Origin of the sequence: Deinococcus sp. QL22 (genome assembly GCF_023370075.1) — a bacterium.
Taxonomy (GTDB): Bacteria; Deinococcota; Deinococci; order Deinococcales; family Deinococcaceae; genus Deinococcus.
The window spans coordinates 342,389-567,349 of sequence record NZ_CP097149.1 but is presented as its reverse complement, the minus strand read 5'-3'; the positions used below and the strand labels follow the sequence as shown (position 1 = coordinate 567,349).

Below are 224,961 nucleotides of genomic sequence, written 5' to 3'. Positions count from 1 at the left end.
CGAAGAAGGGGCGGAAGAAGCGGTCAAGCGCCGCCTCTGAAAAGCCCTGCCGCCGCAGATAATCCTGCGTAGATTCGTCGGGGCCGTTGAGCAGCGCGTGAACAGGGGGTGTGCGGAGTTGCGCGGCCAGTTTTGCCACCCGCAGTTTGTCGGGGAGTGGCAACACGCGCGTGATCACACTGGACAGCAGGCTGCCGGGGTCGCGGATCGGGTCGCCCAGCACGTCGGCCCGCGCCCCACGCCGTACCACCGCCGCCGGAGGAATCGGCATCAGGTCAAGCGCGTCCAGGTTCAGGTGTCGCCGCACCGCCGGATAAGACGTGAACAACACCTGAAATCCGGCGTCCAGCGTAAAGCCCTCCAGTTGGCGCGAACGCACCCGCCCGCCCACTTCTGCCCCCGCTTCCAGCACCCGCACGCGCCGCCCCGCCCGCGTCAGTACCCGCGCCGCCGTGAGGCCCGCCAAGCCCGCCCCAATCACCAAAACATCTTGCATAGGGGCAGACTAATGCAGAAGCTAGGGGGAACAGGCAATTCAGCGCGGCTGCACACCTTCAAGGCTGTCGAGTTGCTCGCTCAGCACACAGCCATTCAGCAAATGCGCGGCCAGCACGCCCGCCAGCCAGGGCAAACTGTCGGCGGGGAGATGGGCCGGATCGAACCAACCCACTTCCGAGGTCTGCTCCAGTGGCAGGGCTTCTCCGCTCCATTCCCGTGCCACAAACAAGAAATCGCTGCCCTGTGTGCCGCCCACGTCGTAGCGACTGACTCCGGTAAAGGCCAGAGTGCCTGCGCTCACTTGCAACCCCATTTCCTCCCAGACCTCGCGGGTGGCAGCGTCGGCCAGGGCTTCCCCACGTTCCACACGTCCGCCCGGTAATCCCCACAACCCCGCGCCGTAGCCAGTGCCGTCGCGCCGTCCCAGCAGCACGCGCCCCTGAGTGTCCTGCACCATCAGCCAAACCACGAGGTTGAAGGGGGGAGGATGAGTCATGGGAGCATGATGGGGGATGGAGGGCACTGGAGCGTCTAAGGCGAGACGAACAACTTGGATTTGATCGTGTGTGGGCTGGGCTAATGGTCTAGGATCGAAGGGTCTAAGGAAAGGCGGAGGCGTCTTTGCCTGGGCCTTCTTCCTTTGGGTTGTAAAGAAGCCACCCAGCCACGTATCCGCCACAACACCTTAGACCCTCGACCTTTAGGCCCTTAGACGAAAGCCCCCTTCAGACGTTCACGCTCCGTCCAGCCCCCGCCCCGGTATACTCGCCGTCATGCGTTCTTCTGCCGCCCGCCTGCTGATTGCTGCCGCCCTGCCATTGGCGCTGGGCAGCGTTTTGAGCAGTTGCGCCCGCACGGTGGATACCTTCAAGCCCCGCATCGTCATCAGCAGTCCGGACGGCGGCGGAGTCAGTCGCCAGCGCAATTTTACGGTGCAGGGCTACGCGCTCGACGATATAGGGGTGACGCGCCTGAGCGTGGACGGCAAGGCCATTCCCATCCCTGCCAACAGCCGTAAAATCGCCAATTTTCAGTTTAAGACGGTGGTGCAGGGCAGCAAAGGTCAGTTCACGATCAAGGCCACCGACGCGGCGGGCAACGAAAGTACGCTGGTACTGCCGATCAGCGTGGACGCGGTGAATCCGGCTATCAAGGTGGCGCAGTTCGAGCGATCTGGCAACCAGATTCGCGTGTCGGGTGTGGCCACCGACAATACCCGTGTGGTTCAGATTATCGTAGACGGCAACCGCCTGAACATCACGCCCGGCCCCAGAGTCCAGTTTTACGCCGAAACAAGCGGCGTTTACGCCGACGTGCAGGCCATAGATGCGGCGGGCAACAGCACCATCTTCCGCGCCCGTTAGAGCTTTTTTCATCTACATTGGCCCGCTCAATCCGGCCAACAGCACACTTTTGGGGCGGGTCGCCTCTTACCTTAGGCTGTGCCGCCCGCCGCCCGTTTGCCCAAATCCACACTGCCCAAATCCATACTGCCCAAACTTACCCTTGCCGAGCAGCAGCCCCCGCCCGCCGATTTAGGGGAAGTGGCGCGGCGTTTGCGGGAACGCTATTTGCCCACGCTGCCCGCGCCGCGCCGCAGCCCTGAGCCTGTGGATGCCTTGATCGGCACCATCTTGTCGCAGCAGAATACGAGCATTATTGCGCGGCGGCAATTTGCAGCCCTGAAAGCCAGCTATCCGCAGTGGGAAGCGGCATTGGCCGATGGCCCAGACGGGATAGAGGGGGTGTTACGGAGCGCGGGCGGCGGGTTGGCGCGGGTCAAGGCCGATTACATTTATAATGTGCTGTACAGACTGGAAGAAACGCGGGGCACCCTGAGCCTGCAAGACACGCACGACCTGAACGACGCCGAAGCCCGCGCCCTGCTGGAATCGTTGCCGGGGGTGGGCATGAAAACGGCTTCGCTCGTGCTGCTGTTCGATCTGGCGCGGCCTGCCATGCCCGTAGACACCCACATTGGCCGGGTCGCGGCGCGGCTGGAGTGGGTTCCCGCCCGCTGGAACGCCGTCAAAGTGGAGCGCTGGTTCGATGAAGTGCTGCCCCGCGACTGGGCTTCCCGCTACGGCTTTCATGTGTCGTCCATCCGTCATGGGCGCGAAACCTGCCGGGCGCAGCGGCCACTGTGCGGCGAGTGCGTGCTGCAAGACCTCTGCCCATCGGCGGGGGTGTTTTTGGCGGGGAGTCCAAATCCAGATCAAGCGATCCCGAACAGAGCAAAAACGCCTGCTGAATAAAAACAGGCATTGTCCGAATTGATTTTTAGTGCGGTGCAGCTCCGTCCAGATACACCCCCAGCAGCGCCCGCGCCGTGCCCTGTGGATCGGCAGGTGGCGCACCCGTGACCAGCGGATAGGTCAGCGCTAACAGCGCCCGCGTCAGCACCGCTGGGGGCAAGTCGGCTCGGAGTTCGCCGCGTGCCGCAGCCGTTTCTATCAGCGCGGTCAGGCCGCCCATCCACACCCGGCGGTATTCGCCCTCAAATGCGGCACGGCGTTCGGGTGACACATGCCGGAGTTCTCCCGCCAGTTGCAGACCTACGCGCTGGGCTGGGGCACTGGCGACCAGATCACTCACCAAAACTTCCAGTTGTGCCCGAATGCCTTGCTGCTGGCCCGCGTGCGCCACCAGCCGCCCCAACCCTGCCAATGTGCCGTCCAGCATCGCTAAAAACAGAGCTTCCTTGTCGGCGTAGTGGTGGTACAGCGCGGGCTTGGTCACGCCCACCGCCTCGGCCACCTCGCGCATGCTGACGCCGTGATAGCCGCTGGCCACAAACAGCCGCGCCGCCTCGGTCTGAATTCGGGTGCGGGTGGTGTCGGGCAGGGGCGGCGTCGGCGGGTGCGGGGCGGTCACGGCTGCATCATACCGGGGCGGGGCCAAACAGGGCACAGACGCAGGCGGCTGACGCTCTGGCCTGACGCAGCGTTGTGTGGGTTATTTTGTTTGGCTTGTCCCACGTTGGATTCCCCCACCCCCAGCCCCCGCCCCAAAGGGGTCAGGGGAGTGGTCGCTCCGCTGAGGAGGATTCATCTTGTCGCGTTTTGAGTCGGCTCGATCGCTCATCTGAAGCGGAATCGCCAGCCGTCTTTGAACTGGAATTGGCCCACCCGCTGCGCGGATGACGGCCTCACACGGAGTTGAGCGGGAACGTGGTGAGGTGGCGGTGTCGGGGTTTTAGCTCCCTCACCCTTGAGGGGGGAGGGCTGGGGACTCGTAGAGCTGCGAAGCAGAGGGGGTGAGTGAGCGAAGCGATTGCCCTTCCTTAAACCCTCGACCCTGAGACCAAGCCCCCTTAGACGCCTTTCCCACGCACAGAATCAACTACTCCACTTCCGCTGCCCACACGTCTTCCGGCGTTTCGCGCCGACGCATCAGCTTTAGCTCGCCGCCTTCCCACAGCACTTCTGCGGGGCGGGAACGGGTCAGGTAATTGCTGCTCATGCCTGCGCCATACGCTCCGGCCTCACGAATGGCCAGCAGGTCGCCGCGTTTGGGGGAGGGCATGGTTACGTCCCGCGCCAGCAGGTCGCCACTTTCGCAGGCTGGCCCAGCAATGTCCCAAGTGCCACTGTCTTCTCCTTCCCACAGCGCCGACACCGGATGCACCGCGCCGTACAGCATGGGCCGCAGCAGTTCAGTCATGCCCGCGTCTACCAGCACGAAGTTTCGCCCGGTTTGCTTGGTTCCCACCACCCGCGTCAGCAACGTTCCGGCCTGGGCCACCAGGTAACGGCCCGGTTCCACCCACAGTTGTGCTCCAAACACGTCGGCCACCGCCTGCGCTTCCCGCGCAATGCCGGGCAGGTCGGCGTTCAGGCCCCAGCCACCGCCTGCATCCAGCACGGTCAGTGGGCCAGTTTCGGATCTCAGGTCGGCCAGCCGCGCAAAGGCTGCCGTGAAGTCCTGCGCATTGCGAATGGCGCTGCCGATGTGAACATGCAGCCCCAACGCCGTGTGGTCCGCGTTCCGCAAGGCTTGCAGCACTACCGGAGCTTGCGCCAGCGTCACGCCGAATTTGCTCCCCGCCGCACCTGTCGCGAGGTGATCGTGCGTGCTGATTTCCAGCGCGGGATTCACCCGTACCAGTGCCCGCGAGTGGGGTGGCAGCAAATCCACTTCTTCGGCCCGGTCGACAATGAACGTGGCTCCCAGCCTTGCGCCCGCCGCATATTCAGCGTCACTTTTGGCGGGGCCGTTGACCAGCAGGCTCTCGCCGCTCGCCCCCACCCGTTCGGCCCGCGCAATCTCGCCCGCGCTGACGCACTCAAAGCCCACGCCCGCGGCATGCAAGCGCCGCAGGAGGGTCAGGTTGGGGTTGGCTTTCATGGCGTAATACACCCGTGCCGCGCCAAACGCCGAACGCACCCGCAGGAGGGCGGCGTCCAGTTCGGCGGCGGCGTACAGGTATAGCGGCGTACCGTACTGGTCGGCGGCGCGGTGCAGATGATCGGATGGGATGGGCAGGGCAGTAGGGGAGAGGCTCACAGTTCTTTCAGTGTAAACAGGCCAACGACCGTGCATGTGTGGATCGCTGCTGTGCACTGCCACTTGCTCATGAGGATTCCCATGAAAGCGGTGAGGTTAGACTGTTCATCTGAATCAGAGACGTGGAACAGAGTCCGTATGCCCTATGGTCGCCCCTGTGGGGGGCAGGTGGGAACTCGGGGCCACTGTGGCATAGTGGAAATAAGAAAACGATTGCCTACTTAACTGGTTAGGAAACAGACATGCCTAGAGATGTGCTGCCGCAGGAACCCGCTTTGGCCCACGCCACTCACCTGATTGATTTGGCCGGAGAGTTGAGCGAGCGCCATCCTGAGTCCTCATTTCAGTTGGCGCAGTTGGCGTATGTAGAGGCGCGGCGCACGTCTGACGAGGCGGCGCAGTGGGCGGCCCTGGCCCAGCAAATTCCGTTGGCGGTGCTGCTGAGCAAGAACAGGTGGCTGGCCGAGCAGGCCGCAGAAATCGTGCGCTTGGGCCAGGTGTTTGCGCCTCTGCAGGCCTTGCGCCGGATTCACGGCATTCTGGGCATTGCCTTCCTGCGCCTGGGGCTGCTGACGCAATCTGCCGAGCAACACCGTCAGGCGTGTGTGCTGGCCCAACAACTCGGGGCCGCTGAACTGGCCTACGCGCTGTACAATTCCAGCATAAGGTTCAACGAGTTTCACCGTCCAAAACGAGGTTTAGAGTTAGGGCAGGAGATTCTGGCGCTCGACCTGTCGGGCCTACCGCTGGACGTGCAGCAAAAAGTCCGGGCTTACGGCCACCTGAGTTGCGCGGCCAGCTCGGCGCACCTGGCCGAGTACGCCCTGCTGCGGGGGCAAGCGGCAGAGGTTCGCCAGTTTGCCCAGCAGGGGCTGGAGGCGTTGACCCGACTGCTGGATTTGCCCAATATCACCGACAATAAAGCCTTTCAGCAGCGCAGTTTTCATGTGCATCTGCGACTGCTGGAATTGGCCGAGCCAGTGCTGGAGGCCGATCAACTGGAGTCTGCTCAAGTAGAACAAGGTCGGAAAGAACGTGACCCCAGCCGGGAGTCGTTGCTCAGTCGGGCGCGGGCAGACTGGCGGGCATGGACGGAAGCGCAGCAACTGAACTCCAATCCCAGTACCGAGCAGCGTTGGCTGTGTGCTTTGGGGCGCGGGGCAGGCCTACGGGGCGAAAGCACAGGCGTTCATCAGTATTTTGGTCAGGCCCTAATGCTGGCCGAAACCATCCCCTTCGACGATACGCTCTGGATGCGCCTGCACAGCCAATATAGCCGAGCCGCGCAGCAGGTCGGAGACGTGCAGACCGCGCTGATTCAGTTGGAGCTTTTTACTCGGCTGCTGTGTGCCCGCTTGCAACACGGGGCGGGCAAGGCGCTGGAAGAAATGACGGCCCGGTTTCAGGTGGCGCAGGCCCAGCAGACCAGCAAAAGCGCTCGCCTGGAGGCCGAAACCCTGACCCGATTGGTGCAGCAGCGTGAAGAAGCGTTGCAGGGCGAGCAGCTACACACGCTGGAGCGGCTGGCGACGGTGGCCGAATACCGCGATCAGGATTCGCGGGCGCACATCCAGTGGGTCGGCGACGCGGCGGCCTGCGTGGCACAGGAATTGGGAGAGCCGCCAGGCTTCGTGCAGGCGTTGCAAGTCGCCGCCCGTCTGCACGACATCGGCAAAATCGCTTTGCCAGACGCCCTATTGCTCAAACCCGGACGCCTGACACCCGCCGAATTCAAACTGGTTCAGACCCATACTTTTATCGGTGCGGAAATTTTGGAAGGCCCACAGCATCCGTTTCTGCCGTTGGCCGCGGCGGCCGCCCGCACTCACCACGAGCGTTGGGACGGCGGTGGATACCCTGCGGGTCAGCGTGCCGAAGCGATCCCGCTGGCGGGCCGAATCGTAAGCGTGGTGGACGTGTACGACGCATTGCGGGCGGTGCGGCCCTACAAACAGGCCTGGACAGAGGACGCGGCCCTGAAGTACCTGAAAGACGGCTCCGGCACCCAGTTTGATCCCCAGATCGTTGACGCTTTTTTGGCTGCTCACGCCGCTGGACGTTTGCCTCCAAGACAAAGTGCAGGTAGCCCTGTTCAACCCAGTATTTCTGTTCAGCACAGCGCTTAGTACCGAACACTGGGGCAGTCCCAGAACGTGACTGGAGAGGCGTGGCAAGCTTTCCCGGTGCGCTCACGGTTCTCTGCGCCGCACCCTGTTAATCTGCGGGGCGGTATGACGGCAGCGGCAAATTCCACCCCCACCACCCCTTTGACAGACGCTTCTGTGGTGACAGATGCTCCGGTCGTTCAGAATTATCTGGGCCAACACTACCTGGGCGACACGGCGGGCGTTGCTCCGGCGGGCGAGCGTGTGCTGTGCGCCATGTCGGGCGGCGTGGACAGCAGCGTCACGGCGGCCCTGCTCAAAGACGCCGGATATTCGGTGGTGGGCGCGATGATGCGCTTCTGGCCCGACGACAAGCGCGTAGACACTTTCGATACCTGTTGCTCGCCCGACGCGGCCTACGAGGCGCGGCGGGTGGCTGAGCAGGTGGGCGTGCCTTTTTATCTGCTGGACTACCGCGAACAGTTTCAGCGGCACATCGTCGGCCCCTTTTTGGAAGAGTACGCCAAGGGCCGCACGCCCAATCCCTGCGTGAACTGCAACACCAAAGTCAAATTTGACGAACTGGTGAAAAAGGCCAAGATGCTGGGCTGCCGTTACGTGGCGACGGGGCATTACGTGAAACGCGTGGAGCTTGAAGGCGGCGAGGTGCAGTTTCACCGGGGCGACGATCCCCGCAAAGACCAGACCTATTTCCTGTGGGGAACGCCCCGCGACGCCTTGCCGTACATTTTGTTTCCGGTAGGTGAACTGGAAAAACCCCGTGTGCGCGAGATTGCCGAAGAACGCGGCCTGCTGACCGCCCGCAAGCCCGAAAGCCAGAACATCTGCTTTGTACCGGGCAAAGTGCAGGACTTTGTGGCCGAACATTTGCCGCAGGCCAGCGGATTTATCCGCGAAATCAGCAGCGGTGAAGTGGTGGGCGACCACATGGGCACGCAGTTTTACACCCTGGGTCAGAAGAAGGGCATGGGCCTATACCAGTCTCACCGGGTACGCCACATCGTTCACCTTGACCCGGCCACCAATACCGTCTGGGTGGGCGATTACGAGGATTGCCTGTGGACTGACCTGAAGGCCGAAACGCCCAATTACCTGCTGGACTTGGCCGACCTGCCCACCGAACTGGATGTACAGGTACGCTACCGCACCAAGCCAGTGCGGGCCACCGTCATCCGGGCCGATGAAACGGGCTTCGAGTTGCGCTTTGCCGAACCGCAATTTGCGGTCGCGCCCGGCCAAAGCGCCGTGCTGTACGACGGTTCTCGTCTGCTGGGTGGCGGTCTGATTGCCGATCATACGCGGGCGTTGCCTAGTTTGCCTGCTTAAATTGGGTTTTAGGGTTGGGTTCGCAGAGAGAGGCGGTAGTCTTCAACACTGCGCCCATCACATCCGTTTGGATGAACGTAGACCAGTCTGCGCCAGTCGGCCACCGGTTGATCGTCCAGCATGACTTGTGGCTTGGGCAAAAACGCCCGAAAGCAGTCTTGAAGCCCGACCTCTGCAGCACTCCGGCGGGCATACTCAGCGCCGCCCGAACTCCAGCAGTACAGTTCCGCCCCTCCTCAAAGAGTGCCCGTACATGCCGGATAACTGCAGGCATAGGAATCCGAGTCGTGCCGTAATTTCTGACCAATGTCTCATCTACATCGACATAAATAACGATGGCCTGGGCGGCCACCCTAATACCGCCGTCCCGCCGTGACCTTGCCTTCCGGCTCGCGCCCGTTCAGCATGTCCAGCACAAAATCGCGGGTGAGGCGAGCGCCGCGCGGCACGAGGTCTTCGGTGGTACTGGCAATGTGCGGCGTCAGAATCAGGTTGGGCTGCCCCCACAGCGGGTGGTCTTTGGGCAGCGGTTCGGGGTCGGTCACGTCCAGCACCGCGCCGCCCAACTGCCCGGACTGTAGGGCCGCCAGCAGATCACCCGAAACGATCAGGTTGCCGCGTCCCAGATTGTTGATCCATGCCCCCGGTTTCAGGCGGGCCAGTAAGTCGGCGTTCACAATGCCGCGCGTGTCAGGCGTGCTGGGCAGCAGGAGGACTACCCAGTCGGCCCCGGCTAAAGTTGCGTCCCTTTCTTCGGGCGGCGTGCTGCTGCGAATTCCCGTGACCTGTGCGCCAAACGGTTCCAGCATCCCCTCCAAAATTCGCCCGATGTGGCCGTGACCCCAGATGGCCACCTTCAGGCCGTCCAACGTGGTCAGGCCAGAATCGTCGGGCAAGGCGGGCGAGGCCCAGTCGCGGCGGGCCTGAGCGTCTCGGAATCGGTGGAAACCGCGTGCGGCACCCAGCATTCCAGCCACCGCATGCACCGCCACAGCCCGGTCATGCAGGCGGTTGGCGTTGTACAGCTGCACGCCTTCCGGCAAGTGCGACTGCACATGCTCTATGCCCGCCGTGAGGGTCAGCGCCCATGCCAGCCCCGGCGTCGCCAGCAAGCGGGCGCGGGTGTGCGGGCCAGTCATCCACAGCACCACGCCGTCAGCGGGGCCGTCCGGCACGTGTGCGGTGGAATAAAAGTCGAGGTCTACGCCCGGTAAGCCGTGTTCATCGGGCAGGGTGAGGGTACGGAAAGCGGGCAGATCGGGCAAGAGAACGCGCATGGGGCAACCTCGGATGGGAGTGGAGAAGGGAGAGGGTCATTCGGGCAGTGGCAGATTGTCGGGCAAATTCAACCACTCTGGGCGGGTAATTTCCATATGAACGTCGGTGCGCTCTGGGCGTTCGCTGCGCCCTATTTCGCGGAAACCGCACGCCAAAAAAGCACGCTGGGCGCGGCGATTGTGCCCGAAAGTGGTCAGGCGCACCCGCGAAAGCGGAATGCTGCGTTCCTCGAAAGCCCAGCGCAGGAGGGCCGCCACCGCCTCACGCCCGTACCCTTGCCCCCAAAGTGCTTGCACGCCGATCATGACGCCCAACGTGGCGACGGTGGGAATGCTGGGCGGGTGCGGACGCAGGTCGTACAGTTCCGCGCTGCCGATCAGGGTGCCATGTTCATCCAGCACGCCGAAGCCTGCGCGTTCCCCAGTTTTTTCTTCGTCCTGCATCACGCGACGGAACAGCCATTCGGGCATTTTGATGGGTTTGGCATCGTTCCAGTCGGCCAACTCCCGGTCACGAAAAAAGCTGTGCAGGGTGCGCCACTCGCCCGCGCCAAAGTCCAGCAGGGGCCGCAGCGTCACGCGCCTACTGGCGTGCTGCGGCCCTTGCTCTGGTCGGTCTTGCTCTGGCATGATCGGTAGTCTAGCCCCCGTGTGGCCCCTGCAGTTGCTCATTTAGCGGCCCCGGCACCAATGGCCCCAGCGCCCGCACCACGTCACGCGTCAGGCGTGACAGGTGAAAGGCGTCGCCCTCGGCCCGTTCTACCGTGCGCGTGGCCGGATTGACTACCAACAGGGCCAGCGTTTGCCCGCCCGCATGTCGCACATTCACGCCCCCATGTCCCGCCAACGCCGCCTGATCCGCACGGGGCAGCGAGGCCCACGCCAGCGCCGATTCTTCCAGCCCCAGATGCGCGGTGGGCAGGGCGCGGGCGGCCAGTTCTGCCGTCAGCCACACAAGCGCGTCAGGCTGTCCACCGACTATGCCCTGCTCTATGTGCGGGCTGGGTTGGTTGTAGCGAATCGGGAGGCCGTCGCGCCGCAGGAGTTCCCCGCCCGATGCCCGCAAGAGCGCGTGGCCCGCCGCGATGTCCCACTCACTGCGCGGCGACATGGTGAAGGTGGCGTCTGCCTCGCCCGCCGCGATCCGGGCCAGCTTCAGCGCGATGCTGCCGCTGGGTTTCATGCCGGGAAGATTGTGCAGATGCAGTTCGCGCTTGTATTCCGTGCCCGAAATCGCCACGACGAATGGGTCATTTGTGCCGCCGCTGCGGGTGCCGACGCCCATGCGCTCGCCGTTTTTGGTCACGCCCGTGCCTGTTCCTCCCGTGCCTGCCACACCCGCAAACAGTTCACCGCTTGCAGGCGCGAACACCACGCCCAGCATAGGCTCGCCGCCCACCGCGAGGCCGATGCTGACGCTGAAGTCGCTGCTGCCCCTGATGAAATCGTTGGTGCCGTCTATCGGATCAACGATCCACACCCGCTCTCGCCCCAGTCGCTCCCTTTGGTTTTCTGGAGTGTCGGTTTCTTCTTCGCTCAGCAGGCCGTCACCCGGAAAAGCTGCTTTCAGGCCCGCCACGATCAGGGCCGAGGCCTCGCGGTCTGCCGCCGTTACCGTGTCTTCTGCCGAGGTTTTGTGTTCTACGGTAATGCCGCGTGCCAGATGCGAGAGCAGCAGCGCCCCGGCCTCCCGCGCCAGCTTGACGGCGGTGTCTAATTCTTGTTGGAGTTCAGTGGGTGGGGTGGGGAGCATGCGGGCAGGATAGCGGGGGGCGGGTGAGTTGATGCCGCGTGTAAACTCCCAGTCTGCTTCGTAGCCAGTCCCCCTTAAAGGGGAGCGCAAAAGATGTTCTGTCCTCCCCTTGAGGGGGAGCGTTGCGTCAGCAACGGGGAGTTCACCTACAACATCAGACAACAATCTTCAGTCGTCCCCGCTCACCATATCCCCAGTCCCCGCCCCCTTTCCCCCGTCCAGCGGCGTACTTTCCAGCCGCATCAGTGCGGGCGAGAGGAATCCGGCGAGGCTGGCGAGTGTGGCCAACACGCCCGCCACCACGAAGACCCAGCGCACGCCGATGGCCGATCCCAGCGGCCCCACCAGCGCGAGGCCCACGGGCGCGGCGAGGCCCATGACCGTAGACAGCAGCGAGAGGGCGCGGCCCTGCAATTGGTTGGGAATAATGGTTTGCAGGGCGGCGGTCATGGGGGCGTTGCCGTACACGAAGGTCGCGCCGCTGATGACCCACCACACGATCGCCAGCCAAAAGGCGTCGGCGGGGGCGAGGGCCGTAAACGCCACCGTAAGGCACGACAGCGCAAACGCGATCAGCACGGTGGCAATCCGGCGCTTGGGATTCAGGGCCGCCACCAAGAGTCCACCCACGATCATACCGATGCCCGACAGCCCCTCCATCAGGGCCACCTGACCTGCGCCGCCGCCAAAATATTCCTTGACCAACAGGGGCGTGAGGGTAAATGTGGGCATAATCGCGAGTACTACCACTGCCAGCAGCGCGTACAGGCGACGCAAGCCCGGATGATTCCACACGAGCGACACGCCCTCGCGGAATTCCTTCCAGACGCCCAACCGCTGATCTTTGGGGGTGCGAATCTGCGGAATCTTGTAGATCAGCAGGGGCACGATCCCTAGAAGGGCGGTAAATACATCGATGAGCAGTGCGCCCTGAAGCGGCATGACACTGATGGCGAGTGCGCCCAGCGGCGCGGCGGCCACCGTCATGATGCCCATCAGCGACTGGTTGAGGCCCGCTGCACGCGGCAAAAAGTCGCCTGGTACCAGCATAGAACTGCTGGCCGCAGACGCTGGCCCCTGAAACGCCTGCATACTGCTGCGAACAAACATCATGGTGTAGACGTGCCATAGCTCTATGCGCCCGGTGGCAAACAGAAAAATTAGCACCAGCATGCACAGGGCGCTGACGGTATCGGCCACGATCATGATCAGGCGGCGGCTGTAGCGGTCTGCAAAGGTGCCGCCGAGTGGCCCCAGCAGGGCTTGCGGCAGCAGCGCGGCCATGCCTGCCGTCGCTAGGGCCGAGGTGCTGCCGGTGGTATCGGTGATCCACCACAGCAGCACGAATTGGGTCAGGGCCGAGCCGATCATGGAAAGGGCCTGACCGCCAAAAATGGCCCAGAATCGCCGCTGCCAGCCGGGGCCGGGGTCTGGGTGCTGTGCGGCAGGATTCAGCGTGTCCACCGAATCAACTCCTCTTGCACAGCGGTGAGGTAAGCGGCGGGCGCGTGGCTCAGGCACAGGCCGTCGCAGGCCAACCGGATGGCGTGGGCGCGACCCAGTGGCAGGCCATCGGCTTCGGCGGCGGCCATCAGCTCGGCTTCGGTGGCCTTCCACGCGGCCAATACATCCGGTTGCACGGCCAGCGTCTGCATCACCGCGTAAATGGCTTCTTCCTCGGCGCTGGGGTCAAAGCTGACGGCGATGTAGGCCCGTGCCCACGCTCCCGGCTGTTGCCCGTGCGCCGTGATTTCTGCCTCCAGCGCCGCTGCCACCCGCCCCCGAAACTTCTCTAAGAGCCTCAGTGCCAGCGCATTCAGCAATGCCTCACGCGATGGAAAATGATGCAGCAGCCCGCCTTTGCTGACGCCTGCTTCCTTTGCCACGGCGTCCAGCGAAAGGCCTGCCCCAACTTCTTGAAGGACGGTGGCGGCGGCGTCGAGCAGGGTGATGCGGGTTAGTTCGGGGTTGCGTGTCCGGGTCATCTGGAATACCTCTAACCTAAATTAGCATACCGTCTAGACGGTTGGTAAGGAGGGCTTCCGCTCTCGCCTGCCTAGCCTCCGCATTGACCCCCGGCCCCCGCGCCCGCTATGCTCGCAGGCATGATCCGTGCCCGCTTTGTTCGCCAGAACAACGTGAATGACAATCCCCAGTAGGGGACGCCTCGCCGCACGCCGCGCCCCCGTACTCCCCAGCCGGAGTCGGGGGTTTCTTTTAGGGACACAGAGTTTTAGCCCATGCACCCCATTAAGGAGCCGCACCCATGACCACCGAACCCGCCCAATCCACTGCCGCCCCCGCCCGTCTGCCCCGCACCCTCACCCGCAACCTGTCTCAATTTGACGGTCAGACTGTGCGCCTGCAAGGGTTTGTGCATGCCCGCCGCGACCTCGGCGGCGTGCAATTCGTGGTGCTGCGCGACGTGTCGGGCATTACGCAGTGCGTGGGCAGCGGCCTGAGCCTGCCTCTGCCCGAAAGTTCGGTGGAGGTGGTGGGCAAGGTGAAGGCGCACCCTAAAGCCCCTGGCGGGTTCGAGGTGCAGGTGGAAACGTTTACGGTGATCACGGCTGCCGTAGAGGCCTCGCCGCTGGAAATTCCCAAGATGGAATGGAACGTGAACCCCGAAACGATGCTGGATTACCGCTACGTCTCGGTGCGTGGGCTGCGCGAGCGGGCCGCGCTGAAGGTGCAGGCGGAATTGGTCTTTGCCTTCCACAGCCACCTGCGCGAACAGGGCTTTACTGAGATCAGCACGCCCAAAATCGTGTCGGCGGGAGCAGAAGGCGGCGCGAACCTGTTTAAGCTGGACTACTTTGGCGAGCAGGCATATCTGGCCCAGAGCCCGCAGCTTTACAAGCAGATCATGGTGGGCGTCTTCGAACGCGTGTATGAGGTGGCCCCCGTGTACCGCGCCGAAGAACATGCCACCAGTCGCCATCTCAACGAGTACCTCAGTCTCGACGTCGAAATGGGATTCATCGACTCTGAAGAAGACGTAATGAACCTGGAAAACGGCGTACTGGCCGCCATGATGGAGCGCCTGAAGGTCACCTGTGCCGCCGAATTCGCGCTGCTGGGAGCCACCATTCCCGAAGTACCCGTCCACATTCCGCGCATTCCCCTGATGGAAGCCCGCGCCCTCGTCACCGAAAAGTACGGCCATGCTGTCGGCGGCAAAGACCTCGACCCCGAAGCCGAGCGCCTGCTGTGCCAGCATTACGCCGAAACGGAAGGCAGCGATTTTGTGTTCGTGACCAAGTATCCCCGCGCCGCCCGGCCCTTTTACGCGCACGCCGAGATCAACGCCGATGGCAGCCTCAGCCCTGACATCACACGCGGTTTCGACTTGCTGTTCCGGGGAATAGAAATCACGTCGGGCGGGCAGCGTATTCACGATCACGCCATGCTGATGGACTCTATTCGCGCCTACAAAATGAACCCCGATGCCATGACCGGCTACTCGGAAGTGTTCAAGTTCGGCATGCCCCCACACGGCGGCTTTGCCATCGGAGCCGAGCGCCTGACCGCCAAACTGCTGGGCATCAGTAACGTGCGCTATGCCCGCGCCTTCCCCCGCGACCGCAACCGCCTGACGCCCTAAGCGCAGACCACCAAAAATTGCCGGGCCATCTGCTTGCAAGTTTAAATTAAATGAGCCTAAAAGTATTCAAACGATTCTAGGCCAGTGGATTTTTAAGTATCATCTCTTCTAATAGGTTGCACTTACCATTCTGCGTTTCCGCGACACCATCGGGAATAGAGCGTTTCCGGTGCAACCTGCTTTCTTCGGCATTGCTTTCGCTCGGTCAATCTATAGATTAACTTCGGCCTACTTAAATCATCGTGAAGGAACCGATCAAGTCAAGGTTGAGAAGGTCAGACAATCTGTGTGTTCAGAAGGACAGAGGTGAAGAAAAGGTCTGTCCTTCTGTGCGTTCACGCCTGAGGTAACTGTGGAGCTTTGAACATGCAATTCTAGCTGCGAGAATTGCATACTAAACAGGTGCGTTTCTATACAGTCAATGGCGTTGTATGAGTGTAATCTGAATTCTGGATGACCAATCGCCGTGAGCGTCGTCAGCAACTGCGCCTGACTGCCTTGCCGGAGCAGGTGGCAGAAAACGGCACGTCTTGGTCACAACAGCTGAGGCGGCGGGTGTATTTGGCGGCCCTGGCCTTCGGTATTCCTGTGCTGCTCATGGTGTGGGTCTTACAACTCGGCCACCCCAGTCCAGATCAGTACATCCTGTATGCCCATCCCCCGCTGCTGATCATGTGCATTTGGGCGGCTGGCTGGGTACTACGCGGAAGGCCGCTGCGGGTGGCCGAACAGGTTGTATTCACCTTCAATGTCGTAGCAGTGCTGGCGCAGTCGCTGATGACGGTGCTGACCCCCGGCGCGTCGGTTCTGGATCTGTCCAGCAGTACATATTGGATGTTGGTGGCCCTCTCCATTCTGGCCTTTTTGATTTTTGATACACGCCGCGGCGCACTGTTGACTGCCGTGAGCTATCTGCTGTGCGTGGCGTTTCCCTGGGCCGCTTTGGTGTCCCGTGGAGAAGGCAGCCTGAGTGCCAACACCAGTCTGCTGCGCGTTCAACTCACCTGCGGCGCAATTCTGATGCTCTTGAGCGGGTTGGCATGGTATCGGGCACAGTTTTTGCAGGAACGCAGCGAGCGCCTGACTCTGTACCATCTGGCCCATACCGACCCCCTGACCGGGCTGCCCAACCGCCGCGCCCTCTATCCTGCCGTAGAAACCTTGCTGGTGGCTACCTCACAGGGCATGGCAGGCAGCGTGATTTTGCTGGATCTCGATCACTTCAAGAGGATTAACGACACTTACGGCCACAACGTCGGAGACGACGTGCTGATGTACACCGCCGCCCTGCTGCGTTCGGCTCTGCGCGACTCCGACACCGTGGGCCGCTGGGGGGGCGAAGAGTTTCTGGTCACCCTGCCCGATACTGACAGGGTAGGAGCCACCCGAGTGGCCGAACGGGTGCGCTGCCTGATGCAGAACACGCTCCAGCCGCCCGCCGGACAGGTGACCGCCAGCCTGGGCGTGGCAACTTGCGAACCCGGCGACGATCTGCGGGTGCTGACGGCGCGGGCCGACGCCGCCATGTACGAGGCCAAGCAGAAGGGCCGCAACCGCGTCGTGGTGGCGCAGCGCTCTGCTCTTGCCGAACCCGGAACGCTCTCGCCGCCCACACTGACCTTGTGGGGCGAAGAAGTCGGCTGAATGTTGTGGATGCCTGAATGCTGTGAATACCTGAGTGGTGCGGATGAATAGCGACTGGGCCGCCCTTCTAGATCTGCTCCTGATGCCACTTTCTGCCGATGAAGGCTGGGCAGTGCGCCGGGCCTTTGTGCACGCGCTCGAAACCCTGCTGGATGACATTGGCTCTGCGCCCTTTTCCCCCGAACAACTGCGCTGGGCGCGGGCCGACGCGCTGATGGAGGCTCTGACTGCCCCTGCCGAAACTGATGGTATTCCGGCGTGGTGGCTGGTCATGCAGGTGGACTGGAAGGCGGCGAATGAGGTGCAGTGGCAGGCCCAGTTGATGTGCAAAATACACGGCCTCCCTGATATTTTTGTCTGGAACCCCAGCCCCGGCGACGGCGTACCGGAAGCGTTGGCCGCCTGGCTGGAGCCGCAGGGCTTTCGCTACTGCCCCTGGCTGCGTGACGAGGACGCTTACGCTGGATTTGTCGTGCCGCATGCGCTGGCAGAGGCTTTTGAGTTGGCGGCTCAGCGGGCCCGGCTGGATGGGTGAAGGGGAGGCTTAGGCCTCTGGGCTGGAGAACGGAAAAATCGAGTTTTCTCGTCTTCCCCCAAGTTTCGCCCCAGCCACCAGCCCCCTCTGCTCCGCAGCTTTGCAAGTCCCCCACCGGGTAAGGGGAGCAGCGCTGCGCTAGGCAGGATTGCTCTTGTCGCATCCAGACCTGGCCGAATTGTTCATTTCAAGCGGAAGTGCCAGTCGTCTTGAACATGGAATTGGCCCGCGCGTTGCACGCACCTTGGGGCCTCACACGGACAGGGGCCGGAGCGATATGGGGTGGCGGTGAGTGAGGGCCAGCGATTGCCCTTCGCCCTTCCTTAGACTCTCAGACCCTAGACCCTTAGCCTTCCCGCACTCCAGCCGCCCCAGCCCGCGCCAAATGCTCTAGCATCTGCGCCATGCTTCCCGCCCAAGAGCAGTTTGCACAGTTTTCGGTTGACGGCCAGCGCCTCTACGGACTGCTTCATATCCCTAATGAACACAGTCCCAGTGAATCCAGTGGCGATAGGCCCGCGCAGGGGTGGCCTTCGGTGGTACTGGTTCACGGCTTCACGGGCAATCAGGGCGGCGATCACCGCTTGCTGCCTGTGCTGGCGCGGCATCTGGCGGCGCGGGGTGTGGCCTGCCTGCATTTCGATTGCCGGGGCAGCGGCATTTCTCAGGGCGACTTTTCCGAAATGACCGTGACCCGCGAGGTACAGGACACGGAGGCGGCTTTCGATTACATGCGTCACCAGCCCGGCCTCGACCCCGAACGCGTGATGTTGCTGGGCTTCAGCATGGGCGGCATCGTGGTGTCTTTGGCTGCGTCACAAGTAAAACCGCACCGTTTGGCGCTGTGGGCACCCGCCCTGCCGGAACTCTGGTTGCCCATGCTGCGCGGCGGATTCGTGCCGCCTGTGGTCAGCGATCATGGGGGCTGGCCCGTCAGCCGGGAATTTTTGCTGGAAGTCACGCGCCTGAAGCCGTTGGAGGCAGCCAATGCGTGGGCCACCAACAGGGGCGGCGGCGTGGCCCGCGTCTTTCACGGCGACGCCGACCAGACCTGCCCGCCCGAATTTGGCGTGCGCTATGCCCAGGCTCTCGGCTGCGACGCGGTGGCGATTCCCGGCGGCACACATACCTTCGAGAGCTTCAGCAGCACGGAAATGCTATACACGGAAACAGTGCGGTTTTTGACGGGTGGGTAAGAGAGAAGTCTAAGGGCCTAGTGTCAAAGGATCTAAGAAAAAGGGCACTGCCCCCTATGGACGCACGGCCAGCCAAATCGTGTGTTTCGCGCCTTTGCCGGGGCGTTCGCGGGCTATTCGGGTTTCCACGCTGTAGCCCGCTTTGATCAGGCGGGCGGTGAATTTGGGGTCTGGGTCTACCGACCAGATCGCCAGCACGCCGCCGGGGGTCAGGGCCGCCGCGATTGCTTTTAGTCCCTTGTGGCTGTACAACCAGTCGTTTTCCTTGTGGGTCATTCCGTCCGGGCCGTTATCTACGTCCAGAAGCACGGCGTCCCACACGGCACGGCTGCCCCGGAGCAGTTCGGCCACATCGCCCACATGCACGCGGGTTCGGGGATTGTCCAGCGGGTGGCCCGCGCACTCGCCCAGCGGCCCCCGGTTCCAGTCCACCACCTGCGGCACCAGTTCAGCCACCGTGACCTCTGCATCTGGCCCGGTAGACCGCAGGGCCGCCGCCAGTGTAAAGCCCATGCCGAGGCCGCCCACCAGCACGCGCACGCCCGCCCGCCCCGCCACGATTGGGCAAGCATATTCGGCCAGCGCGTCTTCGGAACCGTGCATGCGGCTGTTCATCAGTTCGCTGACATAGCCGCTGATCCGGATCGTAAATTCGTCGTCCCGCTGATACAGGATCAGGTCTTCGGGACTGCCCGGAATCGGGGCGCGGCTGAGGACGGTGTAACCACTCACGCGGCCAAGTGTAGCCGGGGAAGGTCTCAGGGTAGAAGGGTCAAGGGTCTAAGGGGCTGGGGCAGTGAGGGCTTGGGTGGGCAGAGCAGTAGAAAGTAGGCGTCTGGCACAGTCCTTGACCTTCTTAGACCAAGCCCCAGAAACCGTCCCCTAAAGCCCGATCAGCGCTCCCAGCACCGCCGCACCGACCACTACCAACGCCGAATTCAGTCGGGTGCGGCGTAAAATGACAAAGGCCAAAGCCGCCAACCCCGCCGCCGCCCACGAATGAATGCTGGTCTGGCCCAGCACCAGCACGCCCGCCAGCATCACGCCGCCGCCAAAGGGCAGCAGGGCGTCCCGGAAGGTCAGGCTCCAGGGGTGGGCGCTGTGCCGTTTCCAGAGGAGGGCCGCCGCCGCGCTGAGTACCGCTGTGGGGCCATAAAAACCCACCGTCGCCGCCGCCGCGCCCCAGCCCCCGGCGATCACCAGGCCATAATGCGTGACCGCCAGGAGGTTCGGCCCCGGCATCAGCTGACCCAGTGCAAAGCCGTTGGCAAAGGTGCGGGCGTCTATCCAGCCCCGCTGTCCCACCAGCAGACGCTCCATTTCGGCCAAGTTGGTGCCGCCAAATCCAGTCAGGCCCAGGCGCACGAAGGTCAGAAAAAGATCGAGCAGCAGATCAGCAGTAGGCATCAGCTGCTCTGTGCCCGCCGGGGACGGTGCGCCACCAGGCCCGCGCCGACCAGCACCACCAGTACAGGTAGCAGATCCAGCCGCAGCACGCCCAGCGCCACAAACGTCAGCACCGTGACCGCCGCGCCGATGGGAAGCCGCCCCGCTTTCAGGTTCCAGCCCACGCGCACGATGGGGCCGACCATGGCCAGCATGACGGCCAAAGCGGCACAGGCTGCGCCGCGCAGGGCACTTTGCAGCGCGGGCGGCAGGCCACCGGGCAGCCCCAGCAGCAGCACGGTCACGGCAGTCATGGCGATCAGCCCCGGCGTCAACACCCCCAAGGTACTGGCGAGTGCGCCCCGTTTGCCGCCCAGACGTGCCCCCACCATCGCCGCCAGATTCACACCGTTCGGCCCCGGCGTCAGTTGCGCCAGCGTAAAGGCTTCGGCAAATTCGGCGTCGTTCAGCCAGCCCCGGTTCAGTACGGCGCGGCGCGTGTGGCCTGGAATTCCGCCCCCGATGCCTGCCAGCGCCACGCCCACAAAAGCGCGGGTCAGATTCAGCGGCGTGGCTGGTAGGGGTGGGGTCAGCCGGGGCTGGGGTGGGTCATCCTCCAGTTGTGGGGGTGTGGGCAGCGTGACAGGCATGCCCGCAGCCTACCCCTGTGGGGCCTGCCAACAGGCCAAAAACAGCGTGACCGTGCGGGGAACACGGGCGTACACAATGCACAAAATTCATCTGGGTGCCGTCTTTAAAGTCGGCCCCGCCATTTCGCCTATTTGTAAGTCTCGGCGCAGGTTTATGCTGGGAAGCAACATGAACAGAACTTGCGATAGGTTGCAGACGTATTCGGCCCGGTTCCGGGTGATCGGGAATCAGAGCAGGCCCGGATGACCTCCCCGCCGCCCAGCGTGGCCGTGCAGGTACGCGACCTGCGCAAGAGTTACACCGTCCACGAAAAAGACCCCGGTCTGATGGGCAGCGTCCGGTCATTCTTCAACCGCAAATCGCATGAGGTAGAGGCGGTGAAGGGCGTGTCCTTCGACCTTGCGCCGGGTGAGGTGGTGGGATTTTTGGGGCCGAACGGGGCGGGGAAGACCACCACACTGAAGATGCTGTCGGGCCTGCTGCACCCCACGGGCGGCACGGCGCGGGTGGCAGGCTACGAGCCACGCAAGCGCGAGAACCCGTTCCTGAAGCAAATTACGCTGGTCATGGGCCAGAAACAACAATTGATCTGGGACTTGCCTGCCCTCGATTCCTTCCTCGTGAATCAGGCGATCTACGAAATTCCCGACGCGCAGTACCACGCCACCATGCGCGAATTTACCGAGGTGCTGGGGCTGGAAGGCATCCTGAAAAAGCAGGTGCGCAAGCTGAGTTTGGGCGAGCGGATGAAGTGTGAACTGGCCGCCGCACTGCTGCACCGCCCCAAGGTGTTGTTTCTGGATGAACCCACCATTGGGCTGGACGTGAATATGCAGGAAAGTGTGCGGGCCTTTGTGCGCGATTACAACCAAAGGTTCGAGGCCACCGTGATCCTGACCAGTCATTACATGGCCGACGTGACCGCGCTGGCCCGCCGAATCCTGGTGATAGACGCGGGCCAGTTGATCTTTGACGGCGACCTCGCAAGTCTGGCCGAGCAGAGCAGCGGCGGCAAAACGGTGCGCCTGCAACTGCGTCAGCCGATTTCGCTGGCCGAATTGTCGCGCTACGGCTTTGACGCCAAAGTAGACGGCCTCAGCGCCGAACTGAGCGTGCCCCGCTCGGAAGTCAGCGCCCGCGCCGCCCGCCTGCTGGCCGACCTGGACGTGGCGGATTTGACGGTAGAAGACCAGCCGATTGAAGCGGTAATGGCGGAGTTATTTGGGGCTGGGAAGGAAAAGGCGGTGGCCGAGAGTGCGGGTTAGAGCGAGTGTAGAAGGTAGATCGTGGATCGTGGGTTGGCGCTGTTGTTTTTCCCACGATCCACGATCCACAATCCATAGCCCGTGCCGGGAGCGCTCATGACCCCCTTCCTCCGCAAGTTCCGCATTCTCTTTTCCACCCAGTTTGCCCTGATGACCGAATATCGGGCCGAAATCGTGATCTGGATGCTGTCGGGCACGCTCTCCCTGATCATGATGCTGGTCTGGATGGGGCAGGCTGCCGCCGCGCCGGGAGGCCAGATTCGGGGCTTTTCGGCGTCCGATTTCGCGTCGTACTTTTTGGCCACCTGGTTTGTCGGGCAACTGTTGGTGGTCTGGGTGGCCTGGGAACTGGATTTCGAGGTCAGGCAGGGTACGCTGTCGCCCAAGCTGCTGCGCCCGATGGATCCGATGTGGGGCCACTACAGCGGGCACGTGGCCGAAAAAATCGTGCGCTTTCCGATCATGCTGGTGCTGGTAGGCCTGTTCGCGTGGCTGGCCGGGGCGCGATTCAGCACCGATTGGCGCGTGTACGCCGCCGTCCTGGGTCTGGTCATTCTGGGATTTACGGTGCGTTTCTTGTGGGAATACTCGTTGGGCCTACTGGCCTTCTGGACAGAATCGAGCACCAGTTTTCAGGAAGTGGTGTGGCTGGTGTACGCCGCGCTGGGTGGCCTGTTTGCGCCGCTGGCCTTCTATCCGCAGTGGGTGCAGGACATTGCCGTCTGGACACCGTTTCCCTACATGCTGGGCCTGCCCGCCAGCCTGATCGCCGGAAAAGCCACGCTGGAACAGGCCGGACAGGGCGCGTTGGTGCTGCTGGGCTGGCTGGCCGTGTTCGTGCTGGTCAGGGTGTGGGTGTGGCGTCTGGGCCTGAAGAAATACGGGGCGGTAGGGGCGTGAAAGGACTGTGGTTGGATCGTGGGTTTAGGCCGTTGGTGTCGCGTTGTTCCCACTTCCTACTGACCACCCACCACTCACGGCGCAAAGGGTGCAGATGACCCGTTACCTCCGCCTCATCCGTATTTTTACTGGGGCCACCATTTCAGCTCAGTTGGAGTACCGGGCCAACTTTTTAGGGGCGGTTCTGGCCAGCCTCGGAGAAGTGGGCGTGGCCCTGCTGGGGATCGCCGTGCTGTTTGGGCAGCCCGGAACCGTCAGCGTGGGCGGGTACTCGTTTCATCAGGCCTTGTTGGTGGTTGGTTTTTTTATGCTCACCGAAGGCTTTATCAGCGTATTCGTGCAGCCCAACATGAGCAAAATTGCCGAGGCCGTTCGCACCGGCAGCATGGATTTCACGTTGCTCAAGCCCATTGACGCGCAGTTCAACGTGTCCACGCGCAACCTGAACGTGCTACGCGTCACCGACATCCTGATCGGCCTGGGCCTGATCTTCTATGCCGCCTCGTTTCTCACGGTCACGCTGGGGGGCGTGCTGGCCGCCGGCGTCCTGTACCTGTCAGCGCTGGTGATCGTGTACTGCATCTGGCTGGCGCTCAGCACCACCGCTTTCTGGTTCGTCAAAACCCAGAACATGTCCGAATTGTTCAACGGCGTGTTCGGCGCGGGCCGTTTTCCGGTCACGGCGTTCCCTGTTCCCGTGCGGGCTTTCCTGACTTTTGTCGTGCCTATCGCCTTTATTACCACTGTGCCTGCCCAGGCTCTTACGGGCGGATTGTCGCCTCTGCTGGCGCTGGCCTCGCCTCTGGTGGCCGCCGTGCTGTTTGTCGGCAGCCGCCTGTTTTGGAAGAAGGCGGTGGGCAGTTACACGAGCGCGAGTAGCTGAGGGGTGATGCGGAAAGCAATTGCCCTGACCTTCCTCAGACCCTGGACTCTTAGACTCAGCCCCTTCCTGCCCCCTGCACCCGCTCCCACACCTCTTCCAACGTCCCCGCATCCCCAGCCCAATACAACTCGGTCACATGCGCCGTGTCTCCGTCAAAGCGCACGCCAGCCTTCTCCTGAAACTCGGCCCATGTCCAGCCCCACGCGCCGTGCAGGTCTATCAGCCCGCGCAATTCTTCGGCGTGGGCAATGGCGCGGCTGCCTGTCACCACGCGGTGTTGGGCAAACGACATGAAGGTTTCATAGCCCTGGTCATAGTCGGTTCTGGAATCGCTCACACTGCGACGGCTCCTACTCGCACGCCACACCATCCCCGTCGCCGTCCATCGCGGCGCGGTAGCCGGGTTGCCCACGCCGAATCGGGGCGACTCCGGCAGCGCGGGCGGCGGCGCAACTGGCAAAAAACACGCTGTTGGCGGCGGCTTCGGCCTCTGCTGCTTCCTCTTCTTCATCGCTGTCTGGGCAGCCCTTCAGCGGCAGGGTGTAGCGGTTGGCGGCGGCCCGGTTCACGCGGTAGCCCAGATCCTCCAGCGCCCCCAGCGTCAGCGGGCTGACCGGATTCACGCGGCCCGTGTAGTCTCCGGCGTCGCCCGACAGGATTTCGGAGCAGACCGCCCTGCCCGCCCAGTGGCCCCCGTCGGCGTCCAGCGGAATGCCAGTGCCCGCGCCGACCTTGCCGCCCAAATTCTGGTACGCAGCCAAAGCTTTGGCCCCCGTGTAGTAATACTTCCCGCTCACTTTTTTGATCAGATTTTTATCGTCCGAATCGCCGCTGATAGACACCCGGTAATCGGCTTCCCAGAGCGTTCCTACGCCGAGCGCGTGCAGCATTTCGTGAATCATGGTGTCCAGCAAATCCACTCTCGGCAGGTCGCCCAGCACATTGGCATTCAGGTCGATGACGCCGTAGATCGGCAGATAGGAGTCGTCTTGCAGCTCGCAGGGCGCGGCCTCGGCGTATTTGTCCTCGCCCAGATCGGTCACGCGCACGAACACGAAAAACCGCTGCACTTTTTCACGAATCCGGGGCAGGTTGGAATCGCAAGAATTGGCGGGCAAATCCAGCGTTACTGATACGAATGGAGAGGCGATCAGGGCCGATACCCGCGCCGCCGCCTCGCGCACGGTGGCCTGCTGCGAGGCGTTCAGCGCCTTGCCCAGATAGCGCACGTCTACGGTAAAGGGGGCGGTCTGTGCGCTGGTTGCTGGCGCACACAGGAGGGTTGCTCCGAGGCACAGCAAGCGGAACCAAGAGGGTCGTTTCACGTTGACTTGAGATTAAAACATTTACCTATTCAAAGTTCTGTCAGAGCCATTTCTTTACGTGGCTGTGTGGAGGTCGCGCCACTTTGCCGCGCATAGTCTCGGCGCACCATCGCCGTGCCCCGCTGCATGCCCAAGCGCTCGTAAAAGGGAATCAGGTTGTCGTCGCAGCACAGGTCTACGGCGTACAGGTGGGCCAGTTGACCGAATAGGGTGTCCATCAGGCGCGACGCTGGGCCTTGCCGGCGCCCCATTCCGGTACGAGCCAGAGAGCATCCGGTACAGCATTTCGGGCGAGTGAGGCTGGTGCCAGCCCTCAAAAAGGCCGCCCAATTGTGCGGGTGTCAGGCCTTCTGGCGAGGTAACGATCTGGGGCGACATGGCCTTTATTCTGGCTTGCCCCCCAAGCTTAAGCATCTGCCTGCTGGCCTAAGCCGCGCCAGCGCCCTAGATTTGGCGCATGACTGCCGCCGCGCCCCTGCTGTTTCAACCCTTCAAACTGGCTGGCCTCACGCTGCCCAACCGCGCCGTCGTGTCTCCGATGTGCATGTATTCCTCGCAAAATGGCCTGGCCAACGAGTTTCATCTGGTGCATCTGGGCCAGTTCGCGCTGGCCGGCGCGGGCCTGATTTTTACCGAAGCTGCCGCCGTATCACCCGAAGGCCGCATCAGTCCCGAAGATCTGGGCTTGTGGGCCGATAACCAGATCGTGCCGCTGGGCCGCGTGACCGATTTTGTGCACGCGCAGGGCGGGCGAATTGGCATTCAGTTGGCGCACGCGGGGCGCAAAGCCAGCACCTACGCGCCCTGGCGCGGGCGCGGGGCCGTGCTGCCGGAACAGGGCGGCTGGACAGTGGTCGGGCCGGACGATCAGCCGTTCAGCGACACGTTTCCTGTGCCCAGTGCCATGACCGAGGCCGATATTCACCGCGTGACTGCCGATTTTGTGGCAGCCACCCAGCGGGCCGTGATGGCCGGATTCGATGCCGTAGAGGTTCACGCCGCGCACGGCTACCTGCTGCATCAATTCCTGTCGCCACTGGCAAACTCGCGCACCGACAGTTACGGCGGCAGCTTCGAAAACCGCACCCGGTTCCTCCTCGAAGTGGTGCGTGGTGTGCGGGCGGTGTGGCCCATGCATCTGCCCCTGTTCGTGCGAATCAGCGCCACCGATTGGGCAGAAGGCGGCTGGGACACGGCCCAGAGCGCCGCATTGGCAAGTTTGCTGGACAAAGAGGGCGTGGACGCGATGGACATCAGCAGCGGCGGCCTGACCACCGCGCAGCAGATCCCCGTCGGCCCCGCCTTCCAAACACCGATGGCCGCGCAGATCAAGCAGGCCGTGCCCGATTTGGCCGTGATGACGGTGGGCCTGATCGATACGCCCGAACTGGCCGAACGGATTTTGCAAGCTGGAGAGGCCGACCTGATCGCGCTGGCCCGCCCATTCCTGCGCGATCCACATTGGGTACAAACGGCGGCGACGGCACTGGGCACGGTGCCTCAACAGGCGAATCAGTATGCGCGGAGTGGGCGCTGATGGCGCTGCGTCTAAGGGTCTAGGGTTTAAGGTGCTGGGGCGGTGGGGTTTGGAACAGGGCAGGGCGTCAGAGAAAACACGCCCAGCACACCATTTGCCGTTCTAAGACTTTTAAACGCCGTTCGCCCCCCGAACCCTAACTCCCCTCCACCATCCGCCCATCCAGCAGATGCAGCGTGCGGTCAGCGCGGGCCGCGAGGCGTTCGTCGTGCGTGACCAGCAGCACTCCCGCCTGATTTTCCCGCGCCAGATCGATCAGCAGGGCGGCTACCATGTCGGCGTTGACGCGGTCAAGGCTGCCTGTGGGTTCGTCGGCCAGTACCACCGCAGGGCGTGAAGCCAGAGCGCGGGCTACCGCTACACGTTGCCGTTCGCCGCCGCTGAGTACGCCGGGCAGGGCTTTTTCGCGTCCGGCCAGTCCGACCCTGGCCAGCAGTTCGCGGGCGCGTTCGGTGCCGTCTTGGCCCGACAGCAACGCCGGAACGCGCACGTTGTCCAGCACGTTCAGGTCTTCCAGCAAATAATGGTGCTGAAACACCAGTCCGACCCGTCCTGCACGGCGTGTGGCGCGGGCCTGCGTGTCCAGCGTGTCGGCGCGTTCGCCTGCCCACCACACTTCGCCCTCTTGCGGCACATCCAGCCCGCCCAGCAGATGCAGCAATGTGCTTTTGCCGCTGCCGCTCGGCCCGGTCACGGCCACCACTTCGCCCGCCGCCACACTCAAAGAGACGCCGTGCAGCACAGTCAGTTCTCCGAAGCTGTGCCGCACATTCACGGCAGCGAGGGCAGCGGCCTGACGGGTGGGGACGGAAGCGGCGGGCTCGGGCAAGGTCACGCGGCGCATGGTAGCTCATGGGGGAGCCGCCGAACACAGTTACTTTCTACTGAAACAGGCCAAAGTTTGTTGATCATTGTGAAGTATTCAACTCAAATCAGCCGCTTTCCTTAGGCTGACACTTGTCACGCTAGACTGCCCCCGATGTCTCGTTTGGAAGTTTTGCAGCGTTCGCCCCTGTTTCAGAATGTGCCCGAAGAAGCTATGCGGGACGCCCTCAAAATTTTGACCCCACGCGCCTACCGAACCGGCGAAGTGGTGCTGTCACAAGACGTATCCGGCGACGCGCTGCACCTGATTACGGGCGGCGCGGTGCGGGTCAGCCGGGTCAGCCTCGGCCACCGCGAGCGCGTCATGGGCGACATCTACGCCCCCGGTCTGGTGGGCGAAACCTCGGTGTTGTCGCATCAGCAGCGCAGCGCCACCGTCACGGCCCTTACCGATGTCACCACGTTGATGCTGTACCGCGAGCATTTCGAGGTATTGCTGAACCGCCATCCCACAGTGTTGTGGAATCTGGCGGCCATGCTGGTGCAGCGCGTGACCAACCTCAACGATGAACTGATCGCCTTTGGCCTGAACACCGAAGCGGCGCTGGCCCACGTGTTTACCACGCAGTATCAGCAGCGCCTCGCGGCGGGGGTGCCTGAACCGGCAACGTTGCCGCTGGGCACGCAGGACATCATGCAGCGCATCAGTGCCAGCCGCGAAACGGTAGCCCGCGTCATGAAAAAACTGGAAGCGCAGGGCCTGCTGGCAATCACGCCCCGCACGGTACGTCTGCTGGATGTGGAAGGGCTGGGAGCCGTGCCGCTCGATGATGGAGACGGGGAGTAGGGGAGAAGACTCAATCGGAGCGGAGCGAGTAAGAACAAATACGGGCGACGCGATATGGAGCCGCAAGCGGTGCTGCCAAGGTTGTGGCGGAATGGAGCGGAGTCCGTATCACCCTTCCTTGCGCAGCAAAATACTCTTCAGATACAGGCTCTCCGGCACGCTCAGCAGGTGGGGATGGTCGGCGGGCTGGTAGGTGATGGCGGTCACTTCGGCGTCGCAGCCTGCCTCGCCGCTGGCCACCCGCGCCGCGTCCAGCAGGTCGTCTACCCGGATGTAGTGGGCACACGTGCTGATCAGCAGATGCCCGCCAGGGGTCAGCATTCGCAGGGCGCGGGCGGCTCCATCAGTAAAAATCCGCTTGGCACGGGGTACGTCGTCCTTGCGCTTGGCGAGGGTGGGCGGGTCGAGCACGGCGGCGCTGAAGGTACGTTTTTCCTTCTCCAGCCCAGTCAATTGCTCTATCGCGTCGCCCCAACGCACGCCCACGCGCACTTCGTTCAGGCCAGCTTCTCGCTCCAGTACGGCCAACGCCACATTGTCCTTGTCGATTGCTACGGTTTTGGCTCCGGCCCGCGCCGCGTGCAGAGAGAAGCCGCCCGTGTAGCTGTACACGTCCAAAAAGTGTTCGCCGGGCTTCACGAGGCCGCGCATCATGCGGCGGTTGTCGCGCTGATCCAGAAAAAACCCGGTCTTCTGGGCGTCCATCGGCGCAAAGTGCAGGTTCAGATCGTCCTCGAAAAAGGTCACGCGCTCCGGCACATCGCCCCATAGGATGCTGGTTTGCAGCCCCAGCCCTTCGCGGCGGCGCTCGCCCGTGTCACTGCGCTCAAAAGCACTGGCCGCGCCCGTTTCTTCGCGCAGGGCACGCAGGATCAGGTCGCGGTGACGCTCCACGCCCGCGTTCCGCAGTTGCACACTCAGCACGCTGCCAAACTGGTCGGCAATAATGCCCGGCATACCGTCGGCCTCGGCGTGCAGCACACGCATGGCGTCGGTGTTCAGGATTCTTCCGGCCCGCCGTGCCAGCGCCGCACGGATTCGGGCGCGGTAAAACTTCAGGTCAATCTCTTCTTTTTGCCACGTCAGCATTCGCAGCGGCGTCGCGCCGTCGGGGTTAAAGTAGCCGCGCCCCAAGAACGGCCCACCGGGGTCGCGCACATCCACCACTTCACCGGGAGCAATGCCCGCGTCGGCGGCGGCAATATCGCCGGAATGCCCAAACGGATAGCGCCCCGCGATGCGCCGAACCGCGCCGGGGCTGAGGGTCACAGACAGACTCTTCTTCATAGGGGCAGGCTAGCAGGCAAGAGCGGGTAGAGTTGACCGCATGACCTCAAGCGCAACGAGCCTGACTGGAACCTCATTTGACCTCTCAGGCCGCGTGGTGGCCGTTACAGGCGCAAGCAAAGGCATCGGCTGGGCACTGGTGCAGGCGTTGGCGGCGGCGGGCGCAACCGTGATCGGCGGGGCGCGGGATGTGACGGGCCTGGAACTGCCGGGCGCAATCTTCTTGCCGCTGGACGTGACCGACGAAACCAGCGTGAGCGCTTTTGCCGAAGCTGCTACACAAGCGGGCGTGGATTCGTTGGTCAACAATGCGGGCGTCGGCTCATTTTTGCCCGTACAGGACATCACTCCTGCCGAATACCACCGCGTAATGGACACCAACGTTCTGGGCACGCTCCTGGTCACACGGGCGCTGATCGGTCAGTTTCAGGCCCGGCACGCGGGGGGCTGACGTCCAGCCTCGTGAACATCACCAGCGACGTGTCGGGCCGCACCTTTGCCAATGGGGCGCTATATACGGCCAGCAAATATGCCCAGCGGGCCATCACGCAGGCGTTGGCGCACGAGGGCCACGGCTACGGCCTGCGCGTCACCGAGATTCGCCCCGGCAGGGTAGACACCTATTTCGGTGGCAGCGTGCAGGGCGAGGCCCACAAAGCCGCCTGGCTGCGCCCCGCAGATGTCGCGCAGGCCACGCTATACGCCCTGAGCGCCCCCGCTCACGCCCGCATAGACGAAATCTTGCTGCATCCCACCGTGCAGGATGTGGCGTTCTAGAGTTTCCTGATTCAAAAAGAGTTGTCCGGCATAAAAAATTCGCTGTCGCACGGGCAGAGCAGGGGCGCAGAATACAGCTCTTATGAAGACAGTCACCATGAAACAGACCTTGCTTGCTGCCGCTGCCTTAGCTTCGCTGGCGTTCACGTCCTGCGGCGTCATTCCCACGCCCGCCGTGCCCATTCCAGACGCCGAAGTTAGCCTGCCGCCCAGCAGCGCGGTAGCAGGCCGGGTCATCTACATGAAAACCGATGTGTTAGGCGGCGTGAGTCTGCCCGGTGTGCTGCAACAGGTCAGTATCACGGGCATGGCGACCTATACCAGCGGCGGCGGCAACCTCAGCGGCGCAAACGTCTTTATTCGCAGCACCGTCGACCCTCTGCCCGCCGGGTGCGCCACCACCAACCTCGCCCCGGTCATCCTGTGCGACCCGGCCGGAGAAGTGGCCCGCCAGATCGGAACCGTGAACCTGACCTCCGGCACGGCCATGGCCTTCACCCTGCGTGGCCCAGAGCTGGACGCGGCGGCCAAAGCAGGTCACGGCTACATCGGTGTATTGATCACGGGCGGCAGCACCGTCCTGACCGACAAGCTCAAGCTGACAGGGATGGAAGCGCGGGCCAAGTTTTAAGAGAGGAAGCGGAGATCAGCGGGGCGACGAGGCACAGTTTCAGGACTCGCCGCCCCTGTTTTGATCCTTCTACGCTTTAGGCCAGTTGCAACTGCGCGTTTCCAGTTCCTTCAGCACGTCTGCCGCGTGGTTGGCCGGGTTCACGGTGCGCCAGTGGCGGGCCAGAGTGCCGTCTGGGGCAATCAGAAACGTTTCGCGGGCGGCCATGCCCAGCAACCCGCCAAGGCCGCCAATCACGCCGTATGCCTTAGACAGCGTGCGTTCACCGTCTGGAATCAGCGGATACGACAGGCCGCAGGAGTCGCGGAACTTGGCCTGCCGCGCTTCGGTATCCAGACTTACGCCGATCAGTTGGGCGTTCAGGGCATTGAAGTCGTCCACTTTGGCCTCGAACCGCCGCGCCTCGATGCTGCATCCGGGCGACCCGGCACGCGGATAGAAGAAGAGAATCACCCACTTGCCGCGCATCTCTGACAGGCGCAGGGTGCGTCCATCGTCGCTGCGGGCCGAAAATTCGGGGGCCATCTTGGCCGGTGGAGTCATGGAGGGCGAGATGGTGGTCATGCGCCGATTGTACGGGGCCGACTAGAATCGAACGGTGTTGCCGCTGACCTCTGTGCTCTTTCCCTATGCCGCCCAGACCGTTGTCGTGGGCGTGTCGGGCGGCGCAGACAGTGTGGCGCTGCTGCTGGCGCTGCGGTTGGCGGGGGCGCGGGTGGTGGCGGCCCACCTTGACCATGCCCTGCGTTCCGATTCTGCCGACGATGCCCGCTGGGTACAGGAGTTATGCGCCGGGCTGGGTGTGCCCTGCGAAGTGGCGCGGGTGGATGTGGGCGCAGTGGCCGCCCGCCGGGGCTGGAATGGGGAAGATGCGGCCCGGCGCGTGCGCTACGATTTCCTGTCCAGAGCTGCTAAGAAAGTTGGAGCCTCGGCCATTCTGACGGCCCACACCCGGCGCGATCAGGCCGAAACGGTGCTCATGGCCCTGCTGCGCGGAGAGGCCGTGCTACACGGCATTCCCGCTGTGCGGGGGCGGGTGCATCGACCCTGGCTGGGGGTGTCGCGGGCCGACATAGAGGCTTTTTTGGTGGCCCACAATCAGGGCTGGCGAGAAGACCCCAGCAACGCCGACCCGTCTTTTACGCGGGCGTGGCTGCGGCTGGAGGTGATGCCCGTGCTGGCGGCCCGCTTTCCGGGCATAGAAATGGCGCTGGCCCGCATTGCCCGCCTGAGTGCCGAAGACGACGCAGCCCTGTCCGAGTTGGCCGCCCGCATCACGGCTCACGCGCCGCTGGCTGCCCAACTGCCCGCCGTGCTGCGCCGCTGGGTGCGGCAGGAATTGGTGGGCGCGGGCCACAGCTTTCACGCCGATCAGATTGGGGCATTGACGGCGGCCCTGCGCCAGTCGGCCACCTTGCACCTGACGTTGCCGGGAGCGCGGCAGGTCACGGCCACCGGAGGCAAGCTGTACACCGCGCCGCAAAAATGGCCCCCGCCCGATTTCCCCCTTCCAGACGGCTGGATTCTGCGTACCCGGAAGCCCGCTGACCGAATCCGCCTGCCTGCCGGAACCCGCAAGCTCAGCGACGTATTCACCGATGCCAAGGTGCCGCGTGAAAGCCGGGACACCGTGCCTGTGCTGGTTTCTGCCGCTGGCGTGCAGTGGGCAGGAGTGCGCCCGCCCGTGTGGGCCGAGGGTGCCCGCGCTCAGGCTGGCGTGCCGGAAGACGTGCATCACCGAGCTATGGGCGAGGCTTTGGCACTGGCCCACGCCGCCGCCGAGGCCGGAGAGGTTCCGGTGGGCGCGGTGGTGCTACACGGCGGCGCGGTGGTGGGCCGGGGCCGCAACACTTCCCGGCAGGAGGGCGATATGACCCGGCACGCGGAATTGGCTGCTCTCAGGGAAGCCGCCGCCACGCTGGGCACGCCGTACCTCACCGAATGCACGTTGGTGGTCACGCTGGAACCCTGCCCGATGTGTCTGGGCGCGGCGCTGGAAGCGCGAATTGGCGGCATCGTGTACGGCGCGGCCAACCCTAAAGCGGGGGCGCTGGGCGGCGTGCTGGACGTTTTGGCGGCTCACTGGGGCCATACGCCCACCGTACTGGGCGGCGTGCGGGCGACAGAGGCGACGCGGCTGCTGAAAGAGGCGTTCCGGCAGGTTCGGCAAGCCAAAACCGCGTTCCAAACAACTGGCCCCCAAACACCCGAACGCGACCCCGCCTGAAGGGTCGCTGCTTGGCCTGCGTTGGGTTGGGTTGATTTCCCCGAACCTACACCGGGTTGGACTCTGCCTCCTCTAGCTCCCGCATCCGCCGCCGCAGCCACCCCCGCCGCCGTCGCCCCCACCAGAATCGCAACTGTCGCCGCCCGTGTCCGAACTGGTGCTGCCGCCAGAGCCGCCATCACTGTTGCGGTCCTTGCGCGGCGTCGGAGCGCTGTTCCCGGCCAGCGCTATTCCAACCATCACCAGCACGGCTAGGGCGATCAGCACGGCAAAACTGCTCCAGGCAAAGGTGGCCCAGGCGATCAGGGAGGCGGCCAGCGGAATCAGCCAGCGGGTTGGAAACTCGCGTTTGGGGGCGCTCTTGCAGTTCGGATCGGGCCACAGGTCGGCGGGCGGCTGACTTCCGAAGGTTTCGGCGTACAGATTCAGCGTGGACAGGTACTGGTTGGCGTAATGCGCGGCGTCGCCGGGTTGCCCGCTGGCTGGTTCGTGGTGCAGGGGCGCGGGCAGCAGCGGGGTGAGGCGTTCCCAGTAGTCCCGGGTAAAGGTCAGGTGCAGGTGCCAGACCTCGTCTATTAGCTTGGACGGCGTGACTGGAACCCCGCCCGTAGCGGCCAGCACCAGAAAGCGGCGGTATTCCTCCAGCGCCCGCAGCGTCAGCGCAGGCGTCCAGCGGTGTTCGACTTGTAGGCGGTCTATCAGCGCGGTAGGAAAGGTGTAGTTCAGGAGTGCAGAGGTGAGCGGGCTGGAATGGGTGTCTGAAGTTGTGCTTGGGCTGACCGTTCCGTGACGACCAAGGGTAGGCAAAGTGTGCATCCGCTGTCTCCTTATGAACGCTCTGAGAGGTGTGGGGGACGGTGTTTCTTCCTGCTTTGAGCCTGCGCCTGTGCCGTCAGCCATCTGTCACGCAACAGTCAAGGCAGGCCAGAGCCTCGGCTTCACTGCACCCGTTCCGGGTTTGCTACACTTCATAGGTTGCGAGGCGAACTGGGAATGAATCCAGTGCGCCTCGCTGTGTGTTGGTGAGTAATGATTGTGTGGAATGGAATCTGAGACGGGGGCAAGGGCTTTGGCTTCAGTTGGAAGTACTTCTTAAGCCCTCAGACCCTATACCCTTAGACGCCCTTGCCACGTCCCACTTCTTATACCCTCAGTTCTGTGCGTCCGGGTCAGGCATACTCGCCGTCACCGCTGCGTCTACGCCGTCCTCGAAGCGCTTGAAGTTCTCGCGGAACATGCGGGCCAGTTTGCGGGCCACCACGTCGTAAGCGGCTGCATCGGCCCAGGCGTGGCGGGGGTTCAGCACGCCGTCCGGTACGCCGGGAACCTGTGCGGGAATCTCCAGGCCAAAGTGGGGTTCGCGCTCAAAGGTCACGCCGTCCAGCCCGCCCGATAGCGCCGCGTTCAGCATGGCCCGCGTGTGGCGGATGCTCATGCGTTTGCCTTGGCCGTACATGCCGCCTGTCCAGCCCGTGTTCACCAGCCACACCCGCGCACCGCTGATCTGCACTTTTTGCGCGAGCAGGCGGGCATATTCGCCGGGATGCCGGGGCATAAAGGGCGCGCCAAAGCAGGTGCTGAAGGTGGGCTGCGGCTCGGTGATTCCGTCTTCGGTGCCGGGAATCTTGGCCGTGAAGCCGCTCAGGAAGAAGTACATGGTCTGTTCGGGCGTCAGGCGGCTGATGGGGGGCAGCACGCCGTAAGCGTCGGCGGTCAGGAACACGATATTGCGCGGATGCCCAGCGCGGCCCGCCTCCACGATGTTGCCGATCTGATGAATCGGGTAGGCGCTGCGGGTGTTCTCGGTCAGCGATCCGTCGTTCAGGTCGGGCGTGCCGTCACTGCCCAGCACCACGTTTTCCAGCACCGTGCCAAAAGTGTGTGTAGTGCGGTAAATGTCTGGCTCGGCTTCGGCGTTCAGGCCGATGACTTTGGCGTAGCATCCGCCCTCGAAGTTGAATACGCCGTCGTCTGTCCAGCCGTGTTCGTCGTCACCGATCAGGGCGCGGGCGGGGTCGGCGCTGAGGGTGGTCTTGCCCGTGCCGCTCAGCCCGAAAAACAGGGCTACATCGCCTTCCGGCCCCACGTTGGCCGAGCAGTGCATGGGCATCACGCCACGCTCTGGCAACAGGAAATTCAGCACGCCGAAAATGGCTTTCTTGTTCTCGCCCGCGTATTCGGTGCCGCCGATCAGTACCATCTTGCGGCTAAAGTTGACCAGAATGAACGTGTCGCTGCGAACGCCGTCCTGTACGGGATCGGCACGGAATCCGGGCAGATTCAGCACTGTCCAGTCGGGCGTAAAGTCGGCCAATTCCTCTAAACTGGGCCGCACGAACATATTGCGTACAAACAGCGAGTGGTACGCCATTTCCTGCACAAAGCGCACGCCGAGGCGGTGGGCCGGGTCGGTGCCTGCAAACAGGTGTTGCACGAAAAGTTCTTTGGTCTTGGATTCTTTGCCGCCCGCGTTGGCGTAGGCCGTCATCTTGTCCAGCAAGCGGTCAAACACCACCGGGCTGATCGGCGTGTTGAATCCGCCCCACCACACGGCGTCCCGCGTCAGGTCGTCTTCCACAATAAAGCGGTCTTTGGGGCTGCGGCCCGTTTTATTGGTACGCACCGCCAAAGGGCCGCCCGCCGCGATTCGGCCTTCGCCGCGCCGCAGGGCTGCCTCGTACAGTTCGGTGACGCCGGATTGAAGGTGAAGCGTAGCGGTATGGATGCCCAAATCGTTTAGGACGGTGCTTGGTGCGTCTGGCAACCCCGTCGCCTCTTGGCGTGCGCTAGTCAGGCTCATAAGTCCTCCCTTTAGGATCAATAAGTGTGAACGGTTATCCCCCGATTGTGGCCTGTGAAGCGGTTCCAGACCAACATTAGTGTAGTCACCGCAGCAGGGACAACAACTTTGATGTGTACGCAAATGCATGATGCATAACGCTGCAAACGAGGGCTGGAGCTTCGGCTTGAATAGAGAAAGGGCCACCCAGCTTTCGCGTGAATGGCCCTTCACCGTCCTGGGTTTCTATCTGCTAAAAATTACTGGCCCAGTTGTAGCGGTGTACCGTTGGTGTCCAGCACGCGCACCTGGCTGTAGCTTCCGCTGAGGCGCACCAACGTCCACGGGCTGGTGATGGCCTGCGTGGTAATCGAGCCTGCGCCGGGGGCATTGACCGCCACCGTCAGGGTCAGCACGCCGTTCTGGGCGCTGGCATTGGTCACGCGCACGCTGTACCCGCCTGTGTTGCGCTGGCCGAGAAAAATGCCCACAGCAGTCTCGCCTGCATTGAGGCGCGGCGCAGCGGGAATCCCGGTCTGGCGACCATAGGCGGTGGCATAGATGGTGCCGAGGGCAGTTTGGGAGGTAGCAATCCGTACGGCTCCGGTAGTGATGCTGGCGTTGGTGCCGCTGGCAACTTCCACGAAGCCGACGCGCCCGGCAGAGGTGCCCGACCCACTTCCCGGTGTGGTGGTGACCGTTCCCGTCGTTCCTGCGGCGAGGCTGCTGACTGTTCGCACGCCCGGCAGCACATACAGCGCGGTTCTCAGGTTTTCTTGGGGGGCGGGTTCGACGGTCAGGGCAGCGTCGGGCACGCTCTGTTCATTCAGAACAGCAACGGCCAGTGGCCCCTGCCCCAGTAGCGCCTGCCCCAGCGCCGCGCCTTCTTCATTGGTCAGTACGCCCGCACCCGCCAGCCCGTTCACGCTGACTCCGGTGGCGACGCCGTTGGTGGTGCTCAGCTTTTGCCAGCGCGTGCCATCGGTAAAGTAGACGGCACTCAGGGCCGCGCCGCCTTCGGGCCGCACACTGTACAGGCCTGCCGTGTCGCGGGTCACGTTCAGTTTTACGGAGCCGGACGTGCTGGGCAGGCGGTAGGTGGCCTTGCCGTTCACACTCAGGGTTCCGGCCAATGCCAGAGGGTCTTGACCGACCTGGGGCTGCAACGTCACCGCCGTGCCGCCCAGTTTTAGATTGCTCTGGGTGCTGCTGCCCAGCGTGCCGTACACCCACACGATGCGCTCCTGTGTGCCGCCGTACAGCGTGGCCTCGTGAACCCGCACATTGCCTGCACCCGTCATGCTGCACCCCGCGAGTAGACCTGCACTGAGCGCTAACAGACTACCCAGAACGAATTTAGAAGACTTCATGTGGGCAGCTTAGGCGGGCTGTCTGATGACCGACTGAACTGGCCTTGAGCAAATGCACACGCAGGGCGGGCGGGGGCGGTGTGGTTGGGGGCTGCATTGGGGGCTGAGTTTGCTGGGGCTTGATCTAAGGGTCTAAAGAAGGGCAATCGCTTTGCTCACTCCCCTCTGCTCCGCAGCTCTGCACGTCCCACAGGGGGCGAGGTCTAAAACCAAGAGCAGGAAGCTTGGGCCTTTCGCTCCCTCACCCTTGGCTTGCACAGCTCCGCAGCAGAGGGGGTGAATGAGCGTCAGCGATTGCCCTTGACCTGCCCTTAGACCCTCAGACCCTAGATCCTTAGACCCCGCCCCAGTCAAACTCAGCTCCCTGCTCCCTCAGCGGCTCAGCAACTCCCGCGCATGCGTCAGCGCCGCGTCCGACGTGTTGCCGCTCATCATGCGGGCAATTTCTTCCAGCCGTTCCTGGGGGTTCAGCAGGCGCACCCGGCTCACCGTCCGGCCTCCCTCCACATGTTTTTCCACCTTGTAATGCTGATCGGCGCGGGCGGCAATCTGCGCGAGGTGAGTGACCACCAACACCTGCCGCGAGGCGGCCAGCCCCGACAGTTGCGCCGCCACTGCCAACGCCGCCGAACCGCCGATGCCAGCGTCTACCTCGTCAAAAATCACGGTGGGTGTATCGGCTCCCAAGACCGTACTGATCGCCAGCATCACCCGCGACAACTCGCCGCCCGACGCGACATCGGCCAGGGGCGCGAGGTCTTCGCCGGGGTTGGCCGTGAAGTACAGCAGCACGTCGCTGATGCCGCTCAGCGCGGGCGTAGGCAGCGGCGACAGCCGGAATTCGAGGCGGGCGTGCGGCATTCCCAGTTCCCGAATAACCGCCAGCAGCGAGGCCGATAAGGGGCCAGCGGTGCGGGTGCGGGCGGCGTCCAGCGCCTTGCCTGCAGCCAAAGCTGCGGTTTTCAGGGCGTTCACATCGGCTTCCAGCGTTCCGGCGTCGTGTTCGTCGCGTTCCAGCGCGGCCAGTTCTGCATTCACCGATTCCTGAAACGCCAGCACGTCTTCCAGCGTCGGCCCGTATTTGGCCCGCAGTTTGCCTAGTGCCGACAGCCTCGCCTCTACGCGGGCCAGTTCCTCGGGGTCGGGGGCGCTGTCTTCGGCGGTGCCGCGCAGCTCGCCCACGATGGCCTGCACCGCGTCCAAGGCTTCACGCAGGTCACGCTGCAACCCGGCACTGGTTTCATCGTATTTGGCTCCGGCATTCAGCGCCCGCACGGCTTCGGCCATCAGCCCGGTCACGCTGATTTCTCCATCCGACAGCAGTTCCAGCGCCCCCGCCGCCCCCTGCGCGATGGTGTCCAGGTTTGCCAGCCGGGTCAGGTCGGTACTCAGCGGCTCTTCCTCGCCGGGTTGAGGAGCTATTTCGGCAATCTCGCGGGCCTGAAAGGTCAGCAAGTCCAGTTGCCGCGCCCGCTCACGCTCTCCGGTTCGCAGGGCCTCCAGCCGCGCCGCCGCTTCCTGCCACGCCCGGTAAGCCGCCCGGTACGCGCCCGATTCCGCCGCCACCTGCCGGTCTAGCAGGTCGCGCTGGTTGGCAGGGGTGAGCAGACTGACCGCGCTGTGCTGCCAGTGAATTGTGAGGTGGGTAGTCGCCCATTCCTGCAATTCGCGCACGCTGACCACCTCACCGTCCAACCGCGCCGTGCCGCGTCCCTGTGTGGTCACGCGGCGGCTGGCGCTGAATTCATCCGACGCCCCTTCCCAGAAGCCCGTGACCAGCAGCGCGTCTTCTCCGGTGCGAATCAGATCGGTGTTGGCCCGCGCTCCCAGCAGCAGCCCCAGCGCGTCCACGATGATGCTTTTGCCCGCGCCCGTTTCGCCCGTAAACGCCGAGAATCCGCCGCGAAGTTCCAGCGTCAGGGCCGGAATAGTCGCCAGATTCCGCACTTCCAGCCGCGCCAGCCTGCCAGTTGAAGGGGAGCTGCCCAGAGAAGAACTGGGCTGGGGCGCTGTTTGGGACACGGCGGGGGGGTGGGGGGTGCGGGCCTTGCGGGTCACGCCCCGGAGTTTAGAGCTTTCGCGGGTGGGGGCATGGAGAGCGGGGCTGCGTTTGAGGTTGGGCCAGGGCACAGGTCAAGGAAGCTCAGTCCTCAGCGCCCGCCCGACACGTCCAGGATGGCCCCGGTGGTATACGACGCTTCATCTGACAGCAGCCAGAGAATGGCCCGCGCCACTTCCTCCGGTTCCCCGCCCCTGCCCAGCGGCACGCCCGCAGACAGCCGCGCCACACGACCCGCCTCGCCTCCGCTGGCGTGCATTTCGGTGGTGATCAGGCCAGGGCGCACGCCGTTCACGCGGATGCCCTCGCCCGCGACCTCGTGCGCCAGCCCAACGGTCAGGGTGTCTATGGCCCCTTTGGACGCCGCGTAGTCCACGTATTCGCCCGCCGAACCCAGTACCGCCGCCCGCGACGACACATTCACAATGGCTCCCCCCTGCCCGCCGCGCCGTGTGGACATGCAGCGCACGGCTTCGCGGGCGCACAGGAAACTGCCGATCACGTTGGTTTCAAAAATACGTCTCAGGCGGGCGGCGTCCAGATGTTCCACGCGGGTCTGCTGCTCCAGAATGCCCGCGTTGTTCACCAAGGCGGTCAGCGGGCCCAACTGCTGCGCCACTTCCCGGAACATCCGTTCCACATCGCTTTCGCTACTCACATCGGCCTGAATCGCTACGGCTTGGCCCCCACTCCTTTCTACGGCCAACACGGTTTGTTGGGCAGCGGCGGCGTCTTGCCTGTAGTTCACGGCCACCGCGTGGCCCCTTTGGGCAGCCAGCAGCGCCGTTGCCGCGCCGATGCCCCGACTTCCCCCGGTAATCAGCAGGACTGGATTCATGAGGCCAATCTAGGCGAATGGCTCCCGTTTGGGCACTGCCTCTGCATCCAGTCTGCCCCAGCTTTTCCAACCCCATCCTGCCGAACATGAACCTTGCGTTACATTCCCCCCATCCTGAACAGAGGGAATCAGGCCAGAATGACCGCATTGTTTGCTCTGCATTACGACTTTGGCGGAGCAGGCGTGATAAGGAGAACCATGAACAACGACATGAACGGCGGCGTGAGTAAGCGCAGCCTGCTGCTGCTGGGCGGCCTCGCGGCCCTGAGCCTGAACCCCGACCTTCGCCGCAAGTTGGTTCTGGGTACCCGTGACGCGCTGGGCACGGCGCAGGGTACGTTGGACGGCACCATCAAACCCGCACTCGCTGGCGCGGCGGTACAGGCTGGGCACGCGGGGCACGTGGCCCAAGTTGCGGCGCAATCTGCCGTACACACCGCCATGAACACTGCCACCCATACCCTGGAAGCCCTGCGCGAAGAAGTACCGCCCCGCGCTCAGGCCCTGCTGGGCAGCGCACAGGAGGCGGCGGGCGTGTTGGCTGCCGGAGCCGCCGCCAAAGCTGTACAGTTGCGCCACGATGCAGGCGAGGCTGCACAGGTGGCCCGTGAGGAAGCAGGCAAGCGCCTGACCACGCTTTCGGGTGAAGTGTTGGAGGCAACTGCTGACCGCCGCGAAGCCGCGTCCAAAGCGTTGACTGCCGCCCAGGCCACAGGCAAAACTGTGGGCAGCGCCCTGATTGCCGATGTGAGCCACCGCGTTTATGGTCTGCTGGGCGACGCGCAAGACACCGTAGAAGGCCGCCGTCACGCCGCCGAAAAAGCCTTGGCCCGCGCCCGCAAAGACGCCGAGAAAGAACTGCGTGCCGCCCGCAGCGAGTGGAAGCCTGCCAAGCTGGAAAAAGCCGTCGCCAAGCGGGTTGCGCCCCTACACAAGCAGGCCGAGCGCGAGTTGGCCCAGTTTGAGAAGGAACTGCACAAGAAGACCAAACAGGCGGCGCGTGGTGGCCGTCAGATCGAGGGCAAGATGAAGAAGGAAGTAGCTGTGAAAATGGTGAAAATGAAGGCAGCCAAAGCTAAAGCAGAGACAGAAACCGAGCGCAGCAGTAGCAGCGGCGTCATCGGCCTCGTGTTGTTGGCGACTGGCGCAATCGTGCTGGCCCGGATTCCGGTGGCGCGTCAGGGCATCCTGAACGCTGTGGAGTCCATCAATCCCGGCGCAGCCCAGAGCCTCAAGAATGCAGGCCGCAGCGCCCGCAACCTGATCGGCACGATGTGGCTGGAGCGCATGGAAGAAGAACCCAAGCCCGCCACGCCGCCCGCCGCCACTGCGCCTGCACCGACCACAGTTGCTGCCAATGTCGCGCCAGCAGCCGGAGCCGCCCCCAATACGCAGGCGGCCACCACCGGAGCCACCTGGGGCGGAGCCATTGCCCCCGATTCTCCCGCCGCAGGCAACGCAAGCAATACCACTAAGCCCAGCGGCACGGACGCCAGCAAGACCAACTAAAGGGCATGGGCTTTGGGCGCAAGCTCTGAGTCATAAAAAAGTAGGGGAGAGGCCGCCGCGTGCGTGCCTTTCCCCTTTTATTTAAGTTTTGTAGAGGAGGTAAGGCCTGTCCGACCACCGCCTACTGCCCCGGCAATCCGTCCAAGAATCCCTGAATCTCCGCCACAATCTGCGCTTCAGCCTCAGCGCGGGTCACGGTGGGAAGGCCGTCGCCCTTTTGGGGGCCGTAGCGTCCGAAAAAGGCGTGATTGGCCCCCTCAATCACGGTCAGGCGGGCAGAGGTTGGTAGGCGCTTCAGGCCGTCCCGAACATCGGCTTCAGCGGCCACCTCGTCATGCTCGGCCAGCAGGGACAGCACGGGCAAGGGTGTTCCAGCCAAGTCGCGCAGGCTCACATTTCCCGCCGGATACGCGCCCATCAGGATCAGCCCCGCCAGTTGCGCCCGGTGGTCACGGGCATATTGGGCCGCCATCGCGCCGCCCAGCGAATGCCCCGCCAGAATCACGCGCTTGCCTGCGCCGAACTGTTTGATCAGAGTGGCGGCGCGGCCGATTCCAGTCACGGCCAAATCGAGCGGGAAGGCGGGAATCACGGTTCGCACGCCCTGCCCCGCCAACGCTGTGCCCAACCATTCGTAGGCTTGCGGGCGTACCAATCCGCCGGAATAGAACACGAGCAGCGTGTCGTATTGCCCGTTCACCGGCTGAATATCTATAAACGTGCTGGGGCTGCTTTGCAATGTGGCGCGGGCCTGTGCGCCCTGTACGGCGGCGTCCTGGCCTATCACCAACGGCGGGCGATTTACCACCCCAATGCCGACAGCCAGCAAATAGCCCAAAAATCCGGCCAAGAAAAGAGCGAGCCACACCCGCGCACGCGGCGAAAGTTGGGGACGCTGAGAGCGGAGACGGGTCATGGCCCCAGCCTAAGCGCGTTGCCAGAATTCCTGCTGCCATTTACCCCACCTTCATCTTCCCCTCGCGCCTGATCCAAACAGCTCTGCCGTGCATATAGCTGTTCAGAACAAGAGGCCGCGCCCCATAGCCCACAAGGAGAACCACCATGACGAACTTCAAAATTGGACTGACCGCCCTCGCCGCCCTTTCTCTCGCCTCCGCCGCTAGCGCCCAGATGGGTCAGGCCTACGTGCGTGTCGTTCACGCCGTCAGCGACGCCCCCAATGTCGATGTGTACGTGGACGGCGTTCGCACCGTTGCCAACGCGCCCTTCAAGGCCGTCACCAGCTTCGGTGAAGTGCCTGCTGGCGCACACAAAGTTATGGTCACCGCCGCCGGAATGATGGATACCGTGGTCTTCGAGGCCGACGTGAACCTGACTGCCGGAACGTACTACACCGTCGCCGCTGTCGGCTACCTGAAGAACGTTAAGCCCAAGATCTTCACGGCCACCAGCATGAACATGAACAAGGCCAAGGCCGCCGTCAACGTCTACCACCTCTCGCCCGACGGCCCCCGCGTGCAGGCTTTGGCCGTAGACATGAGCAACGCCAAGCTGCTGCCTATGGGCCTGAGCTACGGCAACAAGGCCAGCCTGCTCGTGAACCCGATGGGCGTCAATCTGAACGTCGTACCCTTCGGCAAGATGGCACCTGTCGTCAAGAACATCAGCGGCATCAGCGTGGCGGGCGGCAAGAGCTACAGCCTGTTTGCGGTGGGCACACTGGGCGGCAAGACCTTTGACGTCGTCGTGGCCGAAGACAAACTGGTCATGGGGAGCATGAACGAAAAGTAAGTCTGATTCTGATTTCAGGCGTCGTTCCTGAAATCCGAGCAGAGCGAGTAGGAAAGAGTAGGACTGTCGGGAGATGGATGAGTAGGCGGCGTTCTTCCGCCTGATCAGGAATCGGACGACAGTCCTACAGGAAGACGAAGCGGGCTGGGGGGCGCAGAAATTGGCCGCCCAGCCCGCTTTTTTGGCTCTGCGCTCTGAGCCATGAACGCCAACGCATTCGGAGCAATTTGTTTCAGGGCTCAGAGTTCTAGGCCCATAGCTCAAGGCCAAACGCTTTACAAGGAGGAATTACCATGAAATATCTGCGGGCGTTCATCGCCGTTGCCCTGCTGAGCGTGCTGGGCTTTATCGGATTAGAAGTGCTGGGCTGGGTCAATCCGGTGGTGGCCCTGTTTGGCCGGATCACGCAGGCGTTGGGCGTTCCGGCAGTATTTCAGTTCTTGCACCAGATTTTCGGTTTGGGCAGCACAGGCAAAAGCGTCGCCTTCGCGGGCGTGCTGGTGGGCTGGCTGGGCGGCCTGACGTTGCTGGGCGGGTTGCTGCGGCCCTGGCAAGCGGGCGCAGTTGTGGCGTTGGCACTCCTGGCCTTCACTCCGCTAGAAGTGGCGCTGGGCAACGGAGCCGTGTTCGGGCTGCTGTTGTGGGCACTTGAAAAACTGCTTTCTCTCCGCGCCGCCCCCGCGAGTGTGCCGCCTACAACCGCTGATCTGGTGCCGCCCCCCTATTTGCCCAACCTGCGTCTGAACCAAGCCGATGCCACGCGCCGCACAGTGACGCTGGCCCTAGCGGGCACAGGCGCGGCGGTTCTGGCTGCCGGAGCAGGCCGCCTGATCTCCATGAGTGGCGGGGGCGCGTCGGCCTCGGCTGCGGCGACTCCGGTCATGCCGGGCAGTCTGCCCGCTGGCGTAACGCCCGTCTCCAACTGGTATTACGTGAGCAAGAATCTGGAAGCCCTCGATCCGCGCATCAAGGCCGAAAAGTGGCGCTTGACGGTGGATGGACTGGTCGGCACGCCCAAAACCCTGACGCTGGAAGACCTTGGCCGTTTTCCCGCCGTGACCAGTGAGCGCACGCTGGCCTGTATCAGCAATCCGGTGGGCGGCCCCCTCATTTCCAACGGCATCTGGGAAGGCTTCCGCCTCAGTGACCTGCTGCGCGAGGTAGGCATAGGCAAAGGGGCCCGTCATGTGCTGTGGGAAGCAGAAGACGGCTACACCGAAAGCCTGCCGCTGGGCGACGCGCTCGACCCCGAAGTGCTGCTGGTGACCCGCCTCAACGGTGCGGCCCTCACCCCCAAACACGGCTTTCCCCTACGCGTGCTGATTCCTGACCGCTACGGCATGAAGCAACCGCGCTGGCTGACCAAAATCACCCTGAGTGCCACCGATAAACCCGGTTACTGGGTGCAGCGAGACTGGAGCCGTACCGCCCGCCTGGAACTGCAAAGCCGCATCGATTTTCCCGAAGAAATCAACCCGCAAGTCAAGGCGGGCCAACCCATCACGGTGCGCGGCATGGCGTTTTTTGGCAGCAAACCCATTACCCGCGTCGAGGTCAGCACCGACGGCGGCCAAACGTGGGGACAGGCCAAACTGACGCCGCCGCGCAACACGTCGGTATGGACGTTGTGGGCCTACGACTGGACGCCTATTGCCGGAGCCGCCATGCTGATGGCCCGCGCTTACAGCGGCTCTGTCGTACAAAAAACCGCCGAACGCGACGCTCTGCCGGAAGGGGCGACGGGGTATCACCGCTTTATCGTGAATGCTGGCTGAGGGCATAGTCTTGGGCTGTTAGCCCCCTCACCCTTGAGGGGGGACTCGCAGAGCTGCGAAGCAGAGGGTTGGGGAGGGGGTAAGTGAGCGGAGCGATTGCTTTCCCCCCATCCTTTGGAATGAGTCTCTCTTTCCCGCCAGGTGTTAGGCTCACCCGGATATGGATTGGTTCTACGCACTCATTTACGGCATCGTCGAAGGCATCACCGAATTCCTTCCCATCAGTTCCACCGGCCACCTGATTTTGGCCGGAAATCTGATGGGCGTGCCGTGGACAGAAGAGGTCAAGGCCGCCTTCGAGGTGGTCATTCAGGGCGGCGCGATTTTGGCGGTGGTGGCCTACTATTGGCGCGATTTCGTGCAGCAGGGGCGCGATATTGGGCGCGATCAGCCCACGCAAAGGCTGTGGCTGGGTGTGCTGGTAGCCTGTATTCCCGCCGTCGTGCTGGGCCTCGCCTTCGGAGACTTCATCAAGGCCAACCTGTTCCGCCCCAGCGTGGTGGCATGGGCATTAATCGTGGGCGGCGTCATCATGTGGCTCATAGAAAGCCGCAAGGTACAGCCCGCTGTTCACGACATCAAAAATATCGGTGTGGGCAAGGCGTTCATGATCGGGGCGCTGCAATGCCTCGCGCTGCTGTGGCCCGGATTTTCGCGCAGTGCCAGTTCTATTCTGGGCGGTATGGTGCTGGGCCTAGACCGCCAGACCGCCACCAAATTCAGCTTTTATCTGGGTGTGCCCACGCTGGGCGGCGCGGCCCTGCTCAATTTCATTCAGGAACGCGAATTGATTCTGGGCGAAATTGGCCTGCTGAACGTGGTGATCGGCGCAGCGACCAGCTTCGGCGTGGCCTACCTCGCCATCGGCTGGCTGCTCAAATTCGTGTCCACCAACAACTTCAAGGGCTTCGCCGTCTACCGCGTCATCGTGGGCATCATCATCCTGATTCTGATCGCTACTAAGGTCATGAGCAACGGTTCGCTGGCATAAGCAGTCATCAACAATTCCCCCTAGAGCCTGCACTTTCCTCCCCTCATATAAGGAGGCAGGGCGGAGCGATAGGGGGGTGCCTTTGCCCTAAACTGCCCCCGTGACCTCCCGTTCACCCACCCTCTACCGCCCTTTCCTCAGCGGTAAATACACTGTGTCGGCGGGCCTGTACCGCCTTGGCGTGCAGCCTGTGCCGTTTGTGGGTCTGGACGCGGCAGAGGTTGTGGAGGCCCATACCTTTGCGCTGGACGACACCTACCCGGCGTTCGTGGCGAGCAAGACGGCGGCCCATGCGCGGGCCTTGCACGAGTACGCGGGAGAAGCGGGCCTGACGCCTGCGCTGCGGGGGGCGGCGTTGGCATTTGTGGCCCGTACACTGGCTGCCGAGAGTAAGGGCTGCATGATTTGGGATGGACGGCACTTCAGCAATGGCGCGTTGGGCTGGAGGGCGGCGCTGGATCTGGAACGCGGAACGGTGGAGAGTCTGACCAAAGCTTCCGGCCCGCTCTCGCATCTCGTCGCCCATATTCAGCCCATTTCAGCCCTAGATTTCTTGGCCCTCAATGCCCCCGAAGACCTCGCCCTCCTGGCGCGGCAGCCGGCCACAGGGGCGGATTTCCTGGCTGCCGTGCATGTGATGTCGCCGCAACACTGGCATCCGCTGGACAAGCTGGGGCGAGATTTCACCTTCGTACACGCCCCGGTGGCGGGCAGCGACCCCCTGAACGCCACCGCGCTGCGCCTCGTGGACGCCGTGATTTCGCGGGGGCCGTTCGTGCGCTTTGCGTGGGGCGTGGCGATGAGTGACCGCCTTGATCATCATCCCGCCGCCCCGCCCGACGCAGACCGCGCCCACGCCACCGCCTTCGACCCAGGCCGGGCGTTCTTGCGTGTAGAACGGCAAACGCTGACCGGATTTCCTACCGCACATGGAGCGCTGTTTACCATTCGGCCCCTCATCTACCCGCTGCGGCAGGCAGTGGCCGACCCCGCCCATGCCCGTGCGCTGGCTGCCGCGCACCGCTCCATGACGCCGGAACAGGTGGAGTACAAGGGCTTGACGGCGCTCCTGCCAGAATTGCTCGGTTGGTTGGATGAGCAGGCTCAGGTCAATGGGAGCTAGACTGCCGGGCGTGAATGTTCGCCGGTGGTGGATTGGTTTGGGGTTGTCGCTCACAGCGGGTTTGTCGGCCTGTTCGCCGCAGGACGGCGCAGCGCAGACTCAACAAACGCAGAGCCAATCAACACCATCCAGATCAACGCAGCCACGCACCGACCCAGAGAGTGGCCTGCCCTTCATCGCGGTGGCTGCCTTGCCCCGCGAGGGCCAGCAAACCCTGCGCCTGATTGACCAAAACGGCCCTTTTCCGTACTCCAAGGACGGCGCGAGCTTTGGCAACCGCGAGGGAATTTTGCCCCGGCAAACGCGCAATTATTACCGGGAATACACCGTCAAAACGCCGGGAGAAAGTGACCGGGGGGCGCGGCGAATCGTGTGTGGGGGCGTCCGGACCTTGACCGAGTGCTACTACACCGCCGACCACTACGCTTTTTTTCAGAGGATTCGGCCATGATCAATGTGTTCAATGCCCCACCTGAAGGCATCCAAACCGCTCCACACGACATGCGAATTATCGCCGCCGGGTATCAGGTGTCGGTGCGCGAGGTCGACCTGACCCGTGTGCGCGACAAAGACAGCCTGATGTTGGCCTTTTTGCGCGGGCTGGGGCTGACCCAGACGTTTGGGCACAACTGGGACGCCCTGTTTGATGTGCTGACCGACCCCGAAGCCCGCCCCGCCCGCTTTGCGCTGGTGCTGTGTGACTACGACCATTTTCGCAAGCGGCACGCCAAGCTGAATGCCGAGTTGGAAGCCGTGCTGCTGGACGCTCAACGCAGCGCCGCCGAGGTGGGCCGCCAGTTCTGGGTGCTGGCCGAAGAACCCGAACACCAGTTGCGCCGCTGGTAGCTGTTTGGTGAGGGCAGGCCAGTTCTCCGGCCCCTCGTCCACTACACTTGGCCCCGATGAACGCCGTGCCGCCCTCCGCCAACCCTGCCACCAATCTTGCCGCCGCTCCCCGCTACATTTTGGGTATAGACACCTCCTGCGACGATACGGGCGTGGGTGTGGTGGAATTGCTGAACGGGGGCGGCGTGCGGGTGCGGGCCAACCGGATTTGGTCGCAGCAAGTTCATGCCCAGTACGGCGGCGTGATGCCCGAACTCGCCAGCCGCGAACACGTGGAGCGCATAGACGAAATCATGGGCGCGGCGTTAGCAGAAGCGGGTCTGAGCGTGGGTGACATCGGCGCGGTGGCAGCCACGTCCGGGCCGGGCTTGGTGGGCGCGTTACTGGTCGGTCTGATGTACGGCAAAGGCGTGGCGCAGGCACTTGGCGTGCCGTTTTTTGCCGCCCACCATCTGGAGGGCCATATTTTCGCGGCGGCCTCAGAAGAAGCGTTGCAGGCTCCGTACCTGGCGTTGGTGGTCAGTGGGGGCCACACCCATCTGTTCGATGTGCCCGAAGAGGGAAAGTACGTTCTGGTGGGGGCGACCCGTGACGACGCGGCAGGCGAGGCCTTCGACAAGATTGCGCGGCTGGCTGGCCTCGGCTACCCCGGCGGCCCGGCCATCAGCGAGGCGGCCACGCGGGGCAACCCTGACGCCGTGCCCTTTAAGGAACCGTTGCAAGGCCAAAAAGGATTTGAGTTCAGCTTCAGTGGCCTGAAAACTGCCGCGTTGCTGGCTCACAAAGCCGGGGCCAAGCCCGAAGATCTGGCCGCCAGTTTTGAGCGGGCTGCCGTGCGCTTTTTGGTAAAAACCACCGTGCGGGCCGCCAACGCTCATGGGCGTGGCACAGTGGTCGTATCGGGCGGAGTGGCGGCCAACCGTGCCCTACGCGCCGCATTTGCTGCCACTGACCTCCACGCCGTGTTCCCTGGTGCAGGCCTGAATACCGACAACGGCGCAATGATTGCGCTGGCCGGGGCCGCCGCCCTCCACGCGGGCCGCCCCCCAAGTGCGCTGGATGCTGGAGCAGAAGCCTACGCACCGCTGGCAAAGCTGCTTGCACAAGCATGAACGCCTTAGGTGTTTTGCGCTAACAAGATGATTTACCTAGCATATCGCCAGCTCCACCGCAGCTTGATTTTCATTTGTTAACTCTATATCTCATTCACTTTGCGATAGTTAATATGACTTGTTATCAGCTTTACGCTTGAGCCGTAGGCGATGCGGTGGCCTTGGTGAGTAAAGGCTCAAGTCGAGATAAAGCCGGTGAACTTTGCATCGCTGTGGTTGTTTGCCTGAAAAGCGGTTCTCCTGATCGCTCGCTTTCCTCAGGTCAGGCCGCTATTTCTAGCTGGATGCATCCTTTGGCGGGAGCCAGTGAAGTTATGATCTTCACTTGAGTAGAGAGAAATTCTCACCTTAGCTGGCAGGGTTGTCATGACATAGAGGCCACGCACATTGACCATTGGCAGATGTACGCCTAATATGCCTTTCACGAGTCATTCAAGATTCGGCAGTTGTCCCTGTTGGCCCCCTACGGCATCAGATCATCCGCTGACCCTTTCCGCACCTGCGGAACTTGGGCCGTTCTTACCGTTCCCCGCCGCTCTCATAAAGGAGTCACTTTACCTCATGGCCCTGAAACCGATCTCTATTGGCTCAGCACTCCTGCTCGGTACTCTTCTCATCGGGTGTAGCCCCACCGACCCTGTACCGACTGGCGATACCACACCGCCCACCGTGAGCCTAAGCGCTGCACTTGCAGCAGTGGCCCAAGGCGCAAGTACCACCCTGACCGCCACCGCCACCGACAACGTGGCCGTGACCAAGGTGGAGTTCTACAACGGCACCACCAAGATTTCGGAAGATGACACCGCGCCCTATACGGCTGTGGTGACTGTGGCGGGCACCACGACCTACAACGCCGTTGCCTACGACGCAGCGGGCAATAAAGGTGCGGCCACCACCAGCGTGAATGTGGCTGCTGGAACGGGTTTGGTGCAGGGCACAGTGGTCGACCAGAACATCGGCGCGCCCGTGGCAGGCAGCACCATTACGGTCATGCAGGGCAGCACCAATCTGGGCACCTTTACCAGCGGTGCAGACGGCTCCTTTACGCTGGCCGGGTTGCCCGCAGGCAGCTACGACCTGAAGGCCCGCAAAGCCGGACACGCAGGCAGCGACCTGTACGGCGTCGTGGTCAGCGATGGTGCGGCGACTTCCGTGTCGCTCGTGCAGCGCCCCGCCTTCGATACCAGCGCTACCACCAACCCCGCTACGCTGATCCTGACCCGCGGCGACGGCAGCACACCGCTGGCCGGAGCTACGTTTGATGCCAGTACGGGCATAGATTTCAAGGTCGTGTCGGCCCCCGATTCCGACCATGTGGGGCCAGTGCGCCGCGTGTTCGTGCAGCTTGGACGCACTCCCGGTACTCCCGGCGTGACTTCCTCCACGACAGCCGCTGCCTACACCTTCGATCCTCAGCAGAACATGCCCAAAGTCGTGGATTCCGGCCCAGTCACGGTGGGCACCGCCACCAGCGTTCCTAACTTTACGGCGGGCTTCGGCAGCGCGGCGGGCGAAACCGTGTACCTCACGGTCATGTCGGTGGACTACAACTACAACTACTCGCGCTACGTGGTGCCGATCAAGCTGATCAATACCTCGGCTACGGCGGCCAATACGGTAGAGGCTCCCACGCGGGCCGCCGCCACCGCCTACACCCTCAAGCAAGAAGGCTCCTGGACGACGCCCTTCAGCACGCCCACACCCGACGCGGCTCCCAGCGGCTCCGGCGTGTTCGTGGAAGTGCGCTGGTGCTACACCAACGTGACCGCAACGGCCAAGCCCTTTGCCTTCGAGATCGAGCGTTCCAGCGACGGCACCACCTTTACCAAAATTGGCACCGTGGGCGGCAACAGCAGCGCCACTTGCTCGGCCACCAACCAGCAGACCCGGCCCTTCAACTTCCGCGATACCAGCGCCGACCTGACGGTGGGCAAGACCTTTACCTACCGCGTGCTGGCGCGTGGAGCCAACAGCGTCGCCAGCAACACCACCCAGACCACGCCGCTGGCCCAGTTCACGCCGACCTTTATCGGGCCTGCTGACGAGTCTACCGGAGTGTCCATTACCCCCACCTTCGTGATGGGCCAGAACCAGACGGCCATCGGGGCCGACGGCGCGGGTTACAACCTGCGTCTGCGCGACCTGATGACCCTCAGCGGCTACAACCTGCCCGGAGCGTCTGCGTCTGCCCTGATCCGGGTAGAGGAAGGCACGGGCGCCACCGGGAACGGCATTCCCGCCGGAGATTCGTTGGTGTTCCTGAGCAGTGGTTCTCTGCTCGGCAAGCCCGCCGCCGGATCAGTGCTGACCGATACTTCAGGCACCTACGACGCCACCAAGCCCAACCTGTTCCCGGTGAATACGGCGGCCCACACGGTCAGCATTCCGCTGGTAGAACTCACGGGCGCGCCCCTGCAAACGCTGCGGCCCTACAAGTGGGAAATGTACTCCGGCTTTGCCTACAAGTACGCGCCCGCCGAAGGCAACCGGATCTCGGCCTACTCGGTGTACACCTGGGCCGACGGCACGGTGGCTCCGATCAACCAGACCCGCCCCGTCAACCTCAACTGGGACTTTATTACGGGCGAGAAGTAAGGCGGTCGGAGGCGGCGCTCAGCCCATCCGCCGCCGCTTCCGGCCTCCCTGCCCGCCTGATTTACAATCCCTGACCCCGACTTCCTGACAGAGAGGCAAAACGATGCGTAAGAACACTCCGCACAACCTGCGACGGAACCTTCCCAAATCACTCGGCGTGCTGGCCCTGACGGGACTCCTGGCCGCCTGCTCGCAAACCAATCTGGAGGCCAGTGTCCCGGCTCCGGTGGCGTCTGCCCCGGCTGTCATTGGTGAACTGGCCCAGAACGGCCCTCTGAAGTACATCAAAAACGAACTGGTGGTCGGGTACGCCGACGCCGCCAGCCTTCAGGCCGCTGCAACCGCGCTGAAAGGCCAGGTCGTGGCCACCATTCCCGAAATTAAAGTGGCCCTGATCCGCGTGCAGGGCGACGCGCTGAAACAGACCAAGGCCGCCATGCGCCTGAGCGGTGTGCGCTACGCCGCCGTGAACGACGTGGCGACCCCACCCGAACTCATTTCTGGCGTGCAGCCTGCCAGCCTGACCCCACTTGCGGCCAGTGCCGATCAGATTTTTGACGAACTGCCCCAGTACGCCCTCGATCCCCGGCACCTGAACGCCAAAGTCGCGTGGGATGCGGGCCTGACCGGGAAAGGCGTGAAAGTCGCGGTTATCGACGATCCCGGCGATGTGTCTCACCCCGACCTGAACCCCAACTGGGAGGGCAAGGCCTTCGATCCGCTGCAGAACAAGACCTACACCAACGCCACCGATTGGGTCAACTACTTTAAGAAGCCTGAAAACTCGCACGGCACCTTCGTGGCGTCGAGCATCGTGGCTGTCAAAGACGGCAAAGGCATCGTGGGCCTGGCTCACGAAGCCAAGTGGATGCCCGTCGTGATGTTCAACCCCGGCGGCTACAGCAGCTTTAACATCGCGCTGGGCGCAATCTGGGCCACCAACAACGGCGCGCGCGTCATCAACAACTCCTGGGGCGGCGGCGTGTCCTTCGGGCCAGTCAAGGACGCCTTCGACTACGCCATGAGCAACGGCACCACCATCGTGGCCTCCATGGGCAACTCTTACCACGACGAATTCCAGTACCCCGCCGCCCTCCCCGGTGTGATGGCCTCGGGCGCACTCGACGGCAGCAACCGCAAAGTGACTTTCTCGACCAGTGGACGGCATATTTCGAGCAGTGCCCCCGGTCAGGACACCATTTTGGCCAACCCGACCTGGCTGTGGGGCAGCAACCCCGCCAAACCCCAGACCCACCAACTGATCTCCGGCACGTCGTTTTCTGCGCCCTATACGGCAGCCGTGGCCGCTCTTGCGCTGCAAAAGTGCCCCGCCGCCACGCCCTACCAGGTGCGCCGAATCTTGGAAACCACCGCCAACGGCGCGATTGGTTCCAACCCCACCGGCTTTGACCGCGATACGGGCTGGGGCGCACTGAACGCTGGCAAACTGGCCCAGACCCTGACCGACTGCGCCGCGCTGCCCGCCAAGGGCGCAAACGTGTACATCAACGTGAAGTACGCCAATGGCAGCGGCACCCAGCCCGGCGAACTCGTCGACGTGATCTTGCGCGGTCAGGGCATGCGGGCCGGGGCCACCGACGACCCCACGCCGCTGTACCTCACGCCCACCGACGCCGCTGGCGACGCCCGCTTCTCGGAAATTGCGCCTGGAACCTACGACCTGTACGTGGCCGGAGCCGATCTGAGCATCACGGGCGGCAAGACTGAAGACCGGGGAACCTTTGTGGGCACCCTGACCGCCACCAGCGGCAGCACCTACTTCACCCCTGACCGCAAAAACATCATCCTGACGGCCAATGGGCCCGACTTCAATCCCGTAGACCCCTACGAGCCGAACGATACGCCTGCCACAGCCAAGACCATCGCCTATGGTCAGACCACCGATACGGCCTACATCTTCGGCAAGCCCAAGGACTTGGACTACTTCAAGTTCACGGGCGCTGCGGGCGACCAGATCAAGGCAGAGATGCTGGCCGCAGGACAGTTGGGCGGCTCGCTGGATTCCTACCTGTACCTCGTCGGCCCCGACGGTGTAACGGTGCTGGCTGAAAACGATGACCGCGGTACGCCCCGGATCGACTCGGACTCCGAAGTGAACTTCACGTTGACGGCTGCGGGAACGTACTACCTCATCGCCACCAGCTTCACCATCACCGAAGGTCAGAACGACGATAGCCCCTTCAACAAGTACAAGTTGAAGCTGACCAAGACCAACTGAGCCCTGCCTCTCTTCCCCGGCCCCTGCCTTTGTGCGGGGGCTTTTTGCTGACATATAGAAGTAGTTCTTAAACCCTCAAGTTCCAGACCCTTAGACGCCCTCCTTTCTGTCCCGCAATTTTCTGTCCACGCTCCACCCATCCCACGCCCATTTCTGAGCCTGCCTGACTCATACCAAGTTGCGATGATTCGCTAGAATTTTCCGAGTGGAGTGAGTGGCAAAAATTACGGCCTGGCGGCGATGGACGACCCTATCGGTGCCTTTACGGATGTTCGGGAATCAGAGCAAGTCAGTATCAAGTTGCTTACGCGCACCTCACTGAAATCAGGCGCTCCGGTCAGGTAGCAGGGGCGTATACTGGGAGGCGTCATGTTCCGTGTCCTCAACAAAGTATTCGATAACAACCAGCGCGACGTTTCGCGCATCATCAAAACGGTGGTGCAGCCGGTGAACGCGCTGGAAGAAGAAACGATGAAAGTCGAGAATCTCGCCGAGGCCTTTATGGCTCTTCGGAAACGCGTACAGGAGGGCGGGGAGTCCCTAGACGACGTACTGATTCCGGCCTTTGCCCTGATCCGCGAAGCAGGCCGCCGCTCTATCGGCAAGCGCCATTACGACGTGCAGCTCATCGGCGGCGCGGCGCTGCACCAGGGTCGTATTGGCGAAATGCGTACCGGAGAAGGCAAAACGCTGGTGGCTACACTGGCGCTCGCGCTCAACGCCCTGGAAGGTAAAGGCTGCCATCTCGTCACTGTCAACGACTATCTGGCGCGGGTGGGCATGGAAGAAATGGGCCTGCTGTACCGCACGCTGGGCCTGACCGTGGGCCTCGCCAACCGCGAGTTGCAGCCCGCGCAAAAGCAGGCCGCCTATGCCTGCGACATCACCTACGTCACCAACTCCGAGTTGGGCTTCGACTATCTGCGCGACAACATGGCCCAGAGCCGCGAGGCGTTGGCCCTGCGTGCCGATTCACCGCTGAATTTTGCCATCGTGGACGAAGTGGACAGCATTCTGATCGACGAGGCCCGCACGCCGCTGATCATTTCGGGAGCCGCCGAAAAAGCCACCGACCTGTACTACGTGTACGCCAAGCTGATTCGGCGCCTGCAAAAGGGCGAACCCGCCGAACCCGGCAAACGCGCCGAGGCCACGGGCGACTACACCATCGACGAGAAGGGCAAGCAGGTGCATATCACCGAGGGCGGCATCGGCAAAATCGAGAGATTGCTGAGTATTCCTGACCTGTACAGCCCCGAAAACATGGACAAGGCCCACATGATCACGCAGGCGATCCGGGCCAAAGAGCTGTACCACCGCGAAAAAGACTACATGGTCAACGCGGAAGGCGAAGTGCTGATCGTGGACGAATTCACGGGCCGCTCGATGCCCGGACGCCGCTACGGCGAGGGTCTGCATCAGGCCATTGAAGCCAAGGAAAACGTCAAGATCGAGAACGAGAACCAGACGCTGGCGACCATTACGTACCAGAACTTTTTCCGCCTGTACAACAAGTTCTCAGGCATGACGGGTACGGCCAAAACCGAGGAAAAAGAATTCCTCGACATCTACGGCAGCGACGTGCTCGTTATTCCCACCAACAAATCAATCCTCCGTAAAGACGCCGAAGATCTGGTGTATCGCTCGCGCATCGGCAAATACAACGCGGTGGTGCAGGAAGTCGTGGAGATGCACGCCACGGGCCGCCCGGTTCTGATCGGCACGGCCAGCATCGTGACCAGCGAGCAACTCAGCGATCTGCTGAAGGCCGCGCAAATTCCGCACACCGTTCTGAACGCCAAATTTGAGGCGCAGGAAGCCAGCATCGTGGCGCAGGCCGGACGCAGCGGCACGGTCACGATTGCCACCAACATGGCCGGACGCGGCACCGACATCAAGCTGGGCGGCGACAGCGAATTCCTGCTGGGCGAGGCCATAGAACAGAACTTTGGCATCAGCCGGTTCGCGCCCGAAGCCGAGAATTTCATCAAGGCGATCAGCCGCCAAGATCCTGCCGCCACCGAACTTGGCCTCCTCATTCCCGGCGTCACGCCCGAATTTATCGCGCAGGCGCAGCAACTCGAACTCGCCACCATTGCCGACCATGCCCGCGTGCAGGAAATCGGCGGGTTACACATCATCGGCACCGAGCGCCACGAATCTCGCCGAATAGACAACCAGTTGCGCGGACGGGCCGGGCGGCAGGGCGACCCCGGCAGCAGCCGCTTCTATGTCAGCTTTGAGGACGACCTGATGCGCCTGTTTGCCAATGACCGCGTGGTGTCCATGATGGATCGGCTCGGCATGGACGACAGCCAGCCTATTGAGGCCAAGATGGTCACGGGGGCCATCGAGAAGGCGCAGGCCCGCGTGGAAGACCGCAACTTCAGCACGCGCAAGCAACTGCTGGAATTCGACAACGTGATGAGCGTGCAGCGCGACACCATCTACGGTCAGCGCCGTGAAGTGCTGCTGGGGCCAGACGAGGCCGTCGAGGAAAGTACCGAAGGCATGATCGCGGATTTCGTGGATTTGCAACTTGCGACCCACGCGCCCGTGGATGAAAACCCCGACACGTGGGATATCGAAGGCCTGCAAACCGCTGTTGTGGACGCCGTGCCACAACTGGAAGGCTTCGACTTCGCGGCCCTCAGAGGCGTGTCGCCTGCCGAAGCTCAGGAGCGCCTGCTGACCGCTGTGGCCGACGCCTTCGATGCCCGCAAGGAAGAACTCGGCCCCACCATGCTGAACAGCCTGAGCCGCTACGTGCTGCTGCAAGTTGTGGATCAGCACTGGAAAGAGCATCTGCACGGCATGGACGTGCTGCGGCAGGGCATCGGCCTGCGCGGGTACGGCCAGCGTGATCCCTTCACCGAATACAAGTTTGAAGCCACCAATATGTTCAACGAGATGATCGACAACTTGAAGAACGACGTGACCAAATTCGTGTTCAGAATGCAGTTTTCCAACGCAATGTAAATCCTCACCGTCCTAGACGGAGGATTTAACCAATTGCGGTACGTTCAGGGCGCACACTTCCACGTGTGTGCCCTTCACTTTGAACTGCACCCCAAGATCGCTCAACAGCTGTTGATACTCCTCCGCGTCCAGCCGAGGCACCCCTTCCGCCAGCCTCGACAGGTCTGGCGGAAGTGCCGTGACGATGTTCGGCCTCAGATCCTCCAACTGGCGCTGCATCTCCTCACGCCGCCGGGTGAATTCCGCCCGGTCAATCAAGCCCTCCAGGTGGAGATCGATCAAGGCATCACGCCGGGCTTCTAGGGCTCGTCGCAGGACAGCCTGGTCATCGTGTATGGGCTGAGTCGCCATCAGGCGGGCCAGCACCTCGCTGTCTCTCAGCGCCGCTTCCAGGGCCAGCCGCGCCGCTGTATCAGTTGCTAGCGTGGGGTAAAAGGTGCTTCCTTTGCCGGTGGCCGGACAAACGGGCGTCCCGCGTCGCTCTGGGCTACAGCGGTAGTACAGGATCGATTGGCCGGATCGACTTTTGTTGGCACTGCCTGACAGGGGAGAGCCGCAGGCACAGAACAGCTTGCCCGACAACGGAAAGCGCCCCACGTCCCGCCGCACATGATTCTTGGTGGCCGTGCGCTGGGCTGCCTGCCAGACCGCTTCACTGACCAGAGGCGGGCAAGGGATAGGCATCCAGGCCTGAGGGTCTGCCGCATGGCTGCTGCGCCGGTAAGACAGTTCGCCGGTCATGTAGGTGCGCTCTTGCACGATCCCGCGCACGGTGGCGAGGTACCAGTTCTTTCCTTTGGAACCGACAATGCCGTCTTTGTTCAGGCTGTCCGCGATGGCCTGGAAGGGGGTACCGCCTGCAGCGCGGCGGAAGATTTCTTGCACGGTGGGGGAGAAGTCGGTTTCTATAATTCGTCCGTCTGGGCCACGTCCATAGCCAGCCGGGAGTACTGAGCTTGACTGGGGGTAAATGCCCTGGCTGGCCGCTTGCAGTCGGCCTGCTGCCGTGCGCTCGCGAGTGGTCTCAACTTCCAGCTCGGCGAGGGCCGCCAGAATGGTGAGCATGAGGCGTCCCGCAGGGGTCTCGGAGTCAATGTTTTCGGTCAGGCTGACCAGCCGCGCCCCGGCCTCTTTGATGCGGCCCACAATGCTCAGGAGCTGCACCGCCCCGCCGCGTCCCAGTCGGGAAAGGCTGTAGATGATGATGGTGTCGCTTGGCCGGAGGTCGTTGAAGAGTGCAGTGAGCTGGGGGCGCTCGTTGAGTTGTCCGGAGACGCCGCGTTCTTCGTAGAACTGGACGGGCTTCAGGTCTTGGTAGGCGGCGAAGGCCAGGGCTTTTTCACGTTGGAAGGCGAGGCTGAACTTTTCGACTTGGGCGGCAGACGAGACCCGAAGGTAGGCGCGGGCGGTCATAGGGTGTCAACCATTGGTTGTCAAGGTCAGAGGGAAATGTTCGGTCTGGCTTGACGCTGTGGCTTGATGAAGCGTATGCTGACCATACAGGGGGCCACTCATATGAGTGGCCTCTTGCCATTGCACCAAGCCTCTCTAATTTCATGGGAAAACAGAGGAAAGAACCCGGTAAGGCTGCCATACTCGTCTTTATCTACGATGTACTGATTGAGTTGAATCAATAGTTTTGACGCAGATTCAGGATAAAGTTGTCGCACACTCTGGCTCGCATACGCAATTTGAAGCATTGCAAAGAGACTTTCGTGCACACTCTCCATTCTCAATTTTGTATTAGGAATATGTAATCCCAGAGAGTCAAAAGGCCTATCGCGCAGTGCCAAAACCATACCGGGGTCCGTGGCATGACGCATATTATGCTCTACTCTGTACCGAATCATCTTTGCGCGAAAGACTCGGTAAGCTGCTAAATCTGCCAATTGCATTAAATTATTGATGTGAGGACTAGATTCTCCAATTGAATCTACAGATTCGAATCGTCTCAAATCTTGGAAAATACTCATACCCTCCGAAAACGCAAATCCCTTACTGGCTTCGGAAGTATCGTAGTATACTTTGAGCCTATGGCCATTGCTTGATGCGAAATCATCACCTACCACAATAAGATTCATGATCATTCGAATAAGCGGATTAAGCATTATCCCGTAAAAAGTTTTTGTCGCCTTAGGAAAGTATTCCTTTAATATTTCCCTTTCTGCAATAGTATTTGCATCTTCACAATAACTTTTAAGGACTTCTTGAACTTGAGGTAGTTCTAGACTCACTCCGATAACTCGGAGACTGCCTGCCTGTCCATGTTTAAAAATAATGTCGTAGCCAAGTCGTACCCAATGCAAGATTTTTTTCCGATCAACTTTTAAGTAAGGGCTATTTACTGGGAGTTGATTGCCCCACATCTCACTCATATGTAGTTCGGGGGGTTCCGGCAATCGTAGTTCTCTCTGAATGTGTTCTCGTAACCGTTGCACATCACGCTTGATGGCCCTTTCTGCACTTTCATCAACGAGAATCCCACCAGCGCTCGTAATAGGAACACCGCCATTGATGTTATTGACTTTACGCAGTTTGAAATTTTCATCTATGACTGCGCCGTGAGTAGCACTATCATCTAAATACATCTTCCAATTAGCCATTATTAACCACCTTCAGCGCCAGCACACGCCCATCAGTCATCGGCGATCACCAAACCGATGCACATTGACGGATAGCCCGGCACCTGGTACAGGCTCACACCGCTACCTTGAAAGCTGCCCTCATCGGGCACGTCATCACCAACCCAACAGCGTAAGTAGTACTGGTAGGAGCTGGCGTGGATGATCCGGCCATGCTGCGCGATGAAGCCGCCTCGCCGGCCATCCTCGTCAAACGTCACGATCCGCTTCAAAGCCATATGCAGCTGAATCTCTGCCGTCTGGTGGAGTCGCCAGACCGCCCCCGCATTCAGCCCGCCAACCTCTAGCACCTTGTCCACCATCTCGCGCGGGGCAAGCCAGTGCAGGCTGCCGTGATCGGCCAAGCGTTCCAGGTGCGCGTCCATATCCGGCACATGGGCGTGGTGATACTGGATGGCCTTCACATAGCTCTGGTCATCGATCAGTTCAGCAGCGAGGGCATGGCTGGCTTCATGTGCAAGGTCTTCGCGGCGGCGGGTTCGCTTCAGGCCTGACTCCACCACGATCTCTCCAGAGGCCGTCAAGAAGCTGTGCTCACCTGTCTTAACCCGACCTAACGCAGCGGCAATGCGCTCCATGTCTGGGGTGTAGTCCAACTCTTTATGGCGTTCCTCATGCGCTAAGAACAGGTCGGAGAGGAGTGGGTCAAAGCTCACTCCTCTGGCTCCGCTGGATCGAATTTATCTTTCACTTCCATGTAGAACGTCAACCATTCTTCAGGGCTGACGGGCCTGCGCTTGTGCGGCGAGTCGGTCAGGAAGCGCTGCCAGCGGTATTCCTTGATACCTGCAAAGAGCGGCTGGTCGCCGTATTGGGCTGCCGCTTCAAGGATGGCATCGGGGATGGGCGCTGGTGGTTGTTTTGGTACTTTCCAGCCACGTGCAGAGGCGGTGTACATGCGAACAGGAGGGGCTGGTTTCCCAGCTTCTGAATCCGGTTGTCCAAAAGCATCCATAACTTTTTGAGAATAGACTAGGCTCACTTTAAGAAAACGCCCTTCTACAATTCCTACAACTTCAACTTTGTCTGATCCTATTAGGCTAGGTTCTAGTTGTCCATACTCCCTGATACCGTGTATCTGATTAACATAAGAAATGTATGCTTCAATTCCGTCTTCTATTTTCGGTGGTCGGGAGTGATAAAAAATGACCTCGGTCATTTTATCCGGTGCGGTTTCAATAAAAGTTCCTGGCCGAATGCGTTCAATTTCATCTCGCGATAAACGAAAGAATTGCACAAGTGAGGAAAAATGCTCACTGTTAAGGATGTTGTATCGCCCGCCCTCCAAAGCACTCAAATACTGAACATTTGGAATAGACGTTCCGTCAACAACATCCTGAAGACGCAAATTTCTGCGGACCCGGAGCTGCTTGAAGTACGCCCCTGCATCCTCACGGGTCATGGGCTGAACTGGGACATCTGGCAAAAAAACTCCTCGCAGGGGCATAGGGAAAACATGCATGCTTACCTTTACGCTTAACTGTAAATTATAGTTCCCTGTAACGGTAGACAGTTGACGGCAAGCTCTAAAGTGCTTGACAGGGATTATAGTTTGCTATAAACTCTAATTATGCGAATCCAAGTAGGCCAGAACATCCGCGCCGCCCGCGAAAGGTGCGGCCTGGATCAACGCGAACTCGCAGAAAAGATGTTTGGCAAGGCGGAACGTTCTAGTTACATCAGCGATGTAGAGAGTGGTAAGGCGGGGAACGTGACTGTTGAGCGCTTGGCGGAATTCGCAACTGCTCTCAATTGTCAGCCTTACGATTTATTGCTAACTACAAACTCCAAAGTAGGAGCCGCATGACCCAGCCCGCTCGCAAGATTTCCACCCGATATGACCCTGCGGCTCACCAACGGGTGATCTCCATGCTGCTGGCCGCTGCTGAGCGGCCCCTTCCTGTTTCTCAACCCGTGCCCGCTGAGGCGCGTTTAGAGCAGCCAGTCAAAAAGACGGGCTGAGCAATAAAAAACCCCGCTTATGGCACGCGACGCCAGCGGGGATCGGAGATCGATATGCAGAGACTAGCAGAAACCCTAAGCCCCAGCCGCCAGCGTGAACGCTTCAACGTGCAGTTGGCCCAGGCGCACACCTACGCCCGCGATCATAGCGTGCCCTTCAACCCCATCAAGCCCGACGCGCTGCTGGAACTGGACGGCGATGCCTACAGCGTGGAATGGATGCTGGTACGGGGCGACACCATGTCGACGGCTATGCAGGTGTGGGCCGTGACCGTCCGCCCCCGCAGCACGGGTGTAGCGCAGGGCTACGGCCAGGTCATCCGCAAAGAGCGCCGCAGCAAGAAGACAGGATGCGCCACCGTGCGCTACAACTCGCCCGCTGGCAACTACAGCACCGAAGACGAAGTGCAGGCCGCGCTGGTGGCGTTGACGGCTGCCCGCATGAGTGGCAAGGACGTGGCGGCATGAACCGCTCTGAGTCCCAGCGCCACGTTTTCCAGATGGCCTACACCGTGGCCTTGACTCAGCCCGTGGTGGGCTGGGGCTTGGGCCTCACAGCATTCGTGAGCAGCATTTTGGCAGTGCTGGTGGGTGGCGCATGAAGTCCGTCCGGTTTGCGAATGGCAATTTCGCCATCAGTATCAGCAAAAATACCGATACCGACGAAGTGAATCTGGACATTGAAGGTATGGATGATGCAGACACCTGCGTTGAAGTTCATGGCTATTACTCCCCTGATGAGGCCCGCGAGATTGCCTCTTACCTGATCGAGATGGCTGACCAGTTGGACGTGCCGGAACGCAGCAAAGCAGGTGCGCTGTGAACGCTTTTGCCGCTCGCTTCCGGGCCTTTCTGGAGCGTCTGTTTGGAGTGCGGGAGCCTGAGCCTGAACCGAACCTGTGGGACGTTTGGGCCGACTTGTACGACCGCGCACCGGGCAGCCCAGAGGAACAGGAAGCGTGGTTGGAGCTGCAACTGAGCAGCATGGAACGCCGGGAGCGTGCCGCGTGATTCGCGCCCTGCTGTGCATCGCGTGCTGGTGGGCCGCGTTCCGCCTGATCCCTGACCTGCACCCAACAGCGAGCGGGGAACTGAAGCTGCTGTTTGGCCTATTGATGCTGATCGCCGTCGGATGCCTGCTCAGCCTGATTTTCCAATTCATCAACCCCGAGGAACGCGCATGACTGCACTTGCTTACCGCGAAACCAACACGCTGACCCTCGCTGCTCAGGCCATGCAGCTGCTCGACTTCGGAAACATGCTGATGAAAAGCGGACTGCTGGGTCAGAACGTTAAAAGCCCTGAAGCTGCCGTCGCCATCATGGTCAAAGGCATGGAGTTGGGCCTACCCGCCATGGCCGCATTGAACGGCATCACCGTGATTCAGGGCAAACCCACTGTCAGCCCTCAGCTCATGCTCAGCCTGATCAATCGCAGCGGACAACTGGAAGACCTACAGATCGCAACCGGAACAGACGGGGCCACCGTCACCATGAAACGGAAGGGACGCAGCGCCTTCACTGCCAAGTTTGGACCGAACGAAGCGGAAGCAATGCAGCTGAACAACAAAGACAACTACAAGAAGCAAGCCCCCGTGATGTACCAGTGGCGTGCGGTAGCCGCGTGCGCCCGCGTGGTGTTCCCTGACGTGATTGACGGCCTGTACACCCCCGAAGAGATGGGCGCAGAGGTACAGGTGGATGAAGACGGGGCCATGACTGTGACCGCCATCCAGGAAGCCAAACCCGTTGCTGCTCAGCCCGTTTCTGATGGCCGTGAAGAGATGGATGCCCGCATGAAGACCTACGGCCCCAAACTCGCCGCCCGCCGGGAAGGTCTGAAGCGGTACGGCGTGACCGGACAAGAAGTGGACGTGGCATTGAACAACCTTCAGCCCTGGCGCGAGAGTGACGACAACGCCCTGGCAGCGGTGGCCTACCTCGATCAGTGGGGCAAAACGCTGAAGGATCAGGCGGCAGAAGATGCCCAGCAGGCTACAGAAGTCGCTGCTCTGAATGCTGAAACGATGTTGACCCCGGAGCAGCGCGGCCAGTTGCAAGCCGTCGCCAAAGCAAGCGGTGCGGCTACCAGTGAGCAGCGGTACGCGCTGTGGGGCTACATGTCTAACAACCCCACACCGATTGCGACCAACAACCTCACAGCTGAGCAAGCCACCTATCTGCTGGACACCTTCAGCGCCATGAACCCCGATGAGCGTGCCCAGTGCCTCACCGAAGCCAGCACCAAATTCAAGGTGGCTGCAGCATGACCGCCGCCGTGCTCCCACAGGACTACACAGACTTCCTGCACGCCAAGCAGGTAGAAACACCCGCCCTCGGCTTCACCCCCGCTGCCCTGCCTGCCCAGCTCAAGCCCTTCCAGCACGACCTCGTGATGTGGGCTCTGCAGCAGGGCCGCGCCGCCTTCTTTGCCGAGCGCGGTCTGGGTAAGGCCTTTATGGAACTGGCTTGGGCGCAAGCCATCGCAGAGCACACAGGCCGCCCCAGCTTGATCCTCGCCCCGCTGGCCGTTAGTTGGCAGCTGGCCCGCGAGGCGCAGCGCTTTGGCATCCCCGCCGCAGTCACACGGGACGGCACCTTGCCTGAAGGCGTGCCGGTCATCATTAGCAATTACGAGCGTCTGCCCCACCTCGATGTGTCCGTCTTCGGTGGCGTCGCCCTGGATGAATCGTCGATTCTCAAGAGCTTCATGGGCCGCACCAAACGCGACCTGATCGAAGCCTTTGCGAATACGCCCTACCGCCTTGCTGCCACGGCCACCCCTTCCCCCAATGACACGGTGGAACTGGGCAACCATGCCGAGTTCCTAGGCCTGATGGAACCGGGCGAAATGCTCACCCGCTGGTTTATCAATGACACCACGCAAGCGCAAACCTTCCGGCTCAAGCGCCATGGTGAACTGGAGTTCTGGCAATGGGTGGCCAGCTGGGCGCGCGCGCTGCGTCTACCCTCTGACCTCGATCCTCAGTACTCCGATGACGGGTACCTGCGCCCCGCCCCGAACTACCACGCGCACACCGTCCAGACCGATCACAGCAAGGCTCCAGAAGAAGACGGTGCCCTGTTCCGGCAGGTCTCGGCGAGCGCCACCAGCCTGCACAAAGAGCTGCGGGATTCGCTCGAGCAGCGCGCGGCCGTCGTGGCAGATCTCGTACACGCTGAACCGTCTGAGCCGTGGGTGATCTGGGTTCACACCAACCTGGAAGCCGATGCAGTGCGGGCATTAATTCCGGACGCCGTAGAAGTGCGCGGCAACATGACCCCGGACGAAAAAGAAGCTCGCCTCACGGCCTTCGCCGATGGATCTACTCGAGTACTTCTGACCAAACCCAGCATTGCCGGCTGGGGCATGAACTGGCAGCACTGCGCCCGCCAGGTGTTCGTCAGCCTGAACTACAGCTTCGAAGAGTTGTACCAGGCCGTAGGCCGCAGTGACCGCTTTGGGCAAGAGCGCCCCGTGCAGGTGCATCTGGTCACCACCGACACCCACAGCAGCGTCCTGGCCACCGTGCGCCGCAAACAGGCGGAACACGAGGCGATGCAGGGCAAGCTGATCGAAGCCACCCGTGGTGTGCGGGACGGCACGGCTATCACCCTCACTGTTGGCCCCGCGCACCGCCGCACCGAAACAGCAGACCGCTGGACGTTGCACAACGGGGACTGTGTGGCCGTCACGCGCACGCTGCCCACGGCCAGCCATGACTTCCAGATCTTCAGCCCGCCCTTCAGCAATCTCTACTCCTATAGCCCTGATCTGCGGGACATGGGCAACACCGAAGACGACACCGAATTCTTCCGGCACTTCGGCTACCTGATTCCTGAACTGCGCCGCACCCTGAAGCCAGGCCGTCTGTGCGCCGTGCACGTCAAGAACTTGCAGGTGTACGCCAGCAGCAACGGCTATAGCGGCCTCAGAGACTTCCGGGGCGATACCATCCGCGCTTTCTTGGACGCGCCCAAAGGGGAAGACGGCAGCTTCTGGAGCTACCACTCCGAGGTATGCATCTGGACAGACCCAGTGCGGGAAATGCAACGCACCAAATCCGACGGCCTGCTGTACAAGAACATCAAGGGCAACGCCGCCAAGAACCGGCAGGGTATGGCCGAATACGTGGTCGTGTTCCGGAAGTGGGGGCCGGGCATGGAGGATACCGAGCGCGTCACCCACGACCCGGAAGACTTCACCCTCCCCACATGGCAGCAATACGCCTCTCCGGTCTGGAATGACATCCGACGCACCGATGTGCTGAATGCCAAGATCGCCCGCTCTGATGACGATGAAAAGCACTTGGCTCCCTTGCAGCTGGAGGTAGTGCGCCGCTGCGTGCGCCTCTGGACGAATCCCGGTGACGTGGTATTCACGCCCTTTCTGGGCATTGGCTCTGAGGCTTACGCTGCGCTGCAGTTAGATCGTCGAGCCGAAGGCGTGGAGTTGAAGCCCGAGTATTTCGAGTGGGCCGTGAGACATGCTCAGCAGGCTGCGCAGGATGCCAGTTACCGTCTCTTCCCACTGGAGATGGAGGCATGAAGTTCGGGAGCTTGTTCGCTGGTATCGGTGGCCTTGACCTCGGACTGGAATGGGCTGGAATGACCTGCGCTTGGCAGGTCGAAATTAATGACTACGCCGGACGTGTCCTGAAAAAGCACTGGCCCGCCGTGCCCCTGCACAAAGACGTGCGAGACGTAGGAGGCCACAACCTTGACCCCGTTGACCTTATTTGCGGAGGTTTTCCCTGCCAGCCCCACAGCTTTGCCGGATCGCGCAAAGCCGATGAAGACGACCGTGACCTCTGGGAAGAATTCGCCCGAATCATTCGCGAGCTTGGACCCCGCTGGGTACTGGCGGAAAACGTACCAGGGCTTCTATCAAGTCGCTTTGCTGGGCAGCGAGGCGGGTTCTTCGGAAAGGTACTCGCAGACCTGGCCGAGATCGGGTATGACGCGGAGTGGGACTGCATACCGGCTTCTGCCCTCGGCGCCCATCATCAGAGGGATCGGGTCTTCGTTATTGCCTACCCCAATGGCCTCGGAAGCTATTCATTCGGGACGCACGGTGAATCGTCCGGGCAGCCAAAAGCATTTGGCCATGCAGGTTCGGACGTGGCCCACGCCGACCGCTCAGGATGCGAAGAACAGCACTCTCCCGCCCAGCCTGGCTGGGCGGGAGAGTATTCCCGGCGCAGTCATGCGGCTCTGGCCGACGCCAACGGTGAGCGGCAACCACAATCGCAAGGGAGCGAGTGCCACGAACGGAGATGGACTAGCGACCGTAGCGCGGATGTGGCCGACGACACGGGCCTCGGACAGTTCCCGCGTCCCAAAACGCAGCACGCCGAACACGATCAAGCGGACAGCCAGCGGGCGAGCGACGTTAGCCGAATTCGTGCAGGAGCGGCAAGACCTGACTGGAGTGGCCCCCACCCCTACCCCCTCACTGAACGAGACGAGACCGGACGGGAAATTGAGCGTGACGTTTACGGAGTGGCTCATGGGGTTTCCGCACGGGTGGACAGACTTAGAGGATTAGGAAACGCAGTCGTGCCAGCGGTGAGCTATCACGTCGGCTCGCTGATCATGGCAGCCCATCAGGCGGTGAGCTGATGCGCCGCGGTGAAGACACCGTCATTCCCAACTGGGCACTGGACGCCATCCAAGACATGACGCTGGCTGCTGACATCCGGGTGCTGCTATTCCTGACCCGTCACCGTCAGTACCGGGGCAACACCTTCAGTACAAAGCAGCTGGCCATTGCCCTTGAAATTGACGTGCGAACAGTCCAAACCAGCACCCTGAGATTGGCGAGCGAAGGTCTGATTCTGTCTGGAGAGGGCCTTCATTGCTCGCTCGAATCTGCAAGCCGTGTGCAAGGCATCCGCAAGCCTCTTGCAAAGCCCTTGCAAAAAGACTCGCACCAAGATCAGGAAAACAACGTACAGGACGTTATTTCTGAGTCCCTGAATAAAGGAAGTAAGGAAGAAAGGAATAAAAGAAAAAACATCCCCCCTACCCCCCAAGGGGGAGAGGCGCAGAACCCCACCGCGCCTATGGGTGAACCTGTCATTGATCCTGTTCAGGTTGAAGTTCAAACCCCGGCACGCCAGAAGACCAACGCCACCGACAAGAAAAATGTTCCGGCGGCGCGGCGCGGTGCGGCGGCCCTGCCCCCGCTGCCCGATGACCTGGCTGCTGTTGCAGGTCTTCCGGAAGCCTGGGACCGCTGGATGCTCTACCGCCGTGAGCGCCAGCTCGCTACGGCGCCCAGCACGGCCACCGGGATGTTCAACAAACTCCGGGATCTGGCGTCCAAGGGGCACCCCCCGGTGGAGGTGATCCAAACCAGCATTGACAACGGCTGGCAGGGCCTCTTTCCGATCCGAGTCCAGAACCTGAAGTTCACACCCCGTCCACAGACCACCGAACAGGCCAACCAGCAGGCAGCTGATCGGGCCAGCGACATCTACGCCACCTTGCAGGAGGGAACCCATGCAGTTTTCTGATGCCCAATTTGCCGCCGCCTGGACCGTGCTCGAAGACCGTTTCCACCGCAAGCACAATGCCCAGACCGTCAAGATTTACCGCGACATCTTGGCTGCTGAACTCACTGCTGAGCAGTTCGCCGAGGCGTGCCGTGCGGCCTTCCGGTTCGGTAAATACATGCCCAGCCCGCAAGAACTGATTGATTACGGCTTGGGTGCAGGTGACTTCCAAGCCCGTGCGTTGGGTGTCTGGGATGGACTCGTCGAGCGTGTGGGTCGCGGGGAGCAGGCGACGACGGAACCCGGCCCCGTGCGGAGCCTCCTGAACAGCGTGTGCAACGGCCAGGCGCTGGGCATGGTTGACATGAAGCATTTCCCGTTCCTGAAGAAAGAGTTTGTGGAGCGGTATGCCCAGCAGCTGCTGACCGAGGCCCGCACGAACACACCCATGCTGACCGCTCCCATGTCGGAGGTGGCCCGTGTTCTCCAGTAACGAGCGCATGAATCGCCCCGTGACCTTTGGTGAGGCGCTGGGTGCGAAAGCAGGGGAGACGTTGGAGCTCAACACGATGCAATCCGCGACCTGCGGCCGTTGTGGTGAAGAGCCCCACCTGTACCACCACGTTTCACCCAAGGGCCGTGATGTGACGGTCTGGATTCCTACTGAACACCGCTGCTCTGCGTACTGAATCTGCCTTTCACCCCTCTAGGAGGTAACACCATGCAAACCTACGGAATTTTCGCACTGAGCTTCAAAACCGCCACCATCAAAACTGACAACGACGCGGGACGCGTGCTGGACGCTAAATACAAGTTCGCCACTGGGGTGCGGGCGGAGCGCCGATTCATGTTGGAGCACGTGCCCGTCCTCAAAGGTGCGGCGCAGGAAGGCGGCAAGCTGCGCCTGGAAGTCACGCCCATGATGGATGGTCAGGCTTTCCCGGCCGTGGATGTGCCGGTGATTCTGCGCGGGAACATCACGATTGATGAGGCCGGAGACGTGCTGGTCAACTTGCGGGTGCAGTTCTCTGAGTTGGAGAACGCGGGCTTAGGGGTGGATGCCCTGCTCATGGCCAGTTGCTGCCTGGAGTGCACGGTGAGCAATCAGCCGACGCTGGACGAGCAGATCCGGACTGAGCTGAAGGCAGAAGAACAGGTCAAAGAGGACGTGGCCGACGTGCTGAAAGACACGGAAGCGCTGCTCAAGCCTGCTGAAGCGGCTGCCCCGAATATCCCGCTTGGCCCAGATCTGGATGTGGAAGAAGACATGCCCTTCCCCACCGATGGCAGCGACGGCTTCGGCACACAACCCAGCGCCTGAACAGACCGGGGCGGGCCTGTGTGCCCGCCCTCTTGGAGATCCCCATGCCGAAACCACCTGCCCTCACCACACAACAACTGAAGGAACGCGGCTGGACGCCCGCCATGATCCGTGACCTCCTCGGCACGCATGACCGTGAGCGCCCGAGTGAGTTGCGGGTTGGCCGCCGGGATCGCCTGACAGACGGGATCGTGAAGCTGTACTTGGAAGAGCGTGTTCTGAAGGCAGAAAGTACCGCGCAGTTCGCCCGTGCTCAGGATGCTGCCCGTGTTCGCCAGGACAGCGCGAATCAGGCCGCAGAGACCCGCAAGGCCCGGCAGGAAGCCCAGGTGGAAGCTTACGTCGAGGCGTTCAAGTCCAACATTGTGCCGCCCGAGAATGCCAGCGAGATGTCCCAGCAAGAGCTGTGGAGCCACCACCTGGACGAGTACTACAGGGCCTCTTTGAGTGAAGGCCTGGACGGCATACGTGGCAAGGTGCGCACGGACGCCCTGAACCGTGTGTATGCCAAACACCGTGCTGCCGTGTACACCGCATACGGCTGGGAGGATCACCTATGACTAGTACCCTTGAACAGCCTGCCCCCGTGCTAGCCCCAGAAGAACGCGGTGAACTCACCAAGCTGGAAGCCATCGTGCGCCAGGGCTGGGCAGGGTTTGTCAGCGTGGGTGAGGCGTTGCTGACCATTCGTGACCGCCGTCTCTACCGCGCTGAATACAAGACCTTTGGTGACTACTCCGAACAGGTCTGGGGCTGGTCTCGCCAGCGGGCGCAGCAACTCATGGACGCGGCAGAAACCAGCCAGACTTTGACAACCATTGGTTTACACCCGGAGAACGAACGCCAGGCCCGCGAGTACAAGGACGCGGCCAAAGTGGTGGCAACACTTGAGCCCGAAATGCAGGTGGCTGTGGCGACGTATCTGAAGACGGCCACCGGCAGCGAGCGGCCTAGCACGAGTCAAGTGAAAGCAGCGGCAGAGGTGGCAGCGGCCATCGATGCGCACGGCACGGTGGCACACCCTGACACGGGAACCGAAGTGCCCTTCCATGCGTTGACCGGAGAACAGCGGGCGACAGCGCTGGCAGAGAACGTCACCAACGGGACTTACGAGCGCCTCAAGCGGCAAGAGAACCACATTCAGACCAGCATCCAGCAGAACAACAGCACCGGCAAGGGTGGCTGGACGGACTGGTGTGTGAGCTACGCCGAACAGCAGCTCACCGACACTCAAGAGCTGCGGATCGTGGTCAAAAAGGACACCAGCGGCAACGCCCAGGTGCAGGCGTTAATCGTCGATACGGAGTCGCACTCCACGGTGGCTTTCGGCGACACGGCCCCTTACCTGAAGAAAGCCGTGATGAACTTGGTCGAAGAGGTCAAAGGGTGAGCACTCTGCGCACTCTCGCCCTTGATCAGATGATTCCCGCTGCACAGGAGGGTGGCCCCGCTATCGTCTGCCGCCTGGAGGATAGCCTCGGTCTCAAGATGGTGCGCCGCCGCGAACGCCTCATGCTCGCAGCGTGGCGGGTCGATGGCCGCCCCATCAAAGCTTCAGATGCTGAGGAGATTGGTGAAGATGCCGGGTTCTACGATCCCCGGTTCAAGGCCTGGAGTTGCGCCGAATCCGAACAGGCTCTCCTGATTACCGAAGGGTTCACCGGTGAACTCTGCATCCACGCCTGGGCCGTCAACATGCACTTTGATGCGCGGCTGGAGTTCGGCAACATCTACCGGTGCGGTGCCTGTGGAGTGACCCTCACCCGCACTCTGGCCCGGCGCGGCAAATCCGATGTGTGCAGCTACGACAACTGGGATGTACGGCAACACATCTTTGCCCGGTGGGCTCAGCGTGGGCCGGTGCCTGGCAGTCTTGTCGCGCAGCCGTACCACGAGCCTGCTGCTAAGCCCAAACGCGCTAAGGCCGCACGCTGATGCCGATCAAGCCAGAAAATCTCAAGCGCTACCCCACCGACTGGAAGGATGTCGCTGCCAGCATCCGGCAACGGGCCAACAACCGCTGTGAAGGCAGCCCTGCCTATCCCGATTGCCGCGCTGCCAACGGGGAAGCGCACCCTGTGACCGGCAGCCGTGTGGTCTTGACGGTGGCCCACTTGGATCATGTGCCTGAGAACTGTTCCCCTCAGAACCTACGGGCAATGTGCCAAAGATGTCACCTGACCTATGACGCGGCGCATCGAGCAGCGAACCGGGTGAAAGCGGTGGGCCTGTGAATCCTTTTGGCAGCCGTGCAGCTGCTGAGCAATACCTCAGCCGGATCGCGCCTGACCTACGCGATGCGATCCGGCTGAAGTTGGGCCTGGTCGGAACGGCACAGCCAGTACTTGAAACGAGTCCACCTGTGCAGCCGCGCCCAGCGCAGGAAAAACAGCCCGAGTGGACTAGTGAGCCGGAACAACCCGAAACGAGTCCACCTGGAACCCTGACCTTTACCCTGCCTTACCCGCCTTCCCTGAACAGCATCTGGCGCTCGATTGTGGTGAAGTTCAAGCCGAAGAATCCGAAGGCCATTCCGTACCGGGCCAAAGTGCTGCTCAGTGAAGAGGGGCGCAACTACCGCAGAGCTGTTGCCTCTTGCATCCAGAACTATGGCCAGCCCAGGACTCCGCCTGGTGCTCGCCTGCAGCTGGAATTGATCGTCTCGCCGCCGGATCTGCGGAAACGCGACCTCAGCAACATCCCGAAGGCGTTAGAGGACGCTCTGACTCATGCGGGGGTCTGGGCGGATGACTCGCTGATTGATGTGCTGATTGTGCGGCGTGCCCCGGTGCATCGCGGCGGCCAGGTTGTCGTGAAGATCACGCCGCTGACCACAACTCTGTTTGTAGGGGAGAACTGAAATGACATCAAATGACATCAACTTGAGCGCTGATTCAGCCGTTTCTCTCGATCACGACACACTTGGGGAGTTGAAGGGCAAACCCAAGTTCAAACCCCTCAGTATTGGCAGAGAAAAAGCCATCGCGCTGGCTCAGGCCAAGCACTGGGAGGGCATGACCCACCGCGAGCGGGCAGAGTTTCAGCTGAACGTCTGCGAACTGACGATGCCCTTTGACGTGTTTCACGAGGCTGTTCAGAAGGCACTGGGACGCCCGGTTTTCACCCATGAGTTTGGCCTGAACTGGGGCGGGCTGGTAGCGGAATTGCGCGGCGATGTACCTGCGCCCAGCTTGGAAGAGGTTTTGGAGCTGATCCCTGCGGACAAGCGCGTCGTGATTGCGATGGGAGAGGACGCATGACCCCTCAAGACATCCCCGTGTTCACATCGGAAGAAATTGAGGCGCTGGTGACGGTAGGGCATGCGATGGCGACGAGGGGAGGGGAGTCTTACCAGCGGACTGTTGGGGCCAGCATGAAAGCGCTGGCTTTGGTGGTTGAGCAGCAGCGGGCAGAGAAGGCCGCCCTGCTGTCAGTGCTGGCTGATGCCCAAGTTGAGCGGGCCAACGTGCAGCGGTTGTTGGGTGTCTATATGGAAGAGAAAGAGGCAGCCGCAGCAGAGCCGCAGCCCTGGCAGACCATCCCCCTTGAGACTGCTCAACTGGTGACCAGCCTTGGCCCTGTGGAATGGAAGCACACCAAACCTATGACCCCCACAGAGATTGGCAAAGAAGTGGCAGCCAGCATGCGGCTGACTTCAGATCATTTCCAGCAGGATTATCAACAACCCATGCAGTGGCTGGGGCTGGAAGGCACAGACATTGTGTTGGCCTACACAGGCACCAGTCCACAGTCTGGGCACATCACACAGGCGCTGGCAGGGGCTTGGAATTGGCTTGTAGGGCAGAGTCACCTCGCACTGCTGATGGCAGGTGAGGGCCAGTGAACAAAGACCTGAATAAGATGCTGGCCCTGTGGTGGGAGGCTGAGCCGGAATACGCCCGCATCCTGCCCAATGGGGATGAACGCCCCATCATGCGCGAAATCTTCTGGGACGTGATTGAAGCCGTAGAACGCCGTGACTGGATCTGGAGACTGGAAGAAGACAGCATGTACAGCGCCAGGATCTTGGGTGAGGGTGGCTACATGGCAGACCCCTGCACTGGCACCGGCACGGTCAAACCTTGGGGCATGGTGGAAGCACTACTGGAAGCGTACCTGAAGGGCTGTGCTCAGGCAGGTGAGGGCCAGTGAGGCGGCGTGTGCGCGAGAACCGCGAGCGGCGGGCGCATGGCCCCAAGAGGGAGGCCAAACCAGATGGCATGTCGGGCGTGCCGCAAATGATCACCATGTCCCTGACGCCGCAGGACGTGGCGCGGCTCAATCAGATGGCGGCTCTGGATGCCCGCCAGCAGAAAGCCGTACGCGATTGGATGGCCTATTACGCCTGTTCATTCGAGGAGGCCTATCTCGTCGTGGCGCGAGAGAATCGCTACCCGCCACAGGACACCCGGTTCCGCATATGAACATTGACCAGTTTCTTACCGATGGGCTGACCACCATTGCAGCCCAGACTCAGTTTTACCGCGTGCTCAGCAACGTCAGCGAGGCAATCGAGAAGGGCCGTCCATCAGTCAAGGTGGTTGACCTCACCCCGGACGTGATTGAGGCCCTCACCGCTCGCCGCCTGAGCGTGAGGCAACTCCCTAAGAGATGGGCCAACCTGACGCTGTATGAGGTGACGTGGTGAAGCGACCGCCTTGCCCGAAGCGCCTGCACAGGACACAGCACAGATGACCCTTACCCACGCCCACCGGAGGCTCCATGTACAAGATCTATAAATATCCGCTGGATATCACTGATGAGCAGGCCTTCTGGCTGCCCGAGGGCGCCGAGTTGCTTAGCGTGCAGTTCCAGGGCGGTCAGCTGTGCCTGTGGGCGCTTGTTGATCCTGAACTCGCCCATACGCAATGCGCCCGGATCACCGTGATTGGCACCGGCAACCCGATCTCCGAACCGCGTGAACAACTCGGCCAATTCATCGGTACCGCACAGGGTCCACGCGGGTTCGTGTGGCACGTCTTTGGTCTGATCGGATCCACCACGGTGCGTTGATGACCCTCACCCTTTCCCACCCTCAGGAGGCGCACTTGACGAACGGAACCAAAAGAAGTCGCGTTATCCGAGTGGCTGGCCCTGGTCCCGCCATTCGCGAGTTCCTAGAACAACAACGGGAAGCGCGGGCCTACGCCGAGGCGTGGTACCAGGCCTTGCGGGATTGGGACACCTTCAGAAGTGAAGAAATGTTGACCAGCATCGGCCCTTCACGGCCGTCACGAATGCGCGTCATCGTCGGCAACTGGCGCAGCGGAAGTGACGGTGGCTCCGACATTGTCTCTACCCTGATGCAGCACACGCCTATGGGCGCTATCCCAGCAAGCAAGGTGGCCCTGAGTATCAAAGATGAACGCGGGGACGGCCTTCTGCCTCGGGTGCAGGCTGGGCGCGGGCCAGAGAGCCTGCTGAGGGAGACGGGCGCATGGGTACATCCGACGGACCGGGCGCGGGCGTACGGGGAAGCGGTCTTAGAGTTGGCGGTAAAGTTGGGCGATGCGAAGGCGGCAATCCATCTGAGACGTATCAGAGCGGGTTGAAGTTGTTGCATCAACAGCGAGTTGCGCGTAAGATTCATTAAGTTCAGAGAAGTGCCCCCAAGCATCTAGGCTTGGGGGCTTCTCTTTGGGCCTTACCCCATGCCGCGCCTCAGCCACCCTTAGCAGTGGCGGGCGCACCTTTTTTGCAGCCCCCGGCCAGATCGCCATATTTCCAGAGGAGTTCAGATGAACAAGATGACCTTGATGTTGACGCTTGCCGCTATCGCTCATGAGGCAAATCGGCATTACTGCCAATCTATCGGCGATACTTCCCAGCCCAGTTGGGATGCTGCGCCAGACTGGCAAAAGGAAAGTGCCATTGCAGGCATCGAAGGGGCACTGGCCGGCAACACGCCTGAGCAGCAGCATGAATCTTGGATGGCTGAAAAGGCCAAGATGGGTACGGTCTACGCCCCAGTCAAAGACATGGACGCGACACCGCCCCAGCACCCCTGCATGGTGCCGTATGCCGAGCTGCCCGCCGAACAACAGCGCAAAGATCATCTGTACAGCGCTGTGGTGAAGGCTGCTTTTGGTGCGTTGACCAGTGATCTGAATAAGCCTCTGCCTGAGATCAAACCTGAGCCACGGCCTGCTTCTGCGCCGAAACATCCCTTTGAATATCAACCCCCGACCATTGAACAGGTGAACCAGATTGAAGAAGTGCGGGGAGCGTTGAAAGCAGCGTATGAAACCCTGATGACCCTACCGTCCAGTCGTGAACGCTCGCTGGCCATTACCAAGCTGGAAGAGGCGAGCATGTGGGCGAACAAGGGCATCGTCTTTCACTGATGCGCTACTTCTACGACACCGAGTTCATTGAAGATGGTGACACCATCGAACTCATCAGCATCGGTGTGGTGGCTGAGGATGGGCGCAGTTTCTATCGTGCTAACTACGACTGCAACTTCAGCCGTGCGAACGATTGGGTGAAGCAAAACGTGCTGCCCCATCTGCCCGCTCAGCCCATTGTTCTGACCCCTGAGAACCGCGGTATCTGGCGTCCTCATAAGGAAATTGGTCCTGAACTGTTGGCCTTCCTGGGCTACACCCTGCCAGAGAAGAAGGGCTGGGACGTGCCCAAGCCTGTGCCCCCCACCGAAAAGCCGGAACTGTGGGGCTACTACAGCGCGTATGACCACGTAGCGCTGTGTCAATTGTTTGGGCGCATGATTGACCTTCCCAAAGGAATGCCGATGTATACGCGCGATCTCAAACAGTGGTGCGACATGCTGGGCAATCCTCAGTTGCCAAAGCAGCTCAAAACAGAGCATGACGCTCTGGCTGACGCTCACTGGAACCGTGAGGTGTGGCACTACCTCAGCGCACTCGCAGGTCATTAACACTGCTGGAAGTCTGCGCCAGCCCTCGTGTGCCTACCGACGCATACGGCCAAAGACAGACTGGGATGCGAGATCGCGTCCGACAGACCACCATAGGGCTACCTGCTAGACGGGTGTGGGGAAGAAAGTCTCGACATATGGGCACTGTTCGTAGGAACCGTCTGGACTCCAAATCTGGACAGGCAGGGTGCAACTCCCTGAGGGTCTGCCAGGTGCCCGCTGTGGGCCTGCGTATCAAGACGCGAGATCACAGCAACGTTAGGCGCACGGCTTGACTGGATCATCCAGCGAAGCGCTTAGACCGCCAAGTGAGGCCTGCCTTCGGGTTGGCGCGGGGAAGAACGGAAGCTCACGGAGAAGTAGCTCAACGGGAGAGCGGTCGGCTTCGGCTGAATGGTTGCAGGTTCAACTCCTGCCTTATCCACCAAATTCATACCGTCACGTTTTGTGACGCTATCCCGCCCCCAGCTCGGGGGTTTCTTCTTGCCCCTAGAGGCCCGATGTTCATGCAACGATTCCAATTGGTCAGACGAGAGGACGTCAGCGGACGCAGCGGCACGGGCGTTGTGGCTGAGGGTGTGATTTTCAGCGACGGGACGGCAGTCATGCGCTGGAACGTTGCCCCCTACTCCCTGGCGATCTACAGCAATATGGATGATCTGATTCAGGTGCACGGGCACGAGGGGCGCACGGTCATCCAAGTCATCGACCAACCGATACCGCCTGAGTTTGCCAGTGTCTAAGAAGGCACAGAAGCGGGCCGCCCGCCGCGCCCAGGTCACCTCACATCTGTCTCAGCCGGATGAACGCCGTGACTGGCTGATGAAGGAAGAACGCCGCCGGCGGTTGCAGACCACGCCGAAAGAGTGGAAGCAACTCGACCCTGCGCCCTGGTACCTGCCAGAGCTGGGGTTGATACACGATCCCTTCCAGTCGACTCCCCCTCGGGGTGAGTTGCCGCCCATCATTCGCACCCACAGGAGGTGATTTATGGCATCCCCAAAACGAGACAACCCCCGCGCCGCCCGGATCTTGGTGGATGCCGCCCTCTTCGGTGACCGGAAAGCTTGCGAAAACCACGGAATCACGGACAGGACGCTCAGAAACTACCGCGCTGCCCTAGATTCTGACACCGAGCTTTCCGCCCTTTATGGCCAACTTTCCAAGCTCGTCACCAACCAAACCTGGGCAGGAGAACTCAACACCACCCTGACTACCCTCATGCGGAAACTGGGCGGCATGGTGCAGGAACTGCCCGGCTCCACTGCAGAGAACATCAGTGCGGTCACGGGGGCCATCAAGGTGCTGTCTGAAATCGCGCTCACCCGTGAGGTGCTGGGCAGTGGGGAGGTGAACGATGCTGGAGATGGTGAGCCGGATCAAGGCAACACAGAAGCGGGTAGCGAGGATTCAACCGCGTAAACCAATGGTTGTCAGAGGACAGACGGCCCGCCAACGCTGGCTGCTCACCGCCCGTCTGAACCAGCTGCCGCCCGCTGGGGATTGGTTCGTCTGGCTGATCCTGGCTGGGCGTGGTTTCGGTAAGACCCGAACCGGAGCGGAGACCATCGCCGAGTGGGCACGCAACACCCCGCGGGGCCGCTTCGCTCTGGTGGCCCAGACCATTGCCGACGCCCGAGACACGATGGTCGAAGGTCAGTCCGGTCTGCTGAACGTGCTGGATGAACGCGAGCTGCGAGGGGGCAGCATCGACACCGCTTGGAACCGCTCGATGGGTGAGCTGTATTTGAAGAATGGGGCCAAGTTCAAGTGCTTCAGTAGCGAGAAAGCCCGCTCTTTGCGAGGGCCGCAACATCACGGCGCTTGGGGAGATGAGCCCGCCACCTGGAACGATGCCGATCAGGGCACGGCAGAGGACACGACCTGGACGAACCTGCTGTTCGGGTTGCGTCTCGGCAACGATCCACGTGTGATCTTGACCGGCACGCCCCGCCCGGTGCGCTTGATCCGTGAGGTCAAGAAGGATGAGGGCACGGTGGTGACCGGCGGCAGCACCAGCGAGAACATCAGCAACCTGGCCGAGACCTTCAAGCGCAACGTCATCCGGAAATACGAGGGCACCAGGTTAGGGCGTCAAGAGTTGGAGGGTGAGCTGCTCGAAGACACACCCGGCGCCCTCTGGAAGTACGCGATGTTCAACCGGGAAGGCTTCCGGATCAAGCTTGAAGACCTGCCAACACTCGTGCGGATCGTGGTCGCCGTCGATCCACAGGCCAGCCAGGGCAGTGACAACGCCGAGACTGGCATCATCGTGGCTGGCAAAGATGCAGCGGGACGCGGCTACGTGCTGGACGATCTAAGCGGGGATTACAGCCCCACCGAATGGGCAGAGAAAGCAATTGAAGCCTACAAGTACTGGAAGGCCGATTGCGTGGTGGCTGAACGAAACAACGGCGGGGACATGGTGGCGAACACCATCCGCGCTGTGAATCCGAAGATCAACGTCAAAGCGGTCTGGGCCAGCCGCGGGAAGCACACGCGGGCTGAACCGGTGAGTGCCCTTTATCAGAAGGCGAATATTCACCACGCCAAGCTCTTTCCGGATCTGGAAGGGCAGATGACGACGTGGGTACCGGGCGACAAAGTTAGCCCTGACCGCATGGACGCGCTTGTCTGGGCCTTCACTGAACTGCTGTTGGAAGAAGAGGCCGTCATACCCAAAACCACCATCTCTGTTCCCGGTGCCGATTGGCGAACTGTCAACCGCGCTGGAACTCTGCGCATCCCAGGAAGGGGGTGAACGATGCGAACCATTTCTACCCTCACGAGCGCGGCCCGCGCCATGGATCAAGGCGAGATGCTGGGCAGCACCATGCAGTTCTGGAAAGGCCGCATGTACGCCCCCATTCCCGGAGACAGTGAAGCCACCCTCCGTTATAAATCTGAGCGACGTGCTGCTTTTGTCCGAGACCTCCAACAGGCCTTCGTGCCCGCCGAAAACATGATTCACGGGGTGGTCGGCAATGCTGCCGATCACGTGCTGGGCAGTGAGCCTACCTGGAACCTGACTGCACAGGACACCAAAGCGTTAGAGGCCATCCTGACGCCTACGTGGAATGACCGGGACTTGCATGGTCTCTGTCAACGGGTGATTCGAAGCCGCATCCGGGATGGGGAAGGCGCAGCCCGTCTTCGCATTCCTGCTGGGGCAGTGCTGGCCGCTCTGAAGGGCGACGGAACCCCTATCAAGGCGGCGACCCAGTGGCTGCGGTTTGAAGCCCTGGACGAGCCAGAACGGCTCACCATCATCGAAGACGAAGCCACCCTGACCTTGAAATCTACGCTGGATCTGGGCAAGACCAAAGACGGCGAGGAACGAGGAATCGAAGAGGCCTTTGTTGATGAAAAAGGCGATACGGTGCTGCAACTGCGGAAAGGCGGAGCGGTCACCGTGCTCTGGCGTCTGCCGCTGGGTGGTCGACTTCCTTATGTCCAAATTCAGGGGGGCGCACTCGTCACACAGGGCATGGTGGATAACCAGGCCGGGGCCAACATGGTCATGACCGCCAGCATCAACAACTCTGAGCTGGCCGGGCAGATCATGGAGCACTTCCACAACATGCAGCCCCAGCGCGGCCCGGATAAGACTGTGACGGTCGATGGCGTTCAGACACAGGTGCAGGGTGATCCGCTGCCCGCTTTGCGTGGCCCGGGTGGGGAGCTGTACACCAACGACACCGTGGCCACGCAGACCGTGGACGACGACAAGGGTGTGCGTGATGTGCCCGTCATCTTGAAGGGTTCCTACACCCGGCACGGCCCCGTAGACAGCAGCCCTCTGGACTTCACGCTGAGCCGCTGTGAGTACAACATCTACGCCGAGGCAAAGCAGCGGCACTACCTCATGGCAGACAAAGCCAGCGCCACCGGTGAGGCTCGTAAGACCGCCATGGCCAGCTTCTTCAAGAGCTTGAACGGGTATCGCCGAGACGCCGTGAAGCTGCTGCGCGGCCTGCTGGAGCTGACGCTGGCCATGAGCTTCGCGCTGTGCAAACAGACTGCGCCTGAGGTTGAAGTTGAGCCGGTGCTGACAGACCGCCTGGTCGATCCCAACCCTGAGGATCGGGCCGCAGATCGCGAGGACGTGAAGGCCGGAATTATCAGCAAGCAGGATGCCCGGGCTCGTCAGGGTCTGACGAACACTGAGGCTGTTCAGCAACAGATTGACAAAGAGGTGGTCAAACCACCTGATCCAGAGCCCGCCCCCAATCCTTCGCCCACACCTGACCCTGCAGGAGGAACCACATGACAGACACTGCCCCCCAGCCCGCCCAGCCCACCGAAACCAGCACCGATCTTGCCACTCTTGAAGTGGCCCAGTCCACGGTCACAGACCAACTCGCCGCACTGGGCACTGCTGGCGCATTCGTGGAAGCCCGTATTTCTCGGGGTGCGGTGAACCACGGCGAACGCGAGGCCAGCGACACGCTGATCGGCCAATTGGTGGCACTCGCGCCTCAGATCAGTGCGGGAACGCCGGGGCTGCCCGCTGATGCCTTGGATCGTCTCAAGAGTGTTTCGGGCATCGGTGACGCTCTCGCCCAGAAGGCGTTAGACGCGCTCACTCAGTAATCCCTCTTTCCGGCGCCGCAGGTGCGGGTAAGCCCAGTCCAGCCTCAGGCCCGCCAGTTGTGCGGGCCTTCGCCCTTTCAGATCACCCCAGGAGGGATGAACCATGAAGTCAATCACTGCTTACCTTGCCGCTGCTGGAATCACCGGCGATGCTACCGGCCCTGCGACCACCGCTATCCAAGCGGCACTCGCTGATGCTCAGTCTGAACTCAACACGGCCAATGGGAGTGCCCAGACCGCCCGTGAAGATACCCAGCGTGAGATTCGCGAGAACCAGCAGGCCCGTACTTTGGCTGGTGCCTTTCGGAAGGTGGCTGAGAAAGCAGGGATTGACCTGAACCCTTTGGCGGACACAGGCATCAGCGCGGAGCGACGCAAGGAACTCAGCGACAACTTCACCCAGCAGGTGCTGGATTACGTGACGGGTGCCGCCGGGGAAGCTCAGGATGCGACCCGCATCCTTACCGACGCTGGCTTTGACCTGGACGGCTACCGGAAGGCCGGAAAGGACAAACGAGGCGAACTGGCCAAAGCGTTTACCGACAGTGTGACCGGAGCTAAAGCGCAGCTCCGCGGCCTGGAACGTGAGACAGCCTTGAGTGAACTCAAGCTGGATCCAAAAAAGGCTGGGAAGATCCTCGGCGACGTCACGCTGGAAAAGGGCAAGGTCACGATCAAGGGCGAGGACGGTAACCCGAAGGAAGTCGAGACCTGGGGCGTGAAAGCCACAGACGGCACCTTCACTACGGTCGAGAAGCTGATCACCGACGCGGGTTGGACCGTGCAGGAGCTAGCTCCCCGCACAGGTGACACCGGCAATACGACAGGCAACAACACTGGCAACTCTGAACAGGCGTTTGGATGGTTGCTCAATACCGGCCAGGAAAAAGGCAACTCCACCCAGTCGGGCGGCGGCGTGCTGGACTTCCTGACCCCCACAGCTCCAACAGACAACGCCAGCAAGACCAGCTGAGCGGATCATCTCACTTCAATTTCTGGAGGAATACCCATGAGCTTTGAACGACAGAATGCTGCTGACCTCGTTGCTGGTCAACTCAGTGACGCGCCCTGGATTGCCGATATCGACAGCCTGATTTATCTGGAAGGTGGCGCGGCCATTGGCAGCACTGCATTCCCAGCTGGTGCCCGCAGCGGCACCATCGTCAGCGTCCTTGCAGGCGAGGTGAAGCCCTACGACGGCACCGGCGTCACCGGTCTGACCCGTTACGACTACAGCCCTACCCGGCGTGGCGTGGGGAGCAGCGGCACCATGGCGGTTGTCGTGGGTGGCGTGGTGCATATCGACAAGCTGCCTACCGTGCCGACCGCTGCCCAGCTCGCCAAGCTGAACAACTTCGTGCCTCAGAACGACAGCGGCGCTGCACTCACCGTTTAAGACCCGCGCTCGCCTTAGGCCAGAGCCTTCATCTCAGAGGAGTCCTTCATGAACCAATTGCAGATTCTGGTCGCGCTGCTCGCTGCGGCCGTCGCTGACCCCGCCAAAACCAGCCTGTTCGCTCAGGCCAACATCAACAGCAACGTCAAAGACCCGTTTTTGAGTCTGATGCCTCGTGTTGCTGGTGCCTCTTACAGTTTCGAAGCCAGCAGTCTGAACATGGTCGTGACGCCCCTGATGCCTGTCGCCATGAACAGCCCCTTCCCAAACGTGGGCGCTGTGGCTCCGGACAGCTGGAAAGGGGAGACCGACAAGTACGCTGGTGAGATTCCGGTGGACGAACCCACCATGCGCCAGATTCAGGACACCCTCCTGCGTTTGGGCGGGCAGGCCAATAGCACCCTCGGTACCCAGACGGCTCAGGGTTTCATTCAGAAGCTGCTGGGCAACCTGCGCGATGCTGCTGATTTGTCCGAAAAGATCGCCCGCGCTGAAGCCATCATGACCGGCAAGTACGTCGGCAAGGCAGCGATCTTCGGCGTGAAGGGTCAGAAGCTGATCGGCAAGGCCGATTACAAGGTGAACCGCGTGGTGGCTGCTGGGGCACACGATCAGGCCAACAGCACCTTCTGGCCAGACTTGGAAACCGGCGAGCAAAAGCTACTCAGCACCGTCCAGCGCCGTTACATCAGCGAGAAGACCTTCATCAAGATCAAGGCGCAGGCGGCGAACGGCATCATCGAAACGGGACGCCGGGTGCAGAACGATGACGGCACGTACACCGTGACGATCAGCCGCCTCGCGAAGAAGGCAGATGGGTCGTTTGACACGCTCAGCCAGAACTTCGACGCGCAGTACCGGGACGTGGAATTCATTGTCGTGAAGACGCAAGAGTTCCAGGTGCCTGGGCCAGACGGCAAGCTCGTGAAGCTGTCGTTCGGCAGTGACGGCACCATCGCCCTGATCGGCGCGGCGCGTGTGGGGCAGTTGTACGTGGCGCCCACTGTTGAGGGCGCCTTCAAGGGCGTGGCTCTGGATCGTTACGTGTACATTGCTCAGCCTCGTGATTGGGAAATCGCGGGCCGTGCGGTGGAGAACTTTGTGCCGGTGGTGGAAGGCAACCGCGACGTCACTGTCATCGAAACCGGCATCGTCTTCGCCTGAGCGTCTCACCTTTGGAGGTGACCCATGACGGACGCTGAGCAGGTGGCCTTCCACCTTGGGCCGGACGGTCAGGCGGCGTTCATCCTCTTGACGGAGGAGGATGCGGATTTGCAGGCCACAATGGTCTCGGCTGCGCTGAGTACTTACCGGGATGCCCGTCTGGCGGCGGCGTACCTGCTGGACGTGTTAGCGGCTGCCCAGCGGCAGACAGCAAGCACAGCTCCTACGGGAACCAAGCGCATCAAGGTGGCGAAGATCGAAATCGAGAAAGCTCTTGGTGGTCCGGGACTGGCCGCTACTCTGGCGGAGATCTTCACTGAGCGGGCCAAGCTGTTGCGCCGGGAAAGCCGTAAGAGTCAGGGCATCGTCTTTGCCACCCCGCTGCAGGTGCTCCGGTGATTCGCACGCCTGAACTTCAAGAGCTGGTCAGGCCTGACCTCGATGAGGTGTACGAAGCCTTGGGCCAAACCCTTCGCGTCTACCGTCAACAGGTGCCCACCAGTACTCCGACAAGTCCTGACCTTCCGGAATATGACGAGCGCGGTGAGCTGATCACGCCGCCGCCTACGGACCCCACGCCTGTAACACCAGGTGCCGGGACTTCCTTAGGCGAGTATCCCTGTGTCGTCTACCAGCTGGACGCCAAAGACCGTGCCGACCTCGGCGGTGACATCGCTGTGCCGCTCTGGGAAGGCATCGTGCACTGGTCTGCTGAGTTGCATCAGCCCGGCCTGCTGTTCGAAATCTTTGGTGGAGAACTGCCGGAACCGCTGCTGCTGACCCCTATCGGCGACGTGGTGGACGAAGGAACCCAACGCGTGGCCTGGACGTTCGTGGGCCGCGCCACAGGAGGCCGCTCGTGATGAAACTTGTCTTGGCGGCAGATCTGGAAGAACGGCTGAGGCGACACCTCGCTCCTGCTGCTGAGGCGGTTGCAGAAGTCACTCTGGCCTTCCTGAAAGAGAAGCTCAATCAGCCCGGTACCGGCATCCAGCACCCGGGCTTGCCCAATCCCAGCAGTAACCCTGGCGAGTACCCGGCCCGCCAGTCCGGAAACCTGGTCAAGTGCTTGGGTAAAGAGCAGTTGCCGGACTGGACTTACGTGGTAGGTGCGCTCAACAGCGTGGCCCCCGTGCCACCTGAAGCGTGGGCTCTGGAATATCCGGAGCCGCCTAACTCTCCGTTCAGCCGTAGCAGTGAGTACGGCGCTCGCCCCTGGCTGACGAAAGCTTTGGGGGATGCAGAGTTGCACGGCCGCATTCGTGCGGCTCTGGGCGCCCTGCAGTAACCAATCCATTCCTGGAGGTGACCCACCCTGACCTTGGATCAACTTCTCGATTCCCTCGGCGTGCATCTGGCCCGTGACGACACCGGCCAAGTGGCCAGCCACATGGTCCCGAACCCTTTGCCGCCCTCTGGCACCATCTACGCCGTCACTAGCGGCGAGACCGAGGGCGCACCGCGAAATGGTCACGGCCATCAGGAGCGCCAACGTCTGGTGCTTGTGATGCTCTACGGCGCCCCACCCACCGCCGCCGGGAAGCGTCAGATGGATCTGCTTCTCGCCCATCTGAAAGCCCGTGCGAATCAAGTGGATCGTCATCCCACGCTGAAGCTCCGCACAGGCGGCGCTCGTCCAGCTGACAGCATGCCCACCCGTTTTGACACTGCGACGCGCACCCATTACGCGGGCCAGCGCTTCGCCCTCACGTACGTCCAAGCGACGTAAAGGAGCATCACATGACTAAAGGCGAACTTCCGACTGCCCTGCCCGCTGACTCCACTCCTTTGACCTATGACGCGACCAACATTCGCGCGTACCTGATTTCGCCTGACGCGACCACGATCGTCCCTGACGTGACGGTCACGACGGCTGCCATCGCTGCTGCTGCTGTGACGGCTAGCCTGAGCGGTGCCACCAATGTCACCTTGCCCAGCGGCACGGTCTTGATCTTCGGCACGACCAGCATCACGTTGGCCGAATTGGCTGAATTGACCGCTGTACCTACGGCCTTCGACATCGTTGCGGCGCCCGCTGCTGTGGCAAATGCCTCCACCGCGACGTACTCGGTCTTGCTGGAAATCCCTCTCGCTGAGGAACTTACCCCTAGCTTCACCGATCAGGAAGAAACCATTCGCGTACACGGGCGTTCCACCCCGATCCGGAACGTGAACGGCAAGGACATGACCGCCTCCATCCGCACGCTGGCAGGCCTGGATAATCCTGTGGTGTCTCGCCTGTACAGAAAGGGGATCAGCGGCACGCCCAACAACCGGGAGCGTGTCCTGTGGCGCTACCCAGACGGCCTAGCGATCCTGGCCACCGTGAACATCGGTGCGCCCAGCCCTCAGGGGCAGACCGGCAACTCCATGCGTCACCAGTTCAGCGCCAACCTCTCGGGCAAGGCGTTCTACTGCAACCTGAACGACGCCAACCCTGTTTGGACTGAGCTGGGTACCTGATGACGAGCGCCCCCGTTCCCCAGCAAATCAGTGTGATCGTGCTGGGCGAGCGGGGGCGCTTGCCGCACGTCACACTGTTGGCGTGCACCGTCTACCCAGACCGTATCGAGGCGCAGGCTTACCTCGTGCATGCCCCTCTCAAGCGCCCGCGTACGCTCAGCCGCATGGCCCACACGGCTGGCGGCTGGGCCGTGGGCCGTAATCCCTTGAAAGCGCGGCTGCCCAAGCTGGTGGCCGGGCTGCAGTTGCACACACCCCTCACCCTTCCCATCGCCCGCAAAGGACTTTGATGGAACTGCCGAATTTGCCTGATCCACTCGCCCACCACAAACAAAGAAGTTCCACTCCGGAGGCTGCCCTCGGCGTGCCCAATCCGGACTTTTGCGATGTCTTCGGTGCTCTGCAGGTACCGTACCTGTCTCCCAGTTGGCGGGAGATTTCAATCGTCGGCCACCTGCAACACCTGGAGCTGGTTGACCAGGCGCAGGCGATTTACACCCTGATCGCACGCCGATTGCCTGAGCTGACTTTTGACGAATTTGCCGATCTCACCGGGCCAGACCATTTCCTGGACTGGTGGACGGCCACCCGTGCGCCCTCTTCAGGCGGTGGTGACGGCCCCCCTTCGACTGGGCGGGTGCCTTCGCGGCCCTCGCCCTGGCGAGTCCTGCTGGCGACTGGCTGAATCGCCCTTTAGACGCTGTTCGCTATGCGCTGGATGCCTTTCGGGCAGGCGAGGAACGGGAGTGGCAGCGTGTCCTCTGGGCTGCAGCGATTGGGGTCAGTGGGGCCAAAGCGCCAAAGGATTTGCCTCGTCTGATCGCGCCGGACTTTACCGACACCCAAGCGATACCGGGCCGTCCAGCCACACCGCCCTATCCCGTTCCAGCCGCAGTGGCCCTGGCTCTGAACGATGCGCTTGGGCTGGGTCTGCTCACCAACGAAGTCTGGTCAAGTTGGCCTGCTGCGAGGGATGGCCGCCCCTTGAGCCGCATTTGGGAAGGCATCCTGAAAAGCGGCGGGTTAAGCTGACGGGTATGGCCCAACTGGATGAAGCGACCCGTGAACGGATTCGCGCTGAAGAGGCGTACCGAGCTGAAGTCCGACAAGACCTGACTACAGCACAGCGCATTCAAAACCCGCCAAGTTACTGGGGAGGCATCGTGCTCAATCTCGTGATTCCTGGCGCAGGGCTGATGTGGCTGGGCTCGTGGGGCGTTGGACTGGCATGGCTGGCTATTGGCCTCCTATTGGCCTTCAATTTCTCGCCGTATGTCGGCTGGCCTTTGGCGTGGGTGGCGAGCTTCATCAACTACAACAGTGTGTATGACCGACTCTTTGAGCCTAAGGGCAAAGTTGATAACGAGAGTCGAGAGCAAGATAAACTCACCCGTTTTCTTTTAATTGTCATCGGGTTGGTGCTGCTGGTGGGTGGATTCTTCCTGTCTCAACGCTGACCGTCCGTTCCTCTTTAATCACTGCCGCCCCTTCCCGGGCGGCTTTTTCGTACCCGGACGCCGGGAGGTGACCCCCTATGACTGCCCCCTCTGCCCCCGTCGGTGATCTGACCATTGGTACCGCGCTTGATCCTTCCGGCGTAATGGGCGACTTGCGCAAGCTCCAGCAACAGGTGAACCGCGAAACAGGCCTGAAGTTGGATATGGACGCCAAACCCGCCCTAGAAGCCATCGACCAGGTGAAGGCTGATGTCACAGCGCTGAGTGCGCTAAGCAAGCAGGATGCTGCTGCTCGTACTCAGGCTGCCCGCCTCCTGGGCACTCAATACGCGGCCACCACCAAAAGCCTGCAGGTGCAGACTGCTGAGATTAAACAGCAGGCCGCTGCGACTGCTGCGAATACCGCCAAACTGCGCGAGCAGGGTGCACAGGTCAGCCTGAACCTGCGACTGGCCAGTGAAGCCCGGCGTGCTGAGAAAGAGCGGTCTCAGGGCAGCATCAACGCGCTGGACGCTGAAGTGCGGGCCATGCGCAACCTCTGGCAGACCCGTGTCCTCTCCAATGAGCAGGTGTTTCAGCAGCAGGGGAGATTGCGACAGCAAGCGCTGGAGATGGCGCTGACGGTGGATAAACAGAGCGACGCCTATCGACGACTCACCCAAGTTGCGGCGCAAGCACAGCGGACTATGGATCAATCTCAGGGGATCAATACCCCTGGTGGGTTCGGCGCGGGCATCGAGCAGGGGATTGCGGGTGTGCTGTCTCAGTTCGGCGTGGCGGGTGATTTGCTGGGCGGCTTCGTCCAGCTCATCGCTGCTAAGCGTGCTGCGGCCCAGAACACGGCGGCAGAACTCGGCGAAGACACCATGCAAGGCCTGATTGCGGGCATGAAGAACAACCAGGCGCAGGTCAAGCAGGTGGCTGGGAACAGTGCCGACGCCATCGCTGACGCCATTCGCAAGAATCTGGACATTCACTCGCCTTCCCGGGTCATGGAGTACTTGGGGCGCATGGTGGGTGATGGCTTCGTGGCCGGGATCCGTTCCCGCTATGACGAGGTCAAGCGTGCGGCCTCAGGCATGAGTGACGCGGCCCGCAATGGGGTCAGCACTCAAGTTGGTGCCGCTACCTCTGTTGGTGGACGCACCGGCGGTGTCGGTGGCTTGCTGCTGCCCGCAGCTGTGGGTGGTGCTCTGGAAGCGGGCAAGATTTCCAACACGACAGACGCCCTTGCCGGAATGAACAAGCAGCTGCAACTCAACGCTTCTGCCAGTCTCGAAGCGGCAACGGCTGGCGCCACAACTGAAGTTGCGACCGAAGCCCTTGGAGGTGCAGTTGAGGGTGCGGCTGAGCAGATTCAGTCGTTTACAGCGGCTCGTCAGGAAGGCGACGAGGCGGCGCGGGAATCGGCCATTAACGAGGCCAAAACCGCTATGGCGTTTACGGCTGTAGCAGCCGGGATCACTGCTGTCACAGCGGCTTTTGTGGTCTCCATGAACACTGCTGCGAACTACGAGCAGGCGATGAGCAAGGCCGCAGCCACCACCGAAGCTACCGGCGCACAACTCGTGCAACTGGACGCCATTGCCCGCAGTGACCGGCTCTCCAAGTTGGGTGTGGGCGGTACGGAAGCGGCGGCAGGGATTGAGGAACTGGGCAGCCAGGGCCTGAACACAGCCCAGATCCTGGATGGTGCCCTGGAAGACAGCCTACTTCTCGCTAAAGCAGTCGGCACGGATGTGGCAACCGCTGGCGGCATTGCGGCAGCTAGCGTGAAAGCGTTCGGACTGGAGGCTGAAGACCTCGGAGAAATTGTCGACATCGTGACTGTCGGTGTGAACGGCACCTCCATCAAGATCGACAACTTCAAAGATTCCATTGCGGCGGGTGGGGCACAGGCCAAAGCCAGTGGCGTGGACTTTACCAATTTCACTGGCGTGATTAGTTTCCTGACCGATAAAGCTCTCAGTGCTTCCGACGCTGGTACCTCGGTCAAGAACTTCCTGATGGCCCTGACCCCGAACTCCAAAGCAGCAGCAGCGGAAATGAAGCGCCTCGGGTTTAATGCTTTCGATGCCCAGGGCAACTTTAAGAGCCTGGGTGCGATTGCTGACAATCTGCGGGAATCGTTCGGCGATATGACGCCCGAGATGCAGGCGACGACCGCAGAAATGATTTTCGGCTCAGATGGTGCACGTGTCTTCTTCGCCCTGATGGAACAGGGTTCCAAAGGTCTGGCGGCTCGTACTGAGCAGCTCAGCAAAATGGGCGCCGCAGAAGAGGCAGCCGCGAAGAAAATGGAAGGGTTCCGGGGTCAGCAACAGATTTTCAACGCTACCCTCGAAAACTTCAAAATCATGGTTGGTACGGGGTTCTTGCCTGGTGCGAACAAGATGCTCGAATGGGCCACTGATTTCCTCGGGAAGATCGTGAAGATCAACCAGGAACTGAGTGCTGTGAAATCGCCGAACGATATTCACGCCACCCTGCAAATCACGGCAAAAGACGACACGACTACGGCCATCATCAAGTTCTTCGGTGGAATCGGCGAAGGCACCAAAACCCTCGGCGGTATCCTGACCGGTAAGTGGGCTCAGCCCTACGTGGATGCCAAGAACAACAAAACGACGGTGACTCAGACTCGGGACGCCCTGGTCGAATTGGGTGTGCTAACGGCCACCACCAACGGGGAAGATCGGGGCGCACAGTGGCGGCGGATTGAAGCCGACTTGCCTAAATTCCAAGCCATGTTGGTCAAAGCCATCGAAAAAGCCGCTGCAGCTATAGAGAAAGCAGGTAAACCCTTGGCAGCTTCCTCGCCACTAGCCCTGCAGGGTCAGACCGGTACCCAGATCGCACAGGCGTTCTTCAAGGCCATCTACGAGCAGGAAAGCAAATCGTCAGGTGGTTATTCAGCCTTCAACACTGATTGGGCGAACAAGGGTCAGGGCGCGGTGGGCAAGTACCAGGTCATGCCGTTCAACCTGATCAGCCCAGAGTCCTACAACCTGCCTCAAGCTCAGCGGGGTGCATATGCCCGGGCCAACATGGATACCAAGGGTCAGACCGGCTTTGGCTGGGATTTCAAGGCCACTGGTAAGGACTACACCCTGCGCGAAATCCTGGACAGCCCAGAGCTGCAAGAGAAGATCGGTCAGTACAAGCTGAACGAATATCTCACCGAAGAATTGCGCCGCAATGGAGGCAATGTCGAGAAGGCCGTGAAGGCCGCTGCTGCCCGCTGGTACGGGACTGGGACAACGAATGGCCCCAGCACTCAGGCCTACTCAGCCTCTGTATTCAACAAGTTCCGGGCTGGGATGCCTCAGGCTGATCTGGCTGGGCAGGGGGCCTTGCTGCCCGGTCAACAGCGTGCCTTGGAGCCTGACGTCGCCACCCTAAATGCGGGCATCTTGAACGCGATTCAGGGCCAGACAGGAAATATGGAGGCTGACACCGTGGCGGGTTGGTGTGCCCGTTGGGTGCGCATGATGCTGGTAAAAGCTGCACCAGAGGCCCAAAAAGAGATTGAGAAGGTTTTTGGCGGCGATGCTAAGCAGATCAGCAACAACCTGGAAGGCAGCCCCCTGCTGCAGCGCGATATGTCCAAACTGAAACCCGGTGACGTCGTGATCTATGACGACCACATCGGTGTCTACATGGGTAAGAACGCCAACGGACAGGACATGGTGCGGGGCAACAACCTGTGGGGTCAGCAAAATGGCCGTGCGGTGGTCTCCGACGAGCGCATGACCAGCCTGGGGACGCCTCAGGGCTTTGTGCGTGTTGGAGATGTGCCGGGTGTCGTCAGACCTGCGCCTGTTGTATTCGAGGCGCCTGCTGGGCCAAAATCCGACGCGGCCCTCTTCAAGGAAGCCAAACGCATCTTGGCGCGAGTAGAAGCGACTGAGAAGTCTGGCGATCTGACGGCCAATGTCAAGGCTGACCGTGTGCTCAAAGCGTTTAGCGAGTCTGGGCCTCGTGCCGCTGCTGCACTGGAATATGTCCAGGCGCAGGTCAAGGCGACTGACAAAGTGATCAGCCAGTATGGTCAGGGTTTTGACAAACTCAAAGGCCAACTCGATGTGTCGGGCAGCCTCTACAAGCTCAATGAACAGACGCCCCAATACCTCAAGAGTCTGGACAGCATCGCAGTAGCGGCCAGCAAAGCTGCCCAAGTCGAGAGAGATAAGAACAAAGAAACGGCCAAATATCGTGCGCTCTTGGAGTTGGCTGGGGATGCGTCTAGCAAAGCGGCCAACCTGCGCGAAGCTGCCCAGCGCAGTGATGAAGCTCGTAATAAGGCAAGACTCCAGAACCAGGAGGATTTCAATAAAGCCCTGGCTGATAACAACGAATCTGAGGCCCGCCGTGCGCTGGCCCGTCTCAAAACCCAGCAGGCTCAAGATCTGGCGGCGGCGAAAGACAACGCCGCTAAAAAGGCCCAGATTATTGCGGCCTCTGGTCCCGCCATCATCCGGGCTGAAAATCAACTTGCCAATTTGCGCCGGGATCAGCTTGTCAAGCAGGCAGGCGAAACGGCGAGGTTAGCAGGTCTAGTGGAAGGGGCTGACCTTGAGGCCATCGAGAAAACCCGGCGCCTGGCCGTCAAAAAAGCTTACAAAGAGGCCGCTGATGATCGCGCACAGGCCCAGAGGGAAAGCAGCGAGACGGCCAGTGCCGCAGGCCGGACCCGTATCGAGGAAGAGGCTCGCTTTGCAAAGGAACTCTCTGAACTGAAAATCCAGCAGGCGACGGCCACCGCTGCCCGCCTGAAAGCCCGCAACGATGCCGACATTCGCGCCCACGAGGGCGATCTTCAGAAGCAACTGGAGCTCACCCGCAAATACTCACAGCAGGAATACGACGATCAGGTCAAGATTCTGATCGCCACCAAAACCCGCGCCTTCCGGGACGCCGAAGGCAAGCCGAATCAGAAGGCGCTGCGCGATCTTGCCACAACGCAATACGACACTGGCTTGGAGGGCCTGAAGACCACCCGCGCTGAGGCGGTACGCAAAGCTAACGAAGCCGTGTTGGCCGAGCAGAAGATCTTTGACGTGGAACTGGCGGCTCTGAATATTGAAGCCGCCCGGCAGAGCGATGCCCGCCTGACCGTCCAGGGCGAGCAGCACATCAAGCGGTTTGAGGGCAACCTTCAGAAGCAACTTGCCCTGACCAAGCATTACGGACAGTTGCAGTACGAGCGGGAAGTTCGCATTGCGACGAAGGTGCGGGACGCTGCACTCGATGCCGCACGTGGGACTGCGAATGAAGGGGCCGCGAGGCAAGTTGCTTTTGGGGCCTTTGCGGTGGCCGAACAGCAGGCCCGTTTTGCCGCGAATGACGCTGTAGCAGCTGCCCGCGAGGCGATTGCGGCTAGTGCTAAGGATGCCCGCGACAACATCTCGCAGCTCGCCCAAGGGTTGCGCGAAAAAGTAGACAGCAAGAACGTGACGCTCGCGGACTTGACGGCCTACGCCGAAGACCTGAACGTCATGCGGCAGGCAATTGACAAGGCGGGGCTCTCGACCAACGTCTACGTGCAAGCAGCCCTCAAGAACGCAACCGCGCTGGAGCAGCAGGCCTTCGCGGCAGGCGTCTCCTCCGGGGCCTTTGACCAGCTCACCGACAGTCACGACCGGGTGCGCGGCGTCCAGGGGCGCTACACCGTGTCACTGCAAGACGTGCTAGAGAACTTACCCAAAGCAGCAGATGCGACGGCAGCCTACATGCAGACGCTGGAAGAGTTGGCTGAAGCGGGCATCCTCTCCCGCGACGTGCTGAAAGAAGTGGAGGCGATTGTTGCCAACCGTGCCGATGACATGGCGGCTTTTACGGCGGCGGCGGGCGATCTGGCGACGGAAAGTATCGCGCTGGCCGATGCGTATGACGGCCTGGGTGACACGCAAATGGGCCTAGCTGTCCTGTACGACAGCCTCGACGCCCTGTTCCTCCGGGCCGAAGACGGGCAGGAAGTCGGAGACTCCATTGATGCCGTGACGCAGAAAATTCTCGCCCTCCAGAACGCACTGAACGCCGATACGGAGTTCGATACCTTCCTGGCGGGACTGACGGGCAGCCTGTCCGGGCAGATCGCCGCCGTGACCGACCAACTGGCGTCCGAGACAGACGTCAAGATGCGGGGTCGCCTGTTGGAGCTGCGGGCCGACCTCCAGCAACAGTTCGCCCAAAGCGCTGACTTCGACGTGCAGGGCGCGGGCTTCACGCCGAAGAACGAGGCGGAAGGGCGGGCGCTCACGCAGGCCGGAACGCTCCTGGAAGCCCTGCGGAACGAGACGGATCCCGCCCAGTTGCAGGGGATCATGGATCAGATGGGCGAGTTTCTCGCTTCTGGGCTGGGCCGCTTGTTGCCGGAAGCGGTTCGCACGGGCCTGGAAGCGGGCGTCACCAGTGCAGACGGGTACATCAAGACCTTGCAGGAAATTACGGGAGATGCTGTGGTGGACGGCTGGGAGCGGGCTTCCAAAACCCTTCCAGACGGCCCCACTAACCGGTTCCTTGACCTGACCCAAAGCGTGTTTGACCTGAAGGATGCGCTGAAAGATCCCACTCAGGCTGCCGCCCTGACCGACAGCCTGAACGCGGCACGACTAGCGGGTGAGTTGACCAGCGTAGAGCTGGAATACCTGTTGCGCCTGGTCAAGCAGCTTCAGGACGAAGAACCGTTGGAACTTATCGACCCGCCCAACCCTGACCGGGACAACATGCTCGACCTGGCGGGGCGGGGCATCACGACCGAGAAGCAGCGTGACGAGGGCAGCATTGGCCGAGAGGAAGCGGCTCGAAGCCTGTTAGACCTTGCCACCGACGCTGAACGGTATGCCGCTGCCGCTGAACGTGCAGGGAAGGCCGATCTCGCGGGACAGTTCCGCGAGCTGGCTGCCAATGCGCGTGAAGCCGCTGGATCAGTAGGGAAACTGATGGAGGTTCAGCGTTACGCTGGATACGTCCAAGAGCTGGCCGGGGGCTTCGCGCAACTGTTCGAAACACTCGGCGAAGGTGACGAGCAGATGGCAGACATCGGAGCCAACTTGCGCGGGGCTGAAAACCTCGCCGGGAAGGTTGTGGCCCTGGCTGGGGACATCGCCCGGATCGTTGCCAATCCAGCCGACATCGGTGCTTGGGTGGGCGCGATTACCAAGATCGTTTCGGGGATCGCCGAAGCCCTCTCCGGCTTCCAGAAAGCCAAGGCAGAAGCGAAACGCATTCAGGAGGATTTCAACAAGGGATTCACGTTGATCAACGGTGACAACTACTCAAAGACCTTCGTACGCTCGCGGGGCTGGCTGGCCGATACCTTCGGTGGCGGGCCAGAGGTCAAGCAGGAAATCAACGAACTGGGCTTGAAGATTGCTCAGAGCATTGAAGGTGGCCTGGTCAACGGGATCAAGAACGGTTTGAAAACAGCCCTGACCACTGGCAACTGGGACGAGTTTTCCAACACCTTCCGGAAATCAGCCTTTGAGGGCGTGGTGGACGGGGTGATCGAAGCCGTCTTCAATAAAGCCCTGCAAGACATCCTCGCGCCGGGTATCAAGGCCCTGACTGACGCGGCAGAGACTGAAGACACTTCGGACGATGCAGCGGCAGTGGACACCTTCACTGACCGGGTCAAGGTGGGCGAACGGTTTGCGATGGACTTCGGTCAGCGCATCAATCCCAGTTTGGATCGTCTGCGCGGCAACCTCGGCATTAGCACTGATGACCTGAACACGGGCGGGGTGAGTGGGGCCGGATCGCTGGCCAGCCTGCCTGAACCCTTGCAGTTCGCCCTCGCCACACCGCTGCTGGAAGGGGTACGCGGCATTAAAGACGCCGGAACCATGTTCCAAGCCACAGTGTCCAATCTCGACACCATCTTCAAGCGGGGCGTCACCATCAACGTCAACGGCCCCAGTGGCAGCTATAGCAGCTCCACCGGCGCACTCTCCGGAGGCTAAATGAGCAATCCTGAATACCGCCTCCGGGTTCTTTCCCCGGACGGCACTGAAAAGCACGTCCTCACCCTCAATCCACCCCCTTCGGGTGGAACGCCGCTGTATCTGGACGGTGGCCCCCGTGCGATGGAAGTAGGGCCGCTGGGAGATTGCCGAGAGGCCGTCTTTGAAGGCGACCCCACGACCCTCGGCATCGGCCCGCGTGACACGGTGCAGGTGCAATACCGGCCTGTCAGCGGCTCTGGTTCTTGGCTCAATCGTTACGCAGGCACGGCTGTCATCAATGGTTCTCTGCGCAGTGAGATCGGCCGCTACAAACTGCAAGGCTTCAAGACCAAACGCCTGAACGAAGTTGAAGTTCGTACCCTGCTGGTCGAGGCTGACCTCGGCGCACAGGTTCGGCAGTTGTTTACTGACCTGATCGTCTCCGGACAAGTGGGAGCCAGCCTCCAACCCCCCACGTTGGAGAGCATTCCAGACCTGAACAAGACCAGCGCGGCCATCCACGGCAACTATTGGCAGGTGGCCCGCCTGATCGAGCAGCGCCTGAAGGGGCGCAGCGAGCGCACGCGGGCGTTCCTAAACGAAGATGGCTCTACCAGTAACGACACCATCAATCCTGACTGGGGCGTGAATGCCGATCTGCGTCCCGTGTTTGGCTATCCCACCGGAGTCTTGACCATCGATGAGGGGGTGCCGGGAGTTGAGGTGGATGGGATGGATCTGGACTCCACCACCTTGGTCACCGACGTGCGCCTGATCTGGACGAAAACACTTTCGGCCCGCCTCACCTTCGTGGTCAATGCGACTGAGTACATCAATCTCAGCAGCACGCTGACCGTTGGGCTGATGTATCCGGTGGCCGTCGCGCCGCGAACCTTTGGACAGGCCTGGCGCTCCTTGCCGTTGCCCGTCAACCTGAATGTGTTTCGTCGGATCAATCCAACGCTTGTTCAGGCTGAGGTGCGCCACTTTTTGAACAGCGATGACTTTGTTGGCCCGGCCAATGTCCAAGGCGATCTGGTCGCCTTGACAGACGGCGATGGGGACAGCCAGATCCTCTTGCTGCCCCCATCGACCATCGGGTCGTTTTTGGACTACGTGCTGACACTCACCCTGCCAGCTGGCCCTCCACCAGTGGGCGTGGAACTGACAGTCAGCGGGGCCAGAATCGATGCCGTGCGCTGCTACGTCAACAACGAGCGCATTTCTTTCGGGCGCTTCGGCTTTCTTGACCCGGCACCCGGTGCGCCCAACCTCTATCTGTTTCCCAGTCAGGTGCTGGATCAAATCGCTGCCTACTGGGGACAGGGGCCGGGCATGATCCATGTGGTTCTCAAGCCGGATCAAGACAGTCAGCCCGTCCGGGTGAATGCCTTCGCGCCGTTGGAGGTCAACCCAGAGTTGGCGCTGGCCACGGCTTCCCCCTTGGCCCGTGTTCCCACCCTCGATCCGGTCGAATGCCGCGTGCCTGGCTGGGAAGTCAATCCTGCCGAGCAGGCGCTGATCATCCTGCGCCATCCCGTCACTGGAGTGGAACTGAGCCGCGTGCAAAAGCCGATTGAACTGCTGGTCTACGACACCGATGACGACGGCGAGCTGTTCACGCGGGTGCGCTGTGGGCAGCGGGATGACGCCGAGAAACTGAGTTTCGCCGCCAGCATCACAGAGCGTGACAGCGCGGCCAGCCTGGACGCCGTGAGAAGTAGCGGATGAGGAGACATCAATGAATCTGACCCTCAGCCCCTTACCCCCTTTGCCGCTGGACATCGCTCCCTCCCTGCCCCAAACCTTTGGGATTGGGGCGCAGCTGTATGTGCCGTGGATGGAGGGGGTAGAGGTCGACCGTGATCCGATTGACCTGACCTACAACGTCACGCCTCGGCAGACCGCACGGGGCCGCACGTGGGCCAGTGGCAGCCGCTTGCCTAAGCCCGCCCTCCTGACCTTGCGCTTGTATCTGGAAGCCCCCACCGCCCTGGCTGTCCGCCAGCTGGCCTTGCGTTGGCGGGAGATCCTCACCACGGCAGAGACCTACAGCGAGGGCGCACGCAGCGTCTCGATTAGCGCTCTGCTGAGTTGTTCAGAAGCATTCGGGGAAGGCAACACTCGGCTGATTACGGCCACTGTGCTGTTGGTGGATGCCCTATGGCGCCTGAATCCGGATGATCTGTTTCCCACCCCACATCCTGTTGAAGTGGGCACGGGCTCCGGTGGCCAACCGTTCCCAGACGGCGGCTGGGCAGCCAGCCAGCTGCCCTACCCGTACGAGGGCACCTCCAGTGCCGTCACGCTGCTGGACTTCCTGGTGTTGGATCCCAAGCGGGCGGTTCATCACGGTTCTGTCGCGAACTTGGGCGATACCGACTTTGCGGCCGTACTGATTGAGGACGGCGTGCGTTCTCAGCCGGTCACCGTGCAGCCGCGCACGTCGCTGGACATCACGTTCCGGATTACCGGCGTGGAGCTGCAGCCGTTGGATGACGCGGCCTACGTCTACCAGGTGGTGGTGCAGTGAAAGCTTACGAAGCCGTGGTGGCGGTGCCGACCGTCATCAATTTCCTGTCTGATCTGGGCACCCCAGCTAAGCGGGGTAGCAGCATAGCCAACCCCGGGGAGGCCGACTTCCGGATCCGGCTCACGCTCGGCAATGAGACGCGGGCACCCCTGACCATTCCGGCTGGGGTGCGCTGGCTGCTGATGTCGAACGTGGATCGGGTGGAGATCCTGCCCGGGCTGGACGGCGACGCCTGGTATCAACTGCTTGTCACCTCCTGACCCTCCCGCACCGTGCCAAGACGCCGACCCCTTCTCCGGAGGCCCGATGACCCTACTCCCTGACCCCCTGACGACTTCGATTGGCGAGTTCACCTCTCAAGTGAGCCTGTCGTGACCTTCACGCGGCCTGCACCCGGCGCACCGTTTGACAAGCGGATCACGGCGCAACTCTTAGAGCAGCTGCTAGCGGCTGGCCCGCGTGCGTTCAATGCTGACATAGACGTTGATCTGTTCGACGCCATAGAGGAGGCTGTCGCCAGCCACCTTGCCCAGTTCACGGGCAACGGCGCTGCTGTGGCTGGCCTCTTTTACGCGGCGAATAGCCTTGACGCTGTGGTGACGCCTAGCACGCTGAAGGTATCAAGCTTTGCCTCTCTCGGGCAGGCTGTCCCCGCTGGCCCGCTGACTGTGACAGTCGGGCAGACGTTCCCCGTGTTCCCCGCTGAAATCGCGGGAACGTCCGGCCCGTACCCCCAGAGCGGCCCCGTCAAGATGCTGACGGGGGGCGTGGTCACGTTCCCTCTCACGCTGGGCATCCCCGGCGCGGCAGGAACCCTGTCCCTGACGTGGTACGCGGCAGACCGAGGGTTCTTCGGCATCGGGCTATTCCCCCCCAGCCCGACCCGCTACACCGTGGAACTGCTGAGCGGGGCCGGGGCGGTGCTTCAGACGTGGGCGGACGTCATCCCCTCCGCGTCCCCGGTCACGCGGCAAACGGACTATGGCGTCAATTCCTTCATGCCCCAGACGCACAAAACGGCGCACGCGGTCAACGCGGCGCTGAGTGCGGGGGCGTACTCACTGCGAATCACAGCCCTAGAGGTCTTTGCCCGGATCGCGCCGGAGAGTGTGGTCGGGGGCGTGGACGCCAACACCTATCCCGCCCTGTTCCGGAACGCGGGATTGGCTGTGGTGGACGTGCTCAGCGCGGCCCCCGTCGATGGCGGGGTAACAGTTCCCGCAAACCCGCAGGGCGGCACGCTCCCGGCCACGCTGCCTGAAGTGTCCCTGACCTTGACGGCCCCCGCCCTGCCTGTCCATTCCTTCGCCGGGGGCGTGCTGGGGGGCGACGCGCTCGCCGTCATTCCCAACGCGCTCGGCCCCAGCACCGCCGAGCAGATCGCGGCCATCGAGTTTACGCTTCACCCCGATCCCGACTCCGAGCGGGCTGGCTGGGGCGCACAGTTTGGCTTCTCGCTGGCCCTGCTCGCGGACGACCTCCTCCACCATGATCTGAAACGCATGGTGGAGGGCGTCGTGCTGACGTATCGGCGGCCTACCGGATCGGACGTGTTCGGGGGCGTGCTGCGCTACGGCGTGCGCTACCGCGCAGAGTGCCGCGCCCTGATTCCCTTACAGGACGACATTAACCTCACAGTTCAGTTTTACAACGCCACAACGGGGGTGGCCCTCGGCGTCGGGGAGGTGCAACCCCTCACGGTGGAGACAGATGGCGAGTACCGTCCCTACCATCTGTCCGGACAGAACGCCACCCTGCCCCCGGCCTCTCTGCGGGTCGCCCTGCTGACGCTGCCCCCCAGCGGCTCCCGGCACGGCTACCCCGCCCGCGTAGAGGTGCATTCATGGCGTGAGGCACGCTTATAAACGGTCTGTCTTGGGGCGTCTGGTGGGGGCTGGGGCTAAAGTCCGCCGCGACTTCAATCGGTCAGATCGTGTCCAGCGAGCGCACGCCCGCACGCGTCAACCTCGTCTCGGGCAAGCGGGAGGCAGCGACCTTCCGGCCGGAACTGGTCTTCGCATTGGGGCCGCAGCTGATGGGTGCTCCGGGCGATGGCGACTACCTCACCCTGCACCGCAACGTGTGGGCGATGGCGTGGCACGGGTTCACGGGCCTGACGCTCTACCAGCGACAGGGGGAACAGTGGGTAGTCGTGACGCCGGGGAAAAACTTCCCGGATCTGGGCGCGACGGTCCGGCATATCTCCCTGGCCTTCGATCAGTCGGCCCGGCATGTGGCCGCTTGGGAGGATGATGGCCAACTCCTGGTTCGCCAGTGGGATCAGACCGAGGAGGACTACGTCTACCGGGGGCCGTTCCCAGGCGTTGATCCCGTGCTGGTCAATGACGCCACCGCGATGTTTGTCCCGAGTGCGAGCGATGTGCTCCTGCTGTACCTGAATGCGGCTCGTACAGAGCTGCGTTACCGGGCACAGCGGGACGCCTATCTGGTCGAGCGCACGCTGCTGACGGGCCTCGTGGACGCCGTACTGGATCAGGTGGTCGCGTTGCCGTACCGACTTGAAATCATGGGAGAGTCAGAGCACCTCCCGTTCTACGCCCAGACGCCGCTCTACCCGATCCGGGTCACTGACCTCCTTCCGGCGACGGGAACGATGGTTCTGAGCCTCTACGAAGCGATGCTCATTGAGCAGTCGTCAGTAGACACACTGAACGGCATCGGCAAGATGTTGACCAGCACATACGAGTCAGTCGAAGCCAAGGCGGTACTCACGGAGCCGTTGGCAGGGGTCGGCAAGATGCTGACCAGTGCGTATGACTTAACCTTGCGCCCGCACGGGCCGGTGACCGATCCGCTCAGCGGCGCGGGCACCCTCGTCTCGACCTCAAAGCTAGAAAACGTCGGCGTCCCACGCACCCTCACAGAAGGGCTGACTGGAGCTGGGGCACTCATCGGAGGCACGTATGCACCATAAGGTTAAGCAAGAAGGAACGGTCAGCGGGTGGGTTCACTGGGAAGTGCTGAATGCAGACGGGGCAGTCGCGCAAGAAGGTGAGCAGCCGAATCTTATTTTGGATCGGGGCTTGAATACGATTCTGGCCTCAAGCAATCTCTCGGACGTCACGAACTTTGGGATTGGGTTGTGGGCGGCCTTTCGGCATTACCTTGCGGTAGGCACTGGGTCAACCGCTCCCGCCGTCGGACAAACGACGCTCGCAACGGAAGTCGCGCGGGCCGCCAACGGCGGGGGATTTACGGCGGAATCAACCAACGTCTATTCCCAGCCTGCCGGATTCATGGTCGGGGCGTTTACCATCGTGCGCGTCATTGATATTACGGCGGCGCATAACTTGACGGAGTTCGGCTTCTCGGAGGCGACGGGAACGAACGTCAATATCCGCGAGCTGTTCCGCGATGGCACCGGGACGCCGATTACGCTCTCCGTTCAGGCTGGGCAGCAGCTTAAGGTGACGCATACGTTGACGGTCACGGTTCCCTCGATCACAGGCGGAACGGATGCGAGTTTTACCGTGACGGGCATCGGCCTGCTTGCGGGCAAGGAGACGTGGTGGATGAAGGCAGGTGTGACCGCCGCAAGTATGGAGTCATTTTGGGCAACTAACTTCGCCTCGAACGGCACGCTTCAGCGCATGAGCGCCGTAAACACGATGGATCGTGCGGATCGAGGCGGGGCGCACGATACCAGCGCACTTGTTAGTGCAACGAAGCTGACCTATGTGAGTGGCACGTTTAAGGTCACGAAACGGTATGTCATCACAACCGCGCAGCTGAACGCCGCACACCACGGCTGGTTCATCGGCTATCAGTTGAGTAGCAGCCCGGAAGTCGGCTATAAGTTCGGGCTGACCAATCCCGCCACCATCACAAAAGCCAGCACGCACAAGCTCACGCTGGACTTTGAACTCACTTTAGGGAGGGCGTAACCATGACCACGCGCTACACGTATCTGATCGAGTTAGAACGCAAAGACACCAGCACCGAAGACTTGGGCCGAATTATTGTTGAAGGTGAGACCTACGGCGAACCCAACGAAACGGGCGTCCTGACCGAAGCCTTACAGGAACTCACCGCTGTGGGTAGCTTCTACCAGTTTCGTAACGCCCTGTTCCTGAAGACCGAGATGAAGACGCTGCGCGTGACGCTGCTGCAGATGGAAGACGTCGGTGCGGGCGGGTAACCCGTGCTAGTCACCTCACTGACCGTAGGACTCAAATTGCGCCCGCCCCCTTGGCCCATCCCGGCCATGAGCGGGCGCCTCTCATTCCTGGCGTCGGCCTCTTTCAACCATCTGGGCGGCGACGTGCAGCGAAATGTCGTGGTCTATGACGACCTGAACGACTTTGCGTGGTTTTACGGGCGGTCTCGCGCCTGGAAGGTCATTCAGCTTGACGCTCGTTATCCGTTTGTCGGAATGCACGGCATGGAAGACACCCGGCTCACCAAGTCTCAGCCGGAACTGGATCTGGCCCGGAAGCGCCGCACGCCGCCCCCAACCACGCCGCTTCCTCCACCCCCTCCACCCCCTCCACCCCCTCCACCCCCTCCGCCGCCTCCGCCCCCACCGCCGCCTGTTGAACCACCCCCCTCCCCCCCGGAGACAGGAGAACCCGACGTGATCAGCAACCGCTTAACTTTCGGGCCGATGGGCGCGTCCTTTCAGTGGGCGCGGCTGACCGGGCAGGCGATACAGGGCTACCATGTCGAGCGCAACCACGAACCCGGTTTTCCCGAGTGGGGCTGGCTGCGCCTGACGGCCGTTCCGCAGCTGGGCGTGACCTACCGCAACTTGTGGGCCTGGGAGGGGGAGCAGATTTCTTACCGCGTGCTGGCCGTCCTGGCGAACGGAACAGAGATTCCGCACGTCAACTTCTCTGGGACGCAATCGGCCTTCGCAGACACCTACCGCACCACGCAACTGGTCATTGACGACAGCAACACGTCGCCCCATGCCGAAACGGTGTTCGAGGGTTATGTCATCAAGACGGGCGAACGCATAGATGGCATTCGAGTCAACACAAAGAACTTGGTCAGAATTCGAAAGAATAAGTGGCGTGGGAGCGGCAACTTCTGTAGTACCAACGGCAACGCCAACGTCATTCTCGAAGACAATTACGCGTACGGCCAAGTTCCTGCGACCAAGAACTACGCGGTGGGACAGTTTTTTGTCGGTGACTACGGGTCAACCCATCGTGAACGACGGAATCTGATTCGTGGGATGGGCGGCACGTCGCTGGGGCAGTGGCGCGGGCTGACGGCGGCACAGGGCGGGCAGGTCACGACGGGATACGGGAACATCTACTGGGACTTGGCGCGCAAGCGGAGCAACGGCGCAGGCGGCGACCTGTCGAACGACACGATTGTCAGCAAGCACAAGGAAAGCCAGACGCGCGGCCAGAGCAACCCGAACGACACGGGCGGATACACCATGCCCATCGGTCACGACTTCGCGCAGTTCCTTGTCCTGAACGCCAACAACAACGCAAAAGACAATCTGCCTGGACAGTTCTTCGGCGGCCTGGACTGGGCGGGCGTCTTCGTGTACTCCACGCACATGAAAAGCCTGATGGAAGACCAGTTCAACTTTTACCTGATCGGCGGTGAGAGCCTGGACGTGCGCGTGAAAGTGCGTGGGTACTTTACGTTCGGGAACCCTGGCAACGGCATCAGCAACACGGGCCAGCGGTGGACGACCGGCATGCCGTTCAACATGGGCGGCCAGCGACAGCCGACGGGCAGTTACATTCCCGGCGCGCCCAAGCCTGCGGGCGACTACAGCTTCCCGTACCAGAGCATGACGGGCGGGTTGCCTGCGGATGAGAAGCACCTGACGCGATACGCGAACACGGGCGCGTACACCTTGATCGAGGATTTCTGGCTGGTCGGCCCCGGCACGCAGCTGGGCGCGCAGCATGGGAACAATCACCAGTTGAACCGGGGCAAGGTGATCTTTACCGGCAAGCTGCGGGACGGCACGCCACTCACGGGCGACCCGCGCATCGGCGTGTACATGAGTGGGGACGCGGGCTTCACGGTCGAGGGCAAAGCCGTGTCGCACAGCCTGGGCATCAGCAACGTTCATACCATCAAGCCGACCAACCTCAACACCCAGCCGCAGGGCTTCGGGGAAGAGTGGACGACGAAGGCGTTGACGTTCGGGAACACGTGCGAGAACCGCCTCGCGACGGCGGCAGAGGAGCGGGCGGCGCACCACCAGTTCCTGCTGTGGTGCCACAACGCGGGCATAAAGATGGGGCCGGACTACGGGACGCCTGCGGTGATCTACGGGTAAGCACCCCTCCGCCTAATTTCACCCTCTCCACCCGCCCACGCTCTCGGCAGCTGGGCGGGCTTCTGTTGCCGATCGGAGGCCCATGAAACGAATGATTCTCGCGGTGGCATTGAGCCATGCCGTCAGTGCTGCACCCCTCTCCGCTCCTGCGCCACCGCCCCTGTGCACGGTGGTGGCCACAGCCAGTCCCGCCATTGTTGGCCGGTGGCTCACCGTGCAACTCAAACCCGGCTGCCCCCCCAACGGTGTCGCCCGCTTGCGCTTGGTCTCCAAGTTGGGCGGCAGTCAGCCTGACTTCCCGCCCGGTCTCTACACCCTGTACCCCGGGCAGACCTTCCGGAAAGTGGCCCTGAGCTGGTGGTCACTGGTCTGGGTAGACCGGATCGGGCGGGAGTGGCGCGTCTCGGAGCAACAGTGACCCCGGAGCTGCAAGAACTGATCAGCCTCCGCACGCTGGTGCTGTTCGGCGCGGCTCTCATTCTGACCATCTGCGTTTCGATCGCACGGGTGGCCCGTGAACGTGCGGCCCAGCGGCGGGAACAAAAGCCTCTCACGACGTTCGGAGAAGGGTTTGCAGACGTCGTGTATGGCTCGATGGCCGCACTCGCGCTGCTGCTGCTGCAAGACACCATCAAACCTCTTCCCATCAAGGCAGCGGTGGGCCTGGCCATGTTCTACGGCTACATGGGGCCAGCCGCCTGGGATTTTGTCGCCGCCATCGCTAAAGGCCAGTACGCCCTCACCAAAAAGGAGACCCCGGAATGACGTTTAAATCTGCCCAGACCCCCACCCGCCGTGCCGAACGCGCTGCTCTCCGTGCTGGCCCCCGCTGGCACTGGAGTGACGCCATCCCGATTGTCATGGTGCTCTTGCATGTCGTCGGTTTCTTCCTGTCCCCAGCCCTTCTGGCGGACATTGGAGACACCGTGATCGGCCCCACGCAATATCTGGAGAGCCTGGATGGCAGTCTCAGTGGGGTCATCTTGGCTGGAGGGCGCTTTGCCGTCGCGGCCCTGGTGCTCTACACACTCTGGTACGTGCGGGAAGCGCCGTGGTCAACGCGCATGGGGTGGGCGATCATCGCCTCTGCGCTGCTCTTGAATTGCGCCCGCAACGTCTACACCGGAGCACCAGCCACCTTCTCGTTCCTGGAGGGGCAGGCTGGCCTGCTCTGGCTACTGTTCCGACTGGCGGTGCGGCCCACGGTCTGGCAGCAGATGACGCACTGGAAGGAACGTGCGGAGCGGGCAGAAGCGGAACTGGCTCAGCTCAAAGGAACCCTATGACCTTAGCTTTCTGGCCGACGCTCGACACCCCCACCACCCGTTACACCGTGCAACCTGGCTGTGCTTGGCTTGACCCTGCCTACTACAAGGCGCTTGGCTCCGTTCACCCCGCCATCGATCTGAATGCGGTCACCGGCAGTGACACCGATGTGGGTGACCCGGTGCACGGTACGGATGCAGGTGTGGTGGTGGCCGTGATGTGGGACGGGTACATCGGCGGCATCGTTGAGATCAAGCACGGCGATGGCAGCATTTCGGGTTATTGGCACCTGCGAGACATTCACGTCAAGCTGGGCCAACTGGTCAGTGGCGGCGATCTGATCGGGCAGATCGGGAAAGGCGCGAAGCTCAGCATGGCCGCGCATCTACACTTCTACGTCAAGAAGGCGGGCGTCAATCTGCCCCCCAACTACTGGCCCAGCACCCATATGAAAGAGCGGAAGGCGTGCGAAGCGTTTGTGCGGGAGAACTACCACCCACCGGAAGAGTGGCTGCACGCCCGCGGGGCCAAGCGCACGCTGGCATCGCTGCAAGTCCTGCGAGGGGAACCCATGCGCGTCCTGGTCAATGACGTCGAAATCACTGGCCAACTGGTGCAACGCCCCGACAACGGTGTGACCGTGGATGCCCGTACCCAGACGGTGCGGGTGTACGTCAACAGTCGTGAGCCCGAACCCATCAGCATCCCAGCACTGCCGCTGAACTAGGCCCGCCGCGTCATTCACTGACGCTAACAATTCGACCTTTCCCGGCCCTGCCTTTTTGGAGGGCCGCGCCCTTGGAGTGTGCCCATGTTGCAAGCTCAAATCCTGTCCCTTCTGTTGTCCCTTGGTACCGCTACTCGCACCGGAGGCGCCCTCACTCCTGATCTGGTTCAGCCCTGGCTCGACAAGCACTTCCCCAGTCTAGTGACCAAAGCACAGGCTTTGCGCGATGGCGCCACCTGGACGGAAGTCGGCGCGCTGCTCGAAGCAGGCGTCACCGCCGCCCAAGAATTGAAGGGTGTCATTGCCGGGACGGCCCGTGCCCAGTTTGTGCTGAGCATCGTGCAGGCCTTGGTCAAAGAGTTTGCGCCGCCTTCCGCCACCTGGCTGATGGTTCTGCTCAACAGCCCGTTCACGCTGATGCTGATCGAGATGGCCTTTAAGCGTCTGTTCCCTCTGGGCTGATACCGGACAACTCAGGCGAATTCGCCCCCGCTTCAGCTTCGGCTGTAAGCGGGGGCGATTTTCAGTTCATGTGTGGCAGCATGACGTCATGCCTGCTGGACTCAAGATCACCATCACCCTCACTGCCGAAGAACTCCGCCACGCAGAAGCGGCCGCCAAGCGCACTGCACTCAGTGTCGAGGTCTTTGGTCGCAATGCCATCCTGAATGCCTCCCGTGGTATTCAACTGGCCCCTCCCCAATACAAACCACATCAGCTCAGTCACATTCACAAAAAAGCGGCCTCAGAAGACAAAGTCTGGACAGAAGCCGAACTCCGCGAGCGCGGCCTGCCCTTGTACTGGAGTCGCGCCTGGGTCGATGAACAACAGGCACAGGGGCATAGCCACGCCGAGATTGCCATCAACGCAGGGGGGTATCAGGTGATGGCCGTCAGTCGACACCTGCGGCTCATCCACGGGATCGTTCAGGTCAAACAGCAGACCCCTGGACAGCAGCAAGACATTTATGCTCGCATCCAGCAAGGCGCCACCCGTGAACAGGTCATGCGGGAGTTTCGATTGAGTGAATTCGGGGCTGCTAGGTACTTTCAACTGGTCGAGGCCGAGCGCGAGTTGAACTTGCGTTTCCGGCAAGAGATTGCCCGCTTGGAGTGGCCTGCCACCAAGCCTGAGGTTGCCCAGACGCTCTTCCCAGAAGAACCCCAACGCACTACCAATTGGTTGGCCGTGCGTGTGAAAAAAGGGTGGCTGGTACGCGTCAAGCCGGGGGTATACCAGCCGAGTCCAGAGTTCTTGAAGCCTCCATCTTTTGAATCAGGCAACTGAGCGCTCTCAATTCAAAACGCTGGTGCCCTGCCTTCTAAAGATGATGAACTTCACTTTTAGGTAAGAAAATTGTTAGAATATCATTCGTACTCTAAACACAGACAAGAGCGGGAGATACCCGCAGAAGTCAACGCCATACCCGGCCAACCAGACCTATCCATCTCTTATCTGGGGGCCAACCAGGAGAACACATGAAGAACAATACACAAGGCTTCACCCTGATTGAGTTACTTATAGTCATTGCGATTATTGGGATCCTGGCCGCTGTGCTGATCCCCAACCTGTTGGGTGCCCGTAAGAGCGCCACTGCCCGCGCTGGACAGGCCCACAACACCAGCGTCTACAAGGCCGCCGTCGCTAACCTGGCCAGCGACAACGCGGCAACCTCTGAGAGCGTTATTGGTACCATGGATGCTGACTGCACGAAGGCCGTCGAAGGTACCTATCCTGTGGACGCTGCGCCTTCAGGCGTCGATACCTGCGCCCTCCTTGTCAACGGCTCCGACGACTTCTTCGTGAACACCACGATGAAAGACTCCGGCAATTTGAAGAAGTTTCAGAACGGCAAGGAAGTCACGGAATTCGCTACCGCTGCTGTCACTCCCTGATCCAAGTTGAACCCTAGGCCGCCCTTCGGGGCGGTTTTTCATACCCCTTGAGGCCAACCCACTATGCATCACCATACGCAAGGCTTCACTTTGCTCGAATTGTTAGTGGTCATTGCTATCATTGGCATTCTCGCCGCCGTGCTGATTCCCAATCTGCTCAGTGCACGCCAGGTCGCTAAAGAACGTACTGCCCAAATGTTTGCTTCAAACGTCACTCACGTCACTTTCGCTTGGATGGCTGATAGTCCGCGCCGCACTGTGGCGGATTTGCCTACGGACTGTAAAGCGCCTACCGAACTTCCCAACGAGAATGGCAGTGACAGTGGGTACAGCTGGGGAGCCCCGCCTGATGTGGTCACCACTTGTGAGATTGGGGCCAAAGCTGACGGAACATTGAGCGTTAAAGTCGTGACCGACCGTTCCACATACGTGAATGGTGCGCCTGAGTAACAGGTCTTAATCTCTCTGCCCGCCTCAGCGCGGGCTTTTTGATGGCAACAAAAACCCGCCCTTTTCAGAGCGGGCGCCGCAGCTGGTGGGGAGATCTACTCCCGCCGAAGCGTGCAACAAGAGTAGTGGATGAAACAGTTATCCACAGGGCAACCTTGGGGGTGTGGATAACTCTTCAGCTCTTACTCGCTCAAATACTCGTCCGGCTCAATCCCTTCCAGCACCAGGCCCATCTGCTCACCAATCGCCTCCCGCACCTCGCTCGCCTGCTCTTTGTCCGGCTTCCAACCATCAAATCGGATCTCAGCCTGACGAGACTCCACGACAGCCAGCTCCAGTTCGGGATACGCATCAGCAGCCCAAATCTCCAACCCTTCCTACAAGAAGTCGATCAACTTGGGCGCGTTCCAGTTGCGCGTGCGGCTCAAGCCCTTGCTCACCGCCACCTTGATCGGTGCGGGTGGAACGAAACGGATTAACACTCTTTTGTTCATGGCGTAATTGTAGAGGAGAGAAGAAGAGGGATCGCACCGCTGCGGTCTACCTTAAAAAAGCGCATGTCAGAATGCAGTTCGGTCAGACCGGGTAACACTGGAGTTCAGAACAAGAAATGGAGGCGGCCATGTGGAAGTGGCCGCCTCTTTTGGTGTCTTGGTGGGGTCTAAGAATTGACGACCAGCACCGTGATAATCAGCGGTACGACCACCAATGCCGTGACGCCGAAAATCAGTTGCAGGCGGCGGGCGCGGGGCACAGCTTTGCCTGTGATGCGGGTGTAGAACCACAGGCCCGCTGTCATGAGGGTCATGACCACCACAGCCAGAAGAATCAGCGCGGCGGTGATTGCAATGACCCCGAAAAAGCCGACATTCATTCCCATTCTGGCAGCCTACCGGGGAGCGTCTTGCCAAAGTGTCAAAGTGGTGACCGGAAATACTGACCAAGAACGTCCCAGCCGCGTCAGACCTTCATCACGCCGACCCTTCATGATCAGGCCATGCGCCTCCTCCTGTCTACTTTTGCTCTTGCTGCTGGCTTAGGTTCAGCTCAAAGCGCCACGCCTGCTCCCCTCAACGGCATCTGGACATTGACCCACGTGACGCCGCAAGTGAAGCCGGACTTGAGTCTTGCCCCAGTGCAACTCGTGATTGTGGGTGGACAACTCCGCGGCAGCATCGGCTGCGGCACCTACGCGGGAACGATTCGGGCGGCCCGCAACCGCCTGACCATTCAAGTTGCGCCCCTGCCACCGCGTCCCAACGAGCGGTGTTTGTACGCTCAGCCCCTCGCTTTTCACGCGGCCCTGAATGCATCTACGGGCTACCTGATCAGCGGCAACACCCGGCAATTGGTGCTGTTTTCTAAGACCACCCGCCTGACCTTCGAGCGAATCGGCTACGTCACGCCTGCCAAACCCTAGTCCTGAAGTTGACCCCCTGCTGGCTCTTCCTCAGAGATACTGGGCCATGACCTTCGAGTTCAGCGGCCCCCTCTGGTTCTGGAAGGGGCCAGCGCCCTGGTACTTCATCACCGTTCCTACCGAGCAGAGCGCCGAACTGAAAGCCGCCTCCCGGTTCGTCACCTACGGCTGGGGCATGATTCCCGTTCAGGCTCAGATCGGCAGCACCACATGGACTACGTCGTTATTTTTCAAAGACGAGCATTACGTCATTCCCATCCGCGCCAACGTGAGGAAGGCGGAAGGGCTGGAAGAGGGTGCAGAGGTGGCCGTGCAGATGACTCTGGGATGACGGCTACAAAAACCGCAACAGCCCGCGCCTCTGCTGAGGATGTTGGGCCGCCTGTAGCTGCAACGAGAAGTCTTCCAGCGCGTCCTGCACCTGCCGTGCGTCACGCACGATGGTGGCGCTGAGTGTTTGCACCTGCGTCTCCCGCTCCTGCTCCCAGTGGTTCAACACGCGCTCATTCAGGCGGGCGTGGTCGGGGCTGGTCACGTCACGCGGGGGGGCGAGGCGGTCACGGGCGGCTTCCAGGTAGGCCACGTGGTCGGTGGCGCGGGCGGTCCCGGCGTACTGGCGTGTCTGCTTGATCTGGGCCACCCGCCCCAGCAGACGCTCGCGCTCCAGCACGGTGCGGGCGCGTTCCCGGCCTTGCAGCAGCGCGGCCCCCACCGCCATGCCCACCAGCGCCATCGTAAACACCAAGAGTGACCAATGCTGAGGCACGGCGTTGGTGTCGGTGGTGGTGCTGAGGTCGGTCAGTTGACCCTGCTGCGCGGCGTTGGCGGCAATCTGCTGTGTCACGCGCAAAATGCCGTCCCAGTTCAGGTAGCCTTCCACGCCCAGATACAGCACGCTGACGGCCACGATTCCCCCGATGTAGGCGGCGGGGCGGCCCATGCCCGGTGTGCCGTTTGCCGCAGCGTGGGCGGCCATTTTGGCCCGGTAAGCCAGTTCGTCTACCAACCACAGCAGCAGCACGCTGAACATGATTCCGGCGGTCAGGGCAATAATCGTCAGGTACAGGCGGCTTTCGGGATTGAACAGGAGGTTGATGCTGACGCCACTGATGACACCCACAAAGAATTTGCTGAACACGGCGAACCCGTTGAACACGCGCTTGCTGCCGGTCTGCTGTTCGGGCGGGCGAATCGGGTGGCCTTCGCGGGCCAAATCTGCCAACGCCTGTTGCTGATAAAAGCCTTCGGCGCTGAGGGTGTCGGGCTGTGCGCCGTACTCGGCCAGAGCGTCGAATCGTTGCTGGCGGGCCTGTTCTATGGCCTCGGTGGCGCGGGTGTATTCGTGTTCCACGCCGCTGCTGGCCGCGTTCATAAAGCGCAGGTGCTCGTCCTGCCGCGTCCAGGATTCGCGCACGCCCACGCCCGTTTCGGCCAGCACCCGCGTCAGCGTTTGGCGGGCCAGGGCGTGGTTCACGCGGTACTGCTCCACATTCAGCGCCAGAATCCGGGCGCGTTTGGTCAGCAGGCTGCGGGCGGCGGGGTCGGCCACCAGCGTCAATTCATGCGTCAGGTCATTCAGGAACGCGCCGTAATGATCCGGCGGCAGCACCGGCATAAATTGCTCTGCGGCGAGGGGGTCGGGGCGGGGGAGGGCGGCCTCATAAGGGTTGAGAAGTGGGTCGAATGGTAGCGCTTTCTCTGCGTCTGATAGGGCGGAAACAGCTTCAGCGCCCGCATGTGCCCCGGCTTCACCTTCCCCTGCAAAGCTCATATTGACCGTGCCCAAATCCGGCCCGCTCAGGGTCACGCTTTCCAGTGGGGCGGGCGCGTGAAATGACGTGTCTGCCGAACCATTCTGAGTTGTCCTGTCTGGGGCGGTTCTCTCTGGGGTCGTCATCCTAGCGCCTCGCTTTTTTGGCGGCGTCGGCAAAGGTCGGATACACGTTGTTCAGGTCGTAGGCTCCGGCCATCAGCAACCGCTTGTCGTTTACACCTGTGCCCAACGCTTTGGTAAAGCTGTCCCGCACCGAGTTTCCATCGGCCCCGCGCTCTGGACTGAGGCCTGCAAAAAACAGGAGGCGGGTGGCAGACGCATTCAGAATCCCCTTCACGGTGATGCCCAGCGCGGCGCGTTTGGGGTCGTCCAGTGTGGCGCCATCGGTAAACATAATCACCACGTCGCCCACGCCAGCGGTGCGGGCCGCCATGCTGCGGGCCTGTGCCAGCGCCGCCGTAATCGCGCTGCCCTTGCCCGTGCAGGGCTGGGTCAGGGCATTGGTGTAGCGCAAAATGTCGGCCTTACCCATCCTCGCCCCGTTCTGAGACTGGAATTTGAAGTCGGCCACCGTCTGCACGCCCGCGCACACGCGCAGCAGCGTGACCGTGTCGCCGGAGCGTACCTGATTCAGCAGCACGCTCTGGGTCAGTAGTTTGGCCTGTGCCGCGTACCCGAAGGCCGGATTCTTGGAACTGCCCGTCATGTCGGCGGCAATGACCACATGCAGCGGCGGCGTGCTGAGGCCCAGCAGGGTAGAGGCGCTGGCCGCAGCGGGGGCAGGCGTCAGCAGCGGCAGCAGGGAGAGGAAGGGGGAGAGGGGCATGTGGGGACTCCTTCGGGGTCGGTGAGTGGTCAGTGGAAAAAACAGGAAAACATGGGGGCGTTGGTTGGGGGTTAAAACGCTTTCTTAGGGCGGCGTCGGATTTTTGGGATTCAGATTGGGTACCGGGACGGCTATGCCCCCCACGCGGGTGATTCCGGCGGGGGCTTCCAGACTGCGGATTTCGTGGGGGAGGTCGCGCAGCAGGCCCAGTTCGTGGCAGGCGGCCTGACCCTGATACAGGTCGGCAGGCACGCTTTGCAGGCCGTCCGGGTCGCCAATCCACACGCTCATGGCGTACTGCGGCGTCACGCCTGCACACCACGTATCGCGCACATCGTCGGTGGTGCCGGACTTGGCTCCCAGCGGCACATTCCGTCCGGTCAGGCGCTGCACGAAGCTGGGGCGCAGGAATCCCAGATGGCCTGCCGAATCGTTCACCGCACCCGTCAGCAGGTCGAAGGCCTCGTAAGCCACCGCCTCGTTCCACAGCGGGGCACAGTCAGCGCGGGGCAGGGGAAAGGGCTTTCCGCTGCGGTCGTACACTTCCGCCAACAGGTGCGGCGTGCAGAGCTGGCCGCCGTTGGCAAAGCTGGCATAGGCGGCGGCCACCTTCAGCGGCGACGAGCGGTAAGTGCCGAGGGCGGGGCTGGAACGGTTGGCAGTGTCCTCGGTGTAGCCCACGCTGTCCAGCACGCGGCGCAGGGTGGTTTCTCGGTCAGTGCCCACACGCACGGCCACCGTGTTCAGGCTGCGGGCGTTGGCCTCGCGGATACTCACGGAACGGCCCAAGAATGCGCCGGAATTGTTGCGGATAGGCTGCCCGGCATACGAGGTGGCTGCATCTAGAAAGAGGCTGAGTTGGGTCAGACCCTCACCAAACGCGGCGGCGTACAACAGCGGCTTAACGGTACTCGCCACCGGACGGCTGGCCGAGGTTGCCCATTGCCGCCCCGCTTGGCTGCTCTGCTCGCCGCCCGTGCTGCTGGCGAGGGCCACAACGCCGCCCCCGCGCACGTCCAGCACGGCTGCGCCCTCGGCCACGCCTTTGGGTCTGCCCGCCAGTCTGCGGTTCAGGGCCGCCTGTGCGCCCGCGTCTATGGTCAGCACCACGCGGGCCACCCGGCGCGGGTCTAGCCCACCGGCCCGCAGTTCCCGGCGCACCAGTTCCTGCATGGCCCACACGGGTTCGGGTTCGTTGGTGTAGTCGGGATTGCGCGAGGCGCTCACCAGCCGCAGATCGGAACCGCTGCCCGCATATTCGGCCCGCCACAGCCGGGGTTGCAGCGGCGTAGACACGGCGTCCAGATGTTCGGCCTCCGAGATCAGGCCACGCGAACGCAGGATATTCAGCGTGACCAGTTGTTGCGTTCTCATGCGGCGAAAGCGGGCGGTGGCGGCTTCGGGCGGCGTGCTGTCCGACACCAGATAGGTGCCGGGTGCAGGCAGCAGCCCCACCAGAAAAGCACTCTGCGCCAGCGTCAGGTCAGCGGGGTCTACGCCAAACACCGCCCGCGACGCATCGTAAATGCCTTTGCGCTGGCCGATACCCAGCCAGGGCAGGCTGTTCACACTCATGGCCAGCACCTCGCGCCGCCCGTAACGCCACGTGACCAGCGGGGCCAGCACGAATTCGGTGGCCTTGCGCGTCAGCACCAGTGGCAGCGTGCGCCGCCCGGTATCATAATCGAAGTGGCCCGCCAGCACGCTATTTTTCAGAAGTTGCTGCGTAATGGTGCTGGCTCCCGCGCCACTGAGGAGAGCACGCGGCAGGCGGCCCAAATCCACGCCCACATGCGAAAAGAACCGCACGTCCTCTTTGGCTACATACGCCAGCAAAAAGGCCCGTGAAACACCCGTGAGCGGCACACTCAGCGACTCGCGGCAGGGTACGGTATTCACCACTGTGCCCCCGTCCCGGCAATGGTCGATGACGCCCAGCGGCGCGCCCCGGCGGTCTTGCACCTGTATGGGTTGCAACTCCGCCCGCAGGTTCCACGCCCGCCCAAACGCTCCCGACGCCGCCGCGCCGCCCACGCCCAGCCCGATCACGCCCAACGTGACTGCACCCACGCCTGCCAACCCTGCCCGCACCATGCGCCGCAGTGTCCACGGCACGGGCCGGGTCACGAACGGGGTGCGCGGCCAGGGCATGCGCCGTCGCCAGAAGGTCAAGCGCGGTTCCTGTGGTCGGGATGGTGCTTTTTGGGATGATTCTGGCTGGCGTTCACAGTGCTAGTACGTCCTGAAGGCCTGGAGCGTTGCTGGTTTACCGCACCACATCCGATACGCCCGCCGCCGCCGACCTGAACTGCGCTGCCTGCCACACCTGATTGGCAATACCCGACACGCCAACGATAGAAATGAGGAGCATGCCCAGAATTGCCAGTGTCGTGACAGCCGTAGCCCACGAGGAACGCGGCTGGCGCGGCATCGAGCTGGCCTGTTTTTCGCGTTTGGGAGCGCGTTGACGTGCAGGCTTGGGCGGCGGCACAGGGGCGTTACCCAGCCCAGCAGCATTCAATCCAGAAGAATTCAGGCCCGAAGAATAGGGCCGGGGCTTGCGGACAAAGCTCATAACGGTAGTGTAGGCGGCCCAGATGAGGGCGGAAACCGACTTTTGGTGGAGGCGAGAGCGACGTGAGCCTCGTTGATCAGACCTGATCTATCCTCAAGCTATGACCGAGAGCATGCCCCTGACGTTGGCAGACGTTCAGCAGGCACGGCATCTGATACAGGCCTCGGCCAAGGTGCTGTGGCCCGGTTTTGAGCCCGCGAAGGTGCCGTTGGTGGTCTATGACGGTCAGAAGACGGTGCTGTGGGGAGCCCAACCGATTGGAATGGGCTGGCAGGCCGAAGAAGACCGCTGGGCGTTTCCGGGCCGTCATCCGCAAGTCTGGGCAAACACCTCTTGCGCGTTAGAAGACGGCTTGTTGGCAGCCTGCCTTTACCTCCCCAGCTTGCCCCCGTCTGACACCCCCACCGATCTGGCAGCGTTGGCCGTCCACGAGGCTTTTCATGTCTATCAGAGCTGTCAGGGTGATTCGGCTTGGCAGATCAATGAACTGGACGCCCTGACCTACCCGGCCACCGATGCCAAATTGCTGATGTGCCGGGCAATGGAAATGCAGGCGCCTCAGCGGGCCATGACGGCTTCCCTTGAAACGCTGCCAAAGTTAGCCGCCGAAGTCATGCATTGGCGGGAAGCGCAAGCTGCATCCTTGGCCCCTCACCACACCGAATAGACCTCTTGCGAAAGTCGTGGGCTAAGCTGGTAGCGTGGAGCGAGACCGTCTGACACGCACGCTGAAGATGAACCGCAAGCAGTTTCGTCGACGCACCGGGGTTTCCCCGGAAACGTTTGCCGAGATGGAAGAGGTGCTGACCCTCCGCGAAGGACGGAAGAAGAAATCTGGCCGCCCAGCCGCGCTGAGCGTGGCTGAACAGCTGCTGATGACCCTAGAATTCTGGCGTGAGTATCGAACCTTTGCACACCTGGGTGACGATTGGGGTGTGCATGACGATGGCGTGCACCGCACGGTGCAACGCGTGGAAGCGGCATTGATCGCCAGTGCGCACTTCCAGATGCCCAAGAAACGCGTATTTCAGGAAGCGCAGCTCGTCTATAGCATTGTCGCGATTGATGCTTCTGAGGTCCCGTGTGAACGGCCCAAAAAAAGCAGGGCGGTTGGTACAGCGGGAAGAAGAAGCGCCATACCCTGAAGTTTCAGGTGCTGATGTGCACGGTGACACAGCGCATCCTGGGCACCGCCACGAGTGCTGGGGCCGTTCATGATCTGAAGCTGTTCCGTCAGTCTGGCGTGCGGCTGCCCAACGAGACGGCGCTGATCGGGGACGCTGGATACCAGGGACTCTGGCGGAGCCACGGGCATGCCATCACCACCCATAAGGCGACGCGAGCGTCGCCTCTGTCAGCCGAACAGCGCCAGGATAATCGTGTGCTGGCGCAGACCCGGCAGGGGATCGAGCATGTCATCCGTCGCATGAAAATCTTCCGCGTGTTGAAGGGCGTGTACCGACATCGGCGACGTCGGTTTGCACTCCGGGTTCAGCTGATCGCTGCGCTCTGTAACCTCACCCGCGCACGTCCCGCCTGACTTTCGCAAGAGGTCTAATACATCCGGGCCGCCGAAAAAGTGGAAGGCTTGGCGCATTACGTGGAACTCAGCTTCAAGGCGGGCCAACCGGAATTTCCCAGCGTTGATCTTCCCGCCTCGGCAGTGCGGTTGCGGGCCTACACCACTGGCGCGGCTTATGGGCTACTGCTAGACCGAATGTTGGAGGGCTGGAAAGAGCGGGTGATTGATGAAGGCGCGGCGTTAGATGAATTGTTGGATTCGGTGACTGGCACTCGCCACTCCAACGGGCTTATTCCATCCCACATCCAGCAGTGGGCAATTGCCGCCGCAGAAGAAGTGCTGCATCAGCAACAGCTTTTACAGGTTTTCGATGCTCGGCCTGGCAAGGAATTGACGCTAAAAAGCGCCTCTGCCCTCTGGCCCAAAGCTTTTGATCCTATGAATCTGAAGGTGGTCGGCCAGGGAAGGGTATTGCACCAACGTTTTCTTCAGTTCGGAAACGGTGTCGTAGAGGGCGAGTTGATGAGTTGCCCCTGCCTCACACAGTTCAGCGGCCCTGATTCTTTCATGGGCGGCTTTCGAGAACTTCGGCTCAGGGGCATGGTCACTGTGCAGGCCACTCCCGAAGGCTGGGTCGCGTCAGGCAACGGGATCAGTGTGAGGGGCAGTGGGGGTACTGTTTCTACGTCTGAGCAGGGGTGGCTGATCGACTTCTAAGGTTGGCGGATTCGTGTCCCGACCCCCGATCTAGACCAAGTCCACACCCACAGCCCCACCCGGCGTGTTAAACTTCACGGGTCAGCACGGCAACAATGTAAACCCCGGATTCTCGTTCAGCGTTCCCCGGTTGTTCGGCCCGTTTCTCCTGTCTGGGAGAGGCACCATTCACGAACAAGAGCAGGGGCGAAAGGTAGGCACACTCATGGCCGAAGTCATTCTGGAGCACATCAACAAGCGGTACGGCAGCAAGCATCACGCGGTGAAGGATTTCAACCTGCACATCGAAGACCGTGAATTCATGGTGTTCGTGGGGCCATCGGGCTGTGGCAAATCCACGACTCTGCGCATGATTGCGGGCCTGGAAGACATCAGCGACGGCGTGCTGAAGATCGGTGACCGCATCGTGAACGATGTGCCGCCCAAAGACCGCGACATTGCGATGGTGTTCCAAAACTACGCGCTCTACCCGCACATGAACGTCTACGAGAACATGGCCTTTGGTCTGAAACTCCGCAAGACGCCCAAAGAAGAAATTGATCGCCGCGTCCGTGACGCAGCCAAAATTCTGCAAATCGAGCACCTGTTGGGCCGCAAGCCGAAAGAGCTTTCCGGCGGTCAGCGTCAGCGTGTAGCGATGGGACGCGCCATCGTGCGTGAACCCAAAGTGTTCCTCATGGACGAGCCTCTGTCCAACCTGGACGCCAAGCTGCGCGTTGAAATGCGCTCGCAGATCAGCCAATTGCACCGCCGCCTCGGCGCGACCATCATCTATGTAACCCACGATCAGGTCGAAGCGATGACGCTCGGCAACCGCATCGTGGTCATGCGCGACGGTGTGATCATGCAAGTCGACACGCCCATGAACCTCTACGATTTCCCCAAGAACAAGTTCGTGGCAGGCTTTATCGGCAGCCCCAGCATGAACTTGCTGACGGCCAAAGTCACCAACGGCGAATTCGTGTTGGGCGGCAGCCGCGTGTCTGCGATGGGCTTGCTGGCCCGCTCGCTGAAGGCCTACGAAGGCAAAGATGTGGCTATGGGCATTCGCCCGGAGCATATCGGCGTCGTCGGCATGACCGACATTCCTCGCGGCAACAACGTCCTGCGCGGCAAAGTCGTGGTCGTGGAGCCCTTGGGCGCACAGACCGACTTGATTATCGAAGTGGCCGGACAAAACCTCACCTGTAAGGTAGAAGGTCAGGCCGTTGTGCAACCCGGAGACGACATCGATCTGCTGATCGATCAGACCCGCCTGCACGCCTTCGACCTGACCAGTGAAGACGCCATCGACCGGGGCACGCCTACGGGCAAGCGCGGTCAGGCCGACACGCTGAACCTAGGCTACGAGTACCCCGGCGTTCCCAGCAGCGCCGCTGCACCTGTCATCGGCCTCAACAAAGTCTGATCTCAGTCCATTCATACTGAGTCCAGCAGCGCCGCCTTCCTCTTGGGGGGCGGCGCAGTTTTGGCATGTGGGTGGGCGCTTTTCTGTTTTCTCACCCAGCCTGCCTTTACCCGCTGTTCATCTGGCGCTAGACTGCTCGCACCTCAACACCCAACGCTTTCCCGCCCACGGGAGACGTGCCCTATTTTAAGGAGAACCATGAAGCGACCCCTACATACTGCCCTGATGACCCTCACCGCTCTTGCCCTGCTGGCCAGCACCGGGCAGGCCCGCACCTGGGCCGATATCAAAAAGAGCGGCACCATCAAGATTGCCACGGAAGGCGCGTTTCCTCCGTTTAACGTGCTGAAGGGCAAGGAACTGACGGGCTTTGAAGTGGATCTCGCCAACGAACTCGCCAAAAACCTCGGCCTGAAGGTGCAGTGGGTCACGCAACCCTTCGATAACCTCCTGATCGGATTGAAAAGTGACCGCTATGACTTCGTGATTGCCAGCCACGGCATCACGCCAGAACGGGCCAAAGCCGTAGATTTTGCCAGTCCTCACTACTGCACGGGCGGCGCAATCGTGACCAAGCCCGGCGGCCCCATGACGGCAGCGGCCCTGAGCGGCAAATCGGTGGCCGTGCAGGTCGGCACCACCTACCTTGAAAACGTGCGGAAAGTGGCCGGCGTCAAAGACGTGAAGACCTTCCCCAAAGACACCGACGCGCAGGCCGCGCTGATGGCAGGCCGCGCCGATGCGTGGGTGGGCGACAAATTCACCGGAATTGAACTGGTGAAGGCTCAGAAGGGCAAAGTGGTACAGGGGGCGCTCTTGTTCAATGAGCGCATCGGTATGGCCGTGAATAAGGGCAACGCCAGCCTCTTGAAAGAACTGAACGCCGCGCTGACCAAGTCTCTGAGCGACGGCACCTATGCCAAGCTGAGCGGCAAATACTTTGGTCAGGATGTACGCTGCAAGGGCTGAGGCTCTGACTATCGAGTCACTGGAGGAGGCGGCGCTTGTAGAGGCCGCCCCTTTCTATAGGCTGTCAGTCCTGTGTCCTCCACATAAACTCAGAAGATGTTCAGTCATAAAGCTCTCTCTTTGTGTCGGATGTGACATCATTCATCAAATGCAAAACCTGACTGGATCACGTTTCTGCCCTGACCTCTTGCGGGTGGGCGCATGACCAAACCCGTAACCACACCCCGTCAGCAGCCCATGGGCGGCGGTACACTCTTGCTCTGGTTCGGCGCTGCTGCAGCCGCTTTCTTGCTGCTCTTTTTGCTGATTACCATTATTTTGCGGCAACTGCCCGATCCGATTGGCCCCCGCGCCGACCTGTTCGTAGAGGGCGCCCGCATGACCCTGATGCTGACGGTGGTCAGCGGCGTGATTGGGCTGGTATTGGGGGTCATTGCAGGCATTCAAAAAACCAGTGCACTGTGGTGGGTACGTCTGCCCGCCAGCATTTTTATCTGGTTGGTGCGCGGTACACCGCTGCTGGTGCAAATCCTATTTGTCTACAACGCTGTGCCGCCTCTGCTGGCCGCTGTCGGCATCGATCTGGAACTCAATGAATTCTGGTCTGCTGTGGTGGCCCTGTCTCTCAACGTTGGCGCGTACAACGCCGAAGTTGTCCGGGCGGGCATCCTTGCCATTCCGCCTGGACAGGGCGAAGCCGCCCGCAGCCTGGGCCTGAACGGGGCACAAACCATGTCTACGGTGGTATTACCCCAGGCCCTGAGAGTCGTCGTGCCGCCGCTGGTCAATAACCTCGTGGCACTGCTCAAAGATTCTTCGCTGGCAAGTTCGATTGCTCTGCTGGAACTGACTTTGGCTGGGTCGCGCGTCAGCAGCGAGAGTTTTGAGCCTATTCCGGTGCTGACAACGGTGGCCGCCGTATATCTGGCCCTGACTACCGTGATGACCTTGTTTACCGACCAGTTGGAAAAACGGGTGAAGGTAGGCAGCCGCTAGGGAGAAGGGGAAGAAGTGAGCAGGCCCGCCGAGTGGATTGGCGGGCCTGCTTTCTGGTGTTCCTGCGTTCCGCAATCTAAACGCCGCAACCCACAACCAAGCAATACCGAAAAGACAGAGGCGACCTCCGAAGAGGCCACCTCTGTCTAATCTGAACAGACTTACTTGTTAGGAACTTTGATCTTGCCGCTGATGATCTGGGCCTTGACGGCTTCGACACGGGCCACTTGCGTGCTGGTGATCAGGCCTTTGTTGTAGGCGTCCACCGCGTAACCGACTCCGCCTTCCTTCAGACCGAAACGGCGCTCTCCGCCCTTGAAGTTGTCGGCTTTGACGTCACGGATCAGGGCGTATACAGCATTGTCTACGCGCTTGAGCATCGAGGTCAGGCCGTGGTTCAGGGTGGCGGGGTTCTTGTCGAAGTCGCCGAGGTAGTTCTGGTTGCTGTCCACGCCGATAAAGAACATGGGGCGGGTATTGCCAGCGCAGGCGTTCTTGTAGCTGGCGCTCTTGCCCACGTTGGCAAAGTTGTTGGTGCTGAACTTCACGCCGCTGGGCAGGTTGCCCGCCTTCAGGCACTGGGTCTGCTTGATGTAGTCGATGACGCCGTTGCCGCTGCCACCTGCTGCTGCAAAGATCACGTCAGCGCCGCGAGAACGCATGCTGGCCGCGATTTCTTTGGCCTTGCCGGGGTTGTTCCAGGCGTCGGGGGTGGTGCCCACGTACTGGGCGAACACTTTGACTTTGGGGTTGGCGGCTTTTGCACCCGCGATGTAGCCCGCTTCGAACTTGTGAATCAGGGGAATGTCCATGCCGCCCACGAAGCCGAGGACGCCGGTGCTGCTGTTCAGGGCGGCGAGGTAGCCCACGAGGTAGCTGCCTTCTTCTTCCTTGAACACGAGGCTGGCGACGTTTTTCTCGGCGCTCACGTCGTCGATCAGGCCGAAGTACAGATCAGGGTTCGCCTTGGCGACCTGGCTGATGCTGGCGTTGTTGGCAAAGCCCACACCGATGGTCAGGTCAAAGCCTTCGGTGGCAAACGAGCGAATGCCCTGAATGACCTGGCTGGGATCGCTGGGTTCGAAGTCCTTGACCTGAATGCCCATCGTTTTCACGGCCCGCTGGCTGCCTTCGTAGGCGCTCTGGTTAAAGCTCTTGTCGGCCTTTCCGCCTGCATCGTAGGCCATGCCCACGCGTAGAGCGCCCTGCGCGGCGGCGAGGCTGGTGGTCAGGGCGAGGGCAAGGGTCAGGCATTTCTTCATAGAACTGGTCTTCATGGGTGTTCCTCCAGAGTTTTGGTTTAAACGGAATGCTTGAACAGAGTATACGCAATCTGCCCGGTGTCTAGACCCTGCCAAAAGTCACGGTGAGCCTGACGTGGATGAGCAAAACGGGAAGGCGGGCCAGAGGTCTTCTTTATGTTTCCTTTATTTTAATCAGCTTTGCCAGTTCTTCTGAATGGCCGTTGCTCAACACTGCTTTACGTTTCTGGGCCAGGCGGAACAGGGCCAGAATGCTAGGCTGCGGCTATGGATGCTGTGCCCACCGGGAGTTCTGACCCTGCCCTCTCCGATACCCTGAACGACGTGTTGCACGCCCGCTATCTGACGCTCAGGGCCGAGGTGGATCACCACAACCGGGCCTACCACGAGCAAGATGAACCCGAAATTCCGGACAGCGAATACGACGCGCTGGCCCGTGAACTCCGCGCCCTGGAAGCCGCGCACCCGGAGTGGGCCGCCGCCTTTGCCAGTGCGGGCGTCAGTCCGGCTCAGGCGGTGGGGGGCGCACCCAGCACGGCCTTCCAACCCGTGAACCATCCCACACCCATGACCAGTCTGGACAATGTCTTTGATGACGCCGAGCTGGGCGAATGGCGTGAAAAGCTGGCGCGTTCGCTGAACTTGCCCGCCGACACCGACACCTTCACCTTTACGGGCGAACTGAAAATAGACGGACTGAGTGTGAATCTGTACTACAAGGACGGCGAATTGCAGTGGGCAGCCACACGCGGCAACGGCGTGACCGGCGAAATTGTGACGGCGCAGGTGCAGACCGTGCCGGGCATTCCCAGCCATCTTCCCGGCCTGACCGGAGAACTGGAAGTGCGCGGCGAGGTGTACATGAGCCGCGCCGATTTTGCTGCCTACAACGCGCAGGCCGAGGAACTGGGCACGCCGCTGCTGAAAAACCCGCGCAATGGAGCCGCCGGAGCCCTGCGCCAGAAAGACCCGGAAATGACGCGCACCCGCAACCTCAAGGCTATTTTTTATTCGCTAGGCAAGCGCGATGGCGTGCAGGCCGAAACCCAATATGAAGTGCTGGCGTGGCTGGCAGATCGGGGCTTTCCCGTCAGCCACTATTCCGAGCGCCTGACGGGAATAGACGCCGCCGCCGAGTACCACCGCCGCATGACGGCCAACCGCGCCCAATTCGAATTCGACGCCGACGGCACCGTGCTGAAGCTCGATCCGCTGAACCTGCAGAACGAGGCCGGATTTACCAGCCGTGCGCCGCGCTGGGCCATCGCGTACAAGTTTCCGGTAGAAGAAGTGGAAACCGTACTGGAAGAGATTGTGGTGAACGTGGGCCGTACCGGAAAACTGGCTCCACTGGCGCATCTGGAGCCGCGCCTAATTGAAGGCAGTACGGTCAGCCGCGCCACGCTGCATAACGAGGATTACATCCGCGACATGGATTTGAGGATCGGGGATACGGTGGTGGTGCGTAAATCGGGCGGCGTGATTCCGCAAATTATGCGTGTACTGCCAGAAAAACGGCCCGAAGGCGCACAGCCCTACGCCTTCCCCACGCAGTGTCCCCAGTGCGGCCATGAAGCCGTGCGAACCGAGGGCGACGCCAACACCTATTGCCCCAACCCGGCCTGCCCCGCCCAACAATTCGAGCGCATCCGCTATTTCGTGTCTCGCGGCGCGATGGATGTGCGCGGCATCGGGGAAAAGCTGGTGGCGCAACTGATCGAAAGCGGGCTGGTGCGCGATGCCGCCGACCTGTACCGCCTGACCGCCGAGCAGATCAGCGCTCTAGACCGCAGCGGCGACAAGAAAGCCCAGAATATTCTGGCGCAACTGGAAGCCAGCAAAACCCGCCCCCTGTGGCGACTGATCAACGCGCTGGGCATGAGTGGTGTGGGCGAGCGCAATGCTCAGGGGTTGGCACGGGCGTTGGGCACGCTGGACGGTGTGCTGGCCGCTACCCCAGAGCAGATCGGCGCGATTTCCGGCATGGGCGACACGCTGGCGCAGAGTGTGACCGCCGCTCTGGCCGACCCCAACATGCAGGACATGATTCGCCGTCTGCGCGATGCAGGCCTGAACCCCGTTGAAGAAGCCACGCTGCGTACCGACCAACTGAAGGGTCTGAATTTTGTGATCACGGGCACCCTGAACCAACCCCGCGAGGCCATCAAAGCCACGCTGGAAGCCGCCGGGGGCCGCGTGACGGGCAGCGTGACGGGCAAAACCAGTTACCTGATTGCCGGAGCCGACGCCGGAAGCAAGCTGGCCCGCGCCCAGGAGCTGGAGATTGCGGTGCTGGATGAACCAGGGCTGGCGGCACTGTTGGAGGAGAAGGGAGTGTAGAGGCGGTGGGCATCCTCAAACGCCCCCTGCTGTTGCTGTTCGGCGGTGCCCGGAGCAAGCCATTGCGCTTTGTCAGGCCCTCATTTCTCCCTTTGTCCGCTTCACACTCCACTCCCGGTCTTTCTCCACCGTTACACTGTGCCTATTGGCGGCCCAGTTCTACGCGGGCCGTGTGGAGGCATCAAGCATGGCGAACAACACCCCCCAACCCGAAGTCGAAATTAGCCGCAACGTCCTGACCGATATCGCGCAGGCCACGCTGGAAGGCATAGAGGGCATAGAAGTCGCCCACGCCTCGCTGAACGTGGGCGAAGTGCTCCGGAATCAGGGCAACCCGCGTCGCCCCCGCGCCCTGAAAGTGACCCGCGAAGGGCAGGCCGTGACAGTGGACGTGGGCCTGAATATCGAATTTGGCCGCAACCTGACCGGACTGGCTGCGCAGGCCCAGCGGGCTGTCTCCGAGAATGTAGAACTGATGACGGGCCTGAAAGTCAAAGCTGTGAACGTGACCGTGCTGGACGTTACTTTGCCCAAAGGCGGCCACGCTTGACCCGCCGCCGTGAGAAGGCCAACCAACCCGTCGGCACCCGCCGCGCCGCTCGCGAATTTGCTTTCAGGACGCTGTTTCAGGCGGATCGGGGCGACTTGCCCCTGAACGACGTGTTTGTCCGGGCAGAGGGCGACATGCGCGAGGGCGACGATACGTTTCCGCAACTGGCCCCCGACGCCGTGACCTTTGCCCGCGAACTGGTAGACGGCTTGGTCACGCACCGGGATTCGATAGACCAGACCCTGCGCCAGACCATTCGCGGCTGGAGCTTCGATCAGATGGCGCAAACCGATCTGAACGTGCTGCGCCTGGCAACCTTCGAGATGATGTACACGGGCACGGCACACCCGCCAGTCATTGAGAGTGCTGTGCGGATTGCCCGTAAATTTGGCGGCGACGATTCGGGAAGGTTCGTCAACGGCGTGCTGGCGGGCCTGAGCCGCACCCTGCAAACCGCGCCTGCTGTGCCCAGTGTGGAAGGCGGCACGGAAGCCGAGGCCGACGAGTGATCGACGGCTCTCCCGTCTCCTCCGCTCGCCCGTTGCCGGGGCCGCCCGCTGCCGCCGCATTGCTGGCTGAGACGGCAGCCCGTGCTGCACGGCTGGACTCGCCCCCACATCTGTCTATCGTGCGGCTGGGAGAAGACCCCGCCAGCGTCAGCTATGTGCGTGGCAAAGACCGTAAGGCGCGGGAAGTCGGCCTGCAGAGCACGGTCTATGCGCTGCCCGAAACCACCTCGCAGGCCGACTTGCTGGGGCTGGTGGCCCGCCTGAACGCCGATCCTGATGTCAACGGTATTCTGGTGCAGTTGCCCTTGCCCGCCCATGTCTCCGAACAGGCCGTGCTGCACGCCATAGACCCGCGCAAGGATGTGGACGGGTTTCATCCGGTGAATGTGGGCGAGCTGTGGGCAGGTCGCCCCGTGCTGGCCCCCTGCACGCCTGCCGGGATCATGTACATGCTGGGCCACTACAGCATTCCTGTGGCTGGGGCGCGGGCCGTGATCGTGGGCCGCAGCCACATCGTCGGGCGACCTTTGGCGGCCATGCTCCTGAATGCCCACGCCACCGTCACTATTGCCCACAGCCGCACCCCCGATCTGGGCGCAGTGACCCGTGAAGCCGATCTGCTGTTTGCCGCTGTGGGCCGCGCCCACCTGATCACGCCCGACATGGTGAAGCCCGGAGCTACCGTCGTGGATGTGGGCATCAACCGAGTGGTGAATGCAGAAGGCAAGGGCCATTTGACGGGGGATGTGCATCCTGACGTGGCGGCGGTGGCGGGTGCATTGACCCCGGTGCCGGGCGGCGTCGGGCCACTGACCATCGCGCAACTGCTGGCAAATACAGTCACTGCTGCAGAAATGCAGCGTGCTGCACGCGCCTAGGCTGGGGCCGATAAATCCTGTGCAAACTGGAACTGAGTGCAATTCTTTTCTACCGCTACACTGAACTCCGCGTGAATACGTTCGCTGAACTTCTCGGAAACCGCTGGTTGCTGACGGCTGTGCTGGCCTCTACGGGCGCACAGGTTCTCAAAGTGCTGCTCATTCTGATGATCGAGCGGCGCTGGCGGCCCGCTGCCTTCATGGAAACGGGCGGCATGCCCAGCAGTCACTCGGCCATGGTGGCGGCGCTGACCACGGGCATCGGCCTGACCCAGGGTGTGGGCAGCCCCCTGTTTGCGGCCAGTGCCGTCTTTGCCCTGATCGTGATGTACGACGCCACCGGAGTCCGCCACAGCAGCGGTATGCAGGCCCGCCTTCTCAACGAACTGGTCGATGAACTGCGGGCCGTGGTGCGCGAAGGCTTTGCGCCCTTGCCACTGCGGGTGTTGCTGGGCCACACCTATTTAGAAGTTGGAATCGGCACGCTACTGGGCGTAGGGGCGGGATTTCTGGCATTTACGGTGTTCTAGAACCGTCGGCGGACAGAAGAAGGGGCAAAAACCACCGGAATTCAACCGGGTTTTTGCCCTTCTCACTCCCTGCTCCTCATCGATAGCTTTCTACGCTACGCCCTGCACCGCTCCCGTCAGTAACAGGCCTAACCGCTCCCGCGTAAAGGCGCGTTTGCCTTCCCAGAGGCCGCCTTCCGGCCCTGCGTGCAGATGCCAGTGTTTGCTGCCGCCCATCAGGCGCAGGCTGATTCCTTTGAGATCCACATGACGCGGGCTGACGGCGGCCACCAACAGCGGTTGCCCGCCCGTGCCCACACTGACGCTCATCACGGTAGTGGGCAGGTCGTAGGGGCGTTCCATCCGGTAGATGTAATCGGGAAAATCGGCAATTTTGGTGAAGGTCAGGCCACGCGCAGAGGCCTCGGCATCGAGCCAGCCCAGCAGGTCTATCCAAGCGGAGTACAGTTGCCCGTCAGTTGCATGTGCCATGTGGCACAAGTGTAGCTCAGGCGGCGGAATCTGGGCCAAGAACTGGCGGAGCGTTGACGGTGTAGAGCGAATCCTTTTTCGTCCGCTCCGTCAATCGGCCTATATCCCCCTGCGCCCGCCCATGCTCTTCTTTCTCGATGGAGCGCATCTTGGTCATCGGAACTACAGGCAGTGGCAAAACCACGTTGGCGCGGGCCATCGCCGGGCGTCTGGGCCTGCCACACGGCGAGCAGGATGTCTGGAACCATCAACCCAACTGGCAGGCCGCGCTCACACAGCAGTTCCGGGCAGAGGTCGCCGCATTTACGGCCCAGAGTGCCTGGGTCATGGACGGCAACTACAGCAAGGCGCGGGACATTGGCTGGGCGCGAGCCGATACTCTGGTGTGGTTGGATTATTCGGGGCAGGTAGTGTTCTGGCGCTTGCTGACGCGAACCGTGCGGCGAGTCGTGTCACAGCAGGAACTCTGGAACGGCAACCGCGAAAGTCTGCGTGGGCAGTTTTCGCGGGAAAGTGTCCTGCCGTGGTTCTTCCGTACGCACTGGAAACGTCAGCGCGAAACGCCCCAGCAGATCTCCCAGTTTCCGCATCTGAGGGTCATTCGGTTGCGTTCGCCGGGAGCGGCTGAGGCCTGGGTGCGGTCTTTGGATTCAGCCAATCCTCAGCCCTGAAGCAGCAACCGCCCGCTCACCGCATTCAGCGTCATTTCTCCCCCCTGCAGCACCTCGCCCGTCAGCGCGTCCCGCCATTCTCCGGCAGGTAGCTTTAGCGTGACCTGATGTGATTCGGTGCGGCGGCTGGCAATTACGGTGGCGCGTTCGGTGCGGCCATCGGCGTGGGTGTATTCGCGCAAATAGGCGATGGCATCGGCCTCGGCGTGCAGAAACCGTAGATTGCCTTCTTGCAGGGCGTGGGTATTGCGGCGAACATGAATCAGGGCCTTCACTTTGGCGCGTAAATCGGTGTCCCAATCGGCCTCGTCCCAGGGCATCGGCTCGCGGCACCACGGCATGTTTCCGGCGCGGCTCTGGGTCACGCCCACTTCTGAGCCGTAGTAGGTGCAGGGCACGCCCGCGTAACCCATCAGCAGCGTAAAGGCGGCCAGAAAGCGCGTGCGGTCATTGCCTACCCGGTACATGGCCCGCCCGATATCGTGCGATTCCAGCAGGTTCACCATGCTCAGGCCCACCTGCGGCGGCAGCGCGTGGTAGGCATCCCAGAGGATTTCGGCCACTTCCGGCCCCGCCAACTGACTGGGTTCCGAAAAGTAGGTGGCCCCACTTAGCCACTGCATCACGGGCAGGCCGAAGCCGTGATAGTTCATGGCGCTGTCCTCGCCCTGACCGTCCAGCGCGTGTTCGGGGTCAAAAAAGCGCTCACCGAAAATGAAGGCGTCAGCCTTTTCCTGCCGAGCCGCCGATTTCAGGGCGCGGTGCAGAGGCAAGTTGTCCTCGTCGGTGCCGCCTGTGCCGATCATATGGGCCACGTCCAACCGCCAGCCCGCCGCCCCGCGCCGCAACCAGTGGCGTACCACACTTTCTTCACCGCTCAGGAATTCCTGCACGGCCAGTTCATTGCGGTAGTCAATTTTGGGTAGGGTCGGCACATCAAAAAAGGCGTGATACGGGGGCTTGCCAGGAGTGTCGCGCCACGTAAACAGGCCGCGTTCGGGGGCCGCTTCATCCTGCAGCGCCGCCTGAAACAGTGCATTCTCATTGCCCATATGGTTAAACACGCCGTCCAGCACCAGCTTCACACCTGCGGCTTCGGTGGCCTGCGCCAGTTCATCCCACGCTGCCTCGCCGCCCAAATGGGGGTCTACCCGGCGGTAATCGGTGATGTCGTAACGGTGGTTGGAGGGCGACACGAAAATGGGCGTGAGCCACAGAGCGTTGATGCCCAATTCGGTCAGGTACGGCAGAGCCTGCGTCACGCCGTTCAGGTCGCCGCCGTAATGCGCGTGAATGTCGCCGTGCGCGTCTACTGGGGTGTTCCATTCCACATGCTCCACCGGGCGGCCCTCGTAGATGTATTCCCCAGTTTGCACATCGTTGGCAGGGTCGCCGTTGCGGAATCTGTCAGGGAAGATCTGGTAGAACACGCTGCGCCAGGCCCATTCGGGAGCGCTGTGGCCGGCCAGATACTGAAACCAGTTGCGGAAGCCCCGGCGGGTGTGGTGCAGCCCCAGCGCGGTCAGGTTCAGGTGGTCGCCGGGCAGATCCAGCGTCCATGCATAGCGCACGCGGTCACTGTGCACGGGAAGCTCGGCCTCGAACCAGCGGCCCTCACCAGTCAGTCCGTCCACTTCCCGCGCCGCAAAGCTCTCGATTTCGCCCACCTGTACCACACGCAGGCGCACCGCCGTCACGGGCAGGCTGGTTCTCATTCGCACGATCACGCGTTCGCCCCGCGCCGCCCCCAACTGCGAGGTATAGGCGGGCGTGTGGTCGTGCTGGGCGCTCAGGATGGAAGCAAAAGCAGGGGTCTGGGTCATGGGGAATCCTCCGAAACAGGGTGAAGTAGATAGGGTGAACCAGAAAGGGATTGAGAACATATAAAAGACGTCTGGCACGGCCTGCCTGCACAGTCGGAACTCGGTGCAGAAGAAGGTCGTGCCAGACGGCAAGCGTTGCCTGTAGGTTGTGTGAATTCAGACTATATGGATTCCAGTTTGGGCGAAAAGGGTGCGGGGGTCAAGGGGGACAGCAGACAGGCTGAGTTGCCCTCTTTGCCCGCTCTGTCAGCCACTACCCCCAGCGGGTGAGTTGCTGATTTTTTCACGTTGAGGTGCGCTGGGAGCGAGAAAACATACGCAGAGGCAGGGGCAGGCGCGGCAGCATGGGGCCGATGAAACGCACTGCCACCGCCCGTATTGCCTCCGCTCGCCGCTTTACCAGTTGCGCCGTCTCTCTTGCTCTGGCTGGGGCCGCGGTTGGTATGGCTCAGGCCGCGCCCGCCCGGATCATTGGCCTCGCCTTCGACGTGGGCGGCATCAAAGACGGTGGATTTAACCAGGCGGCTTACGAGGGAGCGCAGCGGGCGGCCAAAGAACTCGGGCTGACCATCAAAACCTCGCAGCCTAAAAAGGCCACCGAGATCGGTCAGGGCGTGTCTCCGTTGGTTCGGGGCGGATCGGGACTGGTGATCGGCGTAGGCTACGCCAACAACGACGCGATTACCCGCACGGCCTCCGAGTTTATGGACAGCCGTTTTGCCGTGGTGGACGACCTGCCCAAAGGCAAAAATGCCGTGGGCCTGCGCTTCCGCGAGCAGGAAGGGAGCTTTTTGGCGGGCTTTTTGGCAGGCAAGCAGAGCAGCACCGGCATCGTGGGGTTTGTGGGCGGTGTCGATGTGCCCGTGATCCAGAAGTTCCGCGCAGGCTTCGCGGCGGGCGTGAAATTCGCCTGCCCCAATTGCCGCGTCGTCACAGCCTTCGTGTCCAAAACCAGCGCCGGATTCAATGACCCCAAAGCCGCCGCCGTGATTGCGGCCAGCATGACCAAACAGGGCGTGGACGTGATTTTCCCGGCAGCGGGAGGCAGCGGTCAGGGCGTGGTGAATTTCATCAAGGCGCAGCCGTGCATCAAGGCGGCCAATCTGCCTGCGGGCGTGAAGTTCAGAAGTGACCTGTTTGCCGCCATTCCCAAGAGTGCGGCGTACAAAAAGCTGTGCATCACCGCCGCACGCCCGCTGTTTTTTATTGGTGTAGACACCAACCAGAACGCGCTGGGAGACTTTGACAAGAAGGCGGGCACGCTGAATCACGGTCTGACCAGCATGGTGAAACGTGTGGACAATGCCGTGTATACCATCATCAAGGAATACGCCGAAGACCGTCCGTGGCGCGGCGGCGACCGCTCGTTCGGCCTCAGCAACGGCGGCGTCAGCGTGGCTATTGATGCTTCCAACCGCGCCCTGATTCCGGCGGCTCTGGAGACCAGCCTGAAGAAAGTGGAGCAGCTGATTACAGACGGAGTGATTAAGGTGCCGACCCAGTAAGGTCAGTAAGACGGGCGCACGAACGGGTCGGCTAGGCTACAGCTACAGATTTCGCTTCACAATTCACGCTTCAAAATCCAAACCCCTCACTTCTGTCGTCTGTGACGCTTTGACCGTTCGGGTCGGCGCATGCATGCCAGCGAAAGGAGCGTATGAAGACATTGCCTTCTGGCCGCCGTGCTGTCCTGAGTTTTTCCCTTCTTCTGTGCGGCAGCCTTGCCGCCTCTGCCCCCGCCGTGCCCAGCGTCATGCTGCTGTTCGATCCGGCGGGGCGGGCCGACAACGCCATCAACCAGAGCGCCTCGGACGGCCTAGACCGTGTGGTGCGCGACAGCGGCATTGCCTTCGGCTCCAACGCAGTTGCGGATGCCGACGATGCGTTGACTCAGATTCGGGACGCGGCCAAAGCCAATACGGTGGTGGTCGCGGTGGGCGGCATCAGCGTGGGTGCACTGACCAAGATCGCCAAAGAGTTTCCTAAGGTCAAATTCATTGGCGTAGACAGCCTACCCAGCGGCCTGAACACGGCGGGCCTGCGTTTCCGCGAGCATGAGGGCGGGTTCCTGGCGGGCGCGTTGGCGGGCAAAGCCACCAGCACCCAAATCGTGGCCGTGGTCGGCGCGGGCAACGATCCGGTCACCGTCAAGTACCGCGCAGGCTTTACCGCAGGCGTGAAGTTCGTGTGCGGCAAATGCAGCGTGCTGACGGCCAACGTGACCAAGCCCAACGATACCTTCGGGGCCACGACCCTCGCCAAAGGGCTGTTTGCCAAAGGAGCCGATATCGTGCTGGCCGCCGCCGGAAGCAGCAGCCGGGGCGTGGTCAGTGCGGCGGGCACCGTGGAATGTCTGAATGCCAAGACCCTGCCCAAAGGCGTGACCTTCAAAAGCGACGTGTTCAAGGTTGTGCCCCGCAGCGGCACTTACAAAGATACCTGCAAGGGCGACACCCGGCCCGTGTTTGCTATCGGCACCGAAAGCAATATGAACCGCTACGGCGATACCGACATCGACGCCACCACCCTCAATCACACCCTGACCAGCGTGGTCAAGCGGGCCGACAACGCCGTGTACGCCATCCTGAGTGACATTGCAGCGGGCAGGCCCTGGCGTCCCGGCGAACGCGGCTTTGCCCTGCAAAACGGCGGCATAGAACTGGTGATCGAAAAGACCAACCGCGCCCTGATCACGCCTCAGATGGAAAAAGACCTCGGCAAAATTCAGAAATTGGTGACGGACGGAGTCATCAAGGTTCCGATGCAGTAAGGGCGCTTGTGGTGAGTGGTCAGAAGTGAGTGGGAAGGGCGCAAGAGCATCAGTGCCGTTCCCGCTTTTGCTTTTTATACGCTCCACTCCCCACGTCCCGACCATTTCCCAATCGTCCCGCCCCCTCCCGCGTAAACTAGAGCCATGAGTCCTGCACGCCGCCAAACCGTCACCGCTTGGGTGGGCCATGTCCCTGTGGGCAGCCAGCATCCGGTGGTGGTGCAGTCGATGACCAACACCGACACCGCCGACGCCGAGGGCACCGCTATTCAGATTGCTCAGTTGGTGCGGGCAGGCTCCGAACTGGTGCGCGTGACTGTGAACACCCGTGAGGCCGCCGCCGCCATTCCCGAAATCGTGGCGCGTCTGGCAGAAGTGGGCATCAACGTGCCCATCGTCGGGGATTTCCACTACAACGGCCACATCTTGCTGCGCGAGTTTCCCGAAACGGCGCGGCTGCTCGCCAAATACCGCATCAACCCCGGCAATGTGGGCGCGGGCCAGCACCACGACGCCAACTTTGCCACCATGATCGAGGTCGCCAAGGAGTTCGATAAACCCGTGCGGATCGGGGTGAACTGGGGCAGTCTGGATCAGCAGGTGTTGGCCCGCCTGATGGATCAGAACGCCCTCGCAGGCAGTCCCAAGACCGCCACCGACGTGATGATTGACGCGATGGTTGTTTCGGCGCTGGAGAGTGCCGCCTATGCCGAAGAACTGGGCCTCGCACACGACAAAATTCTGATTTCGGTCAAGGTCAGTAGCGCCCCTGAACTCTGGCAGGTCTACCGCCAGTTGGCCGCGCTCTGCGACTACCCCCTGCACCTCGGCCTCACCGAAGCGGGCATGGGCATGAAGGGCATCGTGGCAAGCAGCGTGGCCCTCGCGCCGCTACTCACTGAAGGCATTGGCGACACGATTCGCGTAAGCCTGACGCCGGAGCCGGGGGCCAGCCGTAAATTGGAGGTGGAGGTGGCCCAGCAGATTTTGCAGAGCCTCGGCATCCGCCAGTTTTTGCCGCAGGTTACGAGTTGCCCCGGCTGCGGGCGCACCACCTCTATCTTTTTTCAGGAGTTGGCCCAGAAGATTCAGGACTATATCCGCGACACCATGCCTGACTGGAAGGCCAAATATCCGGGTGTAGAGGATATGCAGGTGGCGGTCATGGGCTGCATCGTCAACGGCCCCGGCGAGAGCAAGCACGCCAACATCGGGATTTCTCTCCCCGGTACCGGAGAAGACCCCCGCGCCCCCGTTTATCAGGACGGCAAACTGCTGACCACCCTGCGCGGCCTCCGCATTGCCGAGGACTTTCAGGCACTCATGGAAAAGTATGTGGAGCAGCGGTACGGTCAGCAAACAGCCGACGTGTGAGTGAAGTTGATTTGCCCGGCGTGTGGGTTGTTATGGGCGCTCGAGCAAGGCAGCCTGCCGCCGTGTTCTCTACATTTGAACTGGGCGAGGCTTGGGTCAGAACGCATGGCTTTGAAGGAATGTTGACTTGGTATCCGCTGGATATGAGCGCCTACGACTGGGCCGTGCAAACTGGGCGATTTAAGCCCAAGTCTGCGTTCTGGTCTAAAAGCGACCTTGCGGGCTTTACCTCTGCCAGTCAACCACATGAACACTTCTCTATTGACCAAGAGAATCTGCCTGCTACACAAACCGATCAACTCTGGCATCATGGCCCCATGAACGTCTGGGGAACTGGCCCTTTTGAAAACGATGCAGGCGCGGCGTTTGTACAGGAAGTCGTGCAAGACGGCGAATTTGCGTTGGCCGAAGCCTTCGAGGTGGCCCTAGACCCGGATACGGTGTTTTTGGCTGCCGAGGAAGGACACCGTGCCTACGCTGCCGCCGCTGTGCTGGCTGCCGTGCTGGGCGGCGAAACCAGTGGTATGACCGACGCAGGCCTGCGCTCCTGGGTGCAGAATGCCGATCAGTCCGAACTGGCTTCCCTTCAGGACATAGCACGTGACGCCCTGGAGAGAATTGTTGGCCCAGACAGCGAACTCCCTGACCTTTGGGAAGATACTGCCGACGCCGAAGCCTGGCAAGCCGAAATAGAGCGGTTGCAGAGTGTGCTGGAGTAGGGGAGATAGGGCGGGCAGTTGTTGTGAAATATCCTGCATCGTGATCCGACTCATTTGGCTTTAGAAAGGACGTTGACGATTTTGGGCGGTTTATAACGGCTGAGTCTAAAACCGTAACTCCAGTCCCAACCCGCCGCCGATTTGCCCGGTGGTGTTGGCCCGCACAAAGGCCCGCCATCCCGCTGGCCCCAGCAGAGGCCCACGCAACCCTGCTTCCGCGTAGCCTGCGGTCATGTTCTCTTGTCCCGGACGGTTGAGGAGTTCTGCGCCCACGGTGCCAAACGCGTCCACCCGTGTCAGCGGCAGGTTCACGTCGCGCAGGGTCAGGCCCGCTGCGTAGCGCCGAACGTCGGCATTCCAGCCCTGCTCGGCGCTGCCTTCTATGCCCAACGTCCCGATGAAGGGCACGCGCAGCACCGAGACGCCTGCGTGGACGCCATATCCGGCGGTGTTGGCATTGGCTCCAGCCCACAAAGTCGCGGCGCTGGTCGGGGCAGACAGGGCGGTGAGGGTCAGCAGGGGAAGGCAAAGACGGCGCATAGCCACAGCTTAAGCGGGCCACATGAGAGCCATTCTGCACGCCGCCAAACCAGCCAAAGCCGTGCCTAGCCGTTCAGCCGCACCTGCGCCACCGTTGCCAGCAGCCGGAAGGTCTGAAACAGGTGATAGGCGTCCGGGCTTTGCCAGGCCACCGTGACCGCGTCCACCCGCATGATGCCGGGCACCCGTTCGCACTGATCGGCGCGGGCCTGATGATCGAAACTGAGCTGAGTCTGTGCGGGCCAGCGCGTGGTGTACGGCGTGGCCTGCGCTGCCGCCCGCACGCCTGCCTCCGCTCCGGCCCGGATGCGGCGCTGGGCCTCGGCGGGATGCAGATGCACGGCGGCAAAGGTACTCAGGCCCTCTTTGACGGCCACCCCGACCACCTGTTCTCCCAATTCGGCCAGAATCTCGGCTATGGCTACGTCGTCTCCGGCGGCAAACACCACAGGCACACCGTATTGTCCGGCCAACAAAGCATTCAGGCCGTATTCGCCCGTAGACAGGCCATTGATTCTGACATCCCGAATAAAGCCGTTCCAGGTGTGTGCCAGCGGGCCGCGTGGGCTGCCTGCGCGGGCGTGATAGCCCACGAACAGCAGCGCCGCCGTGCCCGGTTCCTGTACGCCCTGCACCATGCTCAGCGGTTTGTCGTTGCCACTGGTAAAGGTCAGGCCGGGTACGTCGGGGAGCAGTTCAGGCAGCAGATTGCGCATCGTGTCGTGGCTGTCGTTGATCAGGACTTCGGTGGCCCCGCCCGCAAAAGCGCCCTCGGCGGCGGCCACCGCTTCCCGCGTCATCCGTTCGCGGGCCGCCTGATATTCGGTGCCGTTGACCAGTCCGCCAAATTCTGGGGGGCTGACCTGCACCCAACTGGCCACGCCGCACACGCCTTCCATGTCCACACTGATCACAACTTTCATGCCCAGAGCCTAGAGCGTTTGGGCCAGGGAAACCGCTGATCGTGGGTTTGAATCGCACAAATGTCTGAAAGGCTGGCTATGTTTCATGTTCGGCACGAGAGTTCAGGCGTGTGCGACAGATTCAGTGCTCTCTGATGCAGAGTTGACAGATTTTGTCACTCTGAGGCATAGCTCAACAGTCAGAAGTGAGGATCGGGCTGTCTTAAATTGCTGCGGTGTTGGCGTGAGACCAGTTCCTAAAGCACCGGCTTAGGCGTGCTACCCTCATTCGTTATGATAGGAAATTGCGATGAGTCGAAGACGCATCCGACTTGCAAAGCTGCGAAGCAGAGCGGAGCGAGTGGCAAAAAGGACGGGCTGGCGGAGATGGACGACTCTCCGGTGTTCTTCCGGATAGTCGGGAATCGCAGCAAGTCCGTATGAGTCGAGTGGCCCTGAAATCTGCCCGTGAAATCGAAGCCATGCGCCGTGCGGGGGCGCTGGTGGCCGATACGTTCCGGGTGCTTGACCCGTTCGTGAAGCCCGGCGTGACGCTGGCCGAGCTGGACCGGATTGCCGAAGAACACATCCGCAAGGGCGGCGCGGTTCCGGCTTATCTGGGCTACGGCCCCAAAGCCAACCCCTTCCCGGGCACCATCTGCGCCAGTGTCAACGAGGTCATCTGTCACGGCATTCCCGACGGGCGCGTGTTGGAAGAGGGCGACATCATTGGCGTGGATATCGGCGTGCTGATGAACGGCTTGTACGGCGACGCCTGTTACACCTATACGGTGGGCAACGTGAGCGCCGAGGTTCAGGGCCTGGTCGACACCACCCGTGAAGCCCTCGCCGCTGGCCTGGAAGTGGTGCGTCCCAATGCCCGTACTGGCGATATCGGGCACGCCATCCAGACCCTCGCTGAAGGCCGGGGCTACGGCGTGGTGCGCGAATACACCGGGCACGGCATCGGCAAACGCCTGCACGAAGAACCCACCATCTACCACCACGGCGCACGCTACACGGGCCTGAAACTGCAACCCGGCATGGTCTTTACCATCGAACCCATGATCAATCTGGGCCGCCCCGAAACCCGCCTGCTGCCCGACGGCTGGACGGTCGTCACCGCCGACAAGAAACCCAGCGCCCAATTCGAGCATACGTTGGTGGTCACGGCCAAAGGGCACGAGATTCTGACGCTTTAAGGGCAGTCCGGAAGAAGCACGGATAGGGAGGGCACAGGCTTGCTGCTCGGCTGCGGCTTGACCATTCCCCGCCCCCCAAGCCTTACAATTCGCTGCGTATGGGACGTATTTCTATGCAGGTTTCCACGCAGCTCCTCAGGCAGCCCCGCTGCTGCGCACTGAGGGCACGCCCATAACCGCCCCCACCTTCAAGGGCCGCCGCACCCGTGAACTGTCGGCTGATGCAGCGGTCAGCGTCGTAGACGTGTTCAAAAGCTTCCGCAACGCGCAGGGCGCAGACACGCGGGTACTGGACGACATCGACCTCGATATTCGTAAGGGCGAGTTTTTTAGTCTGCTGGGGCCGAGCGGCTGCGGCAAAACGACCCTGCTGCGAATTCTGGCGGGCTTCGAGCAACCTGACGCGGGCGCCGTCCTGATCGGTGGGCGCGATATGACGGGTGTGCCGCCGAATCTTCGCCCGGTCAACACTGTGTTCCAAAGTTACGCGCTCTTCCCGCACCTCAGCGTCTACGACAATGTGGCGTTTGGGCTGCGGCAAAAAGGCATCGGCGGCGCAGCCCTGCGTGACCGGGTGGGCCGGGCCATGGAAACCGTGCGGATCGGAGATTTCGGTACGCGCAAGCCCGATAACCTGTCGGGTGGCCAGCGGCAGCGGGTGGCCCTGGCCCGCGCCATCGTCAATGAGCCGGAAGTCCTGCTGCTCGATGAACCGCTCTCGGCCCTCGATTTGAAGCTGCGAAAGGAATTGCAGGTGGAACTCTCCAACTTGCAAGAAACGCTGGGCATGACCTTTGTGTTCGTCACGCACGATCAGGAAGAAGCGCTGGTGATGAGTGACCGGATCGCGGTGATGAACCGGGGCCGCGTGGAGCAACTCGGCAAGGCGGAAGACCTGTACGAGCGCCCCCGCACGGCATTTGTGGCCAACTTTCTGGGCCAGAGCAATCTGATTCCCGGCAAGGTGCAGGAAGTGACGCCCAGCGGCGCAGTCGTCCTGACCGAACACGGCCTGCTGCGAACCGTGTACGGCGCGAACCTGAGCGTGGGCCGCGAAGTCATGCTGTCTATTCGCCCCGAAAAGCTGCGGATGGAGCGCGACGACGAAACCGAAGGCAACGAGGTTCGCGCCCGCGTGGACGACATCGTGTACACCGGGGCCGAAAACCAGTATTTGCTGGAAGCCAATGGTCAGCGCCTTGTGGCCTTCCAACTGAACTCGGATATCGGGGCCGATGAGGATTTTGACTATGAGGAAGAAGTGGCGCTGTATCTGCCGCCCGCCAGCCTCGTGATTCTGGAGGAAGGCTGATGGGGCCGGATTTGGCTGACGTTACTGGTGCTGGTCAAAGGGTCAAAGGGTCTAAGGGACTAAGAACCCCAGCTCCCCAGCACCTTAGACCCTTAGACCCTCGACCCTCAGACAACTCCCCCTCACACGCTGACGGTTCCCCCCAATGCTGACGCTCAGGCGCTTTTTTGCCACGCTCGGCCCCGGTGTGCTGTGGCTGGCGATGTTCCTGATCGTGCCCATAGCCATCATGTTCGGCTATTCACTGCTGACCCGCACCGATCTGGCGCAGGTGGGCGGCCCACTCACGCTGGAAAGCTGGGGCCGCGTGTTCGGCTACGACGCCCTGTTCCGCGAATGGGTGCCAGATAACCTGCGCGTGCTGGGGCGCAGTGTCCTGATCGCCGGATTCTCCACGCTGCTCTGCATCCTGATGGGCTACCCGCTGGCCTTCTACATTGCCCGCCAACCCGCACGGCGCAAAAGCTTTTTGCTGCTGCTGCTGATTATCCCGTTCTGGACAAACTTCCTGATCCGTGTATATGCCTGGATTCTGATCCTGCGCCCCTTCGACTTGGTTCCCAGTCTCACCGCTACTTTTTTGGGCATGGTCTACGCCTTCTTGCCCTTCTTCGTACTGCCCGTGTATTCCAGCGTGGAAAAGGTAGACTGGCGCTTGCTGGAAGCCGCCCAAGACCTCGGTGCGTCGCCCGTGAAGGCGTTTATGGCCGCCGTATTTCCACAAACTTTACCCGGACTCATCGCGGGAATCCTGCTCACCTTTATTCCGGCCCTCGGCACCTTCGTGGTCAGCGACATTCTGGGCGGCGCAAAAACGGCCCTGATCGGCAACCTCGTGCAAAACCAGTTCGGGCAGGCCGGAGACTGGCCCTACGGCTCGGCCCTCAGTTTTCTGCTGATGGGCGCGGTGTTGGTGGGCCTGTGGCTGTATGCACGGTCAGCAGGGCAGAAGGGTTTGGAGGAGTTGATATGAGTTGGCGTGATGGTGGCGTTGGCGGTCTTTGTCTAAGGGTCAAAGGGTCTGAGGGACTAAGAACCCCAGCGGCCCAGCACCTTGGACTCTTGGACCCTCAACCCTTAGACCGCGCCCCCGCACACCAAGGCGGCCACCTATGATCCGCCGTACCCACCCTGCGCTTTCCGCGTGGGCGTGGCTGGTCTACGGCTTCCTTTACCTGCCCATCCTTGTCCTGATCATCTTTTCCTTCAACGATTCCAAATTCGGCGCGACCTGGGCGGGCTTTACGACCAAGTGGTACGGCGTGTTGCTGGCCCGCGAAGATGTGCGCGAGGCGCTGACCAATACGCTGCTCGTGGCGCTGTCCAGCACGCTCATCAGCACGGTATTGGGCACGCTGGTCGGGCTGGGGCTGTGGCGCTATTCCACCCGCTTCCGGCTGCCGCTCACGTTCCTGCTGGTCACGCCCATCGTCATTCCCGATGTGGTCATGGGCGTGTCGCTGCTGATGTTCTATTCGTTGGTGCGCGGCGGCCTGGAACTCACCGGCTGGACGTTCGAAAACGGCTTCTGGACGGTCATGTTCGCCCACGTCACCTTTCAGATCAGCTATGTAGCTCTGACCGTGCGCTCGCGCTTGGCAGGCTACGACCGCTCGCTGGAAGAAGCCGCCCGCGATCTGGGTGCAAGTTCGGTGCAGTCCTTCCTGCGCGTGATTTTGCCGCTGGCCCTGCCCGGCGTGCTGGCAGGGGCACTCTTGGCCTTTACCCTCAGCCTCGACGATTTCGTGGTCACGTATTTTACCAGCGGGTCGGGCTTCCGCACCCTGCCTGTGCTGATCTACACCAGTGTCAAAAAGGGCGTGACACCTGATATCAATGCGTTGAGTACGTTGCTGGTGCTGTTTACGGTGGTGGCGATTGTTGCGGCCAATGCCATCATGCGACCGCGTGCAGGCCGGGGAGGAGACTCGTGAAACGCCTGTTGATTCTGGCGCTGCTTGGCCTGACCGCCTGCCACCGCATAGAACGCACCGACACTGCCGCCGAGGGGCAGGGGGCTACCACGCCCGCGCCCGTAGAGCGCAATGGCGGGCGCGTGCTGAGAATCATCATGTGGTCGGATTACATCGACCCAGACGTGGTGAAGCAGTTTGAAAAACAGGAAGACGCCCGCGTGATTCTGGATACCTTCGAGAGCAATGAATATATGCTCGCCAAATTGCAGGGCGGCGGGGCCAGTTACGACCTCGCCACGCCCAGCAACTACTTTATTCAGGTCATGGCGCGGGCCAGGCTGTTGCAACCGCTGGAAGCCCAGAAACTCTCCAATTTCGGCAATATCGGCGCAGGCTTTCTGAACCCCAATTTCGACCCCGGCAACGTTTACACCGTGCCCTACCAGTACGCGGCCACCGGGCTGGCCTACAATTCGGGGCGCTTCACACCCTCCTCCGAAAGCTGGAAGCTGATTTTTGGCGACACCGACACCGTGCGCTTTTCCCTGCTGGACGACCCGCGTGAAGTGATCGGCGCGGCCCTGAAATACCTGGGCTATTCGGTCAATTCCAGCGATGTGGCCCAGCTCCGAGAAGCCCGCGATTTGCTGCGCCGCACGGTATCCAAGCGCGGGTTCGAGTCGTTCAGTGGCGGCCCCGAAGTGCGGAACAAGTTGCTGGCCGGAACGCTGGACTTGGGCCAAATTTACGTGGGCGACCTGTTGCAAGGGGTTGCCGAAGACCCCAACCTCAAGGTGTATTTGCCCACTGAGGGCACCACCATCAGCACCGATACGCTGGTGCTCTTGCGCGGAAGCCCGAATCCCGCGCTGGCCCGCAAGTTTGTCAACTTCGTGCTGGAAGGCGAAGTCAGCGCGGCCATCAGCAACTACACCTATTACGGCAACCCCAACACTGCCGCCGCGCCCCTGCTCGATCCATTCCTTCGCTCTCAGAAGGCCTTCAACCCTTCACAGGCCGACCTGAAAAGTGGCAAAGTGGAATTTATCAACGAACTCAAAGCAGGCAATACCACGCGGCTGTATGACCGAATCTGGACGGATCTGAAGGCGCGTTGAAGGAGGGGACAGGAGCCACTCTCAAGACCAAAAGTAGCCCATGCTTGAGAAGAAGCGGGGGCTTACTTTCTCATTCAGTCCGGCAGATTCACCGGGCGGGCGCTGTCCAGCCAACCCCAATCGCGCAGATACGCCCGGAAATCGGCGAGCAAAACGGCAGCTTCGGCACGTTCGGCGTCGGCCAATGCTCGCAGCCATGCCTCTCCCGTCAGGCGTGTGTAGGCCAGCAGCGGCACACTCTGGCTCAGGCCTGCGCCCAAAAAGCCTTCAAAGGCGTCCAACATGGCCCCGCGCCTGGCCCGGTCTACCAGACTATGCAGCGGGGCCACCTTCAAAAAGGCTTCGGAGGCATCGGCAAACAGCACCCGCTTGGACGAATGGCGGAGCGGCACAGCAGGAGATCGAGGCGCGAAATGAGTCATGCCCAAGCCTGCGCTCCCTCTGTCAGCCGACTTTAAGGGGGTGGTCAGGGGAGGGTCAGGCGGCGGTACAGAGTCCAGAAAACCCCGGATTTCTCAGCTCAGTCTTTGAAGCTATGCCCCGCCTGTTCCAGTGCCGCCCGCGCCTGCGCCACCTGCTCGGCCTTGACCAGTACGTAATCGGTATCAAAGGTGGAGAGGGCGAAAATGCCCACTCCAGCCTCTTTCAGTGGATTCAGCACCGCTGCCAAAATGCCGGTCAGGTGAAAGGGGAAGGGGCCGTGGAGCCGCAGCGCTGCCCAACCTGTTTCCAGCTTCAGGCCGTGCGGGAGTGGCGACGGTAGGTTCTCCTCTGCCGTGACCACGCTCACTTCATTCGGCGCACCCACGATGGCCCATAAGGTTCCAGCCACCGCCCAAGCCGGAACGGGCGAGGACGCGGTAAGCTGCGCCACCACATACTGTCCAGTCAGTAAAGACAGTGCCAGTGTGGGAGATTCTGATGTTAAGTCGGTCACTGAATCAGTGTACAACTGAATGGTTTTCGTCAATCTGACAGCTTTCTGACACGTCTGGGTGCGCCTTTTTACCTTTCCTTATGGGGGTACACTGTGCGGATTTATCATTCTTTTCGTCGTGAACTTCCTTACAATAGAACGTGATGAAGGTCTGGGTGATTGGGGTTTCGGCGGCAGCGCTCTTAGGTGGAGCGCTGGCTATGGGCGTGGCGACACAAAGCAACGGAACGCTCGCGGCAGGATTGCGGGTTGCGGGTGTAGATGTAGGCGGAATGACGTCTCAGCAGGCGCTGGAGGCCCTGGGAACGCGGGCGGTCACAGCCCCGCAAGTCACGGTCATGGCGGGCAGCCAAAGTTGGACGGTGGGGGCCGAGACCCTCGGTTGGCGGGCCGATGCCCAAACCAGTATCGCCGCCGCCGAACGTGCCACCCGTGAACGCGGCGTGCTGGAACGGGTGCAGGCCGCACTGGGTCAGGCTCCGGTGCAAGATTTCCCGCTGATTGCGGGCGTAGACGCGGCACAGGCCAAAGCGGGCCTGAATACCCTGACGGCCAGCCTGAATGCCCAGCCCAAAAACGCCACCATTTTGTTTGACAAGGCGACCAAAAACTACACCGTGACCGCCGACGCGCCGGGGCGCAAAGTCGACGTGAAGGCTGCTGTAGCCGCGTATGTGGCCGCTCCCACCCTTACAGCCCTCAGTATTCCCGTGACCGAATGGAAGGCCAGATACACCGCCGACCAGTTGCAGGGCTACGTGGCGCAGGGCAACGCGCTGATTCGTCCTCTGACCGTGCAGCTTCAGGGCACGCCGCGCAAAGCGGCCCTGACCGGCCTGCAGGTCGCCAACCTGTACTGGGTGCGTGAAACGGGCATTGTGCTCGACGACGCCACCATCAACTTAGTTTTTAAACGCCTGATGGGTGAAGTGAATCAGCCGGCCCAAAATGCCCGCTACGCGCTTCAGGGCAGCAAATTGGTGCGCGTGAAAGAACAGCCGGGCAAAGTGGCTGAACCCAAGTTGGCGCTCGCAGCCTTCCGCAAAGCCATTACCGACGCCGCCGTCAAAAATGTGGTGCTGCCCGGCAAGGTCAGCCTGCCCACGCTGACGCTGGCCGAGTTGCCCGACGCTGCCAAACTGCAACTGATCACCACCGGGCGCAGCACTTACTACAACTCCAGCGCCGCCCGCCGCACCAATGTTGCCAACGCCGCCGCCAAAATCAACGGCACGGTCGTTCCCGCCGGAGAAGACTTCAGTTTCCTGAATTCCTTGGGCAGCATTACCTCTAACAACGGCTTCGTGGGTGGCCTGATCATCAGCGGGGGCCGCACCGTAGACGGCCTCGGTGGGGGCGTGTGTCAGGTCAGCACCACCGCATTCCGGGCGCTGTATCAGGCCGGGTTGCCTGTGGTAGAGCGCAATCAGCATTCCTACCGCGTGGGCTACTACGAACCGCAAGTGGGCTTCGAAGCCGCCGTCTACGATCCGGGCCTCGACCTGAAGATGAAGAACGACACGGGTGGGCCGCTCCTGATCAAGACCATCAACAACAATGCCAAGTCAATGCTGGAAGTGCAGGTCTGGGGTATCAAGCCCGCCCGCACTGTTACCGTGAGTCCCGCCGTGATTACGGCCCGTACCGCGCACCCAGCCGCCAAATACGTCACCAACCCCAATTTGCGCCCCGGCTTGGTCAAGCAAGTGGACTGGGCCGCCGACGGCTTCAATCTCTATATTGCCCGCACCATCAAGGATGCCAAAGGCGTTCGCCGCGACAAAGTCAGCACCATTTATAAGCCCTGGCAAGCCGTATTCGAAATGGGGCCGCGCAGCTAGAGCCGTACAGAGCTCACTTTAGGGGAGACGGTAGAGCAGGGGCCGTCTCCTTTATGTATGTCCGTCAGCCAATGTTCACGCGCCCGTCAGAACAAAAGCGTACAACTGGTCATATGCGTTCCCTCTTTGCTCTGACTGCCGCCGCCCTGACCGTTGCTCTTTCTGCTCCTGCGTCCGCTCAAACCTCGCCCTTCGTGGGCACCAACTGGACACTGACCGGGCTAACTGAAAACGGAAAGTTGGTGTCGCCGGGCCAAGCTGCGCCGCGCCCGACCCTGAGCTTAAGTGGTACGGCGGCGTCGGGTAGTACGTCTTGCAACACCTACCGCGCCAACTTTGCCACGCGCGGCGACATTTTGCGTTTTACGGTATTGTCGACCACCCGCCGTGCCTGTCCTGACCGAATTGACGGCCTGGAAGAACGTTTTGTAAATCTGATGCGCGGGGTCTCGCGCTTTGCTGTGCAGGGCAAAACACTGACGCTGTTTTCGGGCAAGACCGATCAGCTCGTGTTTACCTCCTCTCAGACCATGACGCCGCCTATCGTTTCTTCAGGCGGAAAGGGGCAGGGCATGACCACTCTGGAAGGCAACTGGTTCGTAACGCGTCTGGTGGCAGGCGGGCGTCAGGTGGCCTTGCCTGCACAGGCGTCGTTCACCTTTGCCCCTGACGCCACTGGCTTTGCACTCAGCGGTACGGCAGGCTGTAACCGCGCCGTAGGCCGGGTCACCACCTCAGGCACGGCGGTCACATTCGGGCCACTCGCCACCACCCGGATGATGTGCGACGCGCCGCGCATGGCACAGGAAAGGGCGTTGCTCCAAGCATTGTCAGGGACTCTTTCGGCCAAATTCAGTTCGTCGTCTCTGGTACTCAGCGGCCCTACCGGAACCGTGACCCTCTCGCGTACGGCGGGCGCGGCTACCGGGTTGCCCTCACAACCTGTCGCCGCCACGCCCTACACACTCCGGCAGGTCAACGGTCAGGCGGCGCCCACCACACCCAAACCCGTGACCCTTAGGTTAGAAGGGGGCCGGGTCGGCGGCAGTGACGGCTGTAATTCTTACGGCGGCTCCTACCGCATGGAGGGCAACCAGTTGGTGCTGACCTCCCCGCTGACGAGCACGATGATGGCCTGCATGGATGCGGAAAGCACCCCACTGTTGTCGGTGCTGGACAGCCGCCCCACCCTGACGGTGCAGGGACAAACGCTGACCCTGAACACCGCCGATGTCACCCTGACCTTTGGCCGTTGAGGAGCTGGCAGCCAAGTGACAGCCAGTCAGCCCTCTGGCGGCTTCGTGTAAAATCTCACGTTTGATCAGCTTGGATTGGGTAGAACAGAGGGAAGATGAAGCTCCTGCCTCTGGCCGCCCTGATGTTTGTTGCTGCAACCTCTGCCACGGCTCAGCCTTCCGGCCCTACCGATGTGTTGGGCAATTGGAAAGTGGTGGGCTGGACGCTCCCCAACGTGATTCCGGTGCGCGGCTTTGTGCCGACCCTCAAGTTCAGTGGGGCAGGCAACAGCTTGACCGTTACAGGGAAGGCGGGCTGCAACTTTATAAACGGCCCGGTCACCCTAAGCGGCAATCAACTGTCGTTCGGGGTGCTGGTCAGTACCCGTGTGGCGTGTTCGGTGGCTGTGGGTCAGCAAGAAACCGCGCTGATCAAGGCCTTATCGGGCCAAACCCTGACCGCAATCCGGGTGGCCGACAGCCTGACCCTGACCACCAAGGACGGTTCGGAACTCAATATTCGCCGCTCTACGCTTCAGAGCAAGTAAGCGTTAACTAGAGTCAAGAATCCAGCGCCCAGTCTACGGCGGCCTGCACATGCAGCCGGGTCGTATCGAAGACGGGCACAGCCGTATCGTCGGCCCCCACCAGCAGCGTGATTTCGGTGCAGCCCAAGATAATGCCCTGTGCGCCGCGTGCCACCAGATCAGCCATCACGCGCCTGTATGTTTCGCGTGACGCCTCTAAGATTTCATTGCGGCACAGTTCGTCATAAATGATCCGGTGAATTTCGGCGCGGTCTTGGGCGGGCGGCGTCAGCGTGTCTATTCCAAACTGCTCTTTGAGCCGCCCCGTGTAGAAGTCTTGCTCCATCGTAAAGGCTGTTGCCAGCAGCCCCACTCGGCTTAGGCCCGCTGCCCGGATCGCCTCTGCCGTGCCGTCTACGATGTGAAGCAGCGGCAAATTCACGGCGGCTTCGATCTGCGGGCCGACCTTGTGCATGGTATTGGTTGCCAGCAGGACAGCTTCGGCCCCCGCCCGTTCCAGCCCTCTGGCGGCCTCGGCCAGCAGGGTTCCCGCTTCGTCCCAGTGCCCGCCGCGTTGCAGGGCGGCCACTTCTGCAAAATCCACCGAATGCAGCAGCACCCGCGCCGAGTGCAGGCCACCCAGACGCCGCGCCACTTCTTCATTCAACGTGAGTTCGGGTTAAGCTTATTGACGTAATCTAGCTTTTAATTCTGTTTTTAAACGAATATTTGGCACAAATTGAGGCTCACTGAGATGATTGGTTTGCACACCCACTCAGGAGCCACCATGACCATACTCGAATTGTTTTGCGATGTTGACGACTTCTGCCAAACGCTCCCACCATTCCAATTTTTGCTCACTCGGCCTGCTCTGGAAGAGCAGGCCCTACACGCCCACCTCATCCGGAATCGTCCCACTGGACTGCACCTCAGCGAAATCATGACGATCCTCATCGCCTTCCATCAATCAAGCTACCGTCAGTTCAAGGCGTACTACACGACGGAAATCCTGACGCATGGGCGAGCCGACTTCCCAAAAGCGCCAACCTATTCCCGTTTCGTGGAGTTGATGCCACGGGCGCTGCTGCATCTGGTGATCTACCTCTATCGCAGCTTTGGTGCGTGTACCGGGATTTCTTTCGTTGACTCCACCAAGTTGGAAGTCTGTCGGCTGAAGCGAATGAACACCCACCGGGTGTTCAAGGAGAACGCCGCCTTGGGCAAGACCTCCATGGGCTGGTTCTATGGCTTCAAGCTGCACTTGATCTGTAACGACTCTGGTGAGTTGCTGTGGGTGGGCCTCACTCCAGGAGATAGAGATGACCGCGCAGCCCTGCGGGAGTGTTTTCAACACGACCTGTTTTCCCTGTTTGGAAAGCTGTTCGCAGATCGCGGCTACATCTCACAAGCACTGGTGACTGAGCTCTCGAATAAGCACCACGTCGCGTTACACACCCGGCTCCGCAAAAACATGAAATGCGCTGTCCCCGTGTTGAGCGAAGACGCTCTCTTCCTCAGGAAGAGAGCCATCATTGAGTCCGTCATTGATCAACTGAAAAACATCAGCCAGATCGAGCATTCCCGTCACCGCAGCCCAGTCAACTTCATGGTCAATCTCGTGTGTGGGCTGATTGCCTATTCCCGCCAGCCCAAGAAGCCCTCGCTGATCCCGCAAGCAGGCCCCTTGAAGCTCGTGGCTTAACCCGAACTCACGTTCATTCAGCAACCTGTAGTATTCCGCGCTACTCGTCCAGCTCATGCCGCCCAGCAGACCGATCAGTTTCATGGATGCTCCGGCCTGGGGCGTGTGTCCGCCAAGCGCCCCGGCACCAGCCGTTCCAGCAGCGTCACCAGATCGGCGTCCATGTAGTCGTAATCGTCGGGAATGCCCAGCGTGAGGATGCGCTCATCGGGCAATGCGCCCCGGAACTTCTGGCGCAGGATATCGCGATGACACTTTTCCATGCAGACAGCTATGTCGGCCCATTCCAGCAGGTCACGCGATACCGGGGTTTCGGCGTCGCGGTTGGTGCCCGCCGAAGCCACTTTCCAGCCGTGGCCCGTGCGAAACACGGCTTCGGCAGTCGGACTCCGGAGCTTGTTTTGGGCGCAGATGAACACCACGCGGAGGGGGCGTGCCTGAATCTCTGGCTGTTGGGTCAAGGTTCCTGCCCCGCCAGGAGCCACGCCGCCTCATCCTCGCCAATCTTGGTTGGGGCGTTGGCTCTGGCCCAAGCTGCCGCCGCCTGCACATCATACGGTGTGCGGCGAAATTCTATGTTCCAGTGGGCGTTTTGCCGGGTCAGCAGGAGCCAGCGGGCTACAGGCAACCCATCTTTTTGACGGCTGACCGGGCCGGCATTCACCAAACTGACGCCCTCCTGCACCCGCAGCATTTCTTGATGGGTATGGCCTACCACGCAGACGGCCCCCGCAAATTTACCCAACCGTTCGCGTAGCTCGGCGGGTGTGGCGGGGCGTTCTTCTTCCCCCGACAGCATCAGGGCTTCCCAGGGGTCACGCGGGCTGCCATGTGCAAGGCGCACCTCGCCGCCTGCCACGTCTACAAAAGTGGGGAGCTGGCCCAATTGTGCGGCCAAATCGTTGGGCAACTGGGAAGCCACCCAGCCGCGCATGGCGTCTTTGCCTGCCCGCATTCCAGCCATGCGCTCGTCGGTGTTGCCGCGCACGGTGGGCGGTGCAAATTCGGCCTGCAATGCCCAGGCGGTGGCCGGGTCAGACGCCCCCCAGACCGTATCGCCCAGGTTGTACAGCGCGTCGGGGCTGGTGGCCTGCACGTCTTTTAGCACGGCCCGCAGCGCAAAGCTGTTGCCGTGAACATCTGACAGAATGGCAAGTCTCATGGCTTCTCCAGCTTATTTCGGCTTGCGAATGGCTGCAAAAATTCCGGCAAACAACAGCACGGTAATGACGTAGCCGATCAGTGAAGCCACCGGACTGAATGCCGGATTTAGTGCGTCGCCCGCGAATTTGTAGATGGCGTAGGGCACAGCCCAGCCCAGCGCGTACAGTGTGGCGCGGCGCAGGAATTCGGGGGTAATAGAGGCCTGTGCAAACATCCGCATGGGAATGAACATGGCCGGAATCAGCAGCAGTTGAGACAGATAAAACCAGATGGGCAAGGCTGAAAAGCCGTACTCCACACCCGCAAAGATAATATTGACGCCGCCGATCAGGATACCCGTAAAGACGACGGTTCGGAGAAGGAGAGAATTCACGCCTGCCATGTTGTCACGAAACCAACTGATGAGGGCAGAGGCGTTTGTACGGTCAGGCGGGTACGCCTTCTACCGCGCCGTAATGCAGCACAGTGGGAAACGGATCGTAGAAATGGTGCAGCAACGTCCGCCACTGTGCGTACTGCGGGCTGCCGCGAAAGCCCACCGTATGCGCCTCCAGCGACTCCCACCAGACCAGCAGCACGTATTCGCCAGGCCGCTCCAGGCAGTGCTGCAGGGTGTGGCGCACGTAGCCATCTATACCCGAAATGATGTTTTGCGCGACCCGGAACGCGGCTTCAAATTCAGCGTTCTGGCCGGGAATGATATTCAGGACGGCGACTTCGAGAATGGGTTGAGGCATAAAGGAGTCTAGAGGGTGGATCGTGTAGTGTAGAAAAATTCACCTATACGATCCACATTCTGCACTCCCTGTTTGCTACGCCGTCGTTTGACTGATCTGGCGGCTCTTGCCCATGCCTGCCACGATCTGATTGATCACGCGTAGCCACGCACGGGCGCTGGCCTCCACCACATCGGGCGCGACGCCTGTGCCGTGAATGCTGATCTCGCCGTAGCGGGTATTCACGCTGACCTCTCCCAGCGCCTCGGTGCCTTTGGTCACGGCCTGTACGCGGTAGACCTCCAGTTCGGGGGCAATGCCCGTCACGGCATTCAGCGCGTGGAAGATGGCTTCGACTGCGCCGTCGCCGCTGCTGGTCGCCTCGCGGGGGCCGTCGGGCGTGGTCACGCGCACATAGGCGAGGGGCTGCATATCGGTGCCGCTGGTGATCTGGAATTTTTCCAGCACAAAGGTCTGGGGAATGTCGGTGCGGCTGTCTACCAAGGCCCGCAGATCGTCGGCGTAGATCTGGCCTTTGCGGTCTGCCAAATCCTTAAAGCGGGCAAACATCTCCTTGATGCGGTCTTCGGCCACGTCGTAGCCCAGATCAGTCAGGGCTTTGCGGAAGGCTGCGCGGCCCGAGTGTTTGCCCATCACCAACACGGCGGCTTCGCGGCCCACCAGTTCGGCATTCATGATCTCGTAGGTTTCGCGGGCCTTGATCACGCCGTCCTGGTGAATGCCCGATTCGTGGGCAAAGGCATTGTCGCCGACCACGCCCTTGTTCGGCTGAACTGGCATCCCGCTCAGGCGGCTGACCATCCGGCTGGCCCGGTAGATTTCGCGGGTGCGGATAGCGGTTTCAAAGCCGTAATGATCCTTGCGGGTATGAAAGGCCATCACGATTTCTTCCAGCGCCGCGTTGCCTGCCCGCTCGCCAATTCCGTTGATGGTGCATTCGATCTGACGCGCCCCGCCCTGTGCCGCCGCAATAGAGTTGGCGACGGCCATACCCAAATCGTCGTGACAGTGCGCTGACAGGATCACATGGTCAGGCAATTCGCCCTTCAGGAAGGCAAACAGCGCCCGCATTTCTTCAGGAGTGGTGTAGCCCACCGTGTCGGGCACGTTGATGGTGGTCGCGCCCGCCTCTACCGTGGCCTTGAAGATGTGGGCCAAAAAGGGCCAATCGGAGCGGGTGGCGTCTTCGGCGCTGAACTCCACGTCGTCGACAAAGGTGCGGGCCAGACGGACTGCCTCTACGGCCCGTTCCACCACCGCGTCGGGTTCCATGTTCAACTTCTTGGACATATGAATGGGGCTGGTGGCGATAAAGGTATGAATTCGGGGCCGCTCGGCCAGTTCTACAGCTTTGGCGGCGGCCTCGATGTCAGCCCGGTTTGCCCGTGCCAGCCCTGCAATAATCGGCCCCCGTACCTCGCGGGCAATGCGGCTTACGCCCTCCAGATCGCCGGGGCTGGCAATCGGAAAGCCCGCCTCGATCACGTCTACGCCCAGCCGCGCCAGTTGGTGGGCAATTTCCAGCTTCTGGCTGTGGTTCAGCGCCACGCCGGGACTTTGCTCGCCGTCACGCAGGGTCGTATCAAAAATTCGGATGGGCTGGATGGCGGGGGTCTGCTGGGTCATGGTGGCTCCTGAGGATGGGGGAAAGGTGGGAACGCTAGAAAGGGCGAACCAAAGAAAACCCCCCGAAGGGCGTTCCTCCGGGGGGGCTGACACGGTTCTTAGCCGCTCACTCCACCGGAGGAACGCTAAGAAGAAGCAGGCCAGATACTTGCATACGGAGACTGTACAGGGCGGGCACCATGAAGGCAACCCCACACGTCTACACGGGTGCGGCGATTCCCGGCTCAGCGGATATTCGCCTGCATGCAAATCCGCCCCGTGCTGCCCACATCCAGCGTGCCCAGGTTGAGCTTCATATTCTGCCCCACCAGCTCACCCCGGTCTGCGTCAGGGGCCGAAGTCAGGTCGGTCACGGCGCTATTCACGGTAAGACGCAAGCCCAGTTCTGTCGAAGGGCCAATAACCGGGCCGGTGCCGGGGCCGTAGCCGTCCAGCCTGGGCTTGGTCTCGGCGGGCAGGGCGTCCTTCAGTACAAAGTTGGGGGCCGCGCCGCCCGTGTTGCCAAAGTTGACGCAGTATTCCAACAGGTCGCCGGGCGAGCCTGCTACGTTTACGCTTTCCGCGCTGGCCCGCGTGATGTTGCGCACCGTTTTGGTCAGCGTCACCACTGGGCGCACCAGAACCACCGTTGCGGCGTCGCTGGCGCTGTTGTTGACCTCTGCGGTGGGTTCCTCGCCGCCGCCACTGATGCTGGCTTCATTGGTGTAATTGCCTGCGTTGGCCGCCATCACCGTCAGTGTAATGTCGGGGAATACCGCGCCTGCCGCCAAGCTGTCGGAGCGGGTGCAGCCCAGAGGTGAGAGGGTACAGATCCAGCCTGCGCCACCGATGCTTTGGGCGATCATTCCGGCAGGTAGGGTGTCAGTGACCGTGACCGTGCCCAAACTGCCCGCCCAGCCCACCGCATTCGAAACCCGCAATATAAAGCTGCCCGGTTGCCCCGCCGTAAAGTTGCCCGTATGCGTTTTGGTCAGCGTCAGGTCGGGGCCACTGACGATCACGGTGGCGGGTTGGTCACCGGGCAGGGCGGAATTGCTGTCGCTGGCGTCGGTGATGGTATTGCCGAGTGTCTGCTGGCGGTAAGACACGTTGCCCGTGTTGTCTATGGCCATGCCGCCGGGAGTGCCCGTGTTTACCTGTACCCGGAAGCGCACCCGCGCCTCGTTGCCGGGAAGAATCAGGCCGCCCGCCGAGGCCGTTGCGCCTGTGCCCAGCCGGAACACCACTCGGTTGCCTGCGCTGTCATATTCGGCCTGATCGTCGCCTGCCGCATTCGTTTTAGTTCCGGCATTGGCCCCCGTCAGGCTCAACGAACCCGGCACGAAGCTGGTGTTGGCGGGCAGCACATCGGTCAGCACCACGTTTGCCGTGCCGTCGTTGCCCTGATTTTTAATCACCAATTCGTACTCCAGTTGGTCTCCGGGGAGCACGCGCCCGCCATTCAGATCCGTCACTGTTTTGCCCAGACCGTCTTTGAGGTTGGGCAAAAAGATGTCAGTGGCGAGGGTAATGATGCCCGGATAGATCACGTCGCTTGAGCTTCCGGTGACCCGCACCACTGCCGACGTGCTGCCGTTGGGAAGCGGCGTGTTGGGGGCAAACGTGTCTATATCCAGACCCAGCGTATTGGAGAAGGTGGGATTGCGGCCTGCCGTGACCTCTGTGCCCAGCGCCGAAATGGTGGAGTTGAACACATCGTTGACGGGGTTGGCGGCATTGAATACCGGACTGAGCGCGGCGCTGTTGGCCCCGAATTGCAGGCTGCCTCCGGTTCCGGCTCCCTCGCCGGCTCCCCGGTCTCCGTCGTAAGCCACCACCCCAATGGTGCTGTTCACGGTGCCCAGACTGGGGGTCAGGAATCCACTGACGCCGATATCCAATGGAACACTGGGGTCGCTGGCGTTCTGCAAGCCGTCGAACACAGAGAGGTTTCGCACGGGGAGGGCGCTGTTTTTGAAGGCCACCACCAGAGTCCAGTTGGCCCACGTGCCCGCGCCCTGCGTGCTGTTGATGTTGGCCACCGTGTAGGCTCCGCTGCCTCCGGCCTGAACGAGTGCTGTCACGTCTACAAACGCCTGATAGATGTTGCCTATTCGGGCCACGTTTGTCGAGGAAAGAGAGCAGACTGCCTGTCCTGGCAGACCAAAAGACACTGAATGGCGATTGGCGGCGCTGCTAGACGAGCCACTCCAGTACAACCCCGCAAACAGCACGCTACTGCCAGAGGTCAGATTCAGGGTGGCAGAGCTGGAGTTGATGGTGGCAGGATCGTTATCAGTATCGCTGTTGACCAGATACACCTGATTGTTGGTGATGGTATTGTTCAGATTCCCCAGCTGCACGGCGCGGGCGCTGGCGCATCTGCTGGCCTGCGTGGCGCTCGCCAACGTTCTATCAGCGGTGCAGTAGTAGTTCACATTCCCGATCAGCATGATGTCGCCGTTGGTAAAGGGATTGCTGTAACGCGTCGCAAACGCTTGCTGGGCGCTCGCCTGTGACCAGATTAACAGGGCGGCCACCAAGCTCAGTCTCCAGATGATCCGCCGCCCCAACTGTTCGATCATAGGCAAGCTGCCAGATCACTGAGAGTCATATCCTTCAAGTGAACTTTTTCATGGCCGACAAGATATTTACTTGCCTAGATATGCCCCCATGAAGGTGTGCCCATAGCAAATGTGCCCTGCCCAGAGCGCTCCGGGCAGGGCACAGCAAACAACAGTGGGTTGTGGTTTAAACTTCCAGCGCCTTCTTGCTGATGAAGGGCATCATGTCGCGCAGTTCCTTGCCCACCGTTTCCAGCTTGTGGTCGCGCATTTTGCTGCGCTGCTCGTTCATATAGGGAAAACCGCTTTCGGCGTCGGCAATAAACCGCTCGGCGAATTTTCCGGTCTGAATATCGGTCAGCACGTCTTTCATGGTGGCCTTGGTCTCGTCCGTAATAATGCGTGGCCCAGTCACGTAGTCGCCAAACTCGGCGGTATTGCTGATGCTGTGGCGCATGCCCTCAAAGCCCTTCTCGTAGATCAAATCCACGATCAGTTTGACTTCGTGCAGGGTTTCAAAGTAGGCGATTTCGGGCTGATAGCCTGCTTCCACCAGGGTTTCAAATCCGGCCTGAATCAGGTGGGTCACGCCGCCGCACAATACGCTCTGCTCACCGAACAGGTCGGTTTCGGTTTCTTCCTTGAAGGTGGTTTCCAGCACGCCTGCACGGGTACAGCCGATGCCGCGTGCGTAGGCCAACGCAATCTCGCGGGCTTTTCCGCTGGCGTCCTGCTGCACGGCAAAGATACCGGGCATGCCCGCACCGTCAGCGTACACGCGGCGCAGCATGTGGCCGGGGCCTTTGGGGGCCACGAGGTACACGTCCACATCGGCGGGTGGTTTGATGCGCCCGAAGTGCACGTTGAAGCCGTGTCCGAAGGCCAGCGCCTTGCCTGCGGTCAGGTGCGGCTCGATGCTTTCGGCGTAGGTTTTGGGCTGGTTCTCATCGGGAATGAGCAGCATGACCACATCTGCCGTTTTGGTGGCTTCCTCGATGCTGACCACTTTCAGGCCCGCCTGCTCGGCTTTGGCCTTGCTTGCACTGCCTTCGCGCAGGCCCACAACCACGTTCAGGCCGCTGTCACGCAGGTTTTGCGCGTGTGCGTGTGCCTGAGAGCCGTAGCCGATAATCGCAATCAGCTTGTCTTGGATGAAGTCGAGAGACACGTCGCGGTCATAGAACATCGTTGCAGCCATTTGTGGATTCTCCTGTATTTGGGCGGTGGGTGGGGGAGTGTGGGCTAGGTAAGGATGGTTTTGGCTTCTGAGTCAGATTGAAGTTGCGTGTAAACCCCCAATCTGTTACGCCGCCAGCCCCCTGAAGGGAGTACAAGAGCTTTTGTCCCCCCCCTGACGAGGGCGTTGCGTCAGCAACGCGGGTTGACCCAGAATCTCAGACTTCCCTCAGCAACAGAAAGAAGTACTCCTCAGAACAAATTCGGCACATCCCGCGCCCGCTCTTCCCTCGGCTCCACACTTTCCACCGCTGGGCGCAGCGTTTCGGTTTCTCCGTCGTGGTAGACGTGGCTGGGAATGTCGGCGTTGCTGCCGCGTGTCAGGGCAATCCGGCCCGTCCGCATGGTTTCGAGAATCCCAAATGGGCGCATCTGCTCAATAAACGCAGTGATCTTGCCCTCGTCGCCCGTCACTTCAAAGGTCAGGGCGTGGCGGCCCACATCCACGATCCGGCTGCGGAAATCCTCGGCGATCTGGCGCACTTCGACGCGGCTGTCGGGCGAAATCGCTACCTTCACCAGCACCAGTTCGCGGTCTACAAACTTTTCGAGGCTGTGGTCGATGATCCGCACCACGTCATGCAGTTTCTCCAGTTGGCGCATGGCCTGTTCCACCACGCCCCGGTCTCCGGTGACCACGAAGGTCATGCGCGACAGGCCGGGATGCTCGGTTGCGCCCACGCTGAGGCTACGAATGTTGTAACCGCGCCGCCCAAACAGGGCCGTGATGCGGGTCAGCACGCGGGGTTCGTCGCGCACCAGTGCTGAAACGAGGTGGTCTTTGGGCTGCTCGGTCATCGTGTAGTCGCTCATGCGTTTTTCGCCTCCTCGGCTGCCGCCGTCATCTCTGCCGACAGATCAGGCGTGGGCTGCTTACGGGGCGGCTCGGTTTCGATCATCTCGTACAGGGCTGCGCCCGCCGGAACCATCGGGAACACGCCGTGCTCATGTGGCACCACGATTTCCAGCAGGGCCGATTTGGGGTCTGCCAGCCAGGCGTCGATCATGCCGGGCAGTTCCTCGGCGTTGGAGGCGCGGTAGCCGGGCACGTCGTAGGCCTCGGCCAGCTTCACAAAATCAGGGTTGGAGTCGCCCAACCAGACCTCGCTGTACCGCTTCTCGTGGAACAGTTCCTGCCACTGGCGCACCATGCCCAGATAAGAATTGTTGATGATGCAGATTTTGACGTTACGGATGTCGTACATCTTGAGGGTGGCGAGTTCCTGCAGGGTCATCTGGAATCCGCCGTCTCCTGCAATAACGATGCTGGTGACGCCGGGCTCAGCCATGCCCGCACCGATGGCTGCCGGAAAGCCAAAGCCCATCGTGCCCAATCCGCCCGAATTGATCCAGCGGCGCGGTTTTTCAAAGCGGGCCAGTTGCGCGGCTAGCATTTGATGCTGCCCCACATCGCTGCTCAGAATGTCGTCGGGGCGCAGGCGGTCGACCACCGATTTCACGGCGAATCCAGCGCCCCACTCGGTCGGGGTGACCGTGCGGCCCTTCCATTCCACTATCTGCGCATGCCAGTCGGGCAGGTCTAATTTCTGTGCGCCTTCGGTCAGCATTTTGGCGGCCACCACGGCGTCTCCGCGCACCGGCACGCCTACCCGCACAATTTTGCCAATTTCGGCGGCGTCCAGTTCCACATGAATAATTGCGGCGTTGGGCGCAAAGCCGTTCACGCGGCCCGTCACGCGGTCATCGAATCTCAGGCCGATGCCCAGCAGCACGTCGGCTTCACTGATGGCGCGGTTGGCGGCCACGCTGCCGTGCATTCCCGGCATGCCCAGCCACAGGGGGTCAGAGGACGGGAACGCGCCCAGGCCCATCAGCGTGGTAATCACGGGAATATCCCAGGCGCGGGCGAGGGCCGTAATTTCGGCGCTGGCGTCCAGCGAGCCGCCGCCTGCCATGATCACGGGTTTTTTGGCGGCCAGCAGCAGCTCGCGGGCTTTGGCAATCGCCTCGGGCTTGGGCGCGGGATGCTCGGGGCGGGCGTGCGGGTAGGCGACTTGGCCGCTGTAGGCCGCCAACTGCACATCCTTGGGAATGTCTACCAGCACGGGGCCGGGTCTGCCACTCCGCGCAATCCGGATGGCCTCGGCGATCACGCGGGGCAGTTCCTCCACGTCGCGAACCACGTAGTTGTGTTTGGTAATGGGCAGCGTAATCCCCGTGATATCGGCTTCCTGAAAAGCGTCGGTGCCCATCAGGTGCCGCGCCACATTGCCCGTAATCGCCAGCAGAGGCACGCTGTCCAGCATGGCGTCGGCCAGCCCGGTCACCAAATTGGTCGCGCCGGGGCCGGATGTGGCGATACACACGCCAATTTCCCCGGTGGTCTTTGCCCAGCCTTCTGCGGCATGAATCGCGCCCTGCTCGTGGCGGGCCAGCACATGCCGTACCTCTGGATAAAACGTGAGCGCGTCGTACACGGGCATAATTGCCCCGCCCGGATAGCCGAAGACCGTGCTGATGCCGTGATTGGCGAGCGTGGCCCACAGAGCTTTCGCTCCGGTCATGCTCCCCCGGTCTAACTCATGTCCTGCGGCGTGTTGCCCTTCGCTGTCTTGCCCTGCGTCCTTTCCGCTGCCCTGCGTCATCTGTGTTCCTCCCTTGGATTGCCTGCCTTTCTGTTGCCTTACCTTGCTTGTGGCCTGGACTCTGAACAAAAAATCCCCCGCCCTGTCGCTTGGGCGGGGGTGTGTGGTAGCACGCGGTGGCGCTCAGCCTCGGACACAACCCCCGAAACTAAGAATTACCACCACGAGACGGAACGCACTCATGCCCTTACCCTACGGTCTGCGGGGGCTGCGGGTCAAGGCGCGTCTAGATGACATGGGCGTCGGGGGCGTTACGGGCCAGGACACAAACGGGCGTTTGGTGGAGGCGGGGTGGGTTTTAGGGTGGGGCATCCAAAGGTCTAAGGTGGTGGGGCGGACACGTTTGCTGGTTGCCCCCTCTGCTTCGCAGCTCTGCGAGTCCCAACCTTCTCCTCAAGGATAAGGAGCGAACAGCCCACGATTCTTCTGCCCTTATCCCTCGCCCCTCGTGGGAAAGGGGCGTTGCCTATGCAGCGGGTGAGGGGGCAATTCAGCGATTGACCCGCCCTATACACCAAAAAATACCCCCACCTTTCGGCAGGGGCATTCCCATTGGGAGTTCTAAAACTCGCTTAGGCTTTAGCGTCCGGCAGGAACGAATTCGCGGTCTGCGAAGTCTTCGCGGGGGCGTCCGCCCTGTGCGCCGCGCTGCTGGTAGCCGCCCTGTCCGCCAGTGCTGCCTTGGCTGCGTCCGCCACCCTGGTAGCCGCCGCTGCTCTGGCTGCGTCCGCCGCCCTGATACCCGCCTTGGCTGCTGCCGCTCTGGCTGCGTCCCTGACCGCCACCCTGGTAGCCGCCCTGTCCGCCGCCGCTCTGGCCGCGTCCACGGTAGCCGCCTTCATCGCGGTTGCCACGGTTGCCGCCCTGATAGCCGCCTTGACGACCTTCACGGGTGGGGGCTTCGAACAATTCGGGGAGTTCCTGCGCCACTTCTACAGTGACTTCTCCACCCAGAGGGCTGGCAGCCATTAGCTTGGCCACGTACTCGCTGGGCACGTCTGCCACGGCACCGCCGCGCCACTGACGCACACGGCCCAGGCGGCGCGTATCGGCGTCGCAGTTCTGGGCAATCACGGCTACAGCGCGGGGAACGCTCATGCGCTCGGCGTGCAGGATGATGGTGGTCAGACCTTCTTCACCGCTGAGCAAGCTGGCGGCCTTCACAGGCTCGCTGACACCGCTGATCTTGGCGAGTGCGCGGGCCAGTGCTTCCAGACCCAGTTCGCTGAACAGACGCTCGGCTTCCACCTGGAAAGTGGTGGCGGCGGCAGGGTCGACGTGACGCACGAGGTCGGCAGAAGCCTTGGCACTCGCAGACTGCACTTCTTTGGGGGTGGGCAGGGGGCGCTCGATAAAGCGCACGCCCGTCACGCGCTCCAGACCGTTCATTTCGCGTCCGTCGCGGTCACCGTACATCACGATGGCGGTGCCGGTGCGGCCTGCGCGGCCCGTGCGTCCCGAACGGTGCACGTAGCTGTCGGGATCCTGGGGCAGGTGGTACTGAACCACCAAATCCACTTCGGGGATGTCGAGGCCACGGGCGGCTACATCGGTGGCGACGAGTACGCCAGCGCGTCCGTTGCGGAAGTTGCCGAGGGCGCGTTCACGCTGGCTCTGGGCCAGGTCGCCGTGCAGGGCTTCGGCTTCCAGTCCACGGTGGATCAGTTCCATCGCCAGTTCATCGGCTTCGCGCTTGGTGCGGGTAAACACGATGGCTTTTTCGGGGTTGTAGACGGTCAGCAGGTCGGCCAGCACGCGGGTACGGCTGCGGCCCACTTTGACCTTCAGGTGCTCGACGGTCTGGGCAACCTGGCTCTTGCCTTCGCCCACAAGGTCGACCAGCACAGGCTCACGCAGGTACTGACGCGCAATCCGGCGGATGTCGTCGGTCAGCGTGGCGCTGAAGAGCTGGGTCAGGCGGGTGGGAGGGGTGCGCTGCAAGATGGTTTCGATGGCGTCAGCAAAGCCCACGCTCAACATCTCGTCGGCTTCGTCTAGCACGGCAAATTCAACGCCGCTCAGGTCGAGGTTGCCGCGCTCCAGGTGGTCGATCAGACGGCCAGGAGTGCCCACCACGATGTCCACGCCACGGCGCAGAGCATTTTCCTGGGGAGCGTAAGCTGCGCCGCCGTACACGGTCACGGTGACGAGGTCGCCGCCGGTCTTGCTGAATTCTTCGGCCACCTGCTTGGCAAGTTCGCGGGTGGGGGCCACGATGATGGCGCGGGGCACGCGGCCACGCTCACGGCTGGCGTCCAGCTTCATGATGATGGGCAGCGCGTAGGCCAGCGTTTTGCCGGTTCCGGTGCGGGCGCGGCCAATCAGGTCTTTGCCAGCAAGGGTATGGGGCAGGGTTTCTGCCTGAATAGGGCTAGCTTCGGTAATGCCACGTTCAGCGAGGCGCGCCACAAGTTCGGGCGCGATCAATTGATCAAAGTTCATTTGTAGTCCTTTCGGGAAAGCACAGCCCCAGTGACTCGCAAATGCCTTTGATCGGCAGCATGTCCTGAATGTGGGGGCACCTTCCAGCCGCTAGGCACTTCCTAAGCGGCGCACGAATTGAAACTATACACGGATATGAGGGAAAGGTCAAGGGGTATGTGGGGGGGGTTTGGAGCAATGCACTTTTGATTGCTGCTGGAGTATGTGCCAGACAACAAAAAACCGCTGTGGCTTTAAGGCCTATGCCCCTTTGAGTTAGGTATTGCAACAGAAGAGTGGCTGTGGGTTTTTGGAATACAGCAGGCCGTCTTGCACCGCTAAAAACAAAGGGGGCCACCCTGAAGGCAGCCCATGTCTGAACCGATATTGGTTTAAGTTCTACCTCAAATAAACTGCCCCGTGATACTCCGCTCCGACTGAGACAGCAGCGCAGGCGGCCCCTCGAACAAGATTTGACCGCCCGCGCTGCCGCCTTCTGGCCCCAGATCGATAATCCAGTCGGCCTGACGAATCACGTCCAGATGGTGTTCGATCAGAATCACGGTGTTTCCGGCGTCCACGAGGCGGTCGATCATGCTCATCAGCAGGCCGATATCGGAAAGATGCAGCCCGGTGGTGGGTTCGTCCATCACGTACACGCTGCCCTGTTTGTGCAGTTCAGTCGCCAGTTTCAGGCGTTGGCCCTCACCACCCGACACGGTACTCAGCGGTTGCCCCAGCTTCAGGTAGCCCAGCCCCACGTCGTTCATGGCCTGCACCACAGCCCGGACTTTCTTTTCGATAAAGAAGGACAGGGCGTCTTCGGCGGTCATTTCCAGCACGTCGCTGATGGTTTTGCTGCGCAGATGGTACTCCAGCACCTCGGGCTTAAAGCGTTTGCCACCGCAGGCTTCACAGCGGGTCGTCATGCCTTCCATAAAGGCCAGATCGGTATAGATGACGCCCAGGCCGCTGCATTCCGGGCAACTGCCTTCCGAATTGAAGGAGAACAGCGACGCGCTGACCCCGTTGGCTTTGGCAAACGCCTGACGAATATCGTCCATGATGCCCGTGTAGGTGGCCGGAGCCGAACGGCTGTTGGCCCCTACGCGCCCCTGATCGATCACAATCGCGCCGGGATGCTGCGCCAAGAACACATCGTTGATCAAGGTGCTTTTGCCCGATCCTGCCACGCCCGTCACCACCGTCAAAATGCCCGTCGGCACGTTCACCGACACGTTTTTCAGATTGTTGAGGTTCGCCCCCTGAATCTTCAGGTGTCCGGTGGCGCTCCGCACGTTGGTCTTGATTGGCAAGTGTTGGCGCAAATACCGCCCGGTCAGAGTGTCGGCGTCTTGCAGGTCGGCCACCGAGCCTTCAAAGACCACCTCGCCGCCGTGCGTGCCCGCTCTGGGGCCAATGTCCACGATATGGTCGGCCACCGCGATCACGTCTGGGTCGTGTTCCACCACCAGCACCGTGTTGCCCTTGTCGCGCAGTTGGCGTAGCAGGCCAGTCAGGCGGGCCACATCGCGGGCGTGCAGGCCCACGCTGGGTTCGTCCAGGATGTACAGCATGTCGGTCAGGCTGTTGCCGAGGTGCCGAATCATCTTGATCCGCTGCGATTCGCCCCCCGACAGCGTGGCCGTTTCGCGGCTGAGGCTCAGATAACCCAGCCCGATCTCGATGAGATGCTGAATGCGCTCACGGAGTTTGGCGGCCACCTTTACGGCCACCGGATCGCTGAGGGTCTGCAACACGCCGATCAGTTCGGTGGCTTCCAGATCCGACCACTCAGCAATGTTGCGCCCGTCTATTCGGCAGGCCAACGCTGCCGCATTCAGCCGTGCGCCCTCACAGACCGGGCAGGTCTGGGTGTTCACGAACTGCTCGAACACGGCCTTGTTGCGCTCCGACATCGCTCCGGAATCTTTCTTGATGTACGAGCGGTTGAAGCGGTCTACCAGACCCTCATATTTCAGGTAGCCCATCCCCAAATCAACCTTTTCGCCGTCACCGTGAAGCAGGTTGTGTAGCTCCGCTTCGCTGTAGTGCTGCACCGGTTTATCGAGGTCAAACTGGCCCGACAGGGCGTAGCTCTTCCAGAGCAATTTGCCTACCTTGAAATCGGGATGCAGGATCGCGCCGCCGTTCAGCGACTTGCGGCGGTCAAGGAAGGCGTCCAAGTCAAGCTGCACGGTTTTGCCGATGCCTTCGCACTCCAGGCACATGCCCTGCGGCGTATTGAAGGAAAAGGCGAAGGCTGGCCCCGCGTAAGGCTGTCCCACACGCGAAAATAGCAGCCTCAGCAACGCTGAAATATCGGTATAAGTGCCCATCGTGGAGCGCGAGCCACCGCCGATTCGCTTCTGGTTGATGATGATGGGCGCGTTCAGAAACTCGATGGAATCCACGTCGGGCTGGCCGTAATGCGGCATGAATCCCTGCACGAAGGCCGTAAACGTCTCGTTCAGTTGGCGCTGGGCTTCGGCGGCGATGGTATCGAAGACCAAAGACGATTTGCCCGACCCCGACACGCCTGTAAACACCGTGATCTGATGCTTGGGAATATCCAGCGAAATATTCTTGAGATTGTTCTCGCGTGCGCCACGAATCTGAATGTATTGTCCGGAGGAGACTGTGGTGGCCGTAGATTCTTCGATCATGGATGCTCCTGCCTGTGCGTCCTGCTTCTGAGCAGATTCGTCTTGCACAGCTTCTTGCTGGGCCAGATACCCGGCGTACCATTCGTCAAAGGGTTGGGCCGCCGCAAACTGGGGCGACAGCTCACTCAGGGCCGCCTCTATGTCGGTCAACTCGGTTTGGGTCAGGCCAAAAATACTGGGGCGCTGGGGAATCCGGAACCCGCTGTGGTCGTGTGGCACGATATGTACCAGCGTTCCCAGCGGTGTGCCGTCCGGCCCCGTCACTCCACTCCACATCCAGCGTTCCTGATGGGTTTCGTCGGCATTGCCCCACTCGCGTGAGCGCCCAAAGTCGCCCGGCAAAGCGGGGTGGGTCGTCATGCCTGCCTCACGCAACGCCCGCTTGATGTCGCGGAACAGGAGCTGCTGATACGTGCCGTAAGCCATGTCTCCGGCTCTGGCATAGGCCGTGTCCAGTTTGGCCCGGTGCTGGGTCAGGACGCCCTGCCAGTGTGCTTTCAGGTGTGCATCGGCCCAGGCTGCGAGGCTGTGAATATCGGCAGGAGAGGGAATGAGCAATGCAGATTGACTCTGGGTGTCTCGGCTCTGTGCAGTCTGGCTCTGTGCGTCTTGCGTCAGGGCATCTTGGTTCATGGCGCTCCTTCACCAGATCAAAACGAGTTTCTAGAGTGTTCCAACACAAGACTAATTCAGCACATCTGCATGTCCAAAGAGTCGGCAGCAGCTTTCGACTTTAGCAGAGTTTGGAATAAAGACAATAAGCGAAATTGCCTATAATGATGATGAAAGTCATCGATTTAGGGATAATGTTAGTCAGATATCTTGATGGTCAAGCCTGCTGCTCAGTCCCGTTCCAACCCAATTGGCAGGTTGCCGCCGACTGCGATCCACGCGCTGATGATGTCGTCGGGGGCGGGGGCGTGCAGATGCAGGGGCTGTCCGGTAGCCGGATGCGGCAGGGTCAGAAATTGGGCGTGCAGGGCGTGGCGGCCAATCAGTTCGCTGGGGCGGCCATACACGGTGTCTCCCAGGATTGGGCTGCCCAGATGCGCCAGATGCACCCGGATCTGGTGCGTGCGGCCTGTGCGCGGCGCGGCCCGGATCAGCGCCAGCGTGCGCCCGTGTCCGTCTGGGTGGGCACTCAGCGGCGCAAAGACCGTCTGGGCCTTGCGGGGATTTGCACCGCCAACGGTCATGCGCTGGCGCTGAATGGGGTGGCGGCCAATGTGAGCGTCGAGCTGCACCGGATGGTCGGCCTTCCACGATCCAGCGGCGATCGCCAGATACAGCTTTCTCGTCTCCCGGTCTTTGAAACTGGCCGCCAGCCTAGCGTGGGCCTGCACCGTTTTTGCCACCACGATCACGCCACTGGTTTCGCGGTCTAGCCTGTGCACGATGCCGGGGCGGTAGCCGCCTTCTTCATCAAAGCCTTCCTGCTGCGGCAGCGCAAATCGGCCCAGCAATGCATTGACCAGTGTGCCCGTGTATACGCCGGGGGCCGGGTGCGTGACCATGCCGGGCGGCTTGTTCACAGCGATCATGAATTCGTCTTCGTACAGCACGTCAAGGGGCACGTTTTCGGCTTCCACCTGCGACGGGGCGGGCGGCGGCACATCCACGCTCAGGCTCTCGCCGCCGCGCAGTTTCAGGCTGGCTTTGTGCACGGTCTGGCCGCCTACCTGCACATGCCCGCCCCCGATCCACGCAGCCACCTGGGATCGGCTGGCCCCCGCAAGTACAGACAGCACGGTGTCTAGGCGTCCGGGAGCGGCGGTGAATTGCAGGGGAGGGGAGGCGTCTGACACGGCGGGCAGTGTACCCCGTTCGTTGGTGGGGGAGGTCTGAGGGTCTAAAGGTCCAGGGTCTAAGGTGCTGGGGCGGTGAGGTTCGGGGTGGGGAGGGCAGATAAAAAACGGGGGAGGTGAGCGCCAGCGAATGCCCTTCTTAGACCCTCTTACCCTTGCCGCTTAGACGCCTTCCTGCCGTTCCCGCCCCTTCACCGCACCTTTATGGGCCGGGCCAGCAAGGGTCAAGTGATCCAATTTGCCCTGCACTGCATACAACTGGGTGAGCGCCACATCTGGCCCCCTACAGGTCATGTGGCTCACCGCCCGCCTTTCTGCTCACCGGAGGCCGCTCCGGGCACACGCAGACAGGAATCTTTGCTGGAGGTCACCCCTATGGAAGACATGCACACCACGCCCGCCACCACCCCAACCACTGCTGCCACCAACTCCCGCCGTTCTTTCCTCGGCTACGCTGGACTGTTCGGCGCGGGCCTCGCACTCGTTTCGTGCGCCCCCAGCATGGGCATGAGCGGCAGCATGGGCAACACGATGGGCGCTGGCGCAGCCCAAGACCTTGAAATCCTGAACTACGCGCTGACCCTGGAATACCTGGAAGCCGAGTTCTACACGGCCTTCAGCACGGGCGCACTGGCTGCCAAACTGACCGACCCCCGCACCAAGGAATACGCCAAGGAACTCGCCAGCCACGAGCAGGCGCACGTGGAAGCCCTTGCGGCCACGATCCGCAAGCTGGGCGGCACCCCGGTGTCCAAGCCTACCTTCGACTTTTCTCCCCTGATCGGCAACGGCAGCGGCCAGAACGACATGACCTTCTTGCAGTTGGCCGCCACCATCGAGCCTGTGGGCGTGCGTGCGTACCTCGGCCAGGTGGCCCGCCTCAGCAACCCCGAACTGATCACCGCAGCCGCAGCCATTCACGCTGTAGAAGCCAACCACGTGTCGGGTGTGCAGGAGTTGCGTGTGTCGCTGGGCTATAACAAGAACCCCACCCGCCAGACCAGCATCGCGCCCCAGACCGATGCAAATCCCACCAGCACCAATGTGGCCGACTTCAACGCGGATTACTCGCCCACGCCCACGGCGTTCTGGACACCCCTGACGATGGCGCAGGTGCTGGCGATCGTCGGCCCGGTCATCAAGTAAACGGGGCCAAGAAGTAAGCCTAAGCCTGAGTCCAAGAGCCGTTTTAACCCGCGTCTAATTCCTACCAAGGAGAGTCCCACATGACCACCGAAACTCCCAATACCCGCCGTTCCTTCCTGAAAACCGCTGGCCTGACCGCTGCGGGCGCAGTCGCGCTGGGTGGCCTGAACCTGTCGGCCCTCGCTGCCACCAGCCCCGCCACCAAAAGCGTCGCGCAAGACCTCGCCATCCTGAACTACGCGCTGACGCTGGAGTATCTGGAGACCGAGTTTTACAAGGCCTTCGACACGGGTGCGCTGGCCCCCAAGCTGATCAACCTGCGCGTGAAGGAATACGCCAAGCAGCTTGCCAGCCACGAGCAGGCCCACGTGGACGCCCTCGCCGCCACCATCCGTTCCTTGGGCGGCACTCCGGTTGCCAAGCCCACCTTCGACTTTTCTCCCCTGATCGGTGACGGCAGCGGCGTGAACGATCAGGTGTTCTTGCAGTTGGCCGCCAGCATCGAGCCAGTGGGCGTCCGGGCTTACCTCGGACAGGCTGCCAGCATCCAGAACGGCGCTGTGCTGACCGCCGCCGCCAGCATTCTGGCCGTAGAAGCCAACCACGTGTCGGGCATTCAGGAACTGCGCGTGTATCTGGCCCAGAACGCCGCCCCCACGCGCCAGACCTCTATTGCCCCCCAGAGCGACGCCAAGCCCACCAGCCCCGCTGCTGCCGACTTCGACGCCGCCTACTCGCCCACGCCCACCGCCCTGTGGGCGCCCCTCACGATGGAAGAGACGTTGGCTATCGTTGGGCCACTGATCAAGGCCTGAGCCTGAACGAATAGACGTTCAGCAGGTTCGGGAGGCCGTGAGTTGTCGGCGGCCTCCTGTGTCGTATCAAATCTGCGTCGTATCAACAATGCCCTCCCTTCCCGCCCCTTCTCTGAGTTTTCCCCAAGAGGTTACCCCTATGCCCAATATCGGCCCCGCTGAAATTATGTTGATTCTGCTCGTTGCACTGGTTGTCTTCGGCCCCCGCAAGCTGCCCGAACTGGGCAAGAGCCTGGGCAATGGCCTGCGCGAATTCCGCAAGGGAACGTCTGGCCTGAAGGCCGAACTGGACGGCGGGCTGCGTGACCCCGTGCCCGCGCCTGTGGTCATGGACGCTCAGCCTGTTGCTGCTGCTGTCGCTCCCAGCGCCGTTACCCCCCGCGCCCCTCAAGCCTGAGACGCGGACTCACAAATCCCCTCGCCCCTTCAGCGCACGTTAAGGTCAAGGTAGAACTTGGTACATAGGATTTGACCGCCGGGCTGTTAGGCTGCAAGTGAATCTATGACTTCTCCCAGCCTGACTCCTGACCCGCCCGACGAGGCCCTGATCGCCCGCATGGCGCAGGGGGACGAGGACGCCCTCAGAGAGCTGCACTCCCGGCATTCGCGCCTGCTGTACGCGCTGGGAACCCGGATGCTCCGGCAACCCGACGATGTAGAAAGTTGCGTGCAAGACGCGTTCATGAACGCCTGGAAGCACTCCGCCCGTTTCGATTCGGCCCGCGCCAGCGTCAAGACCTGGTTGGTCAGCATCGCTCACCACCGCTTCTTGCAGGAACTGCGAGACCGCCCCGACACCCCGCTGGAAATAGAAGACTGGGACGCGCCTGTAGCCGCCAGCGACCCCACCGACCGGATTCTGGCTTCCCGCGCTGTAGATGTTCTGGACGCCAACCAACGGCACCTCGTGGAACTGGCCTACTATCAGGGACATTCGCACAGCGAACTGGCGGTACTGACAGGGTTACCCATTGGCACTGTAAAATCGAGGTTGCGGCTGGCCCTCGACCGGATGCGTTCCGCGTTGGCCGTGCCCGCCAAGCCTTCCCGCCCAGAGTCAGGATATTGAACTTTCACCTTTTTCTCGGGAACTGCCCTCTCACTCCGCTTTCTCTGCGCCTTCAAGGAGGTGAATACGCGTGACCATTGATCAGGATCAACTGACCGCCTACGCCCTGGGCATCCTGCCACCTGAAGAAGAGGGGCGCGTTCGGGCGGCCATAGAAGCCGACCCGGCCCTCCGGGCGCAGTTGGACGCCGACCTGGCCGTACTGGTGGCCCTCAGCGAATCTCTGCCCGACAGCCCCGTGCCCGCCGGAGCCGAAGACCGCCTGATGGCCCGCCTGCACGCTGAACGCTCTGCTGCTGGCCCCGCCGCTCCACTTGTGACGCCGCTGCCCGCTCTGTCTGAGGGTGCTCAGGCCGCTTCTGCCCCCGCCGAGCCGCTTTCCCGGCCTGCCCGCCGCCCGCTGTGGCCGCTGCTGGGCGCGCTGGGCCTGGCCGCCGCCGTCACCGCTGTACTGGTGCTACGCCCTGCCGCCGACCCGGTGAGCCAATACGCCAGCACGCCCGGCTCAGTGACCGAAACGGTAGCTGTAGAGGGCCGTGATCTGGGCCAGTTGGTGCGCCTGCCCGATGGCCGCGCCTACCTTTACCTGGCAAGCGCCGCCGATGCGGGCCGCGTGTACCAGTTGTGGCAGATCGTGGGGGGCAAACCTGCCTCGCTGGGCGTATTCGACGGGCAAGGCATCCTGATCACCGGGCTGCAAGCTGGAGCCACCATTGCCGTAAGTGTGGAACCGACAGGCGGAAGCGAACAGCCGACGACCACGCCAATCTTGGTGCGTGAACTGTAAGTTGGTGAGCTGGTGTTGAGTTGAGAAAATCAAAACGCCGCTCTGAACTGGGGCGGCGTTCGTGCTGCTTACCGGAATGAAATCGTAACTCGCGTTTCCGGAACCCCTGCAGGGTCAGCACCGTATCTTTAAGAATCATGAGTACAGGCTTTGATATTGCTGCTTCGAGCAGCCCAACTGAAATCAGTTTAATCCGCTTGCTGTGCTGGAGCCGAACCACCCCATGACCGCCGTCGCCCCAGTCTCCCTCCGGCGCAAGTTGTACAGTTTCCTGAACCCTGCTGATGGCATGGGCCGCGCCGAGACTTCCTTCAATGTTCTGCTCGCACTTCTGATCTTGACCAATGTCGTTCTGACGGTGGTGGGTACGATGCCCGAAGTGGCGCGGCAGTACGGCGCGGCCCTACGTACCTTCGATCTAGCCTGCGCCGCCGTGTTCGCGCTCGAATATCTGGCGCGGTTGTACGTGGTGCCCGAACGCCCGGACTCGCGGGGGGTGGGCACGGGCCAGGCTTATCTGCGCTACGCCCTCAGCCCGCTGCCACTGATTGACCTGTTGGTCATCGTGTCTATGGTGTTGCCGCATACCAGCACTCTAGCCAGCCTGCGCGGATTGCGCTTGCTCAAATTGTTGTCACTGTTGCGTCTGGGACGATATTCTCACTCGCTTCAGCTGATCGGGCGGGTCATACAGCAACGGGCCGGAGAACTGCTGACCATCATGCTGATCGTGGTGGTGTTGGTCTTTATTGCCGCCAGTGTGCTGTATCAGGTGGAATCGAGCGCCGGAACCAAAGGCTTCGAGAGCATTCCGAACGCGCTGTGGTGGGCGGTGGTTACCCTGACCACTACGGGCTACGGCGACGTGTTTCCAGTAACGCCGCTGGGCAAGCTGGCTGCCGGGTTCATCATGCTGTTCGGGGTGGGGATGGTGGCCCTGCCCGCAGGCATGATCGCCAGCGGGTTCGCGGAAGAATTGGCGCGTCTGCGAATCAAGGAAAATGACATTCATACCGAGCAGATCGTGGCCGCCGCCGTGCAGGGCGCGTACTGCCCACACTGCGGCACACGCCTAAAAGCGTCAGCTGAACCAGTGAAGCCAGAATTGGCGGCAAAGGAGGCAGGAACCCAAAGTTGACGATTTCAGGTAGAGCCCCAGTCTGCTCCGCAAGCACGTGTCCTCGCCCTCAGGGAGGTTGCTTCCGGGCCTGAAAAAGTGTCCCTCAGGTAGGCAAAAGTCAACAGATACTGACCGTGCCAGGGCCGGAGCGTAGCCCCTCCTTTTGCCTAAACCTTTGCCTTCAGCGCCGGAATCCGCAGCCCGCCGCGTCCATCCCAGCCTTTGAAGGCATAAAAGCGCCCCGGCTCGTCCGTTTTCAGGTAGTCGCTGAGCGGCTCGCGCATGGGCGGCGAATCCAGCTTGTCCAGCGCCTCTTCCAGCGAACAGAACTTGGCTTCCACGATAAAGCCGTCTGGATCGGCGGGGTTCAGCAGGCCTTCCCACGTCGCCTCGAACGCCACCGCAATCGCGCGTTCGCCCCGGCGTTCATCCTCAATATGCACCGTGTAGGCCATGTGCTTGATTCCGGTCAGCTTCAGGCCCGTTTCTTCTATGATCTCGCGGTAAAGGGCTTCGGGCAGGGTTTCGCCCTGTTCCACGACGCCGCCGGGGAGGGTGTGGCGCACGCGCCCATGCCCCTGCCAGTCGTTGCCCACCAGCAGTACCCGCCCGAATCGGTCTCGCAGAATGCCCGCTGCAACCAGCAGATCACGCCGCGCCATACTGCCCGTCCTGCTGTTGCTGGCCCATTTCGACCAGTTGCCGCTCGCGCTCGGCCCGCGCCAGGGCGGCCACCACCGGAGACACCTGACCCTCGATCACACTGTCGAGCGCAAAGTTTTTGGTATCGCCCTCTAACCTATGATCGGTCACGCGATTCTGGGCATAGTTGTACGTCCGGATTTTCTCGGATCGGTCACCGCTGCCCACCTGAGAGGCCCGCTCCGAGCGTTCGCGCTGTTCGCGGGCGGCCCGTTCGCGCTCGGCCAGCCGGGATGCCAGCACGATCAGCGCCTTTTCACGGTTCTTGATCTGGCTGCGGCCATCCTGACAGACCACCATGATTTCGTCGGGTGTGCCTGCGCGGTACACGGCCCGCACCGCGCTGTCGGTGGTGTTCACGCCCTGCCCGCCCGCACCCTGAGAGCGGTACACATCGATCCGTACTTCCGACAAATCCAGATGCACTTCGTCCTGCTGTACTTCGGGCAGCACGGCCACCGTCACCGTACTGGTGTGAATCCGGCCCGCCGATTCGGTGGCGGGTACGCGCTGCACGCGGTGAACGCCCCGTTCCCACTTGAAGGCGCGGTAGGCGAAGTCGCCCGTAATTTCGGCCACCACCTTGCTCGCGCCGCCCAGATCGCTCTCGGAGGCGTCCAGCACGTTCAGTTTCAGGTTCGCGCCCTCGGCGTAGCGGGTGTACATCCTCAGTAAGTCGGTGGCAAACAGGCCTGCTTCGGCCCCGCCTGCCCCGGCCCGCAGCTCCAGAATCACGTTCTTGCCGTCGTCGGGATCGGTGGGCAGCAGCAGCACTTCAAGGTCAGTTTCTATGCCCGCCAACCGCGCCGTAATGCTTTCCACTTCTCCCGCCGCCAGCTCGCGCATATCGGGATCGGCCAGCAGTTCGCGTGCGCCCGCAAGGTCGGTGGTGAGGCTGTCGCGCTCGCGGAGGAGTGTGACCAGCGGCGTCAGTTCGCGGTGGCGGCGGGTCAGGCGGGCGTACTCGCGGGGTTCGGCCAGCATCGCCGGATCGCCCAACGCCAGTTCGACCATGCTGAACTCTGCCGCCAGCTCTTCCAGACGGCCACTCATACTGATGACCTCACGCTATTGGCTCTGGCCGCGCAGCACACGGCCACGGCGGAATACGGAAAGGCAGACGAGTTCTTGACACGGGCAACATAGGGCTAGTGTAGCGTCCGGCCAACTAGATGACTGAGCGCAAAGCCAAGATAGAGGCCAGGAGAGGGAGCGGGGTGCGCGGCCACCCACACCTATCCCACCCCCGGCCACCGCCGCGTGCCTGCGTTACATTCACGCCATGAGAACCGTGACTGTGGGGCTGTTGGGGTGCGGAACCGTGGGCGAAAATGTTCTGCGGCTGCTGCAAAAGCGCAAAGATATCTTCGACAACCTGGGCGTAGAAGTGGTAGTGGCGGGCGTGCTGGTGCGCGACGCGGCACGCGAGCGCGATATTCCGGCGGGCATTCCCCTCACCGACGATCCGGCCTTTTTGCAGGAATGCGCGGTGGTCATGGAATGCATGGGCGGCATAGAGCGCCCGCTGGAACTGCTGGCCCCCTACTTGCGGAGCGGGCGGCCCGTGATCACCGCCAACAAGGCCCTCCTGGCCGAACGCTGGGACGACTTGCGCGATCATGCGCTGGCCGGACGCCTGTATTACGAAGCCAGCGTGATGGCCGGGACGCCCGTCATCGGGCCAATGAGTACCGTGCTGCGGGCCAGTACCTTCGTGGGCCTGCAGGCTGTGCTGAACGGCACCTGCAACTACATTCTGACCCAGATGGAAGCGGGACGCGAGTATACGGAAGCCCTCTCGGAAGCGCAGGCGTTGGGCTACGCCGAAGACCCACCGACGCTGGATGTGGGCGGCTTCGACACCGCGCACAAGCTGGCGGTACTGGCCCGCTTCAGTGCCGACGGCAATTACCCGTACAGCGCCGTGCAGGTCACGGGAATAGAGGACGTGACGCTGGAAGACATCGCCGCCGCCCGTGAACGCGGCGAACGAATTAAGCTGGTGGCCGAATTGGTGAAGGTGGACGGCGAGTGGACGGCCACCGTGTCGCCCCAGAGTCTGCCCGACACGCACCCGCTGTGTACCGCGGGGGCCAGCCGGAACGCGCTGGTGTACGAGGGAGAGGAGAGCGGCACCCTGATTTTTGCAGGCGGCGGCGCAGGCGGCATGGTCACGGCGTCCGCGATGGTGGGCGACTTGCTCGATTGGCTGATCGGCTTTCCGGGGCATGTGCCTCTGCACTGAGGAAGGGCGTCTGAGGGCAAACAGCGTGGGGCGACAAGGTACACACCAAGTCGCCCCTACTGGCTGCAAAAACAATGCGTTTATGGGCTTTTGCTCCCTCTCCCCTTGCGGGGAGGGCCGAGGACTCGCAGACTTGTAAAGCTCCGCAGGAGAGGGGGGTGAATGAGCGCCAGCGATTGCTCTCCCACCCTTCCTTAAACCCTAGACCTTTAGACTCAGCCCTCAGAACCTCAGCCTCTCAGACGATCCTCTCCGGCCGCGCAGGCACCAGCACCACGCCGCTCCGAGCAGGCACTTCAATCTCCGTATCTCCGTTCAGTTCCAACGTCAGCCCCGTCAGCACATCGGTATACGTTCCGGCCAGCACACCCGACAGTGGAATGCGGGCGGCATGGGGGGCACAGTTCAGAACCACATGCGCGTTGCCCTCGGCGTGGGCGCGGGCGTAAGCGATCTGGTCGCCTTCCGCATAGGTTACGTCGAACGTGCCGTGCCGCAGGGCCGTCGTCGTGTGGCGAGCGCCTACCAGTTGGCGGGTCAGGTTCAGCGTAGCCGTGTCCCATTCGTTCTGGCGATCCCACGGAAAGGCGCGGCGGCAATCGGGGTCGGGGCCACCGGGCAGGCCGATTTCATCGCCGTAATAGATGCAGGGCGCGCCCACGTAGGTCATCTGAAAAATAGTGGCGAGGCGGTAGGCGGAGGCGTCGCCGCCGACTGCCGTCAGGTACCGCGCCGTGTCGTGCGAGTCCAGCAGGTTCAGTTGCGCCGCCACCACGTCCGGGTGGTACATCTGGGTCACTTCGGTCATGCGCCGCCCAAATTCGGGGGCGCTCATGGGGGGCACGAATCCGGTGCCGCTGCGCTCGTTCATGGGGTGATCCAGCGTGTGAGCGCCGAAAAAAGCCAAGCAAGGCCGCGTGAAGTGGTAGTTCATTACAGCGTCGAATTGGTCGCCCTGCAACCAGCGGTGCGCGTCGCCCCAGATTTCGCCCACGATGTAGGCGTCGGGGTTGATGGCTTTCACGCGGCGGCGAAACTCCTGCCAGAAGGAATCGTCGTCGATCTCGTTGGGTACGTCCAGTCGCCAGCCGTCCACGCCCTGCTCGATCCAGTATTCGGCGATGTCCCACAGGAAGTCGCGCACGGCGGGGTTACCCGTATTGAATTTGGGCAGGGCGCGGTTGCCCCACCACGCGTGGTATCCGGCGGGGCGGGCGTCGTCGTAGGCCGACAGGGGCCAGCCTTCCACATGGAACCAGTCGCGGTAGGCGCTGGCGTCGCCCTGTTCCAGCAGGTCGTTGAATTGAAAAAAGCCCCGGCTGGCATGGTTGAACACGCCGTCGAGCACAACCTTCAGGCCGCGCTCGTGGGCCGCCGCGATCAGGGCCGCCAGCGCCTCGTTGCCGCCCAGCATCGGGTCGACTTGGTAATAGTCGTGCGTGTGGTACCGGTGGTTGCTGGCCGACTGGAATACCGGGCAAAAATAAATGGCGTTCACGCCGAGGCTCACGATGTGATCCAGTTTCTCGATGACGCCCCAGAGGTCGCCGCCCATGTACTTGTGAAAATGCGGCTGATCGCCCCAGGGCTGCAAATTCAGGCCCGTGACGCGCCCACTGCGGGCGAAACGGTCGGGGAAAATCTGATAGAACACGGCGTTTTTCACCCAATCGGGCGTGATGGGCTGATGGGGGCGGACTTCGGGGGAAATGGCGGCGAGCATGGTGGGTCAGCATACCTCACTGCTCAACATTAAATGAAGTTTTTCTCATTTATTTGCCTGCGCTTGGGCTTCATCTGATGGGGGACCGGTTGCCCAGTTCTGCACAAATTCGCGGGCTTCCTGCGGGTTTTTTACGCTACCCAGCGCGGCGGCCTCGTTCAGCGCCCGGAGTGCCTGCCCCACCCGCGGGCCGGGTTCGATGTCTAGAAGGGCGATGATTTGGCTGCCCGTCAATAGCGGTTTCGGTGCGGCGGGTTGGTCTTCCAGCGCGGCCAGCACCCGGTCTAGTGCGGCGGCATAAGCGTGCCGGGAAGCGGGGCTGCTGCTCGGCCCACGCGCCGCTTCCCGGTCGGCCAGCATCAGGGCCAGCAGATCGGGCAACAGCGCCCGGCGACGATGGACAAAGCGCCGGGCCTCGGTGTCGTTTTGGGGCAAACGGAGCATGTGTGCGTCCACCAAGCTTGCCGCCCGCGCTGTGTCGTCTCCGGAGAGTTTCAGCCGCGCCAGTACCTCCCGCGTCATCTCTGCGCCCAACTTGTCGTGCCCATAAAAATTCTGACCGCCGCTGAGAGCGTGGGCGCGGGGCTTGCCCACATCGTGCAGCAGGGCGGCCCAGCGTAGGGGCAGCGGGGCGTCGGCAAAGCGGGCCAGCAATTGGTGCAGGGTTTCTGCCCCATGCCCAAACACATCCAGATGATGAAACCCGCCCTGCGCCACGCCGATGCCTTCCCGCAGTTCCGGCAGGGTGAGGGCCAGCAGTCCCAGTTCCTCCAGCCGCAGGATGCCCCGCGCCGCGTCTGGGTGGCCCAGGAGGGCCTGCATCTCCTCGCGCACCCGCTCTGGCGCAGGCAGCCGCAGGCGGCCAGCAGCGAGGGCGGCAGCCACCTCCCGCACGGTCTGCTCGGTGGCGGCTTCTATCTGGAATCCCAACGTAATCTCGAACCGGGCCGCTCGCCACGCCCTCAACGGGTCGGTATATACATTCTGTGCCGAAACCATCCTCAGCCGCCGCGCCCGCAGGTCGGCCTGCCCGCCGGTGGGGTCATGCAGGTGCCTCGCCGCGTCCAGTGCCATCGCATTGACCGTAAAATCTCGCCTCAGCAGGTCGGCGTTCAGGTCGTCTGGCAGTGGCACAAAGTCATGTTGCACGCCGTCCGGCAAATGAACCCGCCAATAGCCCCGCTCCTGATCCAGCGGAAAAGCCGAGCCACCCTGTGCGCGGGCCAGTGCGGTGGCTGAGTTTGCCGGATCAGACACCGCCCAGTCGTAATCTCCCGGCGTGACTCTCCGCAAGATGTCCCGCGCTGCGCCGCCCACCAACAGGCCGCCCGCAGGCCAGACCTCTTTAGGAAACTGCGAAAACACAGCGTGGGAACGGCGAAACATGACTTATGCTAGCGGCTTTGAGCGGAGTGGAGGAGGGCATATTGGCCTAGGCTGGCGGGTGGGGGTTGCCAATTCGCTTCACCTCTGGTAACCTTACGCCCGCTGAGGGGGCTTAGCTCAGCGGGAGAGCATCCGCTTTGCAAGCGGAGGGTCTGGGGTTCGAATCCCCAAGCCTCCACCAAGATAAACCGCGTCTAGTACGCGGTTTTCTTATTGTCATAAAAATGGTCAAGCGTGCGTAATGCGTAACGCGTGCGTCATCAGTTATTTCTACCTTCCAGCAGCTCACTGAGATTGAGCGCCCAGTCCTCGCGCGCTGAGACAAAAACAGTTCGGTAATGACTGAGTGTGAACGCAACGCTGGCATGATCCAGTTGCTTGCTCACCACTTCCACTGGCACGCCCAGGCTGGCGTATGTGTGGCGCAGGCCGTGCATAGACAGATGGCGCACGCCCGCCGTCTCACGAATGCGCTCCATATCCATGGATAACGTGGATTTCTCGGCGCTGATCGGCATCGTGACCAGAGGCGGGCCAGCCGCCATCATCTTGGCTGTGTTCTACGGGCCGGCGACGCTGGTGCGCGAGGTTCGCAGCGGCAAAGTCAGTGCCGGGCGGGAGGCCGATCTGGGCAAGTGGGTCGAAACCTTAGAAGCCGAAATGATGGAGATCAAAACGTCACTGGCTGCCAATCATTCGCTGTGGTATCAGCGTGATCAGGCGCGGGTGCGGGTGGAATATTGAGAGCAGAAGCCCAACGAAGAGCCGCGCACCATTTGGCCCGCAGACCTGACCGGAGGCATGCCATGATTAGCGCCAGCCTCCTGCTGAAGATTCGCCCTGATCAGTCGCCGCCGAGAAAATGGCGTGGCCTTGCCTCAGTATCAAATTGATATACCGCTGCGGGTAGCGCACATGCTCGCGCAACTGGGGCACGAGTCCGGGTTTATGCCGATTGCAGAGAATCTGAACTACACGGCTAAAAGGCTGCCCCAGGTGTGGCCGACCCGCTTCCCCACGCTCGCCAGTGCTCAGCGTTGCGCCCACAATCCGGAAGCGCTGGCGAACACGGTTTACGCGGGCAGACTGGGCAACGGTGGCTCTGAATCCGGCGACGGCTGAAAGTACCGGGGCTGGGGCATGATCCAACTGATTGGACGGGAAAACTACCGCACCTACGGCGAGATCATCGGCTACGATCTGGAGCGCGATCCAGACCTGCTCTTGCAATACGGCATTTCAGCTTTGGTAGCCGGGGCGTTCTGGCAGGCGCGGCGGATTAACCGCTTCGCTGATACCGATGACGTGACGGCAGTGACCAAGCTGATCAACGGCGGCACGCACGGCCTACAGGAGCGCGTGGTGTACCTCCAGCGGGCCAAGCGGGCGCTGGGCCTCTAGCCCCCTGCACTGACCATCCGCCCTCTTCCGGCCCTTGCAGATTGCAGGGCCGCGCCCTTGGAGTGTGCCTATGAATGCCGAGCAGATCATTGCTGACCTGAGAGCCCAAACTGGAACTGTGTCTACTGTGAATGACCTGAAGAAAGCCGCGAAGCTGGCGGCGGCCAGAGGAAGGTCGCGCACGCCGAAGGGTGGCTGTTGCAATTTCGGGAAGAGTACGACAACAAGATTCCCGTGGTCGGCCAGTTCATGGATATGCCGATCATTGACCGACTGGAAGCCGCAGCCGTCCGGGCCGCCGTGGCGTGGGGCTACAGCGCGGTGGAACTGGACGCCGCGTAAAACAATCCCCCTGAACTCTTGTGAGTGTCTTGGAAGGGGATCAGACGCACTCTGGATCATGCTCAAAGCAGAGAAGCCGATCCCCACACCAGCCCCGCAGCCAGACAACAGTGGCGGCAAGGGCGGATAAGCCAATAAGAACAGCGCCCCCGCCCCAGCTTTGGCTAAGGGCGGGGGCTGAGGGTACAGGAGTTGAAACAGCGTGTTGCTGGAAATCTATCCATCCTCTACAACCAACACGGCGACCTGTCTGGTCGCCGTGTTCAGTTGGTCAAGCCAAAGAGGGGTTCTGCGAAACAATCAGTAGCTATACCCGTACAGCGACACCTTGCTGTCTGCCGTTGGGTTGATCGTGACGAAATACTCCCCGCCCGGAAGCGCATTGGTGTAATCATACTCATTGCCGTTATATATAGCAGTGGCCAGGGCCACAGGGTTGCCCTGAGCGTCCACCATCGAACTCGTGAACTGTTTCGTACCAAAGGGTGCACAGCCAATCGGCTGGCAATCGGCCGGGTTGAACAGGGCGAAGAACAAGCTGCCGTTGTTCGCAGGCACAATCACCTTGAAGGTTCGCGCAACACCATTGGTCAGCTCGTAATGCACTTCGTTGAGAGCCCCATTGCTGCCCAGTGTGTAAGGAGCCACCGGAGACACGCTTGCCGATTGATCCGCACGGCTTTCGTTGCCGGTGCTATCAGACACGATCACGCTCAGGTCATGGTTGCCCACGACCGTTGGCGTCCAGCTGGTACTCCAGTTGCCACTCTCATCAGTGGTGATGGCCGTCACATTGTCGCTCTGTACGTTGCTGGCCACCAACGCGTTATCGTCATACACGCGAATCTCGCTGAGCATCACGTCATCCGTTGCCGTGCCGCTCAGGGGTGTGCTGGTGCCTAGGTACCCGCTGCTCACGGTGTTGAACATCAGGGTGGGCATGACGGTGTCCGCGACCAGGGCGTTGGTTTCAATCGCCTTGCTGAAGTCCAGCGTGGTGGGGCCGTACACGGCGGTGTCGGTGCCGTCCACTTGTGTCCAGGCGTTAAAGCTGGCCGTGACATTCAGGGTGCTGTCTTCCGCCGTGCCGCGCGCGGTGAGGTTGATGCCGATTTTGCTGCCCGCATTGTTCAGGACAGCGTCCGTGGTGTTGCCCAGGGTATAGGTGACGTTGCCGATGTCCGTGGTGGGCACGGTCGCGCTCACCTCACCCACGGGGGCAATCTTGGGGGACAGTTTCAGGTTGAAGGTGCTGTTGGTGAACAAGAGTGGGGTGTTGGTGCTGAAGTCCAGGCTGCTGCTGGCCTTATCGAAGACCGCATGGAACTTCAGACGCACGACAGCGCCATCACCTTGAATCGTGGCGGTGTTCTCTGCAGCGGGGCCGTAGGCGAGCAGGGTGCTGCCGGTGGCGCCATCTTTGGCGGCGGTTTCGAAGGAGTAGCTGCCGGCGGGGAGCAGCAGAGTCTGGCGGAAGGCGTTGCTGAGGTTCAGGGTCAGGGTCTTGGTGCCCGTGCCGGTGGGGTCAAAGGTGGTGCCGTTGAAGGCCACGAGTTGATTCTGGCTGTCGCGGACGTTCACGTTGAAGTACAACGGCCCCGCGTCGCCGGTCAGGCCCTGAGCACGGAGACCACCGAGAGCGGCGACGTCGACCTTGACCAGGGGGCCGGTGGCACCAGGGGTACCAGGGGTGTTGGGGCCGCCGCAGCTGGCGAGGACGAGGGCGAGGGACATGAACGCGAACACAGTGGGGGTTGTACGCACAGAAACTCCTGTTCAGCTCTTCTGGAGCTGAAATGAAAGGCAACGAGTGGCCTAGGGGGAGTTGCGGTGGGCGCACCACTTGCTCGGTCTGTGCCAGGTGCCCGGATACGGCGGCAGACGTCATCGCGTCACAACGGGACGAGGCTCATGAGGGCCTGACTCACAAACTTCATCTCCGTCTCATAGCGTGCAGCCGCGATTCTGACTCAAACCTTACAAGCGGGGTGGCGTGAGGGGGGAGGGAGAGGCCCTCCCCCCCACCTCATCGGCGGAGCCCGATTCGCTCTTGACGCCGCTCGACGGGCTCAGGCGTGGGGCCACATCAAAGCGAGGATCCACTCACGCACCCCACTCCCGACTCCTCCAGCCAAACCCCCCTGCTTTGGCTGTGGGTGGGGGTGTTTTTTGGTTTAGCCTCGTCCCATACATCCGAGTAACCTGACGCCTGTCGAACTCGCTGACCTACTTGATGCCACCTACCGACAAGACCGCGGCTTCTCGCGAGAAGGGCCTGATCTGGAGCTGCGCGTGCAGCTGGCGGACTCCCTGGCCTATCATCCCGACCTGCAAACCGAAGCGTGGGCCGCCTGGCAAGAGCTGATGGGGGACGGTAGCGCCGTGGCTGAAGACGAGGCCCAATACTGGCTGGATGTGGAGTTCGTCGAACCTTGCCCAGAACACTGCTGAGCAGGCAAGAAAATCCTGCCGTTCTCAGAGCGGGGCGCTGTGGCAGTTTAGGAGACATGCTCCCGCCGAAGCGTGGGAAAACTGTACCGAGGCTGGATGCTGCTGAGATACCGGACGTGTGAGGTGTGAGGCTCCTGTCAGAAGATGAGGCGCACACTAGGCCATGAATCCGCCGCCCAAGCCGCCACCAAGATAAACCACGTACTAGACAGGGTTTTCTTATTGTCGAAGTCGGGGCTGCTTCATATGAAGCGTGATATATTACGGAATGGCCTGGTTTTCCCGAAAATTTATTTAGATTTGATATCCAGTTTTCGCGTTCCCATATCAAGACCATGTGGTATTGGCTGAGCCTTAACGTCTACTGGGAAATGGCGTCGACCCGGAGCAAAGGCTGAGCGCGTGTTAAGAATTCACATTTAGACTCTTATTACCTGCAGAAGACTGTATTTATATTTTTTTCGTTCCATCGCCTGTGCCAACCGCCAACTCCATACTCGGCACGGCAGGCGACACCCACGCATTGCCCTGCAACAGGAAGCGCCAGGGTAAATTGCGGCCTTCGCGGATGCCCACGCGGGCGGTGGTTTGCACTTGTTCGTCGGGCAGGGGTTGGTCGGGCAGGCAAAGATGCAGCCCGGCACTGTTGACCCAAGTTCCCGTAATCTGCGCCGGATTCAGTCCCAGCGCATAGACCAACTTGGCGGGGCCGTTGGTCAGATCGCGTTCCCGCGTGACCGGGCGGTGCGTCAGCATCTGGCCGATGCCCTCTTGCGGTTCTATGGCTCTAATCAGCACACTGGCCGACACGCCTTCCTCCCGGCAGGCCACCTGAAGCAGCGGGTGACCGTGCGCCGTCCAGAACAGCCACTGTCCCGCCGGAATCGCCATTTCCGCGCTGCGGGCGGCGTGAAATCTACCCGCAGTGCAGGCCGGATCGCGTGGGCAATCGTAAGCTTCTACTTCCACCACCCGCCCGCTCAGGCGCTCGCCGCCCGGCAGCACCCGCACCAGCGTTCCGCCTAACACTTGCCGCGCTATTTGCACCGGGTCACGCTGGAAGTATGCGGGGGAGACGGGCGTAAACACAGGACAAGGTTAGCGCTTGCGGTAGAAGAGGGCAGCCATCGGCAAAATGATGGTCAAGGCAATCAAGATTACCTAATCCACCATGCTTAACGGCTGTTGTGCCTGCCATCGAGGAGGCAACGCGCCATAAATCCGCGATTAGACTGCTGGCCGCCGACGCGATAACTGCTGTAGAGAAAGGCTGACCAACACGGCGGGCACGGTTCCAGAACCACCAACCCACGAACACGGGCGCGGTAGAGCAGGCGATCAGGAATAGATTCGCGCCGCTCAAGCCATACTCAAAACTTCATGTCGTCGCACTGAGGAGCGCCAGCGCTGAGCAAACGATCAGCAGAAGTGATCCACAGCCTGAACTCTCCGGGACTTTTGGATATCCGGGTGTCCATCCAACCCGGAGCGGTCTAGTGACTTCATACTTGAAGACATACGGTCATTTATAGCAGTCCACTCCAGTATTTTTGTTTGCCGACCCCCATGAACCTCAGCTTTTGCTGAACGTCTGCCGGCCTTTGGTGGTGTCTGTTGGGCGGCCGGAGCAGTAGGCTATGAGCCAGCATCAACTCATGACGGTTTTTTCACATGCACTATTGCTCAGGGCCACGCGCCCACGGAGGATCACACCATGATGGACATTTTTAACATGCTCGGCGGAATGGGACAGGCGCAGCAGACGGTGGGCAACCAACTGGGCACCAACCCCAACCAGACCAGCGCCGCAATGGAAGCCGCCGTACCGCTGCTGCTGGGCGCACTGACCCGCAACGCCACCCAACCCGGTGGCCTCGACGCCCTGACCGGCGCACTGAACCAGCACGACGGCAGCGCCCTCGACGCCTTCGGTCAGGGGCAGGTGCCCAACACCCAGGACGGCCAGAAAATTCTGGGCCATGTGTTCGGCGGGCAGCAGCAGGCCGCCGCCAACGCTGTGGGCAAACGGGCAGGCATCGACCCGCAAATGGCGATGCAGGTGCTCTCTATGCTCGCTCCACTGGTGCTGGGCTACCTGAGCCGTCAGCGGCAGGGGCAAGCACAGGGTGGCGGTCAGATGCAGGGCGGCGGCGATATCGGCAGCATTCTGGGCGGCATGTTGGGCGGCGGCGCAGGCGGCTTGGGCGGCATGCTCGGCGGACTGTTGGGCGGCGGGCAGCAGCAACAGACTCAGCAGCCTCATTATCAGCAGCCCCAGTACCAGCAGCCTGAGCAGGGCAACATGGGCGGCCTCGGCGGCATGCTGGGCAGCGTGTTGGGCGGCGGCCAACAGCAGCAGGGTCAGGGCCAATACCAGCAGCCTCAGCAGCAAGCCCCCGGCGGCGACCTGTTCGGCAGCCTGAATAAAGTGCTCGACCGCGATGGCGATGGCAGCGGCCTCGACGACCTGATCGGCATGTTCGGCGGGCGGCGCTAAGGCAAAGACGCTTCGAGCTATGAACCGTAATCTCTGGCTCAGAGCTCTGATCCGTAGCTCACAGTCATAATTCAAAGCCAAACAGGAAAGGCGGCCCGATCAACTGGGCCGCCTTTCCTGTTTTGGGTTCGCCTCAGTTCTTCAGAGGGGGAACCGTTTTAGGCCGCAGCCCTTCGGTAAATTCGGCAATAAATGCACCCAGCGCCGCGCCGATAATGGGAGCCAGCCAGTAGATCCAGTGGTTGGCCCAGTCGCCCGACACCAGTGCAGGGCCAAACGAACGGGCGGGGTTCATGGCCGCGCCGCTGATGGGGCCGCCTGCCAGGATGTCCACGACGATAGTCAGACCCACGATCAGGCCGCCCATTACGCTGCGCTGATGAATGGCAACCTTGACAACGACCAACACGAGGAAGGCGGTCAGGATGACTTCCATCAGGAACGCGCCGCCTACGCTGATGCCTGCGCCGGGGTTGGCGACGCCGTAGCCGACGGCGCTAAGTTTGGCCTCGCCGACAGTGGCCAGGGCCGCGAAAGCGCCGAGGGCCGCACCGACCAGTTGGGCCGGAATAAAGGCGGCGGTGGTGCGCCAATCCTGATTGCCTGTGAGGCTCAGGCCGATGCTGACGGCAGGGTTGAACTGCCCGCCGCTGACCGTACCCAGCGCCATAGCCATGACTGCAATAGCGAGGCCGTGTGCAAAAGCCACGCCCAACAGCCCGGCGTCGTTGGTAATGGCGAGAACGCCAGCGAAAATGAGTGCGAACGTACCGATCGCTTCTGCAATAAGTTTTTGAGGCAACATGAAGAAATTATAAGCTGTCACTTCCGTCTCAATCTGACCGGATATCGTGAAATTCTTAACAAAACGGGTTGGTGCGGTGTTCTTAACCCGCCTGCACTTCTTCCACTATTCGCTCGCGGGAATAAGGTCGAAATCCCTTGGGCGTGCCCGTGCCCGTATCGCTGAACAGGCTGGTCGTCAGGTAGCGTGCGCCCGTATCGCAGGCGATAGTCGCCACCCGTTTTCCCGGCCCCAACTTGCGGGCCAGCTCCAGCGCGGCCCAGATCATGCCGCCGCTACTCATGCCCACGAACACGCCTTCCTCACGCGCCAGGCGGCGGGCCAGCGGGTAGGCGTCCTCTTCCCACACCGGAAAGATTTCGTCGATCACGCTGCGGTCAAGGTTGGCGGGCACGAACCCCGGCCCCATGCCCTGAAAGCCGTGTTCGCCGCGTTCGCCGCCGCTCAGCACGTTGCTCCGGGCAGGCTCGACCGCCACCACTTTCACCCCGGCATCCTGACTTTTCAGAAACCTGCCCACGCCGCTGATGGTGCCGCCTGTGCCGGAGCCGTATACGAACGCGTCAATCTGGCCGCCCATTTGCGCCCACAGTTCCGGCCCGGTGGTGCGCTCATGCGTCTGAGGATTGGCGGGGTTGGTAAACTGGCCCATCATCACCGCGCCCGTGTCTGCCGCGATTTTCTCGGCTTCCTCTATGGCGGCCAGCATCCGGCGTTCGGGGTCGGTCAGCACCAGTTCCGCGCCGTAAGCCAGCAGGGTGCGTTTGCGCTCCTCGCTCATCTGGGCGGGCATACACAGGATCAGGCGGTAACCTTTGGCGGCAGCCACCTGCGCCAGCCCGATGCCGGTATTGCCGCTGGTGGGTTCCACAATCGTGCCGCCGGGTTTCAGCAGGCCGCGCCGCTCGGCGTCCTCGATCAGACCCAGCGCGGTGCGGTCTTTGATACTGCCGCCGGGATTCTGGCCCTCCAGTTTCACGAATACGTCGGCCATTTCTGGCGTCACGACCCGCCGAAGCTGAAGCAAGGGCGTGTTTCCGATCAGTGCCTCGATCATGGGTGCAGTCTAGAGCGTGGGGCGGCTTCCCAAACTGCACGCACCCTCTATTGAGAATCGGTTCAGATTCGTCTGCCGCTCTTTGACCGTAGAATGCAAAGTCATGCGTCTTGCAGTGCTGGCCGACATTCATGGAAACGCCGACGCGCTGCGGGCCGTGCTGCACGACGCCCGCGCACAGGGAGCCGAAGGCCTGATCGTCAATGGCGATGTGGTCAACCGTGGCCCCGACAGTGTGGAGGCGCTGGAAACCTTGCTGAATCTGCCCGCCTCGTTCCCGCTGGGCGTGCGCTTTACGCTGGGCAACCACGACGATCTGCTGCGGCTGTGGCAAGCACGGAGCGGCCTCTTGCCTGCCGATTGGTTCACCGATCCGTTCTGGGGCGCAACAGCCTGGAGTGCCGAGCAACTGGAACGGGCCGGACTCTTGCACGCGCCTGCCGACTGGCCCATGTCGCTGACCCTCTCGGCCCCCGGCCTGCCTGATGTGCTGATTTCACACGGTACGCCCACCGAATACCGCGAAGGCATTAGCGAGCGCACCGCGCCGGAAAGGGTGACAGAACTGGCCGAGTCGGGCCGATTTGGACTCCTCATCGGCTCGCATATTCACCGCCCAGCCGACGCCATCTTCAAGCTGGCGGGCGGCCAGAGCGTGCGTGTCCTGAATACCGGGGCTGTAGGCGCACCCGCCGACGGCGATCCCCGCGCAGCTTACTTGCTCCTGACCGCCACACCGCACGGTTGGCAAGCAGAATTGCGGCGTGTGTCCTATGACCGGGCGGGCATCTTGCACCGTTTCGAAAGCAGTGGCCTGCTGGATATGGGCCTCAGCGCCGAAATTTTCCGGGACGAACTCGTGACGGCCCGGAGTCTGTATACCCCCTACTGGATTTGGACAGAAACGCAGCAGTTGCCGCGTACAGCAGCAACATGGGCGGAATTCCTGCGCCAACATCCGGCAGACCGCTTCGGCCCTTCTGTGCCAAAAGCCTAGAGCATTGTTCTGTCATCCGGAGACCGACCTGAAACCACCAGCTTTTTGGCCTGAACTCCGAGCCTGACGAAGAGCAAGCACTCTGGGGTCGCAAGTGGTGCTATCCAAGGTTGTAGCCGATTGGGGTAAAGTCCATATAACGTCAAAAAGCCGCACCTCAGTCAGAGGCGCGGCCATGAAGTCAGGAAGCTTTAGCGGAGCTCTTGTGGGATCAAGAGTGTATCGATGGCATACACCTTGCTCGCGCCTGCATCGAGTGCAGAAGCAGTGTCGATGGCCGCGTCACCAATCCGGAGCACCTGGGGCGTACCGGTGCGGGTAACGGCCAGACGTCCACCTTGAGCGCTGGTGTACTCGCTGGCTGCGGCCAGATTGGTGCCGTCAATGCTGGCTGCGACCACATGGTACAGCAGCACTTGACGGAGCTTGGTCACATCAGCCTGCAACGTAGAGAGCGTGCTGGCCGACACTTTGGCAAAGGCGTCGTTGGTGGGGGCAAAGATGGTGTACGTACCGCTGTTCAGCGTGTCAGCCAGTCCAGCAGCCTGAATCAGACCTGCCAGCGTGCTGAATCGGGCGTCGGCCAACAGGATGGACGTCGTCGTGGTAGTGGTTGCCGTTGCGGCAGGAGTGGCTGTGGTGGTGGTCGTAGCCGTCGTGGTGGCGGTTGCCGCAGGAGCGGGAGTAGCCGTTGTCGTGGTGGTGGCCGTGGTGGTGGTCGTCGTCGCAGTGGCCGTGCTATCGGTGGTGACCGTGGCAGTTGCGTCAGCGGGGGGTTCTACCACAGGGGCAGGGAGCGTGAAGGTGGGGGGCAGCAACACCTGATCGATGTTGTACAGCACGCCGTTACAGGGAGGGGTAGTGGTGGTGCCTACGGCAGCCGAGACAACGTCGACTGTGGCCGTTCCGATCAGCTGTTTGCCGTCGCTGCTGCCAGGGGTCAGGTCGCTGCCTTCTGCGGTCTTGAGCACTTCGCCGCCTGCAAGTTGCTCGGAGGTTACGGTTCCAGCCACGACGTGATACAGGAGTACTTGCCTGAGCAGATCAGGCGTGCTGGCGATGATCGCCAAGGTGTCAGGATCTATAGCGGCAAAAGCGTCATTGGTGGGCGCAAACACGGTGTAGTCGCCACTCATCAAGGTCTCGGTCAGACCCGCATCGCTGAGCAGGTCGCGCAACGTGCTGAAGCGGTCATCAGCCACGATCAAGTCGTACAGGGTGTTGCTGCCCACGACGCACTCGGCAGTGGGTTCGGCGGTGGCCGTCACTTCAGGAGCGGGTTCCGTCGTCACGACTTCGGTGGCGGTTTCGGTGGTCGCCTCAGTCGTGGTTTCGGTGGTGGTCGTGGTGGTCGTCGCGCCGCTCAGGGGAGTGGCAGGAATCTGGCTGATGTTGAAGACTGGCGCAGGAGCCGCAACCTCGGCCACAGGAGCGGGAGTTTCTTCGGCCACAGGCTCAGGAGCAGGAGTCTCTTCGACCACAGGCTCAGGTGCCGGGGTGGGCGTTTCAGCCACCGCTGCGGCCATTGGGGGCATCAGAACCGTGTCGATGATGTGGATGACGCCGTTACAGGCGGCCACATTGACCTTGGTCACGTTGGCGTCGTTGATCATGACGTTGCTGCCGTTGACCGTTACCGCAATAGTGGAGCCCTGCGCGGTGCGGGCGCTCTTCAGGCCCACCACTTGCTGAGCAGCGATCTTGCCGGGAACCACGTGGTACAGCAGCACGCTCCGCAGCATTTCGGGGTCGTTCAGTACCGTGGCGAGCATATCGCTGGGTACCTTGGCGAACGCGGCGTTGGTAGGGGCAAAGACGGTAAACGCGCCGCTACTGAGAACGTCTCCCAAGCCAGCAGCTTCAACAGCCACAGCCAGCGTGCTGAACTGAGGGTCGCTGGTAACCAGTTGGGCAATGGTCTTGCAGACTGCAGGAGCAGTGGTTGCAGGACGGGCGACAGGTGTTCCGGCTCCGCCCGCGACTGCGGACGTGGCGAGGAGCAGGCTGAGAGTCATCAGACCAGTTTGTTTTTTCATGTAGTTCACCTCTAGGGAAAGTTCGCTTCTTAATCAACACTACTCAGCGCCGAAAAGCAACCAAAAGCAGCATTTGCCCAGATCTCCTAAACAAACTGCCCAAGGTCTTTGGGGCAATACTCACTGGATGTTCATCTATAGGATGAAGAGAGATATGCCATCTGACACGGAGTATTAAGGCTGAGTCAGATTCGTGCCGGGAGTTATTTCCCGAAATAGTCTGGCAAATCTGTCTCATGAATCAGCACATCACGCGGTTTACTGCCCTGATGTTTAGACACGATTCCCATCGCCTCCAAGAGATCCATCAGTTTTCCGGCGCGGGCATGGCCCACACTCAGGCGGCGTTGCAGGCGCGACACGCTGCCCTGCCCCTCCTCGATGCAAATTGCTGCCGCCTGACGCAGCAGGGGGTCGCTGAAGTCCAGATTGGCACGGTCATTGCTGGGGCCGCTGGCTTCCACTCCGCCCTCAAAGTCCGATCCATACGCTTCTACAAAGTCGTCTTCAAACACTTGGCGGCGCAGTTCTTCGGTAATCCGGGCCGATTCCACCTCGCTGATGTACGGCCCCTGCAGACGCACGGGTTTCACGTGGCCGGGCTGATAAAACAACATGTCGCCCATTCCGGTCAGGCGCTCTGCACCCACCGAATCCAGAATGGTGCGGGAATCGTGCGTACTGCTCACCGCGAAAGCGATTCGGGCGGGCACATTCACCTTGATCAGGCTGGTCAGGATGTCCACGCTGGGTCGCTGGGTCGCCAAAATCAGGTGCATTCCGGTGGCGCGGGCCATCTGTGCAAGGCGCATAATGGCCGATTCCACCTCTTTGGGACTGGTGATCATCAGGTCGGCCAACTCGTCGATGATGATGATCAGGTGCGGCAATTCCACGTCGCCCACCTGCCGCATCTTGGCGTTGTACTGCTCCAGGTTTTTGGCGCCCACCTGACTCATCATCTTGTAGCGGCGCTCCATGTGGGCCACCGCTCCCAGCAATACGCCGGCCGCATCTACCGGATTGGTCACCACGCTCCGCACCAGGTGGGCGATGCCGTCGTAGGGCGTCAGTTCCACCATTTTCGGGTCGATCATCAGGAAGCGCAGTTCGTGGGGCAGGTATTTGAACAGCAGCGACGTGATCAGGGTGTTGACGCACACCGATTTGCCTGATCCGGTGCTGCCCGCCACCAGCAGGTGCGGCATCTTGGCGAGGTCGCCCACCACCAGTTCGCCGTCAATGCTTTTGCCCAGAATCATGGGCAATTTGGCGCGGGTGTTGCGGAACCCCGGCGAGGCCGCTGCCTGATGAAAGGTCACGGGTTCGCGTTCGGAATTGGGCACTTCCAGCCCGATCACGCTTTTGCCGGGTACGGGGGCTTCTATTCGCACGCCGCCCACCGCCAAAGCCCGCGCCAGGTCGTTGCTGAGATTGGCGATCCGCGAAATCTTTTCGCCCGGTGCAGGCTCGATTTCGTAGCGGGTGACGGTGGGGCCGCGTGCAAAGTCCACGACCCTCGCCTGCAACCCGAAATGCCGGAGCGTCTGCTCGATCACGGCGGCCCGCTGGCGTGCGGCCACATCCAGCGCGGCGAGGTTGCTGGCGACCTGAGGAATTGGGTCAAGCAGATCGTAGCTGGGCAGGGCCGGAGCGGTGGCCCCGATGGGCTGAGGCGTGGCGCGGCGGCGTTCGGTTGGAACCTCGGCACTCTCCCAGGGCGCGGCCTGTACGCCGCCTTGCCCCAACATGGGTTTCTGGCGCACAGGCACGGCGGGCATGGCTGGAGGCCTGGCCGGAGCCTTGGCCGCAGATAGAGCATCGGGCCGCGAAAAAGGCATGTCCTCGTCGTCGCCCCAGGGGTCTAGGCCGTCCAACTCGGCACTGGTTGAATCCGGGTGGGCTTCCAAGTCGTCTTCATCGTCAAAAATATCGGGGCCAGCGGGTGGCAAGCCAACAGGCAGGGGAGGGGAGAGGGGGGGCGAAACAGCGGGTACGGGCCGCTGCGGGCTGACCACCGCGCCGCCTGATCTGCTGCCGGATTCCTTCAAACCGGAGTCTCTCAATTTAGACGGTTGCCATTCCAGAGGGGCTGCACTCTGCACGGCTTCTGCATCAGCCCCAGAACTGCCAAAATCGGTGAAATCAAAGTTCATGCTGGGTGGCGTGACCGGGGCAGGCGCGGCCATCGCCTCGGCCCGGCGCAGCGCGTCTTCCTGAGCGCGGGCGAGGCGGGCACGCCACTGCTCTTGCGCGGCCAGTGTGCCGTTTGGGTCGCTGCGGAGGGCTTCGGCCACTGTTGTCGCAACTTCGGTGGGGGCGCGGTCAAAGGCGGCGGTCAGATCGGGCCAGCCAGGGTAATGGCGCTCGCGGTCTTGCCAGTCTATCCACTCGCGGCTCACTTCAGCCCAAGCGGTCACGCGCTCGGTGTGGGCAGGCAGTTCGCGGGCCAGCAGCGCGGCGTCGGCTTTGGTCAGTGCCTTTTCGGCGGCCTTGCGCTCGCGCTCCAGCTTGCCCGCACGCAGGGCCAGGCGCTGCACTTCGCCCACGCTGCGGCGCCGAATCGTTTCCAGCTCTCCGCTGGCCTGCGTGCTCGCCAGTTCGACGCTCAGTTCATGTCGTCCCGCCGAGATTTCTTTCATTACGGCTTCGGCCTTGGCTCCAGCGTCGGGGGCCTCACTTGCCACCTGTTCGCGCAGGTCGCGGGCGGCGTTGCCCACAAAGGTCGCGGTGACGGCCCGCCAGCCGTCCAGATCGCGCGAGGCGTCTTTCAGTCCGGCCTCGTCCAGCCCTTTCAGCTCGCGTGCGGTGGCCCGCACTTCTTCGGCCTGAGATTTCAGTTCCCGCGCCGATGGGTATATCTTCCGCAGGGTGTCCAGATCGCGGGCATGGGCGTTCAGACCTTGCCGCGCCTCTGTACGGGTGCGTGCGGCGTCCCGGCCTTCTTGCCGCGCTTCTATCGCGCCCTGTACGTTGGCCGACGCGCCGCCCAGCAGCACACTGACCCGCCGGAAGAACCCCTTCAGCATCGTCAGCGGACGCAGCCGCAGCATAATTTCCAGGCCCAGAGTCAGCACCACCAACGGAATCAGCGCCGCCACATAACTCAGCACGCTCAGCGGGGCCATGACGACCTCTGCCAGCTTGCCCGCCGCTTCCGGCTCGAAGACTTCGTGCAGGGCCAGCAGCGCCAGCGTAACCAGCACGCCGCCCAGCACGCGCCGCGACAGGTTAGCGAGGTCACGGCCCAGGAACACCAGCACGCCGTACGCCACTGGAATGACGGGCAGCACATATGCGCCCCAACCCAGCCAGCCCAGCAGCAGTTCCCGTGCCTGCGCCATCAGGCTGCCCGACGTTTCCCCGCCGGTGCGCGTGGGCGGTTCCAGCAACAGCGTGACCGCCAAAAAGATTCCGAGGGCGAACAGGACGAGTCCCAACGCCTCCCCATCAAACCGGTTTGCGGGAGCCGCCGCCTTCCGAGCCTTCACCGCCTTCGACATGGCTTCACTCTACCGCACATCGCCCGCAGGCAGCGCCGGGAATTCCGCCCCCAGCGCAACTTTCTGACGGGGCAGGCTGCTGCTGGGGGGGTCGGGGCAGCCGGCGGGGCAAGGAAAGGCATTTGTCCAGTCTTCTATCAGGAGTCGGTGCGAACAGCGTGATAGGCGCAAAATTGACCTGCAAAGTCAGGGACAGGTTCGGGGAACCTTTACCCATGAATGTTTGCCTTGTGCGCCTCGCCCCAGTGGCCCACCGGCCTCTAGACTGATCCAGAGTTGACCGCTCCAGATGCCTCCCCCCCCACTGTCCTCTACCTTCCCCGCGTGCTGGAGGCTGCGTTGTGGGCACATGCCCGCCGCGACGCTCCTGCCGAGTGCGTGGGCGCAATAGGCGGCCATGAACGCCCAGACGGGCTGCACACGCAGGCACTCTACCCGCTGCCCAACATTGCCCCTGACCCGGCGCGGCAGTACCTGGCCGATCCGGGCCACCTGTTGCGGGCGCTCAGGGCGATGCAGGCGGAGGGCCTGAGCCTGATCGCGCTGTACCACAGCCACCCCAAGGGCCCCGCCACCCCCAGCAGCACCGATACGCAGTTGGCGGCCTACTCGGTGCCCTACCTGATCGCCGATCTGCGCGGCGGCTCCCTGTTGGCCTATTCTCTGCCGGACTGCAGGGCGGTAAAGATCGTGCCGGACGGGAGTTGAGGCTTACTGCTCCCAGCACGATGAACAACTCCGTTCAAATGCTCTAAGGGAGCCGTCCCACGCGCTCCAGTAGCAGCGCAAAAAAGGCCGATTCATCTATGTCCATCCCGACTTGCACCCGTTCTTCTGGGCCGGGCTGACTGTAGAGGTCGCATACCGTTCGCCCGAAATTCAGGCCGTCCTGGGTATCCACCTGCACGCGCATGGGCCTGAAGGTGAACAATTCGGGCCAAATGACGGCGGCCACCGCGACCGGATCATGTAGCGCCCCGCCATTGATGCCGTAGCGGGCGCGGTAATGCCCGGCGTAGAAGGTGAGGAACTCGGCGCACACGGCCCCGGCGCGGTTGCCCAGTGCGTGCAGGGCTTCTAGGCGGTCTGGTGTGGCAATGCACTGCATCGTCAGATTGAGGCCCACCATCCGCACCTGTGCTCCCGAAGTCAGCACCACATGGGCGGCGTGTGGGTCGGCCAGCGCATTAAATTCGGCAGCGGGCGTGCGGTTGCCGTGTGCGGTGCTGCCGCCCATCCAGACCACTTCACGCACGAGGGTGGGCAGGTCAGGGGCCAGCCGAAACGCGAGGGCCACATTGGTCAGCGGGCCAGTGGCGATGACCGTGATTTCGCCGGGCTGGGCGCGAATGGCCTGGATCATGAACTGAACGGCGTGCAGGCCTTCCGGTTCCCGCAGTGGTGCAGGCAAATTGGCAGCGGGCAGGCCAGAATCGCCGTGAACTGCCGCCGCCGTCATCGCCTCACGCACCAAGGGGCGGTCGGCTCCAGCGTAATGGGGCACCGTGCGTCCTGCCTCGCCCGCCAGCGCCAGAATCACGCCCGCGTTGTGGCTGGTGAGGTCTAGTGGCACGTTGCCATGCACGCTGCAGACGCCCAAGACCCGCACTTCGGCGGGGCTGGCAAGGGCCAACATCCATGCTACGGCGTCGTCTATGCCGGGGTCGCCGTCCAAAATAATGGGTCTGGGGGGAGCAGTCATGGCGCGAGTCTACGGGGCGACTGTGGGCAGGTCTAAGGGGCAGAGGGTCTAAGGGCTGATAGATGAAGATTATCTGGGCAAGTAAGGCATCTCGCAGCCGAAAAGACGGCAGAAAGCCGAAGCCCCCGCCGTCATTTTTTGTCCTTAGACCCTAGACCCTTAGACGCCCTTCTTCACTTCCCGACAAACACCGCCGTCGTCAGGCCCGGCACGCTCAGGCTGCTGCCCGCCACCTTGCTGGTTTTGACCGTGCTGTCGGTGCTGGCGGCCAACACCGGGTGCAGGCTCAGATTCAGGCCCGCCAGTGTCGGATCGCTGAAATTCACCGTCTGGCCGCTGCCGTTAAACACGACGACCACGTTGCGGTAAGGGTTGGTCGTGTTCACGGTTCCAGTTAGGCGCATCACGATCACGCCGGGGGTCTGGCTAGGCCCAGTGTTCAGGAATTTCAGGTTTTGCTGTACCTGCGCCGCCGTGTCCATCCGGAACAGGCTGGAGGAATAGCGCACCCGCAACATATCGCGGTAGTGATCGAAGGCGCGGGTGATTTCGGTGGCCGAGGGCTTGAACGCCGCGTTGCCCAGCAGCGGGCGGTACAGGTTCCAGTTGCCCTCGTTCTTCTCGGCGGGCGGCAGGCCCTTGCCAAAGCCGTTGCTGGCGCGGGTAAAGTCCAGTGTATTGAACCAGTCGCCGCTGTTGTAGGAGTCGGTGTCAAAGCTCTTGGAGCGCAGGATTTCATCGCCCGCGTAGCTGAACGGGAGCCCCTGACCCAGCAGCACCACGCTATGGGCGAGGTTTTGCATCCGGGTACGCTGGGCGGGCGTGGCCCCCGCTGGAGCCTTCAGCACCACGGCGTCATACAGGGTCTGGTTGTCGTGGGCACTGGCGTAGTTGATGGTTTCGCGGGGACTGGCCGCGTATCCGGCGGGCGCACCGTTGTAATTCACGTTGGCCCCGGTGGTTTCTTTGCCCAGACCGTTGGTGAACTTAAAGTCGCGCAGGTTTCCGCTGAGGCCCACCCGCACGAGGTCGGCCAGTTGCAGCGCCTTGTTGCGGTCGGTGTTCTGGGGCTGGCCGTTGGGCAGGGTCGCCAGGCCAGTCGCAAAGCCCTGCTCTTGCAGCCCGCCAAAAGGATTGCCGCCGCGCACCGCGTCCCGGATCCGGTCATTGAAAGTGCCGATGCCCTGCCCGTACATGTTGATCTGGGTGGCATTCACGCCGCGTTTGTTGCCCTGCACCTCGCCAAAGTCCCAGCCCTCGCCGTAAATATAGATGCTCTTGCCGTCCACGCCGTCTTTGGGCACAGTTAGGGCGTCCAGCGCGGTGCGGGCGGCCTTCATATCAGCCACCAGATGATGTCCCATCAGGTCGAAGCGGAAGCCGTCCACCTTGTAGGCCTTCGCCATCAGCACCAGCGAATCCACCATCAGGCGGCGCATCATGGCGTGCTCGGTGGCGGTATTGGAGCAGCAGGTCGAGTTTTCCACGCCCCCGTTCACGTTCAGGCGGTGGTAGTACCCCGGCACGATGCGGTCAAGGACACTGCGTTCGGCCTGTCCGCTGGCCGCCGTATGGTTGAACACCACGTCCTGCACCACGCGCAGGCCTGCCGCGTTCAGCGCCATCACCATGGCGCGGTATTCGCGGGTCCGGTCTGCCGGATTGACGGCGTAGCTGCCTTCTGGGGCCATGTAGTGATAGGGATCGTAACCCCAGTTGTAGGGATCGGCGTCCTTCACAGTGGTCACGGCGGCCTGCTGCTGGTCGCTGTTGGGCGGCAGTTTGCTCAGGTCGGGCGTGGCCTTCCACTTGGTTTTGTCTTCCTCGATGGTGGCAATGTCGAAGGTAGGCAGCAAGTGAACCGCTTTCAGGCCCGCGTCGGCCAAAGCTTTCAGGTGTTTCATGCCGTTGCTGCTCGCCTGTGTAAAGGCGAGGTAAGTGCCGCGCTGGGCGGCAGGCACGCTGGCATCGGCGGCGCTGAAATCCCGCAGATGCAGTTCGTAAAAGCTCAGGTCGCTGGCGGAGCGCAGGGCGGGTTTTTTCAGGCCTTCCCAGCCCGCAGGTTTTTGGCTGGGGTCGTTCAGGTCGGTCAGAATGCTGCGTGTACTGTTCAGGCTCAGCGCCACTGAATAGGGATCGGTGACCAGATTGGTTTCCACCTTGCCCGTGCTGGGCGCGTAGACCTTCACCTCATAGCGGTAGCCGAGGCCCTTCCAGTTGGCCTCGCCCGCCGCCGTCCAGACGCCCTTGGCGTCGCGGGTCATGGGCACGGTGCGCTCGCCCGTGCCGTTGGCCGCACTCAGGCGCAAGTTTACGGCCTGTGCGGTGGGTGCCCACAGCCTGAGCGTGGGTTTGGCCCCCTGCCACGTGGCCCCCAGCGGGCCGTCGTAGGCGTACAGGTCGTCCAGCGCCCACGCAGTTTGCACGCCCGTGGCGTCTATCAGTGTGCCGTCGGGCAGGGCGCTACTTATTGCCACCTGTCCGCGCAGGGCCGCGCCGACTTTGGCCCGGTCTTCCTCGCGCACTTGCAGCAGGGCGTATCCGGCCAGATACGGCGCTTTGGCCTTCAGCGCCGCGCTCAGGCCGCCCTCTACCACGTTCAGGGTCAGGGGAGTGCCGCCGTCCACGCCTGCCGGGGTCAGTTTCAGGCTGGCGTCGGGGGCAGTGTGCAGCGTCAGGAAGGCTCCGGGCTGCACGAATTCGGGCTTCACGGCCACCAGGTCGCGTCCCAGCATGATCGCCTGCTGCCTGGTCAGGTCGCCCACCACGCGCACGCTGGTATCGGGGCGGGTCGTGTTGACTGCCGCGTTGCCGCTGACGATCCATGCTTGATTGCCCACGCTGCTGTTCAGCGTCTGGTCGGGGCCGGGGTCCTTGTTGTCGCCCTGATGCACGATAAAATTCAGCTTGTTCCAGCCCTCTTTCATAGGCACGTCCCAGTACACGCCAAAGCTGTTTTTGCCCGTCTGGGCCAATGGCGCAGTCCACTCGGTGGGTTTGGTGGTGTCTTCCCAGATATGCAGACCCCAGCTCTCATATTTGCCGTCCGGGCGGTAGTAATTAATGCGGGCGGTGTTGGCAGGCACAGCTGGGTCGCTCAGGGCGGCGGGTGCGCCGTAAGCGAAGGCTTCCTTGCCGCTGGTCACGGTCACTTCGCGGCCTTTGGTCAGGTCTACCGACATGTCGGGGCCGGGGTCTTTTTCATCGCCCTTATGCACAATAAAATTCACCTTGGCCGCCCCAGCTTTCAACGGCACGTCCCAATACGCGCCGCCTGCATCTTTGCCCGTTTGCGCCAGCGGTTTGGCCCATTCGGTGGGGGCGCTGGTGTCTTCCCAGATATGCAGGCCCCAGCCCTCGTAGTTGCCGTCGGGGCGCACGTAGCGCACGCGCAGCACGTTGTCGGGAATGGGTTGGGCAGTAGTTCCGGCAGGGGTTGGGGCGGGGGCAGCCTGGGCCACCGTTTGCGCCACAGCCAGAGCTGTCCCACTGGGTAAAGGGGTTTGCGCCGCAGCCGAAGCAGCCAGCGCGAGCGTCATCAGCGTCGCCAATCGTTTCATGTGTGCCCAGAATTGTAGCGGTTCCAATGGAGACAGAGCCAGACAGGTCAAGGGCTTAAGCTGGCCTTTATTCGGCCCACTCCCAACCCGGCTTTACGTGCTGCACACGCGCCCGCCCTACCACAGTTTTAGCCTTGCCGCATGACCGGACATACCAGCAACGAGCAAATGGGCCTGACCATCGAGGGAGACGCGCCCCAGGAGCGCAGCACCGACTCGGAGAGTGCCACGCGCCCGCCCATTCCCAATGATCCTGCCGAACGCGCAGGCGTGGTGCAGGACGGCCCCGGCGTCACCGATACCCACGTGAAGTTGGGCGGCAACTTGGATGAACAGGGCAACTACCGCTCCGAGAGTTCGGTGGTCGAGGATAAGCCCGCTGATAAGTAGCCGAAAGAAACGGCGCTGGAGCTTTTGGCCCTAGCGCCGTATTGTTTTGCATCAATCTTTCAGCGCACGTCTACGAGTTCCACGTCAAACACCAAGGTCGCGCCGCCAGGAATCACACCGGGAACGCCCGCATCGCCGTAACCGAGATGGGCGGGAATGGTCAGGCGGGCCTTGTCGCCCACGCGCAATTGGGCAATGCCCTGATCCCATCCAGCAATGACGTAGCCCACGCCCAGCGGGAACTCTATCGGCTCGCCCCGGTCACGGGAAGAATCGAATTTCTGGCCGTTTTCCAGCGTGCCCGTATAGTGCACGCGTACCATTTTGCCGGGCTGGGCGGGCGTGCCTGCGCCCTCTTCGTACTTGTCCACAATAAGTTCCTGAGCCGTCATGGCAGCTAGCGTACTGCCCCCAGAATCTATGCCCCCCAAATCTGAAGCGGGCATAAAGAAAAACCAACTGTTCAATTAAACGATTGGTCTAGCCGCTCTCATCCAGCCTTGTTCACCGCCCGGTTCATCTGCGCCGCTGCTAGCATGCCCCGCGTGACGCCTGCTTCTCCTGCCCGCCCTGCTGCCGAGATGCCTGCTGCCGGGCTGCGTGCTTTTGCCCGGACATGGCTGCTGGGAGCGCTGCTGCCCGTGTACCTGCTGACCACTTTTGTGGGTACGTTTGCCCGCGTAGACGGCGACAGCATGGATCCCACGCTGACCAGCGGCGATCTGCTCCTGCTGCTGAAATACCCTCGCTGGCTGCATGCTTGGGGCCTCCCCACGCCCTACCCGCGCCGGGGCGACCTGCTCATTTTCAAAGCCCCCGCCGACAGCCCATACGCCTTCGAGAGGGTCTGGGGCATTCAGCACCGACCTTACAACGTCAAGCGGGTGGTGGCCTTACCCGGCGACAGCGTGGCCATTCGGGACGGGATATTGGTGGTCAATGGCCGAGCGTTGGCCGAGAGTTATGCCAGCGAGGGCTTTATTGGCGACCAGAACGCCCAGATCCTGCCGCCCGGCAAGCTGTGGGTCATGGGAGACAACCGCCGGATTGGGGCCAGCCTAGATTCCCGTGCTTACGGCTTGGTAGACCTGAAAGATGTGGCGGGGCCAGCCAATTTCAGGCTGTGGCCGAGGCCGGGGCTAGTGGGGCGCTGAGGGGCTGGATTGTGAATGGTGGCGATCTGAGATGAATCTATAGAGTTGTTGCCAAACTTCAAAGCAGCAAACCGTGATTTTCCTGCCCACCTGCATTTTTCCCACATTTCAGTGACCACGTCCCCGGCGTAAAGCGACTCACTTTCCCACGCAAAAATTCCGAAACACCGCGTCCACCACGTCTTCCTGCACATCCCGCCCCGTCAGGTCGGAGAGGGCACGCAAGGCTTCCTCCAACTCATACCCGGCCAGGTCGTCGGGCAGATTCACGGCGGCCTGCACGTGTTCCAGAGCGCGGCGGGCGGCGTCGGCTTGGCGTTCGGTGGTCAGCCACGCTTCCCCGCGTGCAGCGTCTCCGATCAGGGCGGTATGTACGGCCCCGCGCAGTTCCGGTAATCCTGCGCCCGTCACGGCACTCACGCGCAACACAGCCGGGTCAGTCCACCCGGCGGGCAGGTCGGCTTTGGTCTGCACCCGCAGCACCCGCGCTCCATCGGGCAGGTCGGCGGGCAAGGCCTCGCGGGGTTCGCTGCCGTCTTCCAGCGCCAGTACCAGATCGGCGCGTTCGGCCAACGCATGCGCCTGCCGCACGCCCGCTGCCTCTATTTCGTCGGCGGTGTCGCGCAGGCCCGCTGTGTCGATCAGGGTCACGGGCACGCCTGCCAGTTCCAGCCCAGCTTCCAGGTAGTCGCGGGTGGTTCCGGCAATCGGCGTCACAATCGAGCGTTCGTAGCCCAACAGGGCGTTCAGCAGGCTGCTTTTGCCCGCATTGGGCCGTCCGATCAGGGCCAGGCGTGCGCCGCGTGCCGATATTTGGCCCGCCCTTGCACTCTGCACCAGCGCCGTCAGATCGGCTTCGGCGGCGGCCAGCGGTGCGGTGCGGTCTTCGTCGGGCACGCCTTCTTCGGGGTAATCCAGCATGGCCTGAATGGCTGCCAGCGTGCGCGTGATGTTGGCGGCAATCCGCGTGACCCGCGCCCCCAACGCCCCCGACAGCCCCAGGCTGGCCTGCCTGCGGGCGGCGTCGGTCTGGGCTTCCACCAGCCCCAGCACCGCTTCGGCCTGTGCCAGATCAAGCCGTCCGGCCAGGTAGGCCCGCAGGGTAAATTCGCCGGGACGGGCGGGCCGAGCGCCCAGTTCCAGCGCCCGCGCCAGCACCCGCGCCAGTACCGCCGGGCTGCCGTGCGTCTGAAATTCGGCCACGTCCTCGCCGGTATAGCTGCGCCCGCCCCGGAAAATCAGGCACAGGCCTTCATCCAGCATCTCGCCGTCTGCGCCCACCAATTGCCCGAACAGGAAGCGCCCGCCCGCCGTGCGTGAGGGCCGCCGCTTGCCCGCAAAAGCGCCGTCGGCCACCGACAGAGCCTTTGGCCCACTGACGCGCACGATGCCCACGCCCGCGCTGCCAGGAGCAGTGGCAATGGCGGCGATGGTATCGGTCAGTCCGGTTCGGGAAGTCATATGGATTGGCTCTGATTCCCGACTCTCCGAAAAAACACCGCAGAGTCATCCATCGCCGCCATCCTTCGTCGTGAACGGATCGTCGTCATGAACGGACTCGCATGAGCAAGCCATTCCTCCCGTACTTTTTGCTTCTCGCTCTGCTCGCATTTGCTCTAGGCTCATTGCCATTTTTCATCACGCGGGGCAGGCTAGCAGGGTTGGCGCGGCGGAATAGGGCCATGGTTCCCACCCGCTACGTAAAGGCCCGGAATCTGACGAAATGAGAAAAATATCACATAGATGCTAGTTTGGAGGGATGAAGCGCCCCGTCCTTTCCTTTCTCTCTGTGTTGCTGTTGATAAGTCCGCTTGCCGCAGGCGTTTGGGCTGCTGCCGTAAGTACATCAACTGTGGCTGGTCTGCCTGCCTTTATGGCCCCGCCCAGCCGAACTTTTTTGACCTACGCCGCTCATCCCAATATTCAGCGCCGCATCAGCCGCGTGTCTGCCGGAACGCCTACCAACCTCAGCGCCGACCTGGTGCGCGGCATTAATACCGAGACGCTGGCCCTGATTCGGGCGCGAAAACTGAATCCAGTGCGGGCAGCGCGGGCGTTGGCCCTCACACTGGCTACGGTCAGCGACACACAAACTCTTGTGAGTGCTTCTGGCCGCGCCCTGAACACCGATGCGGTGGCCGCCATTGCTGCAGAGCGCCTTCAGAGCTACCTGTTCCCGCAAGATACAGCGGCGCTGGAATGGGGCTTGCAAGAACGGTTGGCTGGCCTTCCGCATGGGGCCGATGAACATGCGGTGGCGGGCGTGATCGCCAATTGCGTGCTGTTGTTTGCGCGGGCCGATCATGCAGATCGTCCGTTGGCCATCCGCATACCTGCAACTGCAGAGGGCAAATGGAAGGCTCTGCCCGGACAGAACGCGATGGAAGTGAACTGGGGTTGGGTCAGCCCGATTGCCACCAGTGCGGCCACGTTGCCGCAGGTGACCCCGCCGCCCGCTTGGAATGCCCCCGCTTTTGCCGCAGACCGTGCCGACTTTGCCGTCCTGCAATCCCGCCTGACCGACGCAGACCGCGCCCTGGCCCTCTACTGGGCTGCCGGAGCAGGCACCGTGACCCCGGCGGGCATGTGGCTGGAGCAGGCCGCCGCCCTGAGCCGTCAACACGCCCTTGGCGGCCCTGATACCGCTCAGGCGTTGGCCCTCACTGCTGTTGCCACACACAATGCGTTTATTGCGTGCTGGAGGGCTAAATTTCAGTATGTCGTGGCCCGCCCGCAAAACTGGATGTCAGGCCCAGATGGGGTTCAGGCGGGCTGGAAACCCGTCATCGTCACGCCTCCGTTTCCTTCCTATCCCAGCGGGCACGCCTCTGTCAGCGGGGCAGCGGCGCAGGTGCTGTCGGCCCTCTTTCCCAGTGAAGCGGTCAGATTGACCCAGGCTGCACAGGACGCCGCCTACAGCCGGGTTGTGGGCGGGATTCACTGGGCCGTAGACGGCGCGGCGGGACTGGATATGGGCACGCGGGTGGCTGGTGTAGTGTTGGCCGGGAAGTGACTGTACTGGGACTGAAGCGCTGATGCGAGGGTTGTGGGTGATTCTACGGGTCAAGGGTCGAAGGCAGGGCCCTCGCTGGCCCTCACTCATTCCCTCTGCTTCGCAGCCCTGCGATTCTCCGGCTCTTGCCTTAGAAGTCAGATCCGTCCCTGCTTCAACACCTTAAACCCTTGGCCCTTCGACCTTCCCCAGCCGCATAGAAATACATCCCGACTGCACCGCCGCACCTTCAATGTAAGAATTCATACTTCGAGCCTGCTGACCGTCATGGGCGCGTGATAGGACTTAATTCACACTTCGGGCAACGTTCCATCTTATTGCCCGGAGGTTCACCAATGCGAATCCATTCCAGTTCGACCAAAACCCTGCTTGCCAGTCTACTCATCGCCACTTTACCCGCACTGATCGCGCCTGCACAGGCCCGTACCCTCGCTGAAATCAAGGCCAGCGGCGTCCTGCGCCTCGCCACCAGTGCCGATTTCGAACCCTTCAACTTTATGCAGGGAGGCGCACCCGCCGGATTCGAGGTGGACTTGGGCGAGGCGGTGGCCCGCGATATGGGCCTGAAAGTGGTCTGGGTGGTGCGTCCCTTTGACGGCCTGCTGCGCGACGTGAACGACAGAAGTGACCAGATTGACGCGGTACTGGCCTCGCACGCCATCACCAGTACGCGGGTGCAAACGGTGGATTTTTCGCGGCCCACCTACTGCACGGGCGGCGTCATCCTGACGCGCAAGGGCGGCCCCATAACCAGTAAGGCTCTGGCAGGCAAAAACTTAGGCGCAGAGGCGGGCAGCACCTACTTCGGCTTTCTGCGTAAGCTGACTTTTGGAAAGACCATTCAGGTCTACCCCAACAGTACGGCGGTGCTTCAGGCGGTAGCCACTGGGCAGGTGGACGCGATAGCCACCGACAGATTTGCTGCGCTAGACGCCGTAAAGACCTTCAGCAAGGCCAATCTGGTTATCGGTGAAACCCTCTGGAAAGAGCAGGTGGCCATCGTGGTTCGCAAAGGCAATACCGAATTGCGTCAGGCCCTCAACGCCTCCCTGAACAAGCTTGATCTCAACGGCACGCACACACAACTGGGCCGAAAATACTTCGGGCAGGATATCGGCTGCTGAAGCGGTGGCCGAGATACACCGGAAGGGCCAGAGATACAAGTCTCTGGCCCTTCCCTTGTTCGCCCTCTGTTCGCCTTCTGTCGTCACGGCTCATGGCTGTGACCCTAGGCGCTCCGTTTCCACTTCCCTTTGCTGCGGTGGCCTGCGCGGTTGCCGACCTGCGCGGTGCGGCTGCGAATCTGCTCGTCGTCGTAGCGCAGCATCACGGCCAGACGGGCGCGGCTGATGATGTGGTGCGGGTGCTTGGGCACGAAGGCAGTCACGATATCCAGTACGGCATCGTCTGGGCCGATTGTGCCATACGGGTGCTGCACCACCACATGCAGCGGCAGAGCCACGCCGCACGCCTCGAAGTAGCCGCACACCAGCCAGCGGCGGTCTTCGGGGTACACGGCCCGCACGCGCCCGGCCAGCAGCACCTGCATGATGTCGTGTTCCAGAAACCCTTCGGCGCGGGCGTGCCCGATGGCGTGGGCGCACACATGGTACTGGCCCTCGTACACGGCTTCGCGCAGCTTGGCATGGGCGCGGGCCAACGAGAAATCATCGGTGGCAACGCCTGCCAACTCCACCTCACGCTGAGGTTTCACGGGCTTGGCATTCATCTGCGCAGGCCGCACCGGAACGGGCGTGGGCGCACGGCGGGCGGCTTTTTCGGCGCGTGCAAGTTGGGCACGCAGGGCCAGAAGGTCTGTGCCGCTCTGCACTTCTTTGGTGGACGGCGCTGATGAAGACGGGGCAGAGCTTCCCACACGCTTTGCATCCATACGGTCTGGACGCGCACGCTGGGAATGCTGAGGGCTGACGGGCCTGCTGGACTGTTTTGTCACGGCGAAACCTCCCACTACTGTCTGCTACCTCGGCTGCCCATTTCTATCGGGAAGAGAGGTCTGAACATCGCCCTGACCACCCTCAAAAAAGAAAAGGCCCCTCAAACACGGCTTCGTGTTCGTGGGGGAGGCAGGCGACGTACCCTATTCAGGGCATAAGGAAAGTGTAGCACGGCCCCGGCAACCGTTATGTGATGCGGTTGGCAGACACGCAGGCCGCCAGATTCCTAGGCTAAAAGCGCCCGCTGCGCTCCACCCGAACCCTGCCCGACCCCACTGTTTCCCGCCCCCCCCCGTGTCTGACTCTTAGTGTGCCCGCCGGAGGAACGCCCATGATTCGCCCCATGCAGACCACCGATACGCCCGATGTGCTCGCGCTGCTGAATTGGATGGACGACGCGCCGCACCGCGAAGTGTTTGCCCCCGATGCCCGCACCGCCGACGAACTGCACCTTGAATGCGAAGACAGCACCTGCCTCGTAGACGCCGATGATGAAGGCAATGTGCTGGGCTACTGCGCGGTGTCGCCCTTCCGGGACGGCGTGGTCATAGAAGGCCCGGTGTCGGAGGGCGGACACACGGCGGCCCTGCTGACCCGCGCCGTGGCCCACGCAGAAGGGTTGCCCGTGTACGCCTTTTGCGCCCTCGACAACGTAGCCGTGCGGGAAGCCCTGGAAGTGGCGGGCCTGACGCCCATGCATACCACCGACTTTTATTCAGCGCCGCTGCAACGCCTGACGCCTGCGGCCCGCGCCCCCGATGGGCACACGATTTCCCGGCAGTTGCCCCAGGCCGAATACATGGCCCTCTACCGCGCCAGCGAAGACGGCTGGGCCGGACGGCTGGACTGGGCACCAGAGGACTACCACGCCCATTTTCACCGCGACGATGTGCGCCTGATTGCCCTGATGAAAGAAGGCCGCCCGGTGGGATTTGCTGAACTGGAACTGAATACCGAGGCCACCCGCGCCGACCTGACCTACCTTGCGGTGCATCCCGCCGAACGTGGCCAGGGCTATGGGCGCACGCTGCTGGCCCTCGCCGCCGCCGAGGCCGACACCCATCCGGCCCTGCGTACCTTGCGTGCCCGTGCCCACGACCATGCCCGCGCCGCCCGCGCCCTGTATACCCGCGCTGGCCTAACGCCTTGCCGCAGCATCGTCACCTACCTCAAAGATTCGGAAGAAGAAGCCTGAGGTTGACTGTATTGGGCTTGGTCTGAGCGCACAATCTGATCGGCTGGGGCGGGCTAGGCTCGGCAGCTATGGGAAAGAAGGACAAAACGACCCCGCGCATGGCGTTCGTGACGCTGCGTGACCTCCCCGGCACCCGCGTCATGTTCTGGGTGGTAGACGAGTGCCCGTATTGCGGCGAGCGCCACCTTCACCCTGCAGGCAATCTCCGCACTGCCGACCCCAGTGACCGCCTGGGCGAAGTGCCCGCCATGTGCGACCCTACCCGCATGTACGAATTGGCCCTGCCGCCGCGCCCGAAAAAGAAGGCAGGTAAAACTGAGCGACGCCGCGAACGTCAAGGTGGGAAGCGGGACGTGGTAGACGACGACAAGTGGTAGGGTTTAAGGGTAGCTCGTGAAAGTTCGCGTTGGCTGAGACTGTGCAGCTCTGGCTGTCGCTGTTCTTAGACCCTTAGCCAATCCCCGCCCCCTTCAGGCTGGCCTACTCGCTGTGATCGTGCGCCGGGACGGCTTCGGCTGGGTGATCATGCTCTGTGGGAGTGCCCGCCGGATGGTCATGAGCTGGGTCAAGTTCTGTGGTGGCTGAGGCCAGAGCGGGCAATGGTTCCGCGCCTCTGGCCTGCAACAATTCGGTCATGGTGCGGATTTCTGCGCCCTGTGTGGCAGCGATCTGGCGGGCGAGGGTCAGCACTTCGGGGCGCACTCGCTCGTTCAGCACAGGTTTTACCATCGCCACAGCCCCCTGATGGTGCCGGATCATCAGTTGCAAAAATTCGCGTTCGGCCTGTACGGGCGTACCGGAATCTAACTGACCGAGTTCTGCGGGGGTCGCCATACCCATCATCGCGGCGTGTTCTGAACTCATGCCTGCGCCGCCCCACGGCAGGCCCCACAGCGTTAGCCAGCCGCGCATCTGCCCGATCTGTTCCTGCTGAGACAACTGAATATCCAGCGCCAACGAACGCAGGCTGCGGTCTGTGCTGCGGTCACGAATCCGGGTCGCCATGTCCACGGCCTGCGCGTGGTGCTGGATCATCTCGCGCACAAAGCGGGTCTCGGTGCTCGACTCAGCGGGCCTGGCGAGTCTGGGGGCCAGCAGCAAAAACGCGGCCAGGAAGGCGGCGACCACCAGTGCAGAAGCGGCCAGCACACGGGGAGAAATGGAAGGCGCACGGCGAGTCATTGGCCGCAGTATAAAGTTGATTCTGGATTATCAGTGGGACGCTTGCCTCCTTGTTGTGGCCTGCCCCGCTACACTGCCCCGCGTGACTCTGGGCCAGCAAGGAAAACAAAACGACGTCAAAGAGCGGAGAAACGGCGTGCTGAGCGGTGTGGCGATAGGTTCCGCCTTGGCCGTGCTCGCCGCTTACTTGGGTGAGATTCGTGCGCCTGTGCCGCTGCTGCTGGCCCTCATTCTGATCTGCGCGGGCCTGGGCGCATTCCGGCCCGCACGCCGCGTCCTGAAGGTGGGCGCGGGCCTGCTGGCAGCGGTGTTTGCCCTCTGCCTGCTGACCCCTGTGCTACGTGCGCCGCTGGCCTCACTGACCGAAAGTACTGAACCTGTGCAGGCGGATGCCGTAATTGTGTTGGGTGCGGGCGTGTGGTGCGGCACGGGGGCGCTGGAACCGTCCAGCCTCGCCCGCCTGATCCGGGGGCTGGAACTGTGGCGGGCAGGGTTGGCCCCCACGCTCTCCGTGTCCCAGCAATCGGGCCTGATCGGGCCGAAGAATTGCCCCAAAATCAGCGATCTCGAACGGGTCTACATTCGCGGCCTGTATCCAGATGGCGGCCCTCAAGTTCTCACCTTAGCCAACGTGACCACCACCCGCGACGAGGCCGCCCGTGTCCGGCAACTAGCCCGTGTGCGCGGCTGGAAACGGGTGCTACTCGTCACATCTCCCTCTCATTCGGCCCGCGCTGCCCGCCTGTTCCGCACCCAACTTGCGCCGCTGGGGGTGGCCGTGACCAGCGTGAATGCCCCCGAAACCTGCTTCGACACCACGTTGCCGCTGCCCTCAGACCGTTTGGCCGCCCTGCGCGTGCTGCTGTATGAAGGGATTTCACGGGTGAAGGCGGGGGTGGGGGGAACGCCGGAGCGGTAGCAGTTGGGTGGTAGGGGCTGGCCTAAGGGTCTGAAGGTCTAGGGTCTAAGGTGTTGGAGCGCTGGCGTTTTTAGAATGCAAGAGCGTTGCTGACTTGTGGTGTTGCCCTTTCTTAGACCCTCAGACCGCCCGCCCCATTCATGTGGCCCACTCCATTTGGCTTCATCCGTTCTGCCCCACACCTTCCCGCCCGCGCCGTTCCCCTACACTGGCCGGATGAGCAGTTCTGACACGGCAAACATTCCCACAATTATAGTTATCGGTGCGGGGCTGGCAGGCTCCGAGGCGGCGTTGGCGGCGGCCAGCCTCGGCGTGCGGGTGCGCCTCTTCGAGATGAGGCCCACGCGCATGACCCCGGCCCACCGCTCGGGCAACTTTGCCGAATTGGTCTGTTCCAACAGCCTCGGTGGAGAGGGCGAGATGCAGAGCAAGGGCATGTTGCAGGCCGAACTTCGCAGCGTGGGCGGGCAGATCGTGGCCGCCGCCGATGCCTCACGCCTGCCCGCCGGAAATGCACTGGCCGTGGAGCGCGACGAATTCAGTGGCCGCGTGACCGAGCTGGTGCGTCAGCATCCGCTGATCGAGGTCTTGGGCGAAGAAGTGACCGCCGTGCCAGAAGGCATCACGGTCATCGCTTCCGGCCCGCTCACCTCGGACGCGCTGGCCGCCGATGTGGCCCGCCTGACCGGAAGCGAGCGCCTCAGCTTTTACGACGCCGCCGCGCCTGTCATCGCCGCCGAAAGCATCAATTTTGACGTGGCATGGAAGGCCGGGCGCTACGACCAGAGTGCCGATTACATCAATTGCCCGTTTACCAAAGACGAGTACCTGACCTTTTTCGGGGCGCTGGAGCAGGCCCGCTCTCACACCCCCCACGACTGGGAAAAGTTGGAGTTTTTTGACGGCTGTATGCCCATCGAAGAAATCGCGCGGCGCGGCGTGGATACTCCAAGGTTTGGTCCCATGTCGCCCAAAGGCTTGGACAATCCGCGCACCGGGCGCTGGCCCTACGCGGTGGCCCAGTTGCGTCAGGAAGACCGCGAGGGGCGGATGTGGAGCCTCGTAGGATTCCAAACGAGCCTGAAATGGGGCGATCAGAAAACCGTGGTAAACCTGATTCCCGGCCTGGAAAACGCCGAAATCGTGCGCTACGGCGTGATGCACCGCAATACCTACCTGAACGCGCCGCAGGTGCTGGAATCCACGCTGCAACTCCGGGCCGACCCGACCAAGTTGGTGGCAGGCGTGTTGGCGGGAACCGAAGGGTATCTGGAGAGTGCGGCCACAGGCTGGCTGGCAGGAATCAACGCGGCCCGCCTCGCGCTGGGACAGCCTGCCCTCACGCCGCCCGCCGAGTCCATGCTGGGCGGCCTGACCCGCTACCTCGCCAGCGCCAATCCCAAGGGATTCCAGCCCATGAACGTCAACTGGGCCCTGGTTCCCGAACTCCCTCTACCCGAGGGCAAGCGCAAATGGGGCAAACGCGAGAAGCGCCCCTTCATGTTCCGGCGCGGCCTGGACGCCTTTATGGGCTGGGCCGAGGGCGAAGCGGGCCTGACTGTCACGCCTCCGCCCGTGCCGGTGCCCGACACGGAAGCCGAGGCCGAAGCCGCCCCGGTACTGCAGGCTGTGACGCGCTAAGGGCGACTGGAGGCCTACACGTTCCCAGAAGACCCGGCTCCTTTGCCTGAGCCGACGAACGCCGTCAGTGTCCTTCCTCCGGCTCCTCCAGAAAGAACGCGATGTCCGTCTCGTACTCGTCCGGGTTCGGGGTGTGTGGAACGCTCTTGACATAGAATTCGGCGGTCACTCCGGTAATTCGGAGTTCACGGCGCAGCGCTTCCTCGACCACTGCCGAGTAGGCCGCTCCCGTCTTGTCGTAGGAACCCACGAACCGCCCAATAAAAGCCTGACCCCCTTCAAACGCCCTCACCTCAATTTGGCCGTCGCCTTCAATGTGCCCCCCAATGGGCAGGCAGACTTACACCAGACTTCCCTCACCCTGGTCATCGTTGTCGTGCACAAAAAAGCTCGGGGCCTCAAGATGGTAGCCTCGCGCCCTGGCGTGCATCATCAACTCACGCAGAGCTTCGGGGATCACCTCATAATTTGGGGGCTGAAGACGTGTACGGATACTCAGGGTCTGGCGGGCGGGAAGCTGCTCGATGCGGTAGTTCATAGGATCCTCCTGGAGATAGAGACGCAGGTGCAGAAGAGAGTGCTGGCGGTGATCAATCTCGGCGTTTAGCCGTTATTCATGCCGGGCCCAGACCTCCCTGGCGTGACTGGGATGGTCGATCAGATCTCGGATATCGTCCAATGGCAGACCCAGTTCGCGCCAACGGCGAATCCGGACGGCCACTTCAATCTGCGAGACGCTGTAGTAGCGGTAACTGGTGAGGTCATCAACGGCTGCGGGGGACAGCAGATGAATCTCGTCGTAGTACCGCAGCGTTTTTGGAGACAGGCCCGTCAGGTGGGAAAATCGGGAGATGATTAGGCGACCTCGCATAGACAGACACGCTAAGCGTTCCAGCAGGGGGAAGGTCAAGAGCGCCGCCGCACTGGAGGGGTGAGGTTGTGTCAGACTGCCCCGGCAACGTATGAGACATCAGCACAGGAGGGAGCGGGGATAACCCCTGGCCCCCGCCTCACACGCATCCTCCGCCCGTTTGCCTTATGGTAGGGCGCAATGGACGGGCAGCGGGCGGGGCAGCGAGAGCTGAGAGAAACACAGTTGGGGCGGATACTGATTTACGGTTTGGGCCGCAGTGGGCGCGGCGTGGCGCGGTTTTTGGCGGCAGAGGGCTTGCAGGCCGATTGGCTGGACGCCCGCCCCGGTCCCGAAGACACGGCGTTGGTGGCCGATTTGGGCTTTGGCCCCGGCGACCTGTCGCGCCCGTATAGCACGGTGGTGGCCGCCCCCGGCGTGCCGATAGACCATCCTGATCTGCTGGCACTGGCCGCACGCGGGGCCGAGATTCTGGGCGAAGTGGCGTTGGCCGCCCGCCTGCGTCCCAATCTGCCCATGATCGGCATTACAGGCACGGCAGGCAAGGGCAGCACGACGGTATTGGTGGCTCATCTGCTGCGGGTGTGCGGCTTGGCAGCGTTGGAGGGCGGCAACATCGACCCGCCTTTGCTGGACGTGGTTGACCGGGCCGAAGTCGCGGTAGTAGAACTCTCCAGTTTTCAGTTGGAGCGTGTGCCGGGGCTGCGTTTGCCTGTGGCGGTCATCACCAATCTGGGCATAGATCACCTGGATCGTCACCGCACCGAGGCCGCCTACCACGCTGCTAAACTGAACATTACGGCGGGCCAGACGGCGGACGACGTGCTGATCGTGCCCGCTGGCTTACAGGTGCAGACGCGGGCTAAAGCTCTCGCCTTCTCGCCCGATTCACTGGCTCTCGCGGATGGCCGCCTGATCCTGCCCACCGCCCACCTGCCCGAAGGTATTCACCCCGCCAACGCTGCTGCTGCGTTGCTGGCCGCCGAAGCCATGTTGCTGTACCTGGGCCGCCCAGTCCGTCCCGACCTGTTGGCCGCTGCCCTGCGTTCGGCCCAGCCTGTATCAGGACGTTTCGAAACGGTGGCCCGCCTAGGCAACGTGCGCTTTATCGAGGACAGCATCGCCACACGCACGCTGGCGGTAGAAGCCGCGCTGCTGCGGGCCACGCCGCCGATTGCTTGGCTGGTAGGTGGCCGCGACAAGGGTGCCGATCTGGTTCCGCTGAGGGCCGCCGCAGAGGGCCGGGTGGTGCGCGTGATTGCCTTTGGCGAAGACGGCGAGAAGATGGCCCGCGAATTGGGCTTGCCTTCTGAAACGGTGGCGGGTGAGGGCGGCGACGAGGTGCTGATGAACGCCGCCCGCGCTGGATTAGCTGCCCTGCAACACACAGGTGGAACGGTGCTGCTGGCTCCCATCGGCACCAGTTTCGACCTGTTCAAAGATTACAGGGCACGCGGCGAAAGCTTTAAGCAGGCTGCGCGGGCGCTAACCACTCAAACTGCCCAACCCGCAGAGGCCCAGGCATGAGCGCCCAACTTGTGATTGCACAGGTGTTGCTGCTGATTCTGGGCCTGATGGGTGTGGCCGCTGCCAGTCCCGAACTGATTACCGACCATGCCAGCAAAGCAGTGATTGCGCTGCTGGCGACCTTCGCGGTGGCCCGGATGCGGCCCAAAACGCTGCTGAAGCTGGGGCCGTGGGCGTGGGGTTTTGCCTTGGTTTTGCTGGCCCTCGTGCTGTTCGTGGGCGTCGGAACCCAGACCAGCCCCGGCACGCGCCGCTGGCTCGATTTCGGCCCCATCCGTTTCCAGCCGTCCGAGCTGGCAAAACTGGCCCTCGTGTTGCAACTGGCGTCCTTCTTTTCCCGCCGGGGTGTGCAGAACAAACTGGTCAGCGCCTCCCTGATGATCGTCATCACCACCGCACTGATTCTGTTTGAACCGGATCTGGGTACGAGTGTCCTGACGTTCGGGCTGGGCATCATCTTGATGTACGCGGCGGGCGTGCGAATTGGCAACATCGGGGGGCTGTTGCTGGCGCTGACGTTGGTGGGCCTGCCCATTGCCAATACTTACTTAGAAAACCATCCCTACATTCGCGAACGCTGGTTTGGTCACCAAGACCGGATCAACAACGAGAGTTTGACGGTGGGCCTGGATCAGATCGGCATGGCACACCGTGATCTGACTTCGGGTGGGCTGTGGGGACTGGGGCCAGACGGCCCGCGTTACTCGTATTTTGCGGCCCATACCGACATGATCGTGGCAACGGTGGGCTTCAGCACCGGGCTGCTGGGCGTGGCAATGTTGCTGTTCGCCTACTGGCTGATCGTGTCTACGGCCCTGCAAGTGTCGCAGCTTGCCACCCGCATTCGTCCCATGACGCCCGAAATTCATGGGGCCAGCATCCTCGCCACAGGCAGCATGTTCATGATCGTGGGTCAGGCGTTCGTGAATCTGGCGGTGGCTGCTGGACTGTTCCCAGTAACGGGCGTCCCGCTGCCCCTCGTCAGCTTCGGCTTCAGCTCCATGCTTACCATGAGTATCGCGTTGGGCGTCATCCACGCCTCTATGCGCGAGGTGCGCCGTCACCTGCCCGCCGAAGAAGACGCTCCGGATGTGTTGGCGGTTCCAGCAGACTGAATCCGACTGGCCCTGAACTTTATTGGCCCTGACCAGGGGCCGGATACAGCCAACGCCGCAGCCAGCGCGACAGCAGCGGCAATACAGGCCAATTCAGGAAAATGGTGGACGGCACGACGGTACTGAGAATGGCCAGATACCAGGGCCAATCTTTGGTAAAGGGCGTAAACAGTGCAGAGAACAGCAAAATCAGCGGGTACACGCCCACGACGCCCACCAGCACGTTCTTCCAGAGGGCCGGAGCGGGGGCGCGGGCGGGGCGGTCAAACCACGCTTCCAGCCCCACCGACTCGCGGTAATCCACCTCGCCTGCCGTAAAGTGCGGCAACTGCTTCAACGCCCGCGCATACTCCGCCGACGCCCGCCACGCCGCCAAAGCGTCCGGCGAGGCAAAGCGCACCAGCGTCACGTATTCGGGCATGGGGCCAGAAGCGTCACGCAGCACATGCAGGCCAATGAAGCCGGGTTGCAGGCGTTGCAAGGCGTGCAAGTCCCGCGCCCACGCCTCGTATGCAGCCACCTGTGAGGGCCGCACCCGTTCCGTCACCACCAATGTCACGCCGTCCAGGCGGCGCGGAAGGGTGGAATCGGTGGGGGAGAGTTTGGAGGCGTCCGGCATAGGGCAAGCACTGTACACCAAGCGGGCGAGAAGGGAAGAGACAGGCGGGAAGTTAGTGGGGGAGTCATAAGGTGTGCAGTTGGCTTCGGGCTATGAACCCTGGCGCATATCTGATACGGGGTTAACAATGAGTCCTTGACACAGGCGGGTACGTTGCCGCGTGGCCCCTCTGCCTCGCAGCTTTTCAAGCCACCCCGCTGCTTTGCTTCTCTCTGCTGCGTAGCTCTACGAGTCCCACAGGTGGAAAGGGCAATACCAGATGCGCGAACCTCTTTTATTCCGTATCACTCCAGCGCTCGATTAGTTTTTATTCCCTCGCCCCTTGTGGGAGAGGGCGTCGCGAAGTAGAGGGGGCCACCGAGCAAGCTCGACCCTCAGAACTCTCAGAAAGCTGTAATCACATTCTGGTTGGGCCGCAACACAACTAAAGGGGGCCAGAACCCCAACGGTTCCAGCCCCCTCATTCACGGTCTTCTCGGCCCTTAGACCCTAGACCCCTGACGGCCTGACACAATTTATGAGGGAGAGCGAAATCTGAGCACCCAGCCGCCTTCTAAAGCGTCCACAGAACTGACATGCGATTTCTTGCGACGTCCGGGAGGCGCCGGATCGGCGCCTCCTTGGAGCGTCAGGCGGTTGAGTACTGCCTGCCCCCGGCTCAGCGCGAAGTGGACGCCGCGTAAACCAAGTTTCAAATAGCTCAGGGCGCGGTTCCAATGGGGATCAATGGTTCTGCGCACACCCTGCTGCACGAGCTGGAGTCCTTCGGAGACGAGCAGGAGCGTGGCCACAGAGATCACCAGGATCAGGCGTTCGAGGCTGGCGGCATCACGCAGTTTGGAGTCCTCCAGACCGAAGAGGCCACTTATCATCCAAGAATCCTTCCTCTATTTGGAAGCGCTCGCCGTACTCAGCAAACGTTGCACGACTGGTGGGTTCATCGCTCACCACCTGCCACTGCTCTGGGCCGTCCGTGGACGGCCCAGAGCCACATGCACCGGCCCAAATCGGTGTCCGGTGATCGTGACGTTGTGGAAGCAGCGCGTTTCGCGCGCTGCGAGTTTGATTTCCGATGGTGCAGACCCGTTGCCCGTCTGGAGCGGCCAGAATCAGGCTCGATTTGATGCGGATGCGGAAGTGCCATCCGCAGACGCGGAGCCAGCCCATCAAGGCCGTGTCGCAAAACCCCGATCCGCCAGGAGTCGAACATCGTGCAGCCCAAGAAAATCCAGCAGGCCTTTGACCTCGGCGAGGACAGGCAGGAGTTGTTCGGTGCCGACCTGAGCACTGGCATGCTCTAGGACGCGGGAGACGAGCGGTACCGCGCGTCCCCGGTAGAGGACGGCCACCCGGATCAGACAGAAGCGTCCGAACAGGATGCTGGTGTCCAGCGCCAGCGTCAGGAATGCGGGCCCCAATCCCGCAAGGCTCGGGTAATCAGGGGGCCATACACACTGCCAGGGGCGATGGCTGGATTCTCCAGCCACCGTCGGCAGCGACGTTCGGTGCTCTGGGCGACCGTGGCCTGGGAGTGGATGTGCGGCAGCCAGGAGGGAATGGAAACGCTCTGGGACAGCACCAAGCCGCTGACCATCCAGGCCAGCGTACGGGCGTTGCGGACGTCGTTCCACAGGGCGGGGTGGAGGTGGGGCAGGATCGCTTGGTACAGTCGGGGGGCGTCCCCGGTGGCATTTTCGGTCTTCACAAACAGAAAGTGTCCCCTACCGGGGACGCTTTCTCATAAATTGTGTCAGGCCATCAGCCCTAGACCCTTAGACAGTGTTTCTCACTTCACAAACAGCATCTGGCGGTAGGTGGGCAGCGGCCAGTGCTTCTCGGCCACAATTTTTTCCAACTTGTCGGCGGCCACGCGCACGGCGCTCATGGCGGGCAACACGTGGTCGCGCATGTGGTGGGCCTTCTCGTGAATTTCCTCGCCGCCCAGCGCCTGATTCTGGGTGTACAGCCCTCCAATCGCGTCGTATAGTTCGTCGGCGGCGGCTTCCACCTCGGCAATCACGCCCTTCACGGCCTTGCTGTTGCCTGCGCCGTAGAGGTCTTTGAGGTATTTCACACTGGCCGGGAGAATCATGGCGCGGGCGATGTACTCGGTGGTTTCGCCCTCGATGTTCACGGTCTTGAAGTAGATGTCATACATGATTTCCTGACGGGCCGCCAGTTCGCGGTCAGTCAACACGCCATATTTGCTGAACAGGTCGGCATTCTTGGTGTCGGTCAGGTGCTCGATGGCGTCGAGGCTGGTGCGGAGGTTCAGCAGGCCGCGCACTTTTTCGGCTTCCACATGCCACTCTTCGCTGTAGCCGTCGCCGTTGAAAATAATGCGCTTGTGCTTGCTGTAGGTGGCCTTCACGATCTCGCCCACGGCATCGTCGATTGCCAGCCCGCTGTCCAACTTGGCCTGCAAGTCGGCAGTCAGGGCGCTCACAGCGTCGGCCACGATGGTGTTCAGCACCGTGATGGGCATGGAAATGCTCTGGCTGCTGCCTGCGGCGCGGAACTCGAACTTGTTGCCCGTAAACGCAAAGGGGCTGGTGCGGTTGCGGTCTCCGGCGTGGCGCGGCAGAGGAGGCAGCACGCTGGAGCCGAGGCCCAGGAATCCGGCTTCGGGGCCACGTCCGCCCTGACCGCTTTCCAGTCGATCCAGAATTTCGGTCAGTTCGCTGCCGAGGAAGATGGAAATGATGGCGGGCGGCGCTTCGTTGGCCCCCAGACGGTGATCGTTACTGGCGCTGGCCACGCTGATTCGCAGCAGGTCTTGGTGCTCGTCTACAGCTTTAATCACTGCCGAGCAGAAGAACAGGAATTGCAGGTTCTTGTCGGGCGTCGCGCCGGGTTCCAGCAGGTTTTCGCCCTTGTCGGTGGCCATGCTCCAGTTGCAGTGTTTGCCGCTGCCGTTCACGCCTGCAAAGGGTTTTTCGTGCATCAGGCACACCAGACCAAACTTGCGGGCCGTGTTGCGAAGAATCTGCATGATCAGTTGCTGGTGATCGGCGGCCACGTTGCTGTTTTCGTAAATCGGCGCGATTTCAAACTGGCCGGGGGCCACCTCGTTGTGGCGCGTCTTGACCGGAATCCCCAGCGCGTACATCTGGGTTTCGGCGTCGGTCATAAAGCTCAGCACGCGGTCAGGAATCGCACCGAAGTAGTGATCTTCCAGTTCCTGCCCACGCGGAGGAGTCGCGCCAAACAGTGTGCGGCCCGTCATGACCAGATCGGGGCGGTTGTAAAAGTACTCTTCGGCAATCAGGAAGTATTCCTGTTCTGCGCCAAGGCTGCTGCCCACGCGGGTGCCCTCGCTGGCCCCGAACAGGTGCAGGGCAGGGGTCACGGCCTTGTTCAGCGCCTCGGTAGAGCGCAGCAGCGGCGTTTTGTTGTCCAGCGCCTCGCCTGTCCACGACGCGAATACGGTGGGAATGCACAGGGTCGCGCCGTTGGCGTGCCGCATCAGGAAGGCGGGGCTGCTGGGATCCCACGCGGTGTAGCCCCGTGCCTCGAAGGTCGCCCGCAGGCCGCCGGAGGGGAAGGAACTGGCGTCAGGTTCGGCCTGAATCAGTTCGTTGCCGCTGAAGGTCGCCATGGCAAGGCCGTCTCCGGCAGGCGATACGAACGAATCGTGCTTTTCGGCAGTCGAGCCGGTCAGGGGCTGGAACCAGTGGGTGTAGTGGGTCGCGCCGCGTTCCATGGCCCACGTTTTCATGGCGAGCGCCACCGTGTCGGCAATGCTGGGATCCAGCTTGTCGCCGCGTTCCAGCGTGGCCTGAAGGCTCTTGTACACGGGCTTGCTCAGGCGGGCCTTCAATTGATCCAGCGTCAGGACGTCGCTGCCAAACACCTCGGTCACGATCTGCTGGGGGGTGGCGTTCTGGGTGGGGTCGGTCATCCAGTTGCGGGCGGCGGAAATCACGTCGTAGTCGTGGTTCATGAGGTCTCCCTTGGGTGGTGCTGGTCTGCTTCGTTCATCTTCGCCTGCGTCTCTGAGTCTGCGTGCCGGAGGCATCCCTGCTTCCCCAGTCCGCAAGCGCCTCAACACCTTCTGACGAACGCCTGATGCTGCCGCCAAGTATAAGAGCGCTTTTCACGTAGGGTCAACGTGAGACTGTACAAGTTGCACATCTGGCCCGGATATCCGGTCAATCACGCCGGACAATATGCAGATTGCCCCTAATATTCTGGTGTTTTGTCTCATCTTGAGCAGACAACTCGTGAATGTTCCGGCGGTTTTACCCGGAGTCCCTGCCCGCCTTGTCCCGCCGTACCGCAGAATGACGGAGCTTCTAGGATGGAGCTTTTAGAGAGACGGCCTCCACAGGTGCAGAGGGTCAGCGTGCCTCTGCCGCTTGCGCTCAGGCAGCCCGGCCCGCTACGGTCAGCGCCTAAGATCACTCGCCTCAACTCCTCTTTATCTTCTCCATCTTCTCCCTGACACTGTCTTTCATTGCTTTATCCCTAGCCGGAGGTTTGCCCACCATGACGCCCCATTCCCACCTATCTGCTTCCCACCTTCCCCCCGACCCAGCCGCCATTCTGGCCGAAATGGACACGGCGGGCGTCAAGTTTTTGCGCCTGCAATTCACCGATATTCTGGGGGCCACCAAAAACGTAGAAGTGCCTCAGTCTCAGTTTGAAAAGGCGCTGCGCGGCGACGTGACTTTTGACGGCAGCAGCGTGGAGGGATTCACGCGCATAGAGGAATCCGACATGCTGCTGCGCCCCGATCTGGGCACATTCCTGATCTATCCACAGTTTTCGCGCGAGGAAGGCGAGCGCGGCAAGGTGGCCCGCCTGATTTGCGACGTGCATTTGCCCGATGGCACGCCCTTTGAGGGCGATCCGCGCCGGGTGTTGCGGCGGCAGGTGGAGCGGGCGCAGACGCTGGGCTTCGAGATGTTCGTGGGCACCGAACCCGAATTTTTCCTGTTCGAGCGCACGGCCACCGGCGTCGGCAGCACCGTGACGCATGACCGCGCCGGATACTTCGACCTCGCGCCGATAGACAAGGGCGAGCGCATTCGCCGCGAAATCACCAACAAGCTGGTGCAGATGGGCTTTGAAATCGAGGCCGCGCACCATGAAGACGCTCCCGGCCAACACGAAATTGATTTCCGTTATGCACCTGCGCTGGAAACCGCAGACCGGATCGCTACTTTCAAGTTTGTGGTCAAGCGGGTGGCGCTGGAATACGGCCTGCTCGCCAGCTTTTTGCCCAAGCCCCTGCCCGGGGTCAACGGCAGCGGAATGCACTGCCACCTCAGCCTCTTCCGAGACGGCGTGAACACTTTTGCCGATCCAGATGGCGAACATGGCCTGTCGGTCACTGCGCGGCAATTTATTGCAGGTCTGCTGGAACACGCGGGCGGCATGACGGCCATCACCAATCCGCTGGTCAACAGTTACAAACGCCTCGTGCCCGGTTACGAAGCGCCCGTGAATATCGCGTGGAGTACCAGCAACCGCAGCGCCCTGATCCGTGTGCCTGCCAAGCGCGGCAATTCTACCCGCGCCGAACTGAGGATGCCTGACCCCAGTTGCAACCCTTATCTGGCGCTGGCCGCGATGCTGGCGGCTGGCCTGGACGGGATTGCCGAGAAGCTGGAGCCGCCGCCCGCCATTGCCCGCAACATCTACAAGATGACCGTGCGCGAAAAGCGCCACCACCGCGTGCGCGAACTGCCCACTGACCTGCGCGAGGCTGTAGATGAACTGGAAAAAGACGAGGTGATCGCCGGAGCGCTGGGTGAGCATGTGCTGGATCATTTCGTGGAGGCGAAACGGGCCGAATGGCGCGACTACAGCGCCACCATTCATGCCTGGGAACTGAACCGGTATTTGGACTTGATTTAATTTAGGGTGGACAGCAACACCGGGAAGGAGTTCAGAACTTACGAACGCCAGGCCTAATGATCCGCCCTGCCAACGTGCTTCTTTTACATTGCATCTAATTGCGTTACCAATGAATATTTAGGCAATATTTCCAATCCTTTCTGATGATTCTCTGAGTTTTGTTGCGAATCACTCTGTAATCAAAAGTGAGCAATGCATTGACTTCCCCTAAAGCCGTCCCTAGAATTAGGGCATCTCAACGTAAAGCGAAATCAGGCCAGTGTGCCTGCCTAGCCCCAGTCCCGGAGGACGCATGAAGAAAACGATCCTGAGCTTGACCGTACTGACCGCCCTTGCCCTCGGCACCGCCAGCGCACAGACCACCATCAAGATCGCCAGCCTCTCGCCCCTCTCGGGTGGGCAGAGCGACTTGGGCACCCAGATCCGCAACGGCGCAACGCTGGCCGTCAACGAATACAAGCCCCAGTTCAAGAAGCTGGGCTTCGACCTGTCCCTGACCCCTTTCGACGATCAGGCTGATCCTGCCACCGGCACCGCCGCCGCCCGCAAGATCGCTGCCGACCGTCAGATTCTGGCCGTTGTGGGTACGCTTAACAGCGGCGTGGCGATTCCTTCCAGCGCCGCACTGGTCGCCAGCCGCGTCGCGATGGTCAGCCCTGCCAACACCGCCAACCAGGTGACCGACCGTGGCCTGAGCAACATGAACCGCATCGTGGCCCGCGATGACGCGCAAGGCCCCGCTGGTGCCAACTTCATGACTGGCACTTTGAAAGCCAAAAAAGTGTACATCCTGAACGACAAGACGGCCTACGGCGAAGGCCTGGCCGCAGAAGTCGAGAAAGCTCTGAAGGCCAAGAGTGTGCAGGTCGTAGCCAACGAAGGCACCGAGGAAAAGAGCGACTTCTCCAGCATCGTTGCCAAGATCAAGCTCCAGAAGCCCGACGCCATCTACTTCGGCGGCATCTACAACCAGGTGGGCGTGTTCATCAAGCAGCTGCGTGAAAACGGCATCACGACCCCTGTGGTCGGCGGCGACGGCCTCGACAGCGGCCAGCTCGTAACCATCGCAGGCAAGGGCGCCACCAACATTTACTTCACCACCGTCTCGGCTCCCCCCGAGTCGCTGCCCGCCGCCAAGACGCTGGCAACCCTGTACCAGAAGACCTTCAGTGCTCCTATTCAGGGATTCGGCGTGTTCGGTTACGACGCTGCCAAAGTCACGCTTCAGGGTATCTTGGCCGCAGCCCGTGCCAACGGCAACAAGGCGCCTACCCGCGCTCAGGTCGAAAGCGCCATCCGCAAGGGCAGCTTTACGGGCCTGCTGTCGGGCAACGTCAGCTTCAACAGCGTCGGTGACCGCAAGGCCGCCACCATGTACATCCTGAGCATCATGGACGGCAAGTTCAAACTCGCCAACTCCATCCCCGTCAAGCCCGTCAAGCAGTAATTGGCGTTGCTTGAGAGGGCATTATTTCCTCTCTTGCTTGCATCAGTGGGGCCGGGCCTAGTGCTCGGCCCCACTGTTTTCAGAAACGAGCCCAAACTATAGAGATGTACCAGATTCAATTTCAATACAGCGTTTCAACAGTCTGAATGTTAGCCTCTCTCACTGGCCCGCTCTGCAGCTTTACAAGCCACCCATGGCTTTGCGAGTCCCACAATGGGCAACTCGATAAAAACTAATCGAAGGCTGTTCTCGTCCAGAGTCTGCCGTGTGAACATGGTGTTCTAAATCATCAAGCTAAAGTGAAGGAGTTGCATCAGCAGCCACGGCCCCTTCTGATGGTGGTCGCTGCTTTCGGGCGGCAGTCTTCTGTTCACCGGTAGCCACTTCATTCTAAATTCGTTCTAGCAGTCCGCCATCCATTCGCAATACGGATGGCTTTGTCCATTTTACGGACTAGGACGCCGATCAAGCGTTATAACCATGTGTGTTGCTCACAACTTCATATTTCTTATCTTGTTGTTCGCGCACATAGACAGCTGCTCTTGAAGAATGATTTGTTCGATATGTCGAAACATCTATTGGCGATGACTTCGTCCAAAATGCGTCTTGCATAGTGTTTTTGCTATTTCTGACTTGGATATCCGAGGCAGTACATCTGTTTATATTTTTGCTACACAGGGATATATGAATCAATGTAGAGTTAAAAACTTGCAAACCATTGACTTGCCTTCTACTTATCTTTACACTCAGCGTATCTCAACATAAATGCGTATCAGGCCCTGAGTCTGTCGCGTACCAGTCCTGGAGGACGCATGAAGAAAACGATCCTGAGCTTGACCATATTGACCGCCCTTGCCCTCGGCACCGCCAGCGCACAGGCCACCATCAAGATCGCCAGCCTCTCGCCCCTTTCCGGCGCTCAGAGCGAGCTTGGCACGCAGATCCGCAACGGCGCAATGCTGGCCGTCAACGAATACAAGCCCCAGTTCAAGAAGCTGGGCTTCGACCTGTCCCTGACGCCTTTCGACGATCAGGCTGATCCTGCCACCGGCACCGCCGCCGCCCGCAAGATCGCTGCCGACCGTCAGATTCTGGCCGTCGTGGGCACCTTCAACAGCGGTGTTGCCATTCCCGCAAGCGCCGCGCTACTGGCCAGCCATGTGGCCATGATTACCCCGGCTGCCTCTGCCAACCAGGTGACCGACCGTGGCCTGAGCAACATGAACCGCATCGTGGCCCGCGACGGTGCCCAAGGCCCTGCCGGTGCGAATTTTATGGTGGATACCCTGAAAGCCAAACGGGTGTACATCCTGAACGACAAGACGGCTTACGGCGGCGGGCTGGCCATCGAGGTCGAAAAAGTGATGAAAGCCCGGAAGGTACAGGTCGTAGCCAACGAAGGCACCGAGGAAAAGAGCGACTTCTCCAGCATCATCGCCAAGATCAAGCTGCAAAAGCCCGACGCGATCTACTTCGGCGGCATCTACAACCAGGTGGGCGTGTTTGCCAAGCAGCTGCGTGAAAACGGCGTTATGACCCCTGTGGTCGGCGGCGACGGCCTCGACAGCGGCCAGTTGGCCACCATCGCGGGCAAGGGTGCCCACAACATTTTCTACACCCTCAGTGCCGCGCCGCCAGAGTCTCTGCCCGCCGCTAAAACGTTGGCCACTTTGTATCAAAAGACCTTCGGCTCTTCGGTGCAGGGCTTCGGTGTCTTGGCGTACGACGCGGCCACAGTGGTACTCCGGTCTATCTTGAGCGCAGCCAGCGCCAATGGCAATAAGGCTCCCACCCGGCTTCAAGTCGAAACTGCCATTCGCAAAGGCACCTTTAAAGGTCTGCTGTCGGGCGATATCAGCTTCAACAACATCGGTGACCGCAAGGGCGCAAGCATCTTCTACATGAGCATCATGGATGGAAAATACAAGTTGGTCAGCACGGCCAAGTAGGAATTAGGATTTGCTGGGCAGGCTGATTTAACCTTTGCCGCTTGCAAGTGGAGAGCTGGGCTTCGTGCTCGGCTCTCCACTTTTTAGGGTGTTGCAGTGCCATTCAGGTGAAGTGCCCTCCAGGTGAAGATGGCCGTCATCTTACCAAATGCTCCAAAAGCTGAGTTTATTTTGTACGGTGGCACTCCATGGCAGGCTGAATGTCTGGTTTTCTAAACAGGCCTGTCCAAAATCCCTGAACGTGCGCGAAAATTACCCGAGCACGCCCATCTTCCGGGGCAGTACGTGGCTAGATTAAATGATTCATAATGCACACTGTCCAGAGTTTTTATTTCGTTCCCGCAAGGCAGTTGCTGCCGTTTTCTCTTGTTTGGCCCCCGATTTGGGTGAGCCTGTTCTCATAAAGGAGTTTGATTCCCTTGGACTTAGCCACACTTTTGCCATTCTTGGTCAATGTCATCGTCGGTGGCCTCGTGCTGGGCTTCGTATACGCCATCATTGCGTTGGGTTACACCATGGTGTACGGCGTGTTGCAGCTCATCAACTTCGCCCACTCGGAAGTGTTTGTGACGGGCGCAGTGGTGGGTTTTGAAGTGTTCCGGGTTTTGGCCCCCAACCCCATGAACGGCTACCTGAAGCTGTTGATCGCTCTGTTGGCGGCCATGCTGATTTCTGGCGGCCTGAACGTGTTGATTGAGCGTCTGGCCTACCGCCCGCTCCGCAACGCGCCCAAGCTGGTGCCCCTGATTACAGCCATCGGCGTCTCGCTGATTTTGCAAGACGTTCTGCGCGTCATCGAGGGTTTTCAGGGCCGTTTCGACCTGACCTACACGCTGCCCGACGAGTTCGGGGCTAAGTTTTGTGCTGCGGGCACCGGTTGCGGCGGCGTGGGCGATTTCCTCAGAACCATCGGCGTCGATCTCCAAGTCAAAGACGTGATTCTGATTGTGGTAGCCCTGATCAGCCTCACTGTGCTGAATTACGTGGTCAACCGCACCCGCCTCGGCAAAGCCATTCGTGCTGTCGCCCAAGACCGCGTGACCGCTGGCCTGATGGGCATCGATTCCAACCTGATGATCAGCGCAACCTTCCTGATCGGCGGCGCACTTGGCGGCATCAGCGGCGTGCTGTACGGCATGAAAGTGGGCACGCTGAACGCCTACAGCGGCTTCGAACCCGGCCTCGTCGCCTTCACGGCAGCGGTACTGGGCGGCATCGGCTCTATTCCCGGCGCGGTGCTGGGCGGCCTGCTCATCGGCGTCATCCAGAAACTGGTCAGCGTCATGTCGGTGCTGGGTGAGGTCGTCGGCAGCGAAAACCTCAAAACCATCGACGATTCCTACTCCAAGATGGGCGCATTTGTCGTGCTCGTCCTCATTCTGATCTTTAAACCCACCGGGCTTCTCGGCAAGAGCAACACGGAGAAAGTATGACCGCCGTCAATCCTACGGCCCCCAAACGCGCCCTTCCCGCGCCTGACCGTACCTTTTTGCTGGTGCTGTTCTTCGTGGTTACCAGCGCTGTGCTTTTGGCCTCTCATAACCAAGATGTTTTAAATAGTTCGGCTGGCGGCTTCCTCCGCAATCCGATCTTGGAAGCGGTAGTCGTGTCCCTGTTCCTCGCCAATGTGCTGTTTGCCTACCTGTGGCGGGCTGCGCCCTGGGCCAAAGCGTTGGTGGGACTCGGCAGCTTGCTGTTCGTGTTGCCCCTCGCGGGCCGCGCCGATACCAGCTTGCTCGACCTGAGCATTCAGATCATGATTTTTGCGGCGCTGGCCTTGGGCCTGAACATCGTGGTCGGTCTGGCCGGTCTGCTGGATTTGGGCTATGTGGCCTTCTTCGCGGTGGGTGCGTATACGTGGGGAGTGTTCGCCAGCCCACGCTTCGCCGAGCTTCTCAAATTCGCCAACGAAAATCCGGGTGCAGCGGGTGGCCCGACCCTGCTTCTGGGCGTCATTACCATGTTGGCCGGGTTGTGTCTCTATGTCTGGTTCCAGAGGCGTCAGTTTGATACGCGGGCGGCTTGGATCATTACGGTTGCCCTGAGCGCCAGCTTGTTTGCTTGGTTCTGGATAGGCCGCAGCATCTTTACGCTGGGCGAGCAACTGTGGAGTCCCACGGTGTTGTGGTTGATCTTCGTTCCCCTGATCATCTACCTCGTTTCGCTTGCTGTGAAGCACCAACGAGGGGCCGAAGTTCGGAGTGACCTGATCGGTCTGAGCCGGATGCTCAGCGCGTTGGGCGGAGTCGTCGGTTTGATTCTGGTGATCCGCGCTATCAACCTCTTTATCGCCTCCCGTGCGGCGGGACTAGAATCGGGCATCGACCCCAACTTCTTCTGGCTGTTCCTCGCGCTCAGCGTTATGGCTGCGGCCATCGTGGGCGTCCTGATCGGCTTGCCCGTGCTGAAGCTGAAGGGCGATTACCTCGCCATCATTACGCTGGGCCTCGGAGAAGTGATCCGGGTGCTCGCCAACAACCTCGACCTGTACACGGCAGGCTCTCAGGGCATTACGCCGATCAAGAGCGCCGCTGTGCCGTGGTTCAACTCGGTGGCGGGCTTCCTCGGCTTTACCGAAGATCAGCATTACCTGCTGTTTCTGTACGTGCTGGTACTTGTCGTCGTCGCCCTGATCTTGCTGGTCAATGTACGCCTTGACCGTAGCCGGATCGGGCGGGCGTGGATCGCCATCCGGGACGATGAAGTGGCGGCGCAGGCAATGGGCGTGCCACTGGTGCAGACCAAGCTGATCGCCTTTGCCACCGGAGCCAGCTTTGCAGGCGTCATGGGCATGATCTTTGCCGCCAAGCAGACCTTTATCAGCCCCGAAAGCTTCAACCTGTTTCAGAGCATCGGCGTGCTGAGCATGGTCATTCTGGGCGGCATGGGATCGTTCCCCGGTGTGATTTTGGGGGCCACCGTGGTCACGCTGCTGAACCTGCGAATCCTGCCCGGACTGGGTGAAGCCAGCGCCAACGTGGCCTGGATTCCTCAGCAGGTCAACCCCGGCCAGTTGCAGCGCCTCGTGTTCGGTGCCATTTTGGTGGCAATCATGTTGCTGCGCCCCGAAGGACTGCTGCCCAACAAGCGGCGCGTGCTGGAACTGCACCATGACGAGAATCAGGAAGACGACAGCGCAGAAGGCAACGCGGGCGCACTCGGCACAGGCCAGAGCTTGGGCGAAACGGGCGATGTCTACAGTCCTGGTAAAGCTCCCGCCAACGAAAATGACCGTTCAGGGGGTGCCAAGTGACGGCTTCACTGTCTAAAAGCAGTTCCGGCTCCAGCAGCAATATTCTGGAAGTCGAGAATGTGACCAAGATTTTCGGCGGTCTGACTGCCGTGAACGACGTGACCATGAACATTCCAGACCGCTCCATCATCAGTGTGATCGGGCCGAACGGGGCAGGCAAAACAACCTTCTTCAACATGATTACGGGTATTTACACGCCCACCAAGGGCACCATCCGGCTGGCTGGCCGCGAGATGGTGGGCCTGCGTCCCGATCAGGTCGTGGAAGCCGGAATTGCCCGCACCTTCCAGAACATCCGGCTGTTTTCCACCATGTCCAGCGAAGAGAACATCATGGTGGGCCGTCATGTCAGGCTCAAGAGCACCTTTATAGACGCTGTGCTGCACACCAAACGGTTTCACCAATCGGAAGCCGAGGCCAGAGAAGCCGCCCGCGTGATGCTGGATTTCGTGGGCCTGAGTAAGTGGCGCAACGAACTGGCGACCAATTTGCCCTACGGCGACCAGCGCAAGCTGGAAATTGCCCGTGCGCTGGCGACCACACCCAAACTGGTGCTACTGGACGAACCCGCCGCAGGCATGAACCCCCGCGAAACCGAAGACCTGAAAGCCCTGATTCGCCGCATCCGTGACGATCTGGGTGTGACAGTCTGCCTGATCGAACACGACATGCGCCTCGTGATGACCTTATCGGAGTACATCACGGTGCTGGATTACGGCTCCAAGATCAGCGAAGGCCTGCCCCACCAAGTCCGCAACGACCCCCGCGTGATGGAAGCGTACCTTGGGCGCGGCGCGGCGGCGGGCGAATACGGCAAGGAGGCCACCCCCAATGCCTGAAGCACCCACACTCCACAAAACCCCGACCACCACCGAAATGCTGGCCCTGACCGACGTTCACTCCTACTACGGCCATATTCACGCCCTCAAGGGCA

Annotated in this window: 229 protein-coding genes and 1 tRNA gene (2 of these 230 only partly in view); 151 read left to right on the top strand and 79 right to left on the bottom strand. The window is 61.8% G+C overall.

Annotated features, from left to right (window positions below; genetic code table 11):
* Together M1R55_RS02720 and M1R55_RS02715 are read right to left on the bottom strand one after the other, a co-directional pair.
* A protein-coding gene (locus tag M1R55_RS02720; protein ID WP_249393221.1) for an NAD(P)/FAD-dependent oxidoreductase crosses the window boundary here: on the bottom strand, positions 1 to 496 show its 5' end (the start). It extends 785 nt beyond the left edge of the window; the window shows 496 of its 1,281 coding nt (coding positions 1-496); its start codon is at positions 494 to 496; the stop codon falls past the left edge of the window.
* Between the two features lie 39 nt (positions 497 to 535).
* Positions 536 to 994, bottom strand: a complete 459-nt coding sequence (locus tag M1R55_RS02715; protein ID WP_249393220.1) for an NUDIX domain-containing protein — start codon at positions 992 to 994, stop codon at positions 536 to 538.
* A gap of 277 nt (positions 995 to 1,271) precedes the next feature.
* Between M1R55_RS02715 and M1R55_RS02710 the strand changes: the two genes are divergently transcribed.
* On the top strand, positions 1,272 to 1,862 hold the full coding sequence (locus tag M1R55_RS02710; protein WP_249393219.1) for a hypothetical protein: 591 nt from the start codon (positions 1,272 to 1,274) through the stop codon (positions 1,860 to 1,862).
* 78 nt (positions 1,863 to 1,940) lie between these two features.
* Positions 1,941 to 2,753: an endonuclease III gene (gene nth, locus M1R55_RS02705; RefSeq protein WP_249393218.1), complete on the top strand. Its 813-nt coding sequence runs from the start codon at positions 1,941 to 1,943 to the stop codon at positions 2,751 to 2,753.
* A gap of 25 nt (positions 2,754 to 2,778) precedes the next feature.
* Here nth and M1R55_RS02700 read toward each other — a convergent pair whose 3' ends face one another.
* Together M1R55_RS02700 and lysA are read right to left on the bottom strand one after the other, a co-directional pair.
* The gene (locus M1R55_RS02700) at positions 2,779 to 3,372 is read right to left on the bottom strand and encodes a TetR/AcrR family transcriptional regulator (protein ID WP_249393217.1); all 594 of its coding nucleotides are present in this window, start codon (positions 3,370 to 3,372) and stop codon (positions 2,779 to 2,781) included.
* Between the two features lie 468 nt (positions 3,373 to 3,840).
* On the bottom strand, positions 3,841 to 4,983 hold the full coding sequence (gene lysA, locus M1R55_RS02695) for a diaminopimelate decarboxylase (protein WP_371827174.1): 1,143 nt from the start codon (positions 4,981 to 4,983) through the stop codon (positions 3,841 to 3,843).
* A 263-nt stretch (positions 4,984 to 5,246) separates the two neighbouring features.
* On the opposite strand from lysA, the gene M1R55_RS02690 reads away from it, so the two are divergent.
* A complete protein-coding gene (locus tag M1R55_RS02690) occupies positions 5,247 to 7,130 on the top strand; it encodes an HD-GYP domain-containing protein (RefSeq protein WP_249393215.1) in 1,884 nt (627 codons plus the stop codon).
* Positions 7,131 to 7,385: 255 nt separating this feature from the next.
* Positions 7,386 to 8,456, top strand: a complete 1,071-nt coding sequence (gene mnmA / locus M1R55_RS02685; protein ID WP_249394105.1) for a tRNA 2-thiouridine(34) synthase MnmA — start codon at positions 7,386 to 7,388, stop codon at positions 8,454 to 8,456.
* A 353-nt stretch (positions 8,457 to 8,809) separates the two neighbouring features.
* Here mnmA and M1R55_RS02680 read toward each other — a convergent pair whose 3' ends face one another.
* From M1R55_RS02680 to M1R55_RS02660, 5 genes are all read right to left on the bottom strand, one after another.
* On the bottom strand, positions 8,810 to 9,733 hold the full coding sequence (locus M1R55_RS02680) for a D-isomer specific 2-hydroxyacid dehydrogenase family protein (RefSeq protein ID WP_249393214.1): 924 nt from the start codon (positions 9,731 to 9,733) through the stop codon (positions 8,810 to 8,812).
* 36 nt (positions 9,734 to 9,769) lie between these two features.
* On the bottom strand, positions 9,770 to 10,363 hold the full coding sequence (locus tag M1R55_RS02675) for a GNAT family N-acetyltransferase (protein ID WP_249393213.1): 594 nt from the start codon (positions 10,361 to 10,363) through the stop codon (positions 9,770 to 9,772).
* 10 nt (positions 10,364 to 10,373) lie between these two features.
* A complete protein-coding gene (locus M1R55_RS02670; protein WP_249393212.1) occupies positions 10,374 to 11,486 on the bottom strand; it encodes a 3'(2'),5'-bisphosphate nucleotidase CysQ in 1,113 nt (370 codons plus the stop codon).
* A 168-nt stretch (positions 11,487 to 11,654) separates the two neighbouring features.
* Positions 11,655 to 12,950 carry an MFS transporter gene (locus M1R55_RS02665; RefSeq protein WP_249393211.1) on the bottom strand — a complete coding sequence of 432 codons (1,296 nt, stop codon included), beginning with the start codon at positions 12,948 to 12,950 and terminating at the stop codon, positions 11,655 to 11,657.
* The gene (locus M1R55_RS02660) at positions 12,938 to 13,471 is read right to left on the bottom strand and encodes a TetR/AcrR family transcriptional regulator (RefSeq protein WP_249393210.1); all 534 of its coding nucleotides are present in this window, start codon (positions 13,469 to 13,471) and stop codon (positions 12,938 to 12,940) included. Before M1R55_RS02660 ends, M1R55_RS02665 begins: the two co-directional genes overlap by 13 nt.
* A gap of 281 nt (positions 13,472 to 13,752) precedes the next feature.
* On the opposite strand from M1R55_RS02660, the gene aspS reads away from it, so the two are divergent.
* The 4 genes from aspS (at position 13,753) to M1R55_RS02640 (ending at position 18,465) form a co-directional block, all read left to right on the top strand.
* On the top strand, positions 13,753 to 15,090 hold the full coding sequence (gene aspS, locus M1R55_RS02655; RefSeq protein WP_249393209.1) for an aspartate--tRNA(Asn) ligase: 1,338 nt from the start codon (positions 13,753 to 13,755) through the stop codon (positions 15,088 to 15,090).
* A gap of 453 nt (positions 15,091 to 15,543) precedes the next feature.
* Positions 15,544 to 16,734: a sensor domain-containing diguanylate cyclase gene (locus M1R55_RS02650; protein ID WP_249393208.1), complete on the top strand. Its 1,191-nt coding sequence runs from the start codon at positions 15,544 to 15,546 to the stop codon at positions 16,732 to 16,734.
* Between the two features lie 43 nt (positions 16,735 to 16,777).
* Positions 16,778 to 17,269, top strand: coding sequence for a hypothetical protein (locus M1R55_RS02645; protein ID WP_249393207.1), 492 nt, complete (start codon positions 16,778 to 16,780; stop codon positions 17,267 to 17,269).
* Between the two features lie 404 nt (positions 17,270 to 17,673).
* A complete protein-coding gene (locus M1R55_RS02640) occupies positions 17,674 to 18,465 on the top strand; it encodes a S9 family peptidase (RefSeq protein WP_249393206.1) in 792 nt (263 codons plus the stop codon).
* Positions 18,466 to 18,519: 54 nt separating this feature from the next.
* Here the strand turns inward: M1R55_RS02640 and M1R55_RS02635 are convergent, their stop codons facing one another.
* The 3 genes from M1R55_RS02635 to M1R55_RS02625 form a co-directional block, all read right to left on the bottom strand.
* Entirely contained in the window at positions 18,520 to 19,197 is a 678-nt protein-coding gene (locus tag M1R55_RS02635) for a spermidine synthase (RefSeq protein WP_249393205.1), read from the bottom strand.
* 150 nt (positions 19,198 to 19,347) lie between these two features.
* Positions 19,348 to 19,872: a chromate transporter gene (locus tag M1R55_RS02630; protein ID WP_249393204.1), complete on the bottom strand. Its 525-nt coding sequence runs from the start codon at positions 19,870 to 19,872 to the stop codon at positions 19,348 to 19,350.
* A complete protein-coding gene (locus M1R55_RS02625; protein WP_249393203.1) occupies positions 19,872 to 20,501 on the bottom strand; it encodes a chromate transporter in 630 nt (209 codons plus the stop codon). Before M1R55_RS02625 ends, M1R55_RS02630 begins: the two co-directional genes overlap by 1 nt.
* A 243-nt stretch (positions 20,502 to 20,744) precedes the next feature.
* Between M1R55_RS02625 and M1R55_RS02620 the strand changes: the two genes are divergently transcribed.
* The 3 genes from M1R55_RS02620 (at position 20,745) to M1R55_RS02610 (ending at position 23,550) form a co-directional block, all read left to right on the top strand.
* Positions 20,745 to 21,767, top strand: a complete 1,023-nt coding sequence (locus M1R55_RS02620; RefSeq protein WP_249393202.1) for an ATP-binding cassette domain-containing protein — start codon at positions 20,745 to 20,747, stop codon at positions 21,765 to 21,767.
* A gap of 96 nt (positions 21,768 to 21,863) precedes the next feature.
* Positions 21,864 to 22,667: an ABC-2 family transporter protein gene (locus M1R55_RS02615; protein WP_249393201.1), complete on the top strand. Its 804-nt coding sequence runs from the start codon at positions 21,864 to 21,866 to the stop codon at positions 22,665 to 22,667.
* 94 nt (positions 22,668 to 22,761) lie between these two features.
* Entirely contained in the window at positions 22,762 to 23,550 is a 789-nt protein-coding gene (locus M1R55_RS02610; protein ID WP_249393200.1) for an ABC transporter permease, read from the top strand.
* A 55-nt stretch (positions 23,551 to 23,605) separates the two neighbouring features.
* On the opposite strand, the gene M1R55_RS02605 is transcribed toward M1R55_RS02610, so the two are convergent.
* The 3 genes from M1R55_RS02605 to M1R55_RS02595 are packed head-to-tail and all read right to left on the bottom strand — an operon-like array spanning position 23,606 to position 25,093.
* Positions 23,606 to 23,887 carry a hypothetical protein gene (locus M1R55_RS02605; protein ID WP_249393199.1) on the bottom strand — a complete coding sequence of 94 codons (282 nt, stop codon included), beginning with the start codon at positions 23,885 to 23,887 and terminating at the stop codon, positions 23,606 to 23,608.
* A 13-nt stretch (positions 23,888 to 23,900) separates the two neighbouring features.
* A complete protein-coding gene (locus tag M1R55_RS02600) occupies positions 23,901 to 24,875 on the bottom strand; it encodes an excalibur calcium-binding domain-containing protein (RefSeq protein ID WP_249393198.1) in 975 nt (324 codons plus the stop codon).
* Between the two features lie 29 nt (positions 24,876 to 24,904).
* Positions 24,905 to 25,093 carry a hypothetical protein gene (locus M1R55_RS02595; RefSeq protein WP_249393197.1) on the bottom strand — a complete coding sequence of 63 codons (189 nt, stop codon included), beginning with the start codon at positions 25,091 to 25,093 and terminating at the stop codon, positions 24,905 to 24,907.
* A gap of 239 nt (positions 25,094 to 25,332) precedes the next feature.
* On the opposite strand from M1R55_RS02595, the gene M1R55_RS02590 reads away from it, so the two are divergent.
* Positions 25,333 to 26,412: an NADH:flavin oxidoreductase/NADH oxidase gene (locus M1R55_RS02590; RefSeq protein WP_249393196.1), complete on the top strand. Its 1,080-nt coding sequence runs from the start codon at positions 25,333 to 25,335 to the stop codon at positions 26,410 to 26,412.
* Between the two features lie 136 nt (positions 26,413 to 26,548).
* On the opposite strand, the gene M1R55_RS02585 is transcribed toward M1R55_RS02590, so the two are convergent.
* Positions 26,549 to 27,256, bottom strand: coding sequence for an ABC transporter ATP-binding protein (locus M1R55_RS02585; RefSeq protein ID WP_249393195.1), 708 nt, complete (start codon positions 27,254 to 27,256; stop codon positions 26,549 to 26,551).
* Between the two features lie 135 nt (positions 27,257 to 27,391).
* Here M1R55_RS02585 and M1R55_RS02580 point away from each other — a divergent pair, with 135 nt between their 5' ends.
* Positions 27,392 to 28,084 carry a Crp/Fnr family transcriptional regulator gene (locus M1R55_RS02580; protein ID WP_249393194.1) on the top strand — a complete coding sequence of 231 codons (693 nt, stop codon included), beginning with the start codon at positions 27,392 to 27,394 and terminating at the stop codon, positions 28,082 to 28,084.
* A gap of 108 nt (positions 28,085 to 28,192) precedes the next feature.
* Here M1R55_RS02580 and M1R55_RS02575 read toward each other — a convergent pair whose 3' ends face one another.
* The gene (locus tag M1R55_RS02575; protein WP_249393193.1) at positions 28,193 to 29,371 is read right to left on the bottom strand and encodes a class I SAM-dependent rRNA methyltransferase; all 1,179 of its coding nucleotides are present in this window, start codon (positions 29,369 to 29,371) and stop codon (positions 28,193 to 28,195) included.
* Between the two features lie 40 nt (positions 29,372 to 29,411).
* On the opposite strand from M1R55_RS02575, the gene M1R55_RS31720 reads away from it, so the two are divergent.
* The 3 genes from M1R55_RS31720 (at position 29,412) to M1R55_RS02565 (ending at position 30,779) form a co-directional block, all read left to right on the top strand.
* Entirely contained in the window at positions 29,412 to 29,822 is a 411-nt protein-coding gene (locus M1R55_RS31720; RefSeq protein WP_256566008.1) for an SDR family oxidoreductase, read from the top strand.
* 11 nt (positions 29,823 to 29,833) lie between these two features.
* A complete protein-coding gene (locus M1R55_RS31715; RefSeq protein WP_256566007.1) occupies positions 29,834 to 30,148 on the top strand; it encodes an SDR family oxidoreductase in 315 nt (104 codons plus the stop codon).
* 82 nt (positions 30,149 to 30,230) lie between these two features.
* A complete protein-coding gene (locus M1R55_RS02565) occupies positions 30,231 to 30,779 on the top strand; it encodes a hypothetical protein (RefSeq protein WP_249393192.1) in 549 nt (182 codons plus the stop codon).
* 69 nt (positions 30,780 to 30,848) lie between these two features.
* Here the strand turns inward: M1R55_RS02565 and M1R55_RS02560 are convergent, their stop codons facing one another.
* Positions 30,849 to 31,343, bottom strand: a complete 495-nt coding sequence (locus M1R55_RS02560) for a peroxiredoxin (RefSeq protein WP_249393191.1) — start codon at positions 31,341 to 31,343, stop codon at positions 30,849 to 30,851.
* A gap of 34 nt (positions 31,344 to 31,377) precedes the next feature.
* On the opposite strand from M1R55_RS02560, the gene tilS reads away from it, so the two are divergent.
* Complete coding sequence (gene tilS, locus M1R55_RS02555) at positions 31,378 to 33,006, top strand: tRNA lysidine(34) synthetase TilS (protein ID WP_249393190.1); 1,629 nt, start codon at positions 31,378 to 31,380, stop codon at positions 33,004 to 33,006.
* Positions 33,007 to 33,078: 72 nt separating this feature from the next.
* Here the strand turns inward: tilS and M1R55_RS02550 are convergent, their stop codons facing one another.
* The 5 genes from M1R55_RS02550 to M1R55_RS02530 form a co-directional block, all read right to left on the bottom strand.
* A complete protein-coding gene (locus tag M1R55_RS02550) occupies positions 33,079 to 33,822 on the bottom strand; it encodes a hypothetical protein (protein ID WP_249393189.1) in 744 nt (247 codons plus the stop codon).
* 334 nt (positions 33,823 to 34,156) lie between these two features.
* A complete protein-coding gene (gene pckA, locus M1R55_RS02545) occupies positions 34,157 to 35,806 on the bottom strand; it encodes a phosphoenolpyruvate carboxykinase (ATP) (protein ID WP_249393188.1) in 1,650 nt (549 codons plus the stop codon).
* Positions 35,807 to 36,045: 239 nt separating this feature from the next.
* A complete protein-coding gene (locus M1R55_RS02540) occupies positions 36,046 to 37,155 on the bottom strand; it encodes a protease complex subunit PrcB family protein (RefSeq protein ID WP_249393187.1) in 1,110 nt (369 codons plus the stop codon).
* A gap of 372 nt (positions 37,156 to 37,527) precedes the next feature.
* Complete coding sequence (gene recN, locus M1R55_RS02535; RefSeq protein ID WP_249394104.1) at positions 37,528 to 39,177, bottom strand: DNA repair protein RecN; 1,650 nt, start codon at positions 39,175 to 39,177, stop codon at positions 37,528 to 37,530.
* Between the two features lie 128 nt (positions 39,178 to 39,305).
* Positions 39,306 to 40,052 carry an SDR family oxidoreductase gene (locus M1R55_RS02530; RefSeq protein ID WP_249393186.1) on the bottom strand — a complete coding sequence of 249 codons (747 nt, stop codon included), beginning with the start codon at positions 40,050 to 40,052 and terminating at the stop codon, positions 39,306 to 39,308.
* Positions 40,053 to 40,190: 138 nt separating this feature from the next.
* Between M1R55_RS02530 and M1R55_RS02525 the strand changes: the two genes are divergently transcribed.
* Positions 40,191 to 41,561 carry a hypothetical protein gene (locus tag M1R55_RS02525; protein ID WP_249393185.1) on the top strand — a complete coding sequence of 457 codons (1,371 nt, stop codon included), beginning with the start codon at positions 40,191 to 40,193 and terminating at the stop codon, positions 41,559 to 41,561.
* Positions 41,562 to 41,682: 121 nt separating this feature from the next.
* Here the strand turns inward: M1R55_RS02525 and M1R55_RS02520 are convergent, their stop codons facing one another.
* On the bottom strand, positions 41,683 to 42,477 hold the full coding sequence (locus M1R55_RS02520) for an alpha/beta family hydrolase (RefSeq protein WP_249393184.1): 795 nt from the start codon (positions 42,475 to 42,477) through the stop codon (positions 41,683 to 41,685).
* 146 nt (positions 42,478 to 42,623) lie between these two features.
* On the opposite strand from M1R55_RS02520, the gene M1R55_RS02515 reads away from it, so the two are divergent.
* From M1R55_RS02515 to secA, 10 genes are all read left to right on the top strand, one after another.
* The gene (locus M1R55_RS02515; RefSeq protein ID WP_249393183.1) at positions 42,624 to 43,313 is read left to right on the top strand and encodes a DUF4397 domain-containing protein; all 690 of its coding nucleotides are present in this window, start codon (positions 42,624 to 42,626) and stop codon (positions 43,311 to 43,313) included.
* Positions 43,314 to 43,606: 293 nt separating this feature from the next.
* Positions 43,607 to 45,088, top strand: a complete 1,482-nt coding sequence (locus M1R55_RS02510; RefSeq protein ID WP_249393182.1) for a molybdopterin-dependent oxidoreductase — start codon at positions 43,607 to 43,609, stop codon at positions 45,086 to 45,088.
* A 160-nt stretch (positions 45,089 to 45,248) separates the two neighbouring features.
* Entirely contained in the window at positions 45,249 to 46,079 is an 831-nt protein-coding gene (locus M1R55_RS02505; protein WP_249393181.1) for an undecaprenyl-diphosphate phosphatase, read from the top strand.
* Between the two features lie 100 nt (positions 46,080 to 46,179).
* The gene (locus tag M1R55_RS02500; protein WP_249393180.1) at positions 46,180 to 47,202 is read left to right on the top strand and encodes a heme-dependent oxidative N-demethylase subunit alpha family protein; all 1,023 of its coding nucleotides are present in this window, start codon (positions 46,180 to 46,182) and stop codon (positions 47,200 to 47,202) included.
* A gap of 10 nt (positions 47,203 to 47,212) precedes the next feature.
* Positions 47,213 to 47,653, top strand: a complete 441-nt coding sequence (locus M1R55_RS02495; protein ID WP_249393179.1) for a ribonuclease — start codon at positions 47,213 to 47,215, stop codon at positions 47,651 to 47,653.
* Entirely contained in the window at positions 47,650 to 48,048 is a 399-nt protein-coding gene (locus tag M1R55_RS02490) for a barstar family protein (protein WP_249393178.1), read from the top strand. Before M1R55_RS02495 ends, M1R55_RS02490 begins: the two co-directional genes overlap by 4 nt.
* A gap of 56 nt (positions 48,049 to 48,104) precedes the next feature.
* A complete protein-coding gene (gene tsaD / locus M1R55_RS02485; RefSeq protein ID WP_249393177.1) occupies positions 48,105 to 49,160 on the top strand; it encodes a tRNA (adenosine(37)-N6)-threonylcarbamoyltransferase complex transferase subunit TsaD in 1,056 nt (351 codons plus the stop codon).
* 561 nt (positions 49,161 to 49,721) lie between these two features.
* A complete protein-coding gene (locus tag M1R55_RS02480) occupies positions 49,722 to 51,755 on the top strand; it encodes a carboxypeptidase-like regulatory domain-containing protein (protein WP_249393176.1) in 2,034 nt (677 codons plus the stop codon).
* A gap of 103 nt (positions 51,756 to 51,858) precedes the next feature.
* Positions 51,859 to 53,994 carry a S8 family serine peptidase gene (locus tag M1R55_RS02475; protein ID WP_249393175.1) on the top strand — a complete coding sequence of 712 codons (2,136 nt, stop codon included), beginning with the start codon at positions 51,859 to 51,861 and terminating at the stop codon, positions 53,992 to 53,994.
* 369 nt (positions 53,995 to 54,363) lie between these two features.
* Positions 54,364 to 56,973, top strand: coding sequence for a preprotein translocase subunit SecA (gene secA / locus M1R55_RS02470; RefSeq protein ID WP_249393174.1), 2,610 nt, complete (start codon positions 54,364 to 54,366; stop codon positions 56,971 to 56,973).
* 12 nt (positions 56,974 to 56,985) lie between these two features.
* Here the strand turns inward: secA and M1R55_RS02465 are convergent, their stop codons facing one another.
* The 4 genes from M1R55_RS02465 to M1R55_RS02450 form a co-directional block, all read right to left on the bottom strand.
* Entirely contained in the window at positions 56,986 to 58,386 is a 1,401-nt protein-coding gene (locus M1R55_RS02465) for a recombinase family protein (RefSeq protein ID WP_249393173.1), read from the bottom strand.
* A 98-nt stretch (positions 58,387 to 58,484) separates the two neighbouring features.
* Positions 58,485 to 59,576, bottom strand: coding sequence for a hypothetical protein (locus M1R55_RS02460; protein WP_249393172.1), 1,092 nt, complete (start codon positions 59,574 to 59,576; stop codon positions 58,485 to 58,487).
* 32 nt (positions 59,577 to 59,608) lie between these two features.
* The gene (locus tag M1R55_RS02455) at positions 59,609 to 60,271 is read right to left on the bottom strand and encodes a hypothetical protein (protein ID WP_249393171.1); all 663 of its coding nucleotides are present in this window, start codon (positions 60,269 to 60,271) and stop codon (positions 59,609 to 59,611) included.
* Positions 60,268 to 61,017 (bottom strand): RodZ family helix-turn-helix domain-containing protein, encoded by a 750-nt coding sequence (locus M1R55_RS02450; RefSeq protein ID WP_249393170.1) that lies wholly within the window; start codon positions 61,015 to 61,017, stop codon positions 60,268 to 60,270. The genes M1R55_RS02455 and M1R55_RS02450 overlap by 4 nt, the downstream gene beginning before the upstream one ends.
* 168 nt (positions 61,018 to 61,185) lie before the next feature.
* Between M1R55_RS02450 and M1R55_RS02445 the strand changes: the two genes are divergently transcribed.
* The 62 genes from M1R55_RS02445 (at position 61,186) to M1R55_RS02140 (ending at position 108,451) form a co-directional block, all read left to right on the top strand.
* A complete protein-coding gene (locus M1R55_RS02445; protein WP_249393169.1) occupies positions 61,186 to 61,422 on the top strand; it encodes a helix-turn-helix domain-containing protein in 237 nt (78 codons plus the stop codon).
* Complete coding sequence (locus M1R55_RS02440) at positions 61,419 to 61,577, top strand: hypothetical protein (protein ID WP_249393168.1); 159 nt, start codon at positions 61,419 to 61,421, stop codon at positions 61,575 to 61,577. Before M1R55_RS02445 ends, M1R55_RS02440 begins: the two co-directional genes overlap by 4 nt.
* 54 nt (positions 61,578 to 61,631) lie before the next feature.
* Positions 61,632 to 62,045, top strand: coding sequence for a hypothetical protein (locus M1R55_RS02435; RefSeq protein ID WP_249393167.1), 414 nt, complete (start codon positions 61,632 to 61,634; stop codon positions 62,043 to 62,045).
* Positions 62,042 to 62,179 (top strand): hypothetical protein, encoded by a 138-nt coding sequence (locus M1R55_RS02430; RefSeq protein WP_249393166.1) that lies wholly within the window; start codon positions 62,042 to 62,044, stop codon positions 62,177 to 62,179. Before M1R55_RS02435 ends, M1R55_RS02430 begins: the two co-directional genes overlap by 4 nt.
* Positions 62,176 to 62,400, top strand: a complete 225-nt coding sequence (locus tag M1R55_RS02425; RefSeq protein ID WP_249393165.1) for a hypothetical protein — start codon at positions 62,176 to 62,178, stop codon at positions 62,398 to 62,400. Before M1R55_RS02430 ends, M1R55_RS02425 begins: the two co-directional genes overlap by 4 nt.
* Complete coding sequence (locus tag M1R55_RS02420) at positions 62,397 to 62,588, top strand: hypothetical protein (protein WP_249393164.1); 192 nt, start codon at positions 62,397 to 62,399, stop codon at positions 62,586 to 62,588. The genes M1R55_RS02425 and M1R55_RS02420 overlap by 4 nt, the downstream gene beginning before the upstream one ends.
* The gene (locus M1R55_RS02415; RefSeq protein ID WP_249393163.1) at positions 62,585 to 62,761 is read left to right on the top strand and encodes a hypothetical protein; all 177 of its coding nucleotides are present in this window, start codon (positions 62,585 to 62,587) and stop codon (positions 62,759 to 62,761) included. The genes M1R55_RS02420 and M1R55_RS02415 overlap by 4 nt, the downstream gene beginning before the upstream one ends.
* Positions 62,758 to 63,846 carry a hypothetical protein gene (locus M1R55_RS02410; protein WP_249393162.1) on the top strand — a complete coding sequence of 363 codons (1,089 nt, stop codon included), beginning with the start codon at positions 62,758 to 62,760 and terminating at the stop codon, positions 63,844 to 63,846. The genes M1R55_RS02415 and M1R55_RS02410 overlap by 4 nt, the downstream gene beginning before the upstream one ends.
* A complete protein-coding gene (locus tag M1R55_RS02405) occupies positions 63,843 to 66,125 on the top strand; it encodes a DNA methyltransferase (protein WP_249393161.1) in 2,283 nt (760 codons plus the stop codon). Before M1R55_RS02410 ends, M1R55_RS02405 begins: the two co-directional genes overlap by 4 nt.
* On the top strand, positions 66,122 to 67,198 hold the full coding sequence (locus M1R55_RS32025) for a DNA cytosine methyltransferase (RefSeq protein ID WP_371827141.1): 1,077 nt from the start codon (positions 66,122 to 66,124) through the stop codon (positions 67,196 to 67,198). The genes M1R55_RS02405 and M1R55_RS32025 overlap by 4 nt, the downstream gene beginning before the upstream one ends.
* Complete coding sequence (locus tag M1R55_RS02395; protein ID WP_249393159.1) at positions 67,198 to 68,094, top strand: hypothetical protein; 897 nt, start codon at positions 67,198 to 67,200, stop codon at positions 68,092 to 68,094. The genes M1R55_RS32025 and M1R55_RS02395 overlap by 1 nt, the downstream gene beginning before the upstream one ends.
* Positions 68,081 to 68,566: a hypothetical protein gene (locus M1R55_RS02390; RefSeq protein ID WP_249393158.1), complete on the top strand. Its 486-nt coding sequence runs from the start codon at positions 68,081 to 68,083 to the stop codon at positions 68,564 to 68,566. The genes M1R55_RS02395 and M1R55_RS02390 overlap by 14 nt, the downstream gene beginning before the upstream one ends.
* Positions 68,567 to 68,794: 228 nt before the next feature.
* The gene (locus M1R55_RS02385; protein WP_249393157.1) at positions 68,795 to 69,394 is read left to right on the top strand and encodes a hypothetical protein; all 600 of its coding nucleotides are present in this window, start codon (positions 68,795 to 68,797) and stop codon (positions 69,392 to 69,394) included.
* A 44-nt stretch (positions 69,395 to 69,438) separates the two neighbouring features.
* Positions 69,439 to 69,954 (top strand): hypothetical protein, encoded by a 516-nt coding sequence (locus tag M1R55_RS02380; RefSeq protein WP_249393156.1) that lies wholly within the window; start codon positions 69,439 to 69,441, stop codon positions 69,952 to 69,954.
* On the top strand, positions 69,951 to 70,784 hold the full coding sequence (locus M1R55_RS02375; protein ID WP_249393155.1) for a hypothetical protein: 834 nt from the start codon (positions 69,951 to 69,953) through the stop codon (positions 70,782 to 70,784). The genes M1R55_RS02380 and M1R55_RS02375 overlap by 4 nt, the downstream gene beginning before the upstream one ends.
* Positions 70,781 to 71,329: a hypothetical protein gene (locus M1R55_RS02370; protein WP_249393154.1), complete on the top strand. Its 549-nt coding sequence runs from the start codon at positions 70,781 to 70,783 to the stop codon at positions 71,327 to 71,329. The genes M1R55_RS02375 and M1R55_RS02370 overlap by 4 nt, the downstream gene beginning before the upstream one ends.
* Positions 71,329 to 71,628: a hypothetical protein gene (locus M1R55_RS02365; protein ID WP_249393153.1), complete on the top strand. Its 300-nt coding sequence runs from the start codon at positions 71,329 to 71,331 to the stop codon at positions 71,626 to 71,628. Before M1R55_RS02370 ends, M1R55_RS02365 begins: the two co-directional genes overlap by 1 nt.
* Entirely contained in the window at positions 71,625 to 72,254 is a 630-nt protein-coding gene (locus tag M1R55_RS02360) for a RusA family crossover junction endodeoxyribonuclease (protein ID WP_249393152.1), read from the top strand. The genes M1R55_RS02365 and M1R55_RS02360 overlap by 4 nt, the downstream gene beginning before the upstream one ends.
* Before the next feature lies 1 nt (position 72,255).
* Positions 72,256 to 72,654, top strand: coding sequence for a hypothetical protein (locus M1R55_RS02355; protein ID WP_249393151.1), 399 nt, complete (start codon positions 72,256 to 72,258; stop codon positions 72,652 to 72,654).
* Positions 72,651 to 73,238 carry a hypothetical protein gene (locus M1R55_RS02350; RefSeq protein WP_249393150.1) on the top strand — a complete coding sequence of 196 codons (588 nt, stop codon included), beginning with the start codon at positions 72,651 to 72,653 and terminating at the stop codon, positions 73,236 to 73,238. The genes M1R55_RS02355 and M1R55_RS02350 overlap by 4 nt, the downstream gene beginning before the upstream one ends.
* Positions 73,235 to 73,546, top strand: a complete 312-nt coding sequence (locus M1R55_RS02345; protein ID WP_249393149.1) for a hypothetical protein — start codon at positions 73,235 to 73,237, stop codon at positions 73,544 to 73,546. Before M1R55_RS02350 ends, M1R55_RS02345 begins: the two co-directional genes overlap by 4 nt.
* Positions 73,543 to 73,818, top strand: a complete 276-nt coding sequence (locus M1R55_RS02340; protein WP_249393148.1) for a hypothetical protein — start codon at positions 73,543 to 73,545, stop codon at positions 73,816 to 73,818. The genes M1R55_RS02345 and M1R55_RS02340 overlap by 4 nt, the downstream gene beginning before the upstream one ends.
* Complete coding sequence (locus M1R55_RS02335; protein WP_249393147.1) at positions 73,815 to 74,042, top strand: hypothetical protein; 228 nt, start codon at positions 73,815 to 73,817, stop codon at positions 74,040 to 74,042. Before M1R55_RS02340 ends, M1R55_RS02335 begins: the two co-directional genes overlap by 4 nt.
* A gap of 74 nt (positions 74,043 to 74,116) precedes the next feature.
* Positions 74,117 to 74,407, top strand: a complete 291-nt coding sequence (locus tag M1R55_RS02330) for a hypothetical protein (RefSeq protein WP_249393146.1) — start codon at positions 74,117 to 74,119, stop codon at positions 74,405 to 74,407.
* A gap of 35 nt (positions 74,408 to 74,442) precedes the next feature.
* Positions 74,443 to 74,946: a hypothetical protein gene (locus tag M1R55_RS02325; protein WP_249393145.1), complete on the top strand. Its 504-nt coding sequence runs from the start codon at positions 74,443 to 74,445 to the stop codon at positions 74,944 to 74,946.
* 186 nt (positions 74,947 to 75,132) lie between these two features.
* Entirely contained in the window at positions 75,133 to 75,738 is a 606-nt protein-coding gene (locus M1R55_RS02320) for a RyR domain-containing protein (RefSeq protein ID WP_249393144.1), read from the top strand.
* A complete protein-coding gene (locus M1R55_RS02315; protein ID WP_249393143.1) occupies positions 75,708 to 76,289 on the top strand; it encodes a 3'-5' exoribonuclease domain-containing protein in 582 nt (193 codons plus the stop codon). The genes M1R55_RS02320 and M1R55_RS02315 overlap by 31 nt, the downstream gene beginning before the upstream one ends.
* 506 nt (positions 76,290 to 76,795) lie before the next feature.
* The gene (locus M1R55_RS02310; RefSeq protein WP_249393142.1) at positions 76,796 to 77,032 is read left to right on the top strand and encodes a hypothetical protein; all 237 of its coding nucleotides are present in this window, start codon (positions 76,796 to 76,798) and stop codon (positions 77,030 to 77,032) included.
* On the top strand, positions 77,025 to 77,276 hold the full coding sequence (locus M1R55_RS02305) for a hypothetical protein (RefSeq protein WP_249393141.1): 252 nt from the start codon (positions 77,025 to 77,027) through the stop codon (positions 77,274 to 77,276). The genes M1R55_RS02310 and M1R55_RS02305 overlap by 8 nt, the downstream gene beginning before the upstream one ends.
* A 3-nt stretch (positions 77,277 to 77,279) precedes the next feature.
* The gene (locus M1R55_RS02300; protein WP_249393140.1) at positions 77,280 to 77,711 is read left to right on the top strand and encodes a hypothetical protein; all 432 of its coding nucleotides are present in this window, start codon (positions 77,280 to 77,282) and stop codon (positions 77,709 to 77,711) included.
* Between the two features lie 4 nt (positions 77,712 to 77,715).
* On the top strand, positions 77,716 to 79,050 hold the full coding sequence (locus M1R55_RS02295) for a terminase large subunit domain-containing protein (RefSeq protein WP_249393139.1): 1,335 nt from the start codon (positions 77,716 to 77,718) through the stop codon (positions 79,048 to 79,050).
* 3 nt (positions 79,051 to 79,053) lie between these two features.
* Positions 79,054 to 80,559, top strand: a complete 1,506-nt coding sequence (locus tag M1R55_RS02290) for a hypothetical protein (RefSeq protein WP_249393138.1) — start codon at positions 79,054 to 79,056, stop codon at positions 80,557 to 80,559.
* Positions 80,556 to 80,882, top strand: coding sequence for a hypothetical protein (locus M1R55_RS02285; RefSeq protein ID WP_249393137.1), 327 nt, complete (start codon positions 80,556 to 80,558; stop codon positions 80,880 to 80,882). The genes M1R55_RS02290 and M1R55_RS02285 overlap by 4 nt, the downstream gene beginning before the upstream one ends.
* A gap of 103 nt (positions 80,883 to 80,985) precedes the next feature.
* Positions 80,986 to 81,855, top strand: coding sequence for a hypothetical protein (locus M1R55_RS02280; protein ID WP_249393136.1), 870 nt, complete (start codon positions 80,986 to 80,988; stop codon positions 81,853 to 81,855).
* A gap of 36 nt (positions 81,856 to 81,891) precedes the next feature.
* The gene (locus M1R55_RS02275; RefSeq protein WP_249393135.1) at positions 81,892 to 82,278 is read left to right on the top strand and encodes a hypothetical protein; all 387 of its coding nucleotides are present in this window, start codon (positions 81,892 to 81,894) and stop codon (positions 82,276 to 82,278) included.
* A 48-nt stretch (positions 82,279 to 82,326) separates the two neighbouring features.
* The gene (locus M1R55_RS02270; protein WP_249393134.1) at positions 82,327 to 83,442 is read left to right on the top strand and encodes a hypothetical protein; all 1,116 of its coding nucleotides are present in this window, start codon (positions 82,327 to 82,329) and stop codon (positions 83,440 to 83,442) included.
* A 24-nt stretch (positions 83,443 to 83,466) separates the two neighbouring features.
* Positions 83,467 to 83,841 carry a hypothetical protein gene (locus M1R55_RS02265; protein ID WP_249393133.1) on the top strand — a complete coding sequence of 125 codons (375 nt, stop codon included), beginning with the start codon at positions 83,467 to 83,469 and terminating at the stop codon, positions 83,839 to 83,841.
* A complete protein-coding gene (locus tag M1R55_RS02260) occupies positions 83,838 to 84,305 on the top strand; it encodes a hypothetical protein (protein WP_249393132.1) in 468 nt (155 codons plus the stop codon). The genes M1R55_RS02265 and M1R55_RS02260 overlap by 4 nt, the downstream gene beginning before the upstream one ends.
* Complete coding sequence (locus tag M1R55_RS02255) at positions 84,305 to 84,730, top strand: hypothetical protein (protein ID WP_249394103.1); 426 nt, start codon at positions 84,305 to 84,307, stop codon at positions 84,728 to 84,730. Before M1R55_RS02260 ends, M1R55_RS02255 begins: the two co-directional genes overlap by 1 nt.
* Positions 84,731 to 84,763: 33 nt before the next feature.
* On the top strand, positions 84,764 to 85,171 hold the full coding sequence (locus M1R55_RS02250; RefSeq protein WP_249393131.1) for a hypothetical protein: 408 nt from the start codon (positions 84,764 to 84,766) through the stop codon (positions 85,169 to 85,171).
* Between the two features lie 11 nt (positions 85,172 to 85,182).
* Positions 85,183 to 85,905, top strand: coding sequence for a hypothetical protein (locus M1R55_RS02245; protein WP_249393130.1), 723 nt, complete (start codon positions 85,183 to 85,185; stop codon positions 85,903 to 85,905).
* Positions 85,905 to 86,195, top strand: a complete 291-nt coding sequence (locus tag M1R55_RS02240; protein WP_249393129.1) for a hypothetical protein — start codon at positions 85,905 to 85,907, stop codon at positions 86,193 to 86,195. The genes M1R55_RS02245 and M1R55_RS02240 overlap by 1 nt, the downstream gene beginning before the upstream one ends.
* A complete protein-coding gene (locus M1R55_RS02235; protein WP_249393128.1) occupies positions 86,195 to 86,590 on the top strand; it encodes a hypothetical protein in 396 nt (131 codons plus the stop codon). Before M1R55_RS02240 ends, M1R55_RS02235 begins: the two co-directional genes overlap by 1 nt.
* Before the next feature lie 122 nt (positions 86,591 to 86,712).
* A complete protein-coding gene (locus tag M1R55_RS02230) occupies positions 86,713 to 86,937 on the top strand; it encodes a hypothetical protein (RefSeq protein ID WP_249393127.1) in 225 nt (74 codons plus the stop codon).
* Between the two features lie 5 nt (positions 86,938 to 86,942).
* The gene (locus M1R55_RS02225; RefSeq protein ID WP_249393126.1) at positions 86,943 to 87,362 is read left to right on the top strand and encodes a hypothetical protein; all 420 of its coding nucleotides are present in this window, start codon (positions 86,943 to 86,945) and stop codon (positions 87,360 to 87,362) included.
* A 77-nt stretch (positions 87,363 to 87,439) separates the two neighbouring features.
* Complete coding sequence (locus M1R55_RS02220; RefSeq protein WP_249393125.1) at positions 87,440 to 95,326, top strand: phage tail tape measure protein; 7,887 nt, start codon at positions 87,440 to 87,442, stop codon at positions 95,324 to 95,326.
* Complete coding sequence (locus M1R55_RS02215) at positions 95,327 to 97,039, top strand: hypothetical protein (protein WP_249393124.1); 1,713 nt, start codon at positions 95,327 to 95,329, stop codon at positions 97,037 to 97,039. It begins immediately after the preceding gene.
* A gap of 10 nt (positions 97,040 to 97,049) precedes the next feature.
* Positions 97,050 to 97,841, top strand: a complete 792-nt coding sequence (locus M1R55_RS02210) for a hypothetical protein (RefSeq protein WP_249393123.1) — start codon at positions 97,050 to 97,052, stop codon at positions 97,839 to 97,841.
* Positions 97,838 to 98,101: a hypothetical protein gene (locus tag M1R55_RS02205; protein WP_249393122.1), complete on the top strand. Its 264-nt coding sequence runs from the start codon at positions 97,838 to 97,840 to the stop codon at positions 98,099 to 98,101. Before M1R55_RS02210 ends, M1R55_RS02205 begins: the two co-directional genes overlap by 4 nt.
* A 111-nt stretch (positions 98,102 to 98,212) precedes the next feature.
* On the top strand, positions 98,213 to 99,706 hold the full coding sequence (locus M1R55_RS02200; protein WP_249393121.1) for a hypothetical protein: 1,494 nt from the start codon (positions 98,213 to 98,215) through the stop codon (positions 99,704 to 99,706).
* 68 nt (positions 99,707 to 99,774) lie between these two features.
* A complete protein-coding gene (locus M1R55_RS02195) occupies positions 99,775 to 100,776 on the top strand; it encodes a hypothetical protein (RefSeq protein WP_249393120.1) in 1,002 nt (333 codons plus the stop codon).
* On the top strand, positions 100,766 to 101,746 hold the full coding sequence (locus M1R55_RS02190) for a hypothetical protein (RefSeq protein WP_249393119.1): 981 nt from the start codon (positions 100,766 to 100,768) through the stop codon (positions 101,744 to 101,746). The genes M1R55_RS02195 and M1R55_RS02190 overlap by 11 nt, the downstream gene beginning before the upstream one ends.
* Positions 101,747 to 101,748: 2 nt before the next feature.
* Positions 101,749 to 102,000: a hypothetical protein gene (locus tag M1R55_RS02185; protein ID WP_249393118.1), complete on the top strand. Its 252-nt coding sequence runs from the start codon at positions 101,749 to 101,751 to the stop codon at positions 101,998 to 102,000.
* Positions 102,001 to 102,066: 66 nt separating this feature from the next.
* A complete protein-coding gene (locus M1R55_RS02180; RefSeq protein ID WP_249393117.1) occupies positions 102,067 to 104,112 on the top strand; it encodes a hypothetical protein in 2,046 nt (681 codons plus the stop codon).
* A gap of 82 nt (positions 104,113 to 104,194) precedes the next feature.
* On the top strand, positions 104,195 to 104,530 hold the full coding sequence (locus M1R55_RS02175; protein ID WP_249393116.1) for a hypothetical protein: 336 nt from the start codon (positions 104,195 to 104,197) through the stop codon (positions 104,528 to 104,530).
* Positions 104,527 to 104,877 carry a hypothetical protein gene (locus M1R55_RS02170; RefSeq protein WP_249393115.1) on the top strand — a complete coding sequence of 117 codons (351 nt, stop codon included), beginning with the start codon at positions 104,527 to 104,529 and terminating at the stop codon, positions 104,875 to 104,877. The genes M1R55_RS02175 and M1R55_RS02170 overlap by 4 nt, the downstream gene beginning before the upstream one ends.
* Complete coding sequence (locus tag M1R55_RS02165; RefSeq protein WP_249393114.1) at positions 104,874 to 105,398, top strand: hypothetical protein; 525 nt, start codon at positions 104,874 to 104,876, stop codon at positions 105,396 to 105,398. Before M1R55_RS02170 ends, M1R55_RS02165 begins: the two co-directional genes overlap by 4 nt.
* Complete coding sequence (locus M1R55_RS02160; protein WP_249393113.1) at positions 105,395 to 106,105, top strand: M23 family metallopeptidase; 711 nt, start codon at positions 105,395 to 105,397, stop codon at positions 106,103 to 106,105. Before M1R55_RS02165 ends, M1R55_RS02160 begins: the two co-directional genes overlap by 4 nt.
* 84 nt (positions 106,106 to 106,189) lie before the next feature.
* Complete coding sequence (locus M1R55_RS02155; protein WP_249393112.1) at positions 106,190 to 106,567, top strand: hypothetical protein; 378 nt, start codon at positions 106,190 to 106,192, stop codon at positions 106,565 to 106,567.
* An 88-nt stretch (positions 106,568 to 106,655) separates the two neighbouring features.
* Positions 106,656 to 107,393: a hypothetical protein gene (locus M1R55_RS02150; protein WP_249393111.1), complete on the top strand. Its 738-nt coding sequence runs from the start codon at positions 106,656 to 106,658 to the stop codon at positions 107,391 to 107,393.
* Between the two features lie 191 nt (positions 107,394 to 107,584).
* The gene (locus tag M1R55_RS32020) at positions 107,585 to 108,001 is read left to right on the top strand and encodes a type II secretion system protein (protein ID WP_371827140.1); all 417 of its coding nucleotides are present in this window, start codon (positions 107,585 to 107,587) and stop codon (positions 107,999 to 108,001) included.
* 63 nt (positions 108,002 to 108,064) lie between these two features.
* The gene (locus M1R55_RS02140; RefSeq protein WP_249393110.1) at positions 108,065 to 108,451 is read left to right on the top strand and encodes a prepilin-type N-terminal cleavage/methylation domain-containing protein; all 387 of its coding nucleotides are present in this window, start codon (positions 108,065 to 108,067) and stop codon (positions 108,449 to 108,451) included.
* A 182-nt stretch (positions 108,452 to 108,633) separates the two neighbouring features.
* Here M1R55_RS02140 and M1R55_RS02135 read toward each other — a convergent pair whose 3' ends face one another.
* Together M1R55_RS02135 and M1R55_RS02130 are read right to left on the bottom strand one after the other, a co-directional pair.
* A complete protein-coding gene (locus tag M1R55_RS02135) occupies positions 108,634 to 108,822 on the bottom strand; it encodes a hypothetical protein (RefSeq protein ID WP_249393109.1) in 189 nt (62 codons plus the stop codon).
* Between the two features lie 290 nt (positions 108,823 to 109,112).
* Positions 109,113 to 109,331 (bottom strand): hypothetical protein, encoded by a 219-nt coding sequence (locus M1R55_RS02130; protein WP_249393108.1) that lies wholly within the window; start codon positions 109,329 to 109,331, stop codon positions 109,113 to 109,115.
* A gap of 117 nt (positions 109,332 to 109,448) precedes the next feature.
* On the opposite strand from M1R55_RS02130, the gene M1R55_RS02125 reads away from it, so the two are divergent.
* Both M1R55_RS02125 and M1R55_RS02120 read left to right on the top strand, forming a co-directional pair.
* Positions 109,449 to 109,871: an META domain-containing protein gene (locus M1R55_RS02125; RefSeq protein ID WP_249393107.1), complete on the top strand. Its 423-nt coding sequence runs from the start codon at positions 109,449 to 109,451 to the stop codon at positions 109,869 to 109,871.
* Positions 109,872 to 109,917: 46 nt separating this feature from the next.
* A complete protein-coding gene (locus M1R55_RS02120) occupies positions 109,918 to 110,202 on the top strand; it encodes a DUF1905 domain-containing protein (RefSeq protein ID WP_249393106.1) in 285 nt (94 codons plus the stop codon).
* Between the two features lie 3 nt (positions 110,203 to 110,205).
* Here the strand turns inward: M1R55_RS02120 and M1R55_RS02115 are convergent, their stop codons facing one another.
* The 4 genes from M1R55_RS02115 to M1R55_RS02100 form a co-directional block, all read right to left on the bottom strand.
* Positions 110,206 to 111,768, bottom strand: a complete 1,563-nt coding sequence (locus M1R55_RS02115; RefSeq protein WP_249393105.1) for a hypothetical protein — start codon at positions 111,766 to 111,768, stop codon at positions 110,206 to 110,208.
* A 1-nt stretch (position 111,769) separates the two neighbouring features.
* Entirely contained in the window at positions 111,770 to 112,471 is a 702-nt protein-coding gene (locus M1R55_RS02110; protein ID WP_249393104.1) for a VWA domain-containing protein, read from the bottom strand.
* Between the two features lie 84 nt (positions 112,472 to 112,555).
* Positions 112,556 to 114,622: a transglycosylase domain-containing protein gene (locus tag M1R55_RS02105; RefSeq protein WP_249393103.1), complete on the bottom strand. Its 2,067-nt coding sequence runs from the start codon at positions 114,620 to 114,622 to the stop codon at positions 112,556 to 112,558.
* Between the two features lie 115 nt (positions 114,623 to 114,737).
* Complete coding sequence (locus M1R55_RS02100; protein ID WP_249393102.1) at positions 114,738 to 115,046, bottom strand: hypothetical protein; 309 nt, start codon at positions 115,044 to 115,046, stop codon at positions 114,738 to 114,740.
* A gap of 100 nt (positions 115,047 to 115,146) precedes the next feature.
* On the opposite strand from M1R55_RS02100, the gene M1R55_RS02095 reads away from it, so the two are divergent.
* The 7 genes from M1R55_RS02095 to M1R55_RS02065 all read left to right on the top strand — a co-directional run bounded on the left by M1R55_RS02095 (position 115,147) and on the right by M1R55_RS02065 (position 120,658).
* Positions 115,147 to 115,713 carry a hypothetical protein gene (locus M1R55_RS02095; RefSeq protein ID WP_249393101.1) on the top strand — a complete coding sequence of 189 codons (567 nt, stop codon included), beginning with the start codon at positions 115,147 to 115,149 and terminating at the stop codon, positions 115,711 to 115,713.
* A gap of 67 nt (positions 115,714 to 115,780) precedes the next feature.
* A complete protein-coding gene (locus M1R55_RS02090; protein ID WP_249393100.1) occupies positions 115,781 to 116,191 on the top strand; it encodes a transposase family protein in 411 nt (136 codons plus the stop codon).
* Positions 116,192 to 116,199: 8 nt separating this feature from the next.
* Positions 116,200 to 116,586 carry a transposase family protein gene (locus tag M1R55_RS02085; RefSeq protein ID WP_249391754.1) on the top strand — a complete coding sequence of 129 codons (387 nt, stop codon included), beginning with the start codon at positions 116,200 to 116,202 and terminating at the stop codon, positions 116,584 to 116,586.
* Between the two features lie 48 nt (positions 116,587 to 116,634).
* Positions 116,635 to 117,285 (top strand): hypothetical protein, encoded by a 651-nt coding sequence (locus M1R55_RS02080; RefSeq protein ID WP_249393099.1) that lies wholly within the window; start codon positions 116,635 to 116,637, stop codon positions 117,283 to 117,285.
* Positions 117,286 to 117,490: 205 nt separating this feature from the next.
* Positions 117,491 to 118,693, top strand: a complete 1,203-nt coding sequence (locus tag M1R55_RS02075; protein ID WP_249394102.1) for an ABC transporter ATP-binding protein — start codon at positions 117,491 to 117,493, stop codon at positions 118,691 to 118,693.
* 198 nt (positions 118,694 to 118,891) lie between these two features.
* Positions 118,892 to 119,662: an ABC transporter substrate-binding protein gene (locus M1R55_RS02070; protein ID WP_249393098.1), complete on the top strand. Its 771-nt coding sequence runs from the start codon at positions 118,892 to 118,894 to the stop codon at positions 119,660 to 119,662.
* A gap of 201 nt (positions 119,663 to 119,863) precedes the next feature.
* Positions 119,864 to 120,658 (top strand): amino acid ABC transporter permease, encoded by a 795-nt coding sequence (locus tag M1R55_RS02065; protein ID WP_249393097.1) that lies wholly within the window; start codon positions 119,864 to 119,866, stop codon positions 120,656 to 120,658.
* Between the two features lie 161 nt (positions 120,659 to 120,819).
* On the opposite strand, the gene M1R55_RS02060 is transcribed toward M1R55_RS02065, so the two are convergent.
* A complete protein-coding gene (locus M1R55_RS02060; RefSeq protein WP_249394101.1) occupies positions 120,820 to 121,920 on the bottom strand; it encodes a BMP family protein in 1,101 nt (366 codons plus the stop codon).
* A gap of 267 nt (positions 121,921 to 122,187) precedes the next feature.
* Here M1R55_RS02060 and ligA point away from each other — a divergent pair, with 267 nt between their 5' ends.
* From ligA to M1R55_RS02035, 5 genes are all read left to right on the top strand, one after another.
* Positions 122,188 to 124,260 carry an NAD-dependent DNA ligase LigA gene (gene ligA, locus M1R55_RS02055; protein WP_249393096.1) on the top strand — a complete coding sequence of 691 codons (2,073 nt, stop codon included), beginning with the start codon at positions 122,188 to 122,190 and terminating at the stop codon, positions 124,258 to 124,260.
* A gap of 187 nt (positions 124,261 to 124,447) precedes the next feature.
* On the top strand, positions 124,448 to 124,810 hold the full coding sequence (locus M1R55_RS02050) for an Asp23/Gls24 family envelope stress response protein (protein WP_249393095.1): 363 nt from the start codon (positions 124,448 to 124,450) through the stop codon (positions 124,808 to 124,810).
* Complete coding sequence (gene nusB / locus M1R55_RS02045) at positions 124,807 to 125,319, top strand: transcription antitermination factor NusB (RefSeq protein ID WP_249393094.1); 513 nt, start codon at positions 124,807 to 124,809, stop codon at positions 125,317 to 125,319. The genes M1R55_RS02050 and nusB overlap by 4 nt, the downstream gene beginning before the upstream one ends.
* A complete protein-coding gene (locus M1R55_RS02040) occupies positions 125,316 to 126,197 on the top strand; it encodes a bifunctional 5,10-methylenetetrahydrofolate dehydrogenase/5,10-methenyltetrahydrofolate cyclohydrolase (RefSeq protein ID WP_249393093.1) in 882 nt (293 codons plus the stop codon). Before nusB ends, M1R55_RS02040 begins: the two co-directional genes overlap by 4 nt.
* A 71-nt stretch (positions 126,198 to 126,268) precedes the next feature.
* A complete protein-coding gene (locus tag M1R55_RS02035) occupies positions 126,269 to 126,727 on the top strand; it encodes a divergent PAP2 family protein (RefSeq protein ID WP_249393092.1) in 459 nt (152 codons plus the stop codon).
* 90 nt (positions 126,728 to 126,817) lie between these two features.
* Here M1R55_RS02035 and M1R55_RS02030 read toward each other — a convergent pair whose 3' ends face one another.
* Positions 126,818 to 127,198, bottom strand: coding sequence for an NADH-quinone oxidoreductase subunit 15 (locus M1R55_RS02030; RefSeq protein WP_249393091.1), 381 nt, complete (start codon positions 127,196 to 127,198; stop codon positions 126,818 to 126,820).
* A 137-nt stretch (positions 127,199 to 127,335) separates the two neighbouring features.
* Between M1R55_RS02030 and M1R55_RS02025 the strand changes: the two genes are divergently transcribed.
* The gene (locus M1R55_RS02025; protein ID WP_249393090.1) at positions 127,336 to 127,869 is read left to right on the top strand and encodes an ATP-binding cassette domain-containing protein; all 534 of its coding nucleotides are present in this window, start codon (positions 127,336 to 127,338) and stop codon (positions 127,867 to 127,869) included.
* Here the strand turns inward: M1R55_RS02025 and M1R55_RS02020 are convergent.
* Positions 127,860 to 129,692: an alpha-amylase family glycosyl hydrolase gene (locus M1R55_RS02020; protein ID WP_249393089.1), complete on the bottom strand. Its 1,833-nt coding sequence runs from the start codon at positions 129,690 to 129,692 to the stop codon at positions 127,860 to 127,862. The genes M1R55_RS02025 and M1R55_RS02020 overlap by 10 nt on opposite strands.
* Positions 129,693 to 130,045: 353 nt before the next feature.
* Here M1R55_RS02020 and M1R55_RS02015 point away from each other — a divergent pair, with 353 nt between their 5' ends.
* From M1R55_RS02015 to M1R55_RS32015, 4 genes are all read left to right on the top strand, one after another.
* Complete coding sequence (locus tag M1R55_RS02015) at positions 130,046 to 131,197, top strand: BMP family protein (RefSeq protein WP_371827139.1); 1,152 nt, start codon at positions 130,046 to 130,048, stop codon at positions 131,195 to 131,197.
* Between the two features lie 152 nt (positions 131,198 to 131,349).
* Complete coding sequence (locus M1R55_RS02010) at positions 131,350 to 132,462, top strand: BMP family protein (protein ID WP_249393088.1); 1,113 nt, start codon at positions 131,350 to 131,352, stop codon at positions 132,460 to 132,462.
* A gap of 144 nt (positions 132,463 to 132,606) precedes the next feature.
* A complete protein-coding gene (gene ispG / locus M1R55_RS02005) occupies positions 132,607 to 133,836 on the top strand; it encodes a flavodoxin-dependent (E)-4-hydroxy-3-methylbut-2-enyl-diphosphate synthase (RefSeq protein ID WP_249393087.1) in 1,230 nt (409 codons plus the stop codon).
* Positions 133,837 to 133,898: 62 nt separating this feature from the next.
* Positions 133,899 to 134,555: a DUF4259 domain-containing protein gene (locus M1R55_RS32015; protein ID WP_371827138.1), complete on the top strand. Its 657-nt coding sequence runs from the start codon at positions 133,899 to 133,901 to the stop codon at positions 134,553 to 134,555.
* A gap of 105 nt (positions 134,556 to 134,660) precedes the next feature.
* Here M1R55_RS32015 and M1R55_RS01995 read toward each other — a convergent pair whose 3' ends face one another.
* Together M1R55_RS01995 and M1R55_RS01990 are read right to left on the bottom strand one after the other, a co-directional pair.
* Complete coding sequence (locus M1R55_RS01995; RefSeq protein WP_249393086.1) at positions 134,661 to 135,095, bottom strand: hypothetical protein; 435 nt, start codon at positions 135,093 to 135,095, stop codon at positions 134,661 to 134,663.
* A gap of 65 nt (positions 135,096 to 135,160) precedes the next feature.
* Positions 135,161 to 136,018 (bottom strand): M55 family metallopeptidase, encoded by an 858-nt coding sequence (locus tag M1R55_RS01990; RefSeq protein WP_249393085.1) that lies wholly within the window; start codon positions 136,016 to 136,018, stop codon positions 135,161 to 135,163.
* A gap of 419 nt (positions 136,019 to 136,437) precedes the next feature.
* Between M1R55_RS01990 and map the strand changes: the two genes are divergently transcribed.
* The 5 genes from map (at position 136,438) to M1R55_RS01965 (ending at position 141,545) form a co-directional block, all read left to right on the top strand.
* Complete coding sequence (gene map / locus M1R55_RS01985; protein WP_249393084.1) at positions 136,438 to 137,199, top strand: type I methionyl aminopeptidase; 762 nt, start codon at positions 136,438 to 136,440, stop codon at positions 137,197 to 137,199.
* Positions 137,200 to 137,443: 244 nt separating this feature from the next.
* Positions 137,444 to 138,511 (top strand): ABC transporter ATP-binding protein, encoded by a 1,068-nt coding sequence (locus tag M1R55_RS01980; RefSeq protein WP_249393083.1) that lies wholly within the window; start codon positions 137,444 to 137,446, stop codon positions 138,509 to 138,511.
* Between the two features lie 145 nt (positions 138,512 to 138,656).
* Positions 138,657 to 139,484 carry an ABC transporter permease gene (locus M1R55_RS01975; protein WP_249393082.1) on the top strand — a complete coding sequence of 276 codons (828 nt, stop codon included), beginning with the start codon at positions 138,657 to 138,659 and terminating at the stop codon, positions 139,482 to 139,484.
* 139 nt (positions 139,485 to 139,623) lie between these two features.
* On the top strand, positions 139,624 to 140,445 hold the full coding sequence (locus M1R55_RS01970; protein WP_249393081.1) for an ABC transporter permease: 822 nt from the start codon (positions 139,624 to 139,626) through the stop codon (positions 140,443 to 140,445).
* Positions 140,442 to 141,545 carry a spermidine/putrescine ABC transporter substrate-binding protein gene (locus M1R55_RS01965; protein ID WP_249393080.1) on the top strand — a complete coding sequence of 368 codons (1,104 nt, stop codon included), beginning with the start codon at positions 140,442 to 140,444 and terminating at the stop codon, positions 141,543 to 141,545. The genes M1R55_RS01970 and M1R55_RS01965 overlap by 4 nt, the downstream gene beginning before the upstream one ends.
* A gap of 74 nt (positions 141,546 to 141,619) precedes the next feature.
* Here M1R55_RS01965 and M1R55_RS01960 read toward each other — a convergent pair whose 3' ends face one another.
* Positions 141,620 to 141,967, bottom strand: coding sequence for a hypothetical protein (locus M1R55_RS01960; protein WP_249393079.1), 348 nt, complete (start codon positions 141,965 to 141,967; stop codon positions 141,620 to 141,622).
* Positions 141,968 to 142,065: 98 nt separating this feature from the next.
* Positions 142,066 to 142,482: an ACT domain-containing protein gene (locus tag M1R55_RS01955; protein WP_249393078.1), complete on the bottom strand. Its 417-nt coding sequence runs from the start codon at positions 142,480 to 142,482 to the stop codon at positions 142,066 to 142,068.
* Between the two features lie 143 nt (positions 142,483 to 142,625).
* Here M1R55_RS01955 and M1R55_RS01950 point away from each other — a divergent pair, with 143 nt between their 5' ends.
* The 3 genes from M1R55_RS01950 to M1R55_RS01940 all read left to right on the top strand — a co-directional run bounded on the left by M1R55_RS01950 (position 142,626) and on the right by M1R55_RS01940 (position 146,106).
* Complete coding sequence (locus tag M1R55_RS01950; RefSeq protein WP_249393077.1) at positions 142,626 to 144,323, top strand: VanW family protein; 1,698 nt, start codon at positions 142,626 to 142,628, stop codon at positions 144,321 to 144,323.
* A 113-nt stretch (positions 144,324 to 144,436) separates the two neighbouring features.
* On the top strand, positions 144,437 to 145,579 hold the full coding sequence (locus tag M1R55_RS01945; protein WP_249393076.1) for an META domain-containing protein: 1,143 nt from the start codon (positions 144,437 to 144,439) through the stop codon (positions 145,577 to 145,579).
* Between the two features lie 95 nt (positions 145,580 to 145,674).
* On the top strand, positions 145,675 to 146,106 hold the full coding sequence (locus tag M1R55_RS01940; protein ID WP_249393075.1) for an META domain-containing protein: 432 nt from the start codon (positions 145,675 to 145,677) through the stop codon (positions 146,104 to 146,106).
* 13 nt (positions 146,107 to 146,119) lie between these two features.
* Here the strand turns inward: M1R55_RS01940 and M1R55_RS01935 are convergent, their stop codons facing one another.
* A complete protein-coding gene (locus M1R55_RS01935; protein ID WP_249393074.1) occupies positions 146,120 to 146,740 on the bottom strand; it encodes an aspartate/glutamate racemase family protein in 621 nt (206 codons plus the stop codon).
* Positions 146,741 to 146,872: 132 nt separating this feature from the next.
* Between M1R55_RS01935 and M1R55_RS01930 the strand changes: the two genes are divergently transcribed.
* Positions 146,873 to 147,787, top strand: coding sequence for an IS982 family transposase (locus M1R55_RS01930; RefSeq protein ID WP_249393073.1), 915 nt, complete (start codon positions 146,873 to 146,875; stop codon positions 147,785 to 147,787).
* An 80-nt stretch (positions 147,788 to 147,867) separates the two neighbouring features.
* Here M1R55_RS01930 and M1R55_RS01925 read toward each other — a convergent pair whose 3' ends face one another.
* The 12 genes from M1R55_RS01925 to M1R55_RS01870 form a co-directional block, all read right to left on the bottom strand.
* On the bottom strand, positions 147,868 to 148,248 hold the full coding sequence (locus tag M1R55_RS01925; protein WP_249393072.1) for a low molecular weight protein tyrosine phosphatase family protein: 381 nt from the start codon (positions 148,246 to 148,248) through the stop codon (positions 147,868 to 147,870).
* Positions 148,245 to 148,949, bottom strand: a complete 705-nt coding sequence (locus M1R55_RS01920; RefSeq protein WP_249393071.1) for a metallophosphoesterase — start codon at positions 148,947 to 148,949, stop codon at positions 148,245 to 148,247. Before M1R55_RS01920 ends, M1R55_RS01925 begins: the two co-directional genes overlap by 4 nt.
* 12 nt (positions 148,950 to 148,961) lie before the next feature.
* The gene (locus M1R55_RS01915) at positions 148,962 to 149,333 is read right to left on the bottom strand and encodes a hypothetical protein (RefSeq protein ID WP_371827137.1); all 372 of its coding nucleotides are present in this window, start codon (positions 149,331 to 149,333) and stop codon (positions 148,962 to 148,964) included.
* A 43-nt stretch (positions 149,334 to 149,376) separates the two neighbouring features.
* The gene (locus M1R55_RS01910; RefSeq protein ID WP_249393069.1) at positions 149,377 to 149,688 is read right to left on the bottom strand and encodes an antibiotic biosynthesis monooxygenase; all 312 of its coding nucleotides are present in this window, start codon (positions 149,686 to 149,688) and stop codon (positions 149,377 to 149,379) included.
* 75 nt (positions 149,689 to 149,763) lie between these two features.
* Positions 149,764 to 151,314, bottom strand: a complete 1,551-nt coding sequence (locus M1R55_RS01905; protein WP_249393068.1) for a 2-isopropylmalate synthase — start codon at positions 151,312 to 151,314, stop codon at positions 149,764 to 149,766.
* A 224-nt stretch (positions 151,315 to 151,538) separates the two neighbouring features.
* Positions 151,539 to 153,878 (bottom strand): DUF11 domain-containing protein, encoded by a 2,340-nt coding sequence (locus M1R55_RS01900; RefSeq protein WP_249393067.1) that lies wholly within the window; start codon positions 153,876 to 153,878, stop codon positions 151,539 to 151,541.
* Between the two features lie 166 nt (positions 153,879 to 154,044).
* On the bottom strand, positions 154,045 to 155,055 hold the full coding sequence (ilvC, locus tag M1R55_RS01895; protein ID WP_249393066.1) for a ketol-acid reductoisomerase: 1,011 nt from the start codon (positions 155,053 to 155,055) through the stop codon (positions 154,045 to 154,047).
* A gap of 230 nt (positions 155,056 to 155,285) precedes the next feature.
* Positions 155,286 to 155,906 carry an acetolactate synthase small subunit gene (gene ilvN, locus M1R55_RS01890; RefSeq protein ID WP_168733628.1) on the bottom strand — a complete coding sequence of 207 codons (621 nt, stop codon included), beginning with the start codon at positions 155,904 to 155,906 and terminating at the stop codon, positions 155,286 to 155,288.
* Entirely contained in the window at positions 155,903 to 157,618 is a 1,716-nt protein-coding gene (ilvB, locus tag M1R55_RS01885) for a biosynthetic-type acetolactate synthase large subunit (RefSeq protein WP_249394098.1), read from the bottom strand. The genes ilvN and ilvB overlap by 4 nt, the downstream gene beginning before the upstream one ends.
* 660 nt (positions 157,619 to 158,278) lie before the next feature.
* A complete protein-coding gene (locus tag M1R55_RS01880) occupies positions 158,279 to 160,141 on the bottom strand; it encodes a DEAD/DEAH box helicase (RefSeq protein WP_249393065.1) in 1,863 nt (620 codons plus the stop codon).
* A 383-nt stretch (positions 160,142 to 160,524) separates the two neighbouring features.
* On the bottom strand, positions 160,525 to 163,419 hold the full coding sequence (locus M1R55_RS01875; RefSeq protein WP_249393064.1) for a DUF6022 family protein: 2,895 nt from the start codon (positions 163,417 to 163,419) through the stop codon (positions 160,525 to 160,527).
* Between the two features lie 209 nt (positions 163,420 to 163,628).
* Positions 163,629 to 164,591, bottom strand: coding sequence for an RluA family pseudouridine synthase (locus M1R55_RS01870; RefSeq protein WP_249393063.1), 963 nt, complete (start codon positions 164,589 to 164,591; stop codon positions 163,629 to 163,631).
* Between the two features lie 375 nt (positions 164,592 to 164,966).
* On the opposite strand from M1R55_RS01870, the gene M1R55_RS01865 reads away from it, so the two are divergent.
* From M1R55_RS01865 to M1R55_RS01840, 6 genes are all read left to right on the top strand, one after another.
* Positions 164,967 to 165,737: a ferritin-like domain-containing protein gene (locus M1R55_RS01865; protein WP_249393062.1), complete on the top strand. Its 771-nt coding sequence runs from the start codon at positions 164,967 to 164,969 to the stop codon at positions 165,735 to 165,737.
* A gap of 80 nt (positions 165,738 to 165,817) precedes the next feature.
* On the top strand, positions 165,818 to 166,552 hold the full coding sequence (locus M1R55_RS01860; RefSeq protein WP_249393061.1) for a ferritin-like domain-containing protein: 735 nt from the start codon (positions 165,818 to 165,820) through the stop codon (positions 166,550 to 166,552).
* Positions 166,553 to 166,691: 139 nt separating this feature from the next.
* Positions 166,692 to 166,949, top strand: a complete 258-nt coding sequence (locus M1R55_RS01855) for a twin-arginine translocase TatA/TatE family subunit (protein WP_249393060.1) — start codon at positions 166,692 to 166,694, stop codon at positions 166,947 to 166,949.
* Between the two features lie 105 nt (positions 166,950 to 167,054).
* Positions 167,055 to 167,621, top strand: a complete 567-nt coding sequence (locus tag M1R55_RS01850; protein WP_249393059.1) for an RNA polymerase sigma factor — start codon at positions 167,055 to 167,057, stop codon at positions 167,619 to 167,621.
* Positions 167,622 to 167,691: 70 nt separating this feature from the next.
* Positions 167,692 to 168,408, top strand: coding sequence for an anti-sigma factor domain-containing protein (locus tag M1R55_RS01845; RefSeq protein ID WP_249393058.1), 717 nt, complete (start codon positions 167,692 to 167,694; stop codon positions 168,406 to 168,408).
* Positions 168,409 to 168,631: 223 nt separating this feature from the next.
* Positions 168,632 to 169,546, top strand: coding sequence for an ion transporter (locus tag M1R55_RS01840; protein ID WP_249393057.1), 915 nt, complete (start codon positions 168,632 to 168,634; stop codon positions 169,544 to 169,546).
* Between the two features lie 149 nt (positions 169,547 to 169,695).
* Here M1R55_RS01840 and M1R55_RS01835 read toward each other — a convergent pair whose 3' ends face one another.
* A complete protein-coding gene (locus M1R55_RS01835) occupies positions 169,696 to 170,190 on the bottom strand; it encodes an NUDIX hydrolase (protein ID WP_249393056.1) in 495 nt (164 codons plus the stop codon).
* Entirely contained in the window at positions 170,177 to 171,283 is a 1,107-nt protein-coding gene (gene prfA, locus M1R55_RS01830) for a peptide chain release factor 1 (RefSeq protein ID WP_249393055.1), read from the bottom strand. The genes M1R55_RS01835 and prfA overlap by 14 nt, the downstream gene beginning before the upstream one ends.
* 229 nt (positions 171,284 to 171,512) lie before the next feature.
* Between prfA and M1R55_RS01825 the strand changes: the two genes are divergently transcribed.
* Positions 171,513 to 172,475, top strand: a complete 963-nt coding sequence (locus M1R55_RS01825; RefSeq protein WP_249393054.1) for a homoserine dehydrogenase — start codon at positions 171,513 to 171,515, stop codon at positions 172,473 to 172,475.
* 238 nt (positions 172,476 to 172,713) lie between these two features.
* On the opposite strand, the gene M1R55_RS01820 is transcribed toward M1R55_RS01825, so the two are convergent.
* Positions 172,714 to 174,198 (bottom strand): alpha-amylase family glycosyl hydrolase, encoded by a 1,485-nt coding sequence (locus tag M1R55_RS01820; RefSeq protein ID WP_249393053.1) that lies wholly within the window; start codon positions 174,196 to 174,198, stop codon positions 172,714 to 172,716.
* Between the two features lie 45 nt (positions 174,199 to 174,243).
* Positions 174,244 to 175,584, bottom strand: coding sequence for an HD domain-containing protein (locus M1R55_RS01815; protein WP_249393052.1), 1,341 nt, complete (start codon positions 175,582 to 175,584; stop codon positions 174,244 to 174,246).
* Positions 175,585 to 175,690: 106 nt separating this feature from the next.
* Here M1R55_RS01815 and M1R55_RS01810 point away from each other — a divergent pair.
* A tRNA-Ala gene (locus M1R55_RS01810) sits at positions 175,691 to 175,765 on the top strand.
* Positions 175,766 to 175,844: 79 nt separating this feature from the next.
* Here the strand turns inward: M1R55_RS01810 and M1R55_RS01805 are convergent.
* Positions 175,845 to 176,069, bottom strand: coding sequence for a tyrosine-type recombinase/integrase (locus M1R55_RS01805; RefSeq protein WP_249393051.1), 225 nt, complete (start codon positions 176,067 to 176,069; stop codon positions 175,845 to 175,847).
* Here M1R55_RS01805 and M1R55_RS01800 point away from each other — a divergent pair.
* From M1R55_RS01800 to M1R55_RS01785, 4 genes are all read left to right on the top strand, one after another.
* A complete protein-coding gene (locus M1R55_RS01800) occupies positions 176,068 to 176,328 on the top strand; it encodes a hypothetical protein (protein WP_249393050.1) in 261 nt (86 codons plus the stop codon). The two genes, M1R55_RS01805 and M1R55_RS01800, sit on opposite strands and share 2 nt — an antisense overlap.
* A 129-nt stretch (positions 176,329 to 176,457) precedes the next feature.
* On the top strand, positions 176,458 to 176,706 hold the full coding sequence (locus M1R55_RS01795; protein ID WP_249393049.1) for a hypothetical protein: 249 nt from the start codon (positions 176,458 to 176,460) through the stop codon (positions 176,704 to 176,706).
* Between the two features lie 18 nt (positions 176,707 to 176,724).
* Positions 176,725 to 176,985, top strand: a complete 261-nt coding sequence (locus tag M1R55_RS01790; RefSeq protein WP_249393048.1) for a hypothetical protein — start codon at positions 176,725 to 176,727, stop codon at positions 176,983 to 176,985.
* 198 nt (positions 176,986 to 177,183) lie between these two features.
* Positions 177,184 to 177,327, top strand: coding sequence for a hypothetical protein (locus M1R55_RS01785; protein ID WP_249393047.1), 144 nt, complete (start codon positions 177,184 to 177,186; stop codon positions 177,325 to 177,327).
* A 300-nt stretch (positions 177,328 to 177,627) separates the two neighbouring features.
* Here M1R55_RS01785 and M1R55_RS01780 read toward each other — a convergent pair whose 3' ends face one another.
* Positions 177,628 to 179,091 carry an Ig-like domain-containing protein gene (locus tag M1R55_RS01780; protein WP_249393046.1) on the bottom strand — a complete coding sequence of 488 codons (1,464 nt, stop codon included), beginning with the start codon at positions 179,089 to 179,091 and terminating at the stop codon, positions 177,628 to 177,630.
* Between the two features lie 528 nt (positions 179,092 to 179,619).
* On the opposite strand from M1R55_RS01780, the gene M1R55_RS01775 reads away from it, so the two are divergent.
* A complete protein-coding gene (locus tag M1R55_RS01775) occupies positions 179,620 to 179,778 on the top strand; it encodes a hypothetical protein (protein WP_249393045.1) in 159 nt (52 codons plus the stop codon).
* Between the two features lie 450 nt (positions 179,779 to 180,228).
* On the opposite strand, the gene M1R55_RS01770 is transcribed toward M1R55_RS01775, so the two are convergent.
* Positions 180,229 to 180,867, bottom strand: coding sequence for a DNA-3-methyladenine glycosylase (locus M1R55_RS01770; RefSeq protein ID WP_249393044.1), 639 nt, complete (start codon positions 180,865 to 180,867; stop codon positions 180,229 to 180,231).
* Positions 180,868 to 181,492: 625 nt separating this feature from the next.
* Between M1R55_RS01770 and M1R55_RS01765 the strand changes: the two genes are divergently transcribed.
* Positions 181,493 to 182,275 carry a DUF937 domain-containing protein gene (locus tag M1R55_RS01765; RefSeq protein WP_249393043.1) on the top strand — a complete coding sequence of 261 codons (783 nt, stop codon included), beginning with the start codon at positions 181,493 to 181,495 and terminating at the stop codon, positions 182,273 to 182,275.
* Positions 182,276 to 182,408: 133 nt separating this feature from the next.
* Here the strand turns inward: M1R55_RS01765 and M1R55_RS01760 are convergent, their stop codons facing one another.
* A complete protein-coding gene (locus tag M1R55_RS01760) occupies positions 182,409 to 183,080 on the bottom strand; it encodes an MIP/aquaporin family protein (protein WP_249393042.1) in 672 nt (223 codons plus the stop codon).
* Positions 183,081 to 183,162: 82 nt separating this feature from the next.
* Entirely contained in the window at positions 183,163 to 184,137 is a 975-nt protein-coding gene (gene cysK, locus M1R55_RS01755; protein ID WP_249393041.1) for a cysteine synthase A, read from the bottom strand.
* Positions 184,138 to 184,240: 103 nt separating this feature from the next.
* Between cysK and M1R55_RS01750 the strand changes: the two genes are divergently transcribed.
* Positions 184,241 to 185,134, top strand: coding sequence for a metallophosphoesterase (locus M1R55_RS01750; RefSeq protein ID WP_249393040.1), 894 nt, complete (start codon positions 184,241 to 184,243; stop codon positions 185,132 to 185,134).
* Positions 185,135 to 185,325: 191 nt separating this feature from the next.
* On the opposite strand, the gene M1R55_RS01745 is transcribed toward M1R55_RS01750, so the two are convergent.
* The gene (locus tag M1R55_RS01745; protein ID WP_371827136.1) at positions 185,326 to 187,149 is read right to left on the bottom strand and encodes a fasciclin domain-containing protein; all 1,824 of its coding nucleotides are present in this window, start codon (positions 187,147 to 187,149) and stop codon (positions 185,326 to 185,328) included.
* A 224-nt stretch (positions 187,150 to 187,373) separates the two neighbouring features.
* A complete protein-coding gene (locus tag M1R55_RS01740; protein WP_249393038.1) occupies positions 187,374 to 190,673 on the bottom strand; it encodes a DNA translocase FtsK in 3,300 nt (1,099 codons plus the stop codon).
* A gap of 276 nt (positions 190,674 to 190,949) precedes the next feature.
* On the opposite strand from M1R55_RS01740, the gene M1R55_RS01735 reads away from it, so the two are divergent.
* Positions 190,950 to 191,381 carry a Mov34/MPN/PAD-1 family protein gene (locus M1R55_RS01735; protein WP_249393037.1) on the top strand — a complete coding sequence of 144 codons (432 nt, stop codon included), beginning with the start codon at positions 190,950 to 190,952 and terminating at the stop codon, positions 191,379 to 191,381.
* A 43-nt stretch (positions 191,382 to 191,424) separates the two neighbouring features.
* Here M1R55_RS01735 and M1R55_RS01730 read toward each other — a convergent pair whose 3' ends face one another.
* Entirely contained in the window at positions 191,425 to 192,375 is a 951-nt protein-coding gene (locus M1R55_RS01730) for a nucleoside hydrolase (RefSeq protein ID WP_249393036.1), read from the bottom strand.
* 173 nt (positions 192,376 to 192,548) lie between these two features.
* The gene (gene pulA / locus M1R55_RS01725) at positions 192,549 to 195,935 is read right to left on the bottom strand and encodes a pullulanase-type alpha-1,6-glucosidase (protein ID WP_249393035.1); all 3,387 of its coding nucleotides are present in this window, start codon (positions 195,933 to 195,935) and stop codon (positions 192,549 to 192,551) included.
* A gap of 141 nt (positions 195,936 to 196,076) precedes the next feature.
* On the opposite strand from pulA, the gene M1R55_RS01720 reads away from it, so the two are divergent.
* Positions 196,077 to 196,325 carry a hypothetical protein gene (locus M1R55_RS01720; RefSeq protein WP_249393034.1) on the top strand — a complete coding sequence of 83 codons (249 nt, stop codon included), beginning with the start codon at positions 196,077 to 196,079 and terminating at the stop codon, positions 196,323 to 196,325.
* A gap of 59 nt (positions 196,326 to 196,384) precedes the next feature.
* On the opposite strand, the gene M1R55_RS01715 is transcribed toward M1R55_RS01720, so the two are convergent.
* Positions 196,385 to 196,717, bottom strand: a complete 333-nt coding sequence (locus tag M1R55_RS01715) for an FKBP-type peptidyl-prolyl cis-trans isomerase (protein ID WP_064015848.1) — start codon at positions 196,715 to 196,717, stop codon at positions 196,385 to 196,387.
* 144 nt (positions 196,718 to 196,861) lie between these two features.
* Between M1R55_RS01715 and lepB the strand changes: the two genes are divergently transcribed.
* Positions 196,862 to 197,479 (top strand): signal peptidase I, encoded by a 618-nt coding sequence (lepB, locus tag M1R55_RS01710; protein ID WP_249394097.1) that lies wholly within the window; start codon positions 196,862 to 196,864, stop codon positions 197,477 to 197,479.
* 138 nt (positions 197,480 to 197,617) lie between these two features.
* On the opposite strand, the gene mnmE is transcribed toward lepB, so the two are convergent.
* Positions 197,618 to 198,940, bottom strand: a complete 1,323-nt coding sequence (mnmE, locus tag M1R55_RS01705) for a tRNA uridine-5-carboxymethylaminomethyl(34) synthesis GTPase MnmE (RefSeq protein ID WP_249393033.1) — start codon at positions 198,938 to 198,940, stop codon at positions 197,618 to 197,620.
* Between the two features lie 412 nt (positions 198,941 to 199,352).
* Between mnmE and M1R55_RS01700 the strand changes: the two genes are divergently transcribed.
* Both M1R55_RS01700 and M1R55_RS01695 read left to right on the top strand, forming a co-directional pair.
* Complete coding sequence (locus M1R55_RS01700) at positions 199,353 to 200,492, top strand: vanadium-dependent haloperoxidase (RefSeq protein WP_249393032.1); 1,140 nt, start codon at positions 199,353 to 199,355, stop codon at positions 200,490 to 200,492.
* A gap of 335 nt (positions 200,493 to 200,827) precedes the next feature.
* Entirely contained in the window at positions 200,828 to 201,616 is a 789-nt protein-coding gene (locus M1R55_RS01695) for an ABC transporter substrate-binding protein (RefSeq protein ID WP_249393031.1), read from the top strand.
* Between the two features lie 104 nt (positions 201,617 to 201,720).
* Here M1R55_RS01695 and M1R55_RS01690 read toward each other — a convergent pair whose 3' ends face one another.
* The gene (locus M1R55_RS01690) at positions 201,721 to 202,383 is read right to left on the bottom strand and encodes a DUF4258 domain-containing protein (RefSeq protein ID WP_249394096.1); all 663 of its coding nucleotides are present in this window, start codon (positions 202,381 to 202,383) and stop codon (positions 201,721 to 201,723) included.
* 395 nt (positions 202,384 to 202,778) lie between these two features.
* Here M1R55_RS01690 and M1R55_RS01685 point away from each other — a divergent pair, with 395 nt between their 5' ends.
* Together M1R55_RS01685 and M1R55_RS01680 are read left to right on the top strand one after the other, a co-directional pair.
* Positions 202,779 to 203,642, top strand: a complete 864-nt coding sequence (locus M1R55_RS01685; protein WP_249393030.1) for a GNAT family N-acetyltransferase — start codon at positions 202,779 to 202,781, stop codon at positions 203,640 to 203,642.
* A gap of 68 nt (positions 203,643 to 203,710) precedes the next feature.
* Positions 203,711 to 204,019 carry a hypothetical protein gene (locus M1R55_RS01680; protein WP_249393029.1) on the top strand — a complete coding sequence of 103 codons (309 nt, stop codon included), beginning with the start codon at positions 203,711 to 203,713 and terminating at the stop codon, positions 204,017 to 204,019.
* Positions 204,020 to 204,122: 103 nt separating this feature from the next.
* On the opposite strand, the gene M1R55_RS01675 is transcribed toward M1R55_RS01680, so the two are convergent.
* A complete protein-coding gene (locus tag M1R55_RS01675; protein ID WP_249393028.1) occupies positions 204,123 to 204,824 on the bottom strand; it encodes a DUF305 domain-containing protein in 702 nt (233 codons plus the stop codon).
* Between the two features lie 88 nt (positions 204,825 to 204,912).
* Here M1R55_RS01675 and M1R55_RS01670 point away from each other — a divergent pair, with 88 nt between their 5' ends.
* Positions 204,913 to 205,743 (top strand): YdcF family protein, encoded by an 831-nt coding sequence (locus M1R55_RS01670; protein ID WP_371827173.1) that lies wholly within the window; start codon positions 204,913 to 204,915, stop codon positions 205,741 to 205,743.
* A 216-nt stretch (positions 205,744 to 205,959) separates the two neighbouring features.
* Positions 205,960 to 207,384, top strand: coding sequence for a methylenetetrahydrofolate--tRNA-(uracil(54)-C(5))-methyltransferase (FADH(2)-oxidizing) TrmFO (gene trmFO / locus M1R55_RS01665; RefSeq protein ID WP_249393027.1), 1,425 nt, complete (start codon positions 205,960 to 205,962; stop codon positions 207,382 to 207,384).
* A gap of 64 nt (positions 207,385 to 207,448) precedes the next feature.
* Here trmFO and M1R55_RS01660 read toward each other — a convergent pair whose 3' ends face one another.
* The 3 genes from M1R55_RS01660 to M1R55_RS01650 form a co-directional block, all read right to left on the bottom strand.
* Positions 207,449 to 207,676, bottom strand: coding sequence for a hypothetical protein (locus tag M1R55_RS01660; RefSeq protein ID WP_249393026.1), 228 nt, complete (start codon positions 207,674 to 207,676; stop codon positions 207,449 to 207,451).
* Between the two features lie 48 nt (positions 207,677 to 207,724).
* On the bottom strand, positions 207,725 to 207,922 hold the full coding sequence (locus M1R55_RS01655) for a GyrI-like domain-containing protein (RefSeq protein WP_249393025.1): 198 nt from the start codon (positions 207,920 to 207,922) through the stop codon (positions 207,725 to 207,727).
* Positions 207,923 to 207,994: 72 nt separating this feature from the next.
* A complete protein-coding gene (locus M1R55_RS01650; RefSeq protein ID WP_249393024.1) occupies positions 207,995 to 208,255 on the bottom strand; it encodes a MerR family transcriptional regulator in 261 nt (86 codons plus the stop codon).
* Between the two features lie 180 nt (positions 208,256 to 208,435).
* Between M1R55_RS01650 and murD the strand changes: the two genes are divergently transcribed.
* On the top strand, positions 208,436 to 209,782 hold the full coding sequence (gene murD, locus M1R55_RS01645; protein WP_249393023.1) for a UDP-N-acetylmuramoyl-L-alanine--D-glutamate ligase: 1,347 nt from the start codon (positions 208,436 to 208,438) through the stop codon (positions 209,780 to 209,782).
* Positions 209,779 to 210,897: an FtsW/RodA/SpoVE family cell cycle protein gene (locus tag M1R55_RS01640; protein WP_249393022.1), complete on the top strand. Its 1,119-nt coding sequence runs from the start codon at positions 209,779 to 209,781 to the stop codon at positions 210,895 to 210,897. Before murD ends, M1R55_RS01640 begins: the two co-directional genes overlap by 4 nt.
* 19 nt (positions 210,898 to 210,916) lie before the next feature.
* On the opposite strand, the gene M1R55_RS01635 is transcribed toward M1R55_RS01640, so the two are convergent.
* From M1R55_RS01635 to M1R55_RS01615, 5 genes are all read right to left on the bottom strand, one after another.
* Positions 210,917 to 211,516, bottom strand: coding sequence for an antibiotic biosynthesis monooxygenase (locus M1R55_RS01635; protein ID WP_249393021.1), 600 nt, complete (start codon positions 211,514 to 211,516; stop codon positions 210,917 to 210,919).
* 515 nt (positions 211,517 to 212,031) lie between these two features.
* The gene (locus M1R55_RS01630) at positions 212,032 to 212,388 is read right to left on the bottom strand and encodes a hypothetical protein (protein WP_249393020.1); all 357 of its coding nucleotides are present in this window, start codon (positions 212,386 to 212,388) and stop codon (positions 212,032 to 212,034) included.
* Positions 212,389 to 212,682: 294 nt separating this feature from the next.
* Positions 212,683 to 212,934, bottom strand: a complete 252-nt coding sequence (locus M1R55_RS01625) for a hypothetical protein (protein ID WP_249391322.1) — start codon at positions 212,932 to 212,934, stop codon at positions 212,683 to 212,685.
* The gene (locus tag M1R55_RS01620; protein WP_249391321.1) at positions 212,916 to 213,221 is read right to left on the bottom strand and encodes a hypothetical protein; all 306 of its coding nucleotides are present in this window, start codon (positions 213,219 to 213,221) and stop codon (positions 212,916 to 212,918) included. The genes M1R55_RS01625 and M1R55_RS01620 overlap by 19 nt, the downstream gene beginning before the upstream one ends.
* A gap of 81 nt (positions 213,222 to 213,302) precedes the next feature.
* Complete coding sequence (locus M1R55_RS01615; protein WP_249393019.1) at positions 213,303 to 215,459, bottom strand: glutamine synthetase III; 2,157 nt, start codon at positions 215,457 to 215,459, stop codon at positions 213,303 to 213,305.
* A gap of 611 nt (positions 215,460 to 216,070) precedes the next feature.
* Here M1R55_RS01615 and glnA point away from each other — a divergent pair.
* From glnA to M1R55_RS01580, 7 genes are all read left to right on the top strand, one after another.
* Positions 216,071 to 217,378: a type I glutamate--ammonia ligase gene (gene glnA / locus M1R55_RS01610; protein WP_249394094.1), complete on the top strand. Its 1,308-nt coding sequence runs from the start codon at positions 216,071 to 216,073 to the stop codon at positions 217,376 to 217,378.
* Between the two features lie 292 nt (positions 217,379 to 217,670).
* Positions 217,671 to 218,825: a branched-chain amino acid ABC transporter substrate-binding protein gene (locus M1R55_RS01605; RefSeq protein ID WP_249393018.1), complete on the top strand. Its 1,155-nt coding sequence runs from the start codon at positions 217,671 to 217,673 to the stop codon at positions 218,823 to 218,825.
* Positions 218,826 to 219,637: 812 nt separating this feature from the next.
* Positions 219,638 to 220,774 carry a branched-chain amino acid ABC transporter substrate-binding protein gene (locus M1R55_RS01600; protein WP_249393017.1) on the top strand — a complete coding sequence of 379 codons (1,137 nt, stop codon included), beginning with the start codon at positions 219,638 to 219,640 and terminating at the stop codon, positions 220,772 to 220,774.
* 419 nt (positions 220,775 to 221,193) lie between these two features.
* Positions 221,194 to 222,207: a branched-chain amino acid ABC transporter permease gene (locus tag M1R55_RS01595; protein ID WP_249393016.1), complete on the top strand. Its 1,014-nt coding sequence runs from the start codon at positions 221,194 to 221,196 to the stop codon at positions 222,205 to 222,207.
* On the top strand, positions 222,204 to 224,027 hold the full coding sequence (locus tag M1R55_RS01590) for a branched-chain amino acid ABC transporter permease (protein WP_249393015.1): 1,824 nt from the start codon (positions 222,204 to 222,206) through the stop codon (positions 224,025 to 224,027). The genes M1R55_RS01595 and M1R55_RS01590 overlap by 4 nt, the downstream gene beginning before the upstream one ends.
* A complete protein-coding gene (locus tag M1R55_RS01585; protein ID WP_249393014.1) occupies positions 224,024 to 224,866 on the top strand; it encodes an ABC transporter ATP-binding protein in 843 nt (280 codons plus the stop codon). Before M1R55_RS01590 ends, M1R55_RS01585 begins: the two co-directional genes overlap by 4 nt.
* Positions 224,859 to 224,961: the 5' end (the start) of an ABC transporter ATP-binding protein gene (locus M1R55_RS01580; protein ID WP_249393013.1), read on the top strand. 653 nt of this gene lie beyond the right edge of the window; the window shows 103 of its 756 coding nt (coding positions 1-103); the start codon lies at positions 224,859 to 224,861; its stop codon lies beyond the right edge, outside the window. Before M1R55_RS01585 ends, M1R55_RS01580 begins: the two co-directional genes overlap by 8 nt.

What these genes read in the sequence shown, in the direction of transcription:
- M1R55_RS02240 (WP_249393129.1), top strand. Translation starts at nt 85,905, where the DNA reads ATGACGAGCGCCCCCGTTCCCCAGCAAATCAGTGTGATCGTGCTGGGC.
- M1R55_RS02440 (WP_249393168.1), top strand. Translation starts at nt 61,419, where the DNA reads ATGACCCAGCCCGCTCGCAAGATTTCCACCCGATATGACCCTGCGGCT.
- M1R55_RS01850 (WP_249393059.1), top strand. Translation starts at nt 167,055, where the DNA reads ATGACTTCTCCCAGCCTGACTCCTGACCCGCCCGACGAGGCCCTGATC.
- M1R55_RS01835 (WP_249393056.1), bottom strand. Translation starts at nt 170,190, where the DNA reads ATGGCGCGGCGTGATCTGCTGGTTGCAGCGGGCATTCTGCGAGACCGA.
- trmFO (WP_249393027.1), top strand. Translation starts at nt 205,960, where the DNA reads ATGAGCAGTTCTGACACGGCAAACATTCCCACAATTATAGTTATCGGT.
- M1R55_RS02300 (WP_249393140.1), top strand. Translation starts at nt 77,280, where the DNA reads ATGGCATCCCCAAAACGAGACAACCCCCGCGCCGCCCGGATCTTGGTG.
- ilvN (WP_168733628.1), bottom strand. Translation starts at nt 155,906, where the DNA reads ATGAGCGACTACACGATGACCGAGCAGCCCAAAGACCACCTCGTTTCA.
- M1R55_RS02475 (WP_249393175.1), top strand. Translation starts at nt 51,859, where the DNA reads ATGCGTAAGAACACTCCGCACAACCTGCGACGGAACCTTCCCAAATCA.
- M1R55_RS02265 (WP_249393133.1), top strand. Translation starts at nt 83,467, where the DNA reads ATGACGGACGCTGAGCAGGTGGCCTTCCACCTTGGGCCGGACGGTCAG.
- M1R55_RS02175 (WP_249393116.1), top strand. Translation starts at nt 104,195, where the DNA reads ATGAAACGAATGATTCTCGCGGTGGCATTGAGCCATGCCGTCAGTGCT.
- ilvC (WP_249393066.1), bottom strand. Translation starts at nt 155,055, where the DNA reads ATGGCTGCAACGATGTTCTATGACCGCGACGTGTCTCTCGACTTCATC.
- M1R55_RS02165 (WP_249393114.1), top strand. Translation starts at nt 104,874, where the DNA reads ATGACGTTTAAATCTGCCCAGACCCCCACCCGCCGTGCCGAACGCGCT.
- M1R55_RS02120 (WP_249393106.1), top strand. Translation starts at nt 109,918, where the DNA reads ATGACCTTCGAGTTCAGCGGCCCCCTCTGGTTCTGGAAGGGGCCAGCG.
- M1R55_RS02390 (WP_249393158.1), top strand. Translation starts at nt 68,081, where the DNA reads ATGCAGTTTTCTGATGCCCAATTTGCCGCCGCCTGGACCGTGCTCGAA.
- M1R55_RS02490 (WP_249393178.1), top strand. Translation starts at nt 47,650, where the DNA reads ATGATCAATGTGTTCAATGCCCCACCTGAAGGCATCCAAACCGCTCCA.
- M1R55_RS02595 (WP_249393197.1), bottom strand. Translation starts at nt 25,093, where the DNA reads ATGGACACCCTATTCGGTCAACTGGCCCACCTGTACGCCGTAGACCTG.
- M1R55_RS02365 (WP_249393153.1), top strand. Translation starts at nt 71,329, where the DNA reads ATGCCGATCAAGCCAGAAAATCTCAAGCGCTACCCCACCGACTGGAAG.
- M1R55_RS02355 (WP_249393151.1), top strand. Translation starts at nt 72,256, where the DNA reads ATGACATCAAATGACATCAACTTGAGCGCTGATTCAGCCGTTTCTCTC.
- M1R55_RS02190 (WP_249393119.1), top strand. Translation starts at nt 100,766, where the DNA reads ATGCACCATAAGGTTAAGCAAGAAGGAACGGTCAGCGGGTGGGTTCAC.
- M1R55_RS02020 (WP_249393089.1), bottom strand. Translation starts at nt 129,692, where the DNA reads ATGACCCAGACCCCTGCTTTTGCTTCCATCCTGAGCGCCCAGCACGAC.
- M1R55_RS02350 (WP_249393150.1), top strand. Translation starts at nt 72,651, where the DNA reads ATGACCCCTCAAGACATCCCCGTGTTCACATCGGAAGAAATTGAGGCG.
- M1R55_RS02375 (WP_249393155.1), top strand. Translation starts at nt 69,951, where the DNA reads ATGACTAGTACCCTTGAACAGCCTGCCCCCGTGCTAGCCCCAGAAGAA.
- M1R55_RS02505 (WP_249393181.1), top strand. Translation starts at nt 45,249, where the DNA reads ATGGATTGGTTCTACGCACTCATTTACGGCATCGTCGAAGGCATCACC.
- ispG (WP_249393087.1), top strand. Translation starts at nt 132,607, where the DNA reads ATGAGTCCTGCACGCCGCCAAACCGTCACCGCTTGGGTGGGCCATGTC.
- M1R55_RS02220 (WP_249393125.1), top strand. Translation starts at nt 87,440, where the DNA reads ATGACTGCCCCCTCTGCCCCCGTCGGTGATCTGACCATTGGTACCGCG.
- M1R55_RS01940 (WP_249393075.1), top strand. Translation starts at nt 145,675, where the DNA reads ATGAAGCTCCTGCCTCTGGCCGCCCTGATGTTTGTTGCTGCAACCTCT.
- M1R55_RS02100 (WP_249393102.1), bottom strand. Translation starts at nt 115,046, where the DNA reads ATGAGCTTTGTCCGCAAGCCCCGGCCCTATTCTTCGGGCCTGAATTCT.
- M1R55_RS01750 (WP_249393040.1), top strand. Translation starts at nt 184,241, where the DNA reads ATGCGTCTTGCAGTGCTGGCCGACATTCATGGAAACGCCGACGCGCTG.
- M1R55_RS02660 (WP_249393210.1), bottom strand. Translation starts at nt 13,471, where the DNA reads ATGACCCGGACACGCAACCCCGAACTAACCCGCATCACCCTGCTCGAC.
- M1R55_RS01945 (WP_249393076.1), top strand. Translation starts at nt 144,437, where the DNA reads ATGCGTTCCCTCTTTGCTCTGACTGCCGCCGCCCTGACCGTTGCTCTT.
- M1R55_RS02070 (WP_249393098.1), top strand. Translation starts at nt 118,892, where the DNA reads ATGAAGCGACCCCTACATACTGCCCTGATGACCCTCACCGCTCTTGCC.
- lepB (WP_249394097.1), top strand. Translation starts at nt 196,862, where the DNA reads ATGCCCCGCGTGACGCCTGCTTCTCCTGCCCGCCCTGCTGCCGAGATG.
- M1R55_RS01760 (WP_249393042.1), bottom strand. Translation starts at nt 183,080, where the DNA reads ATGTTGCCTCAAAAACTTATTGCAGAAGCGATCGGTACGTTCGCACTC.
- M1R55_RS02615 (WP_249393201.1), top strand. Translation starts at nt 21,864, where the DNA reads ATGACCCCCTTCCTCCGCAAGTTCCGCATTCTCTTTTCCACCCAGTTT.
- M1R55_RS02465 (WP_249393173.1), bottom strand. Translation starts at nt 58,386, where the DNA reads ATGACCGCCCGCGCCTACCTTCGGGTCTCGTCTGCCGCCCAAGTCGAA.
- M1R55_RS01640 (WP_249393022.1), top strand. Translation starts at nt 209,779, where the DNA reads ATGAGCGCCCAACTTGTGATTGCACAGGTGTTGCTGCTGATTCTGGGC.
- M1R55_RS02675 (WP_249393213.1), bottom strand. Translation starts at nt 10,363, where the DNA reads ATGCCAGAGCAAGACCGACCAGAGCAAGGGCCGCAGCACGCCAGTAGG.
- M1R55_RS02075 (WP_249394102.1), top strand. Translation starts at nt 117,491, where the DNA reads ATGGCCGAAGTCATTCTGGAGCACATCAACAAGCGGTACGGCAGCAAG.
- M1R55_RS01990 (WP_249393085.1), bottom strand. Translation starts at nt 136,018, where the DNA reads ATGAAAGTTGTGATCAGTGTGGACATGGAAGGCGTGTGCGGCGTGGCC.
- cysK (WP_249393041.1), bottom strand. Translation starts at nt 184,137, where the DNA reads ATGATCGAGGCACTGATCGGAAACACGCCCTTGCTTCAGCTTCGGCGG.
- M1R55_RS02235 (WP_249393128.1), top strand. Translation starts at nt 86,195, where the DNA reads ATGGAACTGCCGAATTTGCCTGATCCACTCGCCCACCACAAACAAAGA.
- M1R55_RS02210 (WP_249393123.1), top strand. Translation starts at nt 97,050, where the DNA reads ATGAATCTGACCCTCAGCCCCTTACCCCCTTTGCCGCTGGACATCGCT.
- aspS (WP_249393209.1), top strand. Translation starts at nt 13,753, where the DNA reads ATGACCACCGAACCCGCCCAATCCACTGCCGCCCCCGCCCGTCTGCCC.
- M1R55_RS01790 (WP_249393048.1), top strand. Translation starts at nt 176,725, where the DNA reads ATGATCCAACTGATTGGACGGGAAAACTACCGCACCTACGGCGAGATC.
- M1R55_RS02405 (WP_249393161.1), top strand. Translation starts at nt 63,843, where the DNA reads ATGACCGCCGCCGTGCTCCCACAGGACTACACAGACTTCCTGCACGCC.
- M1R55_RS02065 (WP_249393097.1), top strand. Translation starts at nt 119,864, where the DNA reads ATGACCAAACCCGTAACCACACCCCGTCAGCAGCCCATGGGCGGCGGT.
- M1R55_RS02690 (WP_249393215.1), top strand. Translation starts at nt 5,247, where the DNA reads ATGCCTAGAGATGTGCTGCCGCAGGAACCCGCTTTGGCCCACGCCACT.
- M1R55_RS01740 (WP_249393038.1), bottom strand. Translation starts at nt 190,673, where the DNA reads ATGTCGAAGGCGGTGAAGGCTCGGAAGGCGGCGGCTCCCGCAAACCGG.
- M1R55_RS02150 (WP_249393111.1), top strand. Translation starts at nt 106,656, where the DNA reads ATGCCTGCTGGACTCAAGATCACCATCACCCTCACTGCCGAAGAACTC.
- M1R55_RS02030 (WP_249393091.1), bottom strand. Translation starts at nt 127,198, where the DNA reads ATGGCACATGCAACTGACGGGCAACTGTACTCCGCTTGGATAGACCTG.
- M1R55_RS02335 (WP_249393147.1), top strand. Translation starts at nt 73,815, where the DNA reads ATGAACATTGACCAGTTTCTTACCGATGGGCTGACCACCATTGCAGCC.
- M1R55_RS01680 (WP_249393029.1), top strand. Translation starts at nt 203,711, where the DNA reads ATGGGAAAGAAGGACAAAACGACCCCGCGCATGGCGTTCGTGACGCTG.
- M1R55_RS01630 (WP_249393020.1), bottom strand. Translation starts at nt 212,388, where the DNA reads ATGATAAGTGGCCTCTTCGGTCTGGAGGACTCCAAACTGCGTGATGCC.
- M1R55_RS02620 (WP_249393202.1), top strand. Translation starts at nt 20,745, where the DNA reads ATGACCTCCCCGCCGCCCAGCGTGGCCGTGCAGGTACGCGACCTGCGC.
- M1R55_RS02320 (WP_249393144.1), top strand. Translation starts at nt 75,133, where the DNA reads ATGAACAAGATGACCTTGATGTTGACGCTTGCCGCTATCGCTCATGAG.
- M1R55_RS02565 (WP_249393192.1), top strand. Translation starts at nt 30,231, where the DNA reads ATGAAGACAGTCACCATGAAACAGACCTTGCTTGCTGCCGCTGCCTTA.
- ligA (WP_249393096.1), top strand. Translation starts at nt 122,188, where the DNA reads ATGGATGCTGTGCCCACCGGGAGTTCTGACCCTGCCCTCTCCGATACC.
- M1R55_RS02160 (WP_249393113.1), top strand. Translation starts at nt 105,395, where the DNA reads ATGACCTTAGCTTTCTGGCCGACGCTCGACACCCCCACCACCCGTTAC.
- M1R55_RS02670 (WP_249393212.1), bottom strand. Translation starts at nt 11,486, where the DNA reads ATGCTCCCCACCCCACCCACTGAACTCCAACAAGAATTAGACACCGCC.
- M1R55_RS02110 (WP_249393104.1), bottom strand. Translation starts at nt 112,471, where the DNA reads ATGCCCCTCTCCCCCTTCCTCTCCCTGCTGCCGCTGCTGACGCCTGCC.
- secA (WP_249393174.1), top strand. Translation starts at nt 54,364, where the DNA reads ATGTTCCGTGTCCTCAACAAAGTATTCGATAACAACCAGCGCGACGTT.
- M1R55_RS01590 (WP_249393015.1), top strand. Translation starts at nt 222,204, where the DNA reads ATGACCGCCGTCAATCCTACGGCCCCCAAACGCGCCCTTCCCGCGCCT.
- M1R55_RS02225 (WP_249393126.1), top strand. Translation starts at nt 86,943, where the DNA reads ATGGCCCAACTGGATGAAGCGACCCGTGAACGGATTCGCGCTGAAGAG.
- M1R55_RS02215 (WP_249393124.1), top strand. Translation starts at nt 95,327, where the DNA reads ATGAGCAATCCTGAATACCGCCTCCGGGTTCTTTCCCCGGACGGCACT.
- M1R55_RS02445 (WP_249393169.1), top strand. Translation starts at nt 61,186, where the DNA reads ATGCGAATCCAAGTAGGCCAGAACATCCGCGCCGCCCGCGAAAGGTGC.
- M1R55_RS01815 (WP_249393052.1), bottom strand. Translation starts at nt 175,584, where the DNA reads ATGTTTCGCCGTTCCCACGCTGTGTTTTCGCAGTTTCCTAAAGAGGTC.
- M1R55_RS02330 (WP_249393146.1), top strand. Translation starts at nt 74,117, where the DNA reads ATGTACAAGATCTATAAATATCCGCTGGATATCACTGATGAGCAGGCC.
- M1R55_RS02290 (WP_249393138.1), top strand. Translation starts at nt 79,054, where the DNA reads ATGCGAACCATTTCTACCCTCACGAGCGCGGCCCGCGCCATGGATCAA.
- M1R55_RS02090 (WP_249393100.1), top strand. Translation starts at nt 115,781, where the DNA reads ATGAACCGCAAGCAGTTTCGTCGACGCACCGGGGTTTCCCCGGAAACG.
- M1R55_RS02525 (WP_249393185.1), top strand. Translation starts at nt 40,191, where the DNA reads ATGACCGCATTGTTTGCTCTGCATTACGACTTTGGCGGAGCAGGCGTG.
- M1R55_RS01995 (WP_249393086.1), bottom strand. Translation starts at nt 135,095, where the DNA reads ATGCGCCGTCTTTGCCTTCCCCTGCTGACCCTCACCGCCCTGTCTGCC.
- M1R55_RS32020 (WP_371827140.1), top strand. Translation starts at nt 107,585, where the DNA reads ATGAAGAACAATACACAAGGCTTCACCCTGATTGAGTTACTTATAGTC.
- glnA (WP_249394094.1), top strand. Translation starts at nt 216,071, where the DNA reads ATGGACACGGCGGGCGTCAAGTTTTTGCGCCTGCAATTCACCGATATT.
- M1R55_RS02060 (WP_249394101.1), bottom strand. Translation starts at nt 121,920, where the DNA reads ATGAAGAAATGCCTGACCCTTGCCCTCGCCCTGACCACCAGCCTCGCC.
- pulA (WP_249393035.1), bottom strand. Translation starts at nt 195,935, where the DNA reads ATGAAACGATTGGCGACGCTGATGACGCTCGCGCTGGCTGCTTCGGCT.
- M1R55_RS32025 (WP_371827141.1), top strand. Translation starts at nt 66,122, where the DNA reads ATGAAGTTCGGGAGCTTGTTCGCTGGTATCGGTGGCCTTGACCTCGGA.
- M1R55_RS02450 (WP_249393170.1), bottom strand. Translation starts at nt 61,017, where the DNA reads ATGACCCGTGAGGATGCAGGGGCGTACTTCAAGCAGCTCCGGGTCCGC.
- M1R55_RS01900 (WP_249393067.1), bottom strand. Translation starts at nt 153,878, where the DNA reads ATGATCGAACAGTTGGGGCGGCGGATCATCTGGAGACTGAGCTTGGTG.
- M1R55_RS02645 (WP_249393207.1), top strand. Translation starts at nt 16,778, where the DNA reads ATGAATAGCGACTGGGCCGCCCTTCTAGATCTGCTCCTGATGCCACTT.
- M1R55_RS02410 (WP_249393162.1), top strand. Translation starts at nt 62,758, where the DNA reads ATGACTGCACTTGCTTACCGCGAAACCAACACGCTGACCCTCGCTGCT.
- M1R55_RS01635 (WP_249393021.1), bottom strand. Translation starts at nt 211,516, where the DNA reads ATGCCGGACGCCTCCAAACTCTCCCCCACCGATTCCACCCTTCCGCGC.
- M1R55_RS01875 (WP_249393064.1), bottom strand. Translation starts at nt 163,419, where the DNA reads ATGAACCAAGATGCCCTGACGCAAGACGCACAGAGCCAGACTGCACAG.
- M1R55_RS02130 (WP_249393108.1), bottom strand. Translation starts at nt 109,331, where the DNA reads ATGGGAATGAATGTCGGCTTTTTCGGGGTCATTGCAATCACCGCCGCG.
- M1R55_RS02435 (WP_249393167.1), top strand. Translation starts at nt 61,632, where the DNA reads ATGCAGAGACTAGCAGAAACCCTAAGCCCCAGCCGCCAGCGTGAACGC.
- M1R55_RS01840 (WP_249393057.1), top strand. Translation starts at nt 168,632, where the DNA reads ATGACCGCCGTCGCCCCAGTCTCCCTCCGGCGCAAGTTGTACAGTTTC.
- M1R55_RS31720 (WP_256566008.1), top strand. Translation starts at nt 29,412, where the DNA reads ATGACCTCAAGCGCAACGAGCCTGACTGGAACCTCATTTGACCTCTCA.
- M1R55_RS02140 (WP_249393110.1), top strand. Translation starts at nt 108,065, where the DNA reads ATGCATCACCATACGCAAGGCTTCACTTTGCTCGAATTGTTAGTGGTC.
- M1R55_RS02395 (WP_249393159.1), top strand. Translation starts at nt 67,198, where the DNA reads ATGCGCCGCGGTGAAGACACCGTCATTCCCAACTGGGCACTGGACGCC.
- M1R55_RS01915 (WP_371827137.1), bottom strand. Translation starts at nt 149,333, where the DNA reads ATGGCAGGCGTGAATTCTCTCCTTCTCCGAACCGTCGTCTTTACGGGT.
- M1R55_RS02125 (WP_249393107.1), top strand. Translation starts at nt 109,449, where the DNA reads ATGCGCCTCCTCCTGTCTACTTTTGCTCTTGCTGCTGGCTTAGGTTCA.
- M1R55_RS01765 (WP_249393043.1), top strand. Translation starts at nt 181,493, where the DNA reads ATGATGGACATTTTTAACATGCTCGGCGGAATGGGACAGGCGCAGCAG.
- M1R55_RS02380 (WP_249393156.1), top strand. Translation starts at nt 69,439, where the DNA reads ATGCCGAAACCACCTGCCCTCACCACACAACAACTGAAGGAACGCGGC.
- M1R55_RS02530 (WP_249393186.1), bottom strand. Translation starts at nt 40,052, where the DNA reads ATGAATCCAGTCCTGCTGATTACCGGGGGAAGTCGGGGCATCGGCGCG.
- pckA (WP_249393188.1), bottom strand. Translation starts at nt 35,806, where the DNA reads ATGAGCCTGACTAGCGCACGCCAAGAGGCGACGGGGTTGCCAGACGCA.
- M1R55_RS01730 (WP_249393036.1), bottom strand. Translation starts at nt 192,375, where the DNA reads ATGACTGCTCCCCCCAGACCCATTATTTTGGACGGCGACCCCGGCATA.
- M1R55_RS01685 (WP_249393030.1), top strand. Translation starts at nt 202,779, where the DNA reads ATGATTCGCCCCATGCAGACCACCGATACGCCCGATGTGCTCGCGCTG.
- M1R55_RS01950 (WP_249393077.1), top strand. Translation starts at nt 142,626, where the DNA reads ATGAAGGTCTGGGTGATTGGGGTTTCGGCGGCAGCGCTCTTAGGTGGA.
- M1R55_RS02610 (WP_249393200.1), top strand. Translation starts at nt 22,762, where the DNA reads ATGACCCGTTACCTCCGCCTCATCCGTATTTTTACTGGGGCCACCATT.
- M1R55_RS02550 (WP_249393189.1), bottom strand. Translation starts at nt 33,822, where the DNA reads ATGCACACTTTGCCTACCCTTGGTCGTCACGGAACGGTCAGCCCAAGC.
- M1R55_RS01655 (WP_249393025.1), bottom strand. Translation starts at nt 207,922, where the DNA reads ATGAACTACCGCATCGAGCAGCTTCCCGCCCGCCAGACCCTGAGTATC.
- M1R55_RS02640 (WP_249393206.1), top strand. Translation starts at nt 17,674, where the DNA reads ATGCTTCCCGCCCAAGAGCAGTTTGCACAGTTTTCGGTTGACGGCCAG.
- M1R55_RS01700 (WP_249393032.1), top strand. Translation starts at nt 199,353, where the DNA reads ATGGCCCCGCCCAGCCGAACTTTTTTGACCTACGCCGCTCATCCCAAT.
- M1R55_RS01745 (WP_371827136.1), bottom strand. Translation starts at nt 187,149, where the DNA reads ATGACTCTCAGCCTGCTCCTCGCCACGTCCGCAGTCGCGGGCGGAGCC.
- M1R55_RS01605 (WP_249393018.1), top strand. Translation starts at nt 217,671, where the DNA reads ATGAAGAAAACGATCCTGAGCTTGACCGTACTGACCGCCCTTGCCCTC.
- M1R55_RS01615 (WP_249393019.1), bottom strand. Translation starts at nt 215,459, where the DNA reads ATGAACCACGACTACGACGTGATTTCCGCCGCCCGCAACTGGATGACC.
- M1R55_RS02015 (WP_371827139.1), top strand. Translation starts at nt 130,046, where the DNA reads ATGAAACGCACTGCCACCGCCCGTATTGCCTCCGCTCGCCGCTTTACC.
- M1R55_RS01930 (WP_249393073.1), top strand. Translation starts at nt 146,873, where the DNA reads ATGACCATACTCGAATTGTTTTGCGATGTTGACGACTTCTGCCAAACG.
- tsaD (WP_249393177.1), top strand. Translation starts at nt 48,105, where the DNA reads ATGAACGCCGTGCCGCCCTCCGCCAACCCTGCCACCAATCTTGCCGCC.
- M1R55_RS02540 (WP_249393187.1), bottom strand. Translation starts at nt 37,155, where the DNA reads ATGAAGTCTTCTAAATTCGTTCTGGGTAGTCTGTTAGCGCTCAGTGCA.
- M1R55_RS02710 (WP_249393219.1), top strand. Translation starts at nt 1,272, where the DNA reads ATGCGTTCTTCTGCCGCCCGCCTGCTGATTGCTGCCGCCCTGCCATTG.
- M1R55_RS02115 (WP_249393105.1), bottom strand. Translation starts at nt 111,768, where the DNA reads ATGACGACCCCAGAGAGAACCGCCCCAGACAGGACAACTCAGAATGGT.
- mnmE (WP_249393033.1), bottom strand. Translation starts at nt 198,940, where the DNA reads ATGACTTCCCGAACCGGACTGACCGATACCATCGCCGCCATTGCCACT.
- M1R55_RS02285 (WP_249393137.1), top strand. Translation starts at nt 80,556, where the DNA reads ATGACAGACACTGCCCCCCAGCCCGCCCAGCCCACCGAAACCAGCACC.
- mnmA (WP_249394105.1), top strand. Translation starts at nt 7,386, where the DNA reads ATGTCGGGCGGCGTGGACAGCAGCGTCACGGCGGCCCTGCTCAAAGAC.
- M1R55_RS02590 (WP_249393196.1), top strand. Translation starts at nt 25,333, where the DNA reads ATGACTGCCGCCGCGCCCCTGCTGTTTCAACCCTTCAAACTGGCTGGC.
- M1R55_RS01905 (WP_249393068.1), bottom strand. Translation starts at nt 151,314, where the DNA reads ATGACCCAGCAGACCCCCGCCATCCAGCCCATCCGAATTTTTGATACG.
- M1R55_RS02050 (WP_249393095.1), top strand. Translation starts at nt 124,448, where the DNA reads ATGGCGAACAACACCCCCCAACCCGAAGTCGAAATTAGCCGCAACGTC.
- M1R55_RS01910 (WP_249393069.1), bottom strand. Translation starts at nt 149,688, where the DNA reads ATGCCTCAACCCATTCTCGAAGTCGCCGTCCTGAATATCATTCCCGGC.
- M1R55_RS02715 (WP_249393220.1), bottom strand. Translation starts at nt 994, where the DNA reads ATGACTCATCCTCCCCCCTTCAACCTCGTGGTTTGGCTGATGGTGCAG.
- M1R55_RS02280 (WP_249393136.1), top strand. Translation starts at nt 80,986, where the DNA reads ATGAAGTCAATCACTGCTTACCTTGCCGCTGCTGGAATCACCGGCGAT.
- M1R55_RS02255 (WP_249394103.1), top strand. Translation starts at nt 84,305, where the DNA reads ATGAAACTTGTCTTGGCGGCAGATCTGGAAGAACGGCTGAGGCGACAC.
- M1R55_RS02095 (WP_249393101.1), top strand. Translation starts at nt 115,147, where the DNA reads ATGACCGAGAGCATGCCCCTGACGTTGGCAGACGTTCAGCAGGCACGG.
- M1R55_RS01975 (WP_249393082.1), top strand. Translation starts at nt 138,657, where the DNA reads ATGCTGACGCTCAGGCGCTTTTTTGCCACGCTCGGCCCCGGTGTGCTG.
- M1R55_RS02630 (WP_249393204.1), bottom strand. Translation starts at nt 19,872, where the DNA reads ATGCCTACTGCTGATCTGCTGCTCGATCTTTTTCTGACCTTCGTGCGC.
- M1R55_RS02650 (WP_249393208.1), top strand. Translation starts at nt 15,544, where the DNA reads ATGACCAATCGCCGTGAGCGTCGTCAGCAACTGCGCCTGACTGCCTTG.
- M1R55_RS02425 (WP_249393165.1), top strand. Translation starts at nt 62,176, where the DNA reads ATGAAGTCCGTCCGGTTTGCGAATGGCAATTTCGCCATCAGTATCAGC.
- M1R55_RS01675 (WP_249393028.1), bottom strand. Translation starts at nt 204,824, where the DNA reads ATGACTCGCCGTGCGCCTTCCATTTCTCCCCGTGTGCTGGCCGCTTCT.
- M1R55_RS01970 (WP_249393081.1), top strand. Translation starts at nt 139,624, where the DNA reads ATGATCCGCCGTACCCACCCTGCGCTTTCCGCGTGGGCGTGGCTGGTC.
- M1R55_RS01600 (WP_249393017.1), top strand. Translation starts at nt 219,638, where the DNA reads ATGAAGAAAACGATCCTGAGCTTGACCATATTGACCGCCCTTGCCCTC.
- M1R55_RS02310 (WP_249393142.1), top strand. Translation starts at nt 76,796, where the DNA reads ATGCAACGATTCCAATTGGTCAGACGAGAGGACGTCAGCGGACGCAGC.
- M1R55_RS01960 (WP_249393079.1), bottom strand. Translation starts at nt 141,967, where the DNA reads ATGACTCATTTCGCGCCTCGATCTCCTGCTGTGCCGCTCCGCCATTCG.
- M1R55_RS02510 (WP_249393182.1), top strand. Translation starts at nt 43,607, where the DNA reads ATGAAATATCTGCGGGCGTTCATCGCCGTTGCCCTGCTGAGCGTGCTG.
- M1R55_RS01920 (WP_249393071.1), bottom strand. Translation starts at nt 148,949, where the DNA reads ATGAGACTTGCCATTCTGTCAGATGTTCACGGCAACAGCTTTGCGCTG.
- M1R55_RS02430 (WP_249393166.1), top strand. Translation starts at nt 62,042, where the DNA reads ATGAACCGCTCTGAGTCCCAGCGCCACGTTTTCCAGATGGCCTACACC.
- M1R55_RS02180 (WP_249393117.1), top strand. Translation starts at nt 102,067, where the DNA reads ATGAGCGGGCGCCTCTCATTCCTGGCGTCGGCCTCTTTCAACCATCTG.
- M1R55_RS02275 (WP_249393135.1), top strand. Translation starts at nt 81,892, where the DNA reads ATGAGCTTTGAACGACAGAATGCTGCTGACCTCGTTGCTGGTCAACTC.
- M1R55_RS02105 (WP_249393103.1), bottom strand. Translation starts at nt 114,622, where the DNA reads ATGCCCTGGCCGCGCACCCCGTTCGTGACCCGGCCCGTGCCGTGGACA.
- M1R55_RS01865 (WP_249393062.1), top strand. Translation starts at nt 164,967, where the DNA reads ATGGAAGACATGCACACCACGCCCGCCACCACCCCAACCACTGCTGCC.
- M1R55_RS01720 (WP_249393034.1), top strand. Translation starts at nt 196,077, where the DNA reads ATGACCGGACATACCAGCAACGAGCAAATGGGCCTGACCATCGAGGGA.
- M1R55_RS01820 (WP_249393053.1), bottom strand. Translation starts at nt 174,198, where the DNA reads ATGCTCGCCGCCATTTCCCCCGAAGTCCGCCCCCATCAGCCCATCACG.
- M1R55_RS01825 (WP_249393054.1), top strand. Translation starts at nt 171,513, where the DNA reads ATGAGAACCGTGACTGTGGGGCTGTTGGGGTGCGGAACCGTGGGCGAA.
- M1R55_RS02520 (WP_249393184.1), bottom strand. Translation starts at nt 42,477, where the DNA reads ATGACCCGTCTCCGCTCTCAGCGTCCCCAACTTTCGCCGCGTGCGCGG.
- M1R55_RS01880 (WP_249393065.1), bottom strand. Translation starts at nt 160,141, where the DNA reads ATGAACTTTGATCAATTGATCGCGCCCGAACTTGTGGCGCGCCTCGCT.
- M1R55_RS02460 (WP_249393172.1), bottom strand. Translation starts at nt 59,576, where the DNA reads ATGGCTAATTGGAAGATGTATTTAGATGATAGTGCTACTCACGGCGCA.
- murD (WP_249393023.1), top strand. Translation starts at nt 208,436, where the DNA reads ATGGACGGGCAGCGGGCGGGGCAGCGAGAGCTGAGAGAAACACAGTTG.
- M1R55_RS02575 (WP_249393193.1), bottom strand. Translation starts at nt 29,371, where the DNA reads ATGAAGAAGAGTCTGTCTGTGACCCTCAGCCCCGGCGCGGTTCGGCGC.
- M1R55_RS02270 (WP_249393134.1), top strand. Translation starts at nt 82,327, where the DNA reads ATGAACCAATTGCAGATTCTGGTCGCGCTGCTCGCTGCGGCCGTCGCT.
- M1R55_RS02560 (WP_249393191.1), bottom strand. Translation starts at nt 31,343, where the DNA reads ATGACCACCATCTCGCCCTCCATGACTCCACCGGCCAAGATGGCCCCC.
- M1R55_RS01690 (WP_249394096.1), bottom strand. Translation starts at nt 202,383, where the DNA reads ATGGATGCAAAGCGTGTGGGAAGCTCTGCCCCGTCTTCATCAGCGCCG.
- M1R55_RS02155 (WP_249393112.1), top strand. Translation starts at nt 106,190, where the DNA reads ATGTTGCAAGCTCAAATCCTGTCCCTTCTGTTGTCCCTTGGTACCGCT.
- M1R55_RS02625 (WP_249393203.1), bottom strand. Translation starts at nt 20,501, where the DNA reads ATGCCTGTCACGCTGCCCACACCCCCACAACTGGAGGATGACCCACCC.
- M1R55_RS02245 (WP_249393130.1), top strand. Translation starts at nt 85,183, where the DNA reads ATGACTAAAGGCGAACTTCCGACTGCCCTGCCCGCTGACTCCACTCCT.
- map (WP_249393084.1), top strand. Translation starts at nt 136,438, where the DNA reads ATGAGTCGAGTGGCCCTGAAATCTGCCCGTGAAATCGAAGCCATGCGC.
- M1R55_RS02480 (WP_249393176.1), top strand. Translation starts at nt 49,722, where the DNA reads ATGGCCCTGAAACCGATCTCTATTGGCTCAGCACTCCTGCTCGGTACT.
- M1R55_RS02585 (WP_249393195.1), bottom strand. Translation starts at nt 27,256, where the DNA reads ATGCGCCGCGTGACCTTGCCCGAGCCCGCCGCTTCCGTCCCCACCCGT.
- M1R55_RS01855 (WP_249393060.1), top strand. Translation starts at nt 166,692, where the DNA reads ATGCCCAATATCGGCCCCGCTGAAATTATGTTGATTCTGCTCGTTGCA.
- M1R55_RS02025 (WP_249393090.1), top strand. Translation starts at nt 127,336, where the DNA reads ATGGAGCGCATCTTGGTCATCGGAACTACAGGCAGTGGCAAAACCACG.
- prfA (WP_249393055.1), bottom strand. Translation starts at nt 171,283, where the DNA reads ATGAGTGGCCGTCTGGAAGAGCTGGCGGCAGAGTTCAGCATGGTCGAA.
- M1R55_RS02185 (WP_249393118.1), top strand. Translation starts at nt 101,749, where the DNA reads ATGACCACGCGCTACACGTATCTGATCGAGTTAGAACGCAAAGACACC.
- ilvB (WP_249394098.1), bottom strand. Translation starts at nt 157,618, where the DNA reads ATGACCGGAGCGAAAGCTCTGTGGGCCACGCTCGCCAATCACGGCATC.
- M1R55_RS01860 (WP_249393061.1), top strand. Translation starts at nt 165,818, where the DNA reads ATGACCACCGAAACTCCCAATACCCGCCGTTCCTTCCTGAAAACCGCT.
- M1R55_RS01805 (WP_249393051.1), bottom strand. Translation starts at nt 176,069, where the DNA reads ATGGATATGGAGCGCATTCGTGAGACGGCGGGCGTGCGCCATCTGTCT.
- M1R55_RS01715 (WP_064015848.1), bottom strand. Translation starts at nt 196,717, where the DNA reads ATGACGGCTCAGGAACTTATTGTGGACAAGTACGAAGAGGGCGCAGGC.
- M1R55_RS02515 (WP_249393183.1), top strand. Translation starts at nt 42,624, where the DNA reads ATGACGAACTTCAAAATTGGACTGACCGCCCTCGCCGCCCTTTCTCTC.
- M1R55_RS01650 (WP_249393024.1), bottom strand. Translation starts at nt 208,255, where the DNA reads ATGCGAGGTCGCCTAATCATCTCCCGATTTTCCCACCTGACGGGCCTG.
- M1R55_RS02010 (WP_249393088.1), top strand. Translation starts at nt 131,350, where the DNA reads ATGAAGACATTGCCTTCTGGCCGCCGTGCTGTCCTGAGTTTTTCCCTT.
- M1R55_RS02580 (WP_249393194.1), top strand. Translation starts at nt 27,392, where the DNA reads ATGTCTCGTTTGGAAGTTTTGCAGCGTTCGCCCCTGTTTCAGAATGTG.
- M1R55_RS02385 (WP_249393157.1), top strand. Translation starts at nt 68,795, where the DNA reads ATGCAAACCTACGGAATTTTCGCACTGAGCTTCAAAACCGCCACCATC.
- M1R55_RS02680 (WP_249393214.1), bottom strand. Translation starts at nt 9,733, where the DNA reads ATGCGCGTTCTCTTGCCCGATCTGCCCGCTTTCCGTACCCTCACCCTG.
- M1R55_RS01695 (WP_249393031.1), top strand. Translation starts at nt 200,828, where the DNA reads ATGCGAATCCATTCCAGTTCGACCAAAACCCTGCTTGCCAGTCTACTC.
- M1R55_RS01800 (WP_249393050.1), top strand. Translation starts at nt 176,068, where the DNA reads ATGGATAACGTGGATTTCTCGGCGCTGATCGGCATCGTGACCAGAGGC.
- M1R55_RS02295 (WP_249393139.1), top strand. Translation starts at nt 77,716, where the DNA reads ATGGTTGTCAGAGGACAGACGGCCCGCCAACGCTGGCTGCTCACCGCC.